198 protein-coding genes, 8 tRNA genes, 7 pseudogenes and 1 riboswitch are annotated in these 230,686 nt (G+C 38.6%); of the genes and pseudogenes, 125 read left to right on the forward strand and 88 right to left on the reverse strand.

What is annotated here, in order from left to right:
* The first annotated feature begins 88 nt into the window (after nucleotides 1-88).
* Both hisB and C4S38_RS01865 read left to right on the forward strand, forming a co-directional pair.
* The gene (gene hisB / locus C4S38_RS01860; protein WP_103982323.1) at nucleotides 89-1,216 is read left to right on the forward strand and encodes a bifunctional histidinol-phosphatase/imidazoleglycerol-phosphate dehydratase HisB; all 1,128 of its coding nucleotides are present in this window, start codon (nucleotides 89-91) and stop codon (nucleotides 1,214-1,216) included.
* A gap of 1 nt (nucleotide 1,217) precedes the next feature.
* A complete protein-coding gene (locus C4S38_RS01865; RefSeq protein ID WP_103982324.1) occupies nucleotides 1,218-1,619 on the forward strand; it encodes a lipocalin-like domain-containing protein in 402 nt (133 codons plus the stop codon).
* Here C4S38_RS01865 and C4S38_RS01870 read toward each other — a convergent pair.
* Both C4S38_RS01870 and kbl read right to left on the reverse strand, forming a co-directional pair.
* Nucleotides 1,616-2,461 carry a histidinol-phosphatase gene (locus C4S38_RS01870; protein ID WP_103982325.1) on the reverse strand — a complete coding sequence of 282 codons (846 nt, stop codon included), beginning with the start codon at nucleotides 2,459-2,461 and terminating at the stop codon, nucleotides 1,616-1,618. The two genes, C4S38_RS01865 and C4S38_RS01870, sit on opposite strands and share 4 nt — an antisense overlap.
* 322 nt (nucleotides 2,462-2,783) lie before the next feature.
* A complete protein-coding gene (kbl, locus tag C4S38_RS01875; protein ID WP_103982326.1) occupies nucleotides 2,784-3,974 on the reverse strand; it encodes a glycine C-acetyltransferase in 1,191 nt (396 codons plus the stop codon).
* A gap of 178 nt (nucleotides 3,975-4,152) precedes the next feature.
* Between kbl and C4S38_RS01880 the strand changes: the two genes are divergently transcribed.
* The 19 genes from C4S38_RS01880 (at nucleotide 4,153) to C4S38_RS15765 (ending at nucleotide 24,556) form a co-directional block, all read left to right on the forward strand.
* Complete coding sequence (locus C4S38_RS01880) at nucleotides 4,153-5,106, forward strand: NAD-dependent epimerase/dehydratase family protein (protein WP_099462855.1); 954 nt, start codon at nucleotides 4,153-4,155, stop codon at nucleotides 5,104-5,106.
* 220 nt (nucleotides 5,107-5,326) lie between these two features.
* Entirely contained in the window at nucleotides 5,327-6,418 is a 1,092-nt protein-coding gene (locus tag C4S38_RS01885) for a chorismate transformation enzyme, FkbO/Hyg5 family (protein ID WP_103982327.1), read from the forward strand.
* A gap of 44 nt (nucleotides 6,419-6,462) precedes the next feature.
* The gene (gene ccsA / locus C4S38_RS01890) at nucleotides 6,463-8,883 is read left to right on the forward strand and encodes a cytochrome c biogenesis protein CcsA (protein WP_103982328.1); all 2,421 of its coding nucleotides are present in this window, start codon (nucleotides 6,463-6,465) and stop codon (nucleotides 8,881-8,883) included.
* A gap of 49 nt (nucleotides 8,884-8,932) precedes the next feature.
* On the forward strand, nucleotides 8,933-9,247 hold the full coding sequence (locus C4S38_RS01895) for a hypothetical protein (protein ID WP_099462852.1): 315 nt from the start codon (nucleotides 8,933-8,935) through the stop codon (nucleotides 9,245-9,247).
* Between the two features lie 77 nt (nucleotides 9,248-9,324).
* Entirely contained in the window at nucleotides 9,325-10,638 is a 1,314-nt protein-coding gene (locus tag C4S38_RS01900; protein ID WP_103982329.1) for an MFS transporter, read from the forward strand.
* A gap of 21 nt (nucleotides 10,639-10,659) precedes the next feature.
* On the forward strand, nucleotides 10,660-11,658 hold the full coding sequence (locus tag C4S38_RS01905; RefSeq protein WP_099462850.1) for a glycoside hydrolase family 130 protein: 999 nt from the start codon (nucleotides 10,660-10,662) through the stop codon (nucleotides 11,656-11,658).
* A 394-nt stretch (nucleotides 11,659-12,052) separates the two neighbouring features.
* Complete coding sequence (locus C4S38_RS01910; RefSeq protein ID WP_103982330.1) at nucleotides 12,053-14,302, forward strand: aconitate hydratase; 2,250 nt, start codon at nucleotides 12,053-12,055, stop codon at nucleotides 14,300-14,302.
* Between the two features lie 15 nt (nucleotides 14,303-14,317).
* Nucleotides 14,318-15,577 (forward strand): NADP-dependent isocitrate dehydrogenase, encoded by a 1,260-nt coding sequence (icd, locus tag C4S38_RS01915; RefSeq protein WP_103982331.1) that lies wholly within the window; start codon nucleotides 14,318-14,320, stop codon nucleotides 15,575-15,577.
* Between the two features lie 18 nt (nucleotides 15,578-15,595).
* Entirely contained in the window at nucleotides 15,596-16,939 is a 1,344-nt protein-coding gene (locus C4S38_RS01920) for a citrate/2-methylcitrate synthase (RefSeq protein WP_099462847.1), read from the forward strand.
* A gap of 174 nt (nucleotides 16,940-17,113) precedes the next feature.
* Nucleotides 17,114-17,494, forward strand: coding sequence for a GtrA family protein (locus C4S38_RS01925; protein WP_103982519.1), 381 nt, complete (start codon nucleotides 17,114-17,116; stop codon nucleotides 17,492-17,494).
* A gap of 323 nt (nucleotides 17,495-17,817) precedes the next feature.
* The gene (locus C4S38_RS01930) at nucleotides 17,818-19,173 is read left to right on the forward strand and encodes a dipeptidase (RefSeq protein ID WP_103982332.1); all 1,356 of its coding nucleotides are present in this window, start codon (nucleotides 17,818-17,820) and stop codon (nucleotides 19,171-19,173) included.
* 11 nt (nucleotides 19,174-19,184) lie between these two features.
* A complete protein-coding gene (locus tag C4S38_RS01935) occupies nucleotides 19,185-19,829 on the forward strand; it encodes a chloramphenicol acetyltransferase (RefSeq protein WP_103982333.1) in 645 nt (214 codons plus the stop codon).
* A 3-nt stretch (nucleotides 19,830-19,832) separates the two neighbouring features.
* On the forward strand, nucleotides 19,833-21,149 hold the full coding sequence (locus C4S38_RS01940; RefSeq protein ID WP_200817933.1) for a DEAD/DEAH box helicase: 1,317 nt from the start codon (nucleotides 19,833-19,835) through the stop codon (nucleotides 21,147-21,149).
* Nucleotides 21,150-21,155: 6 nt separating this feature from the next.
* Nucleotides 21,156-22,412: an amidohydrolase gene (locus C4S38_RS01945; protein WP_103982334.1), complete on the forward strand. Its 1,257-nt coding sequence runs from the start codon at nucleotides 21,156-21,158 to the stop codon at nucleotides 22,410-22,412.
* 41 nt (nucleotides 22,413-22,453) lie between these two features.
* Complete coding sequence (locus C4S38_RS01950) at nucleotides 22,454-23,275, forward strand: purine nucleoside phosphorylase I, inosine and guanosine-specific (protein ID WP_103982335.1); 822 nt, start codon at nucleotides 22,454-22,456, stop codon at nucleotides 23,273-23,275.
* Between the two features lie 96 nt (nucleotides 23,276-23,371).
* Nucleotides 23,372-23,444: transfer RNA gene (locus tag C4S38_RS01955), tRNA-Gly, on the forward strand.
* Between the two features lie 48 nt (nucleotides 23,445-23,492).
* Nucleotides 23,493-23,576 (forward strand) — tRNA-Leu (locus tag C4S38_RS01960).
* A gap of 15 nt (nucleotides 23,577-23,591) precedes the next feature.
* Nucleotides 23,592-23,675: transfer RNA gene (locus C4S38_RS01965), tRNA-Leu, on the forward strand.
* Between the two features lie 470 nt (nucleotides 23,676-24,145).
* Nucleotides 24,146-24,556 (forward strand): hypothetical protein, encoded by a 411-nt coding sequence (locus tag C4S38_RS15765; protein ID WP_103982336.1) that lies wholly within the window; start codon nucleotides 24,146-24,148, stop codon nucleotides 24,554-24,556.
* 230 nt (nucleotides 24,557-24,786) lie between these two features.
* Here the strand turns inward: C4S38_RS15765 and C4S38_RS01975 are convergent, their stop codons facing one another.
* The 9 genes from C4S38_RS01975 to C4S38_RS02015 all read right to left on the reverse strand — a co-directional run bounded on the left by C4S38_RS01975 (nucleotide 24,787) and on the right by C4S38_RS02015 (nucleotide 34,733).
* Nucleotides 24,787-26,046 (reverse strand): HAD-IA family hydrolase, encoded by a 1,260-nt coding sequence (locus tag C4S38_RS01975; protein WP_103982337.1) that lies wholly within the window; start codon nucleotides 26,044-26,046, stop codon nucleotides 24,787-24,789.
* On the reverse strand, nucleotides 26,039-26,935 hold the full coding sequence (locus C4S38_RS01980; protein ID WP_103982338.1) for a hypothetical protein: 897 nt from the start codon (nucleotides 26,933-26,935) through the stop codon (nucleotides 26,039-26,041). The genes C4S38_RS01975 and C4S38_RS01980 overlap by 8 nt, the downstream gene beginning before the upstream one ends.
* A gap of 167 nt (nucleotides 26,936-27,102) precedes the next feature.
* Nucleotides 27,103-27,675: a DNA-3-methyladenine glycosylase I gene (locus C4S38_RS01985; protein WP_103982339.1), complete on the reverse strand. Its 573-nt coding sequence runs from the start codon at nucleotides 27,673-27,675 to the stop codon at nucleotides 27,103-27,105.
* 165 nt (nucleotides 27,676-27,840) lie between these two features.
* The gene (locus C4S38_RS01990; RefSeq protein WP_103982340.1) at nucleotides 27,841-28,380 is read right to left on the reverse strand and encodes a flavodoxin; all 540 of its coding nucleotides are present in this window, start codon (nucleotides 28,378-28,380) and stop codon (nucleotides 27,841-27,843) included.
* A 27-nt stretch (nucleotides 28,381-28,407) separates the two neighbouring features.
* Nucleotides 28,408-30,441, reverse strand: a complete 2,034-nt coding sequence (locus C4S38_RS01995) for an alpha-ketoacid dehydrogenase subunit alpha/beta (RefSeq protein WP_103982341.1) — start codon at nucleotides 30,439-30,441, stop codon at nucleotides 28,408-28,410.
* A 21-nt stretch (nucleotides 30,442-30,462) separates the two neighbouring features.
* Nucleotides 30,463-31,800, reverse strand: a complete 1,338-nt coding sequence (locus C4S38_RS02000) for a dihydrolipoamide acetyltransferase family protein (protein WP_103982342.1) — start codon at nucleotides 31,798-31,800, stop codon at nucleotides 30,463-30,465.
* Nucleotides 31,801-31,911: 111 nt separating this feature from the next.
* The gene (locus C4S38_RS02005; RefSeq protein WP_103982343.1) at nucleotides 31,912-32,640 is read right to left on the reverse strand and encodes a lipoate--protein ligase family protein; all 729 of its coding nucleotides are present in this window, start codon (nucleotides 32,638-32,640) and stop codon (nucleotides 31,912-31,914) included.
* A complete protein-coding gene (gene lpdA, locus C4S38_RS02010; protein ID WP_103982344.1) occupies nucleotides 32,640-33,989 on the reverse strand; it encodes a dihydrolipoyl dehydrogenase in 1,350 nt (449 codons plus the stop codon). The genes C4S38_RS02005 and lpdA overlap by 1 nt, the downstream gene beginning before the upstream one ends.
* A 141-nt stretch (nucleotides 33,990-34,130) precedes the next feature.
* The gene (locus C4S38_RS02015; RefSeq protein ID WP_103982345.1) at nucleotides 34,131-34,733 is read right to left on the reverse strand and encodes a nitroreductase family protein; all 603 of its coding nucleotides are present in this window, start codon (nucleotides 34,731-34,733) and stop codon (nucleotides 34,131-34,133) included.
* A 314-nt stretch (nucleotides 34,734-35,047) separates the two neighbouring features.
* Here C4S38_RS02015 and rpmB point away from each other — a divergent pair, with 314 nt between their 5' ends.
* The 10 genes and pseudogenes from rpmB to C4S38_RS16295 all read left to right on the forward strand — a co-directional run.
* Nucleotides 35,048-35,287, forward strand: coding sequence for a 50S ribosomal protein L28 (rpmB, locus tag C4S38_RS02020; protein ID WP_099465774.1), 240 nt, complete (start codon nucleotides 35,048-35,050; stop codon nucleotides 35,285-35,287).
* Nucleotides 35,288-35,304: 17 nt separating this feature from the next.
* Nucleotides 35,305-35,493 (forward strand): 50S ribosomal protein L33, encoded by a 189-nt coding sequence (gene rpmG, locus C4S38_RS02025; RefSeq protein ID WP_007657199.1) that lies wholly within the window; start codon nucleotides 35,305-35,307, stop codon nucleotides 35,491-35,493.
* Nucleotides 35,494-35,509: 16 nt separating this feature from the next.
* Nucleotides 35,510-35,662 (forward strand): DUF4295 domain-containing protein, encoded by a 153-nt coding sequence (locus tag C4S38_RS02030; RefSeq protein ID WP_099465773.1) that lies wholly within the window; start codon nucleotides 35,510-35,512, stop codon nucleotides 35,660-35,662.
* Nucleotides 35,663-35,870: 208 nt separating this feature from the next.
* Nucleotides 35,871-36,995: a DNA polymerase III subunit beta gene (gene dnaN, locus C4S38_RS02035; protein ID WP_103982346.1), complete on the forward strand. Its 1,125-nt coding sequence runs from the start codon at nucleotides 35,871-35,873 to the stop codon at nucleotides 36,993-36,995.
* Between the two features lie 10 nt (nucleotides 36,996-37,005).
* Nucleotides 37,006-37,776 carry a 3'-5' exonuclease gene (locus C4S38_RS02040; protein ID WP_103982347.1) on the forward strand — a complete coding sequence of 257 codons (771 nt, stop codon included), beginning with the start codon at nucleotides 37,006-37,008 and terminating at the stop codon, nucleotides 37,774-37,776.
* A 4-nt stretch (nucleotides 37,777-37,780) separates the two neighbouring features.
* Nucleotides 37,781-38,932 (forward strand): iron-containing alcohol dehydrogenase, encoded by a 1,152-nt coding sequence (locus C4S38_RS02045; RefSeq protein ID WP_103982348.1) that lies wholly within the window; start codon nucleotides 37,781-37,783, stop codon nucleotides 38,930-38,932.
* An 83-nt stretch (nucleotides 38,933-39,015) separates the two neighbouring features.
* Nucleotides 39,016-40,227, forward strand: a complete 1,212-nt coding sequence (gene coaBC / locus C4S38_RS02050; RefSeq protein WP_103982521.1) for a bifunctional phosphopantothenoylcysteine decarboxylase/phosphopantothenate--cysteine ligase CoaBC — start codon at nucleotides 39,016-39,018, stop codon at nucleotides 40,225-40,227.
* A complete protein-coding gene (gene porD / locus C4S38_RS02055; protein ID WP_103982349.1) occupies nucleotides 40,224-41,126 on the forward strand; it encodes a type IX secretion system protein PorD in 903 nt (300 codons plus the stop codon). The genes coaBC and porD overlap by 4 nt, the downstream gene beginning before the upstream one ends.
* Nucleotides 41,127-41,132: 6 nt before the next feature.
* Nucleotides 41,133-42,800, forward strand: coding sequence for a DNA repair protein RecN (gene recN / locus C4S38_RS02060; protein ID WP_103982350.1), 1,668 nt, complete (start codon nucleotides 41,133-41,135; stop codon nucleotides 42,798-42,800).
* A gap of 65 nt (nucleotides 42,801-42,865) precedes the next feature.
* Nucleotides 42,866-43,084: pseudogene (locus C4S38_RS16295) on the forward strand (hypothetical protein); the annotation flags it as partial.
* Nucleotides 43,085-43,135: 51 nt separating this feature from the next.
* Here C4S38_RS16295 and C4S38_RS02070 read toward each other — a convergent pair.
* From C4S38_RS02070 to C4S38_RS02085, 5 genes are all read right to left on the reverse strand, one after another.
* Complete coding sequence (locus tag C4S38_RS02070; protein WP_103982351.1) at nucleotides 43,136-44,680, reverse strand: sodium:solute symporter family protein; 1,545 nt, start codon at nucleotides 44,678-44,680, stop codon at nucleotides 43,136-43,138.
* Nucleotides 44,677-44,817 (reverse strand): symporter small accessory protein, encoded by a 141-nt coding sequence (locus C4S38_RS15895; RefSeq protein WP_199163443.1) that lies wholly within the window; start codon nucleotides 44,815-44,817, stop codon nucleotides 44,677-44,679. Before C4S38_RS15895 ends, C4S38_RS02070 begins: the two co-directional genes overlap by 4 nt.
* Before the next feature lie 73 nt (nucleotides 44,818-44,890).
* The gene (locus C4S38_RS02075; protein ID WP_099465767.1) at nucleotides 44,891-45,316 is read right to left on the reverse strand and encodes an acetolactate synthase; all 426 of its coding nucleotides are present in this window, start codon (nucleotides 45,314-45,316) and stop codon (nucleotides 44,891-44,893) included.
* 29 nt (nucleotides 45,317-45,345) lie between these two features.
* On the reverse strand, nucleotides 45,346-46,650 hold the full coding sequence (locus tag C4S38_RS02080; protein ID WP_103982522.1) for a phenylacetate--CoA ligase family protein: 1,305 nt from the start codon (nucleotides 46,648-46,650) through the stop codon (nucleotides 45,346-45,348).
* 180 nt (nucleotides 46,651-46,830) lie between these two features.
* Nucleotides 46,831-47,340 carry a ferritin-like domain-containing protein gene (locus C4S38_RS02085; RefSeq protein WP_099465765.1) on the reverse strand — a complete coding sequence of 170 codons (510 nt, stop codon included), beginning with the start codon at nucleotides 47,338-47,340 and terminating at the stop codon, nucleotides 46,831-46,833.
* 212 nt (nucleotides 47,341-47,552) lie between these two features.
* Here C4S38_RS02085 and C4S38_RS02090 point away from each other — a divergent pair, with 212 nt between their 5' ends.
* Nucleotides 47,553-48,047 (forward strand): UpxY family transcription antiterminator, encoded by a 495-nt coding sequence (locus C4S38_RS02090; protein ID WP_099465764.1) that lies wholly within the window; start codon nucleotides 47,553-47,555, stop codon nucleotides 48,045-48,047.
* Between the two features lie 89 nt (nucleotides 48,048-48,136).
* Here the strand turns inward: C4S38_RS02090 and C4S38_RS02095 are convergent, their stop codons facing one another.
* Complete coding sequence (locus C4S38_RS02095; protein WP_103982352.1) at nucleotides 48,137-49,627, reverse strand: cobyric acid synthase; 1,491 nt, start codon at nucleotides 49,625-49,627, stop codon at nucleotides 48,137-48,139.
* 152 nt (nucleotides 49,628-49,779) lie between these two features.
* Here C4S38_RS02095 and C4S38_RS02100 point away from each other — a divergent pair, with 152 nt between their 5' ends.
* The 11 genes from C4S38_RS02100 to C4S38_RS02150 all read left to right on the forward strand — a co-directional run bounded on the left by C4S38_RS02100 (nucleotide 49,780) and on the right by C4S38_RS02150 (nucleotide 61,195).
* Complete coding sequence (locus tag C4S38_RS02100) at nucleotides 49,780-50,895, forward strand: acyltransferase family protein (RefSeq protein WP_103982353.1); 1,116 nt, start codon at nucleotides 49,780-49,782, stop codon at nucleotides 50,893-50,895.
* 18 nt (nucleotides 50,896-50,913) lie between these two features.
* Nucleotides 50,914-52,047, forward strand: coding sequence for an acyltransferase family protein (locus C4S38_RS02105; protein WP_103982354.1), 1,134 nt, complete (start codon nucleotides 50,914-50,916; stop codon nucleotides 52,045-52,047).
* Nucleotides 52,048-52,072: 25 nt separating this feature from the next.
* Nucleotides 52,073-53,272, forward strand: a complete 1,200-nt coding sequence (locus C4S38_RS02110) for an L-serine ammonia-lyase (protein ID WP_103982355.1) — start codon at nucleotides 52,073-52,075, stop codon at nucleotides 53,270-53,272.
* A 29-nt stretch (nucleotides 53,273-53,301) separates the two neighbouring features.
* On the forward strand, nucleotides 53,302-54,294 hold the full coding sequence (locus C4S38_RS02115) for a glycoside hydrolase family 43 protein (protein ID WP_103982356.1): 993 nt from the start codon (nucleotides 53,302-53,304) through the stop codon (nucleotides 54,292-54,294).
* Nucleotides 54,295-54,445: 151 nt separating this feature from the next.
* On the forward strand, nucleotides 54,446-55,075 hold the full coding sequence (locus C4S38_RS02120; RefSeq protein ID WP_103982357.1) for a TetR/AcrR family transcriptional regulator: 630 nt from the start codon (nucleotides 54,446-54,448) through the stop codon (nucleotides 55,073-55,075).
* Nucleotides 55,076-55,099: 24 nt separating this feature from the next.
* Nucleotides 55,100-56,392: a TolC family protein gene (locus tag C4S38_RS02125; RefSeq protein WP_103982358.1), complete on the forward strand. Its 1,293-nt coding sequence runs from the start codon at nucleotides 55,100-55,102 to the stop codon at nucleotides 56,390-56,392.
* Between the two features lie 22 nt (nucleotides 56,393-56,414).
* Nucleotides 56,415-57,305, forward strand: a complete 891-nt coding sequence (locus C4S38_RS02130) for an HlyD family secretion protein (protein WP_103982359.1) — start codon at nucleotides 56,415-56,417, stop codon at nucleotides 57,303-57,305.
* 18 nt (nucleotides 57,306-57,323) lie between these two features.
* On the forward strand, nucleotides 57,324-58,223 hold the full coding sequence (locus tag C4S38_RS02135; protein ID WP_103982360.1) for an ABC transporter ATP-binding protein: 900 nt from the start codon (nucleotides 57,324-57,326) through the stop codon (nucleotides 58,221-58,223).
* A 12-nt stretch (nucleotides 58,224-58,235) separates the two neighbouring features.
* Nucleotides 58,236-58,970, forward strand: coding sequence for an ABC transporter ATP-binding protein (locus tag C4S38_RS02140; protein ID WP_103982361.1), 735 nt, complete (start codon nucleotides 58,236-58,238; stop codon nucleotides 58,968-58,970).
* A gap of 4 nt (nucleotides 58,971-58,974) precedes the next feature.
* Entirely contained in the window at nucleotides 58,975-60,087 is a 1,113-nt protein-coding gene (locus tag C4S38_RS02145; RefSeq protein WP_103982362.1) for an ABC transporter permease, read from the forward strand.
* A gap of 10 nt (nucleotides 60,088-60,097) precedes the next feature.
* Nucleotides 60,098-61,195: an ABC transporter permease gene (locus C4S38_RS02150; protein ID WP_103982363.1), complete on the forward strand. Its 1,098-nt coding sequence runs from the start codon at nucleotides 60,098-60,100 to the stop codon at nucleotides 61,193-61,195.
* Nucleotides 61,196-61,386: 191 nt separating this feature from the next.
* On the opposite strand, the gene C4S38_RS02155 is transcribed toward C4S38_RS02150, so the two are convergent.
* The 4 genes from C4S38_RS02155 to C4S38_RS02170 all read right to left on the reverse strand — a co-directional run bounded on the left by C4S38_RS02155 (nucleotide 61,387) and on the right by C4S38_RS02170 (nucleotide 63,563).
* Nucleotides 61,387-61,469: transfer RNA gene (locus tag C4S38_RS02155), tRNA-Tyr, on the reverse strand.
* Nucleotides 61,470-61,508: 39 nt separating this feature from the next.
* A tRNA-Thr gene (locus tag C4S38_RS02160) sits at nucleotides 61,509-61,582 on the reverse strand.
* Nucleotides 61,583-61,746: 164 nt separating this feature from the next.
* A complete protein-coding gene (gene trxA, locus C4S38_RS02165) occupies nucleotides 61,747-62,106 on the reverse strand; it encodes a thioredoxin (RefSeq protein WP_099465752.1) in 360 nt (119 codons plus the stop codon).
* A 203-nt stretch (nucleotides 62,107-62,309) separates the two neighbouring features.
* Entirely contained in the window at nucleotides 62,310-63,563 is a 1,254-nt protein-coding gene (locus C4S38_RS02170) for a DUF418 domain-containing protein (RefSeq protein ID WP_103982364.1), read from the reverse strand.
* Between the two features lie 219 nt (nucleotides 63,564-63,782).
* Here C4S38_RS02170 and C4S38_RS02175 point away from each other — a divergent pair, with 219 nt between their 5' ends.
* The 6 genes and pseudogenes from C4S38_RS02175 to C4S38_RS02195 all read left to right on the forward strand — a co-directional run bounded on the left by C4S38_RS02175 (nucleotide 63,783) and on the right by C4S38_RS02195 (nucleotide 67,821).
* Nucleotides 63,783-64,679, forward strand: a complete 897-nt coding sequence (locus C4S38_RS02175; protein WP_103982365.1) for a helix-turn-helix domain-containing protein — start codon at nucleotides 63,783-63,785, stop codon at nucleotides 64,677-64,679.
* Between the two features lie 197 nt (nucleotides 64,680-64,876).
* Entirely contained in the window at nucleotides 64,877-65,719 is an 843-nt protein-coding gene (locus C4S38_RS02180) for an AraC family transcriptional regulator (protein ID WP_103982366.1), read from the forward strand.
* Between the two features lie 133 nt (nucleotides 65,720-65,852).
* Nucleotides 65,853-65,975 (forward strand): annotated as a pseudogene (locus C4S38_RS16300) (oxidoreductase); the annotation flags it as partial.
* Between the two features lie 26 nt (nucleotides 65,976-66,001).
* Nucleotides 66,002-66,145: an SDR family oxidoreductase gene (locus tag C4S38_RS16305; RefSeq protein WP_394340837.1), complete on the forward strand. Its 144-nt coding sequence runs from the start codon at nucleotides 66,002-66,004 to the stop codon at nucleotides 66,143-66,145.
* Between the two features lie 8 nt (nucleotides 66,146-66,153).
* Nucleotides 66,154-66,720, forward strand: coding sequence for a DapH/DapD/GlmU-related protein (locus C4S38_RS02190; protein WP_103982367.1), 567 nt, complete (start codon nucleotides 66,154-66,156; stop codon nucleotides 66,718-66,720).
* Nucleotides 66,721-66,765: 45 nt separating this feature from the next.
* Nucleotides 66,766-67,821, forward strand: coding sequence for an alpha/beta hydrolase (locus C4S38_RS02195; protein ID WP_103982368.1), 1,056 nt, complete (start codon nucleotides 66,766-66,768; stop codon nucleotides 67,819-67,821).
* A gap of 209 nt (nucleotides 67,822-68,030) precedes the next feature.
* On the opposite strand, the gene C4S38_RS02200 is transcribed toward C4S38_RS02195, so the two are convergent.
* Nucleotides 68,031-68,678, reverse strand: a complete 648-nt coding sequence (locus tag C4S38_RS02200) for a superoxide dismutase (RefSeq protein WP_099465746.1) — start codon at nucleotides 68,676-68,678, stop codon at nucleotides 68,031-68,033.
* 235 nt (nucleotides 68,679-68,913) lie between these two features.
* Between C4S38_RS02200 and C4S38_RS02205 the strand changes: the two genes are divergently transcribed.
* The 5 genes from C4S38_RS02205 to C4S38_RS02225 all read left to right on the forward strand — a co-directional run bounded on the left by C4S38_RS02205 (nucleotide 68,914) and on the right by C4S38_RS02225 (nucleotide 74,115).
* The gene (locus tag C4S38_RS02205) at nucleotides 68,914-69,453 is read left to right on the forward strand and encodes a pyruvoyl-dependent arginine decarboxylase (protein WP_099465745.1); all 540 of its coding nucleotides are present in this window, start codon (nucleotides 68,914-68,916) and stop codon (nucleotides 69,451-69,453) included.
* 192 nt (nucleotides 69,454-69,645) lie between these two features.
* The gene (nfo, locus tag C4S38_RS02210; RefSeq protein ID WP_103982523.1) at nucleotides 69,646-70,482 is read left to right on the forward strand and encodes a deoxyribonuclease IV; all 837 of its coding nucleotides are present in this window, start codon (nucleotides 69,646-69,648) and stop codon (nucleotides 70,480-70,482) included.
* Nucleotides 70,483-70,520: 38 nt separating this feature from the next.
* Complete coding sequence (gene nhaD / locus C4S38_RS02215) at nucleotides 70,521-71,930, forward strand: sodium:proton antiporter NhaD (protein WP_103982369.1); 1,410 nt, start codon at nucleotides 70,521-70,523, stop codon at nucleotides 71,928-71,930.
* A gap of 13 nt (nucleotides 71,931-71,943) precedes the next feature.
* Nucleotides 71,944-73,584, forward strand: a complete 1,641-nt coding sequence (locus C4S38_RS02220) for a dipeptidase (protein ID WP_103982370.1) — start codon at nucleotides 71,944-71,946, stop codon at nucleotides 73,582-73,584.
* A gap of 45 nt (nucleotides 73,585-73,629) precedes the next feature.
* Nucleotides 73,630-74,115: an outer membrane beta-barrel protein gene (locus C4S38_RS02225; RefSeq protein ID WP_099465741.1), complete on the forward strand. Its 486-nt coding sequence runs from the start codon at nucleotides 73,630-73,632 to the stop codon at nucleotides 74,113-74,115.
* Between the two features lie 92 nt (nucleotides 74,116-74,207).
* Here the strand turns inward: C4S38_RS02225 and C4S38_RS02230 are convergent, their stop codons facing one another.
* The 3 genes from C4S38_RS02230 to C4S38_RS02240 all read right to left on the reverse strand — a co-directional run bounded on the left by C4S38_RS02230 (nucleotide 74,208) and on the right by C4S38_RS02240 (nucleotide 78,279).
* Nucleotides 74,208-74,846 carry an HAD family hydrolase gene (locus C4S38_RS02230; protein WP_103982371.1) on the reverse strand — a complete coding sequence of 213 codons (639 nt, stop codon included), beginning with the start codon at nucleotides 74,844-74,846 and terminating at the stop codon, nucleotides 74,208-74,210.
* A gap of 3 nt (nucleotides 74,847-74,849) precedes the next feature.
* Nucleotides 74,850-76,622 carry an ArnT family glycosyltransferase gene (locus tag C4S38_RS02235; protein WP_103982372.1) on the reverse strand — a complete coding sequence of 591 codons (1,773 nt, stop codon included), beginning with the start codon at nucleotides 76,620-76,622 and terminating at the stop codon, nucleotides 74,850-74,852.
* A gap of 97 nt (nucleotides 76,623-76,719) precedes the next feature.
* A complete protein-coding gene (locus tag C4S38_RS02240) occupies nucleotides 76,720-78,279 on the reverse strand; it encodes a DUF4435 domain-containing protein (RefSeq protein ID WP_103982373.1) in 1,560 nt (519 codons plus the stop codon).
* Nucleotides 78,280-78,506: 227 nt separating this feature from the next.
* On the opposite strand from C4S38_RS02240, the gene C4S38_RS02245 reads away from it, so the two are divergent.
* Genes C4S38_RS02245 through C4S38_RS02275 form a run of 7 tightly spaced genes read left to right on the forward strand, consistent with a single transcriptional unit; the run spans nucleotide 78,507 to nucleotide 88,003 of the window.
* A complete protein-coding gene (locus C4S38_RS02245) occupies nucleotides 78,507-80,840 on the forward strand; it encodes a glucuronyl esterase domain-containing protein (protein WP_103982374.1) in 2,334 nt (777 codons plus the stop codon).
* A gap of 33 nt (nucleotides 80,841-80,873) precedes the next feature.
* Entirely contained in the window at nucleotides 80,874-82,214 is a 1,341-nt protein-coding gene (locus C4S38_RS02250; RefSeq protein WP_103982375.1) for a Gfo/Idh/MocA family oxidoreductase, read from the forward strand.
* A 30-nt stretch (nucleotides 82,215-82,244) separates the two neighbouring features.
* The gene (locus C4S38_RS02255) at nucleotides 82,245-83,576 is read left to right on the forward strand and encodes a sugar MFS transporter (protein WP_103982376.1); all 1,332 of its coding nucleotides are present in this window, start codon (nucleotides 82,245-82,247) and stop codon (nucleotides 83,574-83,576) included.
* A 1-nt stretch (nucleotide 83,577) separates the two neighbouring features.
* Nucleotides 83,578-84,771 carry an N-acetylglucosamine-6-phosphate deacetylase gene (nagA, locus tag C4S38_RS02260; protein WP_103982377.1) on the forward strand — a complete coding sequence of 398 codons (1,194 nt, stop codon included), beginning with the start codon at nucleotides 83,578-83,580 and terminating at the stop codon, nucleotides 84,769-84,771.
* A gap of 8 nt (nucleotides 84,772-84,779) precedes the next feature.
* Nucleotides 84,780-85,571 carry a glucosamine-6-phosphate deaminase gene (locus tag C4S38_RS02265; RefSeq protein ID WP_103982378.1) on the forward strand — a complete coding sequence of 264 codons (792 nt, stop codon included), beginning with the start codon at nucleotides 84,780-84,782 and terminating at the stop codon, nucleotides 85,569-85,571.
* Entirely contained in the window at nucleotides 85,568-86,572 is a 1,005-nt protein-coding gene (locus C4S38_RS02270; protein WP_103982379.1) for a Gfo/Idh/MocA family protein, read from the forward strand. Before C4S38_RS02265 ends, C4S38_RS02270 begins: the two co-directional genes overlap by 4 nt.
* A gap of 33 nt (nucleotides 86,573-86,605) precedes the next feature.
* Nucleotides 86,606-88,003 (forward strand): putative oxidoreductase C-terminal domain-containing protein, encoded by a 1,398-nt coding sequence (locus tag C4S38_RS02275; RefSeq protein WP_103982380.1) that lies wholly within the window; start codon nucleotides 86,606-86,608, stop codon nucleotides 88,001-88,003.
* 93 nt (nucleotides 88,004-88,096) lie between these two features.
* Here the strand turns inward: C4S38_RS02275 and gadC are convergent, their stop codons facing one another.
* Nucleotides 88,097-89,593 (reverse strand): putative glutamine/gamma-aminobutyrate antiporter GadC, encoded by a 1,497-nt coding sequence (gadC, locus tag C4S38_RS02280; protein ID WP_103982381.1) that lies wholly within the window; start codon nucleotides 89,591-89,593, stop codon nucleotides 88,097-88,099.
* 232 nt (nucleotides 89,594-89,825) lie between these two features.
* Between gadC and C4S38_RS02285 the strand changes: the two genes are divergently transcribed.
* Nucleotides 89,826-90,593, forward strand: a complete 768-nt coding sequence (locus C4S38_RS02285; protein ID WP_099465730.1) for a potassium channel family protein — start codon at nucleotides 89,826-89,828, stop codon at nucleotides 90,591-90,593.
* A 259-nt stretch (nucleotides 90,594-90,852) separates the two neighbouring features.
* On the opposite strand, the gene glsA is transcribed toward C4S38_RS02285, so the two are convergent.
* Together glsA and C4S38_RS02295 are read right to left on the reverse strand one after the other, a co-directional pair.
* Nucleotides 90,853-91,815 carry a glutaminase A gene (gene glsA, locus C4S38_RS02290; RefSeq protein ID WP_103982382.1) on the reverse strand — a complete coding sequence of 321 codons (963 nt, stop codon included), beginning with the start codon at nucleotides 91,813-91,815 and terminating at the stop codon, nucleotides 90,853-90,855.
* Between the two features lie 3 nt (nucleotides 91,816-91,818).
* Nucleotides 91,819-93,261 carry a glutamate decarboxylase gene (locus tag C4S38_RS02295; RefSeq protein WP_103982383.1) on the reverse strand — a complete coding sequence of 481 codons (1,443 nt, stop codon included), beginning with the start codon at nucleotides 93,259-93,261 and terminating at the stop codon, nucleotides 91,819-91,821.
* 207 nt (nucleotides 93,262-93,468) lie between these two features.
* On the opposite strand from C4S38_RS02295, the gene C4S38_RS02300 reads away from it, so the two are divergent.
* From C4S38_RS02300 to C4S38_RS15770, 3 genes are all read left to right on the forward strand, one after another.
* A complete protein-coding gene (locus C4S38_RS02300) occupies nucleotides 93,469-94,692 on the forward strand; it encodes an MFS transporter (RefSeq protein ID WP_103982384.1) in 1,224 nt (407 codons plus the stop codon).
* Nucleotides 94,693-94,706: 14 nt separating this feature from the next.
* On the forward strand, nucleotides 94,707-95,624 hold the full coding sequence (locus C4S38_RS02305) for a DMT family transporter (protein ID WP_103982385.1): 918 nt from the start codon (nucleotides 94,707-94,709) through the stop codon (nucleotides 95,622-95,624).
* Nucleotides 95,625-95,690: 66 nt separating this feature from the next.
* On the forward strand, nucleotides 95,691-95,843 hold the full coding sequence (locus tag C4S38_RS15770; protein WP_158228549.1) for a hypothetical protein: 153 nt from the start codon (nucleotides 95,691-95,693) through the stop codon (nucleotides 95,841-95,843).
* A 66-nt stretch (nucleotides 95,844-95,909) separates the two neighbouring features.
* On the opposite strand, the pseudogene C4S38_RS16245 reads toward C4S38_RS15770, so the two are convergent.
* Together C4S38_RS16245 and C4S38_RS02315 are read right to left on the reverse strand one after the other, a co-directional pair.
* Nucleotides 95,910-96,074 (reverse strand): annotated as a pseudogene (locus tag C4S38_RS16245) (pyridoxine 5'-phosphate oxidase C-terminal domain-containing protein); the annotation flags it as partial.
* Nucleotides 96,067-96,567 (reverse strand): GNAT family N-acetyltransferase, encoded by a 501-nt coding sequence (locus C4S38_RS02315; RefSeq protein ID WP_103982386.1) that lies wholly within the window; start codon nucleotides 96,565-96,567, stop codon nucleotides 96,067-96,069. The pseudogene C4S38_RS16245 and the gene C4S38_RS02315, both read right to left, overlap by 8 nt.
* Nucleotides 96,568-96,723: 156 nt before the next feature.
* On the opposite strand from C4S38_RS02315, the gene C4S38_RS02320 reads away from it, so the two are divergent.
* The 8 genes from C4S38_RS02320 (at nucleotide 96,724) to C4S38_RS02355 (ending at nucleotide 104,805) form a co-directional block, all read left to right on the forward strand.
* On the forward strand, nucleotides 96,724-97,314 hold the full coding sequence (locus C4S38_RS02320) for a hypothetical protein (RefSeq protein WP_099465723.1): 591 nt from the start codon (nucleotides 96,724-96,726) through the stop codon (nucleotides 97,312-97,314).
* A gap of 3 nt (nucleotides 97,315-97,317) precedes the next feature.
* Nucleotides 97,318-98,196: a DUF2764 domain-containing protein gene (locus C4S38_RS02325; RefSeq protein WP_103982387.1), complete on the forward strand. Its 879-nt coding sequence runs from the start codon at nucleotides 97,318-97,320 to the stop codon at nucleotides 98,194-98,196.
* Between the two features lie 2 nt (nucleotides 98,197-98,198).
* Nucleotides 98,199-99,956 (forward strand): V-type ATP synthase subunit A, encoded by a 1,758-nt coding sequence (locus C4S38_RS02330; protein ID WP_103982388.1) that lies wholly within the window; start codon nucleotides 98,199-98,201, stop codon nucleotides 99,954-99,956.
* A gap of 24 nt (nucleotides 99,957-99,980) precedes the next feature.
* The gene (locus tag C4S38_RS02335) at nucleotides 99,981-101,300 is read left to right on the forward strand and encodes a V-type ATP synthase subunit B (RefSeq protein ID WP_099465720.1); all 1,320 of its coding nucleotides are present in this window, start codon (nucleotides 99,981-99,983) and stop codon (nucleotides 101,298-101,300) included.
* 76 nt (nucleotides 101,301-101,376) lie between these two features.
* A complete protein-coding gene (locus C4S38_RS02340) occupies nucleotides 101,377-102,000 on the forward strand; it encodes a V-type ATP synthase subunit D (RefSeq protein ID WP_099465719.1) in 624 nt (207 codons plus the stop codon).
* Nucleotides 101,997-103,817: a V-type ATP synthase subunit I gene (locus C4S38_RS02345; protein ID WP_103982389.1), complete on the forward strand. Its 1,821-nt coding sequence runs from the start codon at nucleotides 101,997-101,999 to the stop codon at nucleotides 103,815-103,817. Before C4S38_RS02340 ends, C4S38_RS02345 begins: the two co-directional genes overlap by 4 nt.
* A gap of 50 nt (nucleotides 103,818-103,867) precedes the next feature.
* On the forward strand, nucleotides 103,868-104,323 hold the full coding sequence (locus C4S38_RS02350) for an ATPase (protein WP_103982390.1): 456 nt from the start codon (nucleotides 103,868-103,870) through the stop codon (nucleotides 104,321-104,323).
* 230 nt (nucleotides 104,324-104,553) lie between these two features.
* On the forward strand, nucleotides 104,554-104,805 hold the full coding sequence (locus tag C4S38_RS02355) for a fibroblast growth factor (protein WP_103982391.1): 252 nt from the start codon (nucleotides 104,554-104,556) through the stop codon (nucleotides 104,803-104,805).
* Nucleotides 104,806-105,102: 297 nt separating this feature from the next.
* Here C4S38_RS02355 and C4S38_RS02360 read toward each other — a convergent pair whose 3' ends face one another.
* The 7 genes from C4S38_RS02360 to C4S38_RS02395 form a co-directional block, all read right to left on the reverse strand.
* The gene (locus tag C4S38_RS02360; RefSeq protein ID WP_103982392.1) at nucleotides 105,103-105,906 is read right to left on the reverse strand and encodes an N-acetylmuramidase domain-containing protein; all 804 of its coding nucleotides are present in this window, start codon (nucleotides 105,904-105,906) and stop codon (nucleotides 105,103-105,105) included.
* Nucleotides 105,907-105,913: 7 nt separating this feature from the next.
* Entirely contained in the window at nucleotides 105,914-106,333 is a 420-nt protein-coding gene (locus C4S38_RS02365) for a hypothetical protein (protein ID WP_103982393.1), read from the reverse strand.
* A 241-nt stretch (nucleotides 106,334-106,574) separates the two neighbouring features.
* Entirely contained in the window at nucleotides 106,575-107,189 is a 615-nt protein-coding gene (locus C4S38_RS02375; RefSeq protein WP_103982395.1) for a DUF2589 domain-containing protein, read from the reverse strand.
* Between the two features lie 9 nt (nucleotides 107,190-107,198).
* Nucleotides 107,199-108,011, reverse strand: a complete 813-nt coding sequence (locus tag C4S38_RS02380; RefSeq protein WP_103982396.1) for a hypothetical protein — start codon at nucleotides 108,009-108,011, stop codon at nucleotides 107,199-107,201.
* Between the two features lie 30 nt (nucleotides 108,012-108,041).
* Nucleotides 108,042-108,917, reverse strand: a complete 876-nt coding sequence (locus C4S38_RS02385) for a DUF2589 domain-containing protein (protein WP_103982397.1) — start codon at nucleotides 108,915-108,917, stop codon at nucleotides 108,042-108,044.
* Nucleotides 108,918-108,996: 79 nt separating this feature from the next.
* Nucleotides 108,997-109,428: a LytR/AlgR family response regulator transcription factor gene (locus tag C4S38_RS02390; RefSeq protein WP_103982398.1), complete on the reverse strand. Its 432-nt coding sequence runs from the start codon at nucleotides 109,426-109,428 to the stop codon at nucleotides 108,997-108,999.
* 69 nt (nucleotides 109,429-109,497) lie between these two features.
* Nucleotides 109,498-109,845: a DUF3876 domain-containing protein gene (locus C4S38_RS02395; RefSeq protein ID WP_103982399.1), complete on the reverse strand. Its 348-nt coding sequence runs from the start codon at nucleotides 109,843-109,845 to the stop codon at nucleotides 109,498-109,500.
* Between the two features lie 245 nt (nucleotides 109,846-110,090).
* On the opposite strand from C4S38_RS02395, the gene C4S38_RS02400 reads away from it, so the two are divergent.
* Nucleotides 110,091-110,663, forward strand: a complete 573-nt coding sequence (locus tag C4S38_RS02400; RefSeq protein ID WP_103982400.1) for a hypothetical protein — start codon at nucleotides 110,091-110,093, stop codon at nucleotides 110,661-110,663.
* A gap of 354 nt (nucleotides 110,664-111,017) precedes the next feature.
* On the opposite strand, the gene C4S38_RS02405 is transcribed toward C4S38_RS02400, so the two are convergent.
* The 10 genes from C4S38_RS02405 to C4S38_RS02450 all read right to left on the reverse strand — a co-directional run bounded on the left by C4S38_RS02405 (nucleotide 111,018) and on the right by C4S38_RS02450 (nucleotide 124,035).
* The gene (locus C4S38_RS02405) at nucleotides 111,018-111,725 is read right to left on the reverse strand and encodes a hypothetical protein (RefSeq protein ID WP_103982401.1); all 708 of its coding nucleotides are present in this window, start codon (nucleotides 111,723-111,725) and stop codon (nucleotides 111,018-111,020) included.
* A 172-nt stretch (nucleotides 111,726-111,897) separates the two neighbouring features.
* Nucleotides 111,898-113,499, reverse strand: a complete 1,602-nt coding sequence (locus C4S38_RS02410; protein ID WP_103982402.1) for a DUF3857 domain-containing protein — start codon at nucleotides 113,497-113,499, stop codon at nucleotides 111,898-111,900.
* A gap of 5 nt (nucleotides 113,500-113,504) precedes the next feature.
* Nucleotides 113,505-115,466: a DUF3857 domain-containing protein gene (locus tag C4S38_RS02415; RefSeq protein ID WP_103982403.1), complete on the reverse strand. Its 1,962-nt coding sequence runs from the start codon at nucleotides 115,464-115,466 to the stop codon at nucleotides 113,505-113,507.
* Nucleotides 115,467-115,468: 2 nt separating this feature from the next.
* Nucleotides 115,469-116,587, reverse strand: coding sequence for an AMP-binding protein (locus tag C4S38_RS02420; RefSeq protein WP_103982404.1), 1,119 nt, complete (start codon nucleotides 116,585-116,587; stop codon nucleotides 115,469-115,471).
* Between the two features lie 34 nt (nucleotides 116,588-116,621).
* Nucleotides 116,622-117,674, reverse strand: a complete 1,053-nt coding sequence (locus C4S38_RS02425) for an o-succinylbenzoate synthase (RefSeq protein WP_103982405.1) — start codon at nucleotides 117,672-117,674, stop codon at nucleotides 116,622-116,624.
* Nucleotides 117,675-117,686: 12 nt separating this feature from the next.
* Nucleotides 117,687-118,511, reverse strand: a complete 825-nt coding sequence (menB, locus tag C4S38_RS02430) for a 1,4-dihydroxy-2-naphthoyl-CoA synthase (protein ID WP_103982406.1) — start codon at nucleotides 118,509-118,511, stop codon at nucleotides 117,687-117,689.
* Nucleotides 118,512-118,519: 8 nt separating this feature from the next.
* Nucleotides 118,520-120,184 (reverse strand): 2-succinyl-5-enolpyruvyl-6-hydroxy-3-cyclohexene-1-carboxylic-acid synthase, encoded by a 1,665-nt coding sequence (gene menD, locus C4S38_RS02435; protein WP_103982407.1) that lies wholly within the window; start codon nucleotides 120,182-120,184, stop codon nucleotides 118,520-118,522.
* Between the two features lie 12 nt (nucleotides 120,185-120,196).
* On the reverse strand, nucleotides 120,197-121,291 hold the full coding sequence (locus tag C4S38_RS02440) for an isochorismate synthase (protein ID WP_103982408.1): 1,095 nt from the start codon (nucleotides 121,289-121,291) through the stop codon (nucleotides 120,197-120,199).
* Nucleotides 121,288-122,520: a Cof-type HAD-IIB family hydrolase gene (locus tag C4S38_RS02445; RefSeq protein WP_103982409.1), complete on the reverse strand. Its 1,233-nt coding sequence runs from the start codon at nucleotides 122,518-122,520 to the stop codon at nucleotides 121,288-121,290. The genes C4S38_RS02440 and C4S38_RS02445 overlap by 4 nt, the downstream gene beginning before the upstream one ends.
* 210 nt (nucleotides 122,521-122,730) lie before the next feature.
* Nucleotides 122,731-124,035 (reverse strand): alpha-L-fucosidase, encoded by a 1,305-nt coding sequence (locus C4S38_RS02450; protein WP_103982410.1) that lies wholly within the window; start codon nucleotides 124,033-124,035, stop codon nucleotides 122,731-122,733.
* 98 nt (nucleotides 124,036-124,133) lie between these two features.
* Here C4S38_RS02450 and C4S38_RS02455 point away from each other — a divergent pair, with 98 nt between their 5' ends.
* From C4S38_RS02455 to C4S38_RS02535, 17 genes are all read left to right on the forward strand, one after another.
* Entirely contained in the window at nucleotides 124,134-126,419 is a 2,286-nt protein-coding gene (locus tag C4S38_RS02455; protein ID WP_103982411.1) for an ATP-dependent helicase, read from the forward strand.
* Nucleotides 126,420-126,613: 194 nt separating this feature from the next.
* Nucleotides 126,614-127,753, forward strand: coding sequence for a carboxynorspermidine decarboxylase (gene nspC, locus C4S38_RS02460; RefSeq protein WP_103982412.1), 1,140 nt, complete (start codon nucleotides 126,614-126,616; stop codon nucleotides 127,751-127,753).
* 58 nt (nucleotides 127,754-127,811) lie between these two features.
* Complete coding sequence (gene ftsY, locus C4S38_RS02465) at nucleotides 127,812-128,765, forward strand: signal recognition particle-docking protein FtsY (RefSeq protein ID WP_103982413.1); 954 nt, start codon at nucleotides 127,812-127,814, stop codon at nucleotides 128,763-128,765.
* The gene (rimO, locus tag C4S38_RS02470; RefSeq protein WP_103982414.1) at nucleotides 128,762-130,060 is read left to right on the forward strand and encodes a 30S ribosomal protein S12 methylthiotransferase RimO; all 1,299 of its coding nucleotides are present in this window, start codon (nucleotides 128,762-128,764) and stop codon (nucleotides 130,058-130,060) included. The genes ftsY and rimO overlap by 4 nt, the downstream gene beginning before the upstream one ends.
* A gap of 77 nt (nucleotides 130,061-130,137) precedes the next feature.
* A complete protein-coding gene (locus tag C4S38_RS02475; protein WP_099465690.1) occupies nucleotides 130,138-130,428 on the forward strand; it encodes an HU family DNA-binding protein in 291 nt (96 codons plus the stop codon).
* Nucleotides 130,421-131,689 carry an HU family DNA-binding protein gene (locus tag C4S38_RS02480; protein ID WP_103982415.1) on the forward strand — a complete coding sequence of 423 codons (1,269 nt, stop codon included), beginning with the start codon at nucleotides 130,421-130,423 and terminating at the stop codon, nucleotides 131,687-131,689. Before C4S38_RS02475 ends, C4S38_RS02480 begins: the two co-directional genes overlap by 8 nt.
* 154 nt (nucleotides 131,690-131,843) lie before the next feature.
* Nucleotides 131,844-132,839: an AAA family ATPase gene (locus C4S38_RS02485; protein ID WP_099465688.1), complete on the forward strand. Its 996-nt coding sequence runs from the start codon at nucleotides 131,844-131,846 to the stop codon at nucleotides 132,837-132,839.
* A 102-nt stretch (nucleotides 132,840-132,941) separates the two neighbouring features.
* A complete protein-coding gene (locus C4S38_RS02490) occupies nucleotides 132,942-133,811 on the forward strand; it encodes a DUF58 domain-containing protein (protein WP_103982416.1) in 870 nt (289 codons plus the stop codon).
* A 9-nt stretch (nucleotides 133,812-133,820) separates the two neighbouring features.
* Nucleotides 133,821-134,831, forward strand: coding sequence for a hypothetical protein (locus tag C4S38_RS02495; protein WP_103982417.1), 1,011 nt, complete (start codon nucleotides 133,821-133,823; stop codon nucleotides 134,829-134,831).
* A complete protein-coding gene (locus tag C4S38_RS02500; RefSeq protein ID WP_103982418.1) occupies nucleotides 134,828-135,814 on the forward strand; it encodes a vWA domain-containing protein in 987 nt (328 codons plus the stop codon). Before C4S38_RS02495 ends, C4S38_RS02500 begins: the two co-directional genes overlap by 4 nt.
* Before the next feature lie 15 nt (nucleotides 135,815-135,829).
* On the forward strand, nucleotides 135,830-136,849 hold the full coding sequence (locus C4S38_RS02505; protein ID WP_103982419.1) for a vWA domain-containing protein: 1,020 nt from the start codon (nucleotides 135,830-135,832) through the stop codon (nucleotides 136,847-136,849).
* A gap of 14 nt (nucleotides 136,850-136,863) precedes the next feature.
* A complete protein-coding gene (locus C4S38_RS02510) occupies nucleotides 136,864-137,601 on the forward strand; it encodes a tetratricopeptide repeat protein (protein WP_199163445.1) in 738 nt (245 codons plus the stop codon).
* A gap of 22 nt (nucleotides 137,602-137,623) precedes the next feature.
* The gene (locus tag C4S38_RS02515) at nucleotides 137,624-139,438 is read left to right on the forward strand and encodes a BatD family protein (protein ID WP_103982420.1); all 1,815 of its coding nucleotides are present in this window, start codon (nucleotides 137,624-137,626) and stop codon (nucleotides 139,436-139,438) included.
* 4 nt (nucleotides 139,439-139,442) lie between these two features.
* Complete coding sequence (locus tag C4S38_RS02520) at nucleotides 139,443-140,216, forward strand: tetratricopeptide repeat protein (RefSeq protein ID WP_103982524.1); 774 nt, start codon at nucleotides 139,443-139,445, stop codon at nucleotides 140,214-140,216.
* A 3-nt stretch (nucleotides 140,217-140,219) separates the two neighbouring features.
* A complete protein-coding gene (locus C4S38_RS02525; protein WP_103982421.1) occupies nucleotides 140,220-140,912 on the forward strand; it encodes a phosphatase PAP2 family protein in 693 nt (230 codons plus the stop codon).
* A gap of 139 nt (nucleotides 140,913-141,051) precedes the next feature.
* Complete coding sequence (locus tag C4S38_RS02530; protein WP_099465680.1) at nucleotides 141,052-141,327, forward strand: DNA-binding protein; 276 nt, start codon at nucleotides 141,052-141,054, stop codon at nucleotides 141,325-141,327.
* A gap of 116 nt (nucleotides 141,328-141,443) precedes the next feature.
* Nucleotides 141,444-142,556, forward strand: coding sequence for a universal stress protein (locus C4S38_RS02535; protein WP_103982422.1), 1,113 nt, complete (start codon nucleotides 141,444-141,446; stop codon nucleotides 142,554-142,556).
* A gap of 360 nt (nucleotides 142,557-142,916) precedes the next feature.
* Here the strand turns inward: C4S38_RS02535 and C4S38_RS02540 are convergent, their stop codons facing one another.
* Both C4S38_RS02540 and gyrA read right to left on the reverse strand, forming a co-directional pair.
* Nucleotides 142,917-144,134, reverse strand: a complete 1,218-nt coding sequence (locus C4S38_RS02540; RefSeq protein WP_103982423.1) for a tetratricopeptide repeat protein — start codon at nucleotides 144,132-144,134, stop codon at nucleotides 142,917-142,919.
* A gap of 40 nt (nucleotides 144,135-144,174) precedes the next feature.
* A complete protein-coding gene (gene gyrA, locus C4S38_RS02545; protein ID WP_103982424.1) occupies nucleotides 144,175-146,781 on the reverse strand; it encodes a DNA gyrase subunit A in 2,607 nt (868 codons plus the stop codon).
* Between the two features lie 305 nt (nucleotides 146,782-147,086).
* Between gyrA and C4S38_RS16310 the strand changes: the two are divergent.
* The 9 genes and pseudogenes from C4S38_RS16310 to C4S38_RS02585 all read left to right on the forward strand — a co-directional run.
* Nucleotides 147,087-147,341: pseudogene (locus C4S38_RS16310) on the forward strand (Clp protease N-terminal domain-containing protein); the annotation flags it as partial.
* Between the two features lie 258 nt (nucleotides 147,342-147,599).
* Entirely contained in the window at nucleotides 147,600-149,543 is a 1,944-nt protein-coding gene (locus C4S38_RS02550) for an ATP-dependent Clp protease ATP-binding subunit (protein WP_394340838.1), read from the forward strand.
* A gap of 232 nt (nucleotides 149,544-149,775) precedes the next feature.
* Complete coding sequence (gene htpG, locus C4S38_RS02555; RefSeq protein WP_103982426.1) at nucleotides 149,776-151,830, forward strand: molecular chaperone HtpG; 2,055 nt, start codon at nucleotides 149,776-149,778, stop codon at nucleotides 151,828-151,830.
* A 248-nt stretch (nucleotides 151,831-152,078) separates the two neighbouring features.
* The gene (locus C4S38_RS02560) at nucleotides 152,079-154,397 is read left to right on the forward strand and encodes a patatin-like phospholipase family protein (RefSeq protein WP_103982427.1); all 2,319 of its coding nucleotides are present in this window, start codon (nucleotides 152,079-152,081) and stop codon (nucleotides 154,395-154,397) included.
* A 76-nt stretch (nucleotides 154,398-154,473) separates the two neighbouring features.
* Nucleotides 154,474-154,550 (forward strand) — tRNA-Arg (locus C4S38_RS02565).
* Between the two features lie 34 nt (nucleotides 154,551-154,584).
* Nucleotides 154,585-154,661: transfer RNA gene (locus C4S38_RS02570), tRNA-Arg, on the forward strand.
* Nucleotides 154,662-154,695: 34 nt separating this feature from the next.
* A tRNA-Arg gene (locus tag C4S38_RS02575) sits at nucleotides 154,696-154,769 on the forward strand.
* Nucleotides 154,770-154,851: 82 nt separating this feature from the next.
* Nucleotides 154,852-155,766 carry an ABC transporter substrate-binding protein gene (locus tag C4S38_RS02580; protein ID WP_200817934.1) on the forward strand — a complete coding sequence of 305 codons (915 nt, stop codon included), beginning with the start codon at nucleotides 154,852-154,854 and terminating at the stop codon, nucleotides 155,764-155,766.
* On the forward strand, nucleotides 155,763-157,118 hold the full coding sequence (locus tag C4S38_RS02585) for an ATP-binding cassette domain-containing protein (protein ID WP_103982428.1): 1,356 nt from the start codon (nucleotides 155,763-155,765) through the stop codon (nucleotides 157,116-157,118). Before C4S38_RS02580 ends, C4S38_RS02585 begins: the two co-directional genes overlap by 4 nt.
* Here the strand turns inward: C4S38_RS02585 and C4S38_RS02590 are convergent.
* Nucleotides 157,115-158,617, reverse strand: coding sequence for a PAS domain-containing sensor histidine kinase (locus C4S38_RS02590; protein WP_234999272.1), 1,503 nt, complete (start codon nucleotides 158,615-158,617; stop codon nucleotides 157,115-157,117). The genes C4S38_RS02585 and C4S38_RS02590 overlap by 4 nt on opposite strands.
* 160 nt (nucleotides 158,618-158,777) lie before the next feature.
* Here C4S38_RS02590 and C4S38_RS02595 point away from each other — a divergent pair, with 160 nt between their 5' ends.
* Together C4S38_RS02595 and ybaK are read left to right on the forward strand one after the other, a co-directional pair.
* Nucleotides 158,778-160,898, forward strand: coding sequence for a Tex family protein (locus C4S38_RS02595; RefSeq protein WP_103982430.1), 2,121 nt, complete (start codon nucleotides 158,778-158,780; stop codon nucleotides 160,896-160,898).
* A gap of 2 nt (nucleotides 160,899-160,900) precedes the next feature.
* Nucleotides 160,901-161,398, forward strand: coding sequence for a Cys-tRNA(Pro) deacylase (gene ybaK / locus C4S38_RS02600; RefSeq protein WP_099465669.1), 498 nt, complete (start codon nucleotides 160,901-160,903; stop codon nucleotides 161,396-161,398).
* 3 nt (nucleotides 161,399-161,401) lie between these two features.
* Here the strand turns inward: ybaK and C4S38_RS02605 are convergent, their stop codons facing one another.
* Both C4S38_RS02605 and C4S38_RS02610 read right to left on the reverse strand, forming a co-directional pair.
* Nucleotides 161,402-161,968: a cob(I)yrinic acid a,c-diamide adenosyltransferase gene (locus C4S38_RS02605; RefSeq protein ID WP_103982431.1), complete on the reverse strand. Its 567-nt coding sequence runs from the start codon at nucleotides 161,966-161,968 to the stop codon at nucleotides 161,402-161,404.
* 1 nt (nucleotide 161,969) lies between these two features.
* Nucleotides 161,970-163,286: a cobyrinate a,c-diamide synthase gene (locus C4S38_RS02610; protein WP_103982526.1), complete on the reverse strand. Its 1,317-nt coding sequence runs from the start codon at nucleotides 163,284-163,286 to the stop codon at nucleotides 161,970-161,972.
* A gap of 190 nt (nucleotides 163,287-163,476) precedes the next feature.
* On the opposite strand from C4S38_RS02610, the gene C4S38_RS15975 reads away from it, so the two are divergent.
* On the forward strand, nucleotides 163,477-163,623 hold the full coding sequence (locus tag C4S38_RS15975) for a hypothetical protein (RefSeq protein ID WP_234999273.1): 147 nt from the start codon (nucleotides 163,477-163,479) through the stop codon (nucleotides 163,621-163,623).
* A gap of 4 nt (nucleotides 163,624-163,627) precedes the next feature.
* Here the strand turns inward: C4S38_RS15975 and panB are convergent, their stop codons facing one another.
* Nucleotides 163,628-164,455, reverse strand: coding sequence for a 3-methyl-2-oxobutanoate hydroxymethyltransferase (panB, locus tag C4S38_RS02620; RefSeq protein ID WP_103982527.1), 828 nt, complete (start codon nucleotides 164,453-164,455; stop codon nucleotides 163,628-163,630).
* 182 nt (nucleotides 164,456-164,637) lie between these two features.
* Here panB and C4S38_RS02625 point away from each other — a divergent pair, with 182 nt between their 5' ends.
* The 4 genes from C4S38_RS02625 to C4S38_RS02640 all read left to right on the forward strand — a co-directional run bounded on the left by C4S38_RS02625 (nucleotide 164,638) and on the right by C4S38_RS02640 (nucleotide 168,078).
* On the forward strand, nucleotides 164,638-165,174 hold the full coding sequence (locus C4S38_RS02625) for a GNAT family N-acetyltransferase (RefSeq protein WP_103982433.1): 537 nt from the start codon (nucleotides 164,638-164,640) through the stop codon (nucleotides 165,172-165,174).
* A gap of 65 nt (nucleotides 165,175-165,239) precedes the next feature.
* A complete protein-coding gene (gene rhuM / locus C4S38_RS02630; protein WP_234999276.1) occupies nucleotides 165,240-166,247 on the forward strand; it encodes a virulence protein RhuM/Fic/DOC family protein in 1,008 nt (335 codons plus the stop codon).
* A gap of 1 nt (nucleotide 166,248) precedes the next feature.
* The gene (locus C4S38_RS02635; protein ID WP_103982435.1) at nucleotides 166,249-166,713 is read left to right on the forward strand and encodes an alanyl-tRNA editing protein; all 465 of its coding nucleotides are present in this window, start codon (nucleotides 166,249-166,251) and stop codon (nucleotides 166,711-166,713) included.
* A gap of 93 nt (nucleotides 166,714-166,806) precedes the next feature.
* Nucleotides 166,807-168,078, forward strand: a complete 1,272-nt coding sequence (locus C4S38_RS02640) for a phosphoglycerate kinase (protein ID WP_103982436.1) — start codon at nucleotides 166,807-166,809, stop codon at nucleotides 168,076-168,078.
* A gap of 75 nt (nucleotides 168,079-168,153) precedes the next feature.
* On the opposite strand, the gene C4S38_RS02645 is transcribed toward C4S38_RS02640, so the two are convergent.
* From C4S38_RS02645 to C4S38_RS02660, 4 genes are all read right to left on the reverse strand, one after another.
* Nucleotides 168,154-168,957 carry an endonuclease/exonuclease/phosphatase family protein gene (locus C4S38_RS02645; protein WP_234999274.1) on the reverse strand — a complete coding sequence of 268 codons (804 nt, stop codon included), beginning with the start codon at nucleotides 168,955-168,957 and terminating at the stop codon, nucleotides 168,154-168,156.
* 173 nt (nucleotides 168,958-169,130) lie between these two features.
* Nucleotides 169,131-170,432, reverse strand: coding sequence for a guanine deaminase (gene guaD, locus C4S38_RS02650; RefSeq protein WP_103982437.1), 1,302 nt, complete (start codon nucleotides 170,430-170,432; stop codon nucleotides 169,131-169,133).
* Nucleotides 170,433-170,452: 20 nt separating this feature from the next.
* Entirely contained in the window at nucleotides 170,453-171,349 is an 897-nt protein-coding gene (locus C4S38_RS02655; RefSeq protein ID WP_103982438.1) for a cation diffusion facilitator family transporter, read from the reverse strand.
* 124 nt (nucleotides 171,350-171,473) lie between these two features.
* Nucleotides 171,474-172,799 (reverse strand): PhoH family protein, encoded by a 1,326-nt coding sequence (locus C4S38_RS02660; RefSeq protein WP_103982439.1) that lies wholly within the window; start codon nucleotides 172,797-172,799, stop codon nucleotides 171,474-171,476.
* Nucleotides 172,800-173,125: 326 nt separating this feature from the next.
* On the opposite strand from C4S38_RS02660, the pseudogene C4S38_RS02665 reads away from it, so the two are divergent.
* Nucleotides 173,126-173,811: pseudogene (locus tag C4S38_RS02665) on the forward strand (response regulator transcription factor).
* 12 nt (nucleotides 173,812-173,823) lie between these two features.
* On the opposite strand, the gene C4S38_RS02670 reads toward C4S38_RS02665, so the two are convergent.
* Nucleotides 173,824-174,078 carry a TIGR03905 family TSCPD domain-containing protein gene (locus C4S38_RS02670; RefSeq protein ID WP_103982441.1) on the reverse strand — a complete coding sequence of 85 codons (255 nt, stop codon included), beginning with the start codon at nucleotides 174,076-174,078 and terminating at the stop codon, nucleotides 173,824-173,826.
* An 83-nt stretch (nucleotides 174,079-174,161) separates the two neighbouring features.
* On the opposite strand from C4S38_RS02670, the gene C4S38_RS02675 reads away from it, so the two are divergent.
* Genes C4S38_RS02675 through C4S38_RS02695 form a run of 5 tightly spaced genes read left to right on the forward strand, consistent with a single transcriptional unit; the run spans nucleotide 174,162 to nucleotide 180,825 of the window.
* On the forward strand, nucleotides 174,162-175,463 hold the full coding sequence (locus C4S38_RS02675) for a bifunctional folylpolyglutamate synthase/dihydrofolate synthase (RefSeq protein ID WP_103982442.1): 1,302 nt from the start codon (nucleotides 174,162-174,164) through the stop codon (nucleotides 175,461-175,463).
* Nucleotides 175,464-175,483: 20 nt separating this feature from the next.
* The gene (locus tag C4S38_RS02680; protein WP_103982443.1) at nucleotides 175,484-176,917 is read left to right on the forward strand and encodes an MFS transporter; all 1,434 of its coding nucleotides are present in this window, start codon (nucleotides 175,484-175,486) and stop codon (nucleotides 176,915-176,917) included.
* Between the two features lie 19 nt (nucleotides 176,918-176,936).
* The gene (gene ispE / locus C4S38_RS02685) at nucleotides 176,937-177,746 is read left to right on the forward strand and encodes a 4-(cytidine 5'-diphospho)-2-C-methyl-D-erythritol kinase (RefSeq protein ID WP_103982444.1); all 810 of its coding nucleotides are present in this window, start codon (nucleotides 176,937-176,939) and stop codon (nucleotides 177,744-177,746) included.
* Entirely contained in the window at nucleotides 177,743-178,321 is a 579-nt protein-coding gene (locus C4S38_RS02690; protein WP_103982445.1) for a class I SAM-dependent methyltransferase, read from the forward strand. The genes ispE and C4S38_RS02690 overlap by 4 nt, the downstream gene beginning before the upstream one ends.
* 11 nt (nucleotides 178,322-178,332) lie before the next feature.
* The gene (locus C4S38_RS02695) at nucleotides 178,333-180,825 is read left to right on the forward strand and encodes a S9 family peptidase (protein ID WP_103982446.1); all 2,493 of its coding nucleotides are present in this window, start codon (nucleotides 178,333-178,335) and stop codon (nucleotides 180,823-180,825) included.
* Between the two features lie 89 nt (nucleotides 180,826-180,914).
* On the opposite strand, the gene C4S38_RS02700 is transcribed toward C4S38_RS02695, so the two are convergent.
* Nucleotides 180,915-181,916: a malate dehydrogenase gene (locus C4S38_RS02700; RefSeq protein WP_103982447.1), complete on the reverse strand. Its 1,002-nt coding sequence runs from the start codon at nucleotides 181,914-181,916 to the stop codon at nucleotides 180,915-180,917.
* Nucleotides 181,917-182,086: 170 nt separating this feature from the next.
* On the opposite strand from C4S38_RS02700, the gene C4S38_RS02705 reads away from it, so the two are divergent.
* Nucleotides 182,087-183,901 carry a YgiQ family radical SAM protein gene (locus C4S38_RS02705; RefSeq protein ID WP_103982448.1) on the forward strand — a complete coding sequence of 605 codons (1,815 nt, stop codon included), beginning with the start codon at nucleotides 182,087-182,089 and terminating at the stop codon, nucleotides 183,899-183,901.
* Between the two features lie 901 nt (nucleotides 183,902-184,802).
* Nucleotides 184,803-187,169, forward strand: coding sequence for an ABC transporter permease (locus C4S38_RS02715; RefSeq protein WP_103982450.1), 2,367 nt, complete (start codon nucleotides 184,803-184,805; stop codon nucleotides 187,167-187,169).
* A 17-nt stretch (nucleotides 187,170-187,186) separates the two neighbouring features.
* Here C4S38_RS02715 and C4S38_RS02720 read toward each other — a convergent pair whose 3' ends face one another.
* From C4S38_RS02720 to rlmB, 4 genes are all read right to left on the reverse strand, one after another.
* Nucleotides 187,187-188,908, reverse strand: a complete 1,722-nt coding sequence (locus C4S38_RS02720; RefSeq protein ID WP_103982451.1) for an N-acetylmuramic acid 6-phosphate etherase — start codon at nucleotides 188,906-188,908, stop codon at nucleotides 187,187-187,189.
* 10 nt (nucleotides 188,909-188,918) lie between these two features.
* A complete protein-coding gene (locus C4S38_RS02725; protein ID WP_234999275.1) occupies nucleotides 188,919-191,054 on the reverse strand; it encodes a hypothetical protein in 2,136 nt (711 codons plus the stop codon).
* 84 nt (nucleotides 191,055-191,138) lie between these two features.
* Nucleotides 191,139-191,519 carry a RidA family protein gene (locus C4S38_RS02730; protein WP_103982452.1) on the reverse strand — a complete coding sequence of 127 codons (381 nt, stop codon included), beginning with the start codon at nucleotides 191,517-191,519 and terminating at the stop codon, nucleotides 191,139-191,141.
* A 35-nt stretch (nucleotides 191,520-191,554) separates the two neighbouring features.
* Entirely contained in the window at nucleotides 191,555-192,295 is a 741-nt protein-coding gene (gene rlmB / locus C4S38_RS02735; protein WP_103982453.1) for a 23S rRNA (guanosine(2251)-2'-O)-methyltransferase RlmB, read from the reverse strand.
* A 448-nt stretch (nucleotides 192,296-192,743) separates the two neighbouring features.
* Between rlmB and C4S38_RS02740 the strand changes: the two are divergent.
* From C4S38_RS02740 to thiC, 6 genes and pseudogenes are all read left to right on the forward strand, one after another.
* Nucleotides 192,744-192,938 (forward strand): annotated as a pseudogene (locus C4S38_RS02740) (sodium ion-translocating decarboxylase subunit beta); the annotation flags it as partial.
* Between the two features lie 125 nt (nucleotides 192,939-193,063).
* A complete protein-coding gene (locus tag C4S38_RS02745; protein ID WP_103982454.1) occupies nucleotides 193,064-194,356 on the forward strand; it encodes a BamA/TamA family outer membrane protein in 1,293 nt (430 codons plus the stop codon).
* Between the two features lie 63 nt (nucleotides 194,357-194,419).
* Nucleotides 194,420-194,514, forward strand: a riboswitch (TPP riboswitch).
* Nucleotides 194,515-194,534: 20 nt separating this feature from the next.
* Nucleotides 194,535-195,380, forward strand: coding sequence for a bifunctional hydroxymethylpyrimidine kinase/phosphomethylpyrimidine kinase (gene thiD / locus C4S38_RS02750; RefSeq protein ID WP_103982455.1), 846 nt, complete (start codon nucleotides 194,535-194,537; stop codon nucleotides 195,378-195,380).
* Nucleotides 195,377-195,994: a thiamine phosphate synthase gene (locus C4S38_RS02755; RefSeq protein WP_103982456.1), complete on the forward strand. Its 618-nt coding sequence runs from the start codon at nucleotides 195,377-195,379 to the stop codon at nucleotides 195,992-195,994. Before thiD ends, C4S38_RS02755 begins: the two co-directional genes overlap by 4 nt.
* A complete protein-coding gene (locus C4S38_RS02760) occupies nucleotides 195,976-196,653 on the forward strand; it encodes a thiamine phosphate synthase (protein ID WP_103982457.1) in 678 nt (225 codons plus the stop codon). Before C4S38_RS02755 ends, C4S38_RS02760 begins: the two co-directional genes overlap by 19 nt.
* Nucleotides 196,654-196,663: 10 nt before the next feature.
* Complete coding sequence (gene thiC / locus C4S38_RS02765) at nucleotides 196,664-198,367, forward strand: phosphomethylpyrimidine synthase ThiC (RefSeq protein WP_103982458.1); 1,704 nt, start codon at nucleotides 196,664-196,666, stop codon at nucleotides 198,365-198,367.
* Between the two features lie 63 nt (nucleotides 198,368-198,430).
* On the opposite strand, the gene C4S38_RS02770 is transcribed toward thiC, so the two are convergent.
* The 14 genes and pseudogenes from C4S38_RS02770 to C4S38_RS02835 all read right to left on the reverse strand — a co-directional run bounded on the left by C4S38_RS02770 (nucleotide 198,431) and on the right by C4S38_RS02835 (nucleotide 212,724).
* Entirely contained in the window at nucleotides 198,431-199,273 is an 843-nt protein-coding gene (locus C4S38_RS02770; protein WP_103982459.1) for a patatin-like phospholipase family protein, read from the reverse strand.
* Between the two features lie 100 nt (nucleotides 199,274-199,373).
* On the reverse strand, nucleotides 199,374-200,372 hold the full coding sequence (locus tag C4S38_RS02775) for a 2-hydroxyacid dehydrogenase (protein WP_103982460.1): 999 nt from the start codon (nucleotides 200,370-200,372) through the stop codon (nucleotides 199,374-199,376).
* Between the two features lie 166 nt (nucleotides 200,373-200,538).
* Entirely contained in the window at nucleotides 200,539-201,717 is a 1,179-nt protein-coding gene (locus tag C4S38_RS02780; protein WP_103982461.1) for a sensor histidine kinase, read from the reverse strand.
* Nucleotides 201,714-202,391: a response regulator transcription factor gene (locus tag C4S38_RS02785; RefSeq protein ID WP_103982462.1), complete on the reverse strand. Its 678-nt coding sequence runs from the start codon at nucleotides 202,389-202,391 to the stop codon at nucleotides 201,714-201,716. The genes C4S38_RS02780 and C4S38_RS02785 overlap by 4 nt, the downstream gene beginning before the upstream one ends.
* A gap of 44 nt (nucleotides 202,392-202,435) precedes the next feature.
* A pseudogene (locus C4S38_RS02790) lies at nucleotides 202,436-202,849 on the reverse strand (efflux RND transporter permease subunit); the annotation flags it as partial.
* A gap of 143 nt (nucleotides 202,850-202,992) precedes the next feature.
* Complete coding sequence (locus tag C4S38_RS02795; protein ID WP_103982463.1) at nucleotides 202,993-203,454, reverse strand: septal ring lytic transglycosylase RlpA family protein; 462 nt, start codon at nucleotides 203,452-203,454, stop codon at nucleotides 202,993-202,995.
* 21 nt (nucleotides 203,455-203,475) lie between these two features.
* Nucleotides 203,476-204,855 (reverse strand): cytochrome c peroxidase, encoded by a 1,380-nt coding sequence (locus C4S38_RS02800; protein WP_103982464.1) that lies wholly within the window; start codon nucleotides 204,853-204,855, stop codon nucleotides 203,476-203,478.
* A 122-nt stretch (nucleotides 204,856-204,977) separates the two neighbouring features.
* A complete protein-coding gene (locus C4S38_RS02805; RefSeq protein WP_099465633.1) occupies nucleotides 204,978-205,466 on the reverse strand; it encodes an NADH-quinone oxidoreductase subunit NuoE family protein in 489 nt (162 codons plus the stop codon).
* Between the two features lie 3 nt (nucleotides 205,467-205,469).
* Nucleotides 205,470-207,260, reverse strand: coding sequence for an NADH-dependent [FeFe] hydrogenase, group A6 (locus tag C4S38_RS02810; protein ID WP_103982465.1), 1,791 nt, complete (start codon nucleotides 207,258-207,260; stop codon nucleotides 205,470-205,472).
* 12 nt (nucleotides 207,261-207,272) lie between these two features.
* Nucleotides 207,273-209,066, reverse strand: a complete 1,794-nt coding sequence (locus C4S38_RS02815) for an NADH-ubiquinone oxidoreductase-F iron-sulfur binding region domain-containing protein (protein ID WP_103982466.1) — start codon at nucleotides 209,064-209,066, stop codon at nucleotides 207,273-207,275.
* Nucleotides 209,067-209,092: 26 nt separating this feature from the next.
* Nucleotides 209,093-209,491 (reverse strand): (2Fe-2S) ferredoxin domain-containing protein, encoded by a 399-nt coding sequence (locus C4S38_RS02820; protein ID WP_099465630.1) that lies wholly within the window; start codon nucleotides 209,489-209,491, stop codon nucleotides 209,093-209,095.
* A gap of 105 nt (nucleotides 209,492-209,596) precedes the next feature.
* On the reverse strand, nucleotides 209,597-210,889 hold the full coding sequence (locus C4S38_RS02825) for an L-cysteine desulfidase family protein (RefSeq protein WP_103982467.1): 1,293 nt from the start codon (nucleotides 210,887-210,889) through the stop codon (nucleotides 209,597-209,599).
* 60 nt (nucleotides 210,890-210,949) lie between these two features.
* Nucleotides 210,950-211,837 (reverse strand): aldose 1-epimerase family protein, encoded by an 888-nt coding sequence (locus C4S38_RS02830; RefSeq protein WP_103982468.1) that lies wholly within the window; start codon nucleotides 211,835-211,837, stop codon nucleotides 210,950-210,952.
* Between the two features lie 98 nt (nucleotides 211,838-211,935).
* Complete coding sequence (locus C4S38_RS02835; RefSeq protein ID WP_103982469.1) at nucleotides 211,936-212,724, reverse strand: hypothetical protein; 789 nt, start codon at nucleotides 212,722-212,724, stop codon at nucleotides 211,936-211,938.
* Nucleotides 212,725-212,807: 83 nt separating this feature from the next.
* Between C4S38_RS02835 and C4S38_RS02840 the strand changes: the two genes are divergently transcribed.
* From C4S38_RS02840 to C4S38_RS02855, 4 genes are read left to right on the forward strand one after another with little or no spacing between them, the layout of a single operon-like run.
* Complete coding sequence (locus C4S38_RS02840; RefSeq protein WP_103982470.1) at nucleotides 212,808-213,740, forward strand: DUF362 domain-containing protein; 933 nt, start codon at nucleotides 212,808-212,810, stop codon at nucleotides 213,738-213,740.
* 3 nt (nucleotides 213,741-213,743) lie between these two features.
* Complete coding sequence (locus C4S38_RS02845) at nucleotides 213,744-215,342, forward strand: 4Fe-4S dicluster domain-containing protein (protein ID WP_103982471.1); 1,599 nt, start codon at nucleotides 213,744-213,746, stop codon at nucleotides 215,340-215,342.
* Nucleotides 215,343-215,378: 36 nt separating this feature from the next.
* Nucleotides 215,379-216,509, forward strand: a complete 1,131-nt coding sequence (gene tgt, locus C4S38_RS02850) for a tRNA guanosine(34) transglycosylase Tgt (protein ID WP_103982472.1) — start codon at nucleotides 215,379-215,381, stop codon at nucleotides 216,507-216,509.
* A gap of 3 nt (nucleotides 216,510-216,512) precedes the next feature.
* Entirely contained in the window at nucleotides 216,513-217,598 is a 1,086-nt protein-coding gene (locus tag C4S38_RS02855; protein WP_103982473.1) for an LptF/LptG family permease, read from the forward strand.
* 21 nt (nucleotides 217,599-217,619) lie between these two features.
* Here the strand turns inward: C4S38_RS02855 and C4S38_RS02860 are convergent, their stop codons facing one another.
* The 11 genes from C4S38_RS02860 to C4S38_RS02910 all read right to left on the reverse strand — a co-directional run bounded on the left by C4S38_RS02860 (nucleotide 217,620) and on the right by C4S38_RS02910 (nucleotide 230,619).
* The gene (locus C4S38_RS02860; protein WP_103982474.1) at nucleotides 217,620-218,630 is read right to left on the reverse strand and encodes a hypothetical protein; all 1,011 of its coding nucleotides are present in this window, start codon (nucleotides 218,628-218,630) and stop codon (nucleotides 217,620-217,622) included.
* Between the two features lie 203 nt (nucleotides 218,631-218,833).
* A complete protein-coding gene (locus C4S38_RS02865; RefSeq protein ID WP_103982475.1) occupies nucleotides 218,834-221,950 on the reverse strand; it encodes a glycoside hydrolase family 2 TIM barrel-domain containing protein in 3,117 nt (1,038 codons plus the stop codon).
* A gap of 45 nt (nucleotides 221,951-221,995) precedes the next feature.
* On the reverse strand, nucleotides 221,996-222,883 hold the full coding sequence (locus C4S38_RS02870) for a serine O-acetyltransferase (RefSeq protein ID WP_103982476.1): 888 nt from the start codon (nucleotides 222,881-222,883) through the stop codon (nucleotides 221,996-221,998).
* Between the two features lie 3 nt (nucleotides 222,884-222,886).
* Nucleotides 222,887-225,034: a Kelch repeat-containing protein gene (locus C4S38_RS02875; protein WP_160034626.1), complete on the reverse strand. Its 2,148-nt coding sequence runs from the start codon at nucleotides 225,032-225,034 to the stop codon at nucleotides 222,887-222,889.
* Nucleotides 225,035-225,044: 10 nt separating this feature from the next.
* On the reverse strand, nucleotides 225,045-225,986 hold the full coding sequence (locus C4S38_RS02880; RefSeq protein WP_103982478.1) for a hypothetical protein: 942 nt from the start codon (nucleotides 225,984-225,986) through the stop codon (nucleotides 225,045-225,047).
* Between the two features lie 13 nt (nucleotides 225,987-225,999).
* A complete protein-coding gene (locus tag C4S38_RS02885; protein ID WP_103982479.1) occupies nucleotides 226,000-227,826 on the reverse strand; it encodes a serine/threonine-protein kinase in 1,827 nt (608 codons plus the stop codon).
* Nucleotides 227,827-227,869: 43 nt separating this feature from the next.
* Nucleotides 227,870-228,673, reverse strand: coding sequence for a PP2C family protein-serine/threonine phosphatase (locus C4S38_RS02890; RefSeq protein ID WP_103982480.1), 804 nt, complete (start codon nucleotides 228,671-228,673; stop codon nucleotides 227,870-227,872).
* A gap of 14 nt (nucleotides 228,674-228,687) precedes the next feature.
* Nucleotides 228,688-229,206 (reverse strand): FHA domain-containing protein, encoded by a 519-nt coding sequence (locus tag C4S38_RS02895; RefSeq protein WP_099465614.1) that lies wholly within the window; start codon nucleotides 229,204-229,206, stop codon nucleotides 228,688-228,690.
* Nucleotides 229,203-229,445 carry a hypothetical protein gene (locus C4S38_RS02900; protein WP_099465791.1) on the reverse strand — a complete coding sequence of 81 codons (243 nt, stop codon included), beginning with the start codon at nucleotides 229,443-229,445 and terminating at the stop codon, nucleotides 229,203-229,205. Before C4S38_RS02900 ends, C4S38_RS02895 begins: the two co-directional genes overlap by 4 nt.
* A gap of 133 nt (nucleotides 229,446-229,578) precedes the next feature.
* Nucleotides 229,579-230,232, reverse strand: a complete 654-nt coding sequence (locus tag C4S38_RS02905) for an FHA domain-containing protein (RefSeq protein WP_103982481.1) — start codon at nucleotides 230,230-230,232, stop codon at nucleotides 229,579-229,581.
* Between the two features lie 3 nt (nucleotides 230,233-230,235).
* Entirely contained in the window at nucleotides 230,236-230,619 is a 384-nt protein-coding gene (locus C4S38_RS02910) for a LytTR family DNA-binding domain-containing protein (RefSeq protein ID WP_099465612.1), read from the reverse strand.
* Between the last annotated feature and the right edge of the window lie 67 nt (nucleotides 230,620-230,686).

A 230,686-nucleotide genomic window follows, 5' to 3' on the forward strand; every position in this document is an offset into this window, starting at 1 on the left:
ATTCTTTCTTTTGCTCAAAAAACTCGCAGATGTTAAATTAATTGTAAAACCAGTCTTACAAGCTGTGTAGGACGCTTAATATTTACGTATGAAAAGAGCTCTTTTTGTAGATCGGGACGGGACATTGGTTATTGAGCCTCCGGTAGATTACCAGTTGGATAATCTGGATAAATTGGAATTTTATCCGAAAGTATTCAGAAATTTATATTTCCTTCGTGAAAATCTGGATTTTGAATTTGTGATGGTTACAAACCAGGATGGTCTGGGAACATCTTCTTTTCCTGAAGAAACTTTCTGGCCGGCTCATAATATGATACTGAAAACGTTGGAAGGAGAAGGGATTGTTTTTGATGATATTCTGATAGACCGTTCTTTTCCTGAAGATAATTCACCTAACCGTAAACCTCGTACAGGAATGTTAGGAAAATATCTGGATGGCGGGTATGACCTGGCGAATAGCTATGTAATAGGTGACCGTCTTACAGACCTGGAATTGGCGAAGAATTTGGGAGCTAAAAGTATCTGGTTAATAGATACTGACAGTGTAGGAGAGGAGGTAATGGCAAAAGGTATGGCGTTGTCTCCGGTACTTATTACTGACGATTGGGATAAAATTACGGAATTTCTGTATGCCGGCGAACGTCGTGCCATTGTACAACGTACAACAAAAGAGACCGATATTTATGTGGAACTAAACCTGGATGGTAACGGAAAGACAGAAATTGAGACGGGACTTGGTTTTTTTGACCACATGTTGGATCAAATAGGTAAACATTCCGGTATCGATTTGGTTATTCGTGTTAAAGGCGATCTTAATGTAGATGAACATCATACTATAGAAGATACAGCCATCGCTTTGGGTGAAGCCTTGCTGAAAGCTTTAGGAGACAAGAGAGGAATAGAACGTTATGGTTTTACATTGCCTATGGATGATTGCTTGTGTAGTGTTGCTTTGGACTTTGGCGGACGTCCCTGGTTGGTATGGGATGCCGAATTTCATCGTGAAAAAGTTGGTGATATGCCGACCGAAATGTTTCTTCATTTCTTTAAAAGTTTGAGTGATGCGTCGCGTATGAATTTGAATATAAAAGCGGAAGGTACGAATGAACACCATAAAATAGAAGGTATATTTAAAGCTCTGGCACGTTCTATCAAAATGGCGATACGCAGGGATATTTACCATTATAGTTTACCAAGTACAAAAGGAGTAATTTAAAATGATAAAGAATTTAATAATTGCAATTGGTCTATTATTGCTGGCCGCATGTAGCAATGATGCTTATGACAAGCTGGATGGCAAATGGCAGTTGCAACAGGTTGAAGAAAACGGTATAGTACAAGATGTTGATACGATATATTATAATTTCCAGACATCCTTGTTTATGTATCAGATTTATGATCCGGCCTCAGACGACATTCGGGATTGCTATGGTTTTAATACCAAAGAAGGAGATAATAAATTACTGCTTGAACTTATATCGAATCCGAAACCGGTTGAATCTTTCCTGAAATATACGGATTGGACTTCAACTACGCGTGTGTTTATCATTGAAAAAGCAGACCGTAAAAAACTTATATTGGAAAACGAAGGTAAAAGATATACTTTCCGTAAGTTTTAAATAGCTACATCTTGCCATTTACCGTTGATTAGTTCGCGTGTGGTTCTGAATCCGGCTTCTTTCAGTAAAGAGAAAGCTTCGGTGCGGCCGTCATTTACTAATTGCGGGTAATGGCAATCCGAATTTACCATCACGGGGATATTCATCTGTTGTAATAGGGCTAAATATTTCTTATGAGGGTAAAGTTCTTCTTTTTTCAAAAGGTTTTTGGTGTTTATCTCTACCATGAGTTTTTTTTCCGCAATTAGTTCGAGACAGGCTTTGAAAGGTTTTATATACCAATCTTCATCGATTGAAAAATCGGCGTATTTTTGTCCGTTCATGTAAATTTTATCCATGTGACCTACAATGTCGATGCCTCCGGCTTCAATCATCTCTGATGTTGAGTTGAAATATCGTTTTACAAGCAATCGAATGTCATTGCCAAAATGCTTTTTTACGGATAAAGCGTAATCTTTGAACGAACCGTCTATACAAACCATGTTTTCTTCTGTCAGGTGGTCTGATACGGGTAAGAAATGAATGGAACCGATCCTGTAATCGAGCGGAAGATTCAAGAAATAAGGTATCGATGCATTATAGGTTTTATTCAGGTAGTCAATTTCTAACCCGACGTATATTTCTATCCGATCGTAGTATTTTTTCTTTAGCCGTTCTATTTCCATCAGATAATCGGACATATTATCCTTGGACATATTCCAGAATGTCTCAAAAGGCAGGGGAGAATGGGAAGAAAATCCGTATGCTCTGAATTTGTTGGATATAGCGAATTTTATGAAGTCTTCCGGCAGGCTTCGCCCGTCACAGAATGTACAATGACTATGATAATTGCTAAGTTGCATTCCGTTATTTTATTTATAAAATGTTGTAATGACAAAGATAATGCTTACTAACCAGACTAACCTTAATTCTATTGAACAAAAAACGAACTCATAGTTATGATTTTTTTGATTCATAGTTATTATTTCGAAAAGTCATAACTATGAGTTTATATTGCCCATGAAATGGCTCTTTGCCGAGACTTGCATTTGACTGAATTTGGGTAGGCAACTAACCTGAAGAGGATAGGCTACTAAAAAAGGGTGTTGCACAAGTTTGTTATGTTATCATACAACATGACTAACTTTCCGCAGCACCCTGATTGGTGTATAGATGTTTATTTTCTTATTTGATTACTTTCAATTCTTTTCCAACTTTGATGAAGGCTGCAATCGCTTTATCCAAATGTTCTTTTTCGTGACCTGCAGATAGCTGAACCCGGATACGTGCTTGCTCTTTCGGTACGACAGGATAATAAAATCCTGTCACATAAATACCTTCTTGTTGCATGCGTGCTGCAAAGTCCTGGGATAATTTTGCATCGTATAGCATAACGGCACATATTGCAGATTGAGTTGGTTTGATGTCGAATCCCGCAGCCATCATTTTATCACGGAAATAGTTAACGTTGTTCATTAACTTGGTGTGTAATGTGTTGCTTTCCTTCAACATTTTGAACATTTCCAAACTGGCACCTACGATAGCAGGCGCAACGGAATTTGAGAATAAATACGGACGCGAACGTTGGCGCAGCATATCAATAATTTCTTTTTTCCCGGTTGTAAATCCACCCATGGCTCCACCAAAAGCTTTACCTAATGTGCCGGTAAAGATGTCTACTTTGCCATATACATTAAATTGTTCGGCAACACCGTGGCCGGTTGGGCCTGCAACGCCTGCAGAGTGAGATTCGTCTACCATGACAAGTGCGTCGTATTTTTCAGCTAATGCGCATATTTTATCCATAGGAGCAACATTTCCATCCATAGAGAATACGCCGTCTGTGGCAATAATACGATGGCGCTGTGCTTGTGCTTCCTGAAGACAACGTTCCAGATCTGCCATATCTGCATTGGCATAACGATAACGTTTAGCCTTGCATAGACGGACACCGTCAATGATAGATGCATGATTTAATGCATCTGAAATAATAGCATCTTCTTCCGAGAACAAAGGCTCGAATAAACCTCCGTTGGCATCGAAGCAGGCAGCATACAGAATTGTATCTTCAGTTTTGAAATAATCGGAGATAGCCGCTTCCAGTTGTTTATGCAAATCTTGGGTTCCGCAGATAAAACGAACGGAGGACATTCCGTATCCGTGTGTATCCATGGCGTCTTTAGCAGCTTTTATCAAACGCCGGTTATCTGAAAGCCCCAGATAATTATTAGCGCAGAAATTTAACACTTCGTCTCCGGCGTTTACTTTAATATCAGCTCTTTGAGGCGTGGTAATGATTCTTTCGTTCTTGTATAATCCGGCAGCTTTAATATTTGCCAATTCGTTAGTCAAGAAATCTTTAAGTTTTCCGTACATAAAACTTTATTTTTTTTAGTATTATAGATGTGAGTTTTGTTTTTATTATGTTTATGTGACAGACAAAGGTGGTGTTTTTTTTTGAATAATAATATTAAAAAACAGAAGAAAATAGCATTTAAACCGTTTTATTCTCTATACCTTTGCGGCTGAAAAAAACTTAAAGCTAATAAACGCAATGAAGAATGTATTGGTAATTGGTTCTACCGGTCAGATTGGATCAGAGTTAACCATGAAATTGAGAAGCATCTACGGTGGAAATATTGTAGCCGGCTATATTCCCGGTGCAGAGCCGAAAGGTGAACTATTGGAATCTGGGCCGTCTGCAATTGTAGACATTACAAACGAACAACAAATCGCTGAAACTGTCTCAAAGTATAATGTAGACACTATTTACAATCTTGCTGCTTTACTGTCGGCAGTGGCTGAAGCTAAACCCCAGTTGGCTTGGAAAATAGGAATGGGAGGGCTGTTTAATGTCCTGGAAGTTGCACGTGAAATGCATTGTGCAGTCTTTACACCAAGTTCTATCGGAGTATTCGGAAATAATACGCCGAAGGATAAAACACCGCAAGATACGATCCGTAATCCGCGTACTATGTATGGAGTAACTAAAGTTTCCGGCGAATTATTAAGCGATTATTACAATATCCGTTTTGGGGTTGATACCCGTTCGGTACGTTTTCCCGGACTGATTTCTTATGTTACACCTCCGGGGGGCGGAACAACAGATTATGCTGTCGATATTTATTACTCTGCTGCAAAAGGTGAGAAATTTGTTTGTCCTATTAGTGCCGGTACTTTCATGGATATGATGTATATGCCTGATGGATTACGTGCTGCAATAGAAATTATGGAAGCCGATTCTACCAAGTTTGTGCATCGTAATTCCTTTAATATTGCTTCTATGAGTTTTGATCCGGAAATTATATATAACAATATTAAAAAATATGTGCCCGATTTCAAAATGGAATATAAAGTAGATCCGTTGCGTCAGGCTATAGCCGATTCGTGGCCAAATTCTCTGGATGATACTTGTGCCCGTCAGGAATGGGGGTGGAAGCCGGAATATGATTTGGATGCAATGACGCAGGATATGCTGGCTAAACTGAAAGATCATTCTAAGAAATAGAGAAATGATATTAATCAAAAGGCTGACAGAGAAGTTATAAATAACTATTTGTCAGCCTCTTCTTTTATATGGCTATTCCTGATGAATAATGCTTTGCAACATACTTAACTTATTTTTATACATATCGTTCCTTGTTTAAAATATGCGGGTTTACTTTTGATCATCATAACGTGATCCGAAAAAAGAGAGTGATCATAGATATCTGAATAATTTGGAAAACATGAACTATTGCCAGAAAATACACTATACTGTTTATGCAACACAGAGAGCCGGCTTTCCGGAAATGGTGGATAATCTGTTGTCGCAGCTTCCCGAAAATGAGACAATCCTTCGCTTATCCTTTTTTGGAACTCCTTCATCGAATATAGAATATGTAGAGCGGCGCGTTATATTGCGTAAGAAAATCCGGGCATATTATGGAGATCGTGAGCCTGCGCTTAGCTATGTATCCCAACCACCTATGGATGCTCCTTTAATTATGGAGGTACACAGTTATCGGTTAGAAGATGAAGAACAAGTTACTTTCCGTCATTTCTGCGGATTACCTTATGTTATCCTGGAGAATGAGTGTGCACGATTTCTGTTTGCAGGAGGTTTCCAGGGAGATGTAATCAATTATAATATAGAGCAACAGTCGGCAGATGTTTTCAATACAATCATGATTGTATTGAAAAAAGAAGGTTTTCCAATCAATAGTATTATTCGTCAATGGAATTATATAGAACATATAACGGCTTTTGACGGAGAGAATCAGCATTATCAATCTTTTAATAACGCCCGTACGGATTTTTACAAGAAGGCTCGATGGACGAATGGTTATCCTGCTGCAACCGGAATTGGGGCTAGTTTCGGAGGTGTTTTGGTTGATCTGGATGCGGCCATATTGAAAGATTCTATGCATGTTGTGCCTATCGATAATAAATTACAAGTTGCAGCCTATGCATATTCGGAACAAGTATTGGCGGTTTCGGGTGAACAAAAGACTACTCCGAAATTTGAGAGGGCAAAAAGTCTTGTATGCAATAAGAACCAGATTATATATATATCGGGTACGGCTGCAATCCGTGGAGAAAATAGTCTGGCGGATATAGGACTTGAGCAGCAATTGCGTATTACAATGGAGAATATTGATCAATTAGCAGGCAATGCCAGACTTTGTATATTAAGGGTTTATTTAAAAGATCGTTCTTTTTATGAAGAAGCTAGGAGATTGATGGAGGCATATCATTTGAACATCCCGGTTTTTTATATGTGCGCTGATATTTGTAGAAATGAGTTGCTTATTGAAATAGAAGGAATAGCCCGATTATAAATATCATAAATCATTATTATTATCTCTATTTAAACAAAAAACAAATGAAGGCAACTCTTGAAAAGTTTTTTTCCTCTTTCCGGGCAACTATTGTTTTACTATTAATTTATGCTTTAGGGCTTGCTTTTGCTACTTTTATTGAGAAGTATCATGGAACGATGGCGGCAAAAGCTATGATTTATTATTCTCCATTATTTTTTTTACTTCAGTTTTTGTTGGTTATTAATTTTATTGCAGTTGTAATTAAACATCAATATCTGAAAAGAGGTAAGTGGGGACTGATGATTACTCATATAGCTTTTATTATTATATTACTAGGAGCTCTGGTATCTCATTTTTTTGCAGAAGAGGGCGTTTTACATATTCGCCAGGGTGAATCGAGTGACCAGATGGCTATTCATACTTCTGATAATACAACTACCTATACGCTTCCATTTACTGTCGAACTCGTGAAGTTTACTTTAACGCGTTATCCGGGATCAGCCAGTCCTTCTTCTTATGAAAGTGAATTGTTGGTGCACGTTGACGGAAAAACATTACATGAACGTGTATATATGAATAATGTAATGGATATAAAAGGTTATCGTTTTTATCAGGCTTCATATGATCAGGATGAAAAAGGTACGGTGCTTTCGGTAAATAAAGATGTTTGGGGGCGTAATATTACGTATATGGGATATATACTTTTAGTGATAGGATTTGTTTTTTGTTTTGTCGGTAAAAATTCTCGTTTTATGAAGTTAAGCCGTCGATTGAAAGAACTTCGGAGTACAACGAATCTATTGTTTTTTTTGTTCCTTCTGACGACCAATCCGATAATAGCAAATCCGGGTTCATCATCTGTTATGGATGCTGTACAGAAATATACTATTAATACCGAACATGCAGCTAAGTTTGGAGCCCTTCCTATCCAGTCCGGAAATGGCCGGATGCTTCCTGTTAATACCTTTTCATCGGAAATTCTCCGGAAATTACATAAGTCGGATAAAATAGTCAACCTTAATTCGGATCAATTTTTGCTGAGCTTGCTGGCATTGCCTGAAATGTGGATACGGATTCCACTTATTTCTATGACAAATAAAGAACTGGCATCTTATTATGATTTGACGGACGACGAATGTGCTTATGTAGAGGTATTCGACAGTAACGGGAATTATAAGTTGCAAGAAAAACTGGAAGAAGCGTACAATAAGATGCCAAACGAACGTTCCCGTTTTGATAAGGATTTGTTGAAATTGGATGAACAAATCAATATATTCCATCAATTAATTAACTTTCAGATGCTCAATCTCTTTCCGAAAGAAGGAGATCCGAACCATAAATGGTATTCTCCCGGAGATAACCTGTCGGTTTTCAGTGGCAAAGATTCGATGTTTGTTTCTCATATTATGAATTGGTATTTGGAAGAAGTCCGGGACGCAATGAAAACAGGCGATTGGAAGAAAGCCGATGAAATTGTAGGAATGATCAATACGTATCAGCAGGCAAAAGGTAGTTCGGTAAATATTAGTCCTGAAAAGATACAGGCTGAGATTAAATATAATAAAATGGATGTTTTTCGCCTTTGTAAAATAGGCTATCTTATATTAGGTGGTTTATTGCTGGTTTTTTCATTCGTTATGTTATTCAACCGGAAACGTTGGCTCAATGTTGCTTTCTGGTTGCTTGGAATAGCTGTATTAACCGTATTTTCTTTCCATATATATGGTATGGGTATGCGTTGGTATATTGCGGGCTATGCTCCCTGGAGTAATTCTTATGAAACGATGGTGTATGTGGCATGGGCTACTGTTTTGGCTGGGTTGCTGTTTGTACGTCATAGCCCTGTTACATTTGCTTTAGCTACTTTATTCGGAGGGATTATTTTGTTTGTTTCGGGTTTGAGTTGGATGGACCCGCAGATTAATCCATTGGTTCCGGTATTGAAATCTCCGTGGTTAATGTTCCATGTGGCAGTTATTGTGGCTGCTTATGGATTCTTTGGGATTTGTTGTTTGATAGGGTTGACAAATCTTGTTATGATGTGTATTATGAAAGATAATAACCGTAAGATGTTATCTGCACGTATCCGTGAATTGACTATTGTGAATGAGATGTCTATGTTGGTAGGACTGGCATTGATGACTATCGGAACATTTCTAGGTGCCGTATGGGCTAATGAATCCTGGGGACGATACTGGGGATGGGACCCAAAAGAAACCTGGGCTCTTATTACTATGATTGTGTATGCAATAGTTATTCATGCCCGTTTAATTAAGAAACTGGATACCCTGTGGGTATTTAACTTTGGCTCTGTTGTCGCTTTTGCCTCTGTGTTGATGACTTTTTTTGGCGTAAATTATTTTTTAAGCGGAATGCATTCATATGGTCAAAACGATAACGTGAATGGGGTTTTTGTTTATCTTTATGCGGCGTTTGCTATAATCGGGATAGTTGCAGTTTGGGCTTACCGGAAGAGATTGTAGTGATATTTACTTGTAACAAATGGATTTTAATATTTTAAATATAATAGTAATGAGAACACTTAGTCATGTAGGAATCCCTACGAAAGAGAAGAAAGAGGGAGCTGTGTTGAACGAAGGATTGAAAGTTTGGTTAACCGATCATTCAAAAAGTCCGAATCATTTGGAATTTTTGCGTTTTGAAGCCGGAAGCTGCCTCCCGGAATTGGTACAGACTACAGCGCATGTAGCTTATATTGTTCCTTCGATAGAAGAAGAGTTGAAAGGGAAAAAAATACTTTTTGGTCCGGCCGTTTGTGATGAACACCTCACAATAGCGTTCATTGAAGAAGAAGGTATTGCGGTTGAAATAATGGAAATGAAGTGATTTATATGTCTGATGGCCCGGTTGCCATTTTGATATAAACTACGTATATTTGCATGCATGAAAAACACAATTAAGACATGAGTGAAGATAAATCTACCAAACGCCGCTATAGTCCGATGACCTGGATTCCCAGCGTCTATTTTGCGATGGGATTTCCTTTTGTTGTATTGAATATGGTTGCTGTACTGATGTTTAAAGGATTGAAAATATCCGATTCACAGATAGCCCTTTGGACTTCATTAATTATGATACCCTGGACATTGAAACCCTTGTGGAGTCCCTTGTTGGGCATGTATCGTACCAAGAAATTCTTTGTCGTACTGACGCAGCTTCTTACCGGTTGTGTATTTGGTTTGGTGGCTTTAGTGCTGAATATGCCTAACTTTTTTGCAATTGCAATTGCTTTGCTTGCTATAATTGCTTTTAGTGGTGCCACACATGATGTTGCCACCGATGGTGTATATATGGACGAACTGTCGGCCGAAGATCAGGCTAAATATATTGGTTGGCAGGGAGCTTTCTATAATCTGGCTAAGATCGTGGCAACCGGGGGATTGGTCTATCTGGCAGGTTATATGATTAGTTATTTTTCGCGGAAATATGATGGTGAAAATGCTATTGTATACGCATGGATGTCGGTTATGTTTCTTTGTGGTGTCATAATGGTGCTGCTTGGTTTGTATCATACGAAAATGTTGCCTTCGGGCAAAGCCGCTAAAGAGAATGTCTCCTTGAAAGAAAGTATGATAGAACTGTGGGATGTATTCCGCGAATTTTTTACCAAGAAACATATCGTCTGGTATATCTGTTTTATCATTCTTTACCGGTTTGCAGAAGGATTTGTTGTTAAAATTGTGCCCTTGTTTTTGAAAGCTCCGGTTGATCAACAGGGATTGGGATTGTCGGAACAGGAGATAGGTTTGTATTATGGAACCTTTGGTGCGGCGGCATTCGTATTTGGTTCGGTGCTTGCAGGATATTATATCTCTGCAAAAGGATTGCGTAAAGTGCTGTTCAGACTATGTTGTTGCTTTAATATTCCTTTTCTTGTATATATGTTTCTGGCATTCTACCAACCTACAAGCGGAATATTGATTGCTGCAGCCATTATATTCGAGTATTTCGGTTATGGATTCGGGTTTGCCGGTTTGATCTTGTTCATGATGCAACAGGTTGCAGCAGGCAAGCACCAGATGGCACATTATGCTTTTGCGTCGGGAATTATGAATTTAGGAGTCATGGTTCCAGGTATGATTAGCGGATTTATCAGCGATTGGATCGGTTATAAATATTTTTTTGTATTTACAGTAATTGCTATGATTCCGTCATTTTTAGTCGCATATTTTGTTCCTTTTACATATAATGATAAAGGCGAAAAATTGAAAGATTGACATTTAATACAAATAATAGATATGGATAAATTAAAGATTGCCGGTAGTGCATTGCCGGATATGCCTTGGGAAGATCGTCCGGAAGGATGTAATAATGTATTGTGGAGATATTCGGAAAATCCGGTAATTCCACGTGATATATTGCCTGCTTCTAACAGTGTATTCAATAGTGCTGTAGTTCCTTTTAAAGGTGGTTATGCCGGTGTATTCCGTTGCGACGATACAAACAGACGTATGCGCCTTCACGTAGGGTTCAGTGCCGATGGTATTCATTGGAATATTAATGAAAAGAAACTTGAATTTGAATGTGACGATAAAGAAATAGGTGAATTTGTATATGCGTATGATCCTCGTGTATGTTTTGTTGAAGATCGTTATTATGTAACCTGGTGCAATGGTTATCATGGTCCTACAATCGGAGTTGCATATACGTATGATTTCGAAACATTTCATCAATTGGAAAATGCTTATTTACCATTTAACCGTAATGGAGTTATGTTCCCCCGGAAGATAAATGGCAATTTTGCAATGCTGAGTCGTCCGAGTGATAATGGCCATACCCCGTTTGGAGATATTTTCTATAGTGAATCTCCTGATATGTGTTTCTGGGGAAGACATCGCCATGTGATGTCTCCGGCACCGTTTGAAGACAGTGCATGGCAGTGCATGAAGATAGGTGCGGGTCCTATTCCGATTGAAACATCTGAAGGCTGGTTGCTGATATATCATGGCGTGTTGCATTCTTGTAATGGTTATGTGTATAGCTTTGGTTCTGCTCTTTTGGACTTGGAACAACCTTGGAAAGTTAAATTCCGCTCAGGTCCTTACTTGCTGTCTCCGCAGAAAGATTACGAATGTATGGGTGATGTGCCTAATGTGGTATTTCCATGTGCCGCACTTCATGATCCGGAAACTCGCCGTATAGCTATTTATTACGGATGTGCTGATACGGTAACCGGACTGGCATTTGGATATATCGATGAAATTATAGAATTTACAAAGAAGAACTCGATTATTTAATATAGAGGAAAGAAAATTTCGAAGAACCTTTTAAAGGATTCTTCCGGGAGAAATTTAAAACCCATTCGGATGGAACCAATATTCCATTCGAATGGGTTTCTTTGTTAGAAGAATATCTTTTCAGACGTTGTAGTACAAACGGTCATCAATGATTTAGCAAAACAGTGTTTTAAACGATGAAATCTTGAACAAAATAAGTTATAAATGCGTTATGTTTATATAATACATCATGATAGGTTTGAGTGTATGGGGAATAGATTGGGATTGTACTTTCAGGACTTATAGACAGACTCTATTTTCTCATAGACATTTTCAAATGAAAGCAATTATACTATTTAATATATTTGTAAAAAGCCTGCAGATAAGGTGTTTGATAATCTAAAAACTACAAAATATGGTGCAAGATATTGAAATGCTGGAAGAGTTCTATTCCAAATTCCCAAAACGGGTAGATAGCGCACGGAAAAGTTTAGGCCGTCCGATGACTTTGGCCGAAAAAATCCTTTATGCTCATTTATATGATGAACATTCCGTACGTCTTTACAAACGGGGTGAAGACTATGTAAACTTCCGTCCCGACCGCGTAGCAATGCAAGATGCTACAGCACAGATGGCATTGTTGCAATTTATGAATGCAGGAAAAGACAGATCTGTAGTGCCGGCTACTGTGCATTGCGATCATCTTATACAAGCTAACATTGGTGCAAAAGCTGATATACAGACAGCAACCGATGGAAACCGTGAAGTATATGATTTCCTTAAGACAGTATCGGGTAAATATGGCATCGGTTTTTGGAAGCCGGGTGCAGGTATTATCCATCAGGTGGTTTTAGAAAACTACGCTTTTCCCGGAGGAATGATGGTGGGTACGGATTCGCATACGCCAAATGCCGGAGGATTAGGGATGGTTGCTATCGGAGTTGGAGGTGCTGATGCTGTAGACGTGATGACTGGTATGGAGTGGGAATTGAAGATGCCAAAATTGATTGGCGTTAAACTGACCGGACGGTTGAATGGTTGGGCTTCTCCCAAGGATGTGATTCTTAAACTGGCTGGTATATTAACGGTAAAGGGCGGAACAAACGCAATTATTGAATATTTTGGTTCTGGAGCATCTTCTTTGTCGGCAACCGGAAAGGCAACTATCTGTAATATGGGCGCTGAAGTAGGAGCAACTACTTCTCTTTTTCCGTTCGATAATAATATGGCTGCTTATTTGCGGGCAACCGGTCGTGAAGGTATTGCAGTTAAAGCGGAAGCGATTTCATCGTATCTGGAGGCCGACGAGGATGTACGTGCTAATCCTGATATGTATTATGATCGCGTGATAGTGATTAACCTTTCTGAACTGGAACCATACATTAATGGTCCTTTTACTCCGGATGCAGCAACTCCTATTTCAGAGTTTGCCGCTAAAGTAATAGAAAACGGCTATCCTCGTAAAATGGAAGTCGGATTGATCGGTTCTTGTACCAATTCCTCATATCAGGATTTGAGCCGGGCAGCTTCGATTGCCCGTCAGGCGTATGAAGATAAGATTCCTGTTGCTGCCCCGCTGATCATTAATCCGGGTTCCGAGCAGATTCGATATACGGCGGAACGGGATGGTATTATAGGAGACTTTGAACGTATAGGTGCAGTAATAATGGCGAATGCTTGTGGACCATGTATTGGACAGTGGAAACGTCATACGGACGATAATACCCGGAAGAATTCTATTGTAACCTCTTTCAACCGCAACTTTGCAAAGCGCGCAGATGGCAACCCGAATACACATGCTTTTGTGGCTTCTCCCGAGTTGACTTTAGCGCTGACTATTGCTGGTGATTTGTGTTTCAATCCTCTTAAAGACACGTTAAAGACTGAAGATGGCTGCGAAGTAAAATTAAAAGAACCTCAGGGAATGGATTTCCCTGCCAGAGGCTTTGCGGTAGAGGATAACGGCTTTATCGCTCCCTTTGCTTCGTCGGATGAGGTAAAAATCAATGCGGAATCTTGCCGTTTACAGGTATTGGAACCGTTTGCTCCTTGGAATGGTGCCGACTTGTTGGATATGCCGTTACTTATTAAGGTGGAAGGTAAATGTACAACCGACCATATTTCGATGGCTGGTCCTTGGCTCCGTTTCCGTGGTCATCTGGAAAATATATCCGATAATATGTTGATGGGTGCGGTGAATGCATTTAATGGTAAAACGAATTATGTTTTGAATCAGCTGGATGGTATGTATGATGCTGTGTCGGCTGTTGCCAAGCAATATAAGAAAGAAGGTATTTCGTCTATTGTTGTAGCCGAAGAAAATTACGGGGAAGGCTCATCGCGCGAACATGCAGCGATGGAACCGCGTTTTCTGAATGTAAAAGTAATCTTGGCGAAAAGCTTTGCCCGTATTCATGAAACAAATCTGAAGAAGCAAGGTATGCTTGCCCTGACCTTTGCCGATAAGGATGACTATAATAAGATCCGAGAAGATGACAAAATATCAATTACCGGTTTAGATGCTTTTGCTCCGGGTAAACCTTTAATTGCCGTACTTCGTCATTCGGATGGTTCCGAAGAATCTTTCCCTGTACATCATACCTATAATGAATTACAGATAAAATGGTTTAAGGCAGGTTCTGCACTGAATGCGGCACACGAATAATCTAAATAGAATAGTATGGACAAGATAACAAAGCAAAAAGACCGTTTGATTGTACCCGATCAGGTGGTAATTCCTTATATAGAGGGCGATGGTGTAGGCTCGGAGATTACTCCTGTAAGTCAGAAGATTGTGAATGCTGCTATAGCAAAGGCCTATAATGGTAAACGTGCAATTCATTGGAAAGAGGTTTTGGCCGGTGGAAAGGCATTTGCTAAAACAGGCAACTGGCTTCCTGATGAGACAATGAATGCATTCACCGAATATATGGTGGGAATAAAAGGACCGCTTACAACGCCTATTGGCGGAGGTATCCGTTCATTGAATGTGGCACTTCGCCAGACATTAGATTTATATGTATGCCTTCGTCCGGTCCGGTGGTTTAAAGGAGTAGTTTCTCCTGTAAAGGAACCGCAGAAAGTGGATATGTATATCTTTCGCGAAAACACCGAAGATATTTATGCAGGGATCGAATGGCAGCAAGGCACACCCGAAGCTCAAAAGTTTTTGAAGTTTTTGACCGATGAAATGGGAGTAAAGAAGATTCGTTTTCCCCAGACTTCCTCGTTTGGAGTGAAACCGGTATCTATAGAAGGTACCGAACGTTTGGTACGCGCAGCTATCGAATATGCCTTAACAAATCATTTGCCAAGTGTGACACTGGTTCATAAAGGTAATATAATGAAGTTCACCGAAGGCGGGTTTAAGCTCTGGGGATATGCATTAGCCGAACGCGAGTTTGCCGGTCAGACTTTTACCTGGCCACAGTACGAAAAGATTAAGAAGGAAAAAGGAGAGGAGGAAGCCGAAATAGCTTTAGCTGAAGCGTCTAAGGCAGGAAAGCTGATTATAAAAGACGTCATTGCTGATGCTTTCTTGCAAAACACATTGCTGATTCCGGAAGAATACTCGGTTATTGCTACCCTGAACCTGAATGGAGATTATATATCTGACCAGCTGGCAGCTATGGTAGGCGGAATCGGAATCGCTCCGGGGGCAAATATCAACTATGTAAGCGGACATGCTATTTTTGAAGCGACTCATGGTACGGCTCCTACTATTGCAGGTAAAAATATTGTGAATCCATCGTCCTTATTGCTCTCTTCGGTAATGATGTTGGAATATATGGGATGGAATGAGGCGGCTTCACTTATCACTTCGGCTTTGGAAAAAGCATTTGAGAAGGGAGAAGCAACTTACGATCTGGCTCGTTTTATGCCTGGCGGTAAATCTCTTGGCACCAAAGAATTTGGTGAACTTATAATATCACTTTTATAATATTAAAATAGTATCGCAATGAAGAAAGAATATCTTATTTATAAATTATCGGAAGAGGCAAGAGGCGCGTGTAAAATAGATAATGAGTTATTCCCGATGTATAATGTGAAACGTGGCTTACGTAATGAAGACGGAACCGGTGTATTGGTAGGATTAACTAAAATCGGTAACGTAGTAGGATATGAACGCCTTCCTGAAGGTGGCCTGAAAGCTATTCCCGGTAAACTGTTCTATAGAGGATATGATGTCGAAGATATTGCACATGCACTTATTAAGGAAAAACGCTTTGGGTTTGAAGAAGTTGCTTTTCTGATGTTGTCGGGTAGGCTTCCCGATAAAGAAGAATTGAGCTCTTTTAGAGAGCTGATCAATGATAATATGCCTTTAGAGCAGAAGACAAAGATGAATATTCTGGATCTGGAAGGTCAGAACATCATGAATATTCTGGCTCGTAGTGTATTGGAAATGTACACTTTCGATCCGAATCCCGAAGATACCTCGCGCGATAACCTGATGCGCCAATCTATCGAGCTAATCTCTAAGTTTCCTACGATAATAGCTTATGCCTATAATATCTTCCGCCATAGTACGCAAGGACGTTCGTTACACATCCGTCATCCGCATGAGAATCTTTCTATTGCGGAAAACTTCCTTCACATGTTGAAACGCGATTTTACCGACCTGGATGCCCGTACACTGGATTTATTGCTTGTGTTACAGGCCGAACATGGCGGCGGTAACAACTCTACATTTACCGTACGTGTAACCAGTTCTACAGGGACAGATACCTATTCTGCCATAGCTGCCGGTATCGGTTCGCTGAAAGGCCCGTTGCATGGAGGTGCAAACATACAGGTCGTAGATATGTTCAATCATCTGAAAGAACATATTGCCGACTGGAAAAATGTGGATGAAATCGATACCTATTTTATGCGTATGCTAAACAAGGAAGCTTATAATAAGACCGGTTTGATTTATGGTATCGGCCATGCTGTTTATACGATTTCCGATCCTCGTGCGATCGTATTGAAAGAATTAGCTCGCGAACTGGCTAAAGAAAAAGGACGTGAAGAAGAATTTGCATTTCTTGAATTACTGGAGGAACGTGCCATTGAATGTTTTGCCAAGCATAAAGGAACAAAGAAGCGTGTTTCATCTAACGTAGATTTCTATTCGGGCTTCGTATATGAAATGATAGGGCTTCCACAGGAAATTTATACACCGTTGTTTGCCATGTCGCGTATTGTAGGTTGGACAGCTCACCGCATTGAAGAACTTAACTTTGAAGGAAAGCGTATCATTCGTCCGGCATACAAAAACGTACTTGACGAGCAAGTTTATACCTCGCTTAACGAACGCTGAAAAAATTAGGGTGCTGCTCTTTATAAAATGAGTATTGATAAACTGCCGTTGTTCCATTCGCAGGAAAACGGCAGTTTTCTTTTTCTTGTATTGTATGCGTATTTGTTTTGGCTTTCTTATCTTTGCAGTTGTTTTGCTGTTAAGAGCAGCAGAATAAAACAAATAATTGTGTGTATGAAAGAATCTGTACGTGTTCTTCGTTTTGTTTTGGTAGGAACATTAAATGCTTTAATTACAGCTATTGTAATTGGAGTGTTGATGGATGTGCTGGATTGCAATTATTTATGGTCAAATGTTGCCGGCTATGTGGCTGCCTTAATAAATAATTTCTTTTGGAGTAAGTATTGGATTTTTTCTTCAGGCAACGGACAATTTAAAAAAGAAATCCCTTTGTTTATGGTCGCTTTCGGATGTGCATACGGCGCCCAGTTTCTTTCCCTTTTAATGATGGTTGAAGTTGCAGACGTGAACGAATATTTGGCTCAGTTCCTTGGACTTTTTGTGTATGGAGCTGTTAACTTTATGATGAATAAAAAGATTACGTTCAGGCACTAACCATATGTGTTGACTTTGAATACTTTCCGGTTAAAGTTGCGGATATCCTTTTTCCTGATTTAAAACATCGTATAATTTAGAAAAAAGTTCAGGACTTTTTATTCTTTTTACCTGGCTGAAAATTGATTTTGTCCTAGCTTAAAATTAATTTTGACCCAGGTGAAATTTAATTTCGACCCGGGTCAAAAGAATAAATGTATAGTACCTTTTTATTAAAATGTCCGGTGAAAAGAATTAAACGGATCGTTTATATTTTGAAGAATGCCTGTTGCAGAATAGGCGCAAAGGAGCTATCTTTGACAAAAAACTAAAAGTAAAATACTATGTCGGTTAAAACTTATATTGAGTCTAATAAAGACCGTTTTCTGGATGAATTGTTCTCGTTGATACGTATTCCGTCGATCAGTGCAAAACATGAAAATAAACCGGATATGCAGGTCTGTGCACAAAGATGGACAGAACTCCTGCTGGCTTCGGGTGCAGATAAGGCAGTTGTGATGCCAACAGACGGCAATCCGGTGGTTTATGGCGAAAAGATGATTTCACCGGAAGCTAAAACTGTTTTGGTATATGCCCATTATGACGTAATGCCTGCCGAGCCATTGGAATTGTGGAAAAGCAACCCTTTTGAACCCGAATTACGCGACGGCCGTATCTGGGCCCGTGGTGCGGACGATGATAAAGGGCAGGGAATGATCCAGGTGAAAGGCTTTGAAACAGCTTTGAAAAATGATCTTCTGCATTGCAACGTAAAGTTCATCTTTGAAGGGGAAGAAGAAATAGGTTCGCCCAGTTTGGAATCTTTTTGCCGAAAGAACAAGGGGTTGTTGAAGGCGGATGTGATACTGGTGTCTGATACAAGCATGATAAGTGCCGAAACACCTTCGCTGACGACCGGTTTGCGTGGCCTGGCCTATTGGGAAGTGGAGGTAACGGGGCCAAACCGTGATTTGCATTCGGGGCATTTCGGAGGTGCGGTAGCCAATCCGATAAATGTGTTGTGTAAGCTGATGGCTGATATTACGGATGCAGACGGACGTATAACTATCCCCGGCTTTTATGACGATGTAGAAGAAGTTTCTGCGGCAGAGCGCGAAATGATTGCCCGGATTCCTTTTGACGAAAAGAAATATATGGAAGCTATCGGAGTGAAGGCTTTGTCCGGTGAAAAGGGATATTCTACGCTTGAGCGTAACAGTTGCCGTCCGTCTTTCGATATTTGCGGTATCTGGGGTGGTTATACAGGTGAGGGTAGCAAGACGGTTTTGCCATCAAAAGCATTTGCCAAGGTTTCCTGCCGCCTGGTTCCGCATCAGGATCATGAGAAGATTTCGCGGATGTTTGAAGAATATATGGCTCGTGTAGCTCCGGATTATGTGACGGTTAAAGTTACGCCAAGCCACGGCGGACAAGGCTATGTCTGCCCGATTGATATGCCTGCTTACCAGGCAGCCGAAAAGGCCGTAGGCATTGCTTTCGGCATGAAACCGCTGGCCGTTCGCCGGGGAGGAAGCATACCTATTATATCTACTTTTGAACAAATATTGGGTATAAAGACTGTTTTGATGGGATTCGGTTTGGAGCAAAACGCTATCCATTCACCGAATGAAAGTTGCCGGTTGGATATATTCTATAAAGGTATAGAGGCTGTAGCCCGGTTTTATAAGGAGTTTAAATAAGTATTCAATTAATGAAGCAGATTATCGATATTGAAACCTGGGAACGGAGGGATAATTACCAATTCTTCCGGGATTTTATCAATCCTTGCATCTCCGTGACTTCCGAGGTAGAGTGTGAAATGGCAAAAGAAAGAGCAAAGGCAAACGGCCGGTCTTTCTTTTTGCATTACCTGTATGCCATACTTCGTGCGGTAAACGAGATAAAGGAGTTAAGGTTCCGGTTTGACGACCGGGAGCAGGTTTTATTTTATGATAAAGTAGATGCGCTAGCACCGATCAAAATGAATGACAACGGCAAGTTCTTTACAGTCCGCATTCCCTGGATAGAAGACTTTGAAGCGTTTCATGCCGAAGCCTCCTCTATCATTCGGAATATTCCGGAAGACGGTGATCCGTATGCTGCTGAAAACGGGGCATCAGAGGATGACCGGTATAATGTTATCCTGGTAAGTGCAACGCCGGATCTATACTTTACGTCTATGACGCATACGCAACATCATAAGTTTGGCAACAATTATCCGTTGCTGAATGTTGGAAAAGCTGTTATGAGAGGAGGCAATCTGGTAATTCCGATTGCCTTGTATGTAAACCATAGTTTTGTGGACGGCGTTCATATAGCCGATTTTTATAAACGGGTAGAACAATATCTGAAGTAATATATGGAAATAAAGAAAGATGAAAGAGTCGTACGTGCGCTGACGAATACCGGCATTGAGGCATTGAATGAGATGCAGCAGGCTGTATTGGATGCAGGTACAAGTAAAGATATGGTTTTGCTCAGTCCCACAGGGTCGGGTAAGACGTTGGCATTCTTACTGCCATTGCTTACTACACTGACAGACGAAGAAAAGAAAATACAAGCATTAATCATTGCCCCGTCGCGTGAATTGGCTTTGCAGATAGAGACGGTATTTCGCTCGATGGGTTCGGGTTATAAGGTAAACTGTTGTTACGGTGGACATCCGTTGAGGACGGAAAAGAAAAGCCTGGAGCATCCGCCTACGGTTCTTATTGGTACGCCGGGACGCATTCTCGATCATATTGAGCGTGGAAATATTGATTTAGATACGGTGAGAACGCTTATTCTGGATGAGTTCGATAAATCGTTGGAATTGGGATTCCTTTCGGAGATGAAGGAAATATTGGCGCATCTGTCTGGTGTACGGAGACGAGTATTGACATCTGCTACGGCTTCGGTGGAAATTCCGCCGTTTACTGGAATAACGGCTCCGGTTCGTTTATCTTTTCTTACGGAAGAGAAGCAGGTCAAAGGTCTTACTGTCCGGATAGTGAAGTCGCCTGTAAAAGATAAACTGGAAACGTTGTATAAATTACTGGGCGAGCTGAATGGCGAATCTGCATTGGTATTCTGCAACCTTCGTGAAGCGGTGGAGCGCGTAAGCAATTACCTGACAGAGATGGGAGTGGAGAATGATTATTTTCACGGTGGAATGGAGCAACCCGAGCGGGAGAGAGCACTCTCGCACTTCCGCAATGGAAGCGCTACTGTGTTTGTCTCGACCGATCTGGCTGCCAGAGGTTTGGATATTCCGGAAGTAAAGCATGTGATCCATTATCACTTGCCGGTGAATGAGGAGGCTTATATTCATAGAAACGGACGTACGGCCCGAATGAATGCGGAAGGGAATGCTTTCATCATACTGAATGAAATAGAGTCTGTACCCGAATACATCGTGCGTGAACCGGACGAATTCTTTCTTCCTGAGAGAACAAAGAAACCGGTGCGTCCTGAATGGGTAACACTTACGATCAATCGCGGCAAGCGTGATAAACTGAGCAAAAAGGATGTGGTTGGTTTCCTGTTTCAGAAAGGCGGATTGGAGAAAGACGATCTGGGTGTGGTAGAGGTGAAGGAGAGTTGTGCTTTTGCTGCGGTAAGGCGAGACAAGCTATCGGCTTTGTTAGCGCGAATCCGCGATGAAAAGATTAAAAATATGAAAGCTAAATTTAATTGATGACCTATGAATTTGTTGATTAAGAACGTTTACCTGGATGGCGTTGAAACGGATATTTATGTTGAGGGCAAATATATAAAGCAGATTGGAAAAGACTTGGTTGTTACGGCCGATAGGGTGATAGATGGTACGAAGAAGGCCGTAGTGCCCGGTTTTGTGAATGCACATACACATGCGGCGATGACTCTTTTCCGGGGGTATGGCGATGATATGCCACTGATGCCTTGGCTTGAACAGAAGATTTGGCCGAATGAAGCAAAGATGAACCGCGAGGACGTTTACTGGGGAGCTAAACTGGCTTGCCTGGAGATGATAAAGAGTGGCACAACCAGCTTCTTTGATATGTATCATAAGTTTCGTGCAACGGCTGATGCTGTCGAAGAGATGGGAATACGGGCCGTTGTTTCGGGTGTTTGCTTCGATCATTTCGAGCCGGAACAGGCAGAGAAATGCAAGGCGCATAATCTAAAGCTGTATTCGGATATGGATGTGTATGGCGATCGAATTAAATATGCAATCGGGCCACATGCTATTTATACTGTTTCGGGCGAACTTCTGAGGTGGATAGATCAATTTTCGGCCGAACGAAATGTGCTGATCCATTTGCATCTGGCAGAAACAGAAGAGGAGGTGACCAATTCGGTCAAACAATTCGGTCTCACGCCTGTACGTTATTTATATAAATTGGGAATACTTTCTCCCCGCTTGGTGATTGCTCACGGCATATATGTGGATAAAGATGAAATCAGGATGCTGGCAGATCATGGGGTAAAGGTGGTTCACAACCCGGCATCGAATATGAAACTGGCTTCCGGTATTCATTTCCAGTTTAAGGAGATGAAAGAAGCGGGCATTGCAGTTGGTTTGGGCACCGATGGTTGTTCATCTTCCAATAATCTGGATATGATAGAAGCTATGAAATTAGCTTCATTGCTTGGAAAAGCCTGGAGAAAAGACCCGGAGGCTCTTACTGCGGCGGAGATGCTGGATGCTGCAACCGAACAGGGAGCTTCTATATTAGGTATAAAAGCCGGACGTGTGAAAGAGAGGTATTTGGCAGATTTGAATCTGATAGACCTGCGTATTCCTGCATTTACGCCGAACTTTAACTTCGTGTCTAATCTGGTTTATGCAGCCAATGGCAGTTGCGTAGATACGGTTATTTGTAATGGTAAAGTTTTGATGGAAAATAAAAAAGTTCCGGGTGAGGACGAGATAATGGAACAGACAGCGCGGATTGCTTATAACTTGATGTCGCGATGAAAAGCATTGAAAATAAAACAGATATATAATAGGAGGCAACTATGGATAAAATGAATGATTTATACGATGAAACGGCAGCTTATCTGGCATCCCGCATCGTAGGGAATCCGAAAACAGCTATTATTTTAGGCAGTGGGCTAGGTTCGCTAGCCGATCAGATAGAGGAGGCTACGGTTATTCCTTATAAGGAGATTCCTAACTTTATGAGCTCTACGGCTACCGGACATAAAGGAAATCTTATATGTGGAAAACTGGGTGGAAAGCTGGTGTTGGCCATGCAGGGACGTTTTCATTATTATGAAGGTTACACAATGCAGCAGGTAACCTTTCCTGTCCGCGTAATGAAACTGTTGGGGATAGAGAACCTGTTAGTGTCAAATGCAGCCGGAGGTATCAATAATACATTTAAAGTGGGCGATCTGATGATTATCCGGGATCATATCAATATGATGCCGAATCCGCTGATAGGACCTAATAATGAACAGTTCGGCACGCGCTTCCCTGATATGACCCGTGCATATGACCGCGAATTTATAGGTTATATGGAGGAGATTGCCACATTGCATAACATTCCGTTGAAGAAAGGCGTTTATGTAGGCCTGACAGGTCCTTCGTATGAAACTCCCTCGGAATACGCTTGTTATGGTAAAGTGGGAGGTGACGCTATCGGTATGAGTACGGTTCCCGAAGTAATAGTTGCTCGTCACGCAGGTATACGTGTATTCGGTATGTCTGTTATCACAAACGAAGGTTATCATTTTGCCGATGACTTCGTGAATGATGGCACCGATGTTATTAAGGCAGCAGATAGAGCAGCTTCTGTAATGACTGTTTTATTTAAAGAATTGGTTGCTAGAATATAGTCATTTCAACGGGTACGGATGGGAATAAAAGGCATGAAAAAATTGTATTGTTCTTTTGGATAATTGAAAATTACCCCTATCTTTGCACCCGTTATCGCGGAAGTAGCTCAGTTGGTAGAGCATAACCTTGCCAAGGTTAGGGTCGCGGGTTCGAGTCCCGTCTTCCGCTCCCAAGATAGCAGGAGTGAATGAGATCATCCTTTCAATTGTAATGAATGCCCAGGTGGCGGAATTGGTAGACGCGCTCGTTTCAGGTGCGAGTGGTTTTGCGATCGTGCAGGTTCGAGTCCTGTTCTGGGCACCGCATTTAATTGACGCGCAGGTGGTGAAATTGGTAGACACGCTACTTTGAGGGGGTAGTGCCGGTTCCGGCGTGTGAGTTCGAGTCTCATCCTGCGCACTAACTTATCTATTTGTTTGATTTGCAGTATATTCTGTTGTGGTTACGGAAAAATCAAATTCAGCCAGCCTTAATTATGTGACTGCGGGGGGGGGGAATATCTAAACAATGATTATGATGATAAATAAAAAAGTAATCTTATTGAAAAGACTGTAAAACTTGACAAGTAATTAATTCAACCAGCAAGAAGTACCGTAGTAGCCATTACAGTTTCATTTATTTGTAAACTTACGTAACAAGACTACCATCCCTTAAAAAAGAAGCCTATTTTTATTTGTGGATTAGGGGATATGTTTACTGAATAAAAATAAAACGAACCTTATTAAGATAATCTACAGATCCTTTCATATCGACAAACTACGTATGATCATTAGGTCTGTTTCCTGTTCAACAAAATAAACTTGAATACAGATTATACTAAAAAAAATCCTTGATCGTTATTTAAATATAACCATTAAACACAATTATTTATGAACATCTTAATTATTAAAATTTGGTCCAAAAGATTCATAGATTCTTTACCTGAGATTTGGTATATCATCCTCTTTGCTTTACTGACTTGTAGTAATTTTCATAGTTTATCTGCTAGTTGGCATATTGTAAATATATTTATGATTTTATTTTCCCTGACTATTGTAACATTACTAATCATGCAACTTTTCAAAAAGATACTGTGGAGTCGTCTTTTACTAGGGTTGCTGTTTACTTTGGGATCAATATATATGTTTTTGGCATTGCTATCCGAATATATGGAATTTCCAACAAAGACTGATACGGAAGCGATTCAACTGATCGTTGCTGGATCCATCCTAATCGGTGTTTCATTTCTCCTTGGTGGGAAAATGCTACTATATGGATTATTTTCCGATCTAAAAAAATGACCGATATCCGGAATTCCGAAAGTAAAAAAGATTCTCCCATGAAGATTTATATTCAGTGTATGCTAAACACTCATCAATAAGGAAAAGAAACGCATCTGAATTAGTTACGAGTTTTGTCAAATATATTAAATACACGTATCTTTCTTTTAGAGAAGCCAAAGAATGATTTAAAATTCGACAAATATAATTTTGTAAATTGTTTTTCATCCACCATTCATAGAGACTGTATATTATTCGAATATTTTCTTTATAGCATCTTTAATATTTTCCTGCTGATAAAGAATAGAATAAATTCCGAGCTCGATAGCTGCATCTATATTACGTTTTTTATCATCTATGAAAATCATATTTTCGAATGGTGTATTGAGTTTATTTTGCATCATTTTGTAAATATCATTGTCAGGTTTTAGTCTCTGAAAAATAAATGAATAAAATCTATGTTCCGAATCAATTAGTTCAGGGTAATTGCCATCGTCTGCTAAAATAGGTAAAGCATTAGAAAGTACACAATTAACTATTCCTTTCTTCTTTAAATACTTAATAGCTTCCTCTGTTTCAGAGTATACTTCGCCAACGCCCATTTCCAGGCATTGTTTGATCTGTGAATTATATTCTGGCAAATATGGAATACTATAGTATTGACAAATGTTTACACATAACTCATCAAAGGTAATAATGCCTAACATATAATCATTGAAACTGAATGTTCCTTTAAGACTTTCCCACTTTGGGTAGTCAATAGTTTTTTGAGAACACCATTGACTTAGCTTTTCAAGTGAATAATGATAGAAGACTCCACCAACATCCCAAATACAGAATTTGATTTTTTTTGCCCATTGCTTCTTATATTCATGATATGATGTACACTTTTTTATGATATCTGAAATCTCAACTCCATTATCAACGTCTATATCTTCTGCATTTATGATGTAATCAATCTGATTATAACATACCGGATTGGGTTCCTCGTCTTTAATAAAAGTAGAGCCGAGTAAATATAGTTTCTTTAATATTTCATCAAATTGAGTTTGTTCTTTTTGGGGAATCGAATCACGGAAATGCTTATCACGCCAATAGTTCCTGCGAACTTCCTGACTACATAAATGAAAATCAATATTTGCAATTCTTGATAATTCCAAAAGATATTGTTTGTTTAATGCATTCCGCTGCAACAACCTCTTTTCGCGAATAGTTCTGTCTTTTTCCAGTAAGACGGCAATGATTGTATACCCTTTTTCTTTAATTTTATCAAGTTTGCCTATTCTCAGTGTTTCATCAAGTATAACATTTTTGCCATTTAGACTATTGATATGTTCTTCTCGTACCTCTTCCCATGATTTGAAAATATGTTCGCGGCATAACATATCACTTTCATAGATACACTTATCCTTTGAAACAATGAAGAAGTCACCTGTTTTTTCTAGTTTGTTGGCAAAAGTACTTTTTCCACTGCAAATTCCTCCAACTAATACAAAAGCAAACTTATTCATATATATTTGAGTATTGTTTTATATATTGTTTTATGTCCTGGTATATATTCCCTGAATTTTCTTCCCATAAGTATTCGAAATTAGATTGATAAAAAGCTATTTTTTCATCTTTAAATGTTGAATTGATCACAGAATACAATCGACGGGGAGCTTGTTTATTCGCATTGTTCAGATTAAAACCATTGACTCCGATCATTAATGTAAAGTAGTCTTCCCTGGAATTTTTGGTTAATATTAGCGAACAGCTAGGAATCCAAGACATCTTACTGACTATTATTTTTGAGTTGTTGGAAACTGAATCGTTAATTTCATCAATATATCTCAATGTTCGCCTATGTGGTCCGCCTACAATATGGGTAGGACCTACCCGCTCTTTCATTAGTTGCCCTGCGGTGCTATCAGGATCTATCAGCAGAACTTTAACTTCTATTTTCCTATTGAGTATTTCGATAAAATCATTTCTGTGTTGTTGGAATACGTGGGCCATACTGTAACCTGTTAAATAGATGGAATCGGTTTTTTCTAAATTAATGGATTTGAAGAATTTTGATAACGATTCTGCTTCATTAATATTATAGCTCAAAGGCATAATCTTTGATGACATCATCTCATCTATTCTATGAATAAGCTTTTCATCTGATATCAGTTTTTCCTTTTGAATGTCATCAATTCTTTTAATTACAACATCATCAGAATTAACAAGAAAAAACTTTAGGATTGTATAGAGAAATACTGTAGCAATGAAGCTAGATGATATTCCCCAAAAAAATGAAGTAAAATCAGGGATTTTTTTCTCATAAGCCAAATAACCTGTTCCAATAGCTATAAGTACTAAAATCGTATAGGCTGCGATTATTAATCTTTTGTTTTTCTTATTAATATCTTCCATAATAGTAATGTGTGTTTGTTAAAACCAGTTAGCAAGACCAAAAAAATAAAGTGATAAATAGGCAATAATTATTATATTCGTAAATATATAATTAATAAATATAAAAACAAATTATGCAATTTTTTTTTGTTTGTCTTAGGCTTATTATGGGAAAATCATATTGTTATTCATCTTTTGTGGCAAATACAACCTGTCAAGTGGTCGTTGATAAATCCTGAAGCTTGTAAGTGGGCATAGCAAATTGTTGTTCTAAAGAATTTGAATCCACGTTTTTTCATATCCTTACTCATTGCATCGGATTCGGGAGAAGATACCGGAATCTCGCTCAATGATTGAACGGTATTGATAATCGGTTTTCTGTCGGGAAAGAATGAAAGTGTGTAGTTGTAAAAACTACCGAACTCCTTTTGCAGCGCAAGAAATAGTCTTGCGTTGGTGATGGTCGATTTAATTTTCAAGCGGTTTTTCACAATGCCGTCAAACTGCATCAAGCGCTCAACATCTTCATCGGTCATTTGTGCGACCCGCTCGGCATCGAAATTGCAAAAGGCTTTGCGATAACCTTCCCGCTTTCTGAGGATAGTTATCCAACTTAATCCGGCTTGAGCACTTTCCAGTACAAGAAACTCAAATAGAGTTTTGTCGTCGGTTACCAATACTCCCCACTCTTCGTCGTGGTATTTCATATACAGTTCGTCGGTTCCGCACCAACCGCAGCGTCCATTTACTATATCTTGCATAATGCTATTTATTTGTGTACCGTTTAATGTAAAAGTAATATTCATATTGGTAACCACCAAATAAAGTTATATTTTTGATGCAAAACATGTTTAATACCATATCCATATAACTAATTCGGAAGTTTTGATTCTGAGTTAATTATATGGATTTTTTGTTTTTATAAATTAGCAAATAAAGCTATCCTCAGGTCCTGTTTTATTCTCTTTGAATTCTTCTTTTAATTGTTTTACCCATCCTTTTATACGTTCGTCAGTCTGTTTGGGCTGATTTTCAATGTCGAGTACCAAACCAAGGAATTTACCGTTTCTTAGTGCTTGGGATTGATTGAATGTATAGCCTTCGGGAGAAGTCTCACCTGTTAATATTGCACCTCTGGATAGAAATTCGTTTGCTAATATCCCGATTCCATCGGCAAAATTGTCGGGGTAACCTTTCTGATCTCCTAATCCGAAAATTGCCACTTTCTTCTTGCTTAAATCCAAAGTAGATAATTCAGGCAATATTTCATCCCAATAAGAAGGCAACTCGCCATCAAACCAGGTAGAAGAGCCGGCTATGATATGGCTATAAGCTTCGAAGTCTTTTTGGGAAGCATTTTCGATGGGGATGATATCTGCTATGTTTTCTCCGAATTCCTGTTGTATTTTCCGGGCAACGGACGCCGTTTTATGAGTTCCGGTAGCATAGAATAATCCTATTTTCATTTTATTTCTGATTTACAAGTTGATATTCTAGTATTCAAGCAAATCTTTTGCTGCTTTGTATATTTGTTCTTCACCCGGTAGGATTGCCTTTTCCAGTACGGGATGAAAACCTACCGGAGTGAATAATGCACCTACGCGCCGGATAGGAGCATCCAGGTACCGAAACATTTCTGTTCCTAAGATACTGGCAACCTCGGCACCGAAACCGGCAAATACTTTATCTTCGTGTACAATCAAAACTTTGCTTGTTTTCTTGACAGAGGCAAAGATTGTCTCTTTATCCAATGGTATTAATGAACGCAGGTCTATTACTTCGGCATTCCACCCATGTTCTTTTGACAGTTGTTCGGCAACATTCAGACAAAGATGGGTTGTATTTCCGTAAGTAATGATACTGAGATCATTTCCCGGTCTGCGTATTTTGGCTTTACCGAACGCGACTTCGTAGTCGTCGGGCACAAAAGAAGCAGCTTCTATTGAATTATACTGGGCTTTTGGTTCCAGAAACAAAGTAAACCCTTTAGATCGGATACTTGTTCGCAACAGACCTGCAGCGTCATCAGCAAACGATGGATAGACGATTCTTGCACCGGGCAAAGAAGCTAATGCTCCTTCTATGGTCTGGGAATGATATAATCCGCCCCCAATGTAACCTCCGGATGCCAGCCGCAAAGTGATATTGGGTGTAAATTGTCCGTTACTTCTCCAATATTCGTGTGTGCACTCTACATATTGCTCGACAGCAGGCCAGAAGTAATCGGCAAACTCAGCACCTTCTATTACTACATGTATTTTAGGATCGAAGCGACACATGCCGTTGGCTGTTCCTACAATATAATCTTCGGCAATAGGAGCGTTGAAAACCCGTTTTTCTCCGAATTCCTGTTGCATACCTTTACTGATATTGAATACACCGCCTTTTTCTTTATTGGCGATGTCTTGTCCCCATAAGAATGTGTTGGGATTATGGCGGAATTCGGCTTTTAATGTTTTATTTAAAGCCGTAACCATCGTCTCTTTTTCTCCATCCTGCTTGGGGTTTCCATCCGGATATTTTGTAGGTTGGTACGGATCGGGGAGAACATACTTCGATACGGTTGAAGGATCGGGGTCAGGGGCAGCTAATGCTTTACGGTTGGCTGCACTGAGGTCTTTTTTAGCTTTAGCTTCGATCTCTTTTAACTCATCTTCTGTAAAACGTTTGTACCGCAGCAACATCCGGCGGAATTTGTACAACGGGTCGGCGGCTTTTACGTAAGCCAGTTCGTTTTCATCGCGGTATAAAGTATGTTTATCCGAGTTGGAATGGGAACCGATACGGACACAGTTTGCCTGGACAATGACCGGGGTACGGTGTTCTATTGCATATTCGCGTGCTTCTGTCATTGCATTCATAGAATCGAAAACGTCCTTTCCGTTACAATGAATGATTTTTAGGTTTTTGAACCCCGAGAAATTATCGGCCACTTTCCGGTTGGCTGTTTGATCTTTTTTAGGAACAGAAATACCATATCCGTTATCTTGTATGACGAAGATAACCGGTAGTCTTTCATTACTTGCACCATTGATGGCTTCATATACATAACCTTCCGAAGTAGCGGATTCACCGTGTGAAGTCATCGCTATTCCTTTATGATTGTAATAAACCATGGCACGCGCAACTCCGGCAGCATGCAGATCGTGTGTGCCGGTTGCGGAAGAAACATTCTCGATATGCCATTCCATTTTACTAAAATGGTTTGACATGTGCCGGCCTCCGCTTGTAAGATCTGTTGCTTTTGAAATACCATTCAGAATAATTTCTTCAGGCGTCATTCCGGCTGAAAGAACAGCCAGCATATCGCGGTAATAAGGGAAGAAAAAATCTTCACCTTTATGGAATATTTGTCCCATTGCCAATTGTATGCCATCATGTCCGGCATATGGAGCGTGATAAGACCAGCCAAGTGATTGCAGGAGGTAAGATGGAGCTTTTTCATCAAGGGCTCGTCCAAGAGTCATCAGGTAATACCATTTACCTAAAGTTTCTTTGTCTGTGTTATTTATATCGTACTTTTTCATATTTATGTCATTAACGGATAATTAATTGTTCCAGTTTTCCAGATAATCGGCAATGTAGCGTAAGAAAGCACCGGCTAAAGCGCCGTCTACGATACGGTGGTCATAAGAAAGGGATAAGTACATCTTATGACGGATCGCAATTGTGTCTCCTTCCGGTGTCTCGACAACTGCCGGCTTTTTCTCAATATATCCTACTGCCAGGATTGCTACCTGAGGTTGGTTGATAATCGGAGTTCCGAATAAGCTTTTAAACGTACCGAAATTTGTAATAGTGAATGTTCCGCCTTGAATATTGTCAGGAGATAATTTGTTATCTCTTGCCTGAGTGGCCAGAGTGTCTATTTTAACGGCCAATCCGTTTAAATTTAGCTTGTCTGCATCCTGTATGACAGGAACGATCAGGTTGCCATCGTTTAGAGACACAGCTACTCCAATGTTTATGTGTTTCTTTAATATGATTTTGTAACTATCTACAGATGAATTTAGTAATGGATATTCAGCTAATGCTTTAGCAGTCGCTTCTGTAATAGCCGGCATATAAGTTAGCTTAACATTTTCGCGTTTGAAGAAATTATCTTTAGTACGATCACGCCATTTTACCAACTTTGTTACATCTACTTCGATAACACTTGTAACATGCGGTGATACTTTCTTGGAAAGAACCATATGATCCGCTATGATACGGCGTACCCGATCCATTTCTATTACCTTATCTTCGCTAGAGACAGGTATATTAGGACTAGGAGCGGCAGTTGCAGTACTTTGTGGAGCAGGTGTTGCTTTCGATGTTACCGATTTTGCCGGTGCATTTTCTTTTCCGTTCTTTTTCCGTTCAACATACTCTTTGATATCTTTTTTGCTTAATCGTCCCAAATATCCACTACCGGGAACTTGGTCGAGTTCCTCTTTGGACAGATGAGCTTCTTTTGCAATTTGCAGAACAACGGGAGAGTACCAACGGTCATCTTCGTTCGTTATTTTTCCTGATGAAATGGTCACGTTTGTTGCTGTTGCCGGTTTATTTTGTCCGGATTCCGTTGAGTTAGTTTCTGTATTGTTTGCTTTCGGAGCTTCTTTTTCCTGAATAGGAGAACCCGAGTTGCTTTCTTCTCCTTCACCTTCCAGTTGAATTTTAGCAACAACAATGCCTACAGCAACAGTGTCGCCCTCATTAAAAAGGATTTCAGCCACTTTTCCTGCTATAGGCGAAGGAATTTCAGCACTTACTTTTGCTGTACTTACTTCAAAAAGGACATCGTCTTCCTGGACATTGTCGCCTACTTTAACAGACCAAGCTATGATGGTGCCTTCTGTTATGCTTTCACCCAGTTTGGGCATTTTTATTTCAAATAGAGCCATACGTTTACATGATTTATATAGTTGTTGGGTAGGATTCCGTATATTTTGCCTGAATTATCTTCCCCTATTTTAAAACAAACGAAAGAGGCAGAATGTTATGTTTTACATAGCTTAAGTGTTTATATTCCAGCTTGTTTTAGCATATTTTTCATCTCTTAAACGTTCAATATTTATCAGATCGTTTTTATTAAACGAATAGATAGTGCCAGTTTTACTATTTCCACCGAAATAGTTAATTGCCTTTTGTTTAAATTCTTTGATTGACCAATAAGAAGGAAGGAGGGTGGATAGGTTAGTGACTTCACTTTTTACGGATGAAACGGAATATTTGTGTTGTTTACCGGTGTTGATCTGTTTTTCCGGAACATCCAATATCTTGTTCAATACATCCAGGTCGGATGAAAAGAGCAAAGTTGCGTGATGTATAATCCGTCCTTTTCTTATATATTGTGCACTACCTGATATTTTCAGGTTATTTACAGTTAAACCTTGTCTTACATCCGGAACTGCATTGATTCCGAATGTAGACAAAAAATCTATGATTTGACCGGTAAAAAACGTAAAATCAGGGCATGTGTTATTTTGAATGAAAGTAAGATTCAGGTTCCCCAGATCGTGGTAGACTGCACCTCCTCCGGAAAACCGTCTTGCTATTTTAATTCGTTGTTCATTTGCCAGAGCCATATTGATCTCCGACCATACATCCTGATGCTTTCCGATTATGACTGACGGTTCGTTCTGCCAAAGCATGAAGATATCATCAGCAGACGTAGAGAAAAGATATTCCTCTGCAGCCAGATTGAAATAAGGGTCTGTAGATGTATTGTAAATGCACAACATTATATATATAAACTTTCGTGAATGACTTCTCCTACGGTTGGATGAGGAAAAATACTTTTTTCAAACTCTTCGGTCGTATAACCTTTTTCGACCGCAATACCGGCAGTTACAATGATCTCGGATGCAGGATTTCCTACCAGATGGCATCCTATAATCCGGTCGGTATCGTCAGTCAATAATTTGCATAAGCCCGCACCTCCTTCATTTTCTGCCATATACCGTCCGGAATAGGTCATTGGAATTTTGCGAACCCGGTAATTTTGCCCGGAAGCAATTAATTCTTCTTCAGTTTTTCCTACGCTGGCAACTTCCGGATTGGTATAAACAACAGCCGGAATAGCATTATAGCTCATCCGGTCTTCGATACCAAGTATATGATGAATGGCTACTTCCGCTTCCCTGTAGGCTGTATGTGCCAGCATCGAAAATCCGGTAATGTCTCCTGATGCATATACGTTGGGATGGGAGGTCTGCATGTATTCGTTTACTTTGACTCCTTTGGGGTAAAGTTCTACGTTCAGGGTTTCTAAACCTAAACCGTTCGTAACGGCTTTACGTCCGACGCTTACCAATATCTTTTCGGCATCAATATCCGAAATTTGCCCGTCTTTTTCCACTGTTATTTTACCGGGAGATACTTCTGTTACTTTTGTGTTTAGAAAGAATTCGATTCCCTTTTTATTATATTCGGACCGGAGCATGGCGGAAGCTTCTTTATCCATATTACCTAAAATTTCCGGTAGCATTTCGATAACTTTTACTTTTACTCCCATACTATTAAAAAACGAAGCAAACTCCATGCCTATAACTCCACCACCGATGATGGCAAGAGATTGGGGCAATTCTTTTATATCGAGTGCTTCGCGGGAAGTCCAGTAATCAATATCCGAAAAACCTTTGATCGGAGGGATAACGGTTTCCGAACCTGTACAAAGCAATAGATTCTTTACTCTGTAATTGTTTTCTCCGCAATGAATCAGGATATTGTTTGATTCTTCTCCTGAAATATGAGCTTCTCCTTGCACGATAGTTACTCCGTTTCCGGTAAGTCGTGATTTGACACCTAATACCAGTTTCTTTACGGTTTTGTTTTTACGTCCGATGATTTTACCTAAATCAAAACCCGGATTGTTGTCTGCCAGGATTCCGTATTTAGCCGAACCTTTTATATGATCTAAAAGCTTAGCCGAATAGAGTAATGTTTTTGTCGGTATACATCCCTCATTCAGACAGACACCGCCTACTTCTTTTTTTTCAAAAAGGATTGTCTTTAATCCATTTTCGGAAGCTCTTTCCGCGGCTGTATAGCCGGCCGGTCCGCCTCCGATAATTGCTATATCAAATTCCATGATTTATTCTTATTTATTTATCGTCTGCCAGGGCAACCGAAATTACATATAGTCATAACTATGATTTTTTTGATTCATCGTTATGATTTTGGAAAATTATCGTTATGGTTTCGAAAAGTCATAGTAGCGACTATATATAGACTATTTGTATATTATAACTCTTTTATCTAAAGGACTGAATTGTTTTTCCGCAGGAGTTTCCGCCGGAATGCCGAAAGGCATTTCCGCCATCAGTTTCCAATCGGGATTAATATTCCATTCTTTTGCTACCGCCTCGTCAATAAGCGGGTTGTAATGCTGTAAAGATGCTCCTAAACCATTGTCTTCAAGTAAAGTCCAGATTGCAAATTGGTGCATTCCTGAAGTTTGATAAGACCAGATAGGAAAATTATCCTTGTAGGTAGGAAATGATTTTTGTAAATGCTCTACTACGGACATATCTTCATAAAACAAGATTGTTCCGTATCCTGATTCAAATGAATTGTTAATTTTTGATTCTGTTGCTTTAAAAGCTTCTTCGGGTAATAGCTTTTTCAAAATATCTTTCGTTATTTGCCATAGCTTTTTATGGTTTTCACCAAGTAAAAGTACCGTTCTTGTAGATTGGGAATTGAAAGCAGATGGTGTATGAGTAACTACAAATTCGATAATTTCTTTGATTTCACCGTCTGTTATTGAGGAACTGTTTTTTAGTCCGTAGTAGCTTCTACGGTTCTTAATTGCTTCTTTAAAATTTCGTACCATGGTTATATGTATTATGTTGTTTTTATGTTATCTGTAATAAAAACAAAGACCTTGCTTTATTTGTTTCGAAAATAAATATTAGTTTTTTTAGCTGTTTTCTATTAGCAAATAGAATAAATTTATATCTTTGCACCCCGTAACGTATAAGCGGTTACATAATTAATCTCCCAGTCTGTTCGTGATGCTAGTTCGGAAATGGAGGTTTGTCGTGCATTTAAGGAGTGAAAATTTGCATAGATTGATATTTATGCTTTACTTTGCGCCCTGATTGCGAAAGGAGTATTTTTGAATCATTACATGTAATATAAAAAGAGATGTCTAAAATTTGTCAAATTACCGGAAAGAAAGCAATGGTTGGCAACAACGTTTCACACTCTAAAAGAAGAACGAAACGTAAATTTGATGTGAACCTGTTTACTAAGAAGTTCTATTGGGTAGAACAAGATTGTTGGGTTAGCCTGAATATTTCAGCTGCAGGCTTGCGTACTATTAACAAGGTTGGTTTGGATGCAGCAATTAAAATGGCGGCAGAAAAAGGTTATTTAAACGCTTAATTTGGAGGAGTTGAAAAATGGCAAAGAAAGCAAAAGGTAACAGAGTTCAAGTTATTATGGAATGTACCGAACATAAGGAAAGTGGTATGCCGGGTACTTCAAGATATATTACCACAAAGAACAGAAAAAATACAACTCAGAGATTGGAATTGATGAAATATAACCCGATCCTGAAGAAAATGACATTACACAAAGAAATTAAGTAATAGGAGATTTTAAACGATGGCAAAAAAAGCAGTTGCAACATTTAAAAAAGGTGACGGCCGTACCTTCTCAAAGGTGATTAAAATGGTTAAGTCTCCAAAAACAGGTGCTTACATTTTTCAGGAAGAAATGATTCCGAATGAAGCAGTAAAAGATTATTTCGCTAAGTAATATAGGCGTAAAGCAGATGAAAAGAGCTTCTTCTCCGTTTAAAGGGAAGAGGCTCTTTTTTTATACTGAAACTTTTAAAAGTATAGAGTAGCTATGAATGAAATATTTTTTTAATTTTGTTCGGCTATACACGGATGTTATTTTTCTGTATAGTGATCATTTGTATATTTTGTTTAGACAATAATAATAACAGATAAATTTAAAAGCTATGAGATTTGATGTATCCAGCACTGCGCTATTATCCCGTTTACAGTCTATAAGTAAGGTTATCGCATCTAAGAATTCTCTACCTATCCTGGATAGTTTTCTATTCAATTTGGAAGGAAATAAACTTACAATGACGGCTTCTGATGCAGAGACTCGTCTGGTAACTTCTGTTGAAGTGATGAATGCACAGGGTAATGGTCTTTTTGCCGTATCTGCCAAGATTTTGCTAGATCCATTAAAAGAACTGCCGGAGCAACCGCTTACATTTGATATAAATGATGAAAACCTGGAAATTTTTATTCATTTCCAGAATGGTAAGTATAATTTTATTGGTCAGAAAGGCGATACTTATCCATTGCAGAAACCTTTGAATGAAAATGCAATTTCTGTTTCTATGGATGCTCAAACGCTTTTGAATGGTATTGGACGTTCTTTATTTGCAACAGCAGACGATGAACTTCGTCCGGTGATGAACGGTGTTTATTTCGATATCCATACAGATGATTTGACATTTGTTGCTTCGGACGGTCATAAATTGGTTCGTCTTCGTAACTTGTCGGTGAAATCACCGGAAAGGGCATCTTTTATATTGCCTAAAAAGCCCGCAAATTTATTGAAAGGTTTGCTGTCTAAGGAAACAGAGGCTGTGACTATTAAGTTTGACGATAATAATGCTTATGTGAACTGTTCTAATTTTGAAATGGTTTGCCGTTTGATAGAAGGTCGTTATCCAAACTATAACAGCGTTATCCCGCAGGAAAATCCATTTAAAGTTACGATAGACCGCGTATCATTCCTGAATGCATTAAAACGTGTTTCTGTATTTTCAAATCCGGCAAGTAGTTTAGTAAAGCTACAATTAAAAGGAGGAGAAATGATTGTATCTGCACAAGATATTGATTTTTCGACTTCTGCAGAGGAAAAGATTGCTTGCCAGTTTGATGGGACAGACTTGAACATCGGTTTCAAAGCTACCTACTTGATAGAAATATTAAGTAATATCAATTCGGCAGAAGTCATATTGGAATTGGCTGATCCTTCACGTGCAGGCTTGATTGTTCCTTCAGAAAATGAAGAAGATGAAGACCTGCTGATGTTGCTTATGCCAATGATGTTGAATGATTAATAAAGATAGAATGCAATTAAATTTAAGAAACCCGTTAGTCTTCTTTGATTTGGAGACAACGGGTGTAAATATAGTAAAAGATCGTATAGTTGAAATTTCTTTCGTAAAAGTCTTTCCGAATGGGAAAGAGGAATCAAAAACACGCCGGGTAAATCCGGAGATGCCGATACCTGCCGAATCTACCGCTATTCATGGAATTACAGATGAGGATGTAAAAGATTGTCCTACATTTAAAGAAATAGCCAAATCGCTGGCTGCACAGATTGAGGGGTGCGATTTAGCCGGATATAATTCTAATCGTTTTGATATTCCTTTGCTGGCAGAAGAATTTTTGCGTGCAGGAGTTGATATTGATTTGAATAAGCGTAAGTTTATAGATGTGCAGACAATTTTCCATAAGATGGAACAGCGTACTTTGTCTGCTGCATATAAGTTTTATTGTAATAAAGATTTGGAGAATGCCCATACGGCAGAAGCAGATACTATGGCTACTTACGAAGTGCTGAAAGCCCAGTTGGACAGATATTCCGAATTGAAAAATGATATTAACTTTTTATCGGAATTTTCGTCCTTCAATAATAATGTAGACTTTGCCGGTCGTATGATTTATAATGATAAGGGGGAAGAAATAATTAATTTCGGTAAATATAAAGGCCGTCTGGTAGAAGATGTTCTGAAGACGGACCCCGGTTATTATACCTGGATCATGAATGGCGATTTTCCGTTAAACACAAAGAAAATGTTTACAGAAATTAAGTTGAGAGGCTTTAATTCAAAATAGAAAAATGAATAATTTTGAGTTTTGTAATCCGGTGAAAGTCGTATTTGGTAAAGGTTCGATTTCACGTTTATCTACTTTAGTACCAGTAGGTAGTAAGGTGTTGATGATATATGGCGGAGGAAGTATTAAGAAAAATGGTATTTACAATCAGGTTGTTGAGGCATTGAAAAGCTTCAATGTAATCGAATTTTCAGGTATTGAGGCTAATCCTCATTATGAAACTTGTATGAAAGCCGTTGAACTGGTACGGAAGGAACAGATAACCTATCTCCTGGCTGTTGGCGGTGGTTCTGTTATTGATGCCACTAAATTCATTGCAGCGGCTACCTGCTATGAAGGAGAGCCGTGGGATATATTGTCAAAAGGCGGATTTATTAAGCAGGCCTTACCGTTGGGGGTGGTGTTAACCTTGTCTGCTACAGGATCGGAAATGAATGAAAGAGCTGTTATTTCACGTGTTTCCACACATGAAAAACTGAATTTTGCCAGCCCTGCCGTATTCCCTAAATTTGCAATATTAGATCCGGAGGTTACTTATTCGTTGCCTGAACGTCAGGTTGCAAATGGGGTTGTCGACTCTTTTATCCATGTGATAGAACAATATCTGACTTATCCGGTAAATGCGAAAGTACAAGATTATTTTGCCGAAGGTTTGATGAAAACAATCGTTGAAGAAGGCCGTAAAGTTTTACAGAACCCTCATGATTATGATATACGCGCCAATCTGATGTGGGCGGCAACGAATGCTCTGAACTGCTGGATCGGGCAAGGTGTTCCTCAGGATTGGTCTTCTCACCGTATGGGATATGCGTTGACTGCTCAGTTTGGGCTGGATCATGCGCAGACATTGGCTGTTATCCTTCCGGGAGTGATGGCTTATATGCACAAGGAGAAACAGGCAAAAATTATTCGCATGGGTGAAGTCGTGTTTGGTATTACGGGAGAGACTACCGATGAATTGGTACAAAAGTCGATTCAAGCTACCGAAGACTTTTTCCGGTATATGGGATTGAAAACTCGTTTGAGTGAATATGGTATTAAAGAATTTGATTTGGACGCATTGGTTGAACCTATGAAACAAAGAGGCTGGAAATTGGGCGAACATGGTAATATAGACTATAAAGTTGCCCGTGAAATTCTGATGATGCGTTTGTAATAAAAATAATTCCATCCGAGAGAAATTCAAATTTCTTCTGAATGGAATTACTTTTTCTTCCGAATGGAACTAAAAAAGGTTATATGGAAAATATACTGAAAGGTAAACATATTATACTGGGAATAACCGGAAGCATAGCTGCCTATAAAGCTGCCTGCATTATTAGAGGATTAGTGAAAAAAGGGGCAGAGGTGCAGGTAGTCATTACACCGGCGGGGAAAGAATTTATAACGCCAATCACTTTGTCTGCTTTAAGCAGTAACCCTGTGATTAGTGATTTCTTTTCCAATCGGGATGGTTCGTGGCATAGCCATGTAGATTTGGGCTTGTGGGCCGATGTCATGTTGGTGGCTCCGGCAACGGCTTCTACAATTGGCAAAATGGCAAATGGCATTGCCGATAATATGTTAATTACTACTTACCTTTCCTGTAAGGCCCCTGTATTTGTTGCCCCGGCAATGGACTTGGATATGTTTGCTCACCCTACAACACAACAAAACCTGGATAGGTTACGTTCTTTTGGTAATTATATTATAGAGCCGGCCGAAGGTGAGTTGGCTAGTCATTTGGTGGGAAAAGGACGTATGGAAGAACCGGACCGGATAATAGAGGTTTTGGAAAGCTTTTTTGCCTCAAAAACCGAATTAGAAAAAAAAAAGATATTAATAACGGCGGGGCCGACATATGAAAAGATAGATCCTGTACGTTTTATAGGTAACTATTCTTCCGGTAAAATGGGATTTGCCTTAGCGGAGGCATGTGCCCGGAAAGGAGCGGAAGTTGTTTTGATCGCGGGTCCGGTCTCTTTAAAGGTTAATCATCCTAATATAAAACGGATTGATGTGGAATCTGCCGGAGAAATGTATCAGGCGGCTATATCCGAATTTCCTACATCTGATGCAGCTGTTTTGTGTGCTGCAGTGGCCGACTATCGTCCGGAGAATCAAGAACCGGAGAAAATAAAGCGTGAAACAAAAGGAGATATGATGCTTCATTTAGTGCCTAATAAAGATATTGCAGCTTCTTTAGGTGCTATAAAAAGAGAGAATCAGATATTAGTTGGGTTTGCTCTGGAAACGAAAGATGAGATTTTTCATGCAGAAAGTAAATTGCAGCGTAAAAACTTCGATTTTATCGTTTTGAATTCGCTCAGAGATCAAGGTGCCGGCTTCCGTTGCGATACAAATAAAATTGCCATTATAGACAGGCTGGGAGAGAAGATTGAGTATCCTTTAAAAAGCAAACAGGAGGTGGCAGCCGATATCATAAATAAGCTGGCAACATTATTAAAATGAAAATGATTAAGAAACTGTTATTTTTCTTCTTTTTATCGATGTTTTCTTGGGCAATGCAGGCACAGGAATTGAATGCCCGCGTAACTATCAATAGCGATAAAATTCAGGGATCTAATAAAGATGTGTTTACTACTTTACAAAAAGCACTGACCGAATTTATTAATAATAAGAAATGGACAGATGCTACTTTTGCCGTAAATGAACGGATTGATTGCAGTTTTACCATTGTGATGTCGGAGGCTTCCGATAACAGTTTTAAAGGGGAAATTCAAGTTCAGGCACGTCGTCCTGTATATAACTCGACATATACGACTACGTTGCTTAATTTCCGTGATAAACAGCTCGATTTTGAGTATACTCAGTTTGAACCGTTGGAATATACGGAGAATGTTGTAAACAGTAATTTGATTGCAACTATTGTATTTTATATTTATACGATTTTAGGACTGGACTTTGACAGTTTTTCTCCACAGGGAGGAACTGCTTTTTATCAGCAGGCACAGCAAATTGTAACTTTGGCTCAGGCGCAAGGTACATGGACAGGCTGGAAAGCATTTGACAGCAATCAGAACAGACATGCTGTTTCTACTGCATTAACAGATAATACTTCTGGTATATTCCGGGATATGTGGTATACATATCATAGAAAAGGCCTTGATGAAATGGCTGCAAATCCGGATCGCGGACGTACCACAATAATTTCTGCTTTACCAGCATTGGAGCAAGTTCGGAGCGCACGCCCTACTTCTGTTTTATTGCAAATCTTTTCCGATGCAAAGCTCGATGAAGTCGTAAGTATTTATTCAAAGGCTACCACACAGGAAAAGCAAGAAGGATTGAAAATCCTTTCCAATATTTATCCTACCGAGACAACACGTTTGGAACCTCTCAAAAAATAAAAAACTATGTTGAAATCGTTATTTATCCAGAATTTTGTTTTAATAGATAGTCTTGATATTCAGTTTGACGGAGGTTTTTCAGTAATTACGGGTGAAACGGGTGCCGGAAAATCAATTATTCTGGGAGCCTTATCATTGGTATTAGGACAACGTGCGGATGGGAAAAGTATAAAAAATGGTGCCGATAAGTGCATAATTGAGGCTGTATTCGATATTTCGAAATATCAGCTGGAATCTTTTTTTCAGGAAAATGATCTTGAATATGATCATGAAAGTTGTATTTTGCGTCGGGAACTTTTTGCCTCAGGCAAATCCCGTGCATTTATAAATGATTCTCCTGTGGCTTTACCTGTAATGAAAGAATTGGGAGGCCGTTTAATCGACATACATTCGCAACACCAGAATCTGTTATTGGGTGATAATCGCTTTCAATTAAAAGTTGTCGATGTAATGGCTGAAAATGAGATTCTTTTGATTCTTTACCGGAAAGAATATAATCGTTTTCAATCCTTGCAAAAAGAATTAAAAGAATTGAAAGATAAAGCTGCTCAAACAAAACAGGAAGAAGATTATATTCGTTTTCAGTTGGAGCAATTATCCGAAGCCCGTTTGATTGTCGGCGAACAGGAAGATTTGGAACAAGAACAAGAAACACTTTCACATGCTGAGGAAATAAAAAGCTCTCTTTATAAGATTTCAGAACTATTAAATGGTGATGAAATGGGAGGACTTCAATATATAAAAGAAGCTCTTTCAACTGCGGATTCTTTAGAACATTATTTTTCGAAAGCTAAAGATATATCCGAACGTTTGCGTTCTGCATATATTGATTTGAATGATTTAGCATCTGAAACTGATACGATGAGAGAAGATGTTGAATTTAACCCCGAACGTTTGGAATGGGTGAATGAGCGTTTAAATACAATTTACTCTCTGCAACAGAAACACCACGTTTCCACCGTGGAAGAACTATTGGATATTCAATCGAAATATGAAGCCCAATTAAAAGAAATAGACTCCTTTGAAGAACAAATAGAATCATTAAGTAAACAATCGGAGGTTTCGTATAAGGAATTACTTCAACAGGCCTCAGTACTTAGTAATCAAAGAAAAATTGCAGCAAAAGGTATGGCTGGCCAATTGGTTGATATGATTATACCGTTGGGGATGCCAAATACGCGTTTTCGTGTTGATGTGATGGCAAAGGAGGAGCCGGATAATGATGGAATGGATGATATCCGGTTTATGTTTTCAGCAAATAAGAGTGGAGATTTGCAGCCTGTAGCTCAAACTGCATCTGGTGGCGAGATTTCCCGTTTGATGTTATGCCTAAAGGCCATGATTGCCGGTTTTACAGCTTTGCCTACCATTATTTTTGACGAAGTAGATACAGGAGTGTCTGGTGATATTGCCGATAAGATGGGAGATATTATGCAAGACTTGGGAACAAAAATGCAAGTATTTGCCATAACCCATTTACCTCAGATCGCAGCAAAAGGCAAAGAGCATTACTTTGTATATAAAGAAGATACTTCCGATAGAACAATAACCCGTATTAAGCAGCTTACTAACGAAGAGCGCATACTAGAAGTGGCTCGTATGCTGAGCGGTGCTTCTTTGACCGAGGCATCAATGGCTAATGCCAGGGAACTGTTACATTTAAAGACAAACTAATTCGCGAGAAAGATAATGACTTCATCATTGGAAGAACAAATATTCAGGAATCGGGGAAGAGGACGATTTGTGTAAAGTGTGGACAATTGGCGTATGTATCTCATAGGGTAGTGGAGAATGACAAACGTGTTCTTTTAGGAGGAAACTCTATAAAACAATTAAAGCTTGTCTCCCGACAAGCCCTAACCAACTTTGTTAACCTTAAATCTAATACTATTATGAAAAAACCACATTGCAAATGTATGGTTTTCTATGTATTTGTCAAGATTATAACTGCTAAATAATATTTTTTGAATTATAAGAAATGCTAATTTCGCTTTTTGTGTCTATTATTTCTATCTTTTTGTTAGCAAACTCACTGTAACAATAGTGATACATGATAATGGAAGACCAAACAAAATAGGATCGATAGCATACCAAGGATAGACATTAACCAATACATCTTGTCCGAATAAAGCCTTGCATAGGCCAATTGGAGCAGCTTCCGCTTTATGCAGGAATAGCATGGCAAATAAACTTGCTAATGCGCCAACCCATAAGCTGGCTAATGCTCCCTGGCGGGTTACACCTTTCCAGTATAAAGCACAAAAGTAGGAAGGCAGGAAAGTTGCTGCGCAGATTCCCATGAATAATGCAGTACCTCGGGCTATGATTCCGTCGCTTAATGCATAGCATATTATATAACTTAATAAGATAGAACATAATACACCGATTCGTACACCCATTGTTGAATTCGGGTTCTTGCTGCGTCCTAATTTCGGAAAAGCATCTGCTCCGAAAGCGGCTCCCATCGTATGGAATTGTGCACTTAATGTAGACATGCTGGCAGATAGGATACAGAGCATAAATACAGCACCGAACCAATCCGGCATTGCTTTGTTAATAAACAACGGGATAATTTTATCCATATCTTTGATTGCTTCCGAAGCAACAACGCCTTCGGTTTTTAGAAAGAATAAATTTGATAAAGCACCGACATGATATATTGCTCCAACAGTGACAATTAAAAATATACAACCTATTATTACACCCCGGTTGAGCTGTTTTGTACTTTCCACCATCATAAAACGAACCACTAATTGAGGTTGGGCTAAACAGCCAATACCTACGCCCAGAATCAAAGAGGTAACTAATGTATACCATTGCGGAGAACCGGTAACAGGCATAGCTGTCCACCCTTGATGACCCAGATCTTTGAACCGTTCAGGTACCATTGGGGCAATTTCCGTCAGCTTCCGGTTGGCCTCGATGAATCCCATATCCATGATTCTATAGAACCAGAATAGGAGGAAAAGCATACAAGAAAACATGATAACTGCTTGTAACGCATCTGTATATAAAACACCTTTAATACCACCTGTAATAACGTATGCTGCGACAATCAACGTAAAGATAAGTAAAGCCAAGTGTAAGTCTATATTAAACATTTGTTCAATAAACACAGCACCTCCTTTCATAACAACAGCTGCGTATAAAGGCATTCCTATGAATATTATTGTGGCTATAAATATCCGGATAGCTTTGGATTTGTAATGCAATCCTAATAACTGAGGAAATGTGCGTGCGTTATGTTCTTCTCCCAGCTTGCGTGTTTTTCTGCCGAATAAAATAAATGCGATTACAACTCCCATAAACATATTAAGCAAGCAGAGCCATTGGATTCCCATACCGAATGTTGCAGCAACTCCTCCGAAACCTACAATGGCTGATGCCGATATAAATGTGGCTCCATAAGACAAAGCCATGATAAACGGATTTACTTTTCGTCCTCCTAATAAATAATCACTGGCATTTTTTGTGCTTTTATAACCAAGATATCCCAACCATGCAAGGACAAACATGTAAATAATAACGACAATACCCAGAGTAAGTGTGCTCATTCCTTTTCTTTTTTAGAGTTAGTACTTTCTTTATCATCTTTATTCCATGTGGTTATTCCGAACCAGATAGAATATAAAAGGCAGGCAAATGCCAGCAGGTATGCCAACCAGATACCAGGGTCGTCTATTCCAAACATTTGTTATTTGTTTTAATGGTGAGTAGATAAAATTTACCCCGGAGAAAATTCTTCTTCCCGGGGTAAGAGATGATTATAATTTTATTAAGTCGTTTTCGCAGATATATTCCAGATTCTGCCGGCGAATAACCTCCCGTGCAGCATCCCGGTTGTTTGTGCGAATAATCATGATCGATTTATCTCTAATAGAAAAACAGTACATGTATTCAATGCTTAAACCGGCTTTTGTGAAATGAGTCAATACTTTGGCAAAGCTACCTGCACATGAATCGGTGACAATTGCCAATACTTCAGTCAGGTTGGCACTTACATTATTGCTTTTAAGTATCTTGAATGCTTTTTGCGGATCACTGACAATAATACGTAAGATGCCATACTCGGAAGTGTCGGCAACAGTGGCAGCTATAATACGTATATTCTCTTCTGCAAGTAAAGCCAGTATCTCACTTAGCTTTCCATACTTGTTTTCCAGAAAAATAGAAATTTGATTTACTGTCATGGCTGTATATTTTTAATCTTGTTATACAATTACACAAATTTACGTAAGTCTTTTACGCGAATAGCCTTGCCTCCTTCCTGAGAGGGTAAAGATCCTTTTGCTACGAGTTTGAGGTGTGGCGTAAGTAATAACTCGTCTTTCAGTTGACGCGTAATATCTTTAGCCAGCCTTTGCAACACACTGTAATCGTCAGTAAACAAGTCGCTTAATTCTACTTCAATAAGCATTTCGTCGTTATTGCCGAATGTCTCTATCGTTATAAGATAGTTGCTGCCTAATTCTTTGAATTGCATTAATATTTTTTCAATCTGGATAGGGAAAATATTAACACCTTTCAGAATAATCATATCATCGCTACGGCCTTTGAAGCGGGCTAAACGTTTATGTGTACGTCCACATGGGCATTTGCCCGGAAGTATACAGGTTAAGTCGCGTGTGCGATAGCGTATTAACGGCATTGCTTCACGGTTTATGGTAGTAAGAACCAACTCTCCAACTTCTCCTTCCTGAACAGGTTTGAGAGTAACAGGGTCTACAATTTCTACAATTACATAGTCTTCCCAGATATGAAGTCCGTTTTGTTCGGTACATTCGAATGCAACTCCCGGGCCATTCATTTCCGACATACCGAAACAGTTATATGCTTTTACGCCTAATAATTGTTCAATTCGCCGACGTTGTTCTTCCGAATGAGGCTCGGCTCCAATACATACGGTGTGCAGTTTTGTATCTTTACGCGGATCGATACCTATTTCATACATTACTTCAGCTAAACGGGTTGCATAGCTAGGGATAATGTGTAGACAAGTAGTTCCGAAATCCTGAATAAATTTAATCTGGCGTTTTGTGTTCCCTGCAGCTGCGGGAACTGTTAATGTACCTAACTTCTCGGCTCCATACTGAAATCCTAATCCCCCGGTGAACATACCGTAGCCAGATGTGTTTTGGAATACATCCGTATCGCGTATTCCTACCATATACATGCAACGTGCCACTTGGTTTGCCCATTGTTCCAGGTCTTTTGATGAATGTAGTACAACTGTAGGATTTCCGGTTGTTCCGCTGGACGAATGAATACGCACACAGTCTTTGATCGGTATTGCAGCCATACCGAAAGGATAATTGTTGCGTAAATCGTCTTTTGTCGTGAATGGAATTTTTTGCAAGTCTTCTAAAGAAAGGATGCTATTGGGTGTAATTCCGTTTTCCTCAAATACTTTTTGATAAAAAGAAGAATGTCCGGCTAATTCAATTGTTTTTTTTAATCGTTCCAACTGTAGTTTTTCCAGGTCTTCACGATTTAAGGTTTCTATGTCTTTCTGCCAATACATCATGATTTTTTGTATTATTAGTATGTTTAATTCATATAAATAGACTGCAAATGTATTGTTTATTTTGAATTTGTGTAGCATTTGTAGTTGTTTTTTGTTCGATATAGTGGTAAGAAAGGGCTATAAATGAATACAGGCATGAATCCTTTTGAACTCATGCCTGTACAAATATTCTTTTTAAATTTATTTCTTAAAAGTATTTTCCATTCTGGCAATGTCTTTTAAGTAGTCTTGCAGGTCTTGTTCATGCTCTTCTTCTTCTGCAAGTATATGTTTTGCGATGTCGCAAGTTGTGTAATCCAATCCGTTGGTAAACTGGGCAATTTGTTGGTACCTGAGTATGGCACATCTTTCCGAAGCTACGTTCTGCTTTAATAGACTGACTGTGTCGAATTCTTTCGGTGCGTCATATTTGCATCTTGCCAATTCAAACCATTTTTGAGGATCAAGTACTGGAATGCCATCCAGTTCAATAATGCGATCTGCTAATAATTGAGCGTGCTTGCGTTCTTCTTCGGCATGTTCTTCAAATTCATCCTGGACGTCTTTGCGCATTGCACCTTCTGCTACTAATGCACCTACCCAATATTGATAGTATGCCAGCCATTCTTCGGCTAAAGCTGCGTTTAATTGAGATAAAAGATTTTCTACGTCCAGTTTTCCTCGTAAAATTGCGACTGTTTCTTTTGCCATAATTATAAAATTTTAGAATGAAACGTTATTGTTTTATATACTTCTAACAAATTGACAAATTCATTGTTTATAAATTATCTAATCTTTATTGTGCTTACCATTAATTAAGATTGGCATTCTTAGTCTTTGTATTGTAATAACCAAATCGGAAGAATATTTGTTTTGGTGAAAATATAGTATATTTGCCGCTCAATTTAATAGAGTGATTTTGCATGATAAAGCCAAATGATACCAATTGGTATGTACTATATACTGCTGCCCGAGCTGAAAAACAAGTAAAAGAACGAATAGATGCTTTAGGTGTAGAATGTTGGCTTCCGCTTCATCGTACGCCGCGTGTGTGGTCTGATCGTGTGAAAATGGTCGATATCCCTTTATTCAGTTCCTATATTTTTGTTAGATGTACAGATCCTGTGTTACGTGATTTGATCCGTGTTTATGGTGTTTCACGTATTGTATATTATAATGGCAAGCCGGCTGTTGTACGGCAGGCAGAGATTGATGCTATTAAAGAATTTTTGGAAATGGCTTCCGAACATCCTCTTATTGCCGGTGATGAAGTGGAAATTTTATGTGGGGCTATGAAATCTGTTTCCGGTAAAGTAAAAAAGATAAAAAAGAGCCATGCCCTGTTGTTTCTGGAACAGTTGGGTGCTACCGTATGCGTGCGTCTTGAAGACGTGGCAAGAGTCAATCGTCTGAAATGATAATTAACTCTGCATAGTTGGAATTTCTTAAGTCTTCCCGATCATTTTAGGAAAACATCCCGATGATTTTGTAAAATCATCGGGATGTTTTATAATGTGGAATATATATACTCCAGATTTACATGGTTTCGTACCAGATTGGCTAGCTTATCATACTGTTCTTCTTTGAATGCTACATAATCAAAAAGGTTGTTTGCTTCTTCCTTATCGAATCCTTCAGCCATATTGTCAAGAACTACCGGATTATCAAGAATACCATGCATATAACTTCCCCAACACCGGTTGCTCAGGTAATAACCGTCTTGCCGACCGTCTTCCAATAAGACAACCGGGCTGTCAGGGGCATCGTTTAGCAAGGTAGTACGTCCCATGTGGATTTCATAACCCCGGCATTGTTTAATTTTGCCGGATTTTTCGGGTAAGAAACTGAATGTGCTTTGTTTGGTTATTTTTTCTTTTTCAATGATTGTACATTGTGGCAAGAGTCCAAGACCTGGCACTGCAGGTATTTCTCCCTCTATACCTTCCGGATCTTCCAGACGGATGCCCATCATTTGATAGCCTCCGCAAATACCAATAACTTTTTTTCCTGCTTTATGCGCCCGGATGATTGCTTCTGCTATTCCGTTGGCACGTAAGTGCTGTAAATCTGCCAATGTGTTTTTTGAGCCCGGCAATAAAATTATATCCGCTTTCTCTATTTCTTCTATATTATTTGTATAGTAGGGATTGAAACGGGGGTCCATATCCAAGACGTCGAAATCGGTAAAGTTGGACATGCGTTTAAGCAGGATAATGGCTACGTTGATTTTTCCGTCACGGAATGTGTTTGTTTTCATATCTAACGCAACGGAATCTTCTTCTTCTATTTTTATATCACGAAACCAGGGAATAATGCCAACAACAGGTACACCGGTCAATTTTTCTATTATCTTTTTACCTTCTTCAAAAAGAGATGCATCTCCACGGAATTTATTGATAATAATACCTTTCATCAATGCCTTTTCTTCTGTTTTTAACAAAGCAATAGTTCCATATACAGAACCAAAAACACCGCCTTTGTCAATGTCTGCTATCAGGTATGTGGAGGCGCCTGCCTTTAATGCCATACGCATATTGGTAATATCCCTGTCGCGAAGATTGAGTTCGGATATGCTGCCAGCACCTTCTAAAACGATTGGATTATATTTGCTTTCCAGTCTTTTGAATGCTTCGAAGGCTTCTTTAAAGAGTTCTTCTTTCTGGTTCTGTATCCCGAAATAATCTTTGGCAGACATATTGCCGACAGGTTTTCCGTTCAATACGACTTGGGAACTTTTATCGTTTGTCGGTTTTAGTAAAACCGGATTCATATCTGTGTGTGGGGCAATACCACATGCCTCGGCTTGTACTACCTGGGCACGTCCCATTTCTCCACCTTCAGAAGTGGAATAGGAGTTAAGAGACATATTTTGTGCCTTAAAAGGGGCTGGGTTGTAACCGTCTTGTTTGAATATACGGCAGAAAGCTGCATTAATTACACTCTTGCCAGCGTCGGAGCAAGTCCCTACAAACATGATGGGTTTCAGATGTTGTTTCATTTGTTTTCAGTAAGTTGTGCAAAGGTAGTTTTTATGTGATAAATTAACAATAGATCAACCTTTGATTGTCTTATTTATAAATTAAGTTTTCATGCAGATGAATTTTAAATTTTCTGTTTATATTTGCGTCTGACTTTAAAATATAGATAGAAATGACAGTGCAGAAAAAACCACAACGTTTACAGTCATTAGATGCCCTCAGAGGTTTTGACATGTTTTTCATTATGGGCGGGGGCCCTCTTTTTATTGCTTTGGCAACATTGTTTCCAACTCCATTTTTTCAGGCTATAGCCCAGCAGATGCAGCATGTTGAATGGCATGGGTTGTCTTTTGAAGATATGATATTCCCGCTATTCCTTTTTATTGCGGGCATTTCTTTTCCTTTCTCTCTGGAAAAGCAAAGAGCTTCGGGTATGACAGATTCGGCTATTTATAAAAAAATTATACGCCGCGGTATTACATTGGTGATATTGGGACTTGTATATGGCGGTATATTGTCTTTGGATTTTGAAAACCAACGTTATGCAAGCGTGTTGGGACGAATAGGCCTGGCTTGGATGTTTGCTGCAATCTTGTTTGTGAATACTCGTACTATTACGAGAGTCTGGATCACGGCAGGAATTTTGATTGGTTATTGGTTACTATTAGCATTTGTTCCGGCTCCGGACGGGAATGGTGCGGATGTGTTTAGTATGGAAGGATGTCTGGTTGGATATGTAGACAGAATCATGTTGCCTGGGCATCTTTACTTGAAAATACACGATCCGGAAGGAATCTTATCTACAGTTCCGGCTATAGCTACTGCTTTACTGGGGATGTTTACTGGCGAATTTATTAAATTACAAAAGAAAGAGTTTACAGAGACAAAGAAGGTGCTTTATTTACTGGTAGTTGGCCTTATTTTGGTGGTTTCCGGTGTAATATGGAATCTGTTTTTCCCGATTAATAAAAATCTTTGGACAAGTTCTTTTGTTTGTACGGTAGGAGGTATATCTATGATATTGTTTGCTTTGTTTTATTATATTATAGATGTAAAAGGATTTCGGGGCTGGACTTTATTCTTTACTGTTATCGGTATGAATTCCATAACGATTTATCTGGCACAACGTTTCATAAACTTCTCGTTTACTGCAAATTCTATATTCGGGGGAATAACGAAGTTGTTGCCGGAAACAGCTCAACCTTTAATGGGGGCTGTTACTTATATTGCTATTTGTTGGGGATTCCTTTATTTCTTATATCGTCAACGCATATTCTTAAAAGTGTAAATTTTTTATCATTATTATATGGAAAAGACGGTCTACAAACGGTTGGAGTCACTGGATGTTCTACGTGGCTTCGACCTTTTTTGTCTTGTTGTCCTGGAGGTGGTGTTATATCCTCTGGAAAGTGCGATTGACGCACCTTGGTTCAATTCATTGATGTGGGGCTTTTCGCATGTGGAGTGGGAGGGTTTTTCTTCCTGGGATTTGGTAATGCCTCTCTTTATGTTTATGGCCGGTGTATCTATACCGTTTGCTTTATCGCGTTATAAGGCAATGCCGGATAAAACGGCTGTGTATCGTCGTATAGGGAAACGCGTTTTGCTATTATGGGTATTTGGCATGATGTGCCAGGGGAATTTACTGGCATTGGATCTTGATAAAATTTATTTGTATTCGAATACTTTGCAATCTATAGCAATGGGATATTTGATTGCTGCCATGTTGTTTCTGCATATTCGTTTTGCTGCACAAATAGGTGTGGCGGCCGGTTTGTTACTGTTGTATTGGGGATTAATGCAATTTGTTACGGTAGATGGTTATGGAGGTGGTGTTTATACCCCTGACGGCAACCTGGCCGAATGGGTAGACCGTGTTGTATTAGGACGTTTCCGGGATGCTGCTACGATAGTTGATGGGCAGACTGTGTTTGCCGGGTGGTATAATTATACATGGATATTAAGTAGCCTGAACTTTGGTGTGACAGTGTTGACCGGATTGTTTGCCGGGCAGATATTGAAAAATGAATATACCCGTAAATATAAACTGCAGCTATTGTTTGGTATTGGTGTCGCTATGGTTGCTGCAGGTTGGTTGTGGGGATTGCAAATGCCGGTTATTAAGAAGTTGTGGACTAGCTCCATGGTGTTGGTGAGCAGTGGGTATTGTTTTTTGCTGATGGGCATTTTTTATTATTGGATAGATTGCAAAGGACATAACAAACATTTGAATTGGCTAAAGATATATGGAATGAATTCTATTGTAGCATACATGCTGACTATGGTAATTAATTTCAGGTGTATTGGCGAGTCTTTATTTTTTGGTTTGCAGCAATATATGGGAAATTATTATCAGGTACTTATTGCCGTATGCAACGTATTGGTTATTTATGTAATTTTGTGGTTGCTTTATAAACGCAATATATTTCTAAAAGTATAAACACATTTAATTGGGAAACTTACACATGGAATCAATCAGACAAATATATCGTATAGGTCATGGCCCTTCTAGCAGCCATACAATGGGGCCGATGCGTGCTGCTCAAATGTTTTTAGATCGTAACAGAGGTGCAGTACGTTTTAATGTTACCTTGTATGGAAGTTTGGCGGCTACAGGGAAAGGACACATGACGGATGCTGCTATTCTGGAAGTATTATCGCCGGTAGCTAAAACAAACATAACATGGGAACCTAAAAACTTTCTTCCGTTTCATCCGAACGGAATGTTGTTTGAATCATTTGATGAAAGTGGCGAAGTGTTAGATAGTTGGACGGTTTATAGTATCGGAGGTGGTACGTTGGCAAACGAAAGTTTCAATGAACTGAAAACGGCACAGGTTTATGAAATGCAGACGATAAAGGATATTCAGGCATGGTGTGAGAAAAGCGGGCATTCCTATTGGGAATATGTAGAACAGTGCGAAGGGCCTTCGATCTGGGATTATTTAGCTGAGGTATGGGAGGTTATGCAACAAGCTGTACGTAACGGCTTGGAAGCGGAGGGAGTTCTTCCCGGAGGATTAGGACTGCGTCGCAAAGCTTCCGATTATATGATCCGTGCAAAAGGGTATGGCAGTAGCATTAGAAGCCGTGGAATGGTATATGCATATGCTTTGGCTGTTTCTGAAGAAAATGCAAATGGAGGAAAGATTGTCACGGCACCGACTTGTGGCTCGTGCGGCGTTATGCCGGCTGTACTTTATCATTTAAAGGACTCTAGAGAGTTCCGCGATTCACGTATTTTGCGTGCTTTGGCTACGGCCGGTTTATTTGGCAATGTGGTCAGAACGAATGCTTCTGTGTCGGGTGCCGAAGTTGGTTGCCAGGGAGAAGTAGGTGTTGCCTGTGCTATGGCTGCTGCTGCTGCAAGCCAGTTGTTTGGTGGGACGCCAGCCCAGATAGAATATGCGGCCGAAATGGGATTGGAGCATCATTTAGGATTAACTTGTGATCCGGTGTGCGGATTGGTTCAAATACCGTGTATTGAACGTAATGCTTTTGCAGCTGCCCGTGCACTGGATGCAAATACATTTTCCAACTTCTCCGACGGGAAACACCGGGTAAGTTTTGATCAGGTGGTAGAAGTCATGCGCCAGACTGGAAACGATTTGCCGAGCCTTTATAAAGAAACCTCAGAAGGCGGACTAGCTAAAATGGAGCGGTAATATTTACTAATGTGTTTAATATACTCAAGATGAAAAAAGACCTTATTTATTCTTTGTTGACTGTAAGTTTATTTTTTGCGTGTGGTCAGCCAAAGCAACAGCAAACGGAAGAAGTTGCAAAAAGCGGTAATCCTGTATTTGAGGGTTGGTATGCCGACCCGGAAGGTATTATTTATGATGATACCTATTGGATTTATCCAACCACAAGTGATCTATACGAAAAACAGACATTTTTTGATTGCTATTCATCAAAAGATTTGGTGACGTGGACAAAGCATCCGTCTATCCTTGATACGACGGAAGTAAAGTGGGCAAACAGAGCAATGTGGGCTCCCTCTATTATCAGTAAGGATGGAAAGTATTATTTCTTCTTTAGTGCAAATGATGTACATGAAGGCGAAGTGGGCGGTATCGGTGTTGCTGTAAGCGACAAACCGGAAGGACCGTATAAAGATTTGTTGGGTAAGCCGCTTATCAATGAAATTGTAAATGGTGCGCAACCTATCGATCAGTTTGTTTTTCATGACGAAGACGGACGATACTATATGTATTATGGGGGCTGGGGACATTGTAACATCGTTTTGCTGAATGATGATTTTACAGGTCTTGTTCCTTTTGAAGATGGTGAAATCTATAAAGAAATTACTCCTGAAAGTTATGTAGAGGGTCCGTTTATGTTTAAGAAGAATGGTAAATATTATTTTATGTGGAGCGAAGGTGGCTGGGGAAATCCTGATTATTGTGTAGCTTATGCTATTGCTGATTCTCCTTTTGGTCCGTTTAAGCGTATAGGAAAGATTCTTCAACAGGACCCTCAAGTTGCTACAAGTGCAGGACATCATTCTGTAATGCATATACCAAACTCTGAAGATTATTATATTGTTTATCATCGTCGCCCGTTGGGAGATACAGGGCGTGACCATCGTGTAACCTGTATAGATAAGATGACTTTTGATAAAGATGGTTTTATTAATCCGGTAAAGATTACATTCGAAGGGGTAGAAGCAAGGCCAATTAAATAAGTTTTCTATTGGTTATTGTATACAGATGCTTTTGGGGTAAAGATAAAAAACATTAAAAGAAGAACATATTTATAATGTTCTTCTTTTTTTATTTTACTTTTGACATATGTGTCAGACATATGGGACGAAATAAATAATAACAATATGACGTATGAATACAGAAGAAGTGCAGGATATGGAATTCCGTATCATAGAAGCTGCAAAACAAGTCTTTGTCCGAAAAGGATATGAAGCTACCAAAATGGGAGATATTGCTGAGGAAGTGGGTATTAGCCGAACAGCTATGCATTATTATTTCCGAACCAAGGAAATGCTTTTTGAAGCTGTATTCGGACAATTAATGGGCGTTTTGCTTCCAAATATTGATTCTATAATGAATGAGCCTACGACTTGCCTTGAGAAGATACCAAAGATTGTTAACGAGTATGTTGCTATAATGCAGTCAAATCCTTCATTCCCAATTTTTGTTGTAAATGAATTTAACAGAGATCCGGAACATTTGTACAAAGTGGTGATGAGAGATCCATCCCGGGTGCAGCCTTTAATAAAGTTACAGAAACAGATGCTGGAAGAAATGGAAAAAGGTTTGATAAAAAAGATGCCGTTGGCTTATACGGCTTCAACTTTAATCGGGTTAGTTATTTTTCCTATGTTGGCACGCTCTCCGTTGACTACTGTTTTTTTTAATGGAGAGGAAGAACGTTTTGACGCATTTATAGAAGAACGAAAAACTTTTATTTCGGATATTATGATCCGTTTACTGACACCAGATAATAAGTAATCATTTATTTGTACAGAATAATTTATGAAATCAATTTGTATAATTCTATTATCGTTTGGAGTGAGTGCCTTTATTGTTCCTTTAAGGGCGCAAGAAGGTAAAGTTAGTATTATGCAGTGTTATGATTGGGCACATGATAATTATCCTCAAATCCGGCAATACGGGTTAATTAACCGTACCAGAGATTATAACTTGGCTAATGCAGGGAAGGGATGGTTGCCCCAAGTGGCATTAAATGCGAAGGTTACTTATCAGAGCGATGTCACTAAATTGCCGTTTGATGCAGATAAGTTTTCTGCTATTATACCGGGTATACAGATTCCTACACTGGGCAAAGATCAATATCAAGTTGTGGCGGAAGTAAATCAAACGATTTGGGACGGAGGTGTTATTCATGCAACCAAACAGATAACCAAAGCAGAGGCCGAAGCTAACCGTGAACAGTTGGAGAGTGATCTTTATGCTTTGAACCAACGCGTAAATCAGCTTTATTTCGGTTGTTTGCTGCAAGACGAATTACTTCTTCAAAATGTTTTGCTTCAGAAAGAATTACAGATAAATATAGACCGTATCGAGGCAATGATAGCTAATGGAGTAGCCAACCAATCTGATCTGGAAAGTATGCAGGTTGAACTTTTGAATGCCCGTCAGAAGGAGATAGAATTGAAGGCTTCGCGTATGGCTTATCGCCAGATGCTGGGAACATTGGTTGGAAAGCCCATTACAGAAGATGCCATTCTTGAAACTCCTTTAATGCCGGGAAGTTCATTGCCGCAAACGATCAACCGTCCTGAACTTCGCGCATTGGATGCCCGGAACCAGTTGCTGGAGATGCAGGACAAGCAGATTACAGCCGGAATTATGCCTCGTGTAGGTGCTTTTTTACAAGGAGGATATGGCCGTCCGGGATTGAATATGCTGGAAGATAAATTCAGTAGTTTTTATATGGCAGGTGTTCGCCTTACTTGGAATTTAGGCAAGCTATACACTTTGAAAAATGACAGGCGGAAATTGGATGTTAACAGGCAAATGATAGAAGTACAGAAAGACGTTTTTCTTTTTAATACCAATTTGCAATTGATACAACAAAATACGGAGATTCGTAAAATAACAGACCTGATGCGTGCGGATAATGATATAATACGTCTGCGTACCAGTATAAAGAAAGCTGCTGAAGCCAAATTGGAAAACGGGGTTATCTCAGTAACGGATCTGATTCGTGAAATCAATGCCGAAGATATGGCACGCCAGACAGCTGCCATGCATAAGGTTCAGCAACTGCAGTCAATATATGATTATATGTACACAACTAATTAGAAAAATAATACTTTATACAGATATGAAACACTTGATTTTATTCAGTCTGGTAGCATTACTTGCAGCATGCAATGGTAATAAGAAAGATTTTGATGCAACCGGTGCATTTGAATCTACCGAAGTGATGGTTTCTTCCGAAGCAACCGGTAAGATTATGGAGTTAAATATTGAAGAAGGAGATCGCCTGAATGCAGGTGATGTTGTAGGATATGTGGATAGCACACAATTATATTTTCGTAAAATGCAATTAATGGCCGGACTTAGGTCTGTGGATATCCGTAAACCGGACATACATAAACAGATTGCTACGTTGGAACAACAGATTGCTGTTGCACGTAGTGAACAACAACGCATGGAAAATCTGGTGAAGGCAAAAGCCGGCAATCAAAAACAAGTGGACGACCTAGTCAATAATATAAAGGTTCTTCAAAAGCAATTGGATGCTCAATATTCTACATTGGACAAAACCAAAGGCGGAGCCGATGCGGATGCCGAAAGCATACAATATCAGATTATGCAACTGGATGACCAGTTACAAAAGAGCCGTATAACGAATCCGGTTACCGGAACCGTTTTGGTGAAATATGCCGAAACAGGAGAAGTGACGACAGCTGGCAAACCTTTGTATAAAATTGCCGATATTGATTTGCTGTATCTCCGTGCTTATGTAACCGGCGATCAGCTTTCCCAATTGAAGTTGAATCAACCAGTACATGTTTTTGCAGACTTTGGAGATAAAGAACGTCGCGAATATCCTGGTGTCATCACATGGATTTCGGACAAATCGGAATTTACACCGAAAGGCATTCAGACAAAAGATGAGCGTGCCAATCTGGTTTATGCTATTAAGATAGCGGTGAAAAATGATGGTTATCTAAAGATAGGACAGTATGGAGAGACGGTATTTAATTGATGATAATGACTGATAGCTATGAACAATATAGATGTTCAACATATAAACAAAAGTTATGGCGGTGTTTCGGCTTTACGGGATATATCGTTGGAGATAAAACCAGGTGAACTGTTTGGGTTGATTGGACCGGACGGGGCAGGAAAGACTTCGCTATTTCGTATTCTTACAACGCTATTGTTAGCGGATAGTGGATCTGCTACGGTTTGCGGCCTGGATGTTACACGGGATTATAAGGAAATTCGTCACTGTGTGGGATATATGCCAGGACGTTTTTCTCTCTATCAGGACCTGACAGTGGAAGAGAATCTTAAATTCTTTGCTACTGTATTTAATACGACTATAAAAGAAAACTATGGTTTAATACGTGATATTTATGTGCAGATCGAACCTTTTAAAAATCGTCGTGCCGGCAAATTATCCGGAGGAATGAAGCAAAAATTGGCATTGAGTTGTGCTCTGATCCATCGCCCGGAAGTTCTTTTTCTGGATGAACCGACAACAGGTGTCGATCCTGTTTCGCGCGTGGAGTTTTGGAATATGCTGGATCGGCTGAAGAATGAAGGAATTACTATTCTTGTTTCCACACCGTATATGGATGAGGCTTCACGTTGTGATCGTATAGCACTGATGCGCTCTGGAGAGTGTTTGTCAGTTAATACTCCGGAAGGTATTCGTTCTACATATACTCGCCCGTTATATGCAGTACATGGTTCTTTTATGTATAAATTGCTGATAGATTTGCGCTCTTATCCTGATACATATTCATGTTACGCATTTGGCGATTCTCACCATTTGGCATTGAAAGATGGTAAAAATGATATAGTTGGTTTGGAAAAATTTATCAGGGAAAAAGGATATACGGATGTAACGTTGGAGCTTATAAGGCCTTCGATAGAAGATTGTTTTATGGCTTTGTAAAATGAGACAGAAATGAATGTAATAGATGTAACAAACCTGACAAAAAGCTTCGGATCTTTTACAGCTGTAGACCATATCAGTTTTAACGTGGGGGAAGGTGAATTATTTGGATTCCTGGGAGCTAACGGAGCAGGAAAGACTACAGCTATGCGTATGCTTTGCGGTTTATCTGCACCAACTTCGGGTGAGGCTCGTGTAGCAGGTTTTGATGTCTATAAAGAGACGGAGAAGATTAAACAACATATTGGGTATATGAGCCAGAAATTCTCATTATACGGCGATCTGAAAGTATGGGAAAATATCCGTTTATATGGCGGAATTTATGGATTGTCCGGAAAGAAGCTGAAGGAAAAGACCGACGAACTTCTTCATGTGCTCGATCTGGAAGGAGAACGTAATACATTGGTGGATTCTCTGCCCTTGGGATGGAAGCAGAAACTTGCCTTTTCAGTCGCTATTATCCATGATCCTCGTATCGTTTTTCTGGATGAACCTACGGGAGGCGTCGATCCTGTAACGCGACGTCAGTTCTGGGAGTTGATTTATCAGGCGGCCGAACGTGGTATTACCGTGTTTGTTACCACTCATTATATGGACGAGGCTGAATATTGTAATCGTGTTTCTATCATGGTGGATGGTAAGATAGAAGCTTTGGATAGTCCTGCTGCCCTTAAAGCTTCTTTCAATACTGATAATATGAATGACGTATTCCATGCTTTGGCACGTAAAGCAAAAAGAGGAGAGTAAATCTATGAAGCAGTTTGTATCATTTGTCCGGAAAGAGTTTTATCATATTTTCCGCGATATGCGTACTATGATGATTTTGTTGGGCATTCCGGTTATACTTATTATTATATTTGGTTATGCCATTACTACAGAAATCAGAAGTGTACCCGTTGCTGTGTTAGATCAAAGCCGTACGGATATTACCCGGAAACTGGTAGACCGTATTAGTGCCAGCGAGTATTTTAATTTATACAAAATGGTAGATAATATGGAAGAAGCCCAACAGCTTTTTCGCCGGAACAAGGTGCGTTTAGTTATTGTTTTTCCTGTAGATTTTGCAACTTCCAATGATGCTTCCATACAATTGCTGGCCGATGCCACCGATCCGAATGAGGCGACGCAAATAACGGCATATATGAGTCAATTGATAATGGATAACGGAAACTTTAGCATTGCAAACGGAACTTCAGATTCCCGGTTTTCAGTTTCTGGTTCTCGACTAGTACCTGTTGTTCATCTCCTTTATAATCCCCTGATGAAAGGTGCCTATAATTTTGTACCGGGTGTAATGGGATTGATTTTAATTCTGATTTGCTCAATGATGACTTCGGTTGGAATTGTAAAAGAAAAAGAAATGGGAACGATGGAAGTTCTACTTGTTTCGCCTATGAAGCCTGCATATATAGTTATCGCAAAAGCAATTCCTTATTTGTTGTTGAGTATGGTAAACATTGTTACCATACTTGTTATTGCGTATTTTTTGCTGGACGTGCCAATTGCGGGAAGTCTTACCTTGCTGGTCTTTATTTCTATATTGTATGCATTTGTAGCATTATGCCTCGGCTTGTTGGTTTCGACGATGGCAGACACGCAGAAGTCGGCGATGCTGGTTTGTGTTATGGTATTGATGCTTCCGGTAATATTATTGAGTGGAATGGTTTTTCCTATAGAAAATATGCCGGTTGTGTTACAATGGCTTTCCAACATTGTCCCGGCCAAATGGTATATTATAGCAGTGAAAGACGTGATGATAAAAGGATTGGGTATCGGATCTGTTCTGCCAGAAATTGCTATCCTTACAGTAATGGTAGCTTTTTTGATGTTGCTGAGTGTAAAACGTTTCAAAATCCGTTTATAAAAATAGGCTTATGAAAACATTACGATATTTATTGGAGAAAGAATTCAAGCAGATTCGGCGCGACCGTTTTTTGCCTCGAATTATATTTCTTGTGCCATTGATGCAATTAATTATCCTTCCTTTTGCTGCTAACTTCGAGATGAGGAATATTTACCTCAGTATTGTTGATAATGATCATTCCGTTATATCCCAACAACTAACGGACAAGGTTCTTTCTTCAGGTTATTTCCAGCTAACGGATGTTTCTCCTGAGTACAATCAGGCATTGGCTTCTATCGAAAGCAACCGGGCGGATATTATTCTTGAAATACCGGCGGGTACGGAAAAACAGTTGGGAAAGGAAGGGTATGCAGAAGTTCTGATTGCCGCCAATGCCGTAAATGGCACGAAGGGAGGAATGGGTAGTTCTTATCTTTCTTCCATCATTCAGGATTTTAACAGAGAAAAAGGGTTTGATTCCGGTATGTCTTTGTCGGGTATCTGCTCTACTAATCTTTTTAATCCGCATTTGGATTATAAGAATTTTATGGTTCCCGGTATCCTTGCCTTTTTAATGACGATTATAGGTGGATTTCTTTCCGCTCTCAATGTAGTAGGCGAGAAGGAGAAAGGAACCATAGAACAGATCAATGTGACACCTGTTCCTAAATCGGTGTTCCTGCTTTCCAAATTAATTCCATTTTGGATAATAGGCCTGATATTGCTTACTGTGGGGACTTTTATAGCCTGGCTTGTATATGGCCTGGTTCCAATAGGTAATCTTGGAATTATATATCTTTTTGCAGCTGCTTATCTGATAGCGTTTACCGGATTCGGGCTTGCTATTTCGTCAGTGTCGTCTACTCAGCAACAAGCTATGTTTACGGCATTCTTTTTCTTTATTATTTTTATATTATTGAGCGGATTGTTTACGCCTATCAGCAGTATGCCTGAATGGGCGCAGAATCTGACATTGTTTAATCCTTTGCGTTATTTTGTAGAAGTAATGCGTATGGTTTATATGAAAGGCAGTACATTGGCCGACCTATCCGTACATTTTGGAGTAATTTGTTTCTTTGCCATAGCATTTAATATACTGGCAGTTGTTGGCTATCGAAAAAGCAACTGATTTAATTTTTTCCGGAAGGAATCTCCGGTACTCAGGATATAGCCACTCTTTTAGAAAACAAAAATAGGAAAGATTTGAAACTGTTCAGGTAGGCAATTAAATTGAATAGGGTAAGCTATCAAACATTAAGGGTAGACAACAAAAAAGACTGGCTAACTTTTTATTGTTAACCAGTCTCTTTGGTGTTGAAGTGGGCAGTGATGGATTCGAACCACCGAAGGCGAAAGCCAGCTGAGTTACAGTCAGCCCCATTTGGCCACTCTGGTAACTGCCCTTATTCCAGTAAACCGGATTGACTTTTGTCTATCCTTTGAGCCTCTTGTCGGATTCGAACCAACGACCCCGAGATTACAAATCACGTGCTCTGGCCAACTGAGCTAAAGAGGCGAATAGTTTGTTGTTTGTTTGCGGGTGCAAAGGTAGCAATTGTTTTTATACATGCAATAGGTTTTGAAAATTAAATTATATTTTTCTCAAAAATAATAGAGAAATGTGAGATTTGATAAACCTCATAGCATTTCTCTACCACTATTTTAGTATAATATGTTTGCTTACTTCAAAAGCACCTCGTTTATGGCCTTTTTAAAATCGGTTTTGCCCATAGCTCCTTTTGCCATTTGAGGCTGTTCGTTCATGGGGCAGAAAAGTAAGGTAGGAATACTTCTGATGCCAAAAGCGGCAGCCAGTTCTTCTTCTTTTTCCGTATCTACTTTATAAATGTCTATTTTACCTTTGTATTCTTCAGCCAGCTCTTCCAAAATCGGTGCAATCATTTTACACGGACCACACCATGTTGCATAAAAATCTACGATGCAAGGTTTGTCTCCTTTATACTTCCATTCATTAGGGCTTGCTTCATAATCTGCAACTTTGTTTAGAAATTCAGCTTTTGTTAATTCTGTTACTTTCATAAATCAATCTCCTTTTTTAGTTTATATTGTTTTGTTTTTTATATAACAAAGATATGGCTATAAGTTTATTTTGTAAATGTCTATTTTTCCTTTATAATTGGCAAATTTCCTTCGGACATCATAAAATAAACAATTTCGCTGAAAGTAAATTAAAAACAGAGGTATAGTCAATATTATTTTTTACCAAAAAACAGGTTGCCTGATTAAGAATTAATTCTTTTTCTAAATGGTTGTATTTTGAGATAGGTAGCCGAACGCCAAAACCATTCTAAAGGGCCATATAGATAGTAGTTCAGCCAGTATCTACTGAATATGGCTTGTATAACATATACAACCAAACCTAAGACAAATACTTCAGTGATTCCCCAATTGCCGAATATTGCACCCAAACCCCACATAGAAAATATAATTCCCCCCACAATACTTTGTGCTACATAGTTAGTCAATCCCATGCGTCCGTAAGGAATGATGGCGTTCAGGTATTTTCCAACACTATCTGTCTGGAACAGGAGTATAAAACCAAGTCCTAAAGCTCCGGAAAACAGTACCGTATGTATATCATTAAGCGCCATGGACAACAGCATTTCGGGAGATAGTTTTACCCCTGACATGAGCATTCTGAAAGTAACTTCCTGCGATGGGATCAGGCTGATGAGAGAGCAAGCAAGAGTAAATCCTACAAAAAGCAGTATGTTCCTTTTTTTATGTGTTTCTACTCCTTCAAAAAAACGCAAACGCCCTACTACTAAGCCCAGAATAAAAAGAGCCATTGTTACATATCCGCGTCCGTTCAAACCAAATTGATAATTTAATTTCCCTACAAATCCGGTGGTTAAGTTTCTTTTTGCCGATTTGAAGAATGATGGTTTTTCCATTGTTTTCCCAGAAGAAGTCGGTCTGTTTTTGTTTGCTTCGTTAGATACTGGTCTTTGTGGCATATTTTCTACTTGTTCTGTTTTTACTAAACGATCATAACTCGTTGAAATAATGCGGGGCGTACCTATCAACAGAAGCAGGGCAATAACAATCAGTATTCTGTTTTTTAGGGGAAACAGTAATACCATGATTACTCCGAAAGCAGCATATATAGGTAAAATATCGGCAGTGAAAAAGCTATTGCCAACGATGCCTATCACAAAAAGAATAACCATGCGCCAGATAAAACGTTTTCGGAAATCAATTCCTTTTTTGGCACCCCGATCCATTTGTATAAAGAAACTTAATCCGAAAAGAAATGCAAAAATATTAATAAACTTACCCATTATTACATGTTGGGAAAGCCATTGAATAGCTGTATCCAGCATAGGAAATTGTGGCTCTGACGCGGGTATACCTGAAAAAACACCAAAATGTTGCAGCATATGCATAAGTATGACACCGAGCAGTGCAAATCCTCTTAATGCATCCAGAACGTGAATTCGACTTTGGGGAGCTGAAATAGTTTTACTTTGTTCCATTTTTTTACTATTTGATAATTATTTGTAAAGCTGTAAGCATGTTGTTTTAACGATCCACCTATAAATTGTTTCTGCAAAGATAGAGTGTGCACAAAGGCCCGTCCATAGATAAATTACAGTTTCAAAAACCAATATTCCTGATTTTAGGAATGCCTGAATTGGGGTTGGATGTGTTTTCCTATATTTGCAGAAAGTTATACCAAATAATAAAAAGAATATATGAGTGATATTATAAAATTAGATTCGATACAAGACTACAACGAGTTGTTAGGAGTGGAGACATATCATCCTTTGGTAAGTGTTGTTGATATGTCTCAGTTAGAGGTGATCCGTCATAGCCGTAAGAATTTCGGATTCTACTGTATTATCCTCAAGCAACTTGATTGCGGTCCACTTATTTATGGTCGTAATCAGTATGATTACCGGGAGGGAACACTTGTTTTTGTCTCCCCCGGACAGGTTGCAGGTATAAATGATAACGGCGAAACCCGTAATCCGCGCGGATGGATTCTTATGTTCCATCCCGATCTACTGCGCGGTACATTACTGGATAGGCAGATTAAAAATTATTCATTCTTTTCATACGAGTCGAACGAAGCTTTACACATGTCAGAACGTGAACGCCATATTATTATTAATTGTTTTAATGAAATACGTGAAGAGTTGGAACATGCTATTGATAAACATAGCAAACAAATTATTGCGGCCAACATAGAGGTGTTGCTAAATCACTGTGTACGTTTTTATGATCGCCAGTTTGTTACTCGTGAGATTGTAAATCGTGATCTGTTAAGTCGTTTCGAGAACCTCCTTGACGACTATTTCAATTCAAATAAGCCCCAAAAATTGGGTCTGCCTTCTGTTGCCTGGTGTTCCGGGGAGTTACACCTGTCTGCTAACTATTTCGGTGATCTGATTAAAAAAGAAACCGGAAAATCGGCACAAGAATATATCCAGTTGGTCACTATTGAGTGGGCAAAAAAGCTACTTTCGGAGGGTAATCGATCGGTTAGTGAAATTGCCTATACCTTGGGATTTAAGTATCCCCATCATCTAAGTCGTCTTTTTAAAAAAGTAGTCGGTGTAACTCCGAATAAATATAAAAGTGTAAGTTAGAGTTTCGCGAATGAAATCTAAAATAAACACATAGCGGAAAAGTAAATTCGAGTAAAGCGTACCGACATATCAACATATAAGCCTATCACTTAAAAAAATGAGGCGAGGCATTTAATTTTTGAGCTATACAACAAAATTATTTCTTTTGAAAAGGGTTACCTTTGCAAAAGAAATAATAGTTATAATCAAATAAAGAAATGACAGACAGAATCAATACACTACGTTATTCGGACATCTTTTTTGCGATGTATTTTGACGGAGGTATGAGCTGCACACACCGAAACCATTCCCACGTGTTGGTTTATATTTATTCCGGTGAAATGGCAATTGAAGAAAAAGGAAAAACAACAAAGCTGCATAGAGGCGACTGCGCCTTTATCTGTAAGGATTTCAGTGTTCGCATGACAAAACAAGCGTGGAATGGAGAGCAATTTAAGGCTATTTTTCTAATGTTTACGCCTAAATTCTTGCGTAGCTTCTACAACAAGTTAAAACCGAACTCAATCCCAAAGGATGCCAAAAGGGAGAAAGTAAGTCTGTATAAGTTGCCATCTAACCGTCCGGATATTACAAGCCTGTTCGAATCAATGACACCTTATTTCGATTCGGGCATCCAACCGTCAGAAGAGTTGCTGCAACTAAAAATGGTTGAGGGAATGTATGTACTGCTCAATACGAACAAGAATCTGTACGCATCGGTTTTCGATTTTACCGACCCATGGAAAATTGATATTCTGAATTTCTTGGAGAACAATTACATGAATGACATTTCAATGGAAGAAATAGCCAATTATACGGGACGTAGTCTTTCCACATTCAAACGGGATTTCAAAAAATGCAGTCCTCTTTCCCCTCGTGAATGGCTGATATGCCGTCGCCTCGAAGCAGCCCACGAACTAATACAGAAAGGCGAACGCAAAGTGTCGGAGATTTGTTTTGAGGTCGGTTTTAAGAATCTCTCGCATTTCTCGAAGGTTTATAAAGAAAAATACGGTATTCCTCCTACAAGGAATCTGCAACACGGAATGAGTCTCGCATAGATTGCGGGACTTTTTTATTTATGGACTTCCCGGCAAAGCACTTTGAACCACACAACAAAGCCGTAATGTCATAGACCTCTTACCTTTGCATCAGAAAATAATTAGAGCTTATAACAGATAACATCAGATAATTATGGCAGAAACAAAAACAATGAAAGAAAAAGTGGCTTTGGTGACAGGTGCAGGAATGGGAATCGGTCTTGCTTGTGCAGAAGCATTTGCCCGTGCAGGCTATATTACCGTTTTGTCAGATATTAGTCCGACACTCAAGCTGTAAAAGAAATGATTGATTGGATTATAGCTACTTACGGACGTTTGGGTAAGCCCGAAGAAATCGCCGATGCCGTATTGTGGCTATGCAGTCTGCAAGCAACTTATATGAACGGGCATGGCTTAATTGTAGACGGAGGTATCACTATTAAATAAGGAACAACATGAAAGATATTTTTGAAAAAGATTTGTCAGGCGAGATGGTTTCCCCAAACGAACCGGGTTACGAGGCGTTGATTACCGATATTTTCGAAACTATTAAGACTGCAACAGTAATGAATACAGGTTATCGTACTCCTGAAGAAGTCCATGACTATATGGGACGGATTCTTGGTAAACCACTCGAAGAGAGTACAACGGTGCTACCGCCGCTTTATATTGATTATGGCAAGCCGATTACCATCGGAAAGGGGTGTTTCATCCAGCAGTGCTGCACTTTCTTTGGTCGTGGAGGTATTACCATCGGCAATGATGTATTCATCGGTCCGAAAGTCAATCTGATAACCATCAACCATGACCCGAATCCGGAAAACCGCAGTGCAACCTATGGTCGTCCGATAGTCATAGAAGATAGGGCATGGATTGGCATCAATTCAACCATTCTTCCGGGAGTGCGCATTGGTTACGGTGCGATTGTCGGAGCTGGCAGTGTCGTTACCAAAGATGTGCCGCCTATGACGGTGGTAGCAGGAAACCCCGCTCGGTTTATTAAGAATATTGAAGTCAAATAAATTAGAAAAACATTTGAAATATGATAGAACAAAAACAATAATAGTATGAAATTACAAATTATTGCCATAATGATATTTCTGTCACTTACGGATGTCATGGCATCGGAAACAATTAAGTATAAAAACTCATCAGACATGGATACTTTAGAATTAACTCAAGAATGGGACAAAACATTTCCCGAAAGCGAAAAAGTGACCCACTCTAAAATTACATTTCATAACCGCTACGGAATAACACTTGTAGCAGACCTTTACAAGCCGTTGGATGCAAGCGGACAGTTGGCGGCAGTAGCCGTATGCGGACCGTATGGCGCAGTAAAAGAACAGGTATCGGGACGATATGCACAATCCCTTGCCGAGCGAGGTTTTCTGACTATTGCTTTCGACCCTTCGTTTTATGGCGAAAGCAGCGGTACTCCTCGCAATCTTACTTCTCCTGAAATAAGTACAGACGATTTCAGTGCGGCGGTCGATTATCTGCTGACCCGTGAGGATGTGGATTCCGGATCAATCGGTATCCTCGGTATTTGCGGTTGGGGCGGATTTGCCTTGAACGCAGCGGCTAACGATCCCCGCATCAAAGCTACCGTTGCTTCTACGATGTATGATATGAGCCGTGTAAATGCCAATGGGTACTTTGATACAATGTCTGCCGATGACCGTTATCAGCTTCGCGTACAACTTAACAAGCAACGCACAAAAGATTACCAAAACGGAACTTACGATCGTGATGGAGGGGTCGTAAATCCTGTACCGGAAGAAGCACCGCTTTTTGTGCGCCAATATCATGATTATTATAAAACAGAACGTGGCTACCATCACCGCTCACCCAATTCCAATGATGGAATTAATAAAACCGCATCTCTGTCTTTCATTAATCTTCCAATTCTTGCATACATAGACGAAATCCGCAGTGCAGTGTTATTGATACACGGTGAAAAGGCACATTCACGCTATTTCAGCGAAGATGCCTATAAGAGGTTGACCGGAGCGAATAAGGAACTACTTATTATCCCTGGAGCGAACCACACAGACTTATACGATAATTTGGCAGTGATTCCTTTTGATAAGATAGAGATATTTTTTAAAAAATCTTTTTAGGTAGAATAACTTTAAAACACACTTTAGTAGCCCATTTGTCTTTTCGACTTTTGGGCTATTTTTTATAAAATGCTGAAAATCAATGGTTGCTAAATCATTGCCTTTATTTCTCAATTGATTAAGTCTAACCGACAGAAATCTAAAATAAAAAAACCGTCGGAATGTTACCGGCGGTTTCTTATTACATTTTAAACTTGAGCTAATTTCGGTTAGTACCGTTTGCCAACCACGTCCCAGTCAATAATTTTCCATAAAGCATTCAAATGATCGGCACGACGATTCTGATAATCTAAATAATAAGAATGTTCCCAAACGTCGAAGCCTAAAAGAGGTTTTAATCCTTTAACAACAGGATTGCTGCCGTTTGCTTCTTTGGTTATTGAAAGTTTACCGTTGTTGTCTTCGGCTAACCAAACCCAACCGGAGCCAAATAAGCCTGTGCCTGCAGCAACAAATTCTTTTTGGAAATTCTCAAAAGAACCCCATTCCTTATTTATTGCTTCGGCAAGTTTGCCAGTTGGTACTCCTCCGCCTTTAGGTGAAAATTGAGTGAAATATAAATTATGATTTAAAACTTGCCCTGCGTTGTTAAATATAGCACCATCTGATTCTTTTACAATTGTTTCAAGAGGTGCGTTTTCAAACTTGGTACCTGGTACAAGATTGTTCAGATTATTTACATAAGTCTGTAAATGTTTCCCATGATGTAACTCAATGGTCTGTTTTGATATTACCGGTTCCAGAGCGTTTGCTGCATAGGGTAATTGAATTAATTCGAATTTCATGACTTCTTCTTTTTTATCTGTTATTTGACTATTTGTAATCAACAATAATAAACTAAGACATAATGTAAGCATGGCCTTATATGTTTTAATGTTGTTTGTATTATTATAACATGCCAGGCATTGAATTTGTTTAAAGGAACGAAAAAAGAATTTGAAAAATCATCCCGATCATTTTTATAAATCATCCTGATAATTTGCAAAAATGATCGGGATGATTTATTTCTGCCCGGAAAAGGAGAAAAATCCCGAATAAGTTTTTATTTTTGCACGCTCAATACATTATTAATAAGTAAAACATATTTTGTAGATGGTAAAGAAAGTTGGGAATTTAATTCCAAACACCTTTTTTATTACAAAGGGTAGTGGTGAATCTGATCTGGAAAAACATGCGGGTTCTTATCACATGGCTCTTTATGATGCCGGTATATCAGACTTTAATATTATGACATATTCGTCTGTTATTCCAGCAACGGCACATCTGGCAACCATGGATGAAATAGATCTTCCTCCATTTGGTTCTGAAATGAAAACTATCATGGCAGTGTCTCATGGATACCAGGATGAGTTTGTATCTGCTGGTGTGGTTTACGCTTGGATGTACAAGGATGAAAACTTTGATGAGAAAGTGGGAGGACTTGTATGTGAGGTTAGTGGTCGTTATCGTATTGAAGAACTTGAGTCCCGTTTGATTCGTGTAATCAATGATCTTCACCAGAAGACGTACGATAAATATTATTTAGGTGAACTTAACTTTATAACGGAAGGGATTACCATCGAAAAAAGATATGGGACAGCTTTGGCTGCTTTATGCTTTTTGGATTTCTTGCAACCGGATATTGAAGAATAAGCATTCAGGGGAATTTTATATTACATTTTTATAAGGCCGTCTTCCTTTCGGGGAAGGCGGTTTTTTGTTATATTTGCTGACCGGAATAGATAAATGTTGCCATTCCGGACGAATAACAATAAACATAAATTATTGTTGATATTCATTTTTACGGATGTAAGATTGAAGGTGAATAATATAAATAAACAGAATATGAAATACATAGGAGCTCATGTGTCTGCATCGGGAGGTGTCGAAAATGCACCTTTGAATGCTCAGGCGATAGGAGCAAAGGCTTTTGCTCTTTTCACTCGTAATCAACGTCAATGGAAATCTGCTCCATTACCAGAAAATAGTATTTCTCTTTTTAAAGAACGTTGTGAGGAATTTGGCTATTTACCTAAACATATTCTGCCTCATGACAGTTATCTTATTAATCTAGGGCATCCGGAAGAAGAAGGATTGCTGAAATCCCGTGCTGCTTTTTTAGATGAGATGCAGCGATGTGAACAACTGGGGCTTGACTTGTTGAATTTTCATCCCGGAAGTTCTTTAAATGAAATGACAGATGAAGAATGCTTAACTCGTATCGCAGAGTCTGTCAATTGGGCGTTAGGCAAAACGAACGGTGTTTGTGCCGTAATAGAAAATACGGCCGGACAAGGCACGAATCTTGGTTATACGTTTGAGCAGATTGCATATATTATAGATAAAGTAGAAGATAAATCCAGGGTGGGCGTATGTATTGATACTGCTCATACGCTAGCTGCAGGATATGATATAAAAACAGAGGATGGTTTTAAGGAAACTTTCCGGCATTTTGATGAAGTTATAGGTTTTTCTTATTTGAAAGGAATGCACCTGAATGATTCTAAAAAAGATATGGGATCAAGAGTTGACCGCCATGACAGCATAGGAAAAGGAGTAATGGGAATTATTCCTTTTCAAATGATTATGAACGATTCCCGTTTTGATGATATACCGCTTATATTAGAGACGCCAGATGAATCTATCTGGGCTGATGAAATAAAATATTTATATAGCTTATGATCGTTTTTATTCGGCAAACTAACTAAAATATTACATTTATGTTCATTTTGATGCCTGTAATTTTTGTCTTGGGAATATTGGCGATAGCCCTGGAAGACAAGATAAAGATTAACAAAGCAGCCATAGCTTTATTTATGGCCATTTCGCTGTGGATGATTTTGATGTTTGATGCATATAACATCTTTATTGAACGATCGAATCCTATATTCCTGGACTTTCTGACACAAAATCCGGATATGCTGAATCAGCCTGCCCATGTCCAATTTGTTAATTTCATAACAAACCGGTCTATTGTATTTCATTTGGGAAATGTATCGGAAACATTATTTTTTGTAATGTGTTCTATGCTGATTGTCGATATTGTGGATAAACATGGTGGTTTTCGTGCCGTAACGGGTTATATACGTACGGAGAATAAGCGAAAGTTGTTATGGTATATAAGTTTTGCAACATTCTTTTTTTCGGCGTTGCTGGATAATCTGGCTGCGGCGATAGTTATCATGGCTGTGCTTCGTAAATTGGTACCAGATCGGACAGACCGTTTGAAATATGCTTGTATGGTTATTATAGCAGCTAATGCCGGCGGTTCCTGGTCTCCTATAGGTGATGTGACGACAATTTTATTATGGGTTGGAAAGAACGTAACAGCTATGCATCAGATTTCTCATGTTTTTATTCCTGCATTAATAAATATGCTCGTTCCTCTTTCTATTGCCCATTTTTGGTTGTTTAAAAAAGGAACTACATTGCGGGTTATGAGTGAAGAAGAACAGGCGGATGAATATGTTCCGGAGATTCCAACACGTTCCCGAAAAATAATATTCATAATAGGTATCTTGTCTTTGGCATTGGTGCCTGTGTTTCAGATGTTGACAGATCTGCCTCCATTTTTAGGCGTATTGTTGGGGTTAGTGATTTTGTGGGTGTACACGGATATTATGTATAGTAAATTACATATGCATGAATCTCAAAAATTACGTATAGCACAATTATTACCTAATATAGATTTGTCTACGATTTTCTTTTTCTTAGGTATTTTGATGGCTGTAGGGGCATTGGAAACATCCGGCCAGTTAGGTATTATGTCTGCATTTTTAGATAAGCATGTGCACGAGCCTTATCTTATTAGTTTTGTCATAGGTGCTCTTTCTTCATGTGTGGACAATGTTGCACTGGTTGCTGCAACAATGGGTATGTATCCTGTTGTAGAACAGACTGTCGGTTTGTCTCATTATGCACAATTTTTCATGTCGGATGGCGGTTTCTGGACATTCCTGGCATATTGTGCTGTTACGGGTGGTAGTATTTTAATTATTGGTTCTGCTACAGGTGTTACAGTAATGGGGATAGAGAAGATTGATTTTATGTATTATACGAAACGATTTTCTATTCTGGCTTTGATAGGTTATTGTTGCGGGGCTGCCACTTATATGTTATTATTCGCTTAAACTTTATTTATATATGATGAAAAAATGGATACTGATAGCCGTTTGTGCGGTTATATTTGCCGGTCAGGAAACAGAAGCTTGTACAGGTTTGTTAGTCGGTAAAAAAGCTTCGGTTGATGGTTCGGTAATGATAAGCTATGCTGCCGATTCACATACATTGTATGGTGAATTATACCGTTGGCCTGCTGCAACATGGCCTAAAGGAACAATGCTTCAGGTGAATGAATGGGATACGGGTAAACCTCTCGGGGAAATATCCCAGGTAGAACAAACCTATTCTGTTGTAGGAAATATGAATGAATACCAGGTTGCTATAACAGAAAGTACCTTTGGTGGTCGTTCCGAATTGGAAGATTCAACGGGTATTATGGATTATGGAAGTCTTATTTATATAGCCTTGCAACGATCAAAGTCAGCACGTGAAGCTATTAAGGTAATGACCGATCTGGTTAAAGAATATGGTTATTACAGTAGCGGAGAGTCTTTTTCCATTGCCGATAAAAATGAAGCATGGATTATGGAAATGATAGGAAAAGGTGTAGGCAATAAAGGTGCGGTATGGGTTGCTATACGTATTCCTGACGATTGTATTGCCGCACATGCTAACCAGTCTCGTATTCAGCAGATACCATTTGACGACAAGGAAAATTGTATGTATTCTCCGGATGTGGTTTCTTTTGCTCGTGAAAAAGGGTATTTTAAGGGAAAAGATAAGGATTTTAGTTTTGCAAAGGCTTATTGTCCATATGAGTTCAGTGCTTTGCGTGGATGTGAAGCCCGTGTATGGTCTTTCTTCCGAAAATATGATAAGTCGATGGATAAATATGCCGATTTTATAAAAGGCGATCCTTCAAAGGAGCCTATGCCTTTGTACATTAAACCGGATCGTTTATTGTCTGTTCAAGATGTTCAGAATGCGATGCGTGACCATTTTGAAGGAACCGACTTGGATATGACGCAGGATGCTGGGGCCGGCTCTTATAAAGTTCCTTATCGGTGGCGCCCTATGACCTTTAATGTTGATGGGCAGGAATACACAAACGAACGTGCAATTGCTACACAACAAACAGGTTTTGTAATTGTTCCGCAAATGCGAAACTGGTTGCCGGATGCTGTTGGCGGTGTTCTTTGGTTTGGGGTTGACGACGCGGACATGGCTGTATTTACTCCGGTTTATTGTTCTGTAACGGATGTACCGGAATGTTATCGTGTAGGAAATGGAGACATGATGAATTTTTCGTGGACATCGGCTTTCTGGATTCACAATTGGGTAGCCAATATGGCTTATGGAAAATATAGCTATATGATACAGGATATACGTCCTGTTCAACAAGAATTGGAAAATAGCTACAAAGAAGCATTGCCGGCTATAGATGCTGCCGCCGTTAAACTATATGAAAAAAATCCGGCTGAAGCCGTTCGTTTTTTGACTTGGTTTAGTACAACCAATGCTGATGCTGCAACTACCCGTTGGAAAAAACTGGGTGAATATCTTTTGGTTAAATATATGGATGGTAATGTGAAGAAGGAAGAAAACGGACATTTTAAACAAAATGGTTATGGATTGTCTGCTTCACCTGATTTTCCGGGATATGACGAAGAATATTACCGTTGTATTGTAAAGAGTGCCGGAGAACGGTTGAAAGTAAAATAAATAGTTTATATTTGTGATGTAAATGTTGAACTAAAATAAAAGTGTATGAAAAAATTTGTCATTATGATTATGCTGGCCGTTATTAGTTTAGGTGCTTATTCACAAACGGAACAGGGAAGATCATCAGTTGGGTTTAATATCGGATACGGGTTTGATGATATAGGCAATGCTACGTTAGGCTTGGATTACCGGTATTGTATTTTGGATGATTTCCGTATCGCTCCGTCTCTGACCTATCATGTGAAGAATAATACGTTGAGCGCATGGGCTATTGACGTAAATGCTCATTATGTAGTAAAGTTGAGTGAAATGTTTGGTTTTTATCCGTTGGCCGGTTTAGATATGTCTTTTTGGAAATCAAGTTTAGGCCAGGGACTCTCAGTTAATGCTACCCGTTTTGGTGCCAATATTGGTTTGGGTGGTGAAGTATATGCTACAAACAACCTGAGTGTAGGGCTGGAAGTGAAATACTTGATTATTAAAGATCTGAGCAGACCTATGGTTGGTGTTCGTGTCGGATATAATTTCTAAAAAATAGTAATACAGTAAATTAAAAGTCCTGTCTTTTAAACACAAAAGACGGGACTTTTAAAATAGATATTTAACCGGTTTATTTTCAATGATTACCAGCTCTGGTAATCAGCAAACGTAAAACCTTCGAAATTAGGTATAACCTTGTATACTTTATCTTTTATTGTTTCAGCCGGATTGCTGGTACTTAACCCTATAACACGCATACCGGCAGAAGTGCCGGATTGTATGCCGGCAAATGAATCTTCAAAAACCAGGCAATTGCCCGGGGATTCCTGCAAATCCGATGCAGCTAATAAATAACACGCGGGATCCGGTTTCCCTTTGGTTATGCGGTCGGCTGTAACTATTGTGTCAAATATATTGTCCAGGTGAAGGAGATGGAAAGCCCGTTTTACTTTTATGTCGTCCGAACTGGTAACCAATCCTATCTTTACCTCATGCTCTTTGAGGATATGCAAAAATTCGATGGAACCGGGCATAGGAGGAAACGGCATTTCCTTTTCGAATGCATTCGATTCATCTATTACTCTTTGACGGAATTCTTCGGAATGGCTGGAGAAGTACTTTTCCAGTATATAGGGTAAAGTTGTTCCTTTTATAAGGGAAGCAAAGTCGTTTATACCCAACCCGTAGCGGTGAGCTGCTTCATTCCAGTAAATATCGTATATAGGTTCGGTGTCAACTATTACGCCGTCGAAATCAAAAAGGGCAGTTTTTATCTTTTTCATGTTCTATTGTTTGTTTCTTGTAAAGCTACATAATACCATATTCTGGCGCAATTCACTGATTGCATATTCTGTCGTTGTAAGTATTTTGAATATGTATTTTTCCTCGTAATTCTGTATGATCTTATTCAAACTGATGTCTGTAGCTAAAAGATAGCCGCTTTCCGGCTGTTCTGTTTCAAAATTATGGAACTTATTTCCCAGATAGAAATTTAAACCGTACATGTTTGTATATTCTTTCAGATTATTCATTACAAACATATTATTATCGTTTAATGGATATTCTTTACGAATCTTTTCGGCGAAAGGACGGGAAGAGTTACCATTTCGAATACTACGCATTATTACACCATCAATAAGCAGATTTACTGTGAAAGTAAGAGCTATTGTGGCGTATAGTATTTTAATATTTATCTTTTTGAACATCTGGTAATATACTGTTCCCAGAGATAATAATACAACCGTAACTATTGTTGTAGTTAATAAGCTTTTGAATGTTAGCACATTTGTTACAAGTTGAACATTGTATAATACGGATTGATTTGACGAATATTGAGAAACAATTGTGACCGGATTGATAATTCCCGACATGGTTAATAATATGGCGATTATAACCACAGCTACGGTAGATGCTAGAAATGCAGCAAATATACGTGTTACCTTTGTCCTGTATTCAGTGATATAAAGTGCATATTGTGCCAGAAATAGTGCGATGAATGGATAAGCGGGCATTAAATATACACTACGTTTGCTTGAAGGAATGGAATAAAAAAAGATGATACAGACTAAAGCTACCAGGCTGAACAAACGAACTTTTTCCATGGAACGGATGCGTTGCCAAATATCTTTCAGTATCTCTTTGAATGACATATTTGTTTTTTTGATTTTTAGTCCGAATAAAGAAAAGAAAAAGAAAATTGTCCAGGGAATAAAACCTGCTGCTAATGTTCCAAAGTTGTATAAAATGCCATTTTCGTGTCCTAAATTATAGTTGATGGCTGGTGTTGACAAATGAAAGAAACGTCCGAAGTTTTCTGCTAATACAACATTAAGAAAATCTTCGCCACCTTGTTTCCATGCTGATACATACCATAACAAAGGCAAAAAGAGGGAAGAAACACCGATATATAATAATGCTTTGAATATAGTAAGGGCGTTGTATTTATTCAACATCAATAAATAAACGAAGAAAACGAATAATGGCAATATGACTCCAACAGGGCCTTTTGTCAAAACAGCGCAACCAAGTAATATAGGAATGATTACGGGTAATCCTTTTAATTCCAGTTTATCCTCCCACCTGTAGAGCTGGAAAAGACCAATAACAATGAAGGTGGTCAATAACATGTCTACACGCGTTGTCATAGCGGCCCGGTGTAACTCCACGCAGGTTACCAGCAAGAGAGTAGCGATAAATGCTTCCTGGAATTTTACAATCCGCTTACCAAAAAACAAAAGTACAAAACCTATTAAAGTGATAAAAGCTAATGCAGACGGTAGACGGGAAGTAAATTCGGACACATGCCCTTGCGGATATGAAAATATAGCCATTAACCAATGCGCCATCGGTGGCTTATAAGCAAATTCATTTGCATATGTTTGTGGCAGAATCCAGTTTCCACTTTCAAGCATAGAAGTAGCAACGGCCGCTTCGCGTGGCTCTCCTTTAGTTGAAAAATCTCCTAACCCAATCCATGGTAATACTGAAATAATACAAATAATTACCACCATTGTGATTGGCTTTTGCAGATAAAGGTATTGTAGAGTAGGTGTGCGCATATTTTTATTGTTTATAAAAAAACTTCCCTTTTGTATTAAAAACAAGATGCAAAAGAACAATTTTTTGCGGACTTATCCTCCCTTTTAGGATAACTTTTTATATTCCTAAAGATTCTTTAATGGCTGTACGGATGGCTTTTGCATCTTCTTTATTCTCTTTAAGAATTGAAAGGATGAGATTCAAATAACTTTCTTTATTGTTTATGCCACAAATGTTGCATAATTTACTTTGCGGCAACATCCCTTTTTGATTATAAACCCTGAGTATATTTTTATAATCTCTATTGATAATGTATTGAACAAATTCTTTTTTGATATTGTCGTATATTTCTTGTACATGGATGTTTAGCCGTATGTCTTCTACGTGTTCAGACAGTTGTTCGATTGTTGTTATTTTGCGGTCTACAGTTGTTTCTAATTTTTTTCTTACCCTATGTTTGGCATGAAGGATAACTTGCGATTCTAAATCTTTTTCAAATAGTTTAATGACATTTTCTTTTACTTGCATGAATACATCGTCCTGATCTTTCATTAAACGGTGTGCTACTGTTTTAATAACTTCTTCAATCATCAACAGGTTTTCTACCTCTGCTACATCCGGAACATATATATGTTGTTCGTGCAGATAGTTTATTTCTCCTTGTGTCCGACGATCACGGTCTACGATCCCTTTACTTTCCAAGGTATGGAAATCTTTCAATTGCCCGAAAGCTTTGGTTGTTTCTATGACTTTTTGGCATCCTCCCATTGGCTTAACCGTATAATCAGGAAAGATAAGAGGATATAATCTGCTATCAATACTGTTTGTGTCTGTCCCTTCTATAAAAAGGATAGGTTTGCGACTTCCTAATATTTCCATGTAAACTTCTTCGGGGAAACTCTCATTACTTTCAATTAGCTCGTAATCCCATATTTGTGCATCGGCATTATAAGATCGTATCCATATTCGCTTACTGTCCCGGCGTGAGGTGGCAAAATCTATATCATGCGTAAGATATACATAGGTACAGTCTGGCCGCATTGCTTCAATCTCATCCCATAGAAGGTTTTTAATAGAGTTGTGCAATAAAGTTTCCGGTTCTTCAATAATTAATAATGAATTAGGGCGGGAGCATAGGATTGCACCAATCAGATAGAATACTAGTTTTTCGCCATCGCTCATCCTTCCTGCTGTATATGAATTGCTGTCTTTGCTGGTAGATGCTAATTCAATGAAGCCGGATTTGCGAACTAGTCGGTTATGTGGGAACATTTTCTCCCATATTTTCTGTATCTGATCTATTTTTGTGACAGGAGGAATGAGTTCCCGGTTTGTTTTACATTCTTCTTTATAATTAACTGCAGCTTCAAACTCTTCACTTTGCAAGCGCAAAATAAGTTTTTCATATTCCGAAAGACGAGGCATAAAAAGTCTTTCTGTAATCATTGATTGCAGATGAGAGAATTCGTTGCCCTCTTCTAAAATGGTATCACTTGTTCCGCTGATAAATAAAGCGTGTAAACCGGAGATTTCTTTTGCTTGGTCTCCATATATGTTAAGTAGTTTTTTTCCGAAAGAACTTTTGCCGGCTCCATTGGTGCCTATTACAACTAGTACTTTTGTGTCAAATGAAATAGGTTCTTGTGTATTTAGTTTTTGAGGGAGTGTTAGTTCCATGATATCCCGGTATTATAAGATTATTTATTTCTCAAAAGTATATAATTTTTTTGATATTCAATTGTGAAAACATTTTATAAACGTTATATTCGGGCTATGTATTGGTATCTGAGATAATAAAAAAAGACGTTTTATGAAGGTAGCTAGGCGTAATTTGAGTAACACATGAGTATATAAACCTTTATCTTTGATAATCGAAAATATGTCAACCTTGAATTAATCATTGTATGTCTAAAAGAATAATAATATTCGCTCTTGTTAGTATGTTGTATGCTACGTGTTCTGCGTTATATGCACAAAGTCCTGCTGAACAAGAACGTCGTGAGCAGTACTTAAAAGAGATACTTGCTATAAATGTCCCGGAAGATCATCGGGCAAACATAAGCCGGCGCATAACTATACAGGATAGTACATGGCTTGATTGGTTGCATCGTACCGGAGAATTGCCGCCGGATTTTCAAAATATGGTATCTGTTCCGTTTTTACCTGAACCTTTGGTGATGGATAAGAATGGTAAGCAGGTAAATATTACCTCAATAGATCAATGGCAGGTGAAAAGGAACGATATAAAAGATAAATACCAATATTGGGTATCAGGCCATCGCCCACCGGCTCCGTCGTCTTTTCAATCTGTAATCTTGTCTGAACATAAAGAGGGAGGCGTACTTATCCAGATGATAGAGATGCGTTTTGGTCCTTCCAATAAGGCTAAAATGACAATAGAATTAATGATTCCGGATGGAGATCGTCCGCTTCCTGTTTATATGACACAATGGTCGCACCGTAATTGGGCGCAATTGGCGGTTGAACGCGGATACATAGCCTGTGTTTATGCTGCTGCCGATAAAAAAGATGATACGCAAGATTATCAGGAAATATATCCCGATTATGACTTTACCTGTCTGATGCGTAGAGCATGGGGAGCTTCACGTGTGGTAGATTATTTGTATACCCGTCCGGAAGTAGACAAGGGAAAAATTGCTATTACCGGACATTCCCGTAATGGCAAACAATCATTATGGGCGGCAGCGTTTGATGATCGTATAACAGCCGTTATTACAAGTAGCTGTGGTACGGGAGGGATAACTCCATGGCGCTTTAGCGACCCACAATATTGTAATCAAACGCTGGATGATATAACGGCCAATGCTGCGCATTGGTTCCATCCCCGGTTACGTTTTTTCTTTGGACGGGAAGATAAGTTGCCGGTAGACCAGAATCTAATGATTTCTTTGATAGCACCCCGTCCTTTATTATTTCAATATTCGATAGTAGAGGAACAATTGAACCCGTGGGCGAATGAACAATGTTACCAGTCAGTAAAGAAAGTGTATGATTTCTTGAAGGCTGATAATAAGATAGCCGTATATGCCCGGTTAGGAGAACATGCTGCTATGGCTCGCGATTTGGAAAGAGGTTTGGACTTTCTGGACATACAATTCGGCAGGAAGCAGTATCCTTGGGTAAACAATCTTTATTTCGATTTTACTTTTGATAAATGGGCAAAGACTCATCAGGCTGAAAAGCAAACGAAAAACCAGATACATCCGGTAATATTACAATCAGAATATAGGGACACTATCGCATTTTTATCAGACAAAAAACTTATTCAGCATCATATTGATTGGTTATTAGGTACTAAACCTCCTCAGGTCAAACCTGTAGAGATTGTTCCCGTTCCAAGTTTTGAAACAGATTGGATAGGATGGATTACCAAACGTCCGGTTGTTCCTAATGCTGATATAATGCATATAGCACCTTATACGGCTATGGGAAATCATATGTGTGGAAACCTGTATGTCCCTAAAAACAGGAAAAAGGATGCTAAGCTGCCTGTTATAATATACCTGCATTCGTATTCGTATGCGCATGGATATGCGCATGGATATAACAAAGACCTGACTGGTAGGGGAAACAGCCATTTATTCCAGCATCTTATAGATAAAGGATTTGCTGTTTTGGCAATTGACATGTTCGGATTTGGTACTCGTATGCTGGAAGCACAATATTTTTATGACCGGTTCTCTGAATGGAGTAAAATGGGAAAGATGGTTGAAGATGTTAAATACTGTGTTGATGCTGTAGACGCATTTTCGTTTCTTGATAATAAAAACATATTTATTTTAGGAAATACTATTGGTGGTACTGTTGGTATGATAGCCGCAGCACAGGATGTCCGTATTGCCGGGGTAGCTGCAGTAGCTTCTGTTACTCCATGGAGAACTAGCAATAAACAGTATGCAAGTATTCGTAGTTATGCCGATGCTCATGGATTTATTCCTCGTTTGGGATGGTTTGTAGATGAACCGGGAAAAGTTCCGGCAGATTATGCTGAAATTATGGCTTGCATAGCGCCACGTCCATTGATGATTGTTGCACCGGCGTTGGACAGATATGAAGATGAAAAGGCTGTACAATCCTGTATCGATGCTGTATCTAATTTATATGATATATATGGAAAAAAGGAATCACTTAATGTGCAAAAGCCTTTGGATATAAATAGAATATCTTGGGAGATGACAGATCAAATAGCAGACTTTTTTCAACAACAGATAAAATAGAAATAATAAACTAATATTTAATACCAAGAAAACATGACAACAAGGCGTAATTTTATTAAGAAGGCAGCTGTTGGAACAGCAATGCTATCATTTGGAGGCGTACTGGAAGGTTTTAGTGCCAAGAGTTATAATAATATTGTTGGAGCAAATGACAAGATAAGAGTCGGGGCTATAGGAGTTAATTCAAGAGGGCTTGCTCTGGCTTCTAACTTTGCTAAACAGGAAGGTTGTGAAGTTAACCATGTATGTGATGTTGACAGCCGGGCTATCCAGAAGTGTGCTTCAGCTATCCAGAAGATAGCAGGAAATAAAGTGAAGACAGACAAAGATCTTCGTAAGATGTTAGAATCTAAAGATATGGATGCAGTCATTATTGCAACTCCTGATCATTGGCATGCACCGGCTGCTTTGCTGGCTATGCAAGCCGGTAAAAATGTATACCTGGAAAAACCCTGTAGCCATTCTCCGGAAGAAGGGGAAATATTAGTTAGTGGAGCCCAGAAGTATAACAAATTATTACAAATGGGTAATCAACGTCGTTCGTGGCCGAATGTACAAGAAGGTATTCGGGAGTTGAAGAACGGGATTATCGGTAAAGTTTATTACGGAAAGAGCTGGTATACGAACAATCGTCCGTCTATTGGTATTGGTAAAGAGGTTGCAGTTCCTGACTGGTTGGATTGGGAATTATGGCAAGGCCCGGCTCCCCGTGTAGCCTATAAAGATAATGTTGTTCACTATAACTGGCACTGGTTCTGGCGTTGGGGTACAGGTGAAGCATTGAATAACGGAACTCACATGGTGGATATTCTTCGTTGGGGTATGGAGTTGGATTACCCTACAAAAGTCACATCTGTTGGTGGACGCTATTGTTATAATGACGACTGGGAAACACCGGATACTCAGATAGTCAATATAGAATTTGGCAATAATAAATGCATGACCTGGGAAGGACGTAGCTGTAATGGTCGTGGAGTAGAAGGCAGTACGGTAGGAGCAATGTTCTACGGAGAAAAAGGTAGCTTACTGATTACTGGAGCCAATGCGTATACTGTATATGATTTGGATGATAAAGTTGTAAAACACGTAAAGAGTCAGATTGCTATTGATCCTCGTAATCTGATGAATCCGGCAGAACAGCTGGATGCTCTTCATATCCAGAATTTCTTCGACGGTATCCGTAAGGGTACTCCATTGAATGCAGATATTCTGTCTGGTCATAAAAGCACATTGTTAGTACAGTTGGGTAATATCGCTCAACGTTCTGGACATATGTTAACCACAGACCATCAGAATGGACGTATTCTGAACGACTGCGAAGCCAATAAATATTGGGGACGTACGTATGAAAAAGGATGGGAAATGAAGTTATAATCATAAATCGAATTAACCTTGAATAAAATTATGTCTGTAGAAAATACTGCACCGATCCACTCAAAGCGAACCATGTACATGGCGATTACTATTGTTGGAATGATGTTTTTTATCTTTGGATTTGTATCCTGGGTGAATGCAATTCTTATTCCGTACTTTAGGATTGCTTGTGAGTTAACTCATTTCCAGTCTTATCTGGTAACATTTTCTTTTTATATAGCCTATCTGGTAATGTCCGTACCGGCTTCATATGTTCTGAAACGAGCCGGCTTTAAGAAAGGAATTATGTATGGTTTCTTTTGTATGGCGGCAGGAGCGTTGTTGTTTGTGCCGGCAGCATTGATGCGTACGTATTTGATTTTTCTGATCGGACTTTTTTCCATAGGAACCGGATTGACTATATTACAAGCTGCGGCAAATCCCTATATTACCATTGTTGGGCCGATAGAAAGTGCGGCGAAGCGAATCAGTATAATGGGTATCTGCAACAAGTTTGCCGGTATTATCGCTCCGCTGATCTTTGCTGCCGTAATCCTGAAAGTCAGTGATGCTGCTGTTTTCGATCAACTGGATGCTGGTTTTTATACGGAAGAAGAGAAAAATCTGGTTCTTGACGATTTGATTTGCCGGGTAATATGGCCATATACTATTCTGAGTGTATTTTTGTTTGCCGTAGGTATATTTATCCGCTATTCGGTATTGCCGGAGATTAATCAGGAGGAAGAAAATAAGGAAGAGGCAAGCTCTGGAGGAACGCACACTTCCATATTCCAGTTTCCGTACTTGATTCTGGGAGCATTTGCTATGTTTCTGCATGTAGGGACACAGGTAATTGCTATTGATACTATTATCGGTTATGCCGGTTCGATGGGAATAAATCTGCTTGAGGCAAAAGTATTTCCTTCATACACACTGACTGCAACAATTTTCGGATATATGCTGGGAATCGTATTGATTCCCAAATATGTATCACAGACACGTGCCTTTCAGTTTTGCTGTATACTTGGATTGATATTCTCTCTTGGTGTGGCTCTATCCACTCATATAGATCTAACTTTGTTCGGCCATGAAGCCAATCTTTCTATCTGGTTCCTTGTCGGATTGGGATTTCCCAACTCACTGATATATGCCGGAATATGGCCTCTTTCTATCAAAGGATTAGGACGTTTCACCAAGATTGGTTCGTCTTTGTTGGTAATGGGATTATGCGGTAATGCTGTACTTCCGTTGGCATACGGTCATTTGGCAGATATGTTTTCCATACGGCATGCTTATTGGATATTGACACCATGCTATCTTTATCTGATCTTTTTTGCCGTATATGGACATAAGATTAAATCATGGTCATTCAAAACTAGATGAGATGAATAAAATAACAATTATAAAGAATGGAAAAATACTTCTTCCTGACGGTACAATCAGTAGGGAGGACCTTGCTTATTCTGATGGTAAAATTATAGAACTGAAGGATACCGTAAATAGCGTTTGTACTATAGACTATATAGATGCAAATGGTAATTATGTAGTACCGGGTTTTATTGATATGCATACGCATGGAGCCGGAGGATATGATTTTATGGATGCAACTCCCGAGGCTTATCTTGGTGCTGCCGAGATGCATGCTAAACATGGCACTACGGCTTTGTTACCAACAACGCTTACCAGTACAAATGAAGAATTGTTCCATACTTTTGAAATATACAATCACGTAAAACCACTAAATAAGAAGGGGGCAACCTTCCTGGGACTGCATCTGGAAGGCCCCTACTTCTCTTATAACCAACGAGGAGCACAGGACCCTAAATATTTACGGAATCCGTCTCCTGAAGAGTATATGAAGATTCTGGATGCAACAGACGACATTATTCGTTGGAGTCTGGCTCCTGAATTGGATGGAGCTATGGAATTTGGACGAATATTACGGTCCAGGAATATTTTGCCTTCTATAGCACATACGGATGCTATTTATGAAGAAACTTTACAGGCATTTGACGCAGGCTTTACTCATGTTACACATTTTTATTCATGTATGTCTTCTGTAACGCGTAGAAATGCATATAGATATGCAGGAGTTGTTGAGGCTGCTTATATGGTAGATGACATGACTGTTGAAATTATTGCAGACGGTGTGCATCTTCCTAAAAGCCTTCTTCAATTTGTTTGCAAGTTCAAAGGGCCGGACAAGATAGCATTGGTGACAGATTCAATGAGAGGAGCAGGCATGCCTGATGGACCATCTGTTTTAGGAAGTTTGCAAGGAGGACAACCTGTCATTATTGAAGATGGAGTTGCAAAACTACCAGACCGGACAGCATTCGCAGGAAGTGTTGCAACGGCAGATCGCTTGGTAAGAACAATGATACAAGTTGCAGAAATCCCGTTTGCCCAAGCAATTCGAATGATTACCTCTACGCCTGCGCGTATCTTGCGAATAGATGAACGGAAAGGTTCTTTAGCTATAGGTAAAGATGCCGATATTGTTATCTGTGATGAAAATATTAATATCAAGTCAACTATAATAGAAGGAAATGTCGTATATAATATTTTAAAACCATAAAAACTACAATGAATTTTACAAAAGATGAGTTGACGGTTGAGATTTATTCCACCCGCCGGGAAATGGGAGAAAGTGCTGCTAAGGAAGTTTCATCCTGCATACATAAGTTATTACAGGAAAAGGATGAAATTAATATGATATTTGCTGCTGCCCCTTCCCAAAATGAATTTTTAGAGGCATTGACTGCCGATACCACTATTGAATGGACCAAAATTAACGCTTTCCATATGGATGAGTACATCGGGTTAAAACAAGATGCACCACAAGGCTTTGGCAATTTTTTAAAAGAGCGGTTGTTCGACCGTATACCTTTTAAGAGTGTGAGCTACATTGACGGGCAGACAACTTTACCTCACGTTGAGTGTGCCCGTTATTCCAAGTTGTTGAAAGATTACCCTGTAGATATTGTCTGCCTCGGAATAGGAGAGAACGGGCATATCGCATTTAACGATCCACATGTGGCAGATTTTAATGATCCCCGTTTGGTGAAAGTTGTTTCACTTGATGAAAAATGTCGTATGCAGCAAGTTCACGACGGTTGTTTCAGCAACTTGTCCGAAGTGCCTACCCATGCTTTCACACTGACGATACCGGCACTCGTATCTGCCCGGTTTATGTATTGTATTGTACCGGCCAAGACAAAATCGCAGGCCGTTTATAATACAATCAACGGAGAAATTTCCGAAATTTGCCCGGCTTCCATCTTACGACGCAAGCAAGGAGCAACGTTGTATCTGGATGCTGATAGCGCATCTCTTTTAAAACAAGAAATAGTTAAATTAAAAATAAATGCATTATGAAACGTAGAATTCTATCCATTATCATTATAGCATGTCTTGCTATAGGTGTGACTTATGCACAGAAAGTGGTTAAAGTTGGTATTATAGGATTAGATACCTCACATTCACCAGCCTTTATAGGTATGCTGAATAGCAAGAATCCCAAACCGGAGTTTTCAGGTTTTAAAGTTGTGGCTGCTTATCCGTATGGTTCCCGTACTATAGAAAATAGTATGAAGCGTATTCCGGGATATATAGATAAAGCGAAAGAAAATGGCGTTGAGATAGTCAACTCCATTGCAGACCTGCTGAAGAAAGTGGATTGCGTTATGCTTGAAACAAACGATGGAAACTTGCATCTTGAACAAGCTCTTGAAGTCTTGAAAGCTGGCAAAACCTTGTATATAGACAAACCGGTTGCCGCAGACCTTACAGAAACTATTGCCATCTTCATGCTGGCTGATAAATACAAAGTTCCTGTATTCTCTTCTTCTGCTTTGCGCTATGTTCCGCAAAATCAGGATTTGCGTAATGGCAAGTTCGGGAAGATCATGGGAGCAGACTGTTGTTCTCCAGCTCCTGGCGAACCATCTCATACCGACTTTGCATGGTACGGTATACATGGTGTGGAAACTCTTTACACTGTAATGGGTACAGGTTGCAAACAAGTTTCACGTACGTCGGCAAAAGGTACAGATGTTGTAGTTGGTCTTTGGGAAGACGGACGTATCGGTACTTTCCGTGGTATTCGTCAAGGTAAGGATGCTTATGGTGGAACGGCATACTGCGAAGGCGGAAAGGTCCAGGTTGGCGAATATAGCGGATATGAATGCCTGCTGGTTCAGATAGTGAATTTTTTCAAGACAAAAGTTGTTCCTGTTACACCGGAAGAAACTATAGAGATTTTTACATTCATGGAAGCTTCCAACGAAAGCAAACGCCAGGGTGGTTGCCCGGTATCTATGCAGGCTGTTTATGACAAAGCCAGATACGAGGCTGCTAAAATCGTTGCTAAATATTAAGCTGGATAAATAAGTAAAAAGACTTCGGTATTTATGAAATATGCACTATATCTTTTATCAATCCTCTTGTGTGCCTGCAATCCGGCATCGAAGAAGACAGTAGATAATTCCTCTGATCAGAACGGAGAGGTAAGACTGATAACATTAGCTCCCGGCCATTTCCATGCTGCATTAGTACAAAAGGAAGCCTTGGATGGTGTTGATTCTACTGTTTATGTCTATGCACCCGACGGGCCGGAATTGGATAGCCATCTTAAACTTATTCAATCTTACAATAACCGCGAAGAGAAACCTACGCATTGGAACGAAGTTGTTTATCGTGGCAACGACTTCCTGCAAAAAATGCTGCAGGAAAGACAGACTGAGAAAAGTCATAACGTTGTTGTGCTTGCCGGTAATAACCGCGATAAGACCGATTATATCCTGCAAGCTGTATCTGCCGGATTCAATGTCCTTTCGGATAAGCCGATGGCTATAGACAAAGCCAGTTTTGAAAAATTGGAGAAGGCATTTGGGGTAGCAGCTCAAAACAACGTAATGCTCTATGATATAATGACGGAACGCTACGATGTATGGAGTGAGATACAACGCCTTTTGATGCAGAATCCGGAACTTTTCGGTGAACTCGTAGATGGTACGGAGAAGGAACCGGCAGTATCTGTTTCCAGCATACATCATTTTTATAAAGTGGTATCCGGTAAACCGTTGATACGTCCGGTATGGTATTATGATGTAGAGCAGCAAGGCGAAGGTATAGTAGATGTTACAACACACCTGGTAGACCTGATCCATTGGAAGTGTTTCCCCGAACAGATTGTAGATTACAAGAAAGATATACAGCTTCTTTCGGCTAAACATTGGGCAACTCCGTTGTCAAAACAACAATTTACTATGTCTACCGGATTAACTGAGTATCCGGATTTTCTCGGTAAATATGTTTCTGATTCCGTATTGAATGTCTATTCTAACGGCTCTTTTCAATATATGGCAAAAGGTAAGCTGATAGATTTAAGTGTGATATGGAACTTTGAAGCGCCTAAAGGAGCTGGAGATATTCATAAATCTATTATTCGCGGGACGAAAGGAACCATCTCTATTCTCCAGGGAGAAGAGCAAGGATTTGTACCGAAGTTATATATAGAAAGAGATAAAAAGATTAATAAAACCACTTACCGTCAGATGCTGGATCAGGCAATTGCCGACTTGCAGACGGAATACCCGGGAGTAGCCCTTAAAGAGGAGGGGAATCGTTGGGAAATCGTTGTTCCTGTTGAACTTCAGTCGGGACATGAAAAACATTTCTCGTCCGTTATAAGGAAATATCTCGGTTATTTGAATCAAGGGAATATGCCGGAATGGGAAATTCCTAATATGCTTACTAAATATTATCTAACCACAACAGCATTGAGTATGGCAGGGGACTCGAAATAAGTCCATACAACTACCTACGTATTTTATAAAGAAAAAGGATGTGTCCGTGAGGGATACATCCTTTCTTATTTAATAAACAGACATATTTATGTATCAGGCTTTCGGTGCACTCTGAGTACTCTGTGTGTTTTGCGTATTGTTCTCTTCCCAATGGAACGGTTCAAATTGAGAATTAGGATCAACCCATGTCGGTTTCTTGACTGCGTAGATAATAAACGGAGCTGCTACTACAACAATTACTCCGATAAACAATACGGCAAACCATACGGTGTTGTTTCCTGTTGAAATCTGACTCGGCGGGATGAAACTTAATATGAATGCTAATAGTGAACCACAGAATCCAAGTCCGCCGACAATCCACATCAAACCGTTTCCTCCTTTACCAATACGGAAAGGACGGTTTAGTTTCTTCATTTTATAACGCAATGCGATAGCACCGGAGAACATCAACATATACATTATCAGATAAAGGATCACTGTGAGTTGTGACAGGATTTGATAAAAACTTTGTACCGACGGCATAACAACGAACAGTAAACTCAATAAAGTAACTGCTGCGCCTTGTATATACAGAATGTTTTTCTGTACACCTAATTTATTGGTTTTTTGGAAAAATGGAGGAAGATAACCTGCTTTACCAACAGCAAAGATACCTTTGGAAGGACCGGCAACCCATGTCAATACGCCTGCCAATACACCAAATGCTAATGCTATGGCAATGACGGGAGACAGCCATGAAGCGTGTATATATTTGAAATAATTATCGAAACCAACCAGCAAACTTTGTGTTAAGTTGATGTCCTTTTCAGGGATAATAATACCTAATGCGAATGTACCCAGCACGAAAATGATAACTGTGATTAAAGCGCCGATAAATACAGCCTTCGGATAGTTTTTAGAAGGATTATCTACATCTTTCACGTGGATACCACCCATTTCCATACCGGCATAGAACAAGAAGATACTAGCTGCCAGAACCAGGTTATCGAATTTGGAGAAGTCCGGGAAGAAGCTGCCGCTGAAATCCATATTGGAATGTCCCCCGGTTGCCAGATATATAATACCCAGGATAATAAGCAGGGCAGCCGGAATAATTGTACCTACCATGCCACCGACTTTGGCAACTTTACCAACCCAACTTAAACCTTTCAGGGAAATAAAAGTAGCCAACCAGTAAATGATCAATACAATTGCCAGCGTATAATATTTATTATTGGCAAGCAACATATCTTCCGGATGATCCATTCCGATGAAGGCAATAGACACAGCACCGAATGTAAGTACGGTAGGATACCATATCGTACTTTCGATCCATTGCACCCATATTGCAAGAAATCCTAATTTCTTACCGTATGCTTCGCCTACCCATCGGAATACACCACCTTGCTTATCCTGGAACATGGCGGCCAGTTCGGCGGCTACTAAAGAAGTAGGGATCAGGAATACGATTGCGGCGAAAAGATAATAAAATGCCGAACTCAGTCCGTAAACTGCTTCGGCCGGCAGTCCGCGTAAAGATACAACTGCCGTTACGTTCATGATTGCGAGAGTAAACACTCCCAGTTTCACTGCTTTGTTAATATTTGCCATAGATTTATGTTTTTAAAAAGTGAATACAATGTCACTTTGCGTTTAAGTCTGTGGTAATAACAATACAACTCTGGAGATGTTTCATGACGGATTTGTCAAACTTGGTTAATTAACATATTTCGCTGTGGAACAATTTTTCCGATGCTTTTGTTATCGTCATTAATCAGGAAGTCGGGAAGACGAGTAGTTAGCTACAGTCTTCCCGACTTCTTAACTACTAAAAAATAATATAATGAAGATGGCTCTTTATGAAATCGTACTTCGTAAAAAGGGTATTTACGGAGTGTTGCATGTATTGATTTTGCTTATGTCCCTCTTTTTGGTGATAAGCATTTCGCTCGATACATTTAATAATATAGAATTCTACACGCAACCTTCGTACAAGAAGATACAATTGTGGATATGTTTGTTTTTTCTTTTCGATTTCTTTCTTGAATTTTTCTTATCGAAAAATAAAGTGCGTTATATTCGTTCGCATTTTATCTTCTTTCTTGTAGCTATTCCCTACCAGTACATTATTCATTACTTCAAACTTGAATTTTCGCAGGAGGTAAATTACTTCATCCAATTTATTCCTTTGGTAAGAGGTGGATATGCCTTGGCTATTGTAGTTGGCTGGTTATCCTATAATAGAGCATCGGGGTTATTTGTTTCTTATATAACGATGTTGTTTGCCACTGTTTATTTTTCCAGCCTTATTTTCTATGTGCTCGAATTGGGAGTGAACACCGGGGTTCACAATTACGGTGATGCGCTGTGGTGGGCCTTCATGGACGTTACGACTGTAGGATCGAATATTGAGGCCGTAACTACAACCGGACGTATTCTGTCTGTAGTGCTTGCTGCATTGGGTATGATGATGTTCCCAATCTTTACTGTCTACGTTACAAGCATTGTACAGAAAGCAAATGCTCAAAAAATGGAATATTATCAGAATAAAAATGCAGACGAAACCACAAATGCGGGCAAAGACGCTAAACCAAGCCAGCCGGAGAAATAAAAAACACCTTCAGCTATAACGAGCCGTATGTTTCTGACCTTATTTTAATGATCTGCCGACCGTAGAACGAGCGTATTATAATCGTCAGAGTAGTCTGACGGTTTTAAAAGAACGATGTTATTAACTTCGTAGGTATTACGAAACAAGGGCATGAATTAGATTTAACTGTCCCTTTAGTATACAGAGAACGCAGGTAACGCAGACTTCTATTAATAATTAATATAGTCTGCGTTACCTGCGTTCCTTAATTCCGGGCTTTTTATCCAAATACAGCGTGATCTCCGCCAAAGACATTTAATCCCAGCTTGTTCATGATGTACTTAATGGCAAGCTGCGCTTTAACAGAGTTGCCTGATCCGTCTAATGGAGGTGCGAAAGCCGAGATACCGAACTGTCCGGGCAATACGCCCATTACGCCGCCACCTACGCCGGTCTTTGCCGGAATACCGGAGGTATAGAGCCAGTCTCCTGTATGCTCGTAGAAGCCAACGGTAGAAATCAGGGATGTGATTTTGGGCGACAAATCTGCTTCAAATACTTCTTTTTTGGTAACCGGATTTACTCCCTTGTTGGCAACCGTAGCAGCTGCTACAGAAAGTTGCTTGGCTGTAATTCCTAAAGAACATTGGCGTGTATAAAGATCAAGCGACATGTCGGGATCGTCGTAAATACGATTGTAATTCTTCAGCAACCAGGCGATAGAGCGATTGTTGAAGTTCGTTGCCGATTCCGATTTATACAACTCGTCAATCAACTGCGGAGCGCTTCCGCAAAGATCGGTTATGTTGGATACAATGGCATCCCATTTCTTTTTTGCATCACCTACCGGCTGAACCATACTACATGCTGTAATGGCACCTGCATTTACCAATGGAGTAGAAGGGTGGTCGTTTTCCAGCAATATGGCTATGATGGAGTTGAATGGAAGTCCGGTTGCATCGGCTCCGATCATGTCCAGTAGCTTTTGCGCGCCGTACTGACGCAAAACAAGGATGGCGGTATGTACTTTTGATACCGATTCGATACCAAAGCGATACTCCGTATCACCGATTTCGACTGTTTGCCCGTTAAGCAGACAGATGCTGATACCGAAGAGGTTCTTGTCTATATTGGCAAGATAAGGAATATAGTCGGCATTCTTACCGTCCGTGTTGGACTTGAACTGGTTGTATGCCTCCTGTGCAACCTCTTTCAATTGTGCTAATGTTATATGCTTCTCCATAGATTACTTTTTTGTTGAATGCCCTGAACCGGTATGTGTATAGACTTTTCCTTTAATAGGAATATTTTTATCCTGGGCAATACGGGTAGGAGTAGGATATTCCAGTTTTTCAAGTTCTACAATGGCATTCTTAATGTCTCCAAGCAACATGTCGGCCATGTCTCTACTGAATCCCTGGCGTACGACAACACGCATAACTATGTAATTTTCCAGTTTTTCCGGTAATGTGTAAGCAGGAACCATCCAGCCGCTCTGCTGCAATTTATCCTGCAGGTCGTAAAGTGTCCATTTTGCTTTCTGTGCATATTCCGGTTTCAGATACCAAATGAATAGCGGGTTTACAACTTCCTTACTGTAATTAACGAACGGAACCATTTTACCTATTTCATCGTGGATGTATTTGGCAATTTCCAAAGAGTTATACTGTATCTGTTTGTAACCTTCAAATCCCAAACGGATAAATTGGTAATATTGTCCCAGTATCTGTGCAGCCGGACGAGAGAAGTTCAAACCTACCTGTGTAATATTGGCTCCCAGATAATTTACACTGAATGACATTTCATCAGGCAAGTATTGTTTACCTTTCCAGACAACCCAGCCTAACCCCGGATAAACCAATCCGAATTTATGTCCTGACGTACTGATGGAAAGAACCCATTTCAAGCGGAAATCCCATTTTACTTCAGGATTCAGGAATGGTAAAATGAAACCACCGCTGGCAGCATCTACATGGATCGGAATGTCATAACCGGTTTTTGCATTGTAAGCATCAAGGGCTTTGTCAAGGGCTTCCACATCATCGTTCAGACCAGTCCATGTAACACCTTGGATAGGGACGATACAAATGGTGTTTTCATCACACATCTTTAATGCCTCTTCCGGATCAAGCGTTGTTTTGTCCAACGTTAAAGGTACCTGGCGCATTTCTATCTGCCACAACTGTGCGAATTTCTCCCATACAACCTGGAATCCGGCCGAGATAACAAAATTAGGTTTGTCTGTTGGTTTTCCTTGTGCCTGTCTTTTTTTACGCCAGCGCAACCATGCGGCAACACCCCCTAGCATACAAGCTTCGGATGAACCAATGGCCAGTGCGCCTGTTTTCCATTTTTCAGGGTCCGGAGAATTCCAAAGGTTAGCCATTATGTTGATACATTTTGCGTTCATAACAGCAATTCTCGGATATTCCGTTTCGTCGATGTAGTTGATATTGATTGCCTCGTTCATCAATTTGGTTGCATAGTCATCCATGTATGTGGTAACGAAGGTTGCCAAGTTCAAACGTGGCTGTGTTTGTGCGAAGGTTTCGTCTTTTACCATCTGGTACGCAATCTCCGGGGTCGTAGGACCATCAGGTATTTTATCTACCGGAGAGGGATTCAACATCATTTCGGAACCGAAAATTGCCGTTTTGGCATCACCTTTTCTGAAATCTGAGTCTTTCATTTTGATTTAGTTTTTGATGTTAATAATATGTTTGAATCAATGGGAATTTATGTCCCATCGAGCGTTTATAGCCAAACAGATGTCTTTTCCGAATGTTTTGCCGTTTTACATTATTTGGCGTTTTTTAGTGCCGTAGCACACTCGACCGATATATGCAAAACTTTCATCGTATATGATTTGTTTTTCGTAGAATAAATACTGTATCTTATGAAAATACAAACAGGACAGGGAACCATCCCTTTAATCACACTGGTGGGCATATGGTCTATATCAGCCTTAAACGCGTTACCAGGTCTGGCAGTGTCTCCTATCTTGGGGAAATTGGCCGTTATTTTTCCCAAATCGACGGAACTGGATATCCAGATGTTGTCATCGTTGCCTTCCTTATTGATTATTCCATTCATTATTTTGGCTGGTAAACTGAATGAGAAAGTAAATACGATATGGCTGTTGCAATCAGGACTGATTATTTTTGCACTTAGCGGTGTGTTATATTTGCTGTCTGATAAAATGTGGCAATTAATTGCAGTCAGTGCATTGATGGGAATAGGTTCGGGGTTGATAGTACCTTTATCGACAGGATTGATCTCTAAGTTTTTTATCGGGGCGTATCGTACGAAACAATTTGGGTTAAGTTCTGCTATTACAAACGTTACATTGGTAATAGCAACGATTGTTACCGGCTATCTTGCCGAAATTAACTGGCATCTGCCATTTGCCGTATATTTGTTGCCTATCGTTTCCATTGTCCTGTCGTTTTATTTAAAGAATAATATGGACAAGGTGGAACCGGCTACGGTTTCCGAAAAAACGACGGCAATACCATCCGGTCAGGTGGTTATAGAAGGTAAACTCGGAGTAGATATAAAGAAGCTGATCCAGATTATGCTTTTCTACGGGTTAGCTACTTACTTGGTTATAATCATTAGTTTTAACCTGCCTTTCCTGATGAAGGAGTATAAGTTTACGAGTGGCAATTCGGGACTGATGATTTCGTTGTTCTTTTTGGCTATTATGGCACCGGGCCTTATGCTGAACCAGATAGTAGGCTTGCTCAGGAATAAGACGAAGTTTTACAGTTTGCTGAGTATTGCTGTAGGGATGGCCTTGATAGTAGTTTCGCGAACCGAGTGGTTGATTGGTTTGGGATGTATTTTAATAGGATTGGGATATGGTGTTATCCAGCCGATTGCTTATGATAAAACTACGCGGACGGCTATTCCGAAAAAAGTGACTTTGGCGCTTGCGTTTGTCATGTCAATGAATTATCTGGCTATTTTATCATGCCCGTTCATTATCGATTTTTTCCAGTCGATGTTTGATATAAAATCCCAACAGTTTGCTTTTATTTTTAATGGATGTATTGCACTTATTGCGGCTGTCTTTGCTTATGTAAAACGAGATTCATTCTTATTTGATGATAAATTATAAAACAAGTATAAACAGTGAAGAATAAAAAGTTAGAAGCGAATATCAGTATGGTTGTCGGTAAGACATTCAGCGGTTTGAACATGAATGCCTTGAAGTATTTATTGCCGTTTTGGTTGAGTCCTCTGCTGGGGGCTACTTTGCGGTGTGTATTTGCAGCGGTGGCATTTTGGATCATAGGGTTGTTTATGAAAAAAGAACCGGCTTCATCGAAAGATAAAGTAATGTTGTTTCTTTTAGGGGCGATCGGAATATATGGTTTTATGTTCCTTTACCTGATAGGATTAAGTAAAACTACACCCGTGTCGAGTTCTATATTCACCAGTCTGCAACCGATATGGGTGTTTGTAATCATGGTCCTGTTTTATAGAGAGAAGGTTACATTTATGAAGATTTTAGGCATTGCCGTTGGATTGGGAGGTGCCTTGCTTTGTATTCTGACGCAAAAAAGTGATGATTTGGCAGCGGATGCATTTAATGGGAATATGCTATGTCTGGCAAGTTCTGTTTTTTATGCCGTATATCTGGTGTTAAGTAAACGGGTTTTAATGTCGGTGGATATGATAACGATGCTACGTTATACATTTACGGGAGCTGCATTTTCCAGTTTAATCATTTTACCTTTTTATGGGTTCGAGGCACGTTTGTTTTCGGATGCATTTCAATGGTGGCCATTTGTTGTGTTGATGTTTGTACTTATATTTCCAACTGTACTGACCTATTTCCTTGTTCCTGTCGGGTTAGAATATTTGAGTACGACATTGGTTGCCATTTATGGTTATTTGATACTGATTGTGGCAACTATAACTTCTTTACTTTTAGGTCAGGATCGTTTTAGCTGGATGCAAACGACAGCTATTTTGCTAATATGTTTTGGCGTTTATTTAGTAGAAATTGCTGAAGGAAAAGAGAAAAAAGCTGCAAATCTTTCTTAAAGGCAGGAACTAATTGTATATACAAAAATGTTACTGTGTTAGTATTAACTATAAAACGGATCTGCTATGAACAGAGAAAAAGCAAGAAGGAAGATGTTGAAGTACCGGTTAGCTTTGGGGGAACCTACAAACGATAAATTGGCAGTTATATATTCCGTAAAGGTAACGACTATACGGATTGTAGATTATCCTAAAAAGACAACTGATGCCAAGAAATAAAAAACATCCCGATGATTTTATAAAATGTTCCCGATGATTTGTACAAATCATCGGGAACATTTTTTCTTATGGAGCCAACCTTTCAATCTTCCACGTTTTATCGTCTCCATTCTGAGTGTATAAAATGCGGTCATGCCTGCTTTGTATTACTTGGCTTTGTGGAGAAATCCGGACACCTATTCTACTTTTATAGGGTCTGTTGGCAAAGTAAGTATCAGATTCTTCAAGGGAGCTTCATTATCATAATAAAGTCGTTCATATAGTAACCGTTTCCGATATGGTGGTCGCGGATTGCGACTTCTTCAAATCCCATATGTTTGTAAAAGTTGACAGCCGGATTATGCCGGTTTACATATAATTCTATGGTAAAAGGGGTAGAACAGATGCTTTTCAGATAAGCAATGCCTTGTTCTATGATATATCTCCCTATGCCACTTCCGTGGGTTTCGGGTAGCGAGTATATTTTTTGAAAATTAAATAAATCATTTTCTTTTTTCTCGATAGATAAATAGCCTGCCGGTTCATCGTCTTTGAATATGATGAAAAACTGGTGATGTAATTCGTTCATTTGTTTGAGGATATTTTCCGGTGCATACATCATGTCAAACATGTAATCCAACTGTTCTTTGGATAGAATACTTCCATAAGTGTTTCCCCAAGTACGGAAAGCCAGGGAACGAATTGTTAAACAATCGTCTGTTGTTGCTTTTTTAATTGAGAACATATTATATTTATTTTAAACGAACAAATGTACAAATTAAAATAAATGGGACTGCATTTTAGCTTGATTTCACATTTAAAATGAGGTTTATTCAAGGAAAAGAATATCTTTGTGGGCGTTTACTATAAGTGAAAATATAATTTATAATATAAGTAGGAAATGGATACAAAAATTCAGGAACTGACCGACAAAATCTACCAAGAAGGAGTAGAGAAAGGGAATGAAGAAGCTGGACGGATTATTGCAGATGCTAATTCACAGAAGCAAACTATTATAAGTGAAGCAGAAGCAGAAGCAAAACGCATAGTTGCCGCCGCTGAAAAACAGGCTTCCGAATTGAAGAAAAACACGGAAGCAGAGTTAAAATTATTTGCTACCCAATCTGTTGAGGCGCTAAAGAGTGAAGTGGCAAACCTCATTACAGGAGAAATCGTTTCCTCAAATGTGAAAGCGGCTGTTTCTGATAAGGCATTTATGCAAAAAGTAATCCTTGATATGACAAAAGAATGGGTGCAAAATGAAGCTCTTACTATTCAGACAAATGATGCGGATGCACTTGCCAAATATTTTGAAACTAATGCTAAAGACTTGCTAAATAAAGGTGTCAAGATAGAGAAAGTAAACGGTAAAGAAACCTCATTCGCAATTATTCCGGCTGACGGCTCCTATAAAGTAACCTTTGGTGAAGAGGAGTTTGTGACATTCTTCAAGGAATTTCTTCGTCCGCAGTTGGTAGAAATGTTATTCTAAATTATGAGTAAGTATTATTACTTAATAGCCGGACTCCCCAATATTGCATTAGATGATAGCAAACTGACTTATTCTGTTGCCGAATTCAGGCAAGAGATTGATAATCAATTGTCTGATGCTGACAGGAAATTGATTGATCTGTTTTTTCTCAAGTATGAGAATCTGAACGTGATTAATCATGCCAAATATCCGGACAGAGACCCTGATCCTCGGGGAAGGATTACGTACGACGAATTCAACGAACTTTATAAGGCGTTGAAAGAAGAAGAAAAACCTCCTAAAAACAATAACATACCTTCTTATTTCGTTGAATTTTTCAAGCTTTATTTGGCAGAAGAAGCTAAGGAAAATAAAGGAGAAAAGGAGTATATTTCGTGGGAAGACCGTTTGGCTGCTCTATATTATTCATACGCGATGGATTGCGGGAATGCTTTTGTAAGAGAGTGGTTTGAACTTAACCTGAATATAAACAATATGCTAACGGCCATTACTTGCCGTAAATATGGTTTTGATAAGGCGGGTTATATCGTGGGGCATAATGACGTTGCAGAAAGTATTCGTACTTCTAATGCGCGCGATTTCGGATTAGGCGATACTATAGATTATTTACCCGAACTACAGCGGATAGCAGAAGAATCGGATCTTATAGTACGTGAAAAAAAAGTAGATATTCTGAAATGGAAATGGCTTGACGATAACACGTTTTTTAAAACGTTTGATATAGAAAGTGTATTTGCTTATCTGTTGAAGCTGGAAATGATAGAACGTTGGGTAACTTTGGATAAAAATACAGGCGAGAAAACGTTCCGTGAAATAATAGGCGCAATGAAGAAGGGAAGTGAAAATGCGTTGGAAGAATTTAAAAGAAACAATAATAAATAATTATGGCTACGAAAGGAATTGTAAAAGGAATCGTATCCAACCTGGTAACCGTTGAGGTGGATGGGCCGGTTTCTCAAAATGAAATCTGTTACATTTCCGTCGGAGGTGTGAAACTGATGTCGGAAGTAATTAAAGTAATAGGTAAGAATGCCTTTGTACAGGTGTTTGAAAGTACACGTGGTATGCGGGTAGGTGATGAGGCCGAATTCCAGGGACACATGTTAGAGGTAACGTTGGGACCGGGCATGTTGTCGCGTAATTATGACGGTTTGCAGAATGACCTGGATAAGATGGATGGTGTTTTCCTGAAGCGTGGAGAATATACATTTGCGCTTGATAATGATAAAAAGTGGGATTTCAAACCATTGGCGAAAGCCGGGGATAAGGTTGTTGCCGGTGACTGGTTGGGTGAAGTGGATGAAAACTTCCAACCTCATAAAATTATGGTGCCTTTTACATTTCAAGGTACATTTACTGTAAAGTCCGTAATTGCGGCCGGGCAATATACCATCAACGAAACGATAGCTGTCCTTACAGACGAAAATGGTAACGATATTAATGTTACTATGATCCAGAAATGGCCGGTAAAGAAAGCTATTACCTGCTATAAAGAAAAACCCCGTCCCTATAAATTGCTGGAAACAGGCGTTCGTACGATAGACACTGTTAACCCGATCGTGGAAGGTGGTACCGGTTTTATTCCCGGACCTTTTGGTACAGGCAAAACTGTACTTCAGCATGCTATTTCCAAACAGGCTGAAGCTGATATTGTAATTATTGCTGCCTGCGGTGAACGTGCAAATGAGGTTGTGGAAATCTTTACTGAATTTCCTGAATTAGTAGACCCTCATACGGGACGTAAGCTGATGGAACGTACCATTATTATTGCAAATACATCCAACATGCCAGTTGCTGCACGTGAAGCTTCTGTATATACGGCAATGACAATTGCAGAATATTACCGTAGTATGGGATTGAAAGTTTTGCTAATGGCGGACTCTACTTCCCGTTGGGCACAGGCGTTGCGTGAAATGTCCAATCGTTTGGAAGAACTTCCCGGACCGGATGCGTTTCCTATGGACTTGTCGGCTATTGTGGCAAATTTCTATGCCCGCGCAGGTTTCGTACACTTAAATAATAATGCAACAGGATCTGTAACGTTTATTGGTACGGTATCTCCGGCCGGCGGTAACTTAAAGGAACCCGTAACAGAGAATACGAAAAAAGTAGCTCGTTGTTTCTATGCGCTGGAGCAGGAACGTGCAGACCGTAAACGTTATCCGGCTGTAAATCCGATTGACAGCTATTCCAAGTATCTCGAATATCCCGAATTTCAAGAATATATAGCAAAACATATTTCTCCTGCCTGGATCGAGAAAGTAAATGAAATCAAAACCCGTATGTTGCGTGGTAAGGAAATTGCCGAGCAAATCAATATTTTGGGTGACGATGGAGTTCCTGTTGAATATCACGTTACATTTTGGAAGTCTGAACTTATAGACTTTGTTATTTTACAGCAGGACGCTTTTGATACAATTGACGCCGTAACTCCACTGGCCCGTCAGGAATTTATGCTGGATAAGGTAGTAAATATCTGTCGTGCTGATTTTAAGTTTGATACTTTCCTGGAAGTTATGGATTATTTTAAGAAGATGATTAATATCTTCAAACAGATGAACTATTCCGAATATGAAAGTGACCAGTTTAAAAAGTTCAATGCAGAACTGGATGCTTTGGTTAAGGAGCGAGTTGAACAATGATAACCGTCAGCTAAAAATAATGTTATGGCAACAAAAGCATTTCAAAAAATATATACGAAAATTACCCAGATAACAAAAGCTACCTGTTCGTTGAAAGCAACAGGTGTCGGGTATGATGAGTTGGCTTCCGTTGATGGAAAACTGGCTCAGGTAGTAAAGATTATCGGCGACGAAGTTACGCTGCAGGTGTTTTCCGGAACAGAAGGTATTCGTACAAACGCAGAAGTAGTGTTTATGGGTAAAGCTCCTTCTTTGAAAGTTGGAGATCAGTTGGCAGGCCGTTTCTTTAATGCTTATGGTGATCCGATCGATGGCGGTCCGGTTCCCGAAGGAAAAGAAGTGGAAATTGGCGGTCCGTCTGTAAACCCGGTTCGTCGTCAACAACCTTCAGAGTTGATCGCTACAGGTATTGCCGGCATCGACTTGAACAATACATTGGTGACAGGACAGAAGATTCCGTTTTTTGCCGATCCAGACCAACCTTTTAACCAAGTAATGGCTATGGTAGCATTACGTGCTCAGTCAGATAAGATTATCTTAGGTGGTATGGGGATGACAAATGATGACTACCTGTTTTTCAAGAATACATTTAGCAATGCCGGTGCGTTGGACCGTATCGTTAGTTTTATCAATACAACGGAAGACCCTTCCGTAGAACGTATCTTGATTCCGGATATGGCTCTTTCTGCCGCCGAATATTTTGCAGTTCAGAAGAATGAAAAAGTATTGGTGTTGTTGACGGATATGACTAACTATGCCGATGCTTTGGCTATTGTGTCTAACCGTATGGATCAGATTCCTTCAAAAGACTCAATGCCGGGTTCTTTATATTCTGACCTGGCTAAGATTTATGAAAAGGCAGTTCAGTTCCCGGCAGGTGGTTCTATTACGATTATTGCTGTAACTACATTGTCTGGCGGCGATATTACGCATGCAGTGCCTGATAATACCGGTTATATTACGGAAGGCCAGTTGTATCTTCGTCGTGACAGTGACGTAGGTAAGGTTATTGTAGACCCATTCCGAAGCTTATCACGTTTGAAACAGTTGGTAACAGGAAAGAAAACGCGTGAAGATCATCCTCAGGTAATGAATGCGGCAGTCCGTTTGTACGCCGATGCCGCCAATGCGAAGACTAAGCTTGAAAATGGTTTTGACCTGACTGACTACGACAACCGTACATTGGCATTTGCAAAAGATTATTCATCAAAATTGCTTGCTATTGATGTTAATTTGGATACAACAGAAATGCTTGATGTTGCATGGAATTTGTTTGCACATTATTTCACTCCGGAAGAAGTAAATATTAAGCAGGCGCTGGTAGATAAATATTGGCCGAAATAATTCCTTCCGAACGAAATTGGAATTTCTCCCGAGAGAAGTTTGATTTTTTTCCGAATGGAATCTAAAATATATAAATATGGCAATAAAGTTTCAATATAATAAAACATCACTTCAGCAACTGGAAAAGCAACTGAAGATGCGTGAACGTTCCCTGCCTACTATTAAGAGCAAGGAAAGTGCGTTGCGTATCGAAGTGAAGCGAACCAAAGATGAAGCGAATAGATTGGAACTTCAGCTGGAACAAGAGATTCAGAGTTATGAAGACATGGTTGCTTTGTGGAATGAGTTTAATCCTGAATTGATTAAAGTGCAGGATGTGACTCTTTCGACAAAGAAAATAGCCGGTGTGGTTGTTCCTATACTCGACGAAATAAAGTTTGAAATAGGACACTATAGTCTTTTTAATGCTCCTGCCTGGTATACCGACGGTATCGAGTTGCTGAAAAAATTGGCTCGTACGGGTATTGAAGCAGAGTTTTCGAATATGAAGCTGGAGTTGTTGGAGCATGCCAGGAAAAAGACTACTCAAAAAGTAAACCTTTTTGAAAAAGTGCAGATTCCGGGCTATAAAGATGCGATTCGTAAAGTGAAACGGTTTATGGAAGATGAAGAGAGTCTTTCTAAATCTTCACAAAAGATCATGCGGTCTAATCAGGAAAAACGTAAGGCAAAAGAAGAAAAAGAGGAGGCTGAAGTATGATAGTAAAGATGAGCAAATATGCCTATATGGTATACCATAAGGAATATGATACCTTTCTGAGCTTATTGCGTGAACTGGGGGTTGTCCATATCCGGGAAACAAAATCTATTACTGATGATGACAACCTTCAAAAACTTCTGTCTGAACGCAAAAGGGTTAATGTCTTGATGCGTTTCTTTAAGAATCTGCATGCTTCAGAAAAGGATATTAAGTTAGCTCCGGCCCGTGAACTTGACAAAAAGGATGGTTTGAAGTTGCTTGATAAAATAGAAGAACTGCAAGAAAAGAAAACTCAACTTGTAGCTTATAAGCAATCTCTGGAAAAGGATATTGACTATATGTCGATATGGGGCGAGTTTAGTTATCAAAATATTAATCGTCTGAAAAGAGCCGGATATGATATTACTTTTTTTTCTTGTCCGACAGCTAAATATGAACCGGTTTGGGGTGAATTATATAATGCATTTCTCATAAATAATTTTCAGTCGATTACCTATTTTGTAACAATAACTAAAGAAGGTACATTGATTGATATCGATGCCGACCGTCCTAAAATGCCGGCAATGGGAATAGCTAAATTGAATATCCGCTACAAGCAATGTCTTCAAGAAATTAAAGATGTTGAAAATGAGCTGAAACGGATGGCCGTCGATGATTATAATACGTTGGATGCTTTTGACCGGAGTTTGCAAAACGAGTTTAATTTAGCAAATGCTTTAGTTCAAACGGATAAACAAGCTGGTGACAAGTTGATGTTATTGGAAGGATGGGTTCCTACAGAAAATGCACCGGCGATGGAAGCAGGTTTGGAAAAACACGGATATTTCTTCCACGCTTTGGAAATAGAGGAAGGTGATTCTGTTCCTATCAAATTACGTAATAATAAGTTCAGCAAACTATACGAACCGATTACACGTATGTTTTCGTTGCCTAATTATACGGAATTTGATCCCACACCTTTCTTTGCCCCATTTTTCATGTTGTTTTTCGGGCTTTGCTTTGGTGACGGAGGATATGGCCTGTTAGTGCTTATAGTTTGTACGATTCTGAAAAGAAAGGTAAATCCTGACTTTAAACCCTATTTGACCTTATTCCAATATTTGGGATTAGCGGCGGTTATTGTTGGTACTTGTACAGGTTCATTCTTTGGTATAGAATTGGCAAAGGTTCCTGCATTTTCAGCCGTTAAGGAGTACTTTGTGAATAGTGATAATCTGATGACATTCTCAATTATTATCGGATTGGTTCAGATTATATTTGGTAAAGCTGTTGCAGCTTTAAAAACAATGTCTCAGAAAGGTACGAAATATGGTGTTGCTCCATTTGCATGGGTGTTCATTATCACGGCCTTGTGTTGTGTGTTTGGTCTTCCTATGTTGAATGTTCATTTACCGGAAATAGTATCTGATATCTTCCTTGGAATTGCCGGATTAGGGTTGCTGGTTGCGTTCCTTTACAATACGCCGGGCAAGAATGTATTCCTGAATTTCGGAACCGGATTATGGAACACTTATAATATGGCCTCCGGGCTATTGGGTGATACACTATCTTATATCCGTTTGTTTGCAATTGGACTGACCGGCTCCATTTTAGGAGGCGTGTTTAATTCACTGGCTGTGGATATGACGGAAGGTATGAATATTGTAGCACGTATTATCTGTATGTTACTGATCCTTCTGGTAGGACATTCGATAAATATAGGTTTGTGTACCATTAGTTCATTGGTGCATCCGCTTCGTCTTATTTTCGTTGAGTATTATAAAAATGCTGAATTTGAAGGTGGCGGTAAGGAATACAAACCTTTTAAACAATTATAAATAGTAATTTAAGTAACAACAAAAGAATAAATTAAAAAAACAGTTTTATTATGGGACCAATTTTATTAGCTTATCTGGGTATTGCATTGATGACAGGTTTAACCTTTATCGGCAGTAGTTATGGTGTTACAATTTGTGGTAACGCTGTTGTAGGTGCAATGAAGAAGAATCCGGATGCACTGGGTACTTATATTGCATTAAGTGCATTGCCATCTTCACAGGGATTGTATGGATTCGTTGGTTATTTTATGATGCAGAAATTTTTGGTCGAAGGCATTTCATGGCTAACAGCTTGTGGTGTATTTGGTGCAGGTCTGGTATTAGGATTTGCCGGCCTTTATTCTTCTATCCGTCAGGCTCAGGTTTGTGCTAACGGTATTGCAGGTGTTGGTGCCGGTCATAATGTTTTTGGTGCAACTATGGTGATGGCCGTATTCCCTGAATTATATGCAATTCTGGCTTTACTGGTTGTTATTTTGATTGGAGGAACACTTCCGGTAGCATAATTAAATTAAAGAATAGGTTTTGAAGAAAGGCTTCCCAAAAGGAAGCCTTTCTTTGTTGTTTAAAAAGGGGAAATATGTCCTTATAGTTGTTTCAAAAAGTGGAATATTAAGTTATTGACAAAGGAAAATATACATTTCAAATATTAATTTTTTGAGTACATTCTTTTAGATTCATCTTTGTAAGGTAAGCTTACAAAAGGATAAAAGTTTAATTTTTTAAGATTATTGTTATGAATGTAGATTTTTCAAAGCCGTTATATATTCAATCATCTAAAACAGGATCTGGAGGTGGTGTTGTAAACTGTCAGAAAGGTATGGAAGATACAGGAAAGTTTAATATTAAAGCACAAAGTGACGGTACTGTAACTATCGAGTCTGTAAAATATCCGGGCGTATATTTACGAATGGATGGCAGTGGTATTCGTTCGTTTGCCGGTGCAGGAGCAGGAAATTTTTTGTTTTGTAATAGTAGTTTGATGTAAAAGCGATGTCAGAGAATAGCTCTGGCATCGCTTATTAAATTCCAGATATTCCAAATAGCTTTCACCGAGCATTGTTAGTAGAATATTAAGAATTTGATTCAACTTTGTTGAAAATCGGATCAAATTAATGGTAATTATACTATATAATTGAATTAAAGATTATACTCGTTGTGCAGTTGTGTCAAAATATTATGTTGATTTGTATGTCATTATTTTGTCATAATTATAATATTCATGTAATTCATGATCTTCTATAGATATAATTTTTTTGAAATGAAGAATAAAAGATAAGGTTACTTATTTTTGCTTTGTCAGTTCTTCGTATGCACTTTTTAATTTCAGATGGTATTGGTGCTTTTCATAGCTGGGACCATTATATCCTTTTGCAAAATTTGCCCAGTCTTTGTCGATTAAGAATTGAGCTAATTTAGACTTATGTAGGAATATAATGAAGTGGCGGAGTTGATTTTGTTCGCTCTTTTTTTCTTTTTCCATAAAAACGATTACACTTTTTTCTCCGCATAATTTATGATTGCTGCCCATAATTTGACCAATGCCGGAACTGATGCTCATCAAGGCTGCTACTTCATGAATCTTCATGGCTTCATTTAAACGGTCATACTCTTTTATTCCTCCTTTATAAAGCTCTTGATTCCATGTTGGAGATAATATATTAGGATGTTCTTTTTGTAAAGGGACAGGATCAATGCCGACATTTTTTAGTTCTCTCCAGAAATGATGAGCTTCAAAAAGTATTACAGGCTTACCCGGAGCCAAAAAACCACCACGTCCGCCGGTTTCAACTTTTAGAACGGCTTTGAGGCATGCCGGTTCCACATCTAACATATTTGCTGCTAAAATAATATCTTCTTCAGTTATTTTTTCTTGTGCAGGTCTGTTGGAAAATGTCAGAGCATCCCAGCATACAATACCCACAATGCCGTCGGTATCCAGGTTATGTTTACTTTGAAACAGAATGACATTTTCACGTGTGGCTTCATCGAATGTACCATTTATTTCTTGTTTATATTCGTTTTGAAGTAATAGCTCCTGAAGATAACGGACATCTTTACCTGTATTGCTTAATTTTATCGTTTTCATAATATGTCTATGTTGTTATAAATCTAATTTCAGAAAAAATTGGTTTTAAATCGGGAATTTTTACTTTTAGTATAGCTACTGTATTTTTGTGTATATTTCCGACTTTATCAGATAACTCAATATAGCCTTTCCCGTTTGGGAAAGTTACACTGTAATATAAGTAATCGGCCGCTTTACGTGTTTCTAAAAGCCGTTGATCACACATGCGGAGGAAAAAAAGATAAGCATCTGTAAAGCTGCTTACTTTAATAATCCTTATTTCCGGATGTCGTTTGCTTTTAGCCTTACCAATCGGAGATTGATTTTTTAAAAGGAAATAGATTGTTTTTTGGTAACATCCATTTCCTTTTTGGTGATCGTTTTTTCCTTTACGGCTGACTAATTGCCATATATGCATCTTTAATTTACGAAAGAAATCAAATCCCATTTTTATTATCTGTTAAAATGACTTTTCTTTTCAAGATTATCTTGAGCTTGTTTTACTTTTCGTAAAGCATCTATTGCGGGTTTGGACTTTGTCCGGTCTATCGTCAGTTGTAGATGACACGAAGGACATTGTAATCCTCGGGATGTAATTAATTCATAGATTGATGTATGAATAAATTTTCCACATTGCGGGCATTTGAGCCCGACTTTTTGCTCACGGGCATTGTCTTCTATATTTGCCATTATTTACCTCCTTCTTCTTCGGTTACCTCTTCAACTTCAATATCCTCTACTTGTACATTGTTTGCCGTTAAATGGAGTAAGTTTGATAATCCGGCGGGCATATCGGCCTGACGCATTTTAACCCTGATTTTCATGTTGGCTGATAAGCTTTGCTGGATATTACCGGAATTTGTTCCGTCACTTTGTTTAGGTGCTAATGATGCACGAAGTTTGAATCCTCCATTATTATCCTCACTGACACTTTTTCCTTCTTCTGTAGAGAAATGTTCTTCAGTAGTCTCTGTTAACGCATCTAGAATTTTGATGTCAAAGTCGAAATCGGCTTCTTGAATTTGTAGTAGAGGTAGAGGTACGAGTGTTAACAATGGAATGCTTACACTTTGCTGTTTATTTCCATTCACATCTTGATTGGTATAATTGAAAGTCAGCATCCGTATTTTTCCTGTTTTACCTGTTGCCGGATCGTATGAATCAAAAGCTATTTTCATCAGATAATCCAGATAACTACGGGACGATAACGCATCGGCTTCAATAGTTGCAATTAACGGACCTGCTATTAATTGCTGTAGTTCCATTACCTGGCTGCTATTGGTTCTTTTCTTTTTATCTTCCATAACTTTTGTTTATTTCATAACGAAGTCTTCATAGTTTTCTTCTTCTTCTAATTGCGAAAGGGAAAAACTGCGTGGACTAAATTTTAATTTAAACGAATGGATTGCTTCTTCCGGCATATTTATAAGTTCTTCGGCTGTAATAGCAACATCTAGTTGGGGAAATGATTTGAACTTTTTGAAGTTGGCATCTTTGGAAAGCTTCTCAATTAATCCGGAAATAGCTTTTTGCATATTTACTTCTGCTGTTTCACGTAGTTTATCGCCTTCTGTACCAGAGAATAGTTCATCAAGATCAGTATCATATAGAAACTTCTTTCGGACTACGTCTGTGATTCTACTTAATATAACTTCTTGTTTGATAGAACCATTGTTTCTGTCTACCGCTTCGTATATGTTTGACCGGAAAGCTTTTCTCATATTACGACTCAGAAAAGCCCAGAATTCTCTATGGAAAGCCGTTTCACTTTTAAGTCTTTCAAAAAAGTGTTTTTCACCTTCTTTACCCTCTATGTCCGAGGTCATTATAGTGGACATAACGCTACTGATTACAACTTTTGCTGTTTCTTCGCAAAGTTCATTCAGAAATTGCCTGAATTTATTGTACTTAATATTGAACTGTTGTTGACTTTCCGATGCATTTTTTACACCATACTTCAATTCTAATTCCATATCGCTTACCATAACGTTTGGTAGTTGGAAATCTTTTACTTTTCCGTCTTTTCCGTACGATTCGCTAAGTGCCAGCGAGTAAAGATTAGCTTCATGCTGTGCTGAAATGATGTCTCTTAAAATAGAGCCTATTACTGAACTTAACTGAGCCATAATATGATTTTTTTAATTAACTTTTTGCTTTTAATCTTCTATACCATCTTCTCCAGCATTATTGTTGGCTGATGCAGTTTCGACTTTGATTTCGACTTCCTTGCCGCCTTCTACAAATACTTTGTATGTACCTGCGCTCAATTCGATAACTTTACTGTCGCCATCTATCTTAAAGTCTTCTCCATTTGAGTTTCCGCCGCTAATTTTCAATGCTTTTGGAGACAATAGGCCGTTTTTGTTTTTGTACGTTGCTATTAAGCGTGCTTTTTCCTGTCCGTTAATTGTAAAACGGGTGCTGTTAACTTCCAATGTACCTTCAGGATCGGATACATCCAAAGCGTTACCTAATAATTCCAAAACTTTGGCAAGACCTGCAGGCATACTATCTTGACCGGCTTTTACAGCCACGTCCATAGTGTATTCTACACTGTACTTTGATTCTTCTGTAGCTTTAGAGTCTTTCTTTGATGAATAGTTGGCATTCATCTTTGCATCCATGTGGAACGGGCCAACTTTCAAACCGGCAGTCACTTCAGCACTACCGCCCATACTTGTGTTCTCTGATACTTCTGACGTGCTGGATGATGAAGCAGAAATACTGGCTTTAAAATTAATATCGATACTATGGATAGCGATATAAGGAATAGGAACGATTGTCAACAAAGGCACATTCAACTGTACCATGCGTCCTCCTTGTAAGAATGAAAAAGATACGGTAACAGCTGTTTTTTCGTGTGTTTCCGGATCTTCGTTCAAGCCGACTTCCTGAATAAATTTCCAGGTTGTTTGTGCTGCCATAGCCTGAGCTTCAATACATGCTTGTAATGGGCCGCCAATAATTGATCCAAAAGGAATTGCCTGCAATGCATTGGTTGCAACTTGCGACGGAGTTTTGTCAATAGCCATAATAATAATCTCCTTTTTTAATTGTTGTTTTTAATACTGTTGTTTTCGTAAGCTTACGATGCAAAACTATGGATAAACGTTAGTTGTGGAAATTATCTTCTTTAGTTGAAGGAATATCCTTTTTATTTTTTCGTTTTCTGTATTTGAATGGCGATTTTGTTTCTTCCAGTATATCGAAACATGCAGATACTTGTTGACTGTAAGGACAGCTTACAGGCAATTGTTTTTTTTCAACATATAATATATTTCCTATAAAAGCATCCACTTTATGCATATTTACAATATAAGAGCGATGAATGCGTACAAAGATGGTTGACGGTAATTTTTGTTCCATCTCCGTCAATGAATGAATAATAATAATTTTAGTACCTTGCATTAGATGAATTTCACAGTAACTTCCATCTACCTCTATCCATTGGATATCGGTATACAGATATTTACGGAAGAAATCTTTTTGGCGAATAAATAATCCGTCTTTTACATGACAGATAGATTCAGATTTTGTGTTCATGCTAAAAATAGAATTAAAGAGCTCGGTGAAAGCTATAATGAAATATCAGTGAATTACACTGATCATTTTTTATTTATATTCCTCTCTGATGTAAGTTCCACCAGGGGATAGAAACAGAGTACTGTCTTTCTTGCTATATGATATAAAAATACGTCCTTCTGCTTGAATATAGGTTCCATATTGGGTTTGTAAGATGGGATAAATAATAGGATATTTTTCTCTGTTTACAGTAATATGATGCACTATAGCAATGTAACCACTCTCCGTTGAAAGGATAGAGATACGCGGTCGCCCTTGTATGCTTATCCAATTTCCACAGATGTAATCAATGGATGATGTATCAGTCTGTTTCTTACAATCATATAAAAATAAAAAACAATAAGAAAGTAGTATTGATGTAATGATAATTTTGTTCATAATATTGTAAATAGAATGATGTTTGAAGCAAAAATACAAGTCTGATTATTTTAGCAGCAAGAAACTTTTTGGATTATTGTTTTTATTTTTTGGTTTAGGTATAATTCCGGATATATAGAAATTATCCGGTAATATTGTAAAAAGGAATATCACCAAACCAAAAAATAAAATTATTCTGTCAAGAGCATTCATCTAGTTTTGCAACCGAATCAATTTATAAATAAATAATAAAAGGAGGTTGTATTATGAAATCTGTCACTTTAACATTATTGGCCATATTATGTTTGTCTTGTTCAAAAGAAGAAACAGATTATATAAATTGTAAAACAAGTAAAGAAGTTGTACAAAAGTTTCATTCTTATTTTTGTTATCCGGTAGATAAGCTGACATGCCAATTGGATGGATATATGGATGGTGAATACGTTGTTCAGGTTACATCGAGTGATGTGCCATGTCAATTATTTTCAGATATTACAGGGATCAAAATTGTTCTTAAAGATTCGTATGAATATTCTTTTGTATCGGATGACGGTATTTTTATTCGGATCAATGGTAAAAGAACATCTGAAAATGCTATATATGCAACCTGGCGTATAAATATTCCTGAGATACCCGGAGTTTCAATAATCCATTTTGCTAGTCAGGATATAGCTAATGGAACAAACGGAGAGCCTGTAGGAGGAGTTCCTGTTATTTTTGTAGCAGGTACACAATATGAGGTCCGCGTATTATTTACTCCGGGTGGACTCGGTGACTTATCGTATAATGATGATATTTTCAGGGGAATATTGCAAGAACAAAAGCAAACAGGATTCTGATTACGATATAATAGGTTCAATGGTAAAAAAAACAGGCGATTGTGTAGGTGCATACATACGTCAATGGATAGGGGGTAAAAATATTCCTATGCATCAATTATACGGATTAGAATCAGGATACACCTATTTCCAATTGGCTGATTTATATATAGTGGAAAACATTTAATATTGGAATATAATACATCAGACGGTTCCCGGCGGACGAATGCTTATGCTGCCCATTTATCAATTGCTACGGAAAAACGGATTGGATGACGATCATATTCTGCTAATTGTTGAAGACGATAGGCTCGCATGTTTCAGTTTATAATGCGGAATATTTTGATAATCTGTATAACTCGTCCATAAATGAATTTATTTATACTCCTCATTGATCATATTAATTGTTTTATGGAGTACTTTCTGCGTATTTATACTTGTATTGGTTATAGATTTTGCCATTAACGGAAGTGTAGTCAGCATGTATTGACAAAAGGTGCTATCTTGTGCTATTTGCTTCCATTGCTCTTTTGCGGTCGGGACGTGTGCATTATTTGGTAGATGGGCATAGAAATTGGAGAGTTGTTCAATCCGGACTTCTCTATAGTGAGTATCCATATCTTTTATGATATTAATGTATTCGTAGCATTCAAACAGTTGAAGCAATAATTGCTTGTTTTTCATTCGTTGCATGGTGCCTGATACTTTTGTCATATCTAAGGCATTATTTTTCAGGAACCAATAGTAATAAAGACGGTGATGATTATAGTATCGGTTTACAATATTTTCGTCAATATTTTCTTTTTGGATGATATTACGGTAAAGTAATTCAGAAAATGCGATTTCATCTTTGCAGTGATTTTGTATGTTGGAAAGCTCAACTAAATCATACTCTAGTTCGTTTACCATCATTTGCATAACCTGGAGATCTTCATTTGCCTCTATATAATTTTCTATCAGGTTTTCGCCATAAAATGTGGCAGTAATGCTAATTATTACGACAGATAGTTCCGTTGTATAATCAGCCCACCAATCAGCATGTTGTTTAAACTTTTGATATAAAGCCTTTAGTAAACCAATCATGAATTATCTCTTTTTACAGGGTAAATATCGGTATTCATCCAGAGAGAAATCAATCTATTTATTGGTTATGGTATTTTCTTTTCCGGGTTATGTTTCCTATAAGATAAAAGCCCCGGAATTATTTTAATTCGCAGGGCTTTTATTTGATCAATCTGGTGTAGAACCTGTTTCTCTATTTTTCTGAAAATAATAATAATCTATTGTTTGGATCTGTCCACTCATTAAGAAGAACACGCAAATCGCTATATTCAGCCGGAGTAAATTGTTGCTTATTCAATTCGATGGTGCGAATTACTTCAATGGTACTGTCTTTGGAAGTAATTGTTTGTGTAACTTTTCCGTAAGGCTTACTTACCACGGTCTGTCCAACTGGAGTTTTTAATGTTAATCCTTCAGCATTATTTATTGCGTAGGTAATTTCTTCCTGTAGGAGAGAGGGTATTTCAAACAATCCGGTGCGTTTGCTAGGCAATGATGAAATATTCCACGTATCTATACCTTTTAATAGAACAGGTAATGTGTAAATTATAAAACCACCTTTTGCCATAGAGGCATCAATATTTATTTCTTTGTTTTCTTTTATAATAAGAGGTTGGGTATTCACCTGGATTTGTTTTCCATCAAGTGTGAAAATGTTATCTAATATGCCCCGGGCTTTTACATTAATTGGTTCCATGTTAAAAGCTGACAAATACAGGTCTTCACTGTTGGAAGTCGCTTTTACCATAAATTTTTTTATACTGCGAATACCTGCAATGTTTGCATCTATATTTGCAGGATAGAAAGCAACTATTTCCGATTTTATACCAGCTGCATTAAGCATAGAACAGAGTAATTGTGTTTTTTCTGTTGCTGTCCCATAAGCGCTACGTAATACATCATCTGCGTTGCGAATGGTGAATCCTGTATAATCCAGAGGAATTGGGCATAGATCTATATTCTCAACAACATGGCGTTGAGTAATTTCTATCTTTTCTTTATCATTGGTTGCGTTTTCTGTAATATATTGTGCAAACGCTTTACTTTCATAATTCATAGAATTATTGAAACATTGTTTCATATATCCAAGAGCTTCGGATTGTGATGTGTAAGTTGTAGCAATAAGACGAGGCGTACCATCGTTATTCTCCGGTAGAAATGCTTCACGGGAAGAGGCTGGGACATTATGCAAAGTCCAATTTACTGTTTTTTGCCCGTTGCTGCTTGTCTCAATGGCTTTCGCGCTCGAATCATAGAGATGATACGTAAGAGTTGTGTTGTGAGGAACAATAATTGTCAATGAATACTCTTTTACCGGCGAAGTTGCAGATAGAAGCTCTTCTATATCGAGTGCCGGATAGAATCCAGGCTTGGATATAATAGAATAATCCAGATAAATAGTAGCTCCTAACTCTAATCCGGTATGTACTACCACCATTTCTTTTAAGTTATTATAAGCCGGGGCGTCTGCTGCAAAACGGGGCAAGACTTCTACAAAAGCGTTTGGAGGAGTTTCAACAATAGAACCATCCTTTTGTACGGTATAAGAAGAATGTATTTGTAATTCCTGATATTGTGGGTTGTACAAAATGAAACTTTCTCCATACGTGCCATTCATAGCCGTATGAGTATAGAGTGTTAACTCCATAGCGTAGCGATATTCCTGACTGCCATCAGAATTCAATTTGTATGTTTTTCCCACTTTCTTGTATTCTGCTTCTGATGCTGCAAATGCAGATATTGAGGTAAACAGCAAGCAAAAGAGAAGAACGGATATTTTATTTATTTTATTCATGGTTTTTATTTTTCAATTATTATATAGTCTCCGAAACTTTTATGGGCGTTTACTGCTGCACGGAATCCTTCCCAGTCGGCAGCTTCATAAACACGTTTTTTTAAGGAAAGTTTTTGATGAAGCTCAATAGTATTTCCTTTTTGTTTGAGTGAGCCATCAAAATCGGCGGCCGTACTTTGTTTATGGTCTTCTTTGTCTGTTTGCATCATTGTATATCCTTTCGGCAATTGAATTGTTTCGTCCAATTCTACCAAACGGGAACAGGCATCTTTAAATCCGTAATTGCGGTTTTTTAAATCGGTGTTAATACGCAAATAGCTTTTTACCTGATTATACAAATTATTCATCACCATAGGTTTAAATATTATGTGTTTTCCGGCAACGGAAGCATATTGAGGGATCTCATATGTGAAAGTCATCCGTATAGGCGCTGCCTGATAATTTTTCGGATCTTTACCATAATCCACTTTTAGCAATTTTGCTTTAGGTGATATATTTAGCAATTGCTTTTCCAGAGTATTTTGCCAGTCAGACTGCCAACCTCGGGTAAAAATACTACGAATGTTACTGTCTGATTGTCCTTCTGCAGTAATGGTAAATTGTCCGCGTAAAGTACCATTAATATCTAATTTATTGTTTGCTTTGATACGTATATAGTGGTTTTCAGGTGCGGAAACAGGAGTAAGGCATAAATCGGAACCTTCAGGCACACCAGGCAAATAGTTCTGTTGCTGTTCGGCACTACTCCATAATTCACGGCAGAAAGGAACCCAGGTCGGATCGAGCGGCATATAAGTTCCATTAGATAATTTAACTACGGCAACACAATGATTAAAATGGTCTGCCGGAATACTTTCGACACGGCTACCTGCCATTGTCATAGCCGGATAAGCTTCAAATCCTGCCATGCGAAGGAATGAAATTAATGTCCCTGCAATATCTTTACAAACACCACAGCGATCGGTATAATTCATTTTGGTATTATGAAGCGTAAATCCTTCTCCTTTCCCCATTGAGATGCCAGCATAACGGATATTGTCTGCAACCCAATGTGTTAAAACGGCAATCTTTTCCATTTCCGTGCTTTTGCCTTTTATCAGTTCATCTACTTTTTTCTGGGCTTCGGGGAGTGGTGCAAAGCTATTGTAGTCTTCGTTTACCTTATTAAACCAAAGAGACTTATCTTGCCATTTGGGGGTTGACGACATCATCAGTTTGGGTGCACAGTCAAATAAGTCAACCATATTAGGCTCCTTTTTGAATGGCAGCATATCCTTCATTGCAAAAGTATAGACTTTCAGTCCGTCTTCATACCGCATTGACGAAGTACATTCTCCCTGATAGAATTGAAATTGCATATCTTTTTCCATAGGGATGGAAACTGTATATACTTTGCGTACGGTAGGTTCTGTTGCCCAGAAAGGAACAATGTCATAAAATTGTCCATACATAGGAGGGACGAAACGTGATTCATCATCATCTCCTGCTAGGAGGGCGTAGGTAAATCCTTTCTTTGCAATTTTATATTCTATAATATCACCGGGATAAAGACGGCCTACTTCCATCATGATTTGGCGTGCTCCCCAGTAAATAGCCCGTGCCGGTGCGGCATAGTCACAAGCTTGAGTAATATCCAGATTAATCACATCTCCGTTTGTACGATAGATTGTGACATAACGAAACTCTGCAAATGCAGTCAACGGATCATAATCATATTTAATAATCCGATTTTGAACCGCTCCTTTAGGTGTTTGTACTTTTATTTTCTTGTATATTACAAAAGAGCCGGATCCCGAAGGTTGTACTGTAACGGCAGTGCTATCCAGTAAAGTGATATAATCGGCAGTTGCATACATTTTTTGTTTTTCGGTTGTTGGATCTTGCGGTAGCTGACAACAAGAGTTACTCTGTCCGTATGCTGACGAGTATATCAACAATGAAAACATTACAATAAATAAGTGTTTCATAATTATATAGTGTTATTTGTTACCTGTAATTTAATAGCGAGCTTTCTGCATTCCGGACGGTTTATCTTTCCATTACCTGTATATGGAATGGATTCTACCTTATAAATACGCTTTGGTTGCTGGTATTTGGGTAAAATCTCTTTTATGTGTTGTGCAATATCTTCTTCTTTTTCAATTAACAAAATAAGCACTTCTCCAAATTTAGGATCGGGAATAGAAGTTATAGCAAAGTTGCAGGAAATAATAGAATTAAGAGCTTTCTCAACTTGTTCTATCTGAATTTTGACCCCTCCGCTATTTACTACGTTGTCTTTTCGTCCGATGATAGAGAAACTTCCATCAGGAAAAATCTGTGCTATGTCATTTGTCTCTAATATGTTGTCGCACACACAAGGTGCATGTATTGTTAATGTCTGTTCCTGAGAGAGTGAAATATTGACTGATGGGAATGGCATGTATCGTACAGATCTGCCTTTTCCGTTTATTTTTCGAAGAGCAATATGTGAGAGTGTTTCTGTCATGCCATAAGTCGAGTAGATTGAATTTGGAAGTTTTCTTATCTGTTTTTCCAAAGCATTGTCAATAGCACTTCCTCCAATGATTAAGATGTCAATTTGTTTGAGTCTTTCTGTTTCTTCCGTAACTTGTAATGTATTATAAACTTGCAAAGGAATCATGGCTGCAAAACGAAATGGAGTGTTTACGCCAGCCATCGGATGTCCGGATGGTGTACGAATAACCAGATTTAATCCGGCAACCAATGAGCGTACAACCATCATTTTCCCGCCCACATATAGTAACGGCATACAGAGTAAGGCTCTGTCCCCTTTTTGCAAATTCAGAAATGAACAGGTCATTATTGCGCTTTGCATCATTTGTTCTTTCCGTACGGTTCGTTTTTTCGGGTTTCCGGTAGAGCCTGATGTTTGCAAAGTGATAGTAGGAGATTCATTGAACCAGTCTGCTAAGAAAGCATATAGATCATTTCTGAACTCGGTATCCTGATTCGTATTTGTTTTTAATAAATCCTCAATGTTATCTTGCGTATATACAACACCTTCTAATGTCAAATGTTGTTTTTTAATATCAAGTATATATTCTTTTAAAGTAGTTGTGTGCATAACTAACTGTTTGACAAATCACGATTCATTTAATTTATTGTTTAATAGAATAAATGTCGGGTTTTTTTCCATCCGGATTATACCATAGGCAATCTTTTTTGATGTCGAGCGGCATTTCTATATTATCGGTAAAAAGTAAACCTGTACCTAATCCTTGTGGAAGTCGGTTGTCGTACGTTGCGCACCATTGAGCGATAGCATTCAATCCTATATTTGATTCGAGAGCAGAAGTAATCCACCAGCCGATTTTAAATTTACCGGCTGTTTCTATCCATTCTTTGCATCCGGAAAAACCTCCGTGTAATGATGGCTTTAGAATTATATACTGAGGTGAGATTGTTGTTAATAATTCTTCTTTTTCTTTTGAAGTGTTGCATCCTATCAGTTCCTCATCCAAAGCAATGGGCAAAGGAGACAATGTTGTTAGCTGAGCCATTTCTTCCCATTGTTTTGCACGGATAGGCTGCTCTATGGAATGAAGGTCTAACTCTGCTAATCGTTTTAGCTTCTCTAATGCATCTTTCGGCGAAAAAGCTCCATTGGCATCTACACGCAATTCAATTTCTTTGGAGGAAAAATGTTTACGTATATATTTCAATAAATCTATTTCTTCTTCAAAATTGATAGCTCCGATTTTTAATTTGATACACCGAAAGCCGGCTTCCATTTTTTTCTGGATTTGTTCAAGCATTTTGCCATAGCTTCCCATCCAGATTAGCCCATTTATAGGAATTCCGGTTTCACCCCGGGAGAAGGGAGTATTCCATAAAGCATAACTATCGGTTTCGTAATGACGGACAGCCATTTCTATTCCGAATAGGATTGACGGATAGGGGCGAAGAACTTCCTTATCTATGATTTGTTTCGATTGGAAAGATTCACATACAGTTTTCAGAATATTTTCATAGTCTGGCAAATCGTCACAACTTAAATTGGGCAGCGGAGCACATTCACCAATACCAAATCGTCCCGGTTCTTCCTTTGATGTGAGTATTAAATACCAACTTTTGCGTGTGGTATAAACACCTCTGGATGTCCCGGCCGGTTGTTTGAAGTGTAAAAGACGGGGGAAGATTTGTATATTCATAAAACCTTTGTATTAAGGGAATTTGGGATAATTTTCAAATTGCGGACGGCGTTTTTCCAGGAATGCTTTACCACCTTCCTGGGCTTCTTCTGTCATATAATACAACATTGTCGCATCTCCTGCAAGTTCCTGTATTCCTGCCTGGCCATCTAATTCCGCATTAAGCCCGGCTTTAATCATACGAAGGGCTAACGGACTGAGCAACATCATTTCTTCTGCCCATTGTACATATTCATCTTCCAGTTTATCAAGAGGAACTACTTTATTCACAAGCCCCATATCTAAAGCTTCCTGTGCATTGTATTTTCTACAAAGGAACCATATTTCGCGTGCTTTTTTCTGTCCCACGATACGGGCAAGATAAGATGATCCGAATCCGGCATCAAAACTACCGACACGTGGTCCTGTTTGTCCGAATATTGCATTTTCGGAGGCTATGCTTAAATCGCATACGACATGTAATACATGGCCTCCGCCAATGGCGAAACCATTAACAGCTGCAATAACAGGTTTTGGCAGTGAACGGATTTGTTTTTGTACATCCAATACGTTTAAACGGGCTACGCCGTCTTTACCGATATAGCCTCCATGACCTTTGACGTGCATGTCGCCTCCGGCACAAAAAGCAACGTCTCCGGCTCCTGTCAGTACAACCACATTAATATCCTGCCGCTCTCTGCAAATGTATAGAGCATCGCTCATCTCTGTTGTTGTTGTTGGGGTGAAAGCATTGCGGTAGCGTTCGCGGTTGATTGTGATACGGGCAATGCCTTTATAGAAGTCAAAAAGAATCTCTTCGTATTCTTTAATGGTCGTCCAATCTCTTTTTGCTGACATATCTTTTTTTATTTAAGTTGGTGATAATAATCTTTTAATATTTTCACATCGTTTGCTTTATCTGTGAATACTTCCATCAATAATGGTTGTTCTGTAAATTCTACTTGTACAAAGGTTTTCATAGCTTCTGCCAATTCTTCATCATTATGGACTTCCATATATTGAAATCCTCGCTCTGTTGCCCAACCTTGTGCCGTAGCGGAATGAGTTGCAGTAACAAACCTGTGTGTTTGTTCAGTCATCTTGAAACCTGGTAAAGACTGAAATATTTCTCCTCCGCCATTATTAAGTAGCATGATACGTACATTATTACGGATATAATTGTTCCATAAAGCGTTCATATCATAGAAAAAACTCAGGTCACCGATTACAATAAAGTTTAGTTTCTCCGAAACGGAAGCATAACCGATAGCAGTAGACATCGAACCTTCTATCCCGTTGGTACCTCTGTTGCAGCATACTTCAACAGATTCGGGAATAGAAAAAAGTTGGGCATAGCGAATCGTAGAGCTGTTAGCCAAATGCAAGGCCGATTCTGCAGGTATAGTTCTGATAAGCGAGCCTATGGCTGACAATTCCGAGTAGGGAACTTGTGGTTCTGGGATACTTTTTGAAAGAGCTTCCCACATCTTCGGATATTCACAAATTTTGCTGCTCTCGAGCATGTAAGCTATTTTCTCCAAAAATTCGAACGGATCCATTTCTATTACAGTAGTTATGGAACCATACAAATCAGCCACTTCGCCATCCAACGACACATGCCAGTGTTCTTTGGGTGGATGTTTACGAAGAAGTTGTTTCAATCGTTTAGATACGATGTGGCCTCCATAAGTAATAACCAAATCTGGTATAAGTTTTTCTTGTTTATCACTGGGAGACGAATAAATTACAGCATCGAAATTTTTAATGGGAATTCCGGGAACAGTACGATTGCCCGTATGTTCGGTTAGCCAGGTAAAATGTTTGTATAATAGTTTGCAGATTTTCTTTTCAAACAAATAAATCAGATTCATTTGTCCGACAATCATCATGCGTTTATTGTACTTATTTAAACGTTCGATCAGATTATTGTATTCTTTATCATAGACATTTAGTCCCTGATAACGCGTGATAACGCGTACTTCTGGTAATTCTTCGGTAGTGAACTGGAATAAAGGTTCTGAAACCGGGATATTAATGTGTACCGGTCCTTTACCATGATGGTTGAGTTCCAACAGAGCTTCGTTGACCAGACGATTGCAGTACCATTCGTCTTCATCCGTGTGTATTTCAGGCAGGTTTACCGATTTTTTCACCAGGGAATTGAACACGCCGGATTGTGGCAAAGTTTGCCCGTCCATTTGTCCGATCCAGGCGGAAGGCCGGTCTGCAGATATAACAACAAGTGGCACTTGCTGGTAAAAGGCCTCTGCTACAGCCGGGTGTATATTTAACAATGCCGTTCCTGATGTACAGCATACAGCAGCAGGTTTTCCACTTTGTAATGCTAATCCGGTAGCAAAAAAGCCGGCACTTCTTTCGTCTGTCACAGAGTAACATTGAAAGAAAGGGTGGTTTGCTAATGTATGTACAATCGGAGCATTACGGCTTCCGGGACATAAAACAATATTACGGATGTCATATTCTTTTAACAAAGCTACTAATTGAAGAATGTTTTTTTTGTCTGAGTACATGTGTATCGTTTTTTATTTAAGCAATCGTTGCATTGTTTGCATCTTGTCCTGCGTTTCCTGCCATTCATCTTCCAAGGCGGAAGATGCTAATAAACCACCGCCGGCATATAAAGTTAATGCCTTTTCTTCAATATGCATGCAACGCAAATTGACATATAAGTCTGTTCTGCCTTGTGGCTCCAGCCATCCTATAAATCCGGAATAATAACTGCGGTCATATCCTTCATTTTTTAAGATGAATTGATAAGCCTCTTTTTTGGGTAATCCGCATACTGCCGGTGTAGGATGAAGCAAAGCTAATACATTTCCTAACTTATTGCTATCCGGTAAAGAGAAATTGAAATCACTTTTCAGGTGGGATACTTCTCCGGCACGTATGGCATAAGGACCATTTTCATGAGGCCTGATATTTAGGGATGCCAGTTGATGACGGATATAGAATGCTACCAACTGTTGTTCGCGCCAATTTTTGTCATCCCATTTTTGGGGAATTTCTTCATTTTGTATTGGTTGGGTTCCGGCAAGAGCTACAGTCTGCCATTGCCCGTTATGGCCGGCAAGCAGTATTTCCGGGGTACTTCCGATCCAGGTTCCGGTTGCAGGCGTATGGCACAGGTATATGTACGAACGGATGTAACGTTTTACCGCTGCATAATACATTGCGCCGGGTGAAAATTCATCCTTTTTGTCAATTGTTCGGTTTCGGGATAAAACGAGTTTATCCAAATCACCTTTATGCAGAGTTTGACTGAAAATAGAGAAGCATTGTGCATATCTTTCTTTTTCATTCTGTTCGGATGAATTTTGGATTTCTTCCGGGAGAAATTCTTTTTTCTTCCGGATGTATGCTTTTTCTTCTGTAAACTCCGGCAGACTGAAACAGTCTGGTTGGATTAGCACAATGGGGTGTTCTTTACAAACCCGGAACGGAGCGATTACAAAACCACTCCGTTTATTCAAGTCTTCTATGTTATAAATTAAACAAGGAGAACCGGATGATTGCATCCGAAAATGGACTGCATCTTCTCCGGGAATGCGCCATATGGCAAAACTTTTTCCTTGTTCTATTAACGAATCTATTATTTTTTGATTATCTTCTGTTATCATTTCTTTTTCAGTATGCTGTTTACTACCCGGATGGAAGAAACCAGCTTATCGGTGGAAGTAAATACATCGACATTCCAGACATGTGATGAACGCCCTTTGTGAATAATGGTTCCTACGGCGCGCACAGTATCTCCTTCATGGGCCGACGACATGTGATTGCCGCTTACTTGCATACCGACAACAATTTCATCCGGTTGTGCCAGGATCATAGAACCCAGGCCGGCAACCGTCTCTGCTAGTGCTAAAGTAGCTCCTCCGTGTAAAATTCCAAAAGGCTGCCGTGTCCGTTCGTCAACAGGCATTGTTGCTTCAACCCGGTTTTCCGAAGCGTAAGTATATTGAATCCCCAGATTTCCCATTAGTGCATGACGTGCACGCATATTCAACTGTTCTAACGGAATTTCTGTTGGTCGGATAGCTGATAAAACAGCTTTTTCGACAGCAAAAGCAACACCGTCTTCATTGTTTGTTAAAGTTGTAATATCTACACATGCTTTTACCGAATCTTCGGCATTTCCCATCGCTATGCCTAGTCCGGCTCCCTGTAGCATGGAAACATCACACACACCGTCACCGATAGCAATTACTTCTTCCGGTAAAACGGATAGTTTACTTAATAATACACCTAATGTGTTTCCTTTATCAATAAACTGCGGAACCACTTCCAGAAAATAAGGCTCAGACCGAAATACGTCCAATACACCACCTAACCGTTTCTTCCAATGATTTTCCAGACCGATTAACGCTTCTTCGTCATCACTTACCAGCATACATTTGCAAGGGGCGAAATCCACAGCTTCAACAAAATCGTTTACGCCTCTTATTTCCATATTACTGAGTATTGCTTCTTGCTTAATATGTTCGTTATCCGGTTTGTCTGTAATGATATAATCTTTGTGATAGGTGAAAATTGCAAAGTCGTTTTTCTTAGCTTTCTTGTCTATGTAAGGAAGCATTTCCGGATTTATCCGCTTTTCAAAAAGTAATTCTCCGGTTTGGACATTGATAATCTGCCCGCCGTTGTACGACAGTATAAAACCTCCGTAATGATTTAATTCTAATTTCTTGGCTATCGGCATTACGCCATTGGTAGGCCTGCCTGATGCCAATACGATATGTATTCCCATCTGTTGTACTTTCAGAAGGGCGGCTTGTGTACGGGGTGTTATCTCTTTATTGTCATTGAGTAACGTTCCATCTATATCGAGGACTAATAATTTATACTTCATGGCGCCTTGATTTTAACTGATTAAAGTACAAATATAACGATATTCTTAATTTTTATGGCCGGATTCCTGTTGTAAATTCTTAATGTACCGATATAATTCTTTGTAAAAAGCATGCTGGGTTAATATCGATCCATACAGTGAGCTTATAAGAAATCATCCCGATGTTTTTACTAAAACATCGGGATGATTTTACAAAATGATCGGGAAGATTTATTTGAGTTCTAATTCTACAACATAATCTATGTCGGTTGGAACTTCTGCCAGTTTCAAGAGCACTCCCTGTTTATCTTGTGTGAATCTGACAGGAGTTTTGTCTTTGAATAAAATGGCCTTTTGAACTTTTTTATCTGTAATAGGCAAGAATAATCCTTTATCTTGCAGCTCAAGAATGTGGACGTATAATTTATTGTCCTTTTGAGTTGTTACTCCCCAGTCACGAGGAGCAACCAATCCACCGCGGGTACCATAAATTGTTTCACTGTAAATCTTCATCCAATCACCCATTTCTTTCAGACGTCCCACTGATACGGCAGGTAATGCACCATCCGGTTGCGGGCCTATATTCATTAATAAATTGGCATTCATTCCGGCTGCCCTTACCAGATAATGTATTAATGTTTTGGGAGATTTATAATCCTGGTCTGTGATCTTGTATCCCCACATGCCATTCATCGTATTACAAGTTTCCAGAGGAAGGTGGCTGATGTCCTGGCCGGAAAGACCTGCTGTGTTTTCTCCTGGAAGGTCGCGTTCAAATATTTGGATATCCTCACCTGCAAAAGGAGTAATGTGGTGGTTGTTACCAATCAGACAAGCCGGCTGTAGCTTATGAATGTTTTCATACATTCCGGGGAATTGCCAGTCGAAATCCGGATCCTGGTCATGATCCCACCAGCCGTCAAACCATATTGCGCCGATTTTTCCGTAATTGGTCAGTAATTCTGTAAGTTGGTTATTCATGAATTGGTAGTATGTTTTCCATTCTCCGTGCGTGGTTCTTCCTGTTCCATGGCCGGTACGTCCCAACGGATAATAATCATCCCGGTACCAATCCAGTAACGAATAATAAAAATGAAGGTTTATACCTTGTTTATGACATTCTTCTGCCAGTTCCTTGATAATATCACGCTTAAACGGAGTTGCCTTTACAATATTATAATCTGTATATTTACTATTGAAAAGTGAAAAACCATCGTGATGGCGGGTTGTGATACAAATATACTTTGCCCCCGAAGCTTTTATTGCCGATACCCATTCTGCAGCATTAAAATTAGATGGATAGAAACCACCGGCCAGTTTGGCATATTCTTTATAGTTCAGGTTCTTATTCGTCATGATCCATTCGCCATCGGCAAGCATGCTGTAGAGGCCGAAATGAAGGAATATTCCAAATTTGTTATCCTGAAACTCTTTCCGTGCGTCCAAATTTTCTTTGGTTGGAGTGTAACCTGGCTGGGCGATAGCCGGGAATACCAGGCTGGCTGCCATTAGCAGACTCATAATTGATTTTTTCATTATTATGTGAATTTGTTGTTATGTGAACAAAGGTATAACTTTTATCTGTATTAATCAATACGAATTTTATACCTTTGCAATACTAAAAAGGATAGTTTGTGGAAGAATATTTGAATCAATTAAATGAAAATCAAAGAGAAGCGGTAATGTTTTGTGAAGGGGCATCTCTTGTTGTTGCCGGTGCAGGTTCCGGTAAAACAAGGGTACTTACTTATAAAATTGCCTGGCTGTTACAGCAAGGGTTACCGCCTCAGAGTATTTTAGCTCTGACTTTTACCAATAAAGCCGCACGGGAAATGAAAGAACGTATTGCGGCTATCACCGGCGAACAAGTGGCCAGACGCTTGTGGATGGGTACTTTCCATTCTATATTTTCACGTATTCTTCGTTATGAAGCAGAATATATCGGCTATCCGTCTAATTTTACAATATATGATGCATCCGATTCAAAGAGTCTTCTGAAGGCAATTATAAAAGAGATGCAATTGGATGATAAGGTGTATCGTCCCGGAATGGTTCAGAGCCGTATTTCCAATGCAAAAAACGCATTGATAACGTGGAAAGCTTACGAACAGAATAAAGAGTTGGTGGAAAGTGATATAAATGCAAAGATCCCTTTGCTGCGTGAGATATATAAGCGTTATCAGAGCCGTTGCCAACAATCCGGAGCTATGGATTTCGACGATTTATTATTACAGACGAATATTTTATTTCGGGATCATCCGGCCATATTGGAAAAATACCGCAGGCATTTTCAATATGTACTGGTTGATGAATACCAAGATACGAATTTTGCACAACATTTAATTGTACAACGTCTTTGCGAAGAACACGGACGTATTTGTGTAGTGGGAGATGATGCACAGAGTATTTATTCATTTCGCGGGGCGAATATTGATAATATATTACAATTCAAGAATATATATCAAGGATGCCGTATCTTTAAACTGGAACGTAATTATCGTTCGACACAGAACATTGTCAATGCAGCCAATAGTTTGATAGATAAAAATAAAGAGCAGATACGAAAAACTGTTTATTCGGAAAATGAAGAGGGGAACAAGGTTGCAGTAATCGCTTCCTATTCCGATTATGAAGAAGCATACGCTGTTGCTGCCAGAATAAGCGAAATGAGGATGAACGGCCCAAAGTATGATTATGCAGATTTTGCTATATTATATAGGACGAATGCGCAATCACGTATTTTGGAAGAGGCTCTTCGTAAACGGAATATACCATATAAAATATATGGAGGTTTGTCATTCTATCAACGGAAAGAGATTAAGGATGTTATTTCTTATTTTCGTTTGATTATAAATCCGCATGATGAAGAGGCATTAAAGAGAGTGATTAATTATCCGACTCGTGGAATTGGCGATACAACAGTCAATAAACTTGTGGCTGCCGCCAGCCAGCATAATGTAAGTATGTGGACTGTATTACAGGCGCCTTTGGAATATACTGTTTCTATAAATAGCGGAACTTCCAATAAATTAACCGCTTTCCGTGAATTAATTGAAGGATTTATTGAACAGGATAAAACCCTCTCAGCAGAAGATATGGCTGCACTTGTGGTAAAACAAAGCGGCATAATCAATAATTTATTGCAAGACCGTTCGGTGGAAGGAGTTAGTAAAACAGAGAACGTTCAGGAACTACTGAAAGGTGTTGCCGAGTATTGTGAAATAAGAAAGGAAGAAGGTGCCGAGCAAGTAACTTTAGCCGGTTTTCTTGCAGAAGTAGCTTTGCTGACCGATCAGGATAATGATAAGGAGGAACAGGCTAATAAAGTTACAATGATGACAGTGCATGCAGCCAAAGGTTTGGAATTCAGGAATGTTTTTGTTGTCGGGTTGGAAGAAGATTTATTTCCATCTCAATTGTCAAAAGATAATCCGCGCGCAGTGGAAGAAGAGAGGCGTTTGTTCTATGTGGCTATAACCCGCGCAGAACAAAATTGTATTTTGACTTATGCTAAAAGTAGATATCGTAACGGACAAAGTTCAATATGTTCACCAAGCCGTTTTTTGAAAGATATTGATGGCCGGTATCTGGATATACCGTCATCGTCTGTAAACTCGTTTGATATTTTCGCATCTATGAGAGATAAATATCAGCAACATCCGGCATTTACCTCTCCATTCCAACAACCCCAACCTTCTCATTTGACTAAAATCGAATCTGCAACTATAAGTACATCGTCTGTAGCAAATATAGACTTGCCCGGTTTGGTTGTAGGTGCCAAAGTTCGCCATGACCGTTTTGGCGAAGGAGAGGTTATGGCGATAGAAGGTACTGGAGGTAATGCTAAGGCATCGGTTGACTTTGTTCATTTCGGTCAGAAACAATTATTACTTAAATTTGCTAAACTGACTGTATTATAAATATTTGGGACATTCCGGATTTTGATGCCGACCAAATTGCTGCCGGTTGCCTGCCATGTTCTATTTTAATGCTACCCTGATAAAAAAAGACTGGCAACAGATTTGTTATTTTGATTGTTTTAATGGTTGCAACAATGGAATTGTTATAAGATTTTCATACATTTGCCAGCTAATTATGGATAAAAGAGAACTAAATGATTGATATAAACAAAATCCCGTCACCTTGTTATGTGATGGAAGAACGTTTACTTCGGAATAACCTGTCCCTGATTAAAAGTGTAAAAGAGCGTGCCGATGTGAATATAATCCTTGCATTTAAGGCGTTTGCCATGTGGAAATCATTTCCTATTATTAGAGAATATATCCCTTATTCCACGGCAAGTTCTAAATATGAAGCGCAATTGGCTTACGAAGAGATGGGAAGCAAGGCGCATACGTATTCTCCTGCTTATACAGAAGCGGATTTTCCTGTTATTCTGAAATATAGCAGTCATATTACATTTAATTCCCTTTCGCAGTTTGAGCGTTTTTATCCAATGATACAAGCCGATGGTAATAAAGTCTCATGTGGATTACGTATTAATCCGGAATATTCGGATGTGGAAACGGAACTCTATAATCCTTGTGCTCCCGGTTCACGCATGGGAGTTATAAGTGAATTGTTAGGCAACAAATTGCCAGAAGGAATAGAAGGATTGCATTTTCATACATTATGCGAATCTTCATCTTATGACCTGGAGAAGACATTGATGGAGGTGGAGAAGCGCTTCGGTCGTTTTCTGCCTTATATAAAATGGCTCAATATGGGGGGAGGGCATTTAATGACGCGAAAAGGGTATGATACGGAGCATTTAATTGGTCTGTTGAAATCATTTAAAGCAAAATATCCGAATCTGGAGGTTATAATGGAGCCGGGAAGTGCGTTTGCCTGGCAAACAGGATTTTTGCTGACAACTGTTGTGGATGTTGTAGAAAATCATGGCATCAAAACGGCTATTATTGATGCATCATTTACTTGTCACATGCCTGATTGTTTGGAAATGCCTTATAAACCGGTTATTCGTCAGGCGGTGGATCCGGGAGAAGGCAAATTTAGCTATCGCATAGGTGGTAACAGTTGCTTGAGTGGCGATTATATGGGCGACTGGTCATTTGACAAACCTTTGGTTGTAGGCGACAAACTTATATTTGAAGATATGATTCATTATACAATTGTTAAGACAACTATGTTTAACGGTATTCCGCATCCTTCTCTAGCTTTATGGAGCAAAGAGGATAAATTGGAAGTTTATCGTACTTTCGGTTATGAAGATTATAAAAACCGGATGAGTTAATAAAAAAAGTAGTACTTTAGCGGTGTTATTCAATCTGATATAAATTAAGTATTTAAATATGGGTATATTTAGCTTTTTCAGTAAAGAAAAGAAGGAAACTTTAGACAAAGGATTATCTAAAACGAAAGAAAGCGTATTTTCCAAAATTACCAGGGCTGTGGCAGGTAAGAATAAGGTGGATGATGAAGTATTGGATAATTTGGAAGAAGTATTGATAACATCGGACGTCGGTGTAGATACAACATTGAAAATTATTTCCCGCATTGAAAAAAGAGTAGCTCAGGATAAATACGTTAATACACACGAGTTGACTGCTATATTGCGAGATGAGATAGCTAGTTTACTTACAGAAAATAATACAGAAGATGCCGATGGTTTTACTATACCCGAAGAGCATAAACCATATGTTATTATGGTTGTTGGGGTGAATGGTGTGGGAAAAACCACAACTATAGGAAAATTGGCTTATCAGTTTAAAAAAGCCGGTAAAAATGTATATTTGGGTGCAGCCGATACCTTTCGTGCAGCCGCCGTTGAGCAGTTGGTTATTTGGAGCGAACGTGTAGGTGTACCTATTGTGAAGCAAAAAATGGGATCCGATCCTGCTTCTGTGGCATTTGATACATTAAGTTCTGCCAAATCAAATAACGCGGATGTTGTTATAATAGACACGGCCGGACGTTTGCACAATAAGATAAATCTGATGAACGAGCTTACCAAAATTAAAAATGTAATGAAAAAAGTTATTCCAGACGCTCCTCATGAAGTTTTATTGGTTTTGGATGGTTCTACAGGACAAAATGCCTTTGAACAGGCAAAACAATTTACAGCGGCAACAGAAGTAAATGCGCTTGCCGTAACTAAGCTGGATGGAACAGCCAAAGGTGGTGTAGTGATTGGTATTTCCGATCATTTCCGTATTCCGGTAAAATATATTGGCTTAGGAGAAGGTATCGAAGATTTACAGGTGTTCCGGAAGAAGGAATTTGTAAATTCATTATTTGGAGAATGAGAAAAAATAAGGTAGACGTTATAACATTAGGTTGCTCGAAGAACCTGGTGGATTCAGAGCAGATTATGCGTCAGTTTGTAGCCAATGGTTACACAGTAGAGCATGACCCTCATAAAATTAATGGTGAAATAGTCGTTGTAAATACATGTGGATTTATTGGCGATGCTCAGGAAGAATCTATTAATATGATTCTTGAATTGGGAGAAGCGAAGAAAAAAGGAAAGATAGGTAAGCTGTTTGTTATGGGATGTCTGTCTGAACGTTTTATGAAAGATCTGCAGAAAGAACTGCCCGAAGTAGACCATTTTTACGGAAAATTTAACTGGAAACAACTTATATCTGATTTAGGTAAATCTTATAATAAGGATTTATCTGCCGACCGTGTGCTTACGACCCCCAGCCATTACGCATATCTTAAAATTGCAGAGGGTTGCGATCGCACATGTTCTTATTGCGCCATACCTATCAGTACCGGACATTACCAATCTTTACCTATGGAAACTATTGAGGAAGAAGTTCGTTTGCTCGTCCGGCAAGGGGTAAAAGAATTCCAGGTAATTGCTCAGGACTTAACATATTATGGACTTGATTTATATAAGCGATATGCTTTACCGGAATTGGTAGAACGTATATCCGATATACCGGGAGTGGAATGGATACGTTTACATTACGGTTATCCGGCTCATTTTCCTTACGACTTATTGCGCGTAATGCGTGAGCGTGGGAATGTGTGCAAATATATGGATATTGCTCTTCAACATATTAGTGATAATATGTTAAAGCGGATGCGTCGTAATATTACTAAACAGGAGACGTACGACCTTATACAACGAATGAGAGAAGAAGTTCCCGGCATTCATTTAAGAACAACATTGATGGTTGGCCATCCGGGTGAAACGGAAAAAGATTTTGAAGAATTAGTTGAATTTGTCCGGAAAATACGGTTTGAACGTATGGGGGCTTTCCCATATAGCCATGAAGAAGGTACATATGCATATAAACGTTACCAAGACGAGATTCTGCAGGAAGTGAAAGAAGAACGGCTGGACTATATAATGCGTATTCAGGAACGTATTTCTTCTGAAATAAATACCTCAAAAATTGGTAAAACGTTTAAAGCTATTATAGACAGGGAAGAAGACGGTTTCTACATTGGACGTACAGAGTTTGATTCCCCGGAGGTTGACCCGGAGCTTTTGATTAACAAAGCCAATCGGCTAACCTTAGGCGAATTTTATAATGTAGAAGTCGAAGATGCACAGGCTTTCGACCTGTATGGCAAAGTGTTAGGTTGATATAAAAACTGTAAATAAGTTTGTCGGTTTACAAAAAAATAACTAATATAGCAGCTGAATCTAGATTTATGGAAAGTATGAAAAACAAAGAATTGATAGAGGAGGTTGCTAATAAATTAAACTGGACTGCACAAGATACTGCGGAAATGTTGTCTGCTTTCAATTCTATTTTGGGATCTAAATTAATCGATAACGATTCTATATATCTTTCGGGCTTTGGACAGTTTGAAATAAAAAAGAAAACGGAGCGTATTTCTGTTAATCCTGCAAATGGAAAACGTTATTTAGTACCTCCTAAATTAGTTCCGGTATTCAAACCGGGAACCACAATTAAAACAAAACTTAAAGAATTGAGTGATAATGAATAGCCGGCTCACAATACAAGATATGGCCGGTTTGCTTGCAGAGTATACTGGTAAAGATAAAAAGGAAACAGAACGTTTTCTCAGAGTGTTGATTTCGGTTGTGATGGATGGTGTTTTTACCGATAAATCCGTTAAGATAAAAGGGTTGGGAACATTTAAAATCATAGCTGTAGAAAAACGTGAAAGTATCCACGTAAATACAGGGAAACGTTTTTTAATTCCGGAACATTATAAGTTTTCATTTCTTCCTGATAAGGAACTAAAAGAGTTGGTAAATAAACCTTTTTCATTCTTTGAAACAACAGAAGTTAATGAAAATGTGGATTTTTCTGATACAGACCAATCTAATGATGATGATTCGGATAGAGAAGCAGAAGATGAATCAGTAGAGGAAATAATACCGGAAGAAAGAATTATTGACGAAAAATTTCCAACAACTCCCTCAGAGCCGGTAGTAGATATTCTTCAAAAAGAAGAACAGATAATAGAAACTTCTCAGGAGTCTTTAGAGGAAGTGGTGGTTGAAAAAAAAGAACAACAACAAGAGGAGCAACAAAAAACTCCAGAAGCTGAAGTGCCGCCTATTGAACCTATTGAAGATGTATCCGGATCTGAAAAAAGAGTAAATGAATATGCCGATTATCCGGATTATTCTTTTCAGGAAGTTATGCGTGAAGATTACGACCGTAACGAGCACTCTTTTTTGAAACGGATGATTATCGTACTTTTTACATTCGTCTTGGTTGGTATTGTTGGCGTGTATCTGTTTTTTGATTTCAAACCATTTTTTACCTATAATTATAGTAATGGCAATGGCTCCTTTGAAATAGAACAGAAAGAAGAGCCTGATAATGCAATACTTTCGGATTCATTGGATATGGCAGTAGTTGATTACAATGATACCTTGGATGTAACGTCAGCAGATACAATGACCGAAAAAATAGAAATACCCGAAAAAGAGCCGGTTAAGATAAAAGAGACCGTACAAGCTACAGCAAAACCTGCGAAAAATGATTTGGTAAAAGTCAAGATCAAAGCAGGCGACCGTTTGACTTTGGTAGCTCTTGAACATTATGGCCATAAGATTTTCTGGGTATATTTATATGAGCATAATAAAAATGTCATTGCAGATCCGAATAATGTTCCTGTCGGCACTGAAATAGTTATTCCCTTACCAGAACTTTATGGTATAGATGCACATAGCAGTACTTCGATTGCTAAAGCTGCTGCTCTCCAAACTCAAATATTATCCGGGGGAAAATAAAAAGCACCTTTTTTAAGTAAAATAAAACAAAACGACAATATGCAAGTTAGTATTATTTAACTGCAAAAGTGAAGCTTACGAATTTAACATTTCTAATTTTGTGCATCTAAAAAAAGTAAAGCAAAAAACAGTAACAACAAAATAAAGAAATTCTATGAGTCAGACAGTAGACATTCGTGAGTTGAATGAGCGAATTGAAAGCAAAAGTTCGTTTGTGAACATGATTACGATGGGTATGGACCAGGTTATTGTTGGTCAGAAACATTTAGTTGAATCATTATTGATAGGTCTGCTTTCAGACGGACACATCCTGTTGGAAGGTGTTCCTGGTTTGGCAAAGACCTTGGCTATTAAAACGATGGCATCGCTGATTGATGCGAAATACAGTCGTATCCAGTTTACTCCGGATTTGCTTCCGGCCGACGTAATCGGTACAATGATTTATAGTCAGAAAAGCGAAGAATTCCAGGTAAAACAAGGTCCGATCTTCGCTAATTTTGTGTTAGCTGATGAAATTAACCGTGCTCCGGCAAAAGTTCAGAGTGCGCTTTTGGAAGCCATGCAAGAACGCCAGGTCACCATCAGTGAGCATACTTACAAACTACCGCAGCCGTTTTTAGTAATGGCTACACAAAACCCGATCGAGCAGGAGGGAACTTATCCATTGCCAGAAGCACAGGTAGACCGTTTCATGTTGAAGGTTATTATTAATTATCCGAAAAAAGAAGAGGAAAAATTAATTATCCGTCAAAATATAAGTGGTGCAAGACCTGAAATTAAACCGACACTTTCCAAGCAAGAAATAATTGAAGCACGCAATATTGTTCGCGAAGTCTATCTGGATGAAAAAATCGAACGTTATATTGTAGACATTGTATTTGCTACCCGCTTCCCTCAGGAACACGGATTGGCAAATTTATCCAACATGATTTCATTCGGAGCTTCTCCACGTGCTTCTATTAATTTAGCTTTGGCTGCCCGGGCTTATGCGTTTATTAAACGCAGAGGTTATGTTATACCGGAAGACGTTCGTGCCGTATGCCACGATGTAATGCGCCACCGTATCGGCTTGAGTTATGAAGCTGAAGCAAACAACTTGACCTCCGAAGAAGTTATCAGCGAAATTTTGAACAAGATTGAGGTTCCCTAATTATTGATACGTTCGGAAGAAATTCCGATTCCTTTCGGGAGAAATTCAAATTTCATCCGAAAGGAATAAAAAATCAGTTTAATAATTAAAGGAAACGAAACAATGGAAACTAGTGAACTATTAAAGAAGGTTCGTCGGATTGAAATAAAGACCCGTGGTCTGTCACGTAATATTTTTGCCGGCCAATATCATTCGGCATTTAAAGGTCGTGGTATGGCATTCAGCGAAGTACGTGAATATCAATACGGCGATGATATTCGGGACATCGACTGGAACGTAACCGCGAGATATGTTCGTCCTTATATCAAAGTATTTGAGGAAGAGCGCGAACTAACGGTGATGCTGCTGATAGATGTATCCGGAAGCCGGGAGTTTGGTTCCGTAAACGTAATGAAGAAGGAGATCATTACGGAGATAGCTGCAACATTGGCGTTTTCTGCCATACAGAATAACGATAAGATAGGTGTTGTTTTTTTCTCCGATAAGATAGAAAAGTTTATTCCACCCCAGAAGGGTAAAAAGCATATCCTTTATATCATTCGTGAACTGATTGACTTCCAGCCGGAAGATACAAAAACAGATATTAGCCAAGTACTGAAATATTTGACAAATGCAATCAAGAAACGTTGTACTGCATTCGTTATTTCCGACTTTATTAATAAGGGAAGTTTCAAGGATGCACTGACAATAGCTAATCGTAAGCATGATGTAGTTGCTATCCAGGTGTATGATCGTCGTGAGGCAGAACTTCCTAATGTTGGACTAATGAAAATTAAGGATGCAGAAACCGGTTTGGAACAATGGATTGACAGTTCATCTGCTCGTGTTCGCGAGGCTTATCAGGAATGGTGGCAACAGCGGCAGAGTGAAATGAGTGATTCATTTAAGAAATGTCGAGTGGATTCTGTTTCTATCCGCACGGAAGATGATTATGTGAAAGCATTGATTGCTCTATTTGACAAACGTAATTAAAGCGAACTAATGAAACTGATAAAGAAAGGCATACTGTTTATTTTACTGACTACTTCCCTGGTGAGCGGGAAGGTTTATGCGCAGAAAACCTTGATAGATGTTGCAATCGATTCGGCTGCCATATTAATCGGTGAACAGACAGTATTACATCTGACAGTAACGACGGATAAAGACCGTCCTGTACAAATAGTTATTCCTAACGATACGTTGATGACTGGCGTAGAAGTGTTAAACCTTTCTAAGCCGGATTCTGTGGATATTGAGAATAACCGCTTGTTAATTAAACAAGATGTATTGATAACCTCGTTTGATTCTTCCTTATATTTATTGCCGCCGCTGAAGGTGATAGACGGTTTAGATACCATTTATTCGAATCAGGTCGCACTAAAGGTTTCTACTATACCTGTTAATGCAGATAAACCGGAAGAGTTTAATGATATAAAGGATATATGGAAGCCTCCTTTTGTCTTGGCGGACTATTATCCGATCATTTATGGGGTGTTGCTAACTTTATTCCTGATCTGTGTAATTGCTTACGTTATCAAACGTCTGCGTAGCAAAAAATCGCTGATACCGTTTAAGAAGCCGGAACCAAAACTTCCGCCTCACGAACAGGCTATAAAGGAACTGGACGAAATTAAGCAACAGAAATTATGGCAGCAGGGACGTAACAAGGAATATTATACTTTGATAACGGAAACGTTGCGTAAGTATGTTGTTGAACGTTTTGGCGTCAATGCAATGGAAATGACTTCTGCAGAAATTCTGGATGTGCTCCGTGATGAAGCAGATGCAAAACCTGTATTTAATAACTTAAAGCAGATTTTGCAGTTGTCTGATTATGTAAAATTTGCAAAGATGCATCCGCTACCTGATGAAAATGATCTAAGCATGACTAATGCATACACATTCATTAATCAGACAATACGTGTGGAAGAAGTTGCTACTCCTGAAGCTGAAAAAGCAGAGGAAGTACCAGGAGAAAAGAATGATTCAAATATAATGAAAGAAGAAAAATGATATTTGCAAATCCCCTATATCTGTATTTATTGTTGTTGCTCATCCCGATGATCGGATGGTACATTTACAAACTACGCAAAAGTCAGGCAAGTTTGCAGGTTTCCTCTTCTGAGGCGTTTAATGTACCGGGAGTAACATCATGGAAAGTATATCTGCGTCATATCCCTTTCGTTTTAAGAATGGCTGCTGTTGCAATACTTATTGTGGTTTTAGCTCGTCCGCAGTCAACAAATAGCTGGCAAAATTCATCAACGGAAGGTATAGATATAATACTGGCAATGGATATTTCCGGAAGTATGTTGGCTCAGGATTTGAAACCTAACCGTTTAGAAGCAGCCAAAGATGTAGCAGCATCTTTTATAAACGGCAGGCCGAATGATAATATTGGTTTGGTTGTTTTTTCGGGAGAAAGTTTTACTCAGTGTCCGTTAACTACGGATCATACAGTTTTGCTGAATCTTTTTAAGGATATACAAAGCGGTATGATACAAGACGGAACTGCTATTGGTTTAGGACTGGCTAATGCCGTTAGCCGCATTAAAGATAGTCAGGCTAAATCAAAAGTAATTATACTTCTGACTGATGGCTCAAATAATACAGGAGAAATAGCGCCGGTAACTGCTGCCGAAATTGCCAAGACTTTTGGCATACGTGTATATACAATCGGCGTAGGAACAAAAGGCATGGCTCCATATCCGTTCCAGACGGCATTTGGTATTCAATACCAGAATATTCCGGTAGAGATAGATGAACCGACATTAAAGCAGATATCGGCAACAACAGGCGGTCAGTATTTTCGTGCTACGGATAATGCGAGCCTGAAAGAGATTTATTCTGAGATTGATAAGATGGAAAAAACAAAAATCAGTGTACAGGAATACAGTAAGAAACAGGAAGAATATAAGAACTGGGCCTTATTGGTATTTGCTTTGTTACTGGTGGAAGTTTTGTTGAGAAATACATTGTTGAGAAATATACCATAAAATAAAAAAAGGCTTATGTTTCGTTTTGCACATCCGGACTTTTTATACTTGCTGTTCATTTTGCCGGCATTAGTGGCATTTTATGTATATGCTTTAATACTGAAGAAAAAAGCAATTAAAAAATATGGTAACCCAGCTTTATTGGCTGAATTGATGCCAGAAGTGTCACCTAAGCGCCAGCACTTGAAATTTTGGCTGTTGTTCGGAGCCATTACATTGGTTATTTTTGTTATTGCAGGACCTCAGTTTGGTTCTAAACTGGAAACTGTAAAACGTCAGGGAATAGAAATAATGGTTTGTCTGGATGTTTCAAATTCCATGCTTGCCGAAGATGTCACCCCGAATCGTTTGGACAAGGCCAAACAAATGCTGGCTAAATTAACGGATGGTTTTACAAATGATAAAGTAGGACTGATCGTTTTTGCAGGAGATGCTTTTACACAGTTACCGATTACTTCCGATTATATTTCGGCGAAGATGTTTTTGTCTTCTATTAACCCATCTATGGTTTCCAGCCAGGGTACTGCTATCGGTGCAGCAATAAACTTGGCTGCTCGATCATTCACGCCAAATGAGACGTCGGATAAAGCAATTATTTTGATTACGGACGGCGAAAATCATGAAGATGACGCTGTAGGTGCAGCTAAAGCTGCTGCTGAAAAAGGTATTCATGTGAATATTGTAGGTATGGGTGACCCAAAAGGTGCTCCGATACCTGTTCCGGGAAGTAATAACTATATGAAAGATAAAGAAGGGAATGTTGTTATTACAAAGCTTAATGAGCAAATGTGCCAGGAGATTGCAGCAGCGGGAAATGGTATGTATGTGCGTGCTGATAACACAAATTCCGCTTTAAAAGCATTGGAAAAAGAGGTTGATAAAATGAATAAATCGGAATTGGATAGCAAAGTATATTCCGAATATGATGAACGGTTCCAGATATTTGCATGGATTGCTTTGTTCTTGCTGATTGCAGATTTTATGACACTGGATCGTAAGAATCGTATATTCAGGAAAGTGAAATTATTCTCTTAATTATGAATTGGACGATGAAATATATGCAGAAAACTATAATATATATATCGGCACTTGTGTTCTGTAGCGGAACTATATTTGCCCAAAAGGCTGAACGTAAAAATGTACGTGAAGGGAATAAACTTTATCAAAACGAAAAGTATACGGAGGCAGAAATTGCCTATCGAAAGAGTCTGGATGTAAATCCCCGCTCGGTCGAAGGTACTTATGATTTAGGAAATTCTCTTTATAAACAGAAAAAATATGACGAAGCAGCCGAACAATATCAATTGATTGCCGGACAAGGAGAAAAAATGGTGGAAACACCGGAAGGTAAAGACCGTTTGGCTCAGCTTTACCATAATGTCGGAAATATTTTTATGCAAAAAAAGGATTATGGCAAGAGTGTGGAATCGTATAAACAATCTCTTCGTTTAAATCCTAAAGATGATGAGACGCGCTATAATCTGGCCTTAGCTCAAAAATTGTTGCAAGATCAACAGAATGAAGATCAAAGCCAGGATCAGCAGAATCAGGATAAACAAGAAAATAAAGATCAGAAAGATGATCAGCAACAACAACAGCAACAGAAACAAGACGATAATAAACAGAATAAAACGCAAGAACAGCCACAGCAAAACGAGCAAATGAGTAAAGATAATGCTCAGCAAATGTTGGATGCTTTCTTGCAGGATGAAAAAGATACGCAAGAGAAAGTGAAGAAGGCGCAAATGCAACAGCAACAACGTCGTAAAACAGATAAAGAGTGGTAATTAAAAGAAATATATAATCATAATGAGGAAATTAATTTTCTTATTCGTTCTTATATTAACAGCAGGTATTACTGTAAAAGCAACCGATGTGGTTTTCAAGGCTACTGCGCCTGATGCTGTGGTAATGGGAGAACAATTCCGTTTAACTTATACTGTTAATGCTGAATGTAAAGATCTTCGAGTGCAGGAATTGTCTGATTTTGATGTTTTGATGGGACCATCCCAATCTACGTCATATAGCAGTAGTTGGACAAATGGTCAAAGTAAAAGTGAAACATCTATTAGTTATACGTATATACTGATGCCTAAAAAAGAAGGTACATTTAATATTCCTCCGGCATCAATAAAAGTAAAAGGTGCAAATTATACGTCTAATGGATTAGTTATAAAAGTACTTCCTCCTGATAAAGCAAATAACAGTAGCAATGGAAATGAAGGAAGTGGCAACAGTTCCGCTACTGCTATCGGTAAAGACGATTACTTTGTAAGAATGGAAGTGTCTAATCGGAATGTATTTGAACAAGAAGGTTTTTTAGTTACATATAAGTTGTATGCTACTCGTCCTTGTACATTGAATAATATGAAATATCCCGAGTTTGAAGGATTTTTGGTACAAGAGATAGATTTGCCCAATAAACAGTGGACACAAGAACATTATAATGGCCGTAACTATTTCACTGTCATATTTAGACAGACGGTGTTGTTTCCACAGCGTTCGGGAAACATTACAATCGATGGAGGAAAATTTGATGCCGTTATCCGTATAGCTACACAACAAAAAGTCCGTAGTATCTTTGATGATTTCTTTGATTCTTATCAAGATGTAAATAAGATACTCACAACAGCTCCTGTTACTATAAACGTTAAACCGTTGCCATCGGGAAAGCCTGCGTCATTTTCGGGTGCAGTAGGAAACTTTACCATGGCTTCTAGCATAAGTTCTGATAATGTAAAAACAAATGATGCTGTTACTATAAAATTAAAGATTTCGGGAAGTGGAAATATCAAGTTGATAAAAAATCCAGAAGTCGTTTTTCCGAATGATTTTGATGTTTATGATCCGAAAGTTGAAACAGACTTTAAAATTTCGACTGCAGGGGTAAATGGATCGAAAACGATTGAATATATGGCCATTCCGCGTTATGCAGGAGACTTTGAGATACCGGCCATTGCGTTTTCTTATTTTGATGTGAAAAGTGGCTCATATAAAACACTCACTAGTGAACCTTATAAGCTTCATGTTGAAAAGGGCAAAGAGGAAGAAGGTAATGCACCTGTTATGTCTAACTTCAGTAACAAAGAAAGTGTAAAGTATCTTGGCAAAGACATTCGTTATTTGAAGACCAAGGGTGTGACCTTTACATCAACAAATGATATATTCTTTGGTTCGGCTATGTATTTTATGTGCTATTTAGTGCCGGCTATATTATTTGTTGTATTTTTCTTTATTTACCGAAAACAGGTCAAAGAGAATTCTAATATTGCGTTGGTACGTACCAAGAAAGCTAATAAAATGGCAGTAAGGCGTTTGAAGATTGCGGGTAAATTAATGAAGGAAAATAAAAAAGAAGAGTTTTATGACGAAGTCCTTCGTGCTTTATGGGGCTATTTAAGCGATAAACTTAATATACCGCAAGCAAATCTTAGTAAAGACAATGTAGAAGCGGAATTGACAAAATATGGAGTAGAAGAGACTCTGATTAATGAGTTTATGGATATCTTGAATACATGTGAATTTGCTCGTTATGCTCCGTCTCAGGCTTCTGATGCAATGGATAAATTATATGATTTAACGGTAGATGCCATTGGTAAAATGGAGAATACAATTAAAAAGTAAGGAAATGAAGATACATAGATATATGAAGAAGATATTATTTTTCTTATTCTTGGTTCAATGTTTTGCATGGAATATAGTATATGCTCAAGATACGGCTATAAAAGAAGCGGAAGAAGCTTATACAAAAGAAAACTATAACAAAGCTATAGAACTTTACGAAAACATTCTGAAAAGTAATGGCGAATCGGCAGAGATTTTTTATAATTTGGGAAATGCATACTATAAAGCAGGAAAAATTGCACCGGCAATATTGAATTATGAACGTGCATTAGTTCTGGATCCAAGTGATGCCGATGTTCGTTTTAACTTGCAAATGGCAAGACAAAAGTCTATTGATAAAATTGAACCTATAGAGAATTTTTTCCTGACGGATTGGTTTAATGCAATTCAGAATAATGCAGCTGTAGATTCATGGGCTCGTATGGGAATTGTATGTTTTATCCTATTTATAGGCTGTCTTATTCTATTTTTCTTTTCAAGATGGATTCGTTTGAAAAAGGCTGGTTTTTACTTGGGGCTTGTGTTTTTGGTGTTGGTGATTTTTTCCAATATCTTTGCAAAACATCAGAAAGATGAACTTGTTAATCGTACGCATGCTATTGTTTTTGCACCTACAGTTACAGTGAAGAGTTCTCCGGATGCTAGTGGTACGGATTTATTCATACTTCATGAAGGTACTAAAGTATCTGTTAAAAGTACACTTGGCGAATGGAGCGAGATCGTATTGGAAGATGGAAATGTTGGTTGGATGCCAAGTAAAGACATAGAAAAAATCTAGTTAATGATAGAAAAATTGTTGGTTTATGAACGCGATGCGTTCTTTATGCTTAATGGTAGCAATTTTACTTTCCTTGATCAGTTTATGTGGCTTTATTCGGGCAAAGTGGTCTGGTTGCCATTGGCTGTATTTATTCTTTTAGTGATAGTATACAAAAAGAATTGGAAAGAATGGATTCTTATTTTATTGGCTATTGTATTGGTTATAACTTTATGTGACCAATTTGCCTCCCATGTATGCAAGCCTATTTTTACACGTTTCCGTCCGACTCATCATCCGGATTTTATGGATCAGGTGAAAACTGTATTTGGATATCGTGGAGGTAAATATGGGTTTATATCAAGCCATGCGGCGAATGCTTTTGGTTTTGCGACTTTGATGACTTTACTGCTACGATACAGATTATTTACTTGGACCATATTTATATGGGCTACTTTGACTGCTTACTCACGTATATATTTAGGTGTTCATTTTATTACAGATATTATTCCCGGTGCAATAGCTGGTATAATTTTCGGTTATTTGACATATTATATATATGTACACGTACGTTGTAAGCTTGTTGATGGAGCAGGGGAGAAGCTACCTTCATTCATTTATACCACAAAGCAGAAGAATCTGATTGTTTATGCTATATGGGCTACTATTCTTATGATTTTGATATTCAATCAATTATTGATTAATTGTCTTAGGTGACATTTTGTTATAATATGTCGTAAAGCATAAGGGTTATAATGTTATTTCAATGAAATTAATTTGCTTCTGTAATTTTAAATTGCTAAGTTAGTGGCATCAAAATTAACAATAAAGTATTAACCTTCAAAATAAGGAAGCCATGACAAAAACGATCACATTTAACGAATTGCGTAGAATTAAAGACAATTTGCCTGACGGCAGTACTCATCGTATCGCAGATGAATTGGGTATATCAGTCGAAACTGTTCGTAATTATTTTGGCGGACATAATTTTAAAGACGGAAAAAGCTGTGGTATACATATTGAACCAGGTCCGGATGGAGGATTGGTTGTTTTAGATGATACAACAATATTTGAGCGTGCTATACAGATACTTGCTGAAAAAGACGAAGTGTCGATAGCACAGGAAGCGTAAAGATATTTTCAACTTTTATAAAAAATCCCATAGCTGAAATAAAGAGATGCTTTGGGATTTTTTTTTAGACCAACTTTTAGATTATTCCGATTGTTTAATAAATAAAATTAATTGGTATGGAAGACAAATTGGTTACATTAGCTATTCACACGTATGAAAAGGCTCAGATTTTGAAAACTATACTGGAAACAGAAGGTATTGAAGTTTACATTATGAATGTAAATCAGATTCAACCTGTAATTTCTGCGGGTGTACGTGTGAGAATTAAGGAAAGTGACTTACCACATGCTTTACGCATAATTGAAGACCATAAATGGTTAAGTGAAGAAGACGAAGCAGAAACTGAAACGTCTAAAACGAAAAAGGTTTTGATTCCAATAGACTTCTCTGATTATTCGATAAAAGCATGTGAACTTGGTATTAATTATGCACATAAAGTAGGTGCAGAAGTAATGTTGATGCATGCATATTTTAGTCCATATTTCCCGTCTGCAATACCAATGGGTGATACGCTTGCATATCAGGTAAATGAAGAGGAATCTGTTCAGAATGTATTGAAACGCGTACAAGTGGATATGCAAAATATCTGTATGCATATTAATCGGAAGATGAATTCTGGAGAATTGCCAAAAGTAAAATATGATTACGTCTTACGGGAAGGATTACCAGAAGAAGAAATCATTGCATATAGCAAAGATTATCATCCTACTTTGATTGTTATGGGTACTCGAGGCAAGAGCCAGAAAGACATGGATCTGATAGGAAGTGTTACGGGTGAAGTAATAGAAGTAAACAGAGTTCCTGTATTAGCTATTCCTGAAAATGTTCCATTTAATGATTTGGGCGAAGCTAAAAATATAGCATTTGCAACGTCTTTTAATCAACGCGACCTTGTTGCATTCGATGAATTTATGGAGATCATTAAAGGATATGATGTACATATTCATCTTTTTAATATTTCGACGAGTAAAAATGAATGGAATGAAATACGTTTGTCAGGAGTCCGCGAATATTTCAAAAAACATTATCCTGATGCTAATATAAGCCATACTGTTTTAGATGATGGAGATTTGCTGATTGCAGTAGAAAAATTTGTACGTGATAAGCATATCGATGTTATTGCGCTAAGCACTTATCGTAGAAATTTATTAGCTCGTATGTTCAATCCAAGTATTGCAAGGAAAATGTTATTTCATACTGATACGCCGTTGTTGGTAATGCATGCGTAGAAAAAACACGAAAAAAATTATATGTATTTTGAACTATTGATATTGTTCCTTGTTATATAAATGAAAGCGACAAATAACCGTTGTCAATTTCATAATAATTTGTTAGTAGTATTTGTTTTTTCATATAAGTAGAGTTTGTTATTTGTTTGGTCCGTATGTAACTGGGAAGTTGTATACGGGCTTTTTTTGTTTTTGCATGAAATCAGGAGTTAATATGATATTCAAAGGTTTTGGATTATAATTACGATTATGTTTAATAAGTATCTTGGAAGATAAAATTGGGAACTAAACAAAACTAATACAAAAAATAAAGGGACTGCCCTTACTAAAGACTGTCCCTTTATTTTTTGATCATTATAATTATTGATTCATTTCAGCTTCTATGGCATCAAATTCTTTACCCATGTTTAGGTTATAATAGATGCCTCTTAATGCTGTCATATATTCTTTATCTTCTGGTTTCAATTGATGAGCTTTTTCATAATATGGAAGTGCTTTCTTGAATAAATCTTTAGCTTTAGCTAATTCTTCCTGATATTGTTTGCTATCATTGATCATGTTGGCTTCACCCTGTTTGTTTACACCTTGATTATAAAATATACGACCTAAGTTGCTAAGAGCATCTGTATAGTCCGGATTAAATTCTAATGCTTTACGGAAGAATTTTTCTGCATTGTCATAATCTTTCAAACCTGTTTCGTAAACTCTACCCATTACATTATAAAGTTCGGGATTATTGGGATCTTTAGCGATTGCAGTATTTAAGTATTCAATAGCCTTTTCATTTCTATCAGAGTAGATATAATTATTGATTAAGCTCATCAAATAATACTTTTCATCCGGGAACTTGATTCTACCTTCTTCTAATATTTTTTCCAGATTAACAGTATCTTTGGCTTGTTCATACTCATAACACAAATACTGATATACGTCATTCGCTCTATAGTCTGTGTTTTTTGCACGTTCCAATGCTGCAATAGCTTTCTGAGAATCGCCAAGTTGTGTAGCTGCAACAGCTGCATAAAATTGAACGGTCATGTAATTTGAATCTTTTTCGGCAACTTGTTCGCCTTTAAACATTGGCAGATCTGAGATTTCAAGATATTGCTGGAAGAAATCATAAGCTTTTGGATAATCTTTCTGATCGAAATAATAAGCTCCACCATTTATATAATACAAGTGGTTAGCTCCCAAAATGCCTTTAATATCTTTTGTGAATTTAGGTTTTACTTTACCTTTTTTGTTGGGTAACTGATCCAATTCGTAAGCTTTCTTGAAATATGGTAATACATTACCTAACGCTTCATACATAACAGGTTCGTTTGGTTGTTGACCTAACACTTGTTTTGTTCTTTCGTTACTGAACTGTTGGTCTTCAATAAAACCGGCAACATACCAAGTCTTAGGATCATCCTTAGACTCCGGATTTTCCAGAGCTCCTTTTATGAGAGTTCTTGCTTCAGTAAAATCCGGTTTATCTCCCTTTGCAATACTTTGAGCCTCGTTTACGGCTTTTTTCTGCGCGAATGAGGCAGATGCTGCAATACATAGTGCAGCTGTTAATAATACTCGTTTCATTGCGATGTTAATTTGAGATTAATATTTCTATTTGTTTAAATTATTCTTCTGTTGTATTTTCAGGATCATTATTTTCGTTATTGATTTCATTATCAACATCTTCAAGACTTGTGCCCGAATATACAACATTTTCATTTACGGTTCTCTCACTCAAAGCTTCCAGTTCTGCTTTTTCTTCTGCTATTTTTTCTTCAGATTCAGACATCACTTTACAAACAGAAGCTATTTCATCATTTCGTTTATCAAGGTTAATCAAACGAACACCTTGAGTTGCACGACCTATTACATTCAAATCTGATACTTTTACACGAATAGCGACACCTGATTTATTTATAATCATTAAGTCGTTTTCTTCAGTTACATTCTTTATAGCAACCAGTTTACCAGTCTTGTCAGTAATATTGATTGTTTTCACACCTTTACCACCACGATTTGTTATACGGTAATCTTCAATGTTAGAACGTTTTCCGTAACCTTGTTCAGATACAACCAGTATCGTATCGGTTTCTTTATTCTTTACGCAAACCATTCCTACAACTTCGTCAATACCGTCTTCGTCGAGAGTCATACCTTTTACTCCGGTAGCTGTACGTCCCATTACACGAACTGCATTTTCATGGAAACGGATGGCACGGCCATTACGATTTGCTATTAATACCTCATTATTTCCATTTGTCATACAAACCTGGATTAATCCATCATCTTCACGTAATGTAATGGCATTTACTCCATTTTGGCGAGGACGGGAATATGCTTCCAATAAGGTCTTTTTAATTATACCTCTTTTGGTACAGAACAACAAATAGTGGGAATTGATGAACTCTGTATCAGTTGTTAACTTTTTAACACGGATAAAGGCATTTACCTTATCGCCCGATTCTATATTTAAGATGTTTTGAATAGCACGGCCTTTAGAGTTCTTAGCTCCTTCCGGTATTTCATAAACTTTCAACCAATAACATCGGCCTTTTGCTGTAAAGATTAGCAACGTTGCATGCATTGATGCAGGATATATATACTCAACAAAATCTTCATCACGTGTTTCGGAACCTTTAGCCCCTACTCCTCCACGACCTTGTGCCCGGAATTCGCTAAGCGGTGTACGCTTAATATAGCCCATGTGTGAAATTGTAATGATCATTTCATCATCAGCATAAAAATCTTCCGGATTCAGTTCTTCAGAAGCATATATAATATCGGTTTTGCGCTCGTCTCCAAATTTGTCTTTGATTTCCTGTAATTCATCTTTGATAACCTTCATACAAAGATCATCATTTTCCAGAATTTCTTTCAAATATGCGATTAACTTTTCAATTTCTTCATATTCTGCACGCAGCTTATCTTGCTCAAGTCCTGTTAATTGGCGAAGACGCATTTCAACAATCGCACGGGATTGAACATCCGATAATGAGAATCTTTCCATTAATCGCTCAATGGCTTCCACCGGACTTTTAGAAGACTTGATGATAGCGATAACTTCGTCGATGTTATCGGAAGCAATGATTAAGCCTTCTAAAATATGAGCTCTTTCTTCTGCTTTTTGTAATTCAAACTTAGTACGGCGAATTACTACCTCATGACGATGTTCAACAAAAGCTTTGATAAGGTCTTTTAAGTTCAGCAGTCTTGGACGGCCATTAACCAGGGCAATATTGTTTACACTGAAAGAGGATTGTAAAGCAGTTAGCTTGTATAATTTGTTCAATACAACATTTGCATTGGCATCACGTTTTACATCCACAACGATGCGCATACCGCTACGGTCCGATTCATCATTAACGTTAGAGATGCCTTCTATACGCTTTTCGTTTACCAGATCAGCAATATAGCGAATCAGCTCTGCTTTATTAACCAGATAAGGAATTTCGGAAATAATAATCTTTTCATGATTGCCGTCTTGTTCTATTTCAGCTTTACCGCGTAATACAATACGTCCCCTACCCGTTTCAAAAGCTTCTTTCACGCCGGCATATCCATAAATGGTTGCTCCGGTTGGAAAATCAGGGGCTTTGATATATTGCATCAGGTCTTCTACTTCAATCTCTCCACGGGCATCAATATATGCCATACAACCATTCAATACTTCATTTAGGTTATGAGTAGGCATATTGGTTGCCATACCAACAGCAATACCGGAAGCACCATTTACCAATAAATTAGGTATACGTGTAGGAAGAACAGTAGGTTCTTTTAAAGTATCATCAAAGTTTAATTGAAAGTCTACAGTATCCTTATCTATATCGCGAAGCATTTCTTCGGCAAGTTTACTCAAACGAGCTTCTGTATAACGCATTGCAGCAGGGCTATCGCCGTCAACGGATCCAAAGTTTCCCTGCCCGTCTACTAACGGATAACGCATAGACCAGGTTTGTGCCATACGAACCATCGCAAGGTACACGGACGAGTCTCCATGTGGATGGTACTTACCTAAAACTTCACCAACAATTCTCGCAGATTTTTTATAAGGTTTGTCGGATGTATTTCCCAGTTCATTCATTCCAAACAAGATGCGGCGGTGAACCGGCTTAAAACCATCCCTAACATCAGGAAGAGCACGAGAAACGATAACAGACATTGAATAATCAATGTATGCAGATTTCATTTCTTCCTCAATGTTAATCTTAATAATTCTGTCTTGATCAACCATTTAGTTTTATATTAATTACACTCAATATTTCACCTCTGAAAAATTGCACTAAAGTAATGCTTTTCCGCTTATCACGAAAGCTTTTATCACGAAATTTTAGTTATAAAGCCTTTTCTCTTCCCATTTGTGAATAATGGCACGAAATTTGATGAATAGTTAGAAGAGATTATTAACTTTGCACATAGACTAGTACATTAATATATAGTATGAAAAATAATTATTCAAAAAGATTAATTGATGTGATTGAGTATAGCCGTGAAGAAGCTGCGAGGCTTCAAAACAGCTATATCGGACCGGAACACTTGATGCTTGGCATCATTCGCGATGGCGATGGGAAAGCCATGCAGGTATTGCGTGAGTTGAACGCCGATACTTTAGATATAAAGAAAAAGATAGAACAGGAAATAAAGAATACATTTGATTCGGAGGATTCAGTACATGAAATAGCAATCAGCAAAACGACAGAGCGTGTTTTACGTATGAGTATGTTGGAATCCCGTATGTTCAAAAGTGAAGAGACAGATACAGAGCATCTTCTTCTGGCTATACTGAAAGAAGAATTTAATGTTGCAGCTAAAGTCCTGAATGAAGCTGGTGTCGACTACCGTGCCGTTTACAATAATTTGGTAAGCGGAACAGGATTAACCCGTATAAAAGAGGATGATTTTGACGAGATAAGCGATGGATTTACAGATGACGAAGAGGATGATGAAGAGGAAAGTTTTTCTGCACGTAAAGAATCACCTCGTGCACAACAAGGAGGAGCATCGCCAAAGTCATCTAATGATACGCCTGTCTTAGATAACTTTGGTACGGATATGACACGTGCTGCTGCCGAGAATCGTTTAGATCCGATAGTTGGACGCGAAAAGGAAATAGAGCGTCTTGCACAGATTTTAAGCCGTAGGAAGAAAAACAATCCTGTTCTTATTGGAGAACCGGGGGTTGGTAAATCTGCAATTGTAGAAGGACTTGCATTACGTATTATTCAACGCAAAGTCTCCCGTGTTTTGTTTGATAAGCGCGTAATCAGTCTTGATATGGCATCTATTGTGGCAGGAACAAAATATCGCGGACAGTTTGAGGAGCGTATCAAAGCTATTCTGAATGAGCTTGCAAAGAATCCGAATATAATTCTGTTTATTGATGAAATCCATACTATCGTTGGAGCAGGTTCTGCGTCCGGATCCATGGATGCAGCCAATATGTTGAAACCTGCTTTGGCACGTGGTGAAATACAATGCATTGGTGCCACAACTTTGGATGAATACCGGAAAAATATAGAGAAAGACGGTGCTTTGGAGCGTCGTTTCCAGAAAGTTATTGTTGATCCGACCACAGCCGAGGAAACTCTTCAGATATTGAATAATATCAAACCCCGTTATGAAGAACATCATAATGTTATCTATACACCGGAAGCATTGGAAGCATGTGTGAAGCTGACAGAAAGATATATCAGCGACCGAAATTTTCCGGATAAAGCTATAGATGCGTTGGACGAAGCAGGTTCACGCGTGCATATCTCCAATATTGTAGTTCCAAAGAACATTGAAGAACTCGAAGCTAAGATTGAAGATACAAAGAACGAAAAACTGGCAGCCGTAAAATCTCAGAATTTTGAATTGGCAGCTAGTTTCCGGGATAAAGAGCGCCAGTTTCTGTTGCAACTGGAAGCAGAAAAGGCTAAATGGGAAAAAGAACTGCAGGAACATCGTGAAATAGTTGATGAAGACAAAGTTGCAGAAGTTATTGCCATGATGTCCGGTGTTCCGGTTCAACGCATTGCAAAAGCGGAAAACCTGAAATTGCTTGAAATGTCAGGCGTTTTAAAGAATAAAGTAATCGGACAGGATGATGCGGTACAGAAAATTGTGAAAGCAATTCAACGCAACCGTGTTGGTTTGAAAGACCCGAATAAGCCTATTGGCACCTTCATGTTCTTAGGGCCTACCGGCGTAGGTAAAACATATTTAGCTAAGAAATTGGCCGAATATCTGTTTGACTCATCAGATGCTTTAATACGTATAGACATGAGCGAATATCTCGAGAAGTTTGCTGTGTCCCGTCTTGTAGGAGCGCCTCCGGGATACGTGGGCTATGAAGAAGGTGGCCAGCTAACAGAAAAGGTGCGTCGTAAACCTTACTCTGTCGTTCTTTTGGATGAAATAGAAAAGGCTCACCCGGATGTGTTCAACCTATTGTTGCAAGTGTTGGACGAAGGACGTTTGACAGATAGTTTGGGACGTAGAATTGACTTTAAGAATACAATTCTTATTATGACTTCAAACATCGGTACTCGTCAGTTGAAAGATTTTGGCCGGGGGGTAGGTTTTAATACATCGCTTGCAGGAGAGACAGATAAGGATTTCTCTCGCGGTGTTATCCAGAAAGCGTTGAATAAAGCCTTCGCTCCCGAATTTCTGAACCGTGTAGATGATATTATCATGTTTGACCAGCTTGACAAAGAAGCGATCCATAAGATAATAGATCTTGAACTGGAAGGTCTGTATAAGCGGGTGGCTAATCTGGGATATAAGTTATCTATTACAGATGCGGCTAAAGATTTTATCGCAACCAAGGGATATGATGTACAGTTTGGTGCCCGTCCGTTAAAACGTGCTATCCAAAAATATCTGGAAGACGAAATGGCCGAAATAATTATACGTGCATCTGTCGAAGATGGCGATACGATTACAGTAGACTTTAATTCCGAAGAACAGAAAATAACAACCGATATTAAAAAGAAAGAGGCTGCGGAATAGCCCCGTTTCCTCTCTACTCAATTTTGATTCCTTCCGAGAGAAATCCTTATTTCTTTCGGAAGGAATTTCTTTTTTTAGGGGATGATATTTCGGAAATTACTGGAGGAAGACACACCGCCTGCAATAATGTCACCCTCATTTTACGTTATGTCAGTCATCCGGTTTTTGGCATTTATTTTGTATAAATAAGGGTAAATGATAAAAGTAATCAATAAATAAAAGACATAAGATTATGAGCAAACAAGGAAACATTGGTGTTACCAGCGAAAACATCTTCCCTATTATCAAGAAATTTTTGTATAGTGATCACGAAATCTTTTTACGTGAATTAGTGTCAAATGCTGTAGATGCTACCCAGAAACTAAAAACGCTCTCATCCGTAGGCGAATTTAAAGGTGATCTGGGTGATCTTACTGTTCACGTAAAATATGACGACAATACGATCACGATCTCCGACCGTGGTATCGGTATGACAGCCGAAGAAATAGATAAGTATATCAACCAAATCGCATTTTCCGGAGCCGAAGAATTTGTAGAAAAATACAAAAATGATGCGGCTTCCATTATTGGTCATTTCGGACTCGGTTTCTACTCTTCTTTCATGGTTTCAAAGAAAGTGGAAATTGTTACCAAATCATATAAAGAAGGTGCTGTTGCAATGAAGTGGAGTTGCGACGGTACGCCCGAATATACGATGGAAGAAACCGAAAAAGCAGACCGGGGTACTGATATTATACTATATATTGATGACGACAATAAAGACTTCCTTAATAAGGATAAGATTAACGGGCTGTTAACCAAATATTGCCGCTTCTTGCCTGTACCCATTGCTTTTGGGAAAAAACAGGAATGGAAAGACGGTAAATACGTAGATACGGATGAAGACAATATTGTAAACGATACCAAACCGGCATGGGTACGTAAACCCGCTGATATGACAGACGAGGATTATAAGAAGTTTTATCGTGACCTCTATCCAATGAGCGAAGAACCCTTGTTTTGGATTCATTTGAATGTAGATTATCCATTCAACCTGACTGGTATTCTGTACTTCCCGCGTATCAAGAGCAATATAGATTTGCATCGCAATAAGATACAGCTATATTGTAATCAGGTATTTGTAACGGACTCTGTAGAAGGTATTGTTCCGGAATTCCTGACTCTGCTTCACGGCGTATTGGATTCTCCGGATATTCCGCTAAATGTTTCCCGCTCTTATCTGCAAAGTGATCAGAATGTGAAAAAGATATCTAATCATATCACTAAAAAAGTTGCAGACCGCCTGGAAGAAATATTTAAGTCGGAACGTCCTCAATTTGAAGAAAAATGGGATAGCCTGAAGTTGTTCATCCAATACGGTATGCTGACAGACGAAAAATTTTATGATCGCGCAGCCAAGTTTGCCTTATTGAAAGACGTAGATGATGTCTATTATACATTTGAAGAATACAAGGCATTGGTTAAAGACAGCCAGACCGACAAAGACGGTAATTTGATTTATCTTTATACGACTAAAAAAGATGAACAATATAGTTACATCCAAGCTGCAAAAGATAAAGGTTATAGTGTCTTGCTTATGGACGGCCAATTGGACGTACACGTTATTGGCCAACTGGAACAGAAGTTTGAGAAGACACGCTTTGTCCGCGTAGACAGTGATACTATTGATAATTTGATTCGCAAGGAAGATTCCGGAAAAGTTACATTGGATGAAGATCAAAAAAATGCTTTACAAGAAGTCTTCAAAAGCCAGATGCCTAAAATTGAAAAGACAGAATTCTATGTTACATTTGAAGCACTGGGCGAAAATGCTAATCCGGTTATGCTGACACAGGGTGAATATATGCGCCGTATGCGCGAAATGTCGTCTATGCAACCGGGTATGTCATTTTATGGTGAAATGCCGGATAGCTACAATTTGGTATTAAACACAGATCATTCACTGATCAAACAAGTTTTGACGGATGAAGAAAATGCATGCGGTGAAACATTAAAACCGATCCTTGCCGATTTGAAAGGTTGGCAGACTCGGCAGGCAGACCTTCGTGAAGCTCAGAGTAAGAAAAAAGAAGAAGAAATATCTTCCCAGGAAAAAGAAGATATGACAAATACAAGCCATAAAATTGCAGAACTTCACGAAAAAGCCAATACTATTTTAAGTGAATATGCTAATTCCAATAATATGGTTAGCCAGTTGATTGATCTTGCTTTACTGGGTAATGGCATGTTGAAGGGTGAGGCTTTGAGCCGTTTTATTAAAAGAAGTGTTCAAATGATTGGTCAATAGTTATATATTAAAGAATCTTCTATTGCAGGCGCTTCATTATAAAAATGAAGCGCCTGTTTCGTTTTAATATCATCCCGATCATTTCACGAAATCATCCCGATGATTTATAAAAAACATCCTGATGATTTGAAAAGGTAGGTTTATTCAATAAGAAGTCCCGCTTTGAAAACAAAAATATGCAAACCTCTGTTTGTATTACATAAAATAACCTGTACATTTGAATCCATAAACAGAGTTGAAGCATAAATATGAAGCAAATTACAATCCTCATAGCCTTTTTTTTTACACTTATACACCCATTATCGGCTCAGAAAGTAGGTTTGGTACTTAGTGGCGGTGGAGCTAAGGGAGCCGCACATTTGGGAGTAATAAAAGCATTAGAAGAAAACGGGATACCTATAGATTATATAACCGGAACATCGGCCGGCGCAATTGTGGGAAGTCTTTACGCTATGGGATATACGCCCGAAGAAATGTTAGAGTTGATGTTATCTAAGGAATTTAGCTATTGGCAAAGCGGAACCGTGGAAGAAAAATATATCTATTACTTTAAAGAACCCTATCCTACTCCCGAGTTTGCTCATTTTTCAATAGATATGTCCGATTCTCTACAGATTAAAGCCAGTTTTTTGCCGCAAAGCCTGATCAATCCAATCCAGATGAATCAGGCCTTTATGGCATTGTTTTCGCAAGCAACGGCAAAAGCCGGATGGAATTTCGATAATTTGTTTGTTCCTTTCCGGTGTGTGGCATCCGATATTTATACTAAAAAAGCTATTGTATTTAAAAATGGAGATTTAGGGGATGCTGTTCGTGCTTCAATGACATTTCCCTTCTTCTTTCAGCCTATCTGGAAAGATAGTGTACCGCTTTTTGACGGAGGTATTTATGATAATTTCCCCGTTAATCCTATGAAAGATGCTTTTCATCCTGATTTTATATTTGGCTCTGTTGTGGCGGGGGGAAATAATAAGCCGTCCAGCAATGCTTATAGTCAATTGGAAACGATGATTATGCAAAAAACAGATTATGATGTGCCGGAAGATGAAGGTATGATGATTAAGTTTAATTTTCCCAATGTCTCATTACTAGATTTCCAAAAGTCAAAAGAATTGATGGATATTGGATATAAACGGACTATGTCTATAATTGATTCCATCAAACAACGTGTACCGAGAAGAGTCTCTCTGGATAGTCTGAATATGCGTAGAAAGGTATATAAAGAGAATCTTCCTCCCCTGATCTTCCAGAACATCTATGTTACAGGTGTTTCGGAATCTCAGCGTAAATATATAGAATCACAGTTGCATAGAGACATTAATCGTGAATTTTCGATGGAAGAATTCAAGCGCGCATACTTTAAGATGCTCACTTATTCAAAGATAAAAGAGATTATGCCTCATGCGGTATACAACAGGAAAGAAAAGAAATTTGACTTGTATCTGGATGTGAAGATGAAAGAAGAAGTCTCTGTCGGTTTTGGCGGAAATGTATCGTCTCATCAGGCCAATCAGTTATATTTAGGACTTGGGTATCAATATTTGGGGCGTTTTGCCGCAGATGTGAATACAAACTTCCAGGTAGGTAATTCTTTTAGCGGAGTAATGTTGAACGGACGTGTCTATCTTCAGTCACGTATTCCATCCTATGTAAACTGGCAAGGTGTATATTCGGAAAGAAGGTTTTCGGAAAGCCAGTCTTTGTTTTATGAAGATGTTGTTCCTTCGTTCATAAAACAAAAAGAGTTATATATGAAACTTAAACTGGGCTTTGCCTTTTTAACGAAAGCTAAAGCTGAAATAGGTTTTGCTTACGGACAATTGAACGATTATTATCTGCAAACATCGAAAGTGGCTTTTCCTGACGCATCATTTGATCGTAGCAGGTATGATTTATTCAGTGGTTCTTTAAGCATTGAACAAAATTCATTGGATTCGAAACAGTTCCCCATTAGCGGACGTCAGCAGTTTGTCATTGCCCAATATGTTACAGGGATAGAGAAATATCAACCGTCTGCGAATAAGTCATTAAAAGAGCCTTTCGAGCAGACAACTCATAGTTGGTTGCAAATGAAAGGCCGTTGGTTATGGTATCAACATTTAAATAATCTCTTTAATATGGGATATTTGGCAGAAATGGTAATTTCCAGTAAAAACCTGATGAATAATTACACATCTTCTGTTTTGCAAGCTCCGGCATTCACTCCTACTCCTCACAGTAAAATTGTGTTTAATGAAGCATTCCGGGCAAATCAGTATGTTGCAGTGGGAGTTTCTCCTATTCTTAAGTTCAGCAAGTTGCTGCATTTAAGATTAGATATGTATGGATTTGCTCCTTTGTATGAAATCAAGAAAAGAGTGATTCCCATAAATGATACATATATAGGTGTACCTTATTATGGTAAATTTCTTCATTCGTTTGATTATATGGGCGAAGCAGCTCTGGTATTACAATTACCATTCCTTTCTATCAGCTTGTATGCTAATGGATATAGCTATCCAAGTAAGAATTTCAATGTTGGGTTAAACATTGGTTACTTAATATTTAACCCTAAAATGTTAGACTAGGAAGACAAAAAACAGGATGAAATATTTGTATATATAAAAGAAAAGTCTACCTTTGCACTCGCAATCAAGAAATAATGGCCGCGTAGCTCAACTGAATAGAGTAGCTGACTACGGATCAGCCGGTTACAGGTTTGAATCCTGTCGCGGTCACCATTTCAAGATCAAGTTTAAACATAAATAGAAGATTGGCCGCGTAGCTCAACTGAATAGAGTAGCTGACTACGGATCAGCCGGTTACAGGTTTGAATCCTGTCGCGGTCACCATCTCGAATCAAGTTTAAACATAAATATAAAGATTGGCCGCGTAGCTCAACTGAATAGAGTAGCTGACTACGGATCAGCCGGTTACAGGTTTGAATCCTGTCGCGGTCACAGAAAAGTTCCAGAGATTGATATTCTCTTGGAACTTTTTCTTTTTCTACTATTTATTACCTTTGCCGTAAACTTTTCGTTTATGAAGTATCTCTGTCTGTTTATAGTTTTACTATACATTGCCGGGTGTAAAAAAACAGAAAAAGGAAAGGAACAGGATGTTATACGTGTTTCTGTTTTGAAAGGGCCTTCTGCAATTGCTTTTGCCCAATGTTTAGAATTTCCACCCGTAGTTAATGGAAAGGCAGTGTCTATTACTATTGCTGATTCTCCTGATATTATACAGGCATCTTTGATTAAGGGAGAAGCAGATATTGCGGTACTTCCTATGATAAGTGCTGCTAATTTATATAATAAAGGAATTCGTTATCCTTTACTAGGCTGTCCTTTATGGGGCACACTTTATTTAATAGGTAAAAATTTTCCTTCTTCTAAGAATGAATTGTACTTGTTTGGTACAGGTACAACTCCTGACATTTTGACTCGTTATTATTTAGATCGTAAAAGGTTGACATATTCCATGAATTATTCATTCAGTACGGCGCCGGAAGTATTGCAGGCTCTACTGGCCGGCAAAGCTGAAATGGTTGTTTTGAGTGAGCCTTTTGTCAGTATGGCTTTGCGAAAAGATACAACATTACGTATCATCGGAGATTTGAATAATCCTGAAGGTTTATCTCCGGAATTCCCTCAAACTGCAATAGTCTGCAATATTTTACTTTCAGAAGATGCTTCACAGTTAGACAGTATATTACGAGCTTCATGCCAATTTGCTGTGGAACACCCTGTAGAGGCAATCAGAATATTGGAAGAAAGACATGTGTTTGCTCCCGGAATGCTTACTCCGGAATGCATAGAACGTTGTAAAATTTATTACCAAACAGCAAAAGAAGCACAACAGAGTATCGATTCTTTTCTTCGCTTAATAGAGCAATATGAACCCAAAGCTTTAGGTGGTAGATTGCCGGATAGCAGTTTTATATCAAAAAGAGAATGAAAAAAAAGATAACTATATTATTTTCTATATTTCTATTGTTGATCGGATGGGAAGTCTTTGCCTATATATTGGACCAACCGGAGCTTATCCCTACCCTTCCGCGGTTAATACATACATTGACTGAGTTATTATCTGCAGAAACATTTTATTTTTCTATAGGAGCTACAATTGCCCGGGGAATAATCGGTATGGTATTATCGTTGGCTGTAGCTTCGGTATGCGCTAGCTTGTTTGCCCGATATGAGTTATTATATGAGCTATTCCGCCCATTACTGATCATTATGCAATCGGTACCTGTTATCTCTTTTATTTTACTTGCACTTATCTTTTTAAATCCGGAGAGTATTCCGCTAATGATCGCTTTTCTAACTATGTTTCCTTTACTCACAGAAAATCTGACGAAAGGAATACGTAATTTGCAATCGGGATTTTCTGTGATGGCTTCATTATTTCATATAGGGAGATATAATACTTTGGTACAAGTGATCTATCCGCAGTTGAAACCATTTCTTTATAGCGGGCTGGCTTCTGCTGTTGGTTTCGGGTGGCGGGCTATTATTATGGGGGAAGTACTTTCTCAATGCACATTCGGTATTGGTAGTGAAATGAAACGTGCACAAAGTTTTATTGCTGTTCCCGAGTTAATGGCGTGGACAATTGTTGCTATTCTTGTCAGTTTTCTTTTTGACAAAGGAATCAATTGGCTTTCTGTCAGAAAAATAAATATTCGCTTCTCTTCATCTGTAAAAAGGGAAGAATATAATCTTTCCCCTATCTTGGTATCTGAAGTAGGATATAAATATGGTTTTTACTCTTTTTCTTATACATTTGAACCGGGAAAGATTTATGGTATATCCGCGCCGTCAGGAGCAGGAAAAACAACATTGCTGAATTTGGTAAACGGAACATTAATACCGGTTCGTGGTAAAATAACAGCGAATCTTAATTATGGTATAGCATCTGTCTTTCAGGAACCGGAACTTTTACCGTGGCTTACTGTTTCAGAAAATATTGCTTTGCCTCTTGCCCGTTTGATACCTCAAAGTCAAGTACTGCAACAAATAAAAGAAATTCTGAAAGAAATGCAATTAAATGATGTAATAGCTTCAGTCTATCCAGGATCACTTAGTTACGGTCAGCAACAACGGGTTGCCATAGCCAGGGCATTGCTGTATCGATCTCCTTTAATTCTTATGGATGAACCTTTTAAAGGGTTAGATGAAGCCGTACGTAACAGTATTATTGAATATATAAAGTCCAGACAGAGAAAGAGTGGGCAAATCATTATATTTACATCACATAATGTTGATGAATTAAGACGTCTGGCTGATCAAATCATCTGCTTGAACTAATTGCTCTTAATCGGATGGCAAGGTATTGTAAACCAAAATGTTGAACCTTTTCCTTCTTCAGATTCAACCCCTATTTCTCCATTTAATATGTGAATTATGGTTTTACAGATAGAAAGTCCTAATCCTGTACCTTGTTTGAAATTATTTAATTTCACAAAACGTTCAAATATGGTATTCCGTTTTTCTTCAGGTATTCCTATGCCTGTATCTGTTACGTACACATAAATACCTTTTTCAATTACTTTATAACCAAAACGGATAGATCCTTCCGTTGTAAACTTGATTGCATTGGAGAGGAAATTACTTAATACCTGCGTTAATCGTGTCTTTTCTGAAATAATGCTGTAATTGGAATCCGTATTTTCGAATATGACTTTTACACCAGGCTCGACACGCATCTTGAAAGTGTATTCTTGTGTAGCAAATAATTCATTTAAAGAGAAAGATGAATAAATAAATTCCAATTTTCCTGATTCAATCTTAGAAATATCCAATATGTCCCCTATCAACTGTAACAGAAACTCATTGCTTGATTCTATAATTTTCAGATACTCTTGCTTTTCTTGAGGATTTTCTGTCTGAGCCATTAATGTGGAAAAACCAACAATGGCATTCAGGGGTGTACGTATCTCATGACTCATGTTGGCAATGAAGGCAGATTTCATACGATCGCTCTCTTCTGCTAACTGTTTAGCTCTCATGTCTTCTTCATGACGTTTGTCTGCTGTGATGTCCCGAAGTATGCCAATTGATTTATAAGGGCGTTTATCTTGGTCGTATTCATAAACTTCTCCTACTTTTTCATACCATACATATTCATCTTCCGTAAAGAAATTGCATCGGAAACTAAAACGAAGCGTATCTTGTTTTCCTGAAATAAAATCGACTGTTTGATCATGATACATCTGTTGGTCGTCAGGGTGAATTTTATCAGTAAAACTTTCATGGGTAATAGAAATCTGCTTGATTTGCCCGTTGTCCACTATTGAAATCTCTGCCGTGTTATTAATCATATCCCATACCCACGGATATATTCGCCCAGCCTGACAAGACATAGCCAGCCGTTTATTATATCGATGCAATTCGTCCTCGGTTTGACTTTGTTTTGTAATATCCCACGATATTCCCAATAGATAAGGAGGTTTTCCTTCTCGTGGAACAAGTGTTTTGATAGTATCTATGGAGCGTAAGAGCCCTTGGGGATCGATTATTTGTTCTACGAAATGCTGCATTCTCCCTGTACTTACAATTTCCATGTCTTTATCACGAAATGCTTGTGCGGTTACAGGATCAATAAATAAATCAAAATCTGTTTTACCTTCGACTTCATCATGATAGCGTCCGTACAGCATATTCATCATAGGACTGGAATATACGTAACGGAAATTATCTCCTGTGTCTTTCACAAACAAGTACATGGGAACAGTATTGACTATGTTAGACAATAAGCTGGAGAGGTCTTTGTAAGACTGTTTTAAAGAGTTATTTATTTTATTCACACTTCTGATGATATTTGTTGTTTATCAAGGTATATCGATTGGCAAATCTAATAAATGAACGTGAAAGGAACAAATATTCAGGTTAAGAACTAATCCGGCAAAACAGAATTAAAATGCAATTGTTATCTTTGTAGTACGAATCATAAATAAAATTACAATTATGCTATTTCATGCGCTTATTTCGCGTTTATTAAATATTCCGGCAGGACAAGTTGAAAGAACAATAAGGTTGATAGATGAAGGAGCTACAATTCCTTTCATTAGCCGTTATCGTAAAGAAGTGACAGGTGGTTTGGATGAAGTGCAAATCAGCAATATCAAAGATCAGTTAGATAAACTGACAGAGATAAAAAAGCGAAAGGAGACAATCTTAAACTCAATAGAAGAACAAGGAAAACTTTCACTGGATTTAAAAAAACGTATTGAAGATTCATGGGATAGTACGGAAATAGAAGATATTTACCTTCCTTATAAACCCAAACGTATTACTAAGGCTGAAATAGCCCGTAAAAAAGGTCTGGAACCCTTGGCTAAAGTAATAATGATGCAAAACGAAAGCCGGCTTTTTGATCGCGTTAAAGATTTTGTGAAAAATGAAATTAAGAGTGTAGAAGATGCTTTACAAGGTGCGCGCGATATTATAGCCGAATGGGTAAATGAAAACGAGGATGCTCGTAATACAGTGCGAAATTCATTTAGTCATACAGCTGTTATTTCTTCAAAGGTAGTAAAAGGTAAAGAAGAAGAAGGCACTAAATATCAAGACTATTTTGAATTTAGCGAACCTTTGAGCCGTTGTTCCTCCCATCGGTTGTTGGCCTTACGCCGCGGAGAAGCAGAAGGAATACTCCGCATAAGCATATCACCGGATACAGATTCTTGTCTGGATAGATTGAAAAGACGTTTTGTGAAAGGGCGTAATGATATTTCTGACCAGGTGGCTGAAGCCATAGATGATTCTTTTAAACGATTGCTTAAACCATCCATAGAAACTGAGTTTGCCAATTTAAGTAAAGCTAAAGCGGATGAAGAAGCTATTCGTGTATTTGCAGAAAATTTGCGCCAATTACTTTTGGCTCCTCCTTTAGGCCAAAAGCGTGTATTGGGTATTGATCCTGGATATCGTACCGGTTGTAAGTTGGTTTGTCTGGATGCACAAGGCAATTTGTTACATAATGAAGCTATTTATCCGCATCCGCCACAGAATGAAAAGAACAAAGCTGCATCCAAAGTATCTCAATTAGTAACAACATATGCTATTGATGCAATAGCGATTGGTAATGGAACTGCCAGCCGTGAGACAGAGCAGTTTATTACTAATATTCGTTATGAACGAAAGGTTCAGGTATTTGTAGTAAGCGAAAACGGGGCATCTATCTATTCCGCATCAAAAACCGCACGTGAAGAATTTCCAGAATACGATGTTACGGTGCGTGGTGCTGTCAGTATAGGACGCCGATTGATGGACCCTTTAGCCGAGTTGGTAAAGATTGATCCGAAAAGCATTGGTGTAGGGCAATATCAGCACGATGTGGAACAAAACGCATTAAAGAAAAGTCTTGATCAGACTGTAGAGAGTTGTGTAAACCTGGTTGGCGTAAATGTAAATACAGCCAGCAAACATTTACTGACATACGTATCTGGATTAGGACCAACATTAGCACAAAATATTGTAAACTATAGAACTGAACACGGCCCTTTTACTTCTCGCAAAGAGCTTTTAAAAGTTCCCCGTATGGGAGATAAAGCATTTGAACAAAGTGCCGGATTCCTTCGTATACAAGGTGGCCGAAACCCATTGGACAATTCGGCCGTACATCCGGAAAGTTACCCCATTGTAGAGCAAATGGCAAAAGATTTACAATGTTCTGTAGCGGAACTTATTTCGAACAAGGAGATAAAGAATAAATTGAAATTAGATAAATACGTTTCTGATAAAGTTGGTATGCCTACATTACTGGATATTATGGAAGAACTGGATAAACCGGGGCGGGACCCTCGTCAGACCATCCAGGTTTTTGCTTTTGATCCGGATGTTAAAACAATAGAAGATTTGAAAGAAGGGCAAATATTACCGGGTATTGTTACTAATATTACAAATTTCGGATGTTTCGTAGATATTGGTATTAAGGAAAACGGCTTAGTCCATATCTCGGAGTTAGCTGATAGATATGTTAGTGATCCTACACAAATCGTATCCATTCATCAACATGTAAAAGTAAAAGTACTTAGTGTGGATTTAATTCGTAAACGTGTGCAATTGTCTATGAAAAGCTTGTGATTATGAAAGAGAAGATAAATAAAACCAACGTAGCGCGGCTGCTTGACAAGGCAAAAATTGCTTATCAGTTAGTACCGTATGAGGTAGACGAGAACGATCTGAGCGCTATTCATGTAGCAGAACAACTGGGTGAAGACATTGAACAAGTATTCAAAACGTTAGTTTTGCATGGTGATAAAAGTGGCTATTTTGTATGTGTTATTCCCGGAGATCATGAAGTTGATTTAAAAAAAGCAGCAAAAGTATCCGGCAATAAAAAGTGTGAGATGATTCCTATGAAAGAACTACTACCTTTAACCGGTTATATTCGCGGCGGCTGTTCTCCTGTTGGTATGAAAAAACATTTTCCAACCTACATTCATTGTACGGCTCCACAATTTGATAAAATATATGTAAGTGCCGGGCAACGTGGACTGCAAATACAAATCTCCCCTACCGATCTGATCAAGGAAACTCAGGCTACAGTTGCTGATCTGATTGCTGTGTCGGAAGAAGAATAGCTTTTACCGGCCTCGTTTATAAAGAAACGAGTGCCAACGTTCTTCTGTTCCACCCTGACAGAATATGTCATACCGTGCCATAGCGAAAAACAAATCGGATAAGCGATTTACGAACTGCATGATAAGAGGAGGAACCGGATCTTTACGATTCAATGTACATAAACGGCGTTCGGCTCTACGTACAATTGTACGGGCCAAATGCAAATGTGCGGATACAGGAGTACCTCCCGGCAATACGAAATAGCTGTTCTCTCCCATTTTTTCTGACAACATATCTATCTGTTTTTCACAAAAAAGGACTAGGTCTTCTGATATTTTATTAGGATTCTTTGCCCGGATTGTAGAAGGAGTTGCCACATTAGACATAACTGTCATCATTTCTCTTTGAATTCTTCCCAACAATTCCTGCCAGTCATGTTCGCCAGGAAGTAATGTCCGGACAATCCCTATCTGGGCGTTCAATTCATCCAATGTTCCATTGGCTTCTATCCGTATGTCATCTTTATCCACCCGCTCTCCACCATGAATGCCGGTATGACCTTTGTCTCCACCTCTTGTATAAATTCTCATTTTATTTTTCTTTCAGATAATTAATAAACCAAGTATTTAAGGATGAATCTCCCCAATATAAGTGAGTATAACCGGCCAATACATTTTTATAACGATATAACGGAGTATCTGCCTCCTTCCCTTTTGCCGTATAAGCTTTTGCTACCGAATGTAAAGTATCTGCCAGTGGGAATGTGTGAGAATAGTGAAACTCGTGTCCTTTTAATTCATATCCATTATACAGTAAAGTGCGATAACCCAGAGTTAGTTTCATATTTTCCATTGTTGCTTTTTGAGGCAATAGGTCAGCCATCGGATAGCTTTTTCCATCCATTCCTACTATATGTTTGCAGAGATACATCATTCCCCCACACTCGGCAAGCAGCTTTCCTCCGTTTTCAGCATAAGATTTTATTGACGCCAGCATAGAATAATTTTTACTGAGCTTTTCAAGAAATAATTCCGGATATCCTCCCGGCAAATAAACGAAGTCGGCTTCTGGCAGACATATATCTTTTAGTGGGCTGAAATAGGAAATATTCCCTATGCGGTTCAAAAACCGGAGGTTTTCTTCGTATGCAAAATTAAATGCTGCATCCTGAGCAACAGCAATACGGAAGTTTTCATTTATTGGTGCAATATTTTCTTTAATTTCAGAAAGTACATTGCATGGCGTTAACTCAAGTAGACGATCTATGTTTACATGTTGTTCTACGATGTCAGCTATTTGATCGGCAAACGATTCAAAACAGAAATCATTTTCCAGCGAAAGTCCTAAATGCCTGCTGGGAATATTTATATCCGGCTGCTTAGGTAAATATCCCAGAGCTTCTACTCCAACGTCCTTGCAAGCCTGCTTCAAATATTCGTAATGTGTATCAGACGACACAAAATTAAAGACGACACCAACCACTCTGACTCCTTTGTAAAAGTGTTTGAAGCCGTATAAAAGAGCAGCGGAAGAATATGCTGTACTTTTAGCATTTACAATTAAAACAGCTGGAATATCCAATAAATGTGCAACTTCGGCACTGCTTCCTTTCATACCGTCAAAACCGTCAAACAGTCCCATAACTCCTTCGGTTATTGCAATATCGGCATCAGATGTATACCGGCTATATAGTTCTTGCATGTGTTTTTCGGACATCATAAAATAGTCCAGATTTACAGATGGGCGTCCTGATGCCATTGTATGGTGCTGGGTGTCGATATAGTCCGGTCCGCATTTGAAAGGTTGTACTTGCATACGGCGTTTCTTCAATGCCCGTAATAATCCTAATGTAAAAGTAGTCTTTCCACTCCCAGAAGAAACTCCTCCGATTAGTAAATGATATTTCATATCGTACATTTTAAGCAAATATAGACAAAATTCATTTTATAGTAACATCCTTATATTACCTATTATCTGGCAGATTTGATCTTCAAGGACAGGGATATTATCAGGAATAACCTTAGCTTTGAATTTTTCGATTATAAACGTAATCCTTCTTTTTTTGGCCTGTATATATATTGTCAAGCAAAATCTTGGTGTGAGAGTATTTATAGATTATAACTGTTCTCCTTCCCGGTTTGTTTCTTATTCGACTAACCAGGAAGGAGAAGCAGTACAATATGAAACTCATAAAACATTAAACGCCTTAGCTTTAGGAGCTTCGGTTAATGTTATGTTGTGGTAAAAGTCTAGTATTGTTCTTTTTCGTTTGGAAAATCTTGTGTTTTCACATCCTCTATGTATGCTTGTACGGCACGGGTTATATCTTCGGCAAGGTTTGCATAACGACGTAGAAAACGAGGCGAGAAACCTTGATTTATACCTAACATGTCATGCATTACCAAGACTTGCCCGTCTACTCCATTTCCCGCACCAATGCCAATAACCGGAATTGTTAGTTCGGAAGCTACACGAGCAGCTAATGCAGCCGGTATTTTTTCTAATACCAAGGCAAAACAACCTACTTCCTCTAATAAATGAGCATCATCAATTAGTTTTTGGGCTTCTGCCTCTTCACGGGCACGAACAGTATAAGTACCAAACTTATTAATGGACTGAGGAGTTAATCCCAAATGCCCCATAATAGGAATGCCGGCACATAAAATACGTTCAATAGACTCTTTTACTTCCGACCCTCCTTCCAGTTTGATACAATCGGCATGTGTTTCTTTCATTACACGGATGGCAGAAGCTAATGCTTCTTTGGAATTCCCCTGATAGGTTCCGAACGGCAGGTCTACAACTACAAGAGCACGTTTAACCGCTTTTATCACGGACTTACCATGATAGATCATCTGATCCAGCGTAATTGGTAAGGTTGTTGTGTTACCTGCCATTACATTAGAAGCGGAATCTCCCACCAAAATTACATCCATACCTGCCTGATCTATAAGTGTAGCCATTGAAAAATCGTAAGCTGTCAGCATTGAGATTTTTTCTCCGCGCTGCTTCATTTCCATCAGGCGATGGGTTGTTACCTTTCTATTATCCTCTAAGTCCCTTTTTGCAACTGACATAATTTTTTCTTTTAGTGTTACAGTCGGCAAAGGTACGGATAATACTTTTACAAAATATAAATAAAGAAAAATCATCAGTATCACTTTTAAAAATCATCCCGATCATTTTATAAAATCATCGGGATAATTTTTACCGGACAAAATAACCTTATATCTTTGCTTTTATAATATGAGAATGAGATATGAAAGCAAAAATCAATGAAAACTATTCAATCCGCGAAGCAACTTTGGAAGATGCAAAAACAATCTGGCAGGCAATAGATTTGCATAGGGATTATCTGAAAACATGGTTGCCATTTGTTCCTAAATTGCATACGGTTGAAGATGAAGCAGCTTTTCTGCATGCAACTCTATCTGTTCCATATCAAGACAGAAATATTGTATTTATGATAGAGAAGGGAAAAGAGTTTTGCGGTCTTATCGGTTTTGTAAATACGGATAATGTTAATCACCGGACAGAGATTGGCTATTGGTTGTTGCCTGAGTATCAGGGACAGGGAATAATGACACAAAGTGTAAAATACCTTAGCCGATGGGCTATCCGCGAACGAAATATGCACCGTGTCCAGATATGTTGTGCTGTAGGTAATCATCCTAGTAACGCAATCCCCCAACGCCTTGGTTTTAAAATGGAAGGTACCATCCGTCATGGAGAACTATTATCTTCCGGCGAATATGCAGATATAAACATATATAGTATTTTGGAGAGAGAAATATAATTTTGAAAACAATTATGGAACAAGAGATCCAACTTAACGAACACAACAAACAAGAATATCCACCTATGCACACCATTGATTTTAACCCATCCTTAAACGATATTATCATTTATCAAACGGAAGATGGAGAAATCAAGCTGGATGTTAAAATGGAAAAAGATACCGTTTGGTTGACGCAAGCGCAGATGAGCGAGTTATTCCAAACAGACCGTACATCTATTGTGCGTCATATAAACAACATTTACAAGAGCCATGAACTAGAGATAGAACCAACCTGTGCAAAAATTGCACAAGTTCGTACAGAGGGGAAAAGGAAAGTAACCCGATATATTCCTTTTTACAATTTAGACATGATAATATCGGTCGGTTATCGAGTTAATTCAATACGTGGTACCCAATTCCGTATCTGGGCCAACAAAATATTGAAAGACTATCTTATTAAAGGTTATGCCATCAACCAAAAGATAAAATTAGAACATTATCAAGAGCTAAAAGACATCGTTCGTATCCTCGGTAATACGCTCAAAAACCAAGAACAGCTAACATCCGACCAGTCCAAAGGTTTATTAGCTGTCGTAACCGATTATGTCTATGCCCTCGATACTTTAGATAAATACGATTATCAGCAACTCATCATCGAGGATACGACAAAAGGAGATAGATTTCATGCCACATATGAAAACGCAATAGAAGCCATTCGAAGCCTAAAAGGGAAATTTGGGGAAAGCGAATTGTTTGCACATGAAAAAGACCAATCATTCAAAAGTTCGATTTCAACCATTTACCAGACATTCGATGGCATAGAACTTTATCCCAGTATTGAAGAAAAGGCAGCCATGCTACTTTATCTGGTAACAAAGAATCATTCTTTCAGTGATGGTAATAAACGAATTGCAGCTATGCTATTCCTTTGGTTCATGGAAAACAACGGAATACTCTACCATCCAAGCGGAAAAAAACGTATCGTTGATAATACATTAGTCGCCCTCACCTTAATGATTGCAGAAAGCCGTACAGAAGAAAAAGACATTATGGTAAAAGTAGTAGTAAATTTAATCAATCAAAATAATTAATATGGAACAAGAGATCCAACTTAACGAACACAACAAACAAGAATACCCACCTATGCACACTGCCGAACATATTTTAAATCAGACAATGGTGCGTATGTTTGGGTGTCCGCGCTCAAAGAATGCACATATTGAGCGGAAAAAGAGTAAATGCGACTATCAACTTACGGAAGAACCGTCTGCGGAGATGATGGCGGAAGTAGAACAACAGGTCAATAATGTAATTGATCAACATTTGCCTGTAACAATAGACTATATGTCTCGTGAAGATGCCGGAAAAATTGTAGATTTAAGTAAATTGCCCGAGGAAGCAAGCGAAACACTACGTATTGTAAGGGTTGGAGATTATGATGCTTGTGCCTGTATCGGGACTCATGTAAACAACACATCCGAAATCGGCCATTTTAAATTGCTTAATTACGATTATGCCGAAGGGCGGCTTAGATTGAGATTCAAACTGACCGAATAATTATATAAATGTAACACCTAAATAAAATATTTTTGCGTAAGTTTGCACGCGGTTAAACGATACATTTTAATACTGAATTTAAATACAATAGTTATGCAAACAATTGACAATTTCAATTTTGCCGGAAAAAAGGCATTTGTAAGAGTTGACTTCAATGTTCCTTTGGATGAAAACTTCAACATCACAGACGATACTCGTATGCGCGCTGCTCTTCCTACTTTAAAGAAGATATTGGCTGATGGTGGTAGTGTAATTATCGGTTCTCACCTGGGCCGTCCAAAAGGCGTTACTGACAAGTACTCTTTGAAACATATTCAGAAACACCTCTCCGATTTATTAGGTGTAGAAGTTCAGTTTGCTAATGACTGTATTGGCGAAGAAGCCGGCGCTAAAGCAGCTGCTTTAAGACCGGGCGAAGCATTGTTGCTTGAAAACCTTCGTTTCTACGCAGAAGAAGAAGGCAAACCGAGAGGTTTGGCTGAGGATGCTTCCGATGAAGAAAAGAAAGCTGCCAAGAAAGCCGTTAAAGAAAGCCAGAAAGAATTTACAAAGAGATTAGCTTCTTATGCTGATTGCTATGTAAATGATGCATTCGGTACAGCTCATCGTGCGCATGCTTCTACGGCATTGATTGCAGACTACTTCGATACAGACAATAAGATGTTCGGTTACTTGATGGAAAAAGAAGTGAAAGCCGTTGAAAAAGTAATGAACGACATTGCGCGTCCGTTTACAGCTATCATGGGTGGTTCTAAGGTTTCTTCAAAAATCGAAATCATCGAAAACCTGTTGAATAAGGTAGATAACCTGATCATCACTGGTGGTATGACTTATACTTTCACTAAAGCACAAGGTGGCAAGATTGGTAATTCTATTGTTGAAGACGATAAGTTGGATCTTGCTCTTGATCTGATAAAGAAAGCAAAAGAAAAGGGTGTGAATCTTGTATTGGCCGTTGATGCTAAAATAGCCGATTCATTTAGTAACGACGCTAAAACTGCTTATGCGAACGTAAATGAAATTCCTGATGGTTGGGAAGGCCTTGATATAGGTCCTAAGACGATAGAAATCTATGCCGATGTTATCAAAAAGTCTAAAACAATCCTTTGGAACGGTCCTACAGGCGTGTTCGAATTTGAAAACTTCACAGACGGTTCACGTGCAGTAGGTAACGCTATCGTAGAAGCTACTAAGAATGGTGCTTTCTCATTAGTAGGCGGAGGCGATTCTGTAGCATGTGTTAATAAGTTCGGTTTGGTAGATGGTGTGTCTTATGTATCTACAGGTGGTGGTGCTTTGCTGGAAGCAATCGAAGGTAAAGTTCTTCCGGGTATTGCTGCTGTTAAGGGCGAATCTTATAAATAAGAAAAGTTCATATAAATAAAATAAGGGTAGACATCACGTCTACCCTTATTTTTTCTCCCCCTAATAAATCTATTGTTAGAGCTTTATGTCTGTAACAAGCGGCAAGTGGTCTGACGCCATTGGTTCATTAATAGACACGCTCTGAGTAACGTTATATTTGTAACCTTTCTGCTTCAATCCCCAAACATAATCCAAGCATACTCTCGGAGTGTCAGATGGATAAGTAATGAAGCTTTCGCTACTCAATAGATCAAATTTACTTTTCATGATCTCTACCGGCTTACTACCCGGTTTCGCATTGAAGTCTCCCCCTATCAATACTGGTTTCTTTATCCCTTCTAACTCTTTAATTAAAATACCGGCCGATGTTACACGGTCTTTTTCTACCAACGAAAAATGCGTACTGCATACAACATAATCTTTAAAATCTGAAATGATTAATAAACGGGGTTCTTCATCGCCGGGCAAAGGTACTTTCCGGATACTTTCCGGTTTGGTTCTGGTAAGCATACCTATGCCATATTTGCCTTTGGAACGGTCTACTGCATGACCGAAGATTGGGTACATACCTGTTAATTCCGATAATTGCATAATTTGATTTGCCCAATTAACCCTTTCTGTTACACTATCCACTTCCTGAAGAGCAACAACGTCTGGATTAACACGTTTGATTACTTCTGCAACCCGTGCAATATCTACTTCGTTATCCATCCCTATGCCAATACGGATATTGTAACTCATAAAACGTAATGAAGATGGAGCTTTAGGCTTAATATCGCCATAAGATACTTTATCACGTACATCCTGCGCATATATTCCATTCAATGAAGAAAAGCCTACTAAAGCAACAGCCAATGTTTTGAATAGTGATTTAATCATAATAGTATTCTCCTTTTTGAAACATTCAGTTATCTATTCTTAAACCTAACCAACCTATTATATTTAAATATAACACCTTTTATATTGTAAAACATTTTACAATAACAGACGGACAAATATAATTAATTTATTTATTAAAGCAAATATGTTAGGTGTATATTTTAAATAGATTGCTAAACCTGGACACCCATTAAATAAGTAGCCTGAATAGCGCGGTCATCTCCTAATATCTGTAAACCGAAGAGTTTATTTTCTATGTTCCATTTTCCAATACGTACCAGATGCTCTTTGCGTAATTGCTGGGATGAGGTAGAAGCATAATCCACTACAATGAAATCGGCATTGCAACCGGGTTTAAAATTTCCTATCTCATTTTCCAGATGTAAAGCTTTTGCACAGCCTAATGTACATTTGTATAATAATTCCAACGAAGATATAGGATAGCCGTTTAATTGCTGTACTTTGTAGGCCTCGCCCATAGTACGCAGCATTGAAAAGGAAGTTCCACCTGCTACGTCGGTGGCTAATGTAGTTTGCAAATTATAATAATTGGCTTGGGGCATATTGAATAGTCCGCTTCCTAGGAATAAATTGGAAGTCGGACAGTGAGCTATAATAGCTTTGGCAGAAGCCAAACGTTCACATTCTTTTGCTGATAAATGAATACAATGTCCGAAAACCGTATGATCTGTCAGCAATCCTGTTCGTTCGTAAACTTCCAGGTAATCCGAGTGTTCCGGGCATAATGAAAGCACGGAAGCTATCTCGTCTTTATTCTCTGATAAATGGGTTTGTATATAGGTATCCGGATATTCGGCATGCAAACGTCCGGCACTTTCTAATTGGTCCAGCGTACTGGTGATAGCAAAACGAGGAGTAATGACATACCGGTTACGTCCTTTCCTATGCCATGATTCTATTAATGAACGCGTTTCTGTTTCTCCTTTTCCGGTTGTGTCTAATATGTTTTCGGGGGCATTTCGGTTCATCAGTACTTTACCTGTCAGCATACACATATTGTATTCGGATGCTACGGCAAAAAGGGATTCTACCGATATAGGATGTACAGTTGCATAGGCCATACATGTAGTCGTACCATTCTTTAATAGCTCCCGGATGAAAAAACGAGCTATTTGTTCGGCATGTTCAGGTGAAGAAAATGCTTCTTCGGCCGGAAAAGTATAATCATTCAGCCAATCCAACAACTGGCAACCATACATACCTATAATTTCTGATTGGGAGTAATGAATATGCGAGTCGATAAAACCCGGCATAATCAATTTACCCGAATAATCTGTTACGGGGATTCCCTGATAACGGGTATGTATTACATCATAATTACCTGACTCTACAATCTTCCCTTCGGAAACTACTAGTATTCCGTCCGGGTAGTAATAATAAGCATCTTTCCTTTCTAATGGAGAATCTGTAAAATAAAAAACTTCTCCACGAAATAACTGTATGTCTTTATTCATCTTCTACCTCGTCTAAATCTTTATTTTATTGGTTCTACGTGTAAACCGATATGAGTAGCAGAACCAAATCGTTGGCGAAGCTTTCTTTCTATTTCACACATAATTGTATGAGAACGTGCAACTGTCATTTGGCCATCCATACGAATGTGTATTTCAATTGCAATATCATTCCCTATGCGGCGCGTGCGCAAATTGTGAGGATTTTTTACCTCCGGAGATTCAGTAACTATAGAAAGAATTTCGTCTTCGACCTCTTTTGGCAACGACTTTTCTAATAAATCATTAATAGCCGGCATTACCAATTCAAATGAAACCTTAACAATGAAGATACTCACTATAACGGCAGCTAATGGATCCAAAACGCGCCATTTCTCACCTAAAAGAATTGCTCCACCAATACCTACCATGGTCCCTATAGATGAAAAAGCATCCGAACGGTGATGCCATGCATTAGCAATAACTGCCTGACTGTTCTGGCGTTTACCTACTAAGATTGTATACTGATAAAGTGCTTCTTTTATGATAATTGAAACAATGGCAGCTATCAACGCAATGTTACCGGGACTTTCCAATGTTTCGCCTCTGAAATAAAAGTCGTATATCTTATTGGCTCCTTCCCAAAAGAGCCCTACTCCTACACATAACAAAACAATACCGATAATTGATGTGGCTAATGTTTCATATTTACCATGTCCATAGTCATGACTTTCATCTTTCGGCTTGGAAGATATATTAACGAAAAGCAATACAATCATATCCGTAACAAAATCGGATAACGAGTGTACGGCATCTGCAATCATAGCACTACTATGCCCTGCAAATCCGGCAATAAATTTAAAGATAACTAATAGAAAGTTCCCTACGGAGCCAACCAACGTCACCTTCATTATTTCTTTTTTACGAGTTTGAATTTCCATAATAAAGACATTAAATAGAGCTCCAAAGATAGGGAATAGTTAGGTGGAAATAAATAACAGTTGACATGTAAATGGCAAAAAGAGCTTCTCAACTCAACCATTTCCCATGTCAACTGTATAATTTTTAAAGCAAATCTGATGCCAATTCGGATAATTGGCTGCGTTCTCCTTTTATAAGGTTGACGTGAGCAAATAATTCTTGTCCTTTCATTTTATCAACCATATAAGCTAAACCGTTACTCTGGGCATCCAGATAGGGCGAATCAATTTGTTGGATATCTCCGGTGAATACCATTTTTGTGCCTTCTCCTGCACGGGTAATAATTGTTTTTATTTCATGAGGAGTTAAGTTTTGAGCTTCGTCTATAATACAGAATGTCTCAGATAAACTGCGTCCGCGGATAAATGCTAGTGCTTCGATGACCAGTTGATTATTCTTTTGTAAATCATCAATCTTGCGCGTATCCGGGCTTCCGGGTGCAAATTGGGCTTTAATTACATTCAAATTGTCGAACAAAGGTTGCATATAGGGAGCTACTTTCTGTTTTTCATCCCCCGGAAGGAATCCTATATCTTTATTTGCTAAAGCCACTATGGGACGAGCCAGTAATATCTGCTTATATGTATTTGCCTGTTTTAAGGCAGAAGCTAAAGCTAGCAAAGTCTTTCCGGTACCTGCCTTTCCTGTTAATCCTACCAGTTTAATATTCGGATCATTCAATATTTCAAAAGCGAAACTTTGTTCCGCGTTACGAGGTTGAATACCGTAGTTTGTACCTTTGTCTACCTTCTTTATTTTATCCGTAAACGGATTATAACGAGCTAGTACAGAGTTTCGTACACTCTTTAATATAAAGCATTCATTCGGGTCTAGTTTTGATTTGATTTCCAGTAAATCGGAATCAACACCGTCTGCTGAAGAATATATTTTATCAATTAAATCGGGATCAATATTCTCATAAGTATCCTGGGCACGTTCAAAAATATCTACATTAATTACTTTATCCGTAATATAGTCTTCAACCTGAATACCCAGTGAACGAGCTTTCATCCGTAGGTTTACATCTTTGGTAACAAGTATTGTTTTGATCTTCGGATTCTTTTCCGCAATAGATAATGTGCAGGAAAGAATGCGGTGGTCTGCCGTCTTTTCCGGAAATGAAAGAGCTATTTTCTCCTGGTATTTATCCCCGGTTACAACATGAAGTGTTCCTTTTCCCGGTCCTAATGAAGCTCCTTTCAAAAAGAGATCGTTGCTGGTTAATGCATCCAGTTCGCGTACAAATTCACGCGCATTATAATTTATCTGGTCGCTTCCCTTTTTAAACTTATCCAGTTCTTCAAGCACCACAATAGGTAAATAAATATCATTCTCCTGAAAGTTCTCAATACATTTGTAATCGTGCAGGATAACATTGGTATCCAGCACAAAATTCTTCTTTGCTCCCATAACCTTTCGATTTAATGATTATTCAACATTGAACGACAAAACATGAATGTTCCTAAAAGAACATATATTATCTGCGTTCCCTACAAATATACTTATTTTAAAATATGAATGTTCGTTAGAATGAAAAGTTTTATAGGAGAAAACTATCTTATAAAGCTTATTTATCTTATTATGCCGGCATTTTAATGACATTAACAGTCTGTTTTATTTTTTCTTCGTGAATTATTAACCGGCTCACAGATATGAAGAGATTAAATCACAGGTGCAAGCCGGATAAAGGTTCTACTTTCACTCTTCATTTCATTAATCAAAAATAAAACAGGAATATGAACAAGATAAAAGTACTGCTGGTAGAAAAGACGAGGCTACACTTGCCATGATTATAAAAGACACGCTGGATGGTAAAGAATTTGAAATCATATTAGCTGCCGACGGAGAAGAAGGTATTGCCCGTTACAAGGAAACTAAACCAGATGTTATCGTATCAGACATCATGATGCCTAAAATGGATGGGTTTACGATGGTTCGGGAAATACGAAAGCACGATTGTACAATTCCTGTATTATTCTTGTCTGCCCGTTCTTCGGCAAATGATGTAGTAGAAGGTTTTGAATTAGGGGGAAATGATTATCTAAAGAAGCCTTTCGGCATAGCAGAACTGATCGTACGTATAAAAGCCCTTTTGCATAAAATAACCGTAAAGCAGCCACAAGAGACATATTTCCGTATCGGACAATATGAATTTGACTCTATTACCCAAACTCTTTCTTTCTGTGATGATAAAGAGTTGCTTAGTAACCGGGAGTCGGAAATATTAAAACGGTTGTGTGAAAATATCAATCAAATATTACCAATGAAGGAGGTTCTACTGGACTTATGGGGAGATGATTCGTTTTTCAATTCGCGCAGCCTGCATGTATTTATTACCAAATTAAGGCATAAATTATCTCGCGACCCGTCAATTAAAATATTAAATGTACGCGGAATAGGATATAAAATGATTATAAACTAACGATATAATGGTTCAAATACACTTTTTTAAAGCCTGTGCCAGTTGGTCCGGACAGGATGTACCGCGTCCATGACAGTCTATCCCTTCCATTCGATTGATTGCTTCATTTACATTCATTCCCACAAGCAGGGCAGATATCCCTTGGGCATTACCATGGCAACCACCTATAATTTGTACATTGGTTATTACATCGCCCTGGACATCAATTAGCATCATCTTTGAGCAAACATCCCCCTGAGGCGCGTACACAACACGTTGTTGTTCCATTTCCTTTTATTCTTCATTTTTATTAACAGCAGGCAAAGGTAAAATAAAATTGACTACTTTTGCACAATACAAATCACAAAAACATGACATACGAAGATACATTACACTATTTGTATACCAGTATTCCGGTATTCCAGCACAGCGGTGCTTCTGCTTATAAACCGGGTCTTGGAACAAGTATAGCTCTTGATAATTACTTAGGAAATCCACATAAATCATACCGGACGATTCATGTGGCAGGAACAAATGGCAAAGGCTCGGTCTGTCACGTGCTGGCTGCTATTTTACAGCAATCAGGATATAAAGTAGGTTTGTATACCTCCCCTCATTTGGTAGATTTCAGGGAACGTATCCGAGTCGATGGAAAAAAAATATCTAAAGAATATGTAACCGGTTTTGTTGAACGCCACCGCCCCTTTTTCGAATCTCTCCATCCTTCATTTTTTGAACTTACATCCTCTATCGCATTTGATTATTTCCGTAATGAAAAGGTCGATTATGCCATTATCGAAGTTGGTATGGGAGGACGACTGGATAGTACTAATATAATATCTCCTGTCTTAAGTATTATAACGAATATCAGCCTTGATCATACCCGGTTTCTGGGTGATACAGTAGAGAAGATCGCTGCAGAAAAAGCAGGGATCATTAAGACTGGGATTCCTGTTTTAATCGGAGAAGGATTAGATTCTTCCGTGGCAGAAGTATTCAGAGAAACAGCCCGCAAACAAAATTCACCCATTTACTTTTCTCAAAGTGTGGAATTAATAAATAATGCGATACAGACAGAAGATGGTTGGGAGATTGATTCATTGGAATTCGGGAAACTGCACGGAGAATTGGGCGGTTTTTCGCAAAGCAAAAATAACCGGACAATATTGGCGGCACTCAGTCTTTTAATCCGTTCCGGTATAAACATCCCAATAGAAGCAATCCGGGAGGGTTTTAGCCATGTAACGACATTAACCGGGTTAATGGGGCGTTGGCAAAAGTTGCAAGACGAACCGAAAGTCATCTGTGATACAGGACATAATATAGGAGGTTGGAACTATTTGAGTTCTCAATTGGAAGGCATAGCCAAACACTATAAAAATCTTTACATGATAGTAGGTATGGTAAACGATAAAGACGTAGACGGAGTATTATCCATGATGCCTAAAGAGGCTAACTACTTTTTTACACAAGCATCTGTAGAACGTGCAATGCCGGCACAGGAATTTGCTTTGAAAGCATCCATACACGGCTTATCTGGTATTACTTGCAAGACCGTTCGGGAAGCTGTGGAAAAAGCTTTAAAAAAGGCTGGCAAAGATGACCTGGTTTTTATTGGAGGCAGCACCTTTATCGTTGCCGATGCTATTCCCCTATTTCAAACAAACGAATAACTTAATTCATATCAAATATTATGACACAACAGATTCAAAGAAAACTAAGTGAGTCTAAAACGGCCCGCTGGAGCGTCTTGGCGCTTGTGGCATTCACCATGCTTTGCGGATATTTTATTACGGACATGATGGCTCCACTCCAAGATTTACTTCAAACGCCTGTAGGTGGAGGCGGTTTAGGATGGTCAGGAGATGATTATGGTAAATTTACCAGTGCATACGGATGGTTTAATGTATTTTTCCTTATGTTGATATTCGGGGGAATGATCCTTGACAAAATGGGTGTACGTTTTACCGGCCTTATGGCAACCTGTATTATGATTGTTGGTGTATTCATTAAATGGTTTGGTATCTCACATAATTTCGACGGTGCGACAGTAACTATTTTGGGAACAGAATGGGGATATACATTACTGGTAGCTTCACTGGGATATGCAATATTTGGTGTTGGAGTGGAAATTGCCGGTATCACCGTTTCCAAGATTATTGTAAAATGGTTTAAAGGTAAAGAAATGGCTCTTGCCATGGGATTGGAGATGGCTTGTGCACGTATCGGAACAGGGTTGGCCATAGGTGTTACTCCATTGTTATGTAAAGCATTCAACAACTCTATCAGCATGCCGATTTTAATCGGATTAATATTATTATGTATAGGTCTGTTGTCGTTCATCGTATTTGTGGTAATGGATAAACGCCGCGACGAAGAACTGGAAAATACGGAAGAAGAAGCCGAAGAGCCGTTCCGTTTCTCAGACATCTTTTCCATTATTTCAATGAAAGGATTCTGGTACGTAGCTCTTTTATGCGTACTATTTTATTCTGCCGTATTCCCATTTTTGAAATATGCTCCGAGTTTAATGATCAATAAGTTTGGTATCGATCCTGAATGGTCTGGTGTGATTCCCGCTTTATTACCATTCGGAAATATTCTGCTTACTCCGTTTTTCGGTAACCTGTATGACCGTAAAGGAAAAGGCGCTACAATTATGATTGTTGGTGCAATCATGTTGGTATTCATACACTTCATGTTCTCTATTCCTGCATTAAACAACTGGGTTATCGCACTCGGACTGATTCTTTTGTTGGGAATTGCTTTCTCCCTGGTACCATCGGCTATGTGGCCTTCTGTTCCGAAAATCATCCCCGAAAATAAACTGGGTACGGCTTATGCTCTGATATTCTGGGTACAAAACTGGGGATTGATGGGAGTTCCGTATCTTATCGGCAAAGTCCTTGATAAATATTGTATTACCGGATATGTAAATGAAAAACCGACATACGATTACACTATTCCGATGATGATATTTACCTGTTTCGGTATCTTAGCCCTTATGATTGCATTATTATTGAAGCGTGAAGACAGGATCAAAGGTTACGGATTGGAATTACCCAATATTAAAAAACCGGAAGAAGAAGCTAAAATCATTGCAGAAGAAATGATTGCAGAACCATAATACAAAAATATCAATAAATATGATTTGTTTTCCGAATGCCAAAATAAACCTGGGACTGAATATTGTAAGTAAACGTCCGGACGGTTATCATAATATTGAAACCGTATTTTATCCGGTTCCTGTAAAGGATGCCCTGGAAATAGTAATAGCCAAAACCTTTTCTTTTCATCAAACCGGTATTCCTGTTGATGCTCCAGTTGAAAAAAATCTGGTTGTTAAGGCTTTGAATATATTAAAGGGAAAGTATGAAATTCCACCACTGGAAGTTCATTTGCTAAAAGCCATTCCTTTTGGTGCAGGACTAGGCGGAGGTTCTGCCGATGCCGCTTTTATGCTGAAGCTGATCAATGATTTTTGCAAATTAAATATACAGGATGATGAGTTAGAAAGAATAGCTTCACATATTGGTGCCGATTGTCCGTTTTTCATTCGTAATACACCGGTGTTTGCGAATGGAACAGGTAATCAGTTTGAACATGTATCTCTTTCATTAAAAGGATACTATTTATGCCTGGTAAAGCCGGAAGTGGCAGTATCAACCCCCGAAGCCTATTCGTTGGTTACTCCTGCGGAACCTGATATTTCATTAAAAGAGATTATCAAACAACCTGTGTCCGAATGGAGAAATAGCATGAAAAATGATTTTGAAGGCAGTGTGTTTCCAAAATATCCGGCAATAGAGAAAATCAAACAAACTTTGTATGCCAGGGGGGCTGTTTATGCTTCTATGTCCGGCTCCGGTTCATCTGTATTCGGATTATTCGAATCTCCAACGGATTTAAAGGAATACTTTAAGGACTGCTATATTTGGGAAGGAGCAATGGAATGAATGAAATAGCAAGCTTTTTTGATTCCTTAGCCGATCGTTGGGATGAACTTTGTACGCATGATGCGGATAAGATTAACACGATACTGGAACAAACCACTCTGCACAAAGGCTTACGTATTCTGGATATAGGATGCGGGACGGGTGTACTCGAAAAGTATCTCCTTCCCTATTCTCCCGCTAGTATTGTAGCTATAGATATTTCCGGACAAATGATTGAAATGGCGAAAAGCAAATATGCAACTTCAATTGTAGACTTCCGCCATGCAAATGTATTGGATATGAAGGAAGAATTGTTTGATTATATCATTGCTTATAGCGTTTTTCCTCATTTTGAACACCAGCAAGAAACAATTTCTCATTTGGCAGACCTTCTTGTTCCGGATGGAGAGCTTGTTATTTGCCATAGTGAAGGACGTAATAAGATAAACAGTCATCATAACAAGCATGCCGGCAAATTGTCTTTCGGTTTACCAGCAGCAAAAGAATTGGCGGATTGGATGCAACCTTATTTCACTATACACTCTATATACGATTCCGATGACTATTATTTGGTAAGCGGTTTACGCAAATTGTAAATATAATATATATGAAAAAAAGAACTTATTTAATTCCGGTATTATTGTTTGCTGCACTAACACTTCAGGCAGCCACCAATATAAAGGTAATGCAATACAAATATGCCGGCCCTATTGTGGTAAACAAACCGTTTATGGTTGACACCGTAAATGTAAACGGGAAGCCGTTTGAAGCAAAAAATCTACTTAAATCCACACTGCCGTTCGATCGGGCATTGTCTTCTCCCGAAATACTTCAGGCAGACACAGCCGGGTCTGTTTCTTTCCTGGCCTCGCAAAAAGGATATGCCCTTCATCTGTTTTCTTTCTTTTTAAATAGTGACAGATATGTGAAAGGTACACTAGAAGTAACAGGCAACGGCGCCTTTGACGTATATGTCAATAACAAATCTGTAGGGTCTACTTCTGAACTAGTCATGGAGCCGCGCCGTTATGAAATTGTTATTAAATACCTGACTGCAGAAACTGATACATGCAAACCTTCTTTTAAAACAATATTTAAAAGTAAGGAAGATGCAGTAGTTACAGCTTCGTTAAACCCTGAAAAGCGTTATACATTGAACAATATAATGGAAGGTCAGGATTTCAGGGGAATAGGTGTTTCACCTAACGGTAAATACGCTTTGGTAAAGTATGTAAATCGTTTCCCTGAAGGCAAAAGCGAATCATATACGCAGTTAATGGATGCTTCAACCGGACGCATATTGTTGCAGGATAACGGTTTTCTTACCAATGCCCGTTGGATGCCTGAGAGCAATTTATTCTATTATACGCGCAAAGGTCTGCAAGGTAAAGAGCTTGTAACCGTGGACCCGGCAACAATGAAAGAAAATATTCTGGTAAATGATCTGCCGGACGGACATTTTATAGTTGCTCCGAATGAAGCATCTCTCTTTTTTACTATCGAAGAACAGGGGCCTAAAGAAGGTAACGAATTGATCCGCGTGTTGGAACCCAGAGATCGTTTGCCTGGTTTCCGCGACCGTTCGTTTATCTGGCGGTATGATCTTCACACGGGGCTTTATGAACAACTGACTTTTGGTTACCAAAGTACGTATATTAATGACATAAGTGCCGACAGCCGTTATCTGCTGTTCAGTGTCAACGATAATGTATATACATCTTTGCCTCACGGACGTAATTCATTATATAGAATGGATTTGCAAACAATGGCAATTGATACCATCTGGGAAAAAAAACCTTATGTTAATCAGGCGGCTTTTTCTCCTGACGGAAAACAGCTTTTGGTGGCCGGTTCCGGTGATGCATTCGAAGGTATAGGCTTAAATATCAAAGAAGGGCAATTGTCGAATGATTATGACGGGCAACTTTTCCTTTATAACCTGGCCAATCATAAAGCAACTCCCTTAACAAAAGAATTTAATCCTAATGTAATAGATGCAGTATGGAATCGTTATGACGGACAAATCTATATCCAGGCAGAAGACCAGGATTTCCAGCGCCTTTTTTCTTGTAATCCGGCTAATGGAAAAATCAAACAGATTGCTTTAACCGAAGATATTATTACAGGCTATTCATTGGCTGATAACGCTCCTGTATTGTTCTTCTATGGACAAAGCGTTTCTAATGCAAACCGCCTCTATGCTTATGATCTGAAAGGCGGAAAGAGCCGTTTGGTTTACGATCTTTCTTCCGATAAACTGAAAGACATTGCATTGGGTGAAGTGCATGACTGGAATTTTACATCAACTGACGGAACTACCATTCAGGGACGTTATTACTTGCCTCCTCATTTCGATCCCGGCAAGAAATATCCAATGATCGTTTACTATTATGGAGGTACATCGCCCACAAACCGTATGTTGGAAATGCGCTATTCAATGCACATGTATGCAGCTTTGGGTTATGTTGTCTATACGCTAAATCCTAGTGGTACTACTGGTTTCGGACAAGAATTTGCTGCCCGCCACGTTAATGCCTGGGGCATAAAAACGGCCGATGAAATTATTCAGGGAACAAAAGAATTTTGTAAACAGCACGCTTTCGTGAATGAAAAGAAAATAGGCTGTATTGGTGCCAGCTATGGAGGCTTTATGACACAGTATTTACAGACCAAGACAACTATCTTTGCTGCAGCTGTCAGCCATGCAGGTATTAGTGCATTAAGCAGTTATTGGGGTGAAGGTTACTGGGGATTTGGCTATTGTTCCGTAGCTAACAAAGGTACTTATCCATGGAATAATCCGGAATTTTTCACAAAACAAAGTCCGTTATTTAATGCAGACAAGATAAATACCCCCCTTTTACTTTTGCATGGTAACGCTGATACAAACGTTCCTGTCGGGGAAAGCATTCAGATGTTTGCTGCCCTTAAACTACTGGGCAAAACAGTAGAGTTTGTTCAGGTAGACGGAGAGAACCACGGCATTGTAGGCTACAGCAAACGTATAGGATGGCAAAATACTATCTTTGCCTGGTTTGCCAAATGGCTGAAAGATGAACCGGAATGGTGGGCAGCTATGTATCCGGAAAGGAAATTATAATTTATAGTATGAAATAAAAACAATCCTGTCGGTTGAATAAGACCGGCAGGATTGTAATGCAATGTGAAGTATATTATAAGAAAAACGTATTACTTAATATTCGGGTTTAATGCATGCCATTCAGACACTGGTGGCAAAACTCCCATAGCAATTACTTCATCACGCAGAGCACAAAGATGTTCGTAGCTTTTTGCCAGAGCCGCATCTTCTTCCGGAGTTCCCTTGACATCTTTCAGTGTAACGCCGTCTTTTGTTATAGATGTTTCCCAAGCCATCATAATGTGATCGAACTTGCCGTTTGACACGTATGCTCCGGCAGGCCAACGGAATGGTTTGCCACCCATAGCTGCCGCAATCATTTCAATTGAAACATAAGACGGGCTCTGAAAAGAAGAACGACCGCGCAAAGCAATAATATTTGCACCACCTTTAGTCACTTTTGCCTGGATTTCTGTCCACTGGTCTTTTGTCAAATCGGCAGTACCGATAATATCGGTTAGTTTCTTACCGTTTACTTCTGCTGTAGACGCATAAACAGCCATTTGTTCGCCATGACCTCCATAGGTACGGCAATTGTTAACCAAATCCATAGAAATACCAAAATGTTTGGCCAGTTCGCTACGCAGACGGGTACTGTCCAAAGCAGCTAAAGTGGTAACCTGTGACGGCTTTAAACCGGAATATAATAACGTAATTAACCCTGTAATATCAGCAGGATTGAAAATTACAACAATATGTTTAACATCCGGACAATATTTCTTTACATTCTTACCGAATTCTTCTGCGATAGCAGCATTACCTTTCAACAAATCTTCACGTGTCATACCGGCTTTACGGGCAGCGCCACCTGAGTTTACAATATATTTAACTCCGGTTAAAGCTTCTTTTATATCAGAGGTAAATGTAATATTAACACCTTCAAAACCACAGTGGAACAATTCTTCGGCAACGCCCTCCAATCCTGGGGCGTACGGATCATATAAGCAAAGGTTTGAAGTTAATCCCATCATAATGGCTGTCTGTGCCATGTTTGAACCAATCATACCTGCAGCACCTACAATGGTGAGTTTTTCGTCTGTTAGCGTCTTCATAAGATCTGATTTTAAATTATATATTAATAACTGTTTATTTGCCTGCTATTTTCTTTCCGGCAACAAATGTAAAGATTCTAAATCATGTATACCAATCATAAAAATGAATACTCCATAAGCAGAAGTTATAACCATGATCAGATATAACTACAATTTAGTACCTTTGCATCATGAAAACATTTAAACCGGACGCATGGTTGCCAACAACCAAAAAAGAAGTTGAATTGCGAGGATGGGATTATGTGGATGTAATCTTATTCAGTGGAGATGCCTATGTGGATCACCCTTCTTTTGGTGCTGCTGTTATAGGACGGATATTAGAAGCCGAAGGACTTCGCGTAGCTATTGTTCCGCAACCGGATTGGCGTGGCGACTACAGAGATTTCAGGAAACTGGGTGCTCCCCGCCTCTTTTTCGGCGTTTCAGCCGGAGCGATGGATTCAATGATTAACCATTATACGGCGAATAAGCGTTTACGCAGCGATGATGCTTATACACCAGACCGCCGGGCTGGAATGAGACCGGACTATCCGAGTATTGTCTATACAAAAATATTAAAAGAGTTATATCCCGATATTCCTGTCGTATTAGGTAGTATAGAGGCTTCTTTGCGCCGGCTTACGCATTATGACTATTGGCAAGACAAACTGAGGCCGGGCATTTTGGCCGACAGTCCTGCTGATTTATTGATATATGGAATGGGTGAAAAACCAATAAGGGAATTAGTTCGCCGCCTGCAAGCCGGGGAATCATTCCATTCTATAAAAGATATCCGTCAAACCGTTTATTTGTCGGATAAGGCAGAACTACAGCCTGGTGATATAGAACTTTATTCGCACGAAGAGTGTCTGCGTGATAAATTAAAACAGGCAAAAAATTTTAAACATATTGAAGAAGAATCAAATAAATACAACGCATCCCGTATTTTACAGGCTGTCGGGAAAAAGACCATTGTTGTAAATCCTCCTTTCCCACCAATGACGGAAGAAGAGTTGGATGCTTCGTTCGATCTTCCTTATACGCGTCTTCCCCATCCTAAATACAAAGGAAAAATAATCCCGGCTTTCGAGATGATTAAATTCTCGGTGAATGTGCATCGGGGTTGTTTCGGGGGATGTGCTTTCTGTACTATATCTGCCCATCAGGGCAAATTTATTTCTTCACGAAGTAAAGAGTCCATACTGAAAGAAGTGAAAGCGATAACGGAAATGCCCGGCTTTAAAGGTTATTTGAGCGATCTGGGCGGTCCGTCGGCCAATATGTACCGTATGAAAGGCAAAGACGAGAAAATATGCAGCCAATGTAAAAAACCGTCCTGCATATTCCCTGTCGTATGTAAAAACCTGAATGCCGACCATACGCCTTTACTGGAAATATATAAAGCCGTGGACAGTTTGCCGGAAATCAAACGTTCTTTTATAGGAAGCGGGGTACGTTATGATTTGCTTTTACATCGTTATACGGATGAAGACTTAAACCGGTCTGCACAGACTTATACGGAAGAATTAATTGCCCGTCATGTTTCCGGTCGTTTAAAGGTGGCACCAGAGCACACACAAGACGAAGTACTTAAACAAATGCGCAAACCGTCTTTCCAATTGTTCGGACAGTTTAAAAAGATATTTGACAAGGTAAATCAAAGACAGGGCTTAAAACAACAGCTTATACCCTATTTTATATCCAGCCATCCGGGTTGTACGGAAACAGATATGGCCGAACTGGCAGTTTTAACAAAAGGATTACATTTTCAGTTGGAGCAGGTGCAGGACTTTACTCCTACTCCTATGACGCTGGCTACCGAGATGTATTACACCGGCTATCATCCTTATACGCTGGAGAAAATCTTTACGGCACGCAGTAAAGAACAAAAACTGGCACAACGACAATTCTTTTTCTGGTACAAACCTGAGTTTCGCCGGCAAATAACTCAAGCATTGCAAAAACTGGGAAGAAAGGATTTAATTAATAAACTGTTCGGCAGATAAGTTTTTCCTTGTCTGCTTTTCATTTAATTCGGATACCTACCCTATTCAGTTCAGTTGCCTACCCAAATACTGTCATATATGGGTCTCAATAAAAGGTCGTTTAAGGGTTCACTTTGTCACCTTCTGTCACTATCTTCGGGGGGTGTTTCAAAATCCGAAAAATTATCCACAGATTTCATTTTAACACTTCCGCGAACACTTTTCCTAATGCCTGAATAAGCAATTTATTGCATACAGACAATATAGAATTTCCAAGAAGAAATTTGGCTAAAGCCAATAAAAATAAATCTCCCTTTAGTCTGTCAGCTGAAGCAGACGGCAATTGAAACCAGGCTAAAGCCATAAAAGAGCAGGCTCTATCGGCCATCCCAAAAGAAAGCTCTGCTTTCTCACTTCCGGCATCAGCGGCTGGACGTCAAACGCAGGTAAAAGACGTAGCGACGAAACCAGCGGCTGTCTGAGCGAAGCGAGTTCCGCTGGTTAAGCAAAGTCTTTTGCCGGAGTAGCCCGGACGGTGCAGACTTGACCTTTTGGTTACTTTTGGGTCAAGCCAAAAGTAATAAAAAAGTGTTCGCCGGAAGCACTAAAGCGTTGCAGATACAATCCCGTAATAACAGAACAATAATATATTTATCAGTAATTTACACCCGATACCAGATCGTTTTGCAATTTAGGAATAAGCCCCGAAGATAGTGACAGAAGGTGACAAAGTGGAGGGTATATTATACTGTTTTTCCCGGTACGAATAACAGTCTTGCCGGTCGTGGGTTATCATGTACAAATTATATTCTTTATCCAGTTTGTTAATTCAATACTTTTATTATATATTGTTGCCTTGTTTGCTTTAAATCGGTCTGGTATATCTCTGGAATTTTATTTCAAATAATTTTAAACAGACTTTATGGTAATACTATATTTAAAAATCGCATTCCGCAATTTATGGAAATATAAAACACAATCGCTTACCGGCATTCTGAGTTTAGCTTTTGCACTAGCCTGTTTTGTCCCGGCTCTTTACTGGATGCGCTATGAGACTTCCTACGACAGTTTCTATCCTGGTTCGGATCATATTTACCGCATTTATTCAGTGGATAAACAGTCGGGCAAAGTAAACGAACTGGTTTCGGGTATTTTAGAGAGAAAACTGCAAGATCAGTTTCCGGCAATGCAAGCTTCGAGCGTTTTCTTTGTCGAGCAAAATAATTGCAGTTCGGAAAAAATGCCGTACATCCGGTTGCATACGATCTTTGCGGACAATACTTTTTTCAGTGTTTTTCCTCAGGCTGTTATCTGTGGTAATCCACAACCGCTACAAATTACAAATAATATAGTCCTTTCGGAAACGGTGGCCGTACGTATGTTTGGAGATGCGGAAAAAGCTATCGGGCAACAAATAAAGAGTACCTTATTTGATTGGCATCCGTCCTATACAGTTACTGCAGTTGTGAAAGATCCTCCGCCAAATACGAATCTTCCGTTTGATGCGATACTATATATCGAGGATTTACAAAAACAGAAATCTTTCATTGAAAGTTCTGTGAAACAGATATGGTCATTTGCTACTTTGCAAATGTATGTAAAGCTTCCTCCATATACAGATGTTGATGGGTTGGCCGGACAACTGCGTAATTTTCCGTTACAGTTAGACGCAAACACCAAAATAGAACTGCAAATGATGCCAGTGAGCGATGTTCGCTATCATTTGAATGCAGATGTCCCGTTTACGCTGAATTTTATACGGTTGCTGGTTGTTGCAGGTGTATTATTGATGTTTAGTTCATTGTTTAACTTCCTGAATTTACATCTTGACCTTTTTCGCCAACGTATCCGCGAGTTGCACTTGCGGGCGGTAAATGGTGCATCAGGCGGTCAGCTTGTCCGGCAGATGATGTTTGAATTGGAATGTGTTATTCTCTTGGCACTATTGCCGGCCTTCGCCTTTATACTCATTGTCCATCCCCTGTTCTCCGGGCTGCTCAATATCGAAATAAACGTATCTCATCTACTATACCTGTTCGCTGTTTGTGGAATTGGAGTGATGATATTGATGCTACTTGTCGCTTTAATTCCTTTTCTGCGGTTGAGCCGGACGGCCATGCAGAACCTGTCGGAAAGACAAATCCATGGACAACCGGTATTACGGCGTATGGCGATTGTGTTACAACTTGCCGTAAGTGTTGTATTTATTATAGCCGCAATGGTCGTAATGATACAAATGCATTTTGTTAACCATAAAGATATGGGCTTCGAACGCAACGGGATTATTCATTTGTCCGGATTGAGCTGGTATACAAATGATGATATGTTAACGGTATTGAAGAATAAACTTGCATCGATCCCTGAAATAGAAAACATCACAGATGCTTATTTTGAGCCCCAACACGATGCTAACACTGTAAGCCTGGTCACTGACTTGGAATGGCCGGGTAAACTGTCGTCCGAAAAACCTGTTTTCTGTGCTATACCCACCGACAGTAAGTTTGCCGAGGCTTTCAAAATAGATATGCTTAAAGGAAGGTGGTTGGATGAAGGCGGAAAGTACCAAATTGTTCTTAATGAAGAAGCCGTTCGTGTAATGGGACTTAGTGAACCGATAGGCACTGTTATCCGCTTGAATATTTTTAGTGGTGGAAAAGACTACCGTGTAGCAGGTGTGGTGAAGGATTTTCATCTCTTCTCGCTCCGCAGCCGTATTCATCCTACTATCTTCTTTATGTCTGATTATCCTACAAAGAGTTTATATATCCGTACGATTCCCGGCAAGGAACAAGATGCGATACGACAAATAAATGAGCTTCTTCCCCAAGTAGATCCGTCGTTCCTGGATGTTTATCCGGCACGGCTCAGCGAATTATATGACAAGCTAAACTCATCGGAACAAGTTGGCTTGAAGATATTTTTGGTTTTGGCCACAGTCTGTTTGCTGATCTCGTTGTTCGGTATTTATGCTGTTGCCTCGGCTGCCACCAGGCGGAGGCGCAAAGAAGTGGCGATACATAAAGTGATGGGTGCCGAGGCCGGAGACATCATCCGTATGTTTTTCAGGGAGTATATTCTACTGGTACTAATTGCGGGAGCATTTGCTCTCCCACTGGCTTATCTTGTCATGAACAACTGGTTGCAAGGATATGCCTATCGAATCAACATATCCTTGTGGCTGTTGGTTGGAGTAATTACAGGCGTAATCATACTCGTCTTGCTTACTGTGTTAGGACAGGTATGGAAAGCGGCTAACAGTAATCCTGCGGATGTAGTAAAAAGCGAATGATAAAGGTCAATCCATAGCTAGACAGATCTGCTTTTTATCACATCATTCAATCTGTAATTATGGATTTCCAGTTGCCGCATAGCTTCTTCTTCCGACATATGGAATAAGATGTGTAATATTTTCTTTGCCCGCTTAATGAGCTTATTATTGATACATTCCACTTCCGTCATATAACTTCCATATACTTTGCCTAGTCGTATCATTGCGATGGTAGAGATGAAGTTAAGTACTTTCTTTGTGGCTGTACCGGCTTTCATCCGGGTAGAGCCTGCAATAACCTCATTACCGGTATGCAAGGCTATAACTTTATCGCTAAACGGAACAGACACAACCTCTTTTTCCTGTATAAAGACCGTATAAGCACCAATAGTCTTTGCATAAGCTAATGCGGATTGGACAAAGTATGCACTTCCACTAACAGATATGCCAATAACAACATCCTTTTCCGAAACGTTTGCCAATATCATTTCGGGTACGCAACTGGCATCTTCTTCAAAATTTGTCTCGATGTCAATAGCAGCATCAGCTACTCCTCCGGCAATTAATGTAAGAACACGTTCACGTGGGAAACCAAAAGTACAAGCTATTTCCACCGTATCGACAGCAGCCAATCGTCCGCTCGTTCCGGCACCTACGTATATAAGACGTCCACCGTTGTTCAGGCGTTCTGCTATTACGTCTGCCACTTCTGCAATATCCGATAATGACTCAGACAAGGCTGTTCCGGCCTCCTGCTCGGTTTTCCATAAAAGGGATGCTAAATCTGCTGTGTCCATTTTATGCAATTGAAGAGAAGGATCATACGGCTCTTCTGTAACAAGATTTTTATATTCGGGAATGCATCGTAATGATTGGGCGTATTGTTCTCCCACCGCAATTAATAATGCACCCAGTAAAGGTAATTCATTTGCTTCCTGCACTAAACGGACTTCTATAATATCTCCGGTCAAAACCGGAGATGCCTGTAATCTTGTTGTAATCTGTTCAGCCAAAGGATAACCTGCTGCTTGTACCGCATGGGCCAACCCGCCTCCTATCAGTATGAGATCTGTCCGGAACAGATAATAGGTCGTCCGTATTATTTGTACCAAACGTTCCAGATATTCATCTGTTTTTTCTTTATATGCAGCCTCTTTAAAAACTGCAACCAAATTATTATCAGGATGCACGGATGCAAGCAAAGATGCACTGGCCAGTTGATCATAACTGCCATCGGGTGTTTCTATACTACCCAATAACGGTTGGCTATAAGAAGGAGTCCATCTGCGCCCGTTTCTCCAAAGGGAGAATCCTAATCCTGTACCGATAGGCATTATGCCAACAGTACGATAGCCTTCAAGATATCCGGCTACGGATGCTCCTACCGCAGCAGCATCCGCATCATTTGATAACACAACAGGTACCTGATATTTATCTTTCAGCCATTCAATCCATTTGTTACTTTTCAACGGAGCCAGATGATCTGCAGAAAACAAGACCCGGGTTCCTGCATAATCTACTATTCCGGCAGTGGAAATCCCAATAGCACATACTTCACAATCAGGGCACACTAAAATATCCATCAATTCCTGAAGAGCTTCAATAAAGTCATCAACAGTCTTATCCGTTCCCAGACGACTTTTTACCCTTTTTATTTCTTTAGGATCGATCTTGTACTCTTTTATGCACTTCATATAAGGTACGGCAAGACCTTTTATCCAGGAGCCTCCAATATCCAAAGTTAAATATATGCGTTTCATATACTGTATTTTATTCCATCATCCACATTGCTTCTTTCATTTCCTTTGAGACATCTATGCTTTGTGTAAAGTCCCAATACGACCGGTCCTTTTCAACTAAAACCTGTGTGCCGACAATCCAGCTCTGGATCCATCCCGTAAGAGTAGACCATGCTCCCCATCCTGCATCGGCATTTGAAGCCCAATAATCCCAACGGTTATAGTCGAAAGCACGCATCCATGCTCCGTCCAGATCTTTATGGTTCTTGCTTTTTACCTGAATACGGATTAAAAAGTCCGACAGCTTCAGAAGTGCTTCCTTGTATTGAGGATTTCCGGTTGCATGTGCAGCTTCGTTTAAAGCGAAGAAAGCAAAGTTGCATGTGTATAGCATATCTGCTACAGGGTCGCCGTTTTTTGCAATCAGAGGAGCTTCATGCAATCCATAGTCGCTATTAGATTTAGCACCGCCAAACATTCCGGTAGAACTACTGCCCAACTCTTCACGAATGGCACCACATTCTACCTGGTTCTTTAATACTTCCTGTACTATTGTATCTAGCCAAGCCCGGTGCTCCGGTGTATCTTCTACCTGAACCAGCCACGCTAATGGCAATACCATACGTGCACGTTCCTGCTGAATGCCGTTTGTCCATCCCCATTTATCAGGATAAGACTCCATTGTAATACGAATGCCTGATTTTGCTTTTTCCAACAAAGGCTTATATCCGGTTTTGTCGTATAACCACAGATAACAAGCCCACATCCACGATTCGAAATGGGGATGCGGATTGGTGTAGTCGCGTTCGCCATAATATTTCCAACCTTTTTCCAATATATCCGGCTCTTCTAACCGTCCTCCCTGGAAACCTTGCTTGCTGCATATCCTTAAATTTGCAAGTATACATTCTACCACAAACTTATTCCAACGTTCGTTTTTCAGATAAGCCGAAGCCCCTATTACGCCTAACAAAGAACGGGCATTATCATCATTATAGAATACATACGGATGTGTTTCAGACCAGCCTAAAAGGCCATAAGACGGACTGTTTTTATCTGCACGCGGACCTTTCCTGAAGTTCGCTTCATAAAACATATAATCCATCAGATGTTCTGAAGTTCTTTCATATTTTTTGTCATTCAGCAGATTGCCGGCAGAAGCCAGTAAAAAGGCGACTTCTCCTTGTACGTCATTTCGTAACCAATAACGATATTGTTCTGTACCATCATAATAAATAGTAGAAGCATGTCCTTCCAGAATACCGTCGGAACCATTACCCACCAGTTCGCAGGGAGGAACCGGAGGACCAACAGGCATTAGCCCGTCACCTTGTATTTCCTGTGCACGGGCTTTCCACGACGGATGTATAAAAAAGCGTCCGTTATACAGCCACTCGGTGCCTTTACGTATAGAAACAGCACGGGCATCAGCCGGCAATATAGCATCTTCGGAATAAGATGGTTGCGGATCAGACTCCCACTTTGACAGAGTTATATTTTTTTTGTTAGCAACCCAGGATAGTATTTGCTCCCATACGGATTTCCATGAAGCGTTAGGAGCATATCGGGCAGTTTTAAAATTAGACAGGCACGACATTGCTATCATCGTATTTTTTTCCTTGAATAAAAGGGGAAAAACTTCCGTATCTGTCAAACCGTACTGTGCAATATCGAACCCTGCAACTTTTGCATACGAAATATAAGGATCTTTTACTGCCGCTTTATATATGTGGCAATCATTTAATGCCAACAAGCTCATTGGTTTTAACGTAGAAAAGAATTTGGAAGAAATAACACCCCGTTCCAATTTACCTGCATAAATATCTTTTGTTATCTGCACACCTGGATAATCATTGATAAACTCCACATATAACCTTAATTGCTTCTGTTTAGCCAGCTTATAAAGATCCTGGTTGATAACTGTTGGTTGATTGGGATATTCTGTTGCGGTTATAATAACACCGCTTCCTTTTGTTGCTTCTTCTATTGCTTGGGCAGGAGTGTCAAAACGTTTTACATTAAACGTTTCTTTAGTAAGTAACTGAAAAAGATCATTGTCCGCATGAGCACATATATTTATAGCAGTTTGCGCCATTACGTTGTGGCTTAAAAAGGCTAGTAAAAAAACAAGTATGTATGGTAATAATTTGTGGTTATTTGATTTCATTCTAACTGTTATTTTGCGGTTTATTCTAAAATGAACAGAGGGAATACATCCAGATTGTCTTGAAGCACTCCCTCTAAATTATAATTAAGCCTTAACGGCAATTACTTCTATTTCTACCAGACCATTTTTAGGTAAGGTTTTAACGGCAACGGCTGAACGTGCAGGAAAAGAGCCATCGAACTGCGAAGCATACACTTCGTTCATTGCTGCAAAATCTCCCATATCTGCTAAAAACACGGTAGTCTTAACCACATCATTAATGCTATAACCGGCCTCTGCCAGGATAGCGTGAACATTTTTAAATGCCTGAAAAGTTTGTTCTTTTACTCCTCCTTCTACAAAGTTTCCCGTAGCAGGGTCAATGCCTAACTGTCCTGAAGCAAACAGCATATTTCCTACCTGTATAGCCTGGCTATAAGGGCCTATAGCTGCCGGTGCTTTAGTTGTTGCAATAACTTTTTTCATTGTATATATATATATTTAGAATAAATAGTTCTCTCCTATTCTTTCATTCGTTGACGTACCACTTCGTATATCAGTATAGAGGATGCTACAGATACATTTAGGGATCCTATAGTTCCAAACTGAGGGATTTTTATCATGCTATCGCAAATACGGAGGTTCTCCATTGAAACACCTGTATCTTCGGCTCCCATTACAATTGCGACAGGGCCTTCATAGTGTATATCAGTATAATTTTCTGTTGCTTTTTCACTGGCAGCATAAACTTTGACGCCGCTTTCCTGTAAAAAACGGATTGATTGGTTTATACTTTTTTCCTTACATACGGGTAAAACATGTAAGGCTCCAGCCGAAGTCTTTATCGCATCGGCATTCACTGTAACACTACCTTTCGCAGGAATAACAATCGCATCAACACCTGCACATTCGCATGTGCGGGCTATAGCTCCGAAATTACGTACATCAGTCACACCATCCAATAATACTATGAAAGGATTTTTTCCTTGTTCGTATAAGAATGGAATTATATCTTCGAGCTTTTGATAGGTTATGGCAGACATAAACGCAATCACACCCTGGTGATTCTTACGGGTCAAACGATCCAAACGCTCAGCCGGAACACGTTGTACTGCAATATCACGTCCTTTTAATACTCCAAACAGTTCACGGGAAAGATCGCTTTGTAATTCTCGTTTTACTAATATTTTATCAATTTCTTTGTCTGCCTGTATAGCTTCGATTACGGCACGTATGCCAAAAACCATTTCGTTCTCTTTCATGTATTATATTCTTAATTGAATATCAAATGTTTATTGGTTCAAGTTGTATAATATTTCACAACGTTGTGCAAATATACAAAGAATACACTAACTTTTATTACTCTTTGAAAGTTATATATCCGAAACTATTTCTACCATTGCTTCACACCAACTCGAATCGTTATTACAAAAAGAACAAAGTATCCTTAATAAAATATCAGAGACATTATTAACAACCCACTCTTTAAAATTCTCTTCTCTCCGCATCCGTTCAGGCCACTGGATTTACGTCTTGCGGAAAATTATTATTTAAACAGATTTCCATAATTAATAATTGCTATTTGTCTTTATAAAAGATAAGTAAGCACTCCAATTATGTATCAGGACTGTCGTATTATGACTTTTGTAATTTATAGTTATGATTTTCTAATACCATAACTATAAATTACAAAAGTCATAACTATGAATGGGTAACTACAATCCTGTTATAGGAATTGCAGCAGTAAGCTGTGTACCGACAACTGCAAAGGTGGCACAAAAACTGGTAAGTAAGGAAAGTCCGGATTCATTTATTTTAGGAGATGCGCTAGGAGCTAATATATCCGGGGTTATAACCTCTGCTATAATTACAGGTATATATGTTACAATTATTCCATATCTGTAAATTATTATATACAGGTATGGGATAATGACAAAGTTCTGTGTCCCCACTTTGTTATTAAATATTTAAACTAATAAAGATATCATTCCTATTTTGTATTTTTGCAGCTCAAAATAAAAAGACAGTAAATGTTTTACAAAGGATTTCTCATTTTTGCAGGAATAATCGGGATGATATCTTTGCAATCGTTATATGCGCAACAGGGGATAAATTCGTCTCAATCTTCCGTCAGCAATATTTCAGCAACCTCACAAGACACAATCATTGCCCCTCCGTCACCTGAACCTCTTATGATAGATGGTAAGCCAATGAATGAGAAGCAACGTAACCGTTACTATAAACAGTTGCGTAAAGATTCCATACGTGCAAAGAAAAATGTCTGGTGGTCTATACTTGGCGGCCCGTCATATACACCTGAAGCGTCATTAGGTGTGGGTGGAGCTGTATTGGCAAGCTTCAGATTAAATAAGAATGATACAATTTCACAACGTTCTTTTATTCCGGCCGGATTCAATATTACATTAAACGGGACAATGGTGTTTGCCGGTGCAGGTACTCTATTTTTTAATGAGAATAAGTTCCGTATTTATATTAGTTACGGATATAGAAATGAGCCGTCCCATTACTTTGGCAAAGGTTATGAAAACATAGAACACACTGAAAAAAGCGATTCTACTACCAAGTTCCATAAAAGCTATTTCCAGCTTTATCCCCGCTTTGTATGGGAAATCAAACCCCATTTATATACAGGTGCTTTATTTGATATCAATTATACGAAATCTACAGACATTAATCCGGTTATGCAGGCGGATCCTTATTTTCAGAAATTCAAACTGAAATATGTTAACATAGGTCTTGGCGGTTTAATACAATATGATACCCGGAATGATGTTGCAACCCCTAGTTCCGGTATGTTACTTAGTGGTATAGCCAGGGTATACAGCAAATACTTCGGAGGTGCATACAATTATGGAATGTTTGATCTGGAATATCGTCAATTCCAGCAGGTTTTTCGTCCCCGAAGTACTTTAGCATGGGTTGCACGCTCATTGATAAGTGTGGGTGATATTCCGTTTACCGAGTTACCGTCATTCGGTTCTCCTTTTGATTTACGTGGTTATTACTGGGGGAAATACCGTGATAAGACAATGGCTTATGCCATACTTGAATATCGTCACATGTTCGGTAGTGTAGAAAAATACAAAAGCGGAAACTTTTGGGCAAAATGTGGTTTCGTGGGATGGATAGGAACAGGTACTATAGGAAATGCTCCTGTTGTAGATTGGAGTAAATGGAAATTTAACTACGGAGTTGGTCTTCGTATACAGATGCAACCGGGGAAGAATTTCCGGCTGGATGTAGGTAAAGATCCGAACCAAAAAGGTATGGCCGTTTATATGAATATGACAGAAGCGTTCTAAAAAGGACACTTTCTTAAATTTAACACTTCTTTTTTGTAATATTCTTTAATCTTTATACCTTTGTATTACATAAAGGGGTGCCAAACTGTATGGGCTGAGATCATACCCTCGAACCTGATACGGGTAATGCCGTCGTAGGAAAGCACAGAGGCTTTTTCCCTCCTTTTTGATAAGAAAAATGGATAGAAACAATATTTTTCGTTATCCAACAGCACTAACTATCGCAGGATCCGATAGTGGTGGTGGAGCAGGAATACAAGCAGATTTGAAAACATTTTCTGCATTGGGTGTATTTGGAATATCGGTTATCACTGCAATAACAGCACAGAATACACAAACTGTTTACGGAATACAAGCCGTTACTCCCGATTTATTGAAAAAACAGATAGATGCCGTTTTTCTGGACTTCACAATAGATGCTGTCAAAATAGGTATGCTTCATAATAAAGAAGCCATCCATATTGTTGCAGAATCAATAAAAATCTTTGCTCCCGCTTATACAATATTAGATCCTGTTATGATTTCAACAAGTGGGAAGAAGCTTTTGGAAGATAATGCAATACATGTACTTATCGATGAATTATTTCCTAACGTAGCCTTGGTTACTCCCAATGTTGATGAAGCAGCATATTTATCCGGTATCAATATTAAAGATGAAAAGGATATGGAAAAAGCTGCCCGTTGTTTACAAGAGATGGGATGTCGCTCAGTTCTTATAAAAGGCGGGCATCTGGCCGGTATAACGACAAAAGATATTCTTATCATGCCGGATTTGGCTCCAATACATCTTGAAGTTCAAACAGTTCATACGAATAATACACATGGTACCGGTTGTACCTTGTCATCGGCCATAGTTGCATATTTAGCTCTTGGCAATAATTTACAGGAATCTGTACGTATGGCAAAAATATACATTACGAACGCTTTAGCAGAAGGAGCTGATGTCTGTGTCGGTAATGGACATGGTGCAACGAATCACTTCTTTTCTCCGGTGCCTTTACAGAAAATAAAATTACACGGATGAAAAAATTGTTTGTTATAACAACACCATATTTCTTCTGTGGCGAAGGAGAAATCCTTTCCAATCTGTTTAGGGAAGGAATGGGATGTTTGCATCTCAGGAAACCGCATTGTAGCCGATCTGCATTAGAGAAGTTGATCTTGGAAATACCTTCTCAATATTACTCACATATTGTTTTACACGATCAATTTGGACTGGTTGCAAACGGTAATCCTTATCATTTTAAAGGAATCCATCTAAATAGAAGAAACAATACTATTCCCAACGGATTTTCGGGAAGCATAAGTTGTTCATGCCATAGTTTGCAGGAAATATCAGAGAATGCAAAATTTGATTACCGGTTTCTCAGCCCTATTTTTCAAAGTATATCCAAGCAAGGTTACGGAAATGGCTTTCCTTTAGACATACTATGGCAAGCATCAAAAACAGGTCTGATTAATGAGAAAGTAATTGCACTGGGAGGCATTGACATTTCCACTATACCGCAGCTCAAAGATATAGCTTTCGGAGGCGTAGCAGTATTAGGAGCATTATGGGGCCAATCTCCTTCTGAAAAAGAAGTAAATAATATTATAAAACGATTCAAATCATTAGAATTATGTCTGGCTATTCATTGATAAAAAATACAAACCGTCTGATGCTCATTACAAATTGTTCCGGCAAATATACAGAATTGGATCAGGCTAAAATGTTTTATGAAGGCGGAGGAACTTGGTTGCAACTCCGTATGAAAGATAAATTTGACATAGAAATTGCCAGGGCAATTTCCCAACTTAAAATATCGGATCCCGAATATATCTTTTGTATGAATGATAATCTGGAGATGGCTATGGAAAGTCACGCCAGGGCTATTCATTTGGGTAAACAGGATATGCCTTTATCTGAAGCCCGGCAAATTTTAGATAGCTGTCATTGGAGCCTTATTTCTCATATAGGCGCTACTGCCAATACTTTGGAAGACATATTGCATGCAGATAAAGAAGGGGCTTCATATATAGGATTGGGGCCTTATCGTTATACAGAAACGAAAAAGAAATTAAGTCCTATTTTAGGTCTGGAAGGGTATCGTAAAATAATAAATGAGTGCAGAGAATCCGGATGTATGATTCCTATTGTCGCTGTAGGCGGTATCCGCTTAGAAGATGTTGGTCCTTTATTTGATGCAGGTGTCGATGGAATTGCCGTATCAGGATCTATTGTTAATGCTCCGGATCCTATAGAATCGACCCGGAAATTCTTATCTGAGATAAAAAAATATTGCGAAGATAAATATTAAACTTAAATATATGGCAACAAAGAAAAACATGCGTGTATCTTATCCTTCTTCTGAGAAAATATATATTCCGGGAGAGATTAATAAAATTAAGGTAGGTATGCGTAAAATCAAGCTGTTAGATACTGTGACGATAGACGATAACGGCGAAAAGATATGCAAGAAGAATAATCCGGTGATTGTTTATGACACAAGCGGTCCTTATTCGGATTCCAAAATATCAATTGATATTAATGCCGGTCTTCCCCGTATTCGTGAAGACTGGTATGAACGTCGCCGTGACTTAATCCAGTTAAGTGAGCTTACCTCAGAATATGGCCGTGAAAGATTAGAAAACCAAACACTCGACTCAATCCGTTTTCCCAAGCGCCATTTGCCCTATCGAGCCAAAGAAGGGAAAAATATCACTCAGATGTATTATGCCAAACGACGCATCATAACACCGGAAATGGAATATGTTGCCATTCGCGAAAACCAACAGATTGAAGCATTGGGACTGAAATCATATATAACACCGGATTTTGTTCGTAAAGAAATAGCAGCCGGACGTGCCATTATTCCGGCCAATATTAATCACCCGGAAGCAGAACCAATGATTATTGGTAAAAAATTTCTTGTCAAAATCAATACAAATATTGGCAATTCGGCTCTTTCATCCGGTATAGATGAAGAGATAGAGAAAGCTGTCTGGAGCTGCAAATGGGGTGGCGATACTTTGATGGATCTTTCCACCGGAGACAACATCCATGAAACACGTGAATGGATTATTCGAAACTGTCCGGTACCAATGGGAACCGTGCCTATTTACCAGGCATTAGAAAAAGTAAACGGATGTGTAGAAAATCTGACCTGGGAAATTTACCGCGACACTCTAATAGAACAGGCAGAACAAGGTGTAGACTATTTTACAATTCATGCAGGTTTATTAAAAAAACACATAGAATTGACGCAGACGCGTCTGACCGGAATTGTTTCACGAGGCGGTTCAATTATGGCCAAATGGATGCAGATTCATAATGAAGAGAATTTTCTTTACACTCATTTCTCTGAGATATGCGAAATATTAAAAGCTTATGACGTTGCCGTATCTATAGGAGACGGTTTACGGCCTGGCTCTATTTACGATGCCAACGACGCTGCTCAATTTGCCGAATTGCATACAATGGGAGAATTGACACAAGTAGCCTGGGATCAATTCGTGCAAGTTATTATTGAAGGACCGGGACATGTGCCGATGAATAAAATACACGAAAATATGAAAGAGCAACAATATGCCTGTCATGGTGCACCTTTTTACACACTAGGCCCTTTAACGACCGATATCGCTCCAGGTTACGATCATATAACTTCTGCCATCGGTGGTGCACAGATTGCTTGGCACGGCACAGCTATGATTTGTTATGTTACTCCTAAAGAGCATCTGGGATTGCCAAATAAAGAAGATGTGCGCAACGGTGTTATTGCATATAAAATTGCTGCACATGCAGCTGATTTGGCAAAGGGACATCCTGGCGCACAAGTGCGTGACAATGCTTTAAGTAAAGCCCGTTTCGATTTCCGTTGGAAAGACCAGTTCAATCTGGCCCTTGATCCGGAGCGTGCATTGCAGTACTATAAAGAAAGTGCTGTAACTGATGGAGAGTATTGTACGATGTGTGGTCCTAATTTCTGTGCTATGAGGATTAGCAAGGATGTACATAGCAAATGCAAGGATTAATCTTTAGATTTGTTGTCCTTTAGAAGAGGTGACTTTTGAAATATCAAGACAAAAATATTGATTTCAAAAGTCACCTCTTTTTATCATGCGCCCGCATTCATATCCTTCATCATATAATTCAGATAGTTTCTTAACGTCCCGTTCCGTACGTCCAACAGTGATTGGGTTTTGAGGACGAATAACAATAGCCTTATCTTCCGCTTCTAATTGATCGATATAATCTAAAACATTATTATAACTACGATAACGTAACTTCAGCTGTTCCCTTATTGCCGGATATTTACGATAAATGAATCCGGGTAAATAAAAATCTTTATTAGCTTTCCTATAGCCTTTATTGCGAGTTAGAATAATGACATTTTTTTTGTAACCGTCCTCTATAGCCCGACGAACCGGAATAGCATCACAAACACCTCCGTCTACCATAGGAATCCCGTTTACGTGAGCCACAGGACACATAACCGGCAAGGAACAAGATGCTCTTAATACATCAAGCAGTTTTTTAGGATCTTTTTTTTCTTCATAATACTCAGCTTTTCCTGTTAAACAATTACTTGTAACCACAACAAAGCGTTCGGAAGAACGAAAATATGTATCATAATCAAAAGGATAATACTTTTCGGGATATGTATAAAACAAAAAATCAAGATCTATATAACCTTTGCCTTGCAGTAAACGGCGTAAGCCTATATAATTATATATTTTAAGTAAATCTATATTACTGAAACGGGATCGTCCCCGTTGCCAGGATGCATACGAAATGCCATTACTTGCTCCGGCAGAAACACCAATTGTGTAAGAGAAACGGATATTATTATCCATAAAATAGTCTAATACACCTACGGTGAATATACCACGCATCCCTCCTCCTTCCAAGACTAAACCGGTTTGTTTATCTATTTTCATAAATCGTATTTTCATTAAAAAGCCATTGCCTGGCTCACACCGGACAATGGCCACAAAAATATAATAAATCAGCGATAAATAATAATCTCCTTATAGAATATTACTTTGTAACTTCATTGATTAGAGGAAGCCCCTTGCGAAAATCATCGATATTTTTGAATGTCGTTTCAGCAATATTGTGCAAAGCCTCTTTCGTAAAAAATGCCTGATGGGAAGTAACAATCACATTATTAAATGAGAGCAATCTTGCCAAAACATCATCATCAATAATTTTATCGGACTTATCTTCATAGAAATAGTCACCTTCTTCTTCATAAACATCCAAGCCTGCAGCCGACACTTTCTTTTCTTTCAAACCTTCAATCAATGCATTTGTATTGATCAGTTGTCCACGACCTGTATTAATAATCATTACTCCGTCCTTCATCTTAGAAATAGAGTCATCATTTATGATATAACGTGTTTGTTCTGTCAACGGACAATGGAGCGATATAATATCTGCACGTTTATATAATTCATCTAATGGAACATAAGTAAATCCTTCTTCAACAGCATATTTCTCGTCAGGATATAAATCGTTGGCTAAAATGTGCATGCCCAGTCCTTTTAAAATATGGATTAATATCTTTGCAATCTTTCCGGTTCCGATAATACCGGCCGTTTTACCATGCATATCGAATCCCATTAAGCCATTCAACGAGAAATTACCGTCTCTTGTACGCCAGTAAGCCCTATGTATCTTCCTATTTAGCGATAACATTAATGCCAACGTATATTCTGCTACAGCATAAGGTGAATAAGCAGGAACGCGTACGACGGGCAATTTATCTTTTGCCGCAGACAGGTCCACATTATTAAAACCTGCACAACGTAAAGCCAGCAACTTTACTCCATTGGAAGCCATAGCATTTATTACCTCGGCATCAGCAGTGTCATTAACAAAAATACATACCACATCCATGCCTTGAGTCAAGACCACGTTATTCCTGTTTAAATGTCCTTTAAAGTAGCGTATGTCAAAGTTATACTGTTCGTTTATTTTATCAAACGAAGCTATATCATACGGTTTAGCACCGAAAAGCGCAATTTTATATGCCATAATATCTGTTTTTAATAATAACTGATTTACAGATATGAATGTTCTGTAATTACGGCACGTTTAACAGATCGCAGACTTATTAGCCAGGAAGAAGCACAAGGCGTTACACCTGAATCGGTAAAAATAGCAGGACCGGCTAAAGGACTTTTAACCAGCTCCGATTCCATTATGGAAATTCAATCCGAACAGTAGTCCCTTTTTCTTCTTCTGAAATAATATCAACTTTTGCTCCATACGTGGTCAGTATCCGCATGGAAAGACTAAGACCAATACCGTGTCCTGCATATTCACGTGTATTACTAGCACGGTAAAACGGTTGATAAATACGCTTTATCTCTTCAGCTGGAATGCCTATGCCCTGATCTGTAATTTCAAGTATAGCTCCGTTTAAACGCATTTCGACAGGTGTATCTTTAGAATATTTACACGCATTATTCAAGAGGTTGCTGATTGCTATTTTCAGCAGATATGGATTTGCTTGGAATGTATATGCAAAATTATCTGTGCAAAAACCTATACGGCCATCCACAAATCGCATCAAAAAGTCTGCTAAAGGAATATTTTCACGGGCATTTTTCACAATTTCTTTATCGCCATGAGAAAGAAATAGAAGATGCTTCATCAATGTAATTATCCGTTTTGTTTCCGCCGCTATACGTTCTAATGCGGCTTGGTATTCTTCTGGTGTGCGTTCTTTCAACAAACTGATTTCACATTCTCCCTGTATCGCAGTTAACGGATTATTCAACTCATGGGAAGCGCTGCCGATAAATGATTTTTCACTCTGATATGCTGCATCTATCCGATCCACCATACGAATAGCATAAAGCTTCCCTACCAGATATATAAGGATAATACCAATAAGCAATAAGATCAGCAATAATCCGCCTATACGTTTCTGGATTTCACTTCCATATTGATTATTGGATATTACAAGAATTATGAAATTGCCTTCGTTATCCGGATAATAAACAGCAGTACCAACCTTAAAATCATGGCTAAAGTTGATTACTTCACCATTGTATAATTCCTTAATTTCTTTTTCTGAAAGATAACGTTCCAGTGTTGTATGCGTGTCGGCAATACTATCTGCATTCAACAGTATTTCCGTAGCCACAGGAAGAGTTTCTTCATAATGTTGTTGAATCCTGGCATAACTATCTGTATCTACCTCGTCCTTTTCCCAATGCTTTGCGGCTGTGGCATATGCTTTTTCCGTTAAATACGAGTAATAAAGACGTGTGATATAATTGGCTGATACAAAGTAGAAAACAACGACAACCAGCATTATTATGCCTACAGTAATAGCTGTATAAAACAATGTTATTTTATTGCCTATTTTCATGCTTCCATCATATATCCGACCCCAACAACCGTATGAATAAGCTTATGGTCAAAGTCTTTATCTATTTTGGCACGAAGATAATTCACATATACATCTACAACATTTGTATTCGTATCAAAATCTTTATCCCAAACATGCTTTAACAAATTGAGCCGGCTAAGAACCACGCCTTGGTTTTGCATAAAATACTCAAGCAAGCGAAATTCTTTCACTGTAAGATCAATTGCCGTATTATCGCGAAAAGCCCGGTGACCTGTCGGATCTAAAGATAGGCTACCGCAGCAAAGAGCATGGGTTGGCATTTCATTGCCCGAACGGCGTAACAGGGCTTTAATACGGGCTTCCAATTCCTGAAAGCTAAAAGGTTTAACCAGATAATCATCTGCACCCGCATCCAAGCCACTGACTATATCATCGGTCGTTCCTAAAGCTGTAAGCATCACAACAGGAGACTGGTATCCATATAATTGCCTGTATTGGCGGCACAGCTGCAATCCATTTATCTTCGGCATAATAATATCCAGAATTAAAAGCTGAAAACTCTCTTTTTGGATCAATTCCCATCCGGTAGCACCATCATAAGCAACATGCACATCATGGCCAAACTCTTTTAGTCCCCGTTCTATAAATGAGGCTATATTAACTTCGTCCTCTACCAATAATATTTTAGCCATATTTAATTTTTTTCTTAAACTACCTGTTTTGCAAAGATATAATATTACAACCTACGTTGCAGTAATTTTCCGTTTTTATCATACATCATACGATGATAAAAAGCTTCTACCATCAAAGGAAAGACGAACAAAGTGAAAAATGTTCGCCTATAAGTCCACCGATGATAACAATAGCTAACGGACGCTGGATCTCCGATCCGATACCATAGCTAAGTGCCGCCGGCAACAGCCGTTCCCATATCACGTCCTCGTACAGAAAACTTCACTGTACAGAAACGTGTATGATTTTCACGATATATGATAAGCAGTCCTGTTATCGTTCGAATATCGGCTGGTTCTTTTATTGGAACCATTGTACCATCACGTGCCGGTACAAGAATCTTTCCAATTTCCTCTTCACTTCTCCGGAATGAAGATTCGTAACGAACCATTATATTGAATTTACGTTCATCTTCATAAAAGGGATAAATAAAAATTTTCGTAAACGTAATATCTGTCTTCTTGAGTTTGTAGATTTCTATGACACTTATAAAAATACTTGTCTGCAACTTTATCTATCACGTTAGAATGCTCTTAGTTGAAATTAGAATTTGATTAGACGCTATTTTGTAAATTTTACTTTATAAGGAGGATTGATTCGTAAATGACTGGTTTCCAAATAAGGTATTTTCGGATAAATCAAATCAAGGTATCTCAAATCTAATGCAGCAGGAACTACCTCTAATCTTACTTTTGTGATGCCTTTTTTTATAAAATCCAATATTTCGGCAGCAGCCGGTGAAAGGTCTATAATACGTTTTTTTCGGAATGGACCGCGATCGGTCACACAAACTATAACACTTTTCATATTAGACAAATTTGTCACTCTCAAAAAAGTGCCTAGGGGATAAGTACGATGAGCAGCTACCAACTCACCACTATCATGCAAACGTCCGCTGGCAGATCTGCGGCCATGGAAACGCTCATGATAATAAGAAGCAAGCCCCTCCTCTTGTCCCCATATTTTTTCACTGCTCTGATAAGCAGCAAGTAAAAAGATGATATAGACTAAGCGAAAGGGCATACTTGTTATTTTTGTATTACATTACTGTAACATTGTTCCGTTATATTCGCCGGTCAATGTATTCAGATATGCTATAATCTTCTTAATTTCCGGATCAGTAATATTTTTGCCTATCTGGAATTGATGCATAACACGAATGGCATCTTCTACAGTTTTAATACTACCATCATGCATATACGGATAAGTAATCATTACATTACGTAGTGTAGGAGTTTTGAATTTATGACGGTCAGACTCATTTTTTGTTACAGCAAAACGTCCGTTATCACCATCTGTTAAACCTGTACCGCGATAATCAAAATAGTTCTTTTTAATACCCATATATTCAAAGGACTGTCCTCCTATATTTATACCAACGTGGCAAGTAGCACATTTATTGTCTTTGAATAGTTGGTAACCTTCCAATTCATCTGCAGTAAGAGCATCTTTATCTCCCATCAAATATTTATCAAAACGGCTCGGTGTAAGCAATGTTTTTTCAAACTCTGCAATTGCATCCGTAATTGTAGACTGGTTAAACCCTTCCGGATATATGGCTAAGAATTTTTTACTAAAATCCTTATCTTCAGCTAGTTTATTACTGATTTCATCAAAAGAAATACTGCCCATTTCAACCGGATTTAACGGAGGGCCGGCAGCCTGCTCTTTTAAGTCGACAGCACGACCATCCCAGAACTGCAGGCAGTTTAAAGCTGCATTATATACAGTCGGTGCATTTACGCCTCCAAGTTGTCCTTTAATCCCTTCCGAATATTGTTTACGATCTACACCTCCGGTGTTTAATCCGTGGCAGGTAGCACACGAAATTGTATTATCTCCAGATAAACGTGTATCATGATATAAAGCAAATCCCAAAGCTACTTTTGCAGAGTCTGTCGGAATAGAAGTCATTAACGGCTGCACCGGTTCATTTGCAAACTCTTCTGCAACTGTGGGTGATAGAAAACTATTTTTACGGACATTCTTTGCCCATGATATGATAACCGCTTTCTCTTCACTATCAAGATTCGTTCCCCAATGCATGGGCATTGTATAATACTTTGCAGGAGGCATAGTTCCACTAAGAGCTGTATTTTCTACCTTGGCCATATCTACTTCCGATACTGGCAGACCGTTTTCCAAGGCATTCACCATTGCAGTAAGATCCAGGTAGCGTGTACCTTCCAGCATATCAGCTTTAACTACTGATCCTATAAAAGGCAATTTTCCATAAAATGGAACTGGAGCATTTTCTGCATGACACTGCAAACATCCATTTTCGCGAATAATAGATGCTACTTGCTTAGCTTCATCACCAGCATACTTTTTGTAATCGGTGGTACTACAACTGGAAATGCTAAATGCCAGTGAAAGTAATCCGATCGGTAATGCCGTAATTTTACAAAAAATAGTGTTACGCATAATTAATTGGTTGTTTTAGATTTATTTGACGCAAAGGTAGAATATTCTATTAACAGACCTTTTATAAATATTAAAAAATCTTGATAGAATAATTCTATCGAGTCATTGTTTTTGTCTATTAACTATTCACCCAGCATATAGTACTCAGAAAGTACATCCCTGACCTTTTCCGGAGTCATACGTCCATAGACTTTTCCTGCTATTGTAACGACCGGAGCTAAACCGCAAGCTCCTACACAACGTAAACAGTCTAAAGAAAAAAGCCCGTCCGATGTTGTCTCTCCTACTTTTATTTCCAACTGCCGCTGAAATTCGTCCATCACTTTTTCAGCACCACGCACATAGCATGCTGTACCTAAACATACGGATATGGGATATTTACCTTTCGGAGTCATAGTGAAAAATGAGTAAAAAGTAACAACTCCATATACGCGGGAAACGGGCAACCGTAAGTCCGCAGCTATTATCTCCTGTACCTCTCTTGGCAAATATCCAAACAGTCCCTGGGCTGCATGTAGTATATTAATCAGTTCTCCTGCGTCATTGTTATGTTCTGCACATATAGTATGTAATTCTTCAACTTTCGTTTGTGGCAAATGTATTGTATCCATAGCTTAATCTCTTTTATCAGTTTGCATATACAGCCCTACGATCTCTTTCCTGTCAATGTAGTGTGTATGTAATAATTTATGGGCCAATGGACCGCATGGTTCTCCCAGAAATTCTTTGTACAGTTTTTGTATATATGGATTTTCATGACTTTTACGGAGAGGTTTGTTTACGTCTTCCTGATAAAGAGCTGTTGCACGTTTACGCAACACTTCCATACGTCCTCTATGGAATGGTTGCCCTCCTCCTCCTATACACCCCCCCGGACAAGCCATAACTTCTATCGCATGATAAGGTGAAGTGCCATTTTTTACCTCTTCTATTAACTTCCGGGCATTACCCAAACCATGTGCAATTCCTATTTTAACAGGTACGCCTTCAAAATCAATGGTAGCACTTCTGATGCCTTCCATACCCCGCAATTCTTCAAAATCAACCTTGTGTAATACCTTTTTTGTAAATAATTCATACGCCGTACGACAGGCTGCTTCAATAACGCCTCCCGTTGTCCCGAAAATAATACCTGCTCCCGTAGACTCTCCTAAAGGATGATCAAAATCACTATCGGGTAACTCATTAAAATCAATATTGGCATAACGAATCAGCCGGGCTAATTCGCGGGTGTAAATAGAAATATCGACATCTGGATTGCCATCAACCGAAAACTCAGGTCTACTGGCTTCATATTTTTTCGCCAGACACGGCATAATAGAGACGACCACCAAATTCTTGCGATCTATTCCTAATATTTTAGCAAAGTAACTTTTTGCTATTGCTCCAAACATTTGTTGCGGACTTTTTGCTGTTGAAAGGTTTTCTCTTAATTCAGGGAAATGTTGTTCTACAAAACTTACCCATCCGGGACAACAACTTGTCATCATTGGAATCTTTACTTTTTCGTCCCCATTCAGATATTTGCCCAAACGTTGTAATAGCTCAGTACCTTCCTCCATAATAGTCAGATCGGCGGCAAAATCAGTATCAAACACATAATCAAAACCCAACTGGCGAAGAGCAGAAACCATCTTTCCCGTTACAAGAGTGCCTGGCTCAAAGCCGAAATCCCGGCCTAATGCAGTACGTACAGCCGGAGCCGTTTGGGCAATTACTATTTTTGCAGGATCAGCTAATGCGTCCAACACCGGTTGCTGCGTATTTCTACCACTTAATGCATTAACAGGGCAAACGGACACGCATTGGCCGCAATAGGAACAAGTACTTCCAGCAATATCGCGTTCAAACGCTGTAGACACAGCAGCATTAAACCCTCTGTTCACTGCAGTCAGTGCCCCCACTGTTTGTATTGAATTACACATCGTTTCACAACGGCGGCACATGATACATTTATTCATATTCCGGACAATAGAAGGCGAACGGTCTATCTGGAATTTAGATTGTTCGCCTGCATACCGTATTTCTCTTATACCTAAATCGTGTGCAATAACCTGCAATTCGCAATGTCCGTTACTACTACAAGTAAGACACTCTGCCGGATGATTGGATAAAATTAACTCCATTACAGTTTTACGGGCATTCATAACGCGTGGCGTATGGGTTTTTACGACCATTCCTTCGATACATTCTGTTTTACAGGACGGAGCCAGATTACGACGTCCTTCTATCTCAACTACACAAATACGGCAGGCTCCCGGATTATTTTCATAATGCAAATCTTCCAGTTTCATATAACAGAGTGTAGGTATTTGTATGCCTACGCTTTTAGCCGCATCCAATATTGTAGTACCTTTTGAAACTTCAACCTGTTTCTTATCTATAATTAATTTTACAGTTTCCATGATTATCTGAATTTAATGTACATATACCGCATCGAACTTACATTTGTCCATACAAGTTCCGCACCTGATACATACTTGCAAGTCTATAACATGTGGTACTTTCCGATCTCCGGTAATTGCATGTACGGGGCAAACGCGGGCACATAATGTACAACCTTTACATTTCTCCGGATTGATATAATACTGGGTAAGCTCTCTACATTGATGAGAAGGGCAACGATGATCATGTACATGTGCCAGATATTCGTCATAAAAATTATCCATAGTGGATAAGACAGGATTAGGAGAAGTTTGTCCTAATCCGCACAAAGCCGTATCTTTTATAACCATTGCCAGATTACGCAATCTATCCAGATCATCTTCCGTTCCGTTACCTGAAGTTATTTTTTGTAGAATCTCATGCAAACGCTTGTTTCCTATACGGCACGGGGCACATTTACCACATGATTCTTCTACTGTAAAATCAAGATAAAATTTTGCCATGGCAACCATACAGTCATTTTCATCCATAACGATCATTCCTCCTGATCCCATCATAGAACCGGCAGCCAACAGATTATCATAGTCAATCGGCAGATCCAGATGTTTTTCTGTCAAACATCCTCCGGAAGGTCCTCCGGTTTGAACAGCTTTAAACTTTTTACCATCTTTAATACCTCCGCCAATTCCAAATATTACTTCCCTCAAAGTAGTTCCCATCGGAACTTCTATCAGACCGACATTATTTACTTTTCCAGCTAAAGCAAATACTTTTGTACCTTTGCTCTTTTCCGTACCGATACTACTGAACCATTTTGCTCCTTTCAGTAAAATAACCGGAATATTTGCATACGTCTCTACATTATTGACATTCGTCGGATAACCTTTATATCCTTGCTCGCTTGGAAACGGAGGCTTTACGGTAGCTTCACCGCGTAAGCCTTCCATACTATGAATTAATGCTGTTTCTTCACCGCAAACAAATGCTCCTGCACCATATCGTATCTCAATATCAAATGAAAAACCACTACCAAATATATTATCTCCTAGCAGACCGTATTCCTTTGCCTGCTTAATAGCAATCATCAACCTCTCCACGGCTAAAGGATATTCTGCACGAATATATACGAGCCCCTTGTTAGCTCCGGTACAATATCCGTTAATAGCCATAGCTTCCACAATCGAATGAGGATCACCTTCTAATATAGACCGATCCATAAATGCTCCCGGATCACCCTCATCGGCATTACAAACAACATATTTTTGAGAAGCCTGTACTTTTCGTGTTATCTGCCATTTCAAGCCCGTAGGAAAACCGCCACCACCACGGCCACGGAGTCCACTATCCATAATTTCTTTTATTACCTCTTCCGGAGTCATTTCCGTAATTGCTTTTCCTAATGCCACATAGCCGTCCCTGGCTATATATTCATCTATATTCTCAGGATTTATAAAACCGCAATTACGTAATGCAACACGAAGTTGTTTTTTATAAAAATCAATATGTTTGGAGTCTAAAATCTGCTCATTTGTTTCCGGGTTTACATAAAGTAACCGTTCTACTTTCCGCCCCTTTACAAGGTGTTCTTTAACAAGTTCGTCGGCATCACCCGGTTGCACTTGCACATAAAATGTATTATCCGGAATCATTTTTACGACGGGGCCTTTTTCACAGAAACCAAAGCATCCGGTGCGGATTACCTGTACATTTTTCTGTAATCCGTTTTTTTCTACAGCAGCTTTCAGATTTCCTATGATCTTTTCACTTTGGGATGCGCGGCAACCGGTACCACCACACACCAAAATATAATTAGTGTATTGTGCCATTCTTTCTAGTATTTGAAATGTATTTATTATTCAGGTTTAACAGCTGTATAAGAAACAGGGATGATTCCGTCTACTAATATTCCATATCGTATATATTGAGATATAATTTCATCCACCTTTGCCTTATTTACATACCCGAATACCAGAGGTTCTTTCCCCGGAACCAATATCTCGACAGTAGGTTCGGCATAACAATACCCCATACATCCGGTTTGAGTAACCAATGCGTCTATATGTTCCCTATCGAGTACTTCAATAAAATAATTCATTATATCTTTTGCTCCGGCAGCTATTCCACACGTTGCCATCGAAATTTTTATCTGAATCATTTTTTCAGGATGGTCACTTTTTTCCCGCAAATCTAAAGATGCGCGAAAAGAGTCACGCATTTTACGAAGATCATCTAATGTCTTTACTTTATTCATAGTACATACTATTTAAGGGAAACAATCACCTACAGAAGGTGTGTAGCAAACATACGGATTTCTCCTTAAATAGTATGCATATTTTGGATAAAAAAAAGGATTATATCAACAAGATTTTCCTGTCATAATATCCAATACAAGTTTATCTGTAGCCTCCATTCCATGCGAGCCTATAGCTGTTAAATTGGATATAGATTTATCTACATCATCATCTATAATGCCTTCTACGGAAGTTACTACTTTATTTTCCATAGCCATCAATGCCGAAAGCATGGCAGTAGAAACACCGCTGGAAACTTTCATGGCACAACTGGGTTTGGCTCCGTCACATATCATTCCGGTAATATTACCAATCATATTTTTAATAGCGTACGATATCTGTATTTTGCTCCCGCCCATCAACCATGTTATACCACAACTGGCACCAGTGGCAGCTACTACGCATCCGCAAAGAGCAGATAAGCGCCCCAAACTCTGTTTTATATAAATCACCATTAAATGGCTTAACATTAAAGAGCGGATCAACTGCTCTTCCGTACATTTTATATCTTCGGCAAATGATAAAACAGGTAATGTCGCAGCAATACCTTGATTTCCACTACCAGAGTTACTCATAACCGGTATCATTGCACCATCCATACGTGCGTCACAGGCTGCAGCCGTTACGGCTAACATGTGGGTATAAGTAGATTCTCCCAAATATTTTTTACCATATTTTCCCGAAACAGTCTTACTCACCGTATGCCCGTAATTCCCTTGAATAGATTCTTCGGCCGCTTTTTTATTTAATTCGGCAGTTTGTAAAATGAACCGTATCTCATCCAATGGCATTTCTGTTGCAAACTCATACACTGTAGAAAAAGATAAACGCAAATCATTATCATTGCACATATCTTCATTTGATGACCCTGAAACGCGGCAATCTTGCAGCACATCTCCATTTTTTTCTACATATATAATATGAGTATGTTCATGGCAAATAATCACTTTTGACGAATCATTTCCAGCAAAGCAATTTATTTCTATATAAAGCTTATCGACATTCTCTTTAAGTGAAATATGTATACATTTACGATCCACCATCATTTTACCGGCTTTCAGACCCTCTTCATTAAGATCACGTAAAACTTCCAGGCCATAAGATGATTTACCTATTAAAGCACCAAGGGCAATTGCAATAGGCAACCCAACCATACCTGTTCCAGGAATACCAACCCCCATGGCATTTTTTAAAATATTGGCGCTCAAAAGCACTTCTATTTTCTCAGGTTCTTTTCCTAATGTTTCTGCAGCTTTAGCAGCAGCGAGAGCAACTGCAATAGGTTCTGTACAGCCAATTGCAGGTATAACTTCACGATGAATTAAACCGATAATTTGTGATTTAGTATTTTGATCCATGGTAATGACATTAATTAAATAAATTGCAACAAAGGTAGTCAAATATTCCGGAAGCAACCTTTACAATTTATCCTTTAATCCTATCTCTATCGTATAATGTGCATCAAATGTTGCTCCGGGCAATAGGTGTTGTATCCAATCTTTATCCTTATAATCACCGTTAAAATAAACCGAATCGCAACGCCCATACCATGGCTCGATACAGACAAACGGTGCATTTTTAGCCGGAGGAGACCATAATCCTACTACAGGCGCAGTAAAATGTAATGTCACGTATGGATTTCTGTCTTTATCCAACAATGCCACTTTTTTTAACTGGCTATCCTCAAATATCAAAGCATCATTATCAAATGTATGGATATCCAACGGTAGCAGCCCCTCTTGTAAAGCCAAAGAATACTTATCCGGTGAAACACAGCCTTTCTCTGATATAAGAATATACTCCACCCCTTCTTTTTTATCAAAAGAAAGATATCCTCTCTTTTCTTTTTCCGAATTAAAATCAGGATAATAAAATGCAGGATGTGCCCCTATCTGAAAATACATGTCCTTATGTCCGGTATTTTTCACCTTCCACAATACATCAATTTTATTTTCATGAAGCAAATAACCTATTTCCAATATAAACGGGAATGGATATAATTCCAAAGTTTCTTCATTACTTTCCAATCCAAACCGAATTTCTGTGGCAGATTCAGAGAGCAACGTAAAATCTTTATCTCTGGCAAATCCGTGCTGGGAAAGCTTATACGTAATACCCTGATAACGGTATTCATTATTCCATAGGCTTCCCACTATCGGAAAAAGTACAGGAGAATGACGTTTCCAAAAAACGGGATCGGCTTGCCACAGGTATTCTTTTCCCGTTTTATTTGATACGATACTGGACAACTCCGCCCCACGTTCGGCAACCTGAATTGTAAGTAGTTCATCCGTTAATGTTTTCATATGTCTGTTTTTATCAATTTATAAAAAACAAATCGTCCCGATGATATTATAAAATGATCCCGATGTTTTTTTAAAATCATCCCGATCATTTTATAATATCACTCTTCTATCAATCCTTCCAGGTATAATTCGGGAGCCAAACCTTTACTTTGAAGGAAACTTGCCAAAGCACTGAATGACAAAATATCTCCGTCTTTGTTTAACAAAGAAATCCTTTTTATACAATTTACAGGAACAGGAATTGATATAAAAGGCGTCAATTTTCCTTCCACAAAACCATATTCAGCTTCTGAAGGATGGCGGAATAAAGCAACATTCCATTCCTTTTCTTCCATTTTTTCCGGCCTTTTTACTTCCATGCAGGCATTACAAAGCATAGAAAAGAAACGGGAGTCTGCCGTAAATCCCGTATGTTCTTCGTCAAAAAAGAACTTATCGTATTCTCTCTCTAATTGCTTGACAAAGGTCTGCAAAGACAGTTCTTCATCATATTTACAACGTATCAGATATAAATTTTCCAATAAACAATATTCGGCTAATGATTCATAGTCTAATGAAATTTTCAGGATAGGACTATCAGCCATCTGCAAGTATGGCGGTACCAAATCATTCTCATACATGGAAATAATATACATTTCCATCTCAGGGCCAACCAGCATTCGTCTATTTTCCCGAAAAAAAGGAATTGCTTGTTTACTATTATCCGGATGGATATTCATTTTTTGTTCATATAAACCGATTGCTCTACGAAGAAGCCCCAGACCATAATCCTCAAAAGAAAATGTATGCATCAGATTAACAGCAGAAAAAATAAGTTCTGTATCAGTCTTATTTCTGCTCCATCCATTTATAAACGATCTCAAAGGAATATATGTGTTTAAAATCATAGATCATTATTTTTTTGCACTCAAAGATAATCTATTATCAGATAATTACTACCTTTGTTCAAGTAATTCTAAACTATTAAGAGATGAAACGTCGCGATTTCCTAAAGACCAGTGTTATAGCAGGTACTGCATTTTCTTTAAACTTTGAAGGTTTACATGCTGCCCTTTCCACTAATACTATAACTGTAGAGCAAGTCCCTGATATGGTTGCCGTAATGGGAGGCGAACCGGAAGTGATGCTTGAAAAAGCATTAGATGTCCTGGGAGGAATCGGAAAGTATATAAAAAAAGGACAAAAGGTAGTTATAAAACCTAATATCGGTTGGGACAGGACACCCGAAATGGCAGGAAATACAAATCCTAAATTAGTAAAAGCTTTGGTGAAAAAATGCTTTGCTGCCGGAGCAGAAAAAGTGACAGTGTTTGACCATACATGCGACAACTGGCAAAAATGTTATGAAACAAGCGGTATCGCTGCTGCTGTTAAAGAAGCAGGAGGAATAATAATGCCGGGAAACGATGAAAAGTATTACAAAGAAGTAGCTATACCTAACGGGGTAAATTTAAAAAATGCTCAAATACATGAAGCACTGCTTGAAGCAGATGTATGGATTAATGTTCCTGTATTAAAAAATCATGGAGGTGCAAAAATGACGTGCGCCATGAAGAACTACATGGGTATTGTATGGGACCGGCGCTTTTTCCATCAAAATGATTTACAACAATGCATAGCAGACATCTGCACATGGCAAAAGAAACCGGTATTAAATATTGTAGATGCATACCGCATCATGCATCAAAATGGCCCTCAAGGCAAAACTGCTGCCGATGTTGCCGTTTTGAAATCATTAATTGTATCTCCTAACATAGTAGCGGTTGATACTGCCGCTCTAAAATTGTTTAATCAGGTAAAACAACTCGATATGGCTGCCGTCAGTCATCTGGAAAAAGGTGAAAAACTAAAGTTAGGAACCACCAATCTGGATAAGGTAACCATTAAACGTATAAAAATATAAAGGATGAAACGAACTAATTACTTAAAAGGATTGCGGGTACTTCTCTCAATCCTCTTTTTCGTACCTATATTTCTGTTTTTTATTGATTTTGCAGGCATACTACCCGACAAAACAGGTAAATTATTACATATTCAGTTAATGCCTTCCATATTAAGCGGTATGGGAGGAATTGTTATATTACAGTTAATACTGGCCCTGATTTTCGGACGTATTTATTGTTCGACAATTTGCCCTGCCGGAATTTTACAAGATATCATCAATCGGATATATTGTATAGGCAAAAAGAAAAAAAACGGGGTTCGCAGGTTCAAATATCATAGACCGGCAAACGTTTTACGTTATACGCTACTTGCATTTACAATCGTTATGGGTGCATTGGGCATTATGGAACTTTGTTTACTGTTAGACCCATACAGTAACTTCGGACGTATAGCCACAAACTTATTCCGGCCTGTTATTATGTGGAGCAACAATCTTTTGGCTGATGTATTGATGAAGATGGATAACTATTCATTATACCATGTAACAATCAGCACTGTCACCACGGCCGGTTTAATATCTGCAATCATAGCACTATTCGTATTCATAATTATGGTTGTATTCCGGGGACGATTATTCTGTAACACATTATGTCCGATAGGAGCTTCTCTTAGTTTGGTATCCCGCTTCTCGTTGTTCAGCATCTCTTTCGACAAAAACGCTTGTACTCATTGTGGAAATTGCGAACACACTTGTAAAGCAGAAGCTATCAACAGTCAGGATTTAACGGTTGATACATCCCGCTGCGTAGATTGTTTCAACTGCGTTTCATCATGTGCCAAAGGAGGATTACAATATCGCTTCAGGTCTTTATTCAAAAAAGAAATAAACCAGACAGAAACAGCACAAACTCTTAATAGTGCTGAGGTTCAGACTAATAGTCGACGTACTTTTATCGCTACTGCTACTACTGTTGCTGCAAGTCTTCCTGTAATATCCGTTATAGCAAATGGAGTAAGAAAACGCAAGCGAAACAGAAATGGAGCATCTTGCGGAAAGGGACAAAAATGGCTGCCAGTTACTCCCCCCGGCTCACTTAGTTTGGAGCGGTTTAAAGATAAATGTACAGCTTGCCATATTTGCGTCGTGAAATGTCCCAGTCAAGTACTCCGTCCGGCAGGAACAGAATATGGTTTCGATTATATGCTGAAACCTCATTTAGCTTACATAAGCAGCTACTGTAATTATGAATGCACTGTATGTGCTGACGTATGCCCCGCACATGCAATACAACCTCTTACTAAAGAAGAAAAAGCAACTACTCAAGTAGGTATTGCTACCTTTTTTATTAACCGTTGTATTGTAAAAACGGAAGGTACAGACTGTGGTGCTTGCTCGGAGCACTGTCCGACCCAAGCAGTACACATGATTCCGTATAAAGGTACGTTGACTATACCTGATGTAAACCCTGATTTATGTATCGGTTGTGGCGGTTGTGAGTCCATCTGCCCGGTACGCCCGATGAGAGCTATTATTGTAAAGTCAAATACAGTACATAAATTTGTAGAAAAACCTAAAGAGGAAGAGGTAAAAAAGGTAGAAGTAGAAGACTTCGGATTCTGATAGAAAAACACTACCTTTGCCGACAAATTTTTCAGCATGAATTTCGAATTACAATACAACGATACAAAATCAAATGCAAGGGCAGGATTAATTACTACCGATCATGGTGTAATTGAGACGCCCATTTTTATGCCTGTCGGTACACAAGGAACAGTAAAAGGCGTACACATGACAGAATTAAAAGAAGACGTTAATGCACAAATCATTTTAGGAAACACATACCATCTTTATCTACGTCCCGGCATCCATATTCTGGAGCAAGCCGGCGGATTACATAAATTCAATAGCTGGGATCGTCCTATACTGACTGATAGCGGAGGCTTTCAGGTTTTTTCATTATCAGATAACCGTAAGTTGCATGAAGAAGGTGCAGAGTTTCGTTCACATATTGACGGATCCAGACACATGTTTAGTCCGGAAAAGGTAATGGATATACAACGCTCGATCGGCGCAGATATTATCATGGCTTTTGATGAATGCTGTCCGGGAGATGCCAATTACGAATATGCCAGAAAGTCCCTTGAATTAACCGAGCGCTGGCTGAATCGTTGTTTTGAACGCTTCAATAGTACAGATCCTAAATATGGTTATAGTCAATGCCTTTTCCCTATTGTACAAGGTTGTGTTTATACAGATTTACGTCGGCGTGCTGCCGAGAACATCGCCCAAAAAGGAGCTGATGGAAATGCTATTGGAGGACTAGCGGTAGGTGAACCTACAGAAAAAATGTATGAAATGATCGAAGTTGTAAATGAGATTTTGCCTAAAGACAAACCCCGTTACCTAATGGGAGTCGGAACTCCGGTCAACATACTGGAAGCCATTGAACGCGGAGTGGACATGTTTGACTGCATAATGCCTACCCGTAACGGGCGAAATGGACAAATCTTCACTCGCTTTGGTACATTGAATATGCGAAATAAGAAATGGGAGAACGATTTTTCTCCTATCGATCCGGATGCAAATTCATACGTCGATACGCTTTATTCAAGGGCATATTTACATCACCTGATAAAAGTAAACGAACTTTTAGGATTACAAATTGCTTCCATCCACAACCTTGCTTTTTATATTTGGCTGGTAAAAGAAGCCCGCAAACATATAATTTCAGGCGATTTTACGACATGGAAAAGTGGTATGGTACGTCAATTATCTAACAGACTATAAGATATGAAATATAAACTCAAGCGAATAGACTGGTATATTATCAAGCAATTCCTGGGAACATACATTTTCGCTATAGCCTTGATTATTTCAATCTCGGTAGTATTCGACATAAATGAAAAAATCGATAAATTCCTTAATCCGGACGTACCATTAAAGGCTATTATATTCGATTACTACATGAATTTCGTACCCTATTTTGCCAACTTATTCAGTCCTTTATTTACTTTTATTGCTGTAATTTTTTTCACTTCAAGGCTGGCCGACAAGTCTGAAATCATAGCTATGTTGGCTAGTGGTATGAGTTTTAGGCGCCTTATGGTCCCTTACGCCATCTCAGCAACAATCATTGCATTGGTTACATTTATCCTAAATGCATTTATTATTCCACCGGCCAATATTACCCGTATCGATTTTCAGAATAAATATATCAGAAACAAAAAAGAAGAATATGTCAGCCACATGCAATTGGAGGTAGAACCTGGTGTAATAGCCTATTTTGATCGTTATGACGGAAAATCAAATATGGGGTATCGTTTCTCATTGGAAAATTTTGATGATAAAAAATTAATATCCCGCCTAACAGCAAATTCGATTAAGTATGATTCTCTATATCAGTGGACAGTTATCGACTATATGATACGCGATTTTGACGGTATGCGCGAACATATTACACAAGGCACTCGCAAGGACACGACATTAACAATTGTTCCTTCCGATTTCCTCATATCTGTAAACGATTGCGAAACAATGACCAGCCCGGAATTAAATACTTATATTGAACGTCAAAAAAAGCGCGGTATCGGAAATATACAAACTTTCCAGATAGAGTATCATAAACGTTTTGCTACCATTATGGCAGCATTCATCCTGACAACTATTGGAGCATCTCTTTCTTCGCGAAAAATAAAAGGAGGAATGGGTATGAACATCGGTATTGGCCTTGCATTAAGTTTTTCATACATTCTATTTATGACCATTACATCCACTTTTGCTATTAATGGATATGTTAGTCCTATGGTAGCAGCTTGGATTCCTAATATCCTTTATACATTCATTGCTATTTACCTCTATCTTAAAGCACCGAGATAACCAGAATAAAGGAGTTTGGTTTTAGTCTGCCGGGATTATACAAGGAGTGGTAAATCCTAACCCGATCTCTATTGACTGTGCTGAGTTAATAGCACTATCAACAATAGGTAGCAGAAATGCATATTGACTGTCTGCAGGTATTAATGTTTTAATCAATGGCCATACTTTTTGCACAAAATCTTTTGTAACATATAACCTGGCATTGTTTGCCTCTATCGTGGCATGAATAGGTAAAACATAAAAACTACCATTCAATTCCAGCAGTGACAGATAAGGAGTAATATCAATCTCAGACAATTTTGGTATCAAAGCAACAATAATATCTACAATATCTTTACGGGCAGCAATATATACTATACCGTCTTTTTCATACCATGTCAAAAGATTTACAAGTACAGGAGCTATTTCTGCAGGCGGAAGATCTATAGCATCCGATCCCGGCATTTTATACCCAACTACTAATTGTCCGTTTTCTCCAAATAAAACAGAGACCTTTTCTACTTTTTGTGCCAATAACTGGCCGACAACAGGTCCCATACTATTCAATAAATCATCCAAAGGTGTCCCTTTAACGGAAATGAACACATCAGCCGTTTTCCCATCTTGTATTGTCAGATCCCAATTACCAACAACAGAAGAGGTCATCTCGCGAACAATATCCAATTTCAATATACCTTTCAGAATATAACCGTTTACAGTAAGCTCACCAGTTGAAATGGTAGCCATACCCTTTATTATAAAATCACCTGGAAAAGACGATGACTCCCCTCCTTTCATTAATATCGCAGATAATGTCACTTCATTTTCTCCGGGAAGTATATCGGTTAATACCAGATTTACTTTATCTGCAGATACAGCTTCCAACTTAACAGAACCAACAGAACCTATCAAAGACGTTCCCAAATCCAACTGGTTGCCTGTATATGTTTTAGAAATATCCTGCCATGTTACAGGCTTCTCATCATCACTACATGCTGTAATAAAATATAGCGAACATATTATGGTAAATAAATACAACAAACTTTTTTTCATATGTCTTTCAACTTAATCATATATTAAACTAGCCGTAAAGATAAATATTCCGGAAGTATCATCCTAATTCTTATAGCATTACTATACTGATCGTTGTTTCATGACATACAAACACTATCTTTTCGTTTTATTCAATAAAAAACGGGAAGTATAGAGGTTTTATGGACCTCTTACTCCCCGTCTGTTTTACAAATTCCAATTAATTATTTTCTCGCAGGACGTATAATATAGCTGTAACTATATTTATTATCCTGTAAACGATATTTATCCATAGGTTTAGCCCCCCAGCTATCATCACCTCCTAAACCTCGTTGTTGCATATCAATATTTACAGCAACTATATCGCGACGATCTATATCGGATATATGTTGTTGTTTTTTAGTCAGACCCGGATCAAAATCTTCATCTAAATTATGACGGACCGTAAAATTAAGTGGCTGACCTACGGCTTCAAGTTCAATACCATTTCCTTTATTATCGGTAAAAGTTACTACACGCAAACCTGTACGGTTACCATTTTCTTGCGGACGGATATATTCAAAGCCCATATCCTCTACCTTGTTATTGTAGCGCCCCACAAACATGGAACGTTGACGATCCCAATAGTTTTCTAACGGACCGCGTCCGTAATATGACACATTTTCGAACGTAACCGGTAGTTGCATCTTCATTCCAAAACGAGGAAGCTCCGGCATATCTTTTGTTCCCATATCTATAGCTCCAGTTACTTTTACAGCTCCGTCGTTCATAATAAGATAAGATAATGTGTAATCTACATCTATGTATCTTAATTTATATTTAGCTACTATTTCCACACCATTGGCATTTTGTTCCTTCACGTCGATATTTACCAAATTACGGTTATCACCGGCTGTACGCCATATATTAGTAATCAACTGCAGATTCTCTCCAAAATCGTTATCTGTCGGAGCACGCCAGAAATTAGGTACTGGAGCGGAAGTAATAAGTTCGTCATCTCCATTCTTATAACTGGATAGCAAACCATTCTTTAAATTTATAGAACCTTTGATTTCTTCGCTTTCAAAAGTTAATATATTATCAACTTTGTGAATCTTTAAATTTCCCTTAGAACTTGTTTCCTTTCCAAAATAGTTGCTATTAGGAAACATCAACTGTTCTGATGCAACAATGTGGCCAGAAGGAATTAATTCTGTACCTTCACGTTGCAGGGCTTTCAAGTTCAAAAAATATTCCTCGCCGGCTTTGGGTGTATAAGAAGGTAATGCGATCATTACGGGAACTGTACTACCTGGTTTTCCTGAGACTTCAAAAGTTCCTGTCGCAACAATTTTGTCATTTATTTGAAAAGACCATACATAATCATAATAACTTAAATCGGTGAACTGATAGTAATTAACCAACTTAATTTTACCTTTCTCCACTTCTATCGGTTCAAAGTAAATACCTTGATATGCTTTTTTTACTTCATATAACCCCGGATGCACAGTACGATCCGCACTAATAAGGCCGTTTGCACAGAAATTTTCCTGATTTACCCAGCGATCTCCACCGAAATCACCTCCATAATAGTAATATTTACGGCCATTTGGATCTGTAGTTTCCAAACCCTGATCAACCCAGTCCCAAATAAAACCACCTTGTAGTTTAGGAGATTTCAAAATAATATCCCAATATTCCTGGAAATTTCCAGTACTATTTCCCATTGCATGGGCATATTCACAAAGAATCCACGGGCGGTTTGTATCAGTACGATCTGCATACTGTTGAAGCTTATCGGGGGAAGTGTACATCCAGGCAATAATATCTGAATAAAGTTCACTTTCCGGAGCACGTTCGCATTGAACGGTACGCGTATGGTCACGCTCCTTCATCCAGTTATATGTTTCAATATAATTGGGACCAAAATCGCTCTCATTTCCGGTAGACCATCCTATTACACATGGATGATTTTTATCACGTTCAACCATACGTTGTGTCCTGTCCATATGCTGTCCTAACCAATCTTTACTGAAAGAAGGATGACGGGAAGTATCAAAACCGTCCAAACCATGTGCTTCAATATTAGCTTCATCTATAACATAAAGACCATACTTATCGCAAAGTTTGAACATGTCAGGACTTTGTGGATAATGACTCATCCGGATTGCATTCAAGTTGAACTGTTTCATAAGACGAATATCTTGTATGCGCGTTTCGTTTGTAAGAGTATGCCCTGTCTCCGGATTATGTTCATGAATATCCGTACCACGAATAATAATAGGAGTGCCATTAATATATACCTGGCTATTTTTCATCTCTATTTTGCGGAATCCCGTTTTAATAGCTGTAAGCTCTACAGTTTTTCCTGAAACATCTTTTAATGTAACGGTTACATCATACAAATTAGGAAACTCAGCACTCCATTGTTTCGGATTATTAATTACCTGGGAAATAGTAACCTTATTCTCTCCTTTTGCTGCTATCTGAGGTATTGATACATTCTTAATAAAAACATTTTTACCGGCTTCATCTGAAAGGGCAACTTCTACACTATAATTATCAGCAGGTTGTTCTGTAAAATTACGAATATTTACATCCATGCTGAAAACGCCGTTTTTATATGCTTTATCCAAATCTCCGATAACAAAAAAATCTTCGATAGAAATTTTGGGACGGGCTATCAAATAGACATCCCGCTCAATGCCTGCCAAACGCCAAAAGTCCTGATCTTCCAAATAAGAGGCATCACTCCATTTAAATACTTCCACAGCCAATTGATTCTCTCCTATTTTCAAGTATTTTGTAATATCAAATTCAGCAGCCGTTTTTGAAGCTTTGGAATAGCCTACTTTTTTACCATTTATCCATATGGTTGCAGCACCGGCAATTGATTCAAAGTGAAGAATAATTTCACGGTTATCCCAACCTTCAGGTAGTTTAAATGACGTGCGATACGATCCTATAGGTAAATCATCATTATCCAAATAAGGAGGATTTGTCGGAAATATATATGGGATATTCGTATAGACCGGAATCCCAAATCCTTGCAATTCCCAGTTTGAAGGGACTTGTATATTACTCCAGTGGTTATCATTATAATCTGTCCTATAAAAATCCATAGGGCGTTCAGAAGGTTTAGCACTAAATTTAAACCGCCATATTCCATTTAAAGATTGGACAAATGGAGTACAAAATTTATCACCGGTCATAGCTTCTTTTTTTTCTTCATAAGGAACAAACGTAGCCCGGGGCCTCTCCACGCCTTCATTTACTAATTTAGGATTTTCCCAAAAATTAGTTTGCGCTTGCATTGCTATAGTTAAAAGAAGCAGGCTGGAAATAATTGAAATTTTTTTCATGAAATGTTAGTATAGGTTATTAAATAGAAAGACAAATATTGTTTTTTATTCGTCTTTAATAGCTTTTGTTTGAAGAATTTTGGAGTTAGGTGGAACGCTATAGGTTAACCAAATATTACCTCCGATAATTGACCCCTGGCCTATTCTAATCCTTCCTAAAACAGAAGTATTCGAATATATTGTTACATGATCTTCTATAATCGGATGGCGGGGTACATCCATAGGCAAACCTTCGTCATCCAACGTGAAACTTTTTGCTCCCAATGTTACACCTTGATATAACCGGACATGGTTGCCAATAATAGCAGTTTGACCTACCACCACACCTGTACCATGGTCTATACTGAAATATTCACCTATCTGTGCGCCCGGATGAATATCAATCCCCGTATCGGAATGCGCCATTTCCGTAATGATTCGGGGTAAGACTGGTACTCCTAACCTTAGTAATTCATGCGCAACCCGCTGATAAAGTATTGCATGTACGGCGGGATAACAAAAAATGATCTCACTAATGCTCTTTGCAGCCGGATCCCCATCCAGAATAGCTTTAACATCAGTAGATAGAAGATACTTTATGTGAGGGATTTTATCAATAAAAGCTACCGCAATTTGTGATGCACGATCCTTAGAATCACAGCAGCGTTCAACTTCAAAACAGAGTCCGTTATATATCTGCTCCTGTAATAAATCATACACTTTTTCAAGATTCACCCCCATATAGTACTGGATAGAATCAACTTGTGCTTCCTGCTCGGTACCAAAAAAGCCGGGGAAAATAATAGTCCGTAACAAAGTCATTATTTCCCTGACGGAAGCTATGGAAGGTGAAGGTTTCTGATGTAACGGAATATATTTATATTCCGGTAAATCAAAAGCCGACAGATATTTTACATTGCTTTGTATGTGCTCTAAAGCCTCTATTCTTTTCATATATTAATTATCCCATGAGGGGTCATAACTTATGATTGACGAACCGGAAGTACCTTGTCCCAAATAAATAAGACCATCTAATGAATACATGCAATAAATATCTCTATTACCTGACGGCAATTGAGATTTCAGGGTCCAGCTATTAGTGGTTATATCATATTTCCAAATATAGCCAACGTCATCTACTACGTAAATATTATTATCAAAAGCTACACCACAACGAACGTTTGCATTTATTGAATTTAACTCCTTCCATGTATTAGCCCCATCCGTTGATACATATAATTTCCTACTGTATGACGGGGTAACCCAATCTTTATTTCCCAGGCCAGCATATATTTTATCTCCTATAACAACAGCTATTCCACGACATTGTTTTTCGGGGAAAGTGCTCTTCTTTACCCATTTTTCTGCATTAGCTGGCTTAATAGACCATACTTCGTCTGTTATAGAACCGGAACGTATTCCACCAACAATAAAGACACTGTCTTTATACGCAAAGCCTGCAGACAGATATCTGGCATCGGGAGCATTCGTTTCATCATATGTTATTTGCTCCCAATAATTTGTAAATAAGGAGTACAGATATAAATCTTTTGTACTTACATTATCAGAACCTACACCACCAAAAGCAATCACTGCAGAACCTATATTAATAGCAGTTTGCCATTTTCTCTTAACAGGGAATGAATTTCGTTGTAACCATTCATTTTTATATGCCCGGTACTCCCAGAATTCATTTGTTGCTTCAGCTCCAATGTCACCACCCAGAATTAATCCGCTAGAGCCCATTGCTGTAACGGCCACAGCTCCTCCTATTTGGTTATTACCTTCAAAAACTTTTCTGGCAGAAAATATATCAGGAGTTGTATATGATGTTTCTTCTCCATACGTTATTACTCCATCTTTATTAATAGCATATGCTCTGATATAATATGTAGATCCTCCTTTCAAACCAGAAATTTCACCCTCATAAGAATTTTTACCTGAAGAAAGCTCCACCTTTGTATTTCCTACTTTATCATCTTTTGTCAATGAATAAGATATACCCGATTCTATAACATTCATTGCTCCTTCATCCAACACTGCTGCGGAGACTTTTAATGTTCCCCCAATATCCGTACGTGCTATTTCGACCGCTGATAAACGTGGCAAATCACTTTTTGTCCAGAAAGATATTTCATTACTGTAAGCTGTACCATAAGCATTTTTTGCATATGCCCGCATGTAATACATCTTATCTGATTTAAGTTTTGTTGCTTTACCAGTAAATTTACCTTTTCCGGCACCATTTATAGTGGTATCCCCATTCTCCAACATTGTTCCCGACACAAATCCCCAGCATAGCCCACGAACTGTTACAGCCGAATCTCCTTCATTGGAAACTTCCGCTTCAAAACTACCATCAGTAAATCCTATTGCAACCTCTTTGAGAGAAGTTACAACAGGCAACCCGTTAGTTGTCTTAAATGTCTGCGGCTCTCCTGCAAATATGCCGAATTCATTCTCTACATAAGCTTTAACAATATATATAGTAGATGTATCTAATTTAGTTATTTTACATACAAAAGAATCTGCATTCATTATTATCGGTATTACAGAGTCTTTAGTCGTTGGTGTAGTTAAATAAACCCCTCTATCTTTTATAATTCCTTCTCCATGATTTACGATCTTACCTCCACAAATAACGCTTTCTGCTTTTATACTATCACTTACTACAACTGTAGCAACAACACCTAAACCTTTTGTCGTATTAACAGTAATTTCTTTACCATAATTCGTCCCTTTTGCATTAATTGCATATGGACGTATATAATATAAAGTATTAGGTTTCAATTTATGGGCTATACCTCTAAACTTTCCCAATCCTTTACCACATACAGTAGTATCATTCTTCTCTATTGTAGGTTCCGATTCCAATCCCCAGCATACACCATATTTTTCGACAGGTAAACCGTTTCCACTAACAACCTCTGCATAAAAAGAAACAGTAGTTGCCAGCTTTTCAATAGTATGCTGATCATCAATGAGTGTATTAACTGTCGGAATCTTTGCATTCTTGACACCCGTTTCCATATCCGGATCTTCAATACAGCCTGACAATATATTAGTAATCAAAAAAAATGATATAATAGAATATAGATATTTCATCGTATTTATTTTAGAAAAAGAATCCCAAACCTGCATTCAAGTCTATATATTTAAAGTTAATCGTGTTACAACCCGCACTGATAAAAACATGATTAAATTTGATCATAAAATCTAAATCTGCTGCTATCCCTTTATAGGAAGCATCTATATTTTTAGCCCAAGCTTTTTGTTCATCGGCACCGGTAAACTCATTCTTAACCTGATACTCATAAAGAACACTCCTATCACCATATCCCAAACCGACAGTAGTATATAACCAAGGCGTACACTTAACAACCATACCCGCCGTGCCTGCATAATTATTGACTTTTTTCTTGTTTGTAAAACTATAATAATCAATAATTGAACCAATTAATCCATTATTGTTGCATTCCGATGCATGATCTTTAAAAGACATATTTGTTTTAAACCGGACATACCATCCTAAACGACGGGCAACTCCGCCAACTGTCAGTCCGTATGGAGACTCTATAGAATAAGAATATCCAAAGAAAAATTTCATACGTTCACGAGAGATATTCTTTTTTTTCAGAGCTTGTTCATTAGTAGCTGAAATAACCGGTATACGCATTGTTTCTAAACGTTCATGCCAATAAGTTGCCAATTCTTCACTCTTCGGAGTACCTATTCCATTCTCATAAAAAACAATCAATTTTGATATGGCAGTCGTATCGTTCTCTGTAGCCATCACATTAAGACAATTCAAACATTTGTTCATAAGACTACGCATGGAAGGACGCATTCGTTCATTCTTCAGCCAGATTTTGGTCAATTGATTAATACTGTATGAGTCACATTGCGATACACCTTCTTCATACCATATTTTAGCATCACTATAATTCTGACGCTTCATTGCATCATCTCCTTTCCTATTATATTCTGTTTGTTGCTGCTGAGCCAACAAACCTAAGGGGAATATAATGCATATTATTAATAGTAAAAGTCTTTTCATAACATCATTCTAACTAATAATAAGTTAATCCTTCATTGACCAATACCCCGTCTGTATTATAAATATCATACAAATTATCTATACGCTCAAAAGCCCGGCCATTATCGGATTTTCCTACACTCAAATATTTACAGGGAATACGCTCTATTGCATTTGAATCAATGGCACCATATTTACCTGTTGATTTTTTACGTACTATTTTATATTTACCAAAAGTCATCATTTCCTGATACAGAGCCTTACGTTCTGCTAGTTCTTTTTCTTCTTGTTTTGTATCACAAGCAATCAGGAGTCGAACTACATCCTCTGTAAGTTTTACATCTTTAGCCTTCAAAAACTCTTTTTTAGCGCCAATATAATCAGTAGCATCCATTTTAGCCTTACCAGCCGCTATCATAGCTAAATATTTAGCATCTATTTCAGCAGCAGATGGCTGAACAACTGTCTTTGGTACATCTTCTACATTTTTTTGCACCACCAATTGTTGATTATGATCTTCTTTGACAGGCTCTGTTACAATCGGGTTAAGAGTTTCCTCTTGTTTCACAGGATTTTCTTGTATGGAAATATCATTATGTCCTTCTTGTTTATCTTCCGTTGTTATTTCTAAAGGTAAAACATTATTTGATACGACAGGCTGTTCTTCAGATTGTTGATCTGTTGATGCAGTCAAATCTTTTACCAAAGGTTTATTCCTATATACATACCATGCAACAGCACTACCTGCTAATGCAAAAATAATAAAAAATGCAGGAATTAAAAAAATCTTCTTCTTTTTCTTTCCCTGAAGCTGATTAGATGTTAATGCCTGATCACTTACAATAGTCGCATCTTCATCTTCTTCTGATATAGTATTTGAAGAGTAAAGAACAGTTGTTTCATCTCCGTTTTGTGACATTACCGGCTGAGACGAATATAATTGAGTTTTTGTCTTTTCTATTACAGGTAAGTCTAAAGATTCAAGCATCTCAGAGATAGACTGAAAACGATCGGTCGGTACAATCTGCATAGCCTTTATTATAGCAGATTCTGTTTTAGGTGTTATAGCCGGATTTATTTCTGAAGGATTCTGTAAAGGACGAGTAGCACGAAGTATGGATTCCGTAGGTATTTTTCCCGTAAGCAAATTATACATCGTTGCCCCTAAAGAATAAATATCCGGACAAGGAGAAAATAATTGAGTCCCTTCATTATCGTATTGTTCAATTGAGGCAAAACCTTTGGATAAAGTCAGCATGGTCGTACTCGTTTCTTGCTCTTCTATATCATAACGTTTACTCACTCCAAAATCAATAAGCCGTGCATTATCATCTTTGTCAATAAGTATATTACTCGGTTTAATATCCAGATGCAATATATTTTTCTCATGAACAAATTGCAGAGCTTCCCCAATTTGACGAACATACTTAAGAACAATCGGTTCAGGCAATACTCCCTCTTTATCCATCATATATTTCAGAGAATTACCCGAAATATATTCCATTACAATATAAGCCGTATTGTTTTCTTCAAAAACTTCAAGCACATTTACAATATACGGATGATGTACATCCGATAATATTTTTGCTTCTTTAATAAGTTTCTCTTTGAATTTGTTAAAAAGAGTTTTTCCTGTTTCCGAGTGAACTTTTACTGCTTGGGAATCATTATCCCTGTAACAGTAATCTTTGAAGAAATATTCTTTCACACATATAGGCACTTCAGTTTTAATTGCTCCTAGTGCCCCTTTTAGTTCTGTAAACCATACACCTTTGTAAGTTATACCAAAACCTCCCTGACCCACAACATGAGAAAGTTTATATTTTCCGTTTTGAAGAAGATATCCGTTAGGCAGATTCATAACTACAAATGCAATTCTTTTTAATCTGCCAAAAGTACGTTATTTATATAAAAGAATAAAGGAAACTAAGAATATTTTGCTTTACACTTTGAGATTCTTGCACATTATTAACGGGTATAATATAAAAAGAAAAGTTATCCCGGGTACGTCCATAGCAAGTGTCCATAATAGCATCTTTGATTTCTTCGGGATCATGGTATTTTGCAAAAACTGCAGCTAATAATTCATCTGTATAATGTTCCAGCACACCATCCGTACACATAAAAAAGTAATCTCCTGCTTGTACATCATCCAATACAATAACATCTGCTTCAGTTGGATGATCAGCCCCCTGTATAGCACGTAAAATAACATTTCTTTGAGGATGAGTTTTTACTTCATCTTTTGAAATTTTACCTAATTTAAAAAGAGAATTCACTAAAGAATGATCTTCTGTTTGATATACTATTACCCCTTCTCTGAACTGATAAATACGACTATCGCCCACATGCGCAATGACAACGCCTTTTGTTCCTGTATAAAGCATAGTAAGAGTAGTTGCCATACCTTTTGCTGCAGGATGCAACGCTATATAATCGTCAAAACGTGCTTCTGTATATTGCAGGGCTTTTTTAACAAGATCTTCGGTAGTATCTCCATCTTGAAATGCGGAAAGATAGGTTTGGAAAGACTCACATGCCAGATAACTGGCAATTTCCCCTTTCTCGGCACCTCCGACTCCATCACATACTAAAAATAATTTTTGACCGGAAGTTATTGTTTCTGGCAATGGATAAATAGAATCTTCATTATTAAGCCTTCCACCCTTTTCACTAACAGCATATGGTTTACCGATCGTTATATTCATAGCAATAATGAGTTTTATTCATTAAACCGGAGAACTGTACGGCCTATAATAATCTCGTCATTATTATTAAGTACGACAACTTCTCCATCTCCTAGGTAATTGCTATTATATAACGTATGGTTTTTACTATTATTGTCTGAAAGATAATGTTTATAACCACCTTTCGAATCTTTTTTCACTTCTATCCTAATATGTTCCCGGCTCATTGAGCGATCGGTAGTTATTATGCCAATCGTAGCATTTGATGCATTCGATTTTCTCCCGACAATCGTTGTACCTTCATAAAGAAGAAATTCTTGTTCCGGCGTATCCGTATCGGCTACTATGGTAAGTTTACCTGTGCTATTCTTTATTGGTTGCACAAGTATCGTTTCAGAATCATTTAAATTATTCTGAACATTTTCCTTTGAAAGAAAAGAAATAGGAATGGGTTTCTTACATTTGGGACATTTAAAAGAAGTTATTCCGAGGGGAATTTTCCCCTCGTCTACTTTTAATCCTACCTGACAGTGTGGACACTTGACTGAAATCATATCATAAATGAAATATCTGTGCTATCAATATCCGTTGTATTAATATCCAACATGTCAGCATCAGATAGCATTATAGTATCATCCGATAAAGTAATAAAATCAGAACTATCTATACTATCATCAATTACTACTGCATCCAGCATTCCACCATTGTCTCCGTCTACATCCACTACAATAGCATCTGCCAATAAGGCATCATTATTATCCAAAGTAACGAATGTATATTCTTCTTCCTGCATAATCTTATCCCTTTTTAATGTTTTTACCGGAAACAAAAGTAGGAAAAGTAACGGATTAATAAATATCCAATTCTTTCTTATAATCAAAGGATTGGATTTACTGTACAAAAAGCTGGATTTAGAATACAAACGGTTAATTGCTCACCCACTTAGCCTTGCAAGTTGAAACTGGACATTGTTTCCTGTTTTTTAAAGATTCCCATGGTATTTCACCTAAAAATGTTCCGCATTTAGGGCAGACATAATCTATTTTAAATTGATTGGCGATATCTTGCAATTGCTGAGGTATCTTAGATGATTGTTTTGCACCTAAATATATTCCTATCGTAGGAGCACAAACAGTCACAAACAAACTTATCATTAATAATTCTGGATTTCCTTTACCTAAAAAACCAATTATTACTCCCACAACCCCGGTTAGAGCAAATGGCAATGATTGAAAAAGTCTTGTTTTAAATTGATTGGATGATTGAATCTTAACTTTTGCTTGAATATAATCATCATATATTTTCTTTAATTTGGCGAACTCTTCACTATAATCATTATTAAATTTCAGAATATCGGAAAGAACCACAATATAGCTATCTCCCAGCCTTATCTTATCAGTAGGTGTAATTCGTTTTTTTAGAATCTGGCAATCATTAACAAAAGTTCCATTTGTCGAATTAGCATCCTCTAACAGCCAACAACCCTCTTCTTCACGTATCAAGCGCGCATGGTGCCTGCTTACATGAGGATCATTAACAACAAAATCATTATCATCCGATTTTCCTATCTTAATTACCATTCCTTATTCTTTAACCTCTTCAGACCTGCCCATCTCCTTTTCCAGTGAATCTTTCAAAACTTTCAAAGGATCTTTGGATATAACTAACTCCCGAGGCTTACCTTCTTCCGTAAGTAATAATAATTTCTGTTTAGGTAAGTTGATTTGCAATATATGATTTTTATTAATAATATGACTTTTGCCAACGCGCATCAATATTTCATTGCACCCGGCAACCTGTTTCCCTAATATTTCTTCTATCTTACCTATATTTATTGCAAAAGTAAATTGTATTCCATTCGATAATAATAATTTCGTATAATTCCTGTCGGCTTCAAAATACAGTATTTGTCCTATTTTTATACGTAACAGTTCATCTCTTGTCTTAATAATTAAATACCGCTCCATAACGTAGATATTGTTTTTCTTTTTTCATCAAGAAACAAATATACGTCATTTTCTTCTTTCGCATGCA

The sequence above is a fragment of the Parabacteroides chinchillae genome (genome assembly GCF_900108035.1).
Lineage (GTDB): Bacteria > Bacteroidota > Bacteroidia > Bacteroidales > Tannerellaceae > Parabacteroides > Parabacteroides chinchillae.

What these genes read in the sequence shown, in the direction of transcription:
- hisB (WP_103982323.1), top strand. Translation starts at nt 89, where the DNA reads ATGAAAAGAGCTCTTTTTGTAGATCGGGACGGGACATTGGTTATTGAG.
- C4S38_RS01865 (WP_103982324.1), top strand. Translation starts at nt 1,218, where the DNA reads ATGATAAAGAATTTAATAATTGCAATTGGTCTATTATTGCTGGCCGCA.
- C4S38_RS01870 (WP_103982325.1), bottom strand. Translation starts at nt 2,461, where the DNA reads ATGCAACTTAGCAATTATCATAGTCATTGTACATTCTGTGACGGGCGA.
- kbl (WP_103982326.1), bottom strand. Translation starts at nt 3,974, where the DNA reads ATGTACGGAAAACTTAAAGATTTCTTGACTAACGAATTGGCAAATATT.
- C4S38_RS01880 (WP_099462855.1), top strand. Translation starts at nt 4,153, where the DNA reads ATGAAGAATGTATTGGTAATTGGTTCTACCGGTCAGATTGGATCAGAG.
- C4S38_RS01885 (WP_103982327.1), top strand. Translation starts at nt 5,327, where the DNA reads ATGAACTATTGCCAGAAAATACACTATACTGTTTATGCAACACAGAGA.
- ccsA (WP_103982328.1), top strand. Translation starts at nt 6,463, where the DNA reads ATGAAGGCAACTCTTGAAAAGTTTTTTTCCTCTTTCCGGGCAACTATT.
- C4S38_RS01895 (WP_099462852.1), top strand. Translation starts at nt 8,933, where the DNA reads ATGAGAACACTTAGTCATGTAGGAATCCCTACGAAAGAGAAGAAAGAG.
- C4S38_RS01900 (WP_103982329.1), top strand. Translation starts at nt 9,325, where the DNA reads ATGAGTGAAGATAAATCTACCAAACGCCGCTATAGTCCGATGACCTGG.
- C4S38_RS01905 (WP_099462850.1), top strand. Translation starts at nt 10,660, where the DNA reads ATGGATAAATTAAAGATTGCCGGTAGTGCATTGCCGGATATGCCTTGG.
- C4S38_RS01910 (WP_103982330.1), top strand. Translation starts at nt 12,053, where the DNA reads ATGGTGCAAGATATTGAAATGCTGGAAGAGTTCTATTCCAAATTCCCA.
- icd (WP_103982331.1), top strand. Translation starts at nt 14,318, where the DNA reads ATGGACAAGATAACAAAGCAAAAAGACCGTTTGATTGTACCCGATCAG.
- C4S38_RS01920 (WP_099462847.1), top strand. Translation starts at nt 15,596, where the DNA reads ATGAAGAAAGAATATCTTATTTATAAATTATCGGAAGAGGCAAGAGGC.
- C4S38_RS01925 (WP_103982519.1), top strand. Translation starts at nt 17,114, where the DNA reads ATGAAAGAATCTGTACGTGTTCTTCGTTTTGTTTTGGTAGGAACATTA.
- C4S38_RS01930 (WP_103982332.1), top strand. Translation starts at nt 17,818, where the DNA reads ATGTCGGTTAAAACTTATATTGAGTCTAATAAAGACCGTTTTCTGGAT.
- C4S38_RS01935 (WP_103982333.1), top strand. Translation starts at nt 19,185, where the DNA reads ATGAAGCAGATTATCGATATTGAAACCTGGGAACGGAGGGATAATTAC.
- C4S38_RS01940 (WP_200817933.1), top strand. Translation starts at nt 19,833, where the DNA reads ATGGAAATAAAGAAAGATGAAAGAGTCGTACGTGCGCTGACGAATACC.
- C4S38_RS01945 (WP_103982334.1), top strand. Translation starts at nt 21,156, where the DNA reads ATGAATTTGTTGATTAAGAACGTTTACCTGGATGGCGTTGAAACGGAT.
- C4S38_RS01950 (WP_103982335.1), top strand. Translation starts at nt 22,454, where the DNA reads ATGGATAAAATGAATGATTTATACGATGAAACGGCAGCTTATCTGGCA.
- C4S38_RS15765 (WP_103982336.1), top strand. Translation starts at nt 24,146, where the DNA reads ATGAACATCTTAATTATTAAAATTTGGTCCAAAAGATTCATAGATTCT.
- C4S38_RS01975 (WP_103982337.1), bottom strand. Translation starts at nt 26,046, where the DNA reads ATGAATAAGTTTGCTTTTGTATTAGTTGGAGGAATTTGCAGTGGAAAA.
- C4S38_RS01980 (WP_103982338.1), bottom strand. Translation starts at nt 26,935, where the DNA reads ATGGAAGATATTAATAAGAAAAACAAAAGATTAATAATCGCAGCCTAT.
- C4S38_RS01985 (WP_103982339.1), bottom strand. Translation starts at nt 27,675, where the DNA reads ATGCAAGATATAGTAAATGGACGCTGCGGTTGGTGCGGAACCGACGAA.
- C4S38_RS01990 (WP_103982340.1), bottom strand. Translation starts at nt 28,380, where the DNA reads ATGAAAATAGGATTATTCTATGCTACCGGAACTCATAAAACGGCGTCC.
- C4S38_RS01995 (WP_103982341.1), bottom strand. Translation starts at nt 30,441, where the DNA reads ATGAAAAAGTACGATATAAATAACACAGACAAAGAAACTTTAGGTAAA.
- C4S38_RS02000 (WP_103982342.1), bottom strand. Translation starts at nt 31,800, where the DNA reads ATGGCTCTATTTGAAATAAAAATGCCCAAACTGGGTGAAAGCATAACA.
- C4S38_RS02005 (WP_103982343.1), bottom strand. Translation starts at nt 32,640, where the DNA reads ATGTTGTGCATTTACAATACATCTACAGACCCTTATTTCAATCTGGCT.
- lpdA (WP_103982344.1), bottom strand. Translation starts at nt 33,989, where the DNA reads ATGGAATTTGATATAGCAATTATCGGAGGCGGACCGGCCGGCTATACA.
- C4S38_RS02015 (WP_103982345.1), bottom strand. Translation starts at nt 34,733, where the DNA reads ATGGTACGAAATTTTAAAGAAGCAATTAAGAACCGTAGAAGCTACTAC.
- rpmB (WP_099465774.1), top strand. Translation starts at nt 35,048, where the DNA reads ATGTCTAAAATTTGTCAAATTACCGGAAAGAAAGCAATGGTTGGCAAC.
- rpmG (WP_007657199.1), top strand. Translation starts at nt 35,305, where the DNA reads ATGGCAAAGAAAGCAAAAGGTAACAGAGTTCAAGTTATTATGGAATGT.
- C4S38_RS02030 (WP_099465773.1), top strand. Translation starts at nt 35,510, where the DNA reads ATGGCAAAAAAAGCAGTTGCAACATTTAAAAAAGGTGACGGCCGTACC.
- dnaN (WP_103982346.1), top strand. Translation starts at nt 35,871, where the DNA reads ATGAGATTTGATGTATCCAGCACTGCGCTATTATCCCGTTTACAGTCT.
- C4S38_RS02040 (WP_103982347.1), top strand. Translation starts at nt 37,006, where the DNA reads ATGCAATTAAATTTAAGAAACCCGTTAGTCTTCTTTGATTTGGAGACA.
- C4S38_RS02045 (WP_103982348.1), top strand. Translation starts at nt 37,781, where the DNA reads ATGAATAATTTTGAGTTTTGTAATCCGGTGAAAGTCGTATTTGGTAAA.
- coaBC (WP_103982521.1), top strand. Translation starts at nt 39,016, where the DNA reads ATGGAAAATATACTGAAAGGTAAACATATTATACTGGGAATAACCGGA.
- porD (WP_103982349.1), top strand. Translation starts at nt 40,224, where the DNA reads ATGAAAATGATTAAGAAACTGTTATTTTTCTTCTTTTTATCGATGTTT.
- recN (WP_103982350.1), top strand. Translation starts at nt 41,133, where the DNA reads ATGTTGAAATCGTTATTTATCCAGAATTTTGTTTTAATAGATAGTCTT.
- C4S38_RS02070 (WP_103982351.1), bottom strand. Translation starts at nt 44,680, where the DNA reads ATGAGCACACTTACTCTGGGTATTGTCGTTATTATTTACATGTTTGTC.
- C4S38_RS15895 (WP_199163443.1), bottom strand. Translation starts at nt 44,817, where the DNA reads ATGTTTGGAATAGACGACCCTGGTATCTGGTTGGCATACCTGCTGGCA.
- C4S38_RS02075 (WP_099465767.1), bottom strand. Translation starts at nt 45,316, where the DNA reads ATGACAGTAAATCAAATTTCTATTTTTCTGGAAAACAAGTATGGAAAG.
- C4S38_RS02080 (WP_103982522.1), bottom strand. Translation starts at nt 46,650, where the DNA reads ATGATGTATTGGCAGAAAGACATAGAAACCTTAAATCGTGAAGACCTG.
- C4S38_RS02085 (WP_099465765.1), bottom strand. Translation starts at nt 47,340, where the DNA reads ATGGCAAAAGAAACAGTCGCAATTTTACGAGGAAAACTGGACGTAGAA.
- C4S38_RS02090 (WP_099465764.1), top strand. Translation starts at nt 47,553, where the DNA reads ATGATAAAGCCAAATGATACCAATTGGTATGTACTATATACTGCTGCC.
- C4S38_RS02095 (WP_103982352.1), bottom strand. Translation starts at nt 49,627, where the DNA reads ATGAAACAACATCTGAAACCCATCATGTTTGTAGGGACTTGCTCCGAC.
- C4S38_RS02100 (WP_103982353.1), top strand. Translation starts at nt 49,780, where the DNA reads ATGACAGTGCAGAAAAAACCACAACGTTTACAGTCATTAGATGCCCTC.
- C4S38_RS02105 (WP_103982354.1), top strand. Translation starts at nt 50,914, where the DNA reads ATGGAAAAGACGGTCTACAAACGGTTGGAGTCACTGGATGTTCTACGT.
- C4S38_RS02110 (WP_103982355.1), top strand. Translation starts at nt 52,073, where the DNA reads ATGGAATCAATCAGACAAATATATCGTATAGGTCATGGCCCTTCTAGC.
- C4S38_RS02115 (WP_103982356.1), top strand. Translation starts at nt 53,302, where the DNA reads ATGAAAAAAGACCTTATTTATTCTTTGTTGACTGTAAGTTTATTTTTT.
- C4S38_RS02120 (WP_103982357.1), top strand. Translation starts at nt 54,446, where the DNA reads ATGAATACAGAAGAAGTGCAGGATATGGAATTCCGTATCATAGAAGCT.
- C4S38_RS02125 (WP_103982358.1), top strand. Translation starts at nt 55,100, where the DNA reads ATGAAATCAATTTGTATAATTCTATTATCGTTTGGAGTGAGTGCCTTT.
- C4S38_RS02130 (WP_103982359.1), top strand. Translation starts at nt 56,415, where the DNA reads ATGAAACACTTGATTTTATTCAGTCTGGTAGCATTACTTGCAGCATGC.
- C4S38_RS02135 (WP_103982360.1), top strand. Translation starts at nt 57,324, where the DNA reads ATGAACAATATAGATGTTCAACATATAAACAAAAGTTATGGCGGTGTT.
- C4S38_RS02140 (WP_103982361.1), top strand. Translation starts at nt 58,236, where the DNA reads ATGAATGTAATAGATGTAACAAACCTGACAAAAAGCTTCGGATCTTTT.
- C4S38_RS02145 (WP_103982362.1), top strand. Translation starts at nt 58,975, where the DNA reads ATGAAGCAGTTTGTATCATTTGTCCGGAAAGAGTTTTATCATATTTTC.
- C4S38_RS02150 (WP_103982363.1), top strand. Translation starts at nt 60,098, where the DNA reads ATGAAAACATTACGATATTTATTGGAGAAAGAATTCAAGCAGATTCGG.
- trxA (WP_099465752.1), bottom strand. Translation starts at nt 62,106, where the DNA reads ATGAAAGTAACAGAATTAACAAAAGCTGAATTTCTAAACAAAGTTGCA.
- C4S38_RS02170 (WP_103982364.1), bottom strand. Translation starts at nt 63,563, where the DNA reads ATGGAACAAAGTAAAACTATTTCAGCTCCCCAAAGTCGAATTCACGTT.
- C4S38_RS02175 (WP_103982365.1), top strand. Translation starts at nt 63,783, where the DNA reads ATGAGTGATATTATAAAATTAGATTCGATACAAGACTACAACGAGTTG.
- C4S38_RS02180 (WP_103982366.1), top strand. Translation starts at nt 64,877, where the DNA reads ATGACAGACAGAATCAATACACTACGTTATTCGGACATCTTTTTTGCG.
- C4S38_RS16305 (WP_394340837.1), top strand. Translation starts at nt 66,002, where the DNA reads ATGATTGATTGGATTATAGCTACTTACGGACGTTTGGGTAAGCCCGAA.
- C4S38_RS02190 (WP_103982367.1), top strand. Translation starts at nt 66,154, where the DNA reads ATGAAAGATATTTTTGAAAAAGATTTGTCAGGCGAGATGGTTTCCCCA.
- C4S38_RS02195 (WP_103982368.1), top strand. Translation starts at nt 66,766, where the DNA reads ATGAAATTACAAATTATTGCCATAATGATATTTCTGTCACTTACGGAT.
- C4S38_RS02200 (WP_099465746.1), bottom strand. Translation starts at nt 68,678, where the DNA reads ATGCTTACATTATGTCTTAGTTTATTATTGTTGATTACAAATAGTCAA.
- C4S38_RS02205 (WP_099465745.1), top strand. Translation starts at nt 68,914, where the DNA reads ATGGTAAAGAAAGTTGGGAATTTAATTCCAAACACCTTTTTTATTACA.
- nfo (WP_103982523.1), top strand. Translation starts at nt 69,646, where the DNA reads ATGAAATACATAGGAGCTCATGTGTCTGCATCGGGAGGTGTCGAAAAT.
- nhaD (WP_103982369.1), top strand. Translation starts at nt 70,521, where the DNA reads ATGTTCATTTTGATGCCTGTAATTTTTGTCTTGGGAATATTGGCGATA.
- C4S38_RS02220 (WP_103982370.1), top strand. Translation starts at nt 71,944, where the DNA reads ATGATGAAAAAATGGATACTGATAGCCGTTTGTGCGGTTATATTTGCC.
- C4S38_RS02225 (WP_099465741.1), top strand. Translation starts at nt 73,630, where the DNA reads ATGAAAAAATTTGTCATTATGATTATGCTGGCCGTTATTAGTTTAGGT.
- C4S38_RS02230 (WP_103982371.1), bottom strand. Translation starts at nt 74,846, where the DNA reads ATGAAAAAGATAAAAACTGCCCTTTTTGATTTCGACGGCGTAATAGTT.
- C4S38_RS02235 (WP_103982372.1), bottom strand. Translation starts at nt 76,622, where the DNA reads ATGCGCACACCTACTCTACAATACCTTTATCTGCAAAAGCCAATCACA.
- C4S38_RS02240 (WP_103982373.1), bottom strand. Translation starts at nt 78,279, where the DNA reads ATGGAACTAACACTCCCTCAAAAACTAAATACACAAGAACCTATTTCA.
- C4S38_RS02245 (WP_103982374.1), top strand. Translation starts at nt 78,507, where the DNA reads ATGTCTAAAAGAATAATAATATTCGCTCTTGTTAGTATGTTGTATGCT.
- C4S38_RS02250 (WP_103982375.1), top strand. Translation starts at nt 80,874, where the DNA reads ATGACAACAAGGCGTAATTTTATTAAGAAGGCAGCTGTTGGAACAGCA.
- C4S38_RS02255 (WP_103982376.1), top strand. Translation starts at nt 82,245, where the DNA reads ATGTCTGTAGAAAATACTGCACCGATCCACTCAAAGCGAACCATGTAC.
- nagA (WP_103982377.1), top strand. Translation starts at nt 83,578, where the DNA reads ATGAATAAAATAACAATTATAAAGAATGGAAAAATACTTCTTCCTGAC.
- C4S38_RS02265 (WP_103982378.1), top strand. Translation starts at nt 84,780, where the DNA reads ATGAATTTTACAAAAGATGAGTTGACGGTTGAGATTTATTCCACCCGC.
- C4S38_RS02270 (WP_103982379.1), top strand. Translation starts at nt 85,568, where the DNA reads ATGAAACGTAGAATTCTATCCATTATCATTATAGCATGTCTTGCTATA.
- C4S38_RS02275 (WP_103982380.1), top strand. Translation starts at nt 86,606, where the DNA reads ATGAAATATGCACTATATCTTTTATCAATCCTCTTGTGTGCCTGCAAT.
- gadC (WP_103982381.1), bottom strand. Translation starts at nt 89,593, where the DNA reads ATGGCAAATATTAACAAAGCAGTGAAACTGGGAGTGTTTACTCTCGCA.
- C4S38_RS02285 (WP_099465730.1), top strand. Translation starts at nt 89,826, where the DNA reads ATGAAGATGGCTCTTTATGAAATCGTACTTCGTAAAAAGGGTATTTAC.
- glsA (WP_103982382.1), bottom strand. Translation starts at nt 91,815, where the DNA reads ATGGAGAAGCATATAACATTAGCACAATTGAAAGAGGTTGCACAGGAG.
- C4S38_RS02295 (WP_103982383.1), bottom strand. Translation starts at nt 93,261, where the DNA reads ATGAAAGACTCAGATTTCAGAAAAGGTGATGCCAAAACGGCAATTTTC.
- C4S38_RS02300 (WP_103982384.1), top strand. Translation starts at nt 93,469, where the DNA reads ATGAAAATACAAACAGGACAGGGAACCATCCCTTTAATCACACTGGTG.
- C4S38_RS15770 (WP_158228549.1), top strand. Translation starts at nt 95,691, where the DNA reads ATGAACAGAGAAAAAGCAAGAAGGAAGATGTTGAAGTACCGGTTAGCT.
- C4S38_RS02315 (WP_103982386.1), bottom strand. Translation starts at nt 96,567, where the DNA reads ATGTTCTCAATTAAAAAAGCAACAACAGACGATTGTTTAACAATTCGT.
- C4S38_RS02320 (WP_099465723.1), top strand. Translation starts at nt 96,724, where the DNA reads ATGGATACAAAAATTCAGGAACTGACCGACAAAATCTACCAAGAAGGA.
- C4S38_RS02325 (WP_103982387.1), top strand. Translation starts at nt 97,318, where the DNA reads ATGAGTAAGTATTATTACTTAATAGCCGGACTCCCCAATATTGCATTA.
- C4S38_RS02330 (WP_103982388.1), top strand. Translation starts at nt 98,199, where the DNA reads ATGGCTACGAAAGGAATTGTAAAAGGAATCGTATCCAACCTGGTAACC.
- C4S38_RS02335 (WP_099465720.1), top strand. Translation starts at nt 99,981, where the DNA reads ATGGCAACAAAAGCATTTCAAAAAATATATACGAAAATTACCCAGATA.
- C4S38_RS02340 (WP_099465719.1), top strand. Translation starts at nt 101,377, where the DNA reads ATGGCAATAAAGTTTCAATATAATAAAACATCACTTCAGCAACTGGAA.
- C4S38_RS02345 (WP_103982389.1), top strand. Translation starts at nt 101,997, where the DNA reads ATGATAGTAAAGATGAGCAAATATGCCTATATGGTATACCATAAGGAA.
- C4S38_RS02350 (WP_103982390.1), top strand. Translation starts at nt 103,868, where the DNA reads ATGGGACCAATTTTATTAGCTTATCTGGGTATTGCATTGATGACAGGT.
- C4S38_RS02355 (WP_103982391.1), top strand. Translation starts at nt 104,554, where the DNA reads ATGAATGTAGATTTTTCAAAGCCGTTATATATTCAATCATCTAAAACA.
- C4S38_RS02360 (WP_103982392.1), bottom strand. Translation starts at nt 105,906, where the DNA reads ATGAAAACGATAAAATTAAGCAATACAGGTAAAGATGTCCGTTATCTT.
- C4S38_RS02365 (WP_103982393.1), bottom strand. Translation starts at nt 106,333, where the DNA reads ATGGGATTTGATTTCTTTCGTAAATTAAAGATGCATATATGGCAATTA.
- C4S38_RS02375 (WP_103982395.1), bottom strand. Translation starts at nt 107,189, where the DNA reads ATGGAAGATAAAAAGAAAAGAACCAATAGCAGCCAGGTAATGGAACTA.
- C4S38_RS02380 (WP_103982396.1), bottom strand. Translation starts at nt 108,011, where the DNA reads ATGGCTCAGTTAAGTTCAGTAATAGGCTCTATTTTAAGAGACATCATT.
- C4S38_RS02385 (WP_103982397.1), bottom strand. Translation starts at nt 108,917, where the DNA reads ATGGCTATTGACAAAACTCCGTCGCAAGTTGCAACCAATGCATTGCAG.
- C4S38_RS02390 (WP_103982398.1), bottom strand. Translation starts at nt 109,428, where the DNA reads ATGAACACAAAATCTGAATCTATCTGTCATGTAAAAGACGGATTATTT.
- C4S38_RS02395 (WP_103982399.1), bottom strand. Translation starts at nt 109,845, where the DNA reads ATGAACAAAATTATCATTACATCAATACTACTTTCTTATTGTTTTTTA.
- C4S38_RS02400 (WP_103982400.1), top strand. Translation starts at nt 110,091, where the DNA reads ATGAAATCTGTCACTTTAACATTATTGGCCATATTATGTTTGTCTTGT.
- C4S38_RS02405 (WP_103982401.1), bottom strand. Translation starts at nt 111,725, where the DNA reads ATGATTGGTTTACTAAAGGCTTTATATCAAAAGTTTAAACAACATGCT.
- C4S38_RS02410 (WP_103982402.1), bottom strand. Translation starts at nt 113,499, where the DNA reads ATGAATAAAATAAATAAAATATCCGTTCTTCTCTTTTGCTTGCTGTTT.
- C4S38_RS02415 (WP_103982403.1), bottom strand. Translation starts at nt 115,466, where the DNA reads ATGAAACACTTATTTATTGTAATGTTTTCATTGTTGATATACTCGTCA.
- C4S38_RS02420 (WP_103982404.1), bottom strand. Translation starts at nt 116,587, where the DNA reads ATGCACACAACTACTTTAAAAGAATATATACTTGATATTAAAAAACAA.
- C4S38_RS02425 (WP_103982405.1), bottom strand. Translation starts at nt 117,674, where the DNA reads ATGAATATACAAATCTTCCCCCGTCTTTTACACTTCAAACAACCGGCC.
- menB (WP_103982406.1), bottom strand. Translation starts at nt 118,511, where the DNA reads ATGTCAGCAAAAAGAGATTGGACGACCATTAAAGAATACGAAGAGATT.
- menD (WP_103982407.1), bottom strand. Translation starts at nt 120,184, where the DNA reads ATGTACTCAGACAAAAAAAACATTCTTCAATTAGTAGCTTTGTTAAAA.
- C4S38_RS02440 (WP_103982408.1), bottom strand. Translation starts at nt 121,291, where the DNA reads ATGATAACAGAAGATAATCAAAAAATAATAGATTCGTTAATAGAACAA.
- C4S38_RS02445 (WP_103982409.1), bottom strand. Translation starts at nt 122,520, where the DNA reads ATGAAGTATAAATTATTAGTCCTCGATATAGATGGAACGTTACTCAAT.
- C4S38_RS02450 (WP_103982410.1), bottom strand. Translation starts at nt 124,035, where the DNA reads ATGAAAAAATCAATTATGAGTCTGCTAATGGCAGCCAGCCTGGTATTC.
- nspC (WP_103982412.1), top strand. Translation starts at nt 126,614, where the DNA reads ATGATTGATATAAACAAAATCCCGTCACCTTGTTATGTGATGGAAGAA.
- ftsY (WP_103982413.1), top strand. Translation starts at nt 127,812, where the DNA reads ATGGGTATATTTAGCTTTTTCAGTAAAGAAAAGAAGGAAACTTTAGAC.
- rimO (WP_103982414.1), top strand. Translation starts at nt 128,762, where the DNA reads ATGAGAAAAAATAAGGTAGACGTTATAACATTAGGTTGCTCGAAGAAC.
- C4S38_RS02475 (WP_099465690.1), top strand. Translation starts at nt 130,138, where the DNA reads ATGAAAAACAAAGAATTGATAGAGGAGGTTGCTAATAAATTAAACTGG.
- C4S38_RS02480 (WP_103982415.1), top strand. Translation starts at nt 130,421, where the DNA reads ATGAATAGCCGGCTCACAATACAAGATATGGCCGGTTTGCTTGCAGAG.
- C4S38_RS02485 (WP_099465688.1), top strand. Translation starts at nt 131,844, where the DNA reads ATGAGTCAGACAGTAGACATTCGTGAGTTGAATGAGCGAATTGAAAGC.
- C4S38_RS02490 (WP_103982416.1), top strand. Translation starts at nt 132,942, where the DNA reads ATGGAAACTAGTGAACTATTAAAGAAGGTTCGTCGGATTGAAATAAAG.
- C4S38_RS02495 (WP_103982417.1), top strand. Translation starts at nt 133,821, where the DNA reads ATGAAACTGATAAAGAAAGGCATACTGTTTATTTTACTGACTACTTCC.
- C4S38_RS02500 (WP_103982418.1), top strand. Translation starts at nt 134,828, where the DNA reads ATGATATTTGCAAATCCCCTATATCTGTATTTATTGTTGTTGCTCATC.
- C4S38_RS02505 (WP_103982419.1), top strand. Translation starts at nt 135,830, where the DNA reads ATGTTTCGTTTTGCACATCCGGACTTTTTATACTTGCTGTTCATTTTG.
- C4S38_RS02510 (WP_199163445.1), top strand. Translation starts at nt 136,864, where the DNA reads ATGAAATATATGCAGAAAACTATAATATATATATCGGCACTTGTGTTC.
- C4S38_RS02515 (WP_103982420.1), top strand. Translation starts at nt 137,624, where the DNA reads ATGAGGAAATTAATTTTCTTATTCGTTCTTATATTAACAGCAGGTATT.
- C4S38_RS02520 (WP_103982524.1), top strand. Translation starts at nt 139,443, where the DNA reads ATGAAGATACATAGATATATGAAGAAGATATTATTTTTCTTATTCTTG.
- C4S38_RS02525 (WP_103982421.1), top strand. Translation starts at nt 140,220, where the DNA reads ATGATAGAAAAATTGTTGGTTTATGAACGCGATGCGTTCTTTATGCTT.
- C4S38_RS02530 (WP_099465680.1), top strand. Translation starts at nt 141,052, where the DNA reads ATGACAAAAACGATCACATTTAACGAATTGCGTAGAATTAAAGACAAT.
- C4S38_RS02535 (WP_103982422.1), top strand. Translation starts at nt 141,444, where the DNA reads ATGGAAGACAAATTGGTTACATTAGCTATTCACACGTATGAAAAGGCT.
- C4S38_RS02540 (WP_103982423.1), bottom strand. Translation starts at nt 144,134, where the DNA reads ATGAAACGAGTATTATTAACAGCTGCACTATGTATTGCAGCATCTGCC.
- gyrA (WP_103982424.1), bottom strand. Translation starts at nt 146,781, where the DNA reads ATGGTTGATCAAGACAGAATTATTAAGATTAACATTGAGGAAGAAATG.
- C4S38_RS02550 (WP_394340838.1), top strand. Translation starts at nt 147,600, where the DNA reads ATGACACGTGCTGCTGCCGAGAATCGTTTAGATCCGATAGTTGGACGC.
- htpG (WP_103982426.1), top strand. Translation starts at nt 149,776, where the DNA reads ATGAGCAAACAAGGAAACATTGGTGTTACCAGCGAAAACATCTTCCCT.
- C4S38_RS02560 (WP_103982427.1), top strand. Translation starts at nt 152,079, where the DNA reads ATGAAGCAAATTACAATCCTCATAGCCTTTTTTTTTACACTTATACAC.
- C4S38_RS02580 (WP_200817934.1), top strand. Translation starts at nt 154,852, where the DNA reads ATGAAGTATCTCTGTCTGTTTATAGTTTTACTATACATTGCCGGGTGT.
- C4S38_RS02585 (WP_103982428.1), top strand. Translation starts at nt 155,763, where the DNA reads ATGAAAAAAAAGATAACTATATTATTTTCTATATTTCTATTGTTGATC.
- C4S38_RS02595 (WP_103982430.1), top strand. Translation starts at nt 158,778, where the DNA reads ATGCTATTTCATGCGCTTATTTCGCGTTTATTAAATATTCCGGCAGGA.
- ybaK (WP_099465669.1), top strand. Translation starts at nt 160,901, where the DNA reads ATGAAAGAGAAGATAAATAAAACCAACGTAGCGCGGCTGCTTGACAAG.
- C4S38_RS02605 (WP_103982431.1), bottom strand. Translation starts at nt 161,968, where the DNA reads ATGAGAATTTATACAAGAGGTGGAGACAAAGGTCATACCGGCATTCAT.
- C4S38_RS02610 (WP_103982526.1), bottom strand. Translation starts at nt 163,286, where the DNA reads ATGAAATATCATTTACTAATCGGAGGAGTTTCTTCTGGGAGTGGAAAG.
- panB (WP_103982527.1), bottom strand. Translation starts at nt 164,455, where the DNA reads ATGTCAGTTGCAAAAAGGGACTTAGAGGATAATAGAAAGGTAACAACC.
- C4S38_RS02625 (WP_103982433.1), top strand. Translation starts at nt 164,638, where the DNA reads ATGAAAGCAAAAATCAATGAAAACTATTCAATCCGCGAAGCAACTTTG.
- rhuM (WP_234999276.1), top strand. Translation starts at nt 165,240, where the DNA reads ATGCACACCATTGATTTTAACCCATCCTTAAACGATATTATCATTTAT.
- C4S38_RS02635 (WP_103982435.1), top strand. Translation starts at nt 166,249, where the DNA reads ATGGAACAAGAGATCCAACTTAACGAACACAACAAACAAGAATACCCA.
- C4S38_RS02640 (WP_103982436.1), top strand. Translation starts at nt 166,807, where the DNA reads ATGCAAACAATTGACAATTTCAATTTTGCCGGAAAAAAGGCATTTGTA.
- C4S38_RS02645 (WP_234999274.1), bottom strand. Translation starts at nt 168,957, where the DNA reads ATGATTAAATCACTATTCAAAACATTGGCTGTTGCTTTAGTAGGCTTT.
- guaD (WP_103982437.1), bottom strand. Translation starts at nt 170,432, where the DNA reads ATGAATAAAGACATACAGTTATTTCGTGGAGAAGTTTTTTATTTTACA.
- C4S38_RS02655 (WP_103982438.1), bottom strand. Translation starts at nt 171,349, where the DNA reads ATGGAAATTCAAACTCGTAAAAAAGAAATAATGAAGGTGACGTTGGTT.
- C4S38_RS02660 (WP_103982439.1), bottom strand. Translation starts at nt 172,799, where the DNA reads ATGGGAGCAAAGAAGAATTTTGTGCTGGATACCAATGTTATCCTGCAC.
- C4S38_RS02670 (WP_103982441.1), bottom strand. Translation starts at nt 174,078, where the DNA reads ATGGAACAACAACGTGTTGTGTACGCGCCTCAGGGGGATGTTTGCTCA.
- C4S38_RS02675 (WP_103982442.1), top strand. Translation starts at nt 174,162, where the DNA reads ATGACATACGAAGATACATTACACTATTTGTATACCAGTATTCCGGTA.
- C4S38_RS02680 (WP_103982443.1), top strand. Translation starts at nt 175,484, where the DNA reads ATGACACAACAGATTCAAAGAAAACTAAGTGAGTCTAAAACGGCCCGC.
- ispE (WP_103982444.1), top strand. Translation starts at nt 176,937, where the DNA reads ATGATTTGTTTTCCGAATGCCAAAATAAACCTGGGACTGAATATTGTA.
- C4S38_RS02690 (WP_103982445.1), top strand. Translation starts at nt 177,743, where the DNA reads ATGAATGAAATAGCAAGCTTTTTTGATTCCTTAGCCGATCGTTGGGAT.
- C4S38_RS02695 (WP_103982446.1), top strand. Translation starts at nt 178,333, where the DNA reads ATGAAAAAAAGAACTTATTTAATTCCGGTATTATTGTTTGCTGCACTA.
- C4S38_RS02700 (WP_103982447.1), bottom strand. Translation starts at nt 181,916, where the DNA reads ATGAAGACGCTAACAGACGAAAAACTCACCATTGTAGGTGCTGCAGGT.
- C4S38_RS02705 (WP_103982448.1), top strand. Translation starts at nt 182,087, where the DNA reads ATGAAAACATTTAAACCGGACGCATGGTTGCCAACAACCAAAAAAGAA.
- C4S38_RS02715 (WP_103982450.1), top strand. Translation starts at nt 184,803, where the DNA reads ATGGTAATACTATATTTAAAAATCGCATTCCGCAATTTATGGAAATAT.
- C4S38_RS02720 (WP_103982451.1), bottom strand. Translation starts at nt 188,908, where the DNA reads ATGAAACGCATATATTTAACTTTGGATATTGGAGGCTCCTGGATAAAA.
- C4S38_RS02725 (WP_234999275.1), bottom strand. Translation starts at nt 191,054, where the DNA reads ATGAAATCAAATAACCACAAATTATTACCATACATACTTGTTTTTTTA.
- C4S38_RS02730 (WP_103982452.1), bottom strand. Translation starts at nt 191,519, where the DNA reads ATGAAAAAAGTTATTGCAACAACTAAAGCACCGGCAGCTATAGGCCCT.
- rlmB (WP_103982453.1), bottom strand. Translation starts at nt 192,295, where the DNA reads ATGAAAGAGAACGAAATGGTTTTTGGCATACGTGCCGTAATCGAAGCT.
- C4S38_RS02745 (WP_103982454.1), top strand. Translation starts at nt 193,064, where the DNA reads ATGTTTTACAAAGGATTTCTCATTTTTGCAGGAATAATCGGGATGATA.
- thiD (WP_103982455.1), top strand. Translation starts at nt 194,535, where the DNA reads ATGGATAGAAACAATATTTTTCGTTATCCAACAGCACTAACTATCGCA.
- C4S38_RS02755 (WP_103982456.1), top strand. Translation starts at nt 195,377, where the DNA reads ATGAAAAAATTGTTTGTTATAACAACACCATATTTCTTCTGTGGCGAA.
- C4S38_RS02760 (WP_103982457.1), top strand. Translation starts at nt 195,976, where the DNA reads ATGTCTGGCTATTCATTGATAAAAAATACAAACCGTCTGATGCTCATT.
- thiC (WP_103982458.1), top strand. Translation starts at nt 196,664, where the DNA reads ATGGCAACAAAGAAAAACATGCGTGTATCTTATCCTTCTTCTGAGAAA.
- C4S38_RS02770 (WP_103982459.1), bottom strand. Translation starts at nt 199,273, where the DNA reads ATGAAAATAGATAAACAAACCGGTTTAGTCTTGGAAGGAGGAGGGATG.
- C4S38_RS02775 (WP_103982460.1), bottom strand. Translation starts at nt 200,372, where the DNA reads ATGGCATATAAAATTGCGCTTTTCGGTGCTAAACCGTATGATATAGCT.
- C4S38_RS02780 (WP_103982461.1), bottom strand. Translation starts at nt 201,717, where the DNA reads ATGAAAATAGGCAATAAAATAACATTGTTTTATACAGCTATTACTGTA.
- C4S38_RS02785 (WP_103982462.1), bottom strand. Translation starts at nt 202,391, where the DNA reads ATGGCTAAAATATTATTGGTAGAGGACGAAGTTAATATAGCCTCATTT.
- C4S38_RS02795 (WP_103982463.1), bottom strand. Translation starts at nt 203,454, where the DNA reads ATGCCCTTTCGCTTAGTCTATATCATCTTTTTACTTGCTGCTTATCAG.
- C4S38_RS02800 (WP_103982464.1), bottom strand. Translation starts at nt 204,855, where the DNA reads ATGCGTAACACTATTTTTTGTAAAATTACGGCATTACCGATCGGATTA.
- C4S38_RS02805 (WP_099465633.1), bottom strand. Translation starts at nt 205,466, where the DNA reads ATGGATACAATACATTTGCCACAAACGAAAGTTGAAGAATTACATACT.
- C4S38_RS02810 (WP_103982465.1), bottom strand. Translation starts at nt 207,260, where the DNA reads ATGGAAACTGTAAAATTAATTATAGATAAGAAACAGGTTGAAGTTTCA.
- C4S38_RS02815 (WP_103982466.1), bottom strand. Translation starts at nt 209,066, where the DNA reads ATGGCACAATACACTAATTATATTTTGGTGTGTGGTGGTACCGGTTGC.
- C4S38_RS02820 (WP_099465630.1), bottom strand. Translation starts at nt 209,491, where the DNA reads ATGAATAAAGTAAAGACATTAGATGATCTTCGTAAAATGCGTGACTCT.
- C4S38_RS02825 (WP_103982467.1), bottom strand. Translation starts at nt 210,889, where the DNA reads ATGGATCAAAATACTAAATCACAAATTATCGGTTTAATTCATCGTGAA.
- C4S38_RS02830 (WP_103982468.1), bottom strand. Translation starts at nt 211,837, where the DNA reads ATGAAAACATTAACGGATGAACTACTTACAATTCAGGTTGCCGAACGT.
- C4S38_RS02835 (WP_103982469.1), bottom strand. Translation starts at nt 212,724, where the DNA reads ATGATTTTAAACACATATATTCCTTTGAGATCGTTTATAAATGGATGG.
- C4S38_RS02840 (WP_103982470.1), top strand. Translation starts at nt 212,808, where the DNA reads ATGAAACGTCGCGATTTCCTAAAGACCAGTGTTATAGCAGGTACTGCA.
- C4S38_RS02845 (WP_103982471.1), top strand. Translation starts at nt 213,744, where the DNA reads ATGAAACGAACTAATTACTTAAAAGGATTGCGGGTACTTCTCTCAATC.
- tgt (WP_103982472.1), top strand. Translation starts at nt 215,379, where the DNA reads ATGAATTTCGAATTACAATACAACGATACAAAATCAAATGCAAGGGCA.
- C4S38_RS02855 (WP_103982473.1), top strand. Translation starts at nt 216,513, where the DNA reads ATGAAATATAAACTCAAGCGAATAGACTGGTATATTATCAAGCAATTC.
- C4S38_RS02860 (WP_103982474.1), bottom strand. Translation starts at nt 218,630, where the DNA reads ATGAAAAAAAGTTTGTTGTATTTATTTACCATAATATGTTCGCTATAT.
- C4S38_RS02865 (WP_103982475.1), bottom strand. Translation starts at nt 221,950, where the DNA reads ATGAAAAAAATTTCAATTATTTCCAGCCTGCTTCTTTTAACTATAGCA.
- C4S38_RS02870 (WP_103982476.1), bottom strand. Translation starts at nt 222,883, where the DNA reads ATGAAAAGAATAGAGGCTTTAGAGCACATACAAAGCAATGTAAAATAT.
- C4S38_RS02875 (WP_160034626.1), bottom strand. Translation starts at nt 225,034, where the DNA reads ATGAAATATCTATATTCTATTATATCATTTTTTTTGATTACTAATATA.
- C4S38_RS02880 (WP_103982478.1), bottom strand. Translation starts at nt 225,986, where the DNA reads ATGAAAAGACTTTTACTATTAATAATATGCATTATATTCCCCTTAGGT.
- C4S38_RS02885 (WP_103982479.1), bottom strand. Translation starts at nt 227,826, where the DNA reads ATGAATCTGCCTAACGGATATCTTCTTCAAAACGGAAAATATAAACTT.
- C4S38_RS02890 (WP_103982480.1), bottom strand. Translation starts at nt 228,673, where the DNA reads ATGAATATAACGATCGGTAAACCATATGCTGTTAGTGAAAAGGGTGGA.
- C4S38_RS02895 (WP_099465614.1), bottom strand. Translation starts at nt 229,206, where the DNA reads ATGATTTCAGTCAAGTGTCCACACTGTCAGGTAGGATTAAAAGTAGAC.
- C4S38_RS02900 (WP_099465791.1), bottom strand. Translation starts at nt 229,445, where the DNA reads ATGCAGGAAGAAGAATATACATTCGTTACTTTGGATAATAATGATGCC.
- C4S38_RS02905 (WP_103982481.1), bottom strand. Translation starts at nt 230,232, where the DNA reads ATGGTAATTAAGATAGGAAAATCGGATGATAATGATTTTGTTGTTAAT.
- C4S38_RS02910 (WP_099465612.1), bottom strand. Translation starts at nt 230,619, where the DNA reads ATGGAGCGGTATTTAATTATTAAGACAAGAGATGAACTGTTACGTATA.